The 230,686-nt window shown below is 71.6% G+C and carries 184 protein-coding genes, 1 tRNA gene and 3 pseudogenes (1 of these 188 cut by a window edge); 112 read left to right on the top strand and 76 right to left on the bottom strand.

Annotation, left to right across the window (positions count from 1 at the left end; translation table 11 throughout):
- Positions 1-228: 228 nt before the first annotated feature.
- Both ACIO1C_RS24635 and ACIO1C_RS24640 read right to left on the bottom strand, forming a co-directional pair.
- A complete protein-coding gene (locus tag ACIO1C_RS24635) occupies positions 229-624 on the bottom strand; it encodes a hypothetical protein (protein WP_401866899.1) in 396 nt (131 codons plus the stop codon).
- 242 nt (positions 625-866) lie between these two features.
- On the bottom strand, positions 867-1,247 hold the full coding sequence (locus tag ACIO1C_RS24640) for a hypothetical protein (protein ID WP_401866901.1): 381 nt from the start codon (positions 1,245-1,247) through the stop codon (positions 867-869).
- A 327-nt stretch (positions 1,248-1,574) separates the two neighbouring features.
- On the opposite strand from ACIO1C_RS24640, the gene ACIO1C_RS24645 reads away from it, so the two are divergent.
- Positions 1,575-5,108 (top strand): hypothetical protein, encoded by a 3,534-nt coding sequence (locus ACIO1C_RS24645; RefSeq protein WP_401866902.1) that lies wholly within the window; start codon positions 1,575-1,577, stop codon positions 5,106-5,108.
- A 174-nt stretch (positions 5,109-5,282) separates the two neighbouring features.
- On the opposite strand, the gene ACIO1C_RS24650 is transcribed toward ACIO1C_RS24645, so the two are convergent.
- Both ACIO1C_RS24650 and ACIO1C_RS24655 read right to left on the bottom strand, forming a co-directional pair.
- Positions 5,283-5,552, bottom strand: a complete 270-nt coding sequence (locus tag ACIO1C_RS24650; RefSeq protein WP_401866904.1) for a hypothetical protein — start codon at positions 5,550-5,552, stop codon at positions 5,283-5,285.
- Between the two features lie 1,315 nt (positions 5,553-6,867).
- Positions 6,868-7,710, bottom strand: a complete 843-nt coding sequence (locus ACIO1C_RS24655; RefSeq protein WP_401866906.1) for an alpha/beta hydrolase — start codon at positions 7,708-7,710, stop codon at positions 6,868-6,870.
- 867 nt (positions 7,711-8,577) lie between these two features.
- Between ACIO1C_RS24655 and ACIO1C_RS24660 the strand changes: the two genes are divergently transcribed.
- Positions 8,578-9,465: an NmrA family NAD(P)-binding protein gene (locus ACIO1C_RS24660; protein ID WP_401866908.1), complete on the top strand. Its 888-nt coding sequence runs from the start codon at positions 8,578-8,580 to the stop codon at positions 9,463-9,465.
- Positions 9,466-9,523: 58 nt separating this feature from the next.
- On the opposite strand, the gene ACIO1C_RS24665 is transcribed toward ACIO1C_RS24660, so the two are convergent.
- On the bottom strand, positions 9,524-10,507 hold the full coding sequence (locus tag ACIO1C_RS24665; RefSeq protein ID WP_401866910.1) for an IS481 family transposase: 984 nt from the start codon (positions 10,505-10,507) through the stop codon (positions 9,524-9,526).
- 88 nt (positions 10,508-10,595) lie between these two features.
- On the opposite strand from ACIO1C_RS24665, the gene ACIO1C_RS24670 reads away from it, so the two are divergent.
- From ACIO1C_RS24670 to ACIO1C_RS24685, 4 genes are all read left to right on the top strand, one after another.
- A complete protein-coding gene (locus tag ACIO1C_RS24670) occupies positions 10,596-10,787 on the top strand; it encodes a hypothetical protein (RefSeq protein WP_401866912.1) in 192 nt (63 codons plus the stop codon).
- A 218-nt stretch (positions 10,788-11,005) separates the two neighbouring features.
- The gene (locus ACIO1C_RS24675; protein ID WP_401866914.1) at positions 11,006-11,833 is read left to right on the top strand and encodes an enoyl-CoA hydratase/isomerase family protein; all 828 of its coding nucleotides are present in this window, start codon (positions 11,006-11,008) and stop codon (positions 11,831-11,833) included.
- A gap of 870 nt (positions 11,834-12,703) precedes the next feature.
- Positions 12,704-13,069 (top strand): hypothetical protein, encoded by a 366-nt coding sequence (locus ACIO1C_RS24680; RefSeq protein ID WP_401866916.1) that lies wholly within the window; start codon positions 12,704-12,706, stop codon positions 13,067-13,069.
- A 153-nt stretch (positions 13,070-13,222) separates the two neighbouring features.
- Positions 13,223-13,645 (top strand): hypothetical protein, encoded by a 423-nt coding sequence (locus tag ACIO1C_RS24685; RefSeq protein WP_401866918.1) that lies wholly within the window; start codon positions 13,223-13,225, stop codon positions 13,643-13,645.
- Between the two features lie 163 nt (positions 13,646-13,808).
- On the opposite strand, the gene ACIO1C_RS24690 is transcribed toward ACIO1C_RS24685, so the two are convergent.
- Positions 13,809-14,033 carry a hypothetical protein gene (locus ACIO1C_RS24690; RefSeq protein WP_401867479.1) on the bottom strand — a complete coding sequence of 75 codons (225 nt, stop codon included), beginning with the start codon at positions 14,031-14,033 and terminating at the stop codon, positions 13,809-13,811.
- Between the two features lie 4 nt (positions 14,034-14,037).
- Between ACIO1C_RS24690 and ACIO1C_RS24695 the strand changes: the two are divergent.
- Together ACIO1C_RS24695 and ACIO1C_RS24700 are read left to right on the top strand one after the other, a co-directional pair.
- Positions 14,038-14,691, top strand: a pseudogene (locus ACIO1C_RS24695) (M20/M25/M40 family metallo-hydrolase); the annotation flags it as partial.
- 145 nt (positions 14,692-14,836) lie between these two features.
- Positions 14,837-15,289: a winged helix-turn-helix transcriptional regulator gene (locus tag ACIO1C_RS24700; protein ID WP_401866919.1), complete on the top strand. Its 453-nt coding sequence runs from the start codon at positions 14,837-14,839 to the stop codon at positions 15,287-15,289.
- 17 nt (positions 15,290-15,306) lie between these two features.
- Here the strand turns inward: ACIO1C_RS24700 and ACIO1C_RS24705 are convergent, their stop codons facing one another.
- Complete coding sequence (locus ACIO1C_RS24705) at positions 15,307-16,518, bottom strand: cytochrome P450 (RefSeq protein ID WP_401866921.1); 1,212 nt, start codon at positions 16,516-16,518, stop codon at positions 15,307-15,309.
- 227 nt (positions 16,519-16,745) lie between these two features.
- On the opposite strand from ACIO1C_RS24705, the gene ACIO1C_RS24710 reads away from it, so the two are divergent.
- From ACIO1C_RS24710 to ACIO1C_RS24750, 9 genes are all read left to right on the top strand, one after another.
- Positions 16,746-17,399, top strand: a complete 654-nt coding sequence (locus ACIO1C_RS24710) for an alpha/beta hydrolase (protein WP_401866923.1) — start codon at positions 16,746-16,748, stop codon at positions 17,397-17,399.
- 615 nt (positions 17,400-18,014) lie between these two features.
- Positions 18,015-18,485, top strand: a complete 471-nt coding sequence (locus tag ACIO1C_RS24715) for a tyrosine-type recombinase/integrase (protein ID WP_401867419.1) — start codon at positions 18,015-18,017, stop codon at positions 18,483-18,485.
- Positions 18,486-18,546: 61 nt separating this feature from the next.
- On the top strand, positions 18,547-19,032 hold the full coding sequence (locus ACIO1C_RS24720; RefSeq protein WP_401866925.1) for a tyrosine-type recombinase/integrase: 486 nt from the start codon (positions 18,547-18,549) through the stop codon (positions 19,030-19,032).
- A gap of 49 nt (positions 19,033-19,081) precedes the next feature.
- Positions 19,082-20,899, top strand: a complete 1,818-nt coding sequence (locus ACIO1C_RS24725; RefSeq protein ID WP_401866927.1) for a gamma-glutamyltransferase family protein — start codon at positions 19,082-19,084, stop codon at positions 20,897-20,899.
- A gap of 54 nt (positions 20,900-20,953) precedes the next feature.
- On the top strand, positions 20,954-21,880 hold the full coding sequence (locus tag ACIO1C_RS24730) for an inositol monophosphatase family protein (RefSeq protein WP_401866929.1): 927 nt from the start codon (positions 20,954-20,956) through the stop codon (positions 21,878-21,880).
- Positions 21,881-22,004: 124 nt separating this feature from the next.
- Complete coding sequence (locus ACIO1C_RS24735; RefSeq protein WP_401866931.1) at positions 22,005-23,420, top strand: phytoene desaturase family protein; 1,416 nt, start codon at positions 22,005-22,007, stop codon at positions 23,418-23,420.
- 64 nt (positions 23,421-23,484) lie between these two features.
- Positions 23,485-24,006, top strand: coding sequence for an O-acetyl-ADP-ribose deacetylase (locus tag ACIO1C_RS24740; RefSeq protein WP_401866933.1), 522 nt, complete (start codon positions 23,485-23,487; stop codon positions 24,004-24,006).
- A gap of 80 nt (positions 24,007-24,086) precedes the next feature.
- Positions 24,087-25,583, top strand: coding sequence for an AlkA N-terminal domain-containing protein (locus ACIO1C_RS24745; protein WP_401866935.1), 1,497 nt, complete (start codon positions 24,087-24,089; stop codon positions 25,581-25,583).
- Between the two features lie 11 nt (positions 25,584-25,594).
- On the top strand, positions 25,595-26,101 hold the full coding sequence (locus ACIO1C_RS24750) for a methylated-DNA--[protein]-cysteine S-methyltransferase (RefSeq protein ID WP_401866937.1): 507 nt from the start codon (positions 25,595-25,597) through the stop codon (positions 26,099-26,101).
- Positions 26,102-26,158: 57 nt separating this feature from the next.
- On the opposite strand, the gene ACIO1C_RS24755 is transcribed toward ACIO1C_RS24750, so the two are convergent.
- The 3 genes from ACIO1C_RS24755 to ACIO1C_RS24765 all read right to left on the bottom strand — a co-directional run bounded on the left by ACIO1C_RS24755 (position 26,159) and on the right by ACIO1C_RS24765 (position 27,992).
- Positions 26,159-26,719: a GrpB family protein gene (locus ACIO1C_RS24755; protein WP_401866938.1), complete on the bottom strand. Its 561-nt coding sequence runs from the start codon at positions 26,717-26,719 to the stop codon at positions 26,159-26,161.
- Positions 26,712-27,434, bottom strand: a complete 723-nt coding sequence (locus tag ACIO1C_RS24760; RefSeq protein ID WP_401866940.1) for an SIR2 family NAD-dependent protein deacylase — start codon at positions 27,432-27,434, stop codon at positions 26,712-26,714. The genes ACIO1C_RS24755 and ACIO1C_RS24760 overlap by 8 nt, the downstream gene beginning before the upstream one ends.
- 66 nt (positions 27,435-27,500) lie before the next feature.
- A complete protein-coding gene (locus ACIO1C_RS24765; protein WP_401866942.1) occupies positions 27,501-27,992 on the bottom strand; it encodes an NUDIX domain-containing protein in 492 nt (163 codons plus the stop codon).
- Between the two features lie 105 nt (positions 27,993-28,097).
- Between ACIO1C_RS24765 and ACIO1C_RS24770 the strand changes: the two genes are divergently transcribed.
- Positions 28,098-29,252, top strand: a complete 1,155-nt coding sequence (locus ACIO1C_RS24770; RefSeq protein ID WP_401866944.1) for a glycerate kinase — start codon at positions 28,098-28,100, stop codon at positions 29,250-29,252.
- A gap of 67 nt (positions 29,253-29,319) precedes the next feature.
- Here the strand turns inward: ACIO1C_RS24770 and ACIO1C_RS24775 are convergent, their stop codons facing one another.
- On the bottom strand, positions 29,320-29,715 hold the full coding sequence (locus ACIO1C_RS24775; protein ID WP_401866946.1) for a nuclear transport factor 2 family protein: 396 nt from the start codon (positions 29,713-29,715) through the stop codon (positions 29,320-29,322).
- Between the two features lie 161 nt (positions 29,716-29,876).
- On the opposite strand from ACIO1C_RS24775, the gene ACIO1C_RS24780 reads away from it, so the two are divergent.
- Complete coding sequence (locus ACIO1C_RS24780) at positions 29,877-30,458, top strand: TetR/AcrR family transcriptional regulator (RefSeq protein ID WP_401866948.1); 582 nt, start codon at positions 29,877-29,879, stop codon at positions 30,456-30,458.
- Positions 30,459-30,913: 455 nt separating this feature from the next.
- Complete coding sequence (locus tag ACIO1C_RS24785) at positions 30,914-32,086, top strand: lipid II:glycine glycyltransferase FemX (RefSeq protein ID WP_401867421.1); 1,173 nt, start codon at positions 30,914-30,916, stop codon at positions 32,084-32,086.
- Between the two features lie 50 nt (positions 32,087-32,136).
- On the opposite strand, the gene ACIO1C_RS24790 is transcribed toward ACIO1C_RS24785, so the two are convergent.
- On the bottom strand, positions 32,137-33,336 hold the full coding sequence (locus ACIO1C_RS24790; protein ID WP_401866950.1) for a PucR family transcriptional regulator: 1,200 nt from the start codon (positions 33,334-33,336) through the stop codon (positions 32,137-32,139).
- 223 nt (positions 33,337-33,559) lie between these two features.
- On the opposite strand from ACIO1C_RS24790, the gene ACIO1C_RS24795 reads away from it, so the two are divergent.
- The 6 genes from ACIO1C_RS24795 to ACIO1C_RS24820 all read left to right on the top strand — a co-directional run bounded on the left by ACIO1C_RS24795 (position 33,560) and on the right by ACIO1C_RS24820 (position 41,338).
- Entirely contained in the window at positions 33,560-34,360 is an 801-nt protein-coding gene (locus tag ACIO1C_RS24795; RefSeq protein ID WP_401866952.1) for an ABC transporter ATP-binding protein, read from the top strand.
- Between the two features lie 743 nt (positions 34,361-35,103).
- Positions 35,104-36,186 carry an ABC transporter ATP-binding protein gene (locus ACIO1C_RS24800; RefSeq protein WP_401867424.1) on the top strand — a complete coding sequence of 361 codons (1,083 nt, stop codon included), beginning with the start codon at positions 35,104-35,106 and terminating at the stop codon, positions 36,184-36,186.
- Positions 36,183-37,073: a branched-chain amino acid ABC transporter permease gene (locus ACIO1C_RS24805; protein WP_401766225.1), complete on the top strand. Its 891-nt coding sequence runs from the start codon at positions 36,183-36,185 to the stop codon at positions 37,071-37,073. Before ACIO1C_RS24800 ends, ACIO1C_RS24805 begins: the two co-directional genes overlap by 4 nt.
- 1 nt (position 37,074) lies before the next feature.
- Positions 37,075-38,187, top strand: coding sequence for a branched-chain amino acid ABC transporter permease (locus tag ACIO1C_RS24810; protein WP_401867426.1), 1,113 nt, complete (start codon positions 37,075-37,077; stop codon positions 38,185-38,187).
- Entirely contained in the window at positions 38,184-39,455 is a 1,272-nt protein-coding gene (locus ACIO1C_RS24815) for an ABC transporter substrate-binding protein (protein ID WP_401866954.1), read from the top strand. The genes ACIO1C_RS24810 and ACIO1C_RS24815 overlap by 4 nt, the downstream gene beginning before the upstream one ends.
- A 20-nt stretch (positions 39,456-39,475) precedes the next feature.
- On the top strand, positions 39,476-41,338 hold the full coding sequence (locus ACIO1C_RS24820) for a GNAT family N-acetyltransferase (protein WP_401866956.1): 1,863 nt from the start codon (positions 39,476-39,478) through the stop codon (positions 41,336-41,338).
- 555 nt (positions 41,339-41,893) lie between these two features.
- Here the strand turns inward: ACIO1C_RS24820 and ACIO1C_RS24825 are convergent.
- From ACIO1C_RS24825 to ACIO1C_RS24870, 10 genes are all read right to left on the bottom strand, one after another.
- Positions 41,894-44,077 carry an AMP-binding protein gene (locus tag ACIO1C_RS24825; RefSeq protein ID WP_401866958.1) on the bottom strand — a complete coding sequence of 728 codons (2,184 nt, stop codon included), beginning with the start codon at positions 44,075-44,077 and terminating at the stop codon, positions 41,894-41,896.
- A 154-nt stretch (positions 44,078-44,231) separates the two neighbouring features.
- Positions 44,232-45,086: a CDP-diacylglycerol--serine O-phosphatidyltransferase gene (pssA, locus tag ACIO1C_RS24830; protein ID WP_401866959.1), complete on the bottom strand. Its 855-nt coding sequence runs from the start codon at positions 45,084-45,086 to the stop codon at positions 44,232-44,234.
- The gene (locus tag ACIO1C_RS24835) at positions 45,073-45,720 is read right to left on the bottom strand and encodes a phosphatidylserine decarboxylase (RefSeq protein ID WP_161309119.1); all 648 of its coding nucleotides are present in this window, start codon (positions 45,718-45,720) and stop codon (positions 45,073-45,075) included. The genes pssA and ACIO1C_RS24835 overlap by 14 nt, the downstream gene beginning before the upstream one ends.
- A gap of 180 nt (positions 45,721-45,900) precedes the next feature.
- A complete protein-coding gene (locus ACIO1C_RS24840; protein WP_401866961.1) occupies positions 45,901-47,127 on the bottom strand; it encodes an acyl-CoA dehydrogenase family protein in 1,227 nt (408 codons plus the stop codon).
- Positions 47,128-47,130: 3 nt separating this feature from the next.
- Positions 47,131-47,637: a MaoC family dehydratase gene (locus ACIO1C_RS24845; RefSeq protein ID WP_401866963.1), complete on the bottom strand. Its 507-nt coding sequence runs from the start codon at positions 47,635-47,637 to the stop codon at positions 47,131-47,133.
- 3 nt (positions 47,638-47,640) lie between these two features.
- A complete protein-coding gene (locus ACIO1C_RS24850; RefSeq protein ID WP_401866964.1) occupies positions 47,641-48,630 on the bottom strand; it encodes an HpcH/HpaI aldolase/citrate lyase family protein in 990 nt (329 codons plus the stop codon).
- Positions 48,627-50,648: a protein meaA gene (locus tag ACIO1C_RS24855; protein ID WP_401866966.1), complete on the bottom strand. Its 2,022-nt coding sequence runs from the start codon at positions 50,646-50,648 to the stop codon at positions 48,627-48,629. Before ACIO1C_RS24855 ends, ACIO1C_RS24850 begins: the two co-directional genes overlap by 4 nt.
- A 1-nt stretch (position 50,649) precedes the next feature.
- On the bottom strand, positions 50,650-52,026 hold the full coding sequence (ccrA, locus tag ACIO1C_RS24860) for a crotonyl-CoA carboxylase/reductase (protein ID WP_401867428.1): 1,377 nt from the start codon (positions 52,024-52,026) through the stop codon (positions 50,650-50,652).
- A 401-nt stretch (positions 52,027-52,427) separates the two neighbouring features.
- The gene (locus tag ACIO1C_RS24865; RefSeq protein WP_401866968.1) at positions 52,428-53,240 is read right to left on the bottom strand and encodes a TetR family transcriptional regulator; all 813 of its coding nucleotides are present in this window, start codon (positions 53,238-53,240) and stop codon (positions 52,428-52,430) included.
- Positions 53,241-53,348: 108 nt separating this feature from the next.
- Complete coding sequence (locus ACIO1C_RS24870; protein ID WP_401866970.1) at positions 53,349-55,154, bottom strand: 3-hydroxyacyl-CoA dehydrogenase family protein; 1,806 nt, start codon at positions 55,152-55,154, stop codon at positions 53,349-53,351.
- A gap of 311 nt (positions 55,155-55,465) precedes the next feature.
- On the opposite strand from ACIO1C_RS24870, the gene ACIO1C_RS24875 reads away from it, so the two are divergent.
- On the top strand, positions 55,466-56,032 hold the full coding sequence (locus ACIO1C_RS24875; RefSeq protein WP_401866972.1) for a HEAT repeat domain-containing protein: 567 nt from the start codon (positions 55,466-55,468) through the stop codon (positions 56,030-56,032).
- A gap of 152 nt (positions 56,033-56,184) precedes the next feature.
- Here ACIO1C_RS24875 and ACIO1C_RS24880 read toward each other — a convergent pair whose 3' ends face one another.
- From ACIO1C_RS24880 to ACIO1C_RS24905, 6 genes are all read right to left on the bottom strand, one after another.
- A complete protein-coding gene (locus tag ACIO1C_RS24880) occupies positions 56,185-56,601 on the bottom strand; it encodes a RidA family protein (RefSeq protein ID WP_401866974.1) in 417 nt (138 codons plus the stop codon).
- A 68-nt stretch (positions 56,602-56,669) separates the two neighbouring features.
- The gene (locus tag ACIO1C_RS24885; RefSeq protein ID WP_401866976.1) at positions 56,670-57,368 is read right to left on the bottom strand and encodes a response regulator; all 699 of its coding nucleotides are present in this window, start codon (positions 57,366-57,368) and stop codon (positions 56,670-56,672) included.
- Positions 57,365-58,651, bottom strand: a complete 1,287-nt coding sequence (locus ACIO1C_RS24890; protein WP_401866978.1) for a sensor histidine kinase — start codon at positions 58,649-58,651, stop codon at positions 57,365-57,367. The genes ACIO1C_RS24885 and ACIO1C_RS24890 overlap by 4 nt, the downstream gene beginning before the upstream one ends.
- Positions 58,652-58,661: 10 nt before the next feature.
- Positions 58,662-59,822, bottom strand: a complete 1,161-nt coding sequence (locus ACIO1C_RS24895) for an acyltransferase (protein ID WP_401866980.1) — start codon at positions 59,820-59,822, stop codon at positions 58,662-58,664.
- Positions 59,815-60,954 (bottom strand): alpha/beta hydrolase, encoded by a 1,140-nt coding sequence (locus ACIO1C_RS24900; RefSeq protein ID WP_401866982.1) that lies wholly within the window; start codon positions 60,952-60,954, stop codon positions 59,815-59,817. The genes ACIO1C_RS24895 and ACIO1C_RS24900 overlap by 8 nt, the downstream gene beginning before the upstream one ends.
- A 159-nt stretch (positions 60,955-61,113) precedes the next feature.
- Positions 61,114-62,175 (bottom strand): Rv2578c family radical SAM protein, encoded by a 1,062-nt coding sequence (locus ACIO1C_RS24905; RefSeq protein ID WP_401866984.1) that lies wholly within the window; start codon positions 62,173-62,175, stop codon positions 61,114-61,116.
- Positions 62,176-62,392: 217 nt separating this feature from the next.
- Here ACIO1C_RS24905 and ACIO1C_RS24910 point away from each other — a divergent pair, with 217 nt between their 5' ends.
- From ACIO1C_RS24910 to dhaL, 6 genes are all read left to right on the top strand, one after another.
- Positions 62,393-62,836 (top strand): SRPBCC family protein, encoded by a 444-nt coding sequence (locus ACIO1C_RS24910; RefSeq protein WP_401866986.1) that lies wholly within the window; start codon positions 62,393-62,395, stop codon positions 62,834-62,836.
- A 256-nt stretch (positions 62,837-63,092) separates the two neighbouring features.
- Complete coding sequence (locus ACIO1C_RS24915; RefSeq protein WP_401866988.1) at positions 63,093-65,528, top strand: MFS transporter; 2,436 nt, start codon at positions 63,093-63,095, stop codon at positions 65,526-65,528.
- Positions 65,529-65,696: 168 nt separating this feature from the next.
- Positions 65,697-68,174, top strand: a complete 2,478-nt coding sequence (locus tag ACIO1C_RS24920) for a SpoIIE family protein phosphatase (protein WP_401866989.1) — start codon at positions 65,697-65,699, stop codon at positions 68,172-68,174.
- Between the two features lie 94 nt (positions 68,175-68,268).
- A complete protein-coding gene (locus ACIO1C_RS24925; RefSeq protein WP_401866991.1) occupies positions 68,269-68,982 on the top strand; it encodes a class I SAM-dependent methyltransferase in 714 nt (237 codons plus the stop codon).
- 372 nt (positions 68,983-69,354) lie between these two features.
- Positions 69,355-70,353, top strand: coding sequence for a dihydroxyacetone kinase subunit DhaK (locus tag ACIO1C_RS24930; protein ID WP_401866992.1), 999 nt, complete (start codon positions 69,355-69,357; stop codon positions 70,351-70,353).
- A gap of 61 nt (positions 70,354-70,414) precedes the next feature.
- On the top strand, positions 70,415-71,092 hold the full coding sequence (gene dhaL / locus ACIO1C_RS24935) for a dihydroxyacetone kinase subunit DhaL (RefSeq protein ID WP_401866993.1): 678 nt from the start codon (positions 70,415-70,417) through the stop codon (positions 71,090-71,092).
- 72 nt (positions 71,093-71,164) lie between these two features.
- Here the strand turns inward: dhaL and ACIO1C_RS24940 are convergent, their stop codons facing one another.
- Together ACIO1C_RS24940 and ACIO1C_RS24945 are read right to left on the bottom strand one after the other, a co-directional pair.
- Positions 71,165-71,881: an HAD family hydrolase gene (locus ACIO1C_RS24940; protein WP_401866994.1), complete on the bottom strand. Its 717-nt coding sequence runs from the start codon at positions 71,879-71,881 to the stop codon at positions 71,165-71,167.
- A gap of 167 nt (positions 71,882-72,048) precedes the next feature.
- Positions 72,049-73,005 carry a ScbA/BarX family gamma-butyrolactone biosynthesis protein gene (locus tag ACIO1C_RS24945; protein ID WP_401866996.1) on the bottom strand — a complete coding sequence of 319 codons (957 nt, stop codon included), beginning with the start codon at positions 73,003-73,005 and terminating at the stop codon, positions 72,049-72,051.
- A gap of 78 nt (positions 73,006-73,083) precedes the next feature.
- On the opposite strand from ACIO1C_RS24945, the gene ACIO1C_RS24950 reads away from it, so the two are divergent.
- From ACIO1C_RS24950 to ACIO1C_RS24980, 7 genes are all read left to right on the top strand, one after another.
- A complete protein-coding gene (locus ACIO1C_RS24950; RefSeq protein ID WP_401866998.1) occupies positions 73,084-73,773 on the top strand; it encodes a ScbR family autoregulator-binding transcription factor in 690 nt (229 codons plus the stop codon).
- Positions 73,767-74,603 (top strand): M55 family metallopeptidase, encoded by an 837-nt coding sequence (locus ACIO1C_RS24955; protein ID WP_401867000.1) that lies wholly within the window; start codon positions 73,767-73,769, stop codon positions 74,601-74,603. The genes ACIO1C_RS24950 and ACIO1C_RS24955 overlap by 7 nt, the downstream gene beginning before the upstream one ends.
- A 1-nt stretch (position 74,604) precedes the next feature.
- On the top strand, positions 74,605-75,960 hold the full coding sequence (locus tag ACIO1C_RS24960) for a M20/M25/M40 family metallo-hydrolase (protein WP_401867431.1): 1,356 nt from the start codon (positions 74,605-74,607) through the stop codon (positions 75,958-75,960).
- 61 nt (positions 75,961-76,021) lie between these two features.
- The gene (locus tag ACIO1C_RS24965) at positions 76,022-78,070 is read left to right on the top strand and encodes a prolyl oligopeptidase family serine peptidase (protein WP_401867002.1); all 2,049 of its coding nucleotides are present in this window, start codon (positions 76,022-76,024) and stop codon (positions 78,068-78,070) included.
- The gene (locus tag ACIO1C_RS24970) at positions 78,067-78,999 is read left to right on the top strand and encodes an LD-carboxypeptidase (RefSeq protein ID WP_401867004.1); all 933 of its coding nucleotides are present in this window, start codon (positions 78,067-78,069) and stop codon (positions 78,997-78,999) included. Before ACIO1C_RS24965 ends, ACIO1C_RS24970 begins: the two co-directional genes overlap by 4 nt.
- Before the next feature lie 46 nt (positions 79,000-79,045).
- Positions 79,046-79,585 (top strand): GNAT family N-acetyltransferase, encoded by a 540-nt coding sequence (locus ACIO1C_RS24975; RefSeq protein WP_401867006.1) that lies wholly within the window; start codon positions 79,046-79,048, stop codon positions 79,583-79,585.
- Positions 79,586-79,686: 101 nt separating this feature from the next.
- Positions 79,687-79,902 (top strand): DUF6243 family protein, encoded by a 216-nt coding sequence (locus ACIO1C_RS24980; RefSeq protein ID WP_401867008.1) that lies wholly within the window; start codon positions 79,687-79,689, stop codon positions 79,900-79,902.
- A gap of 3 nt (positions 79,903-79,905) precedes the next feature.
- Here the strand turns inward: ACIO1C_RS24980 and ACIO1C_RS24985 are convergent, their stop codons facing one another.
- Entirely contained in the window at positions 79,906-80,241 is a 336-nt protein-coding gene (locus tag ACIO1C_RS24985) for a DUF6204 family protein (protein WP_401867010.1), read from the bottom strand.
- A 112-nt stretch (positions 80,242-80,353) separates the two neighbouring features.
- Between ACIO1C_RS24985 and ACIO1C_RS24990 the strand changes: the two genes are divergently transcribed.
- Positions 80,354-81,271: an arginase family protein gene (locus tag ACIO1C_RS24990; RefSeq protein ID WP_401867012.1), complete on the top strand. Its 918-nt coding sequence runs from the start codon at positions 80,354-80,356 to the stop codon at positions 81,269-81,271.
- A gap of 124 nt (positions 81,272-81,395) precedes the next feature.
- Positions 81,396-83,396, top strand: coding sequence for a DUF5107 domain-containing protein (locus tag ACIO1C_RS24995; protein WP_401867014.1), 2,001 nt, complete (start codon positions 81,396-81,398; stop codon positions 83,394-83,396).
- 21 nt (positions 83,397-83,417) lie between these two features.
- Here ACIO1C_RS24995 and ACIO1C_RS25000 read toward each other — a convergent pair whose 3' ends face one another.
- The 3 genes from ACIO1C_RS25000 to ACIO1C_RS25010 form a co-directional block, all read right to left on the bottom strand.
- Positions 83,418-83,768, bottom strand: coding sequence for a VOC family protein (locus ACIO1C_RS25000; RefSeq protein WP_401867016.1), 351 nt, complete (start codon positions 83,766-83,768; stop codon positions 83,418-83,420).
- Positions 83,769-83,927: 159 nt separating this feature from the next.
- Positions 83,928-84,737 carry a class I SAM-dependent methyltransferase gene (locus ACIO1C_RS25005; protein ID WP_401867018.1) on the bottom strand — a complete coding sequence of 270 codons (810 nt, stop codon included), beginning with the start codon at positions 84,735-84,737 and terminating at the stop codon, positions 83,928-83,930.
- A 104-nt stretch (positions 84,738-84,841) separates the two neighbouring features.
- Complete coding sequence (locus tag ACIO1C_RS25010) at positions 84,842-86,353, bottom strand: bifunctional phosphatase PAP2/diacylglycerol kinase family protein (RefSeq protein WP_401867020.1); 1,512 nt, start codon at positions 86,351-86,353, stop codon at positions 84,842-84,844.
- Positions 86,354-86,678: 325 nt separating this feature from the next.
- Between ACIO1C_RS25010 and ACIO1C_RS25015 the strand changes: the two genes are divergently transcribed.
- Positions 86,679-87,965: an aminotransferase class I/II-fold pyridoxal phosphate-dependent enzyme gene (locus tag ACIO1C_RS25015; protein WP_401867432.1), complete on the top strand. Its 1,287-nt coding sequence runs from the start codon at positions 86,679-86,681 to the stop codon at positions 87,963-87,965.
- 406 nt (positions 87,966-88,371) lie between these two features.
- The gene (locus tag ACIO1C_RS25020; protein WP_401867022.1) at positions 88,372-89,409 is read left to right on the top strand and encodes an MBL fold metallo-hydrolase; all 1,038 of its coding nucleotides are present in this window, start codon (positions 88,372-88,374) and stop codon (positions 89,407-89,409) included.
- Here the strand turns inward: ACIO1C_RS25020 and ACIO1C_RS25025 are convergent.
- Complete coding sequence (locus tag ACIO1C_RS25025) at positions 89,389-90,060, bottom strand: DedA family protein (RefSeq protein WP_401867024.1); 672 nt, start codon at positions 90,058-90,060, stop codon at positions 89,389-89,391. The genes ACIO1C_RS25020 and ACIO1C_RS25025 overlap by 21 nt on opposite strands.
- Before the next feature lie 11 nt (positions 90,061-90,071).
- Positions 90,072-90,863: an MBL fold metallo-hydrolase gene (locus ACIO1C_RS25030; RefSeq protein ID WP_401867025.1), complete on the bottom strand. Its 792-nt coding sequence runs from the start codon at positions 90,861-90,863 to the stop codon at positions 90,072-90,074.
- A 281-nt stretch (positions 90,864-91,144) separates the two neighbouring features.
- Here ACIO1C_RS25030 and ACIO1C_RS25035 point away from each other — a divergent pair, with 281 nt between their 5' ends.
- The 4 genes from ACIO1C_RS25035 (at position 91,145) to ACIO1C_RS25050 (ending at position 95,056) form a co-directional block, all read left to right on the top strand.
- Entirely contained in the window at positions 91,145-91,606 is a 462-nt protein-coding gene (locus ACIO1C_RS25035; RefSeq protein WP_401867027.1) for a hypothetical protein, read from the top strand.
- Between the two features lie 210 nt (positions 91,607-91,816).
- Positions 91,817-94,132, top strand: a complete 2,316-nt coding sequence (locus tag ACIO1C_RS25040; protein WP_401867029.1) for an alkaline phosphatase family protein — start codon at positions 91,817-91,819, stop codon at positions 94,130-94,132.
- A 255-nt stretch (positions 94,133-94,387) separates the two neighbouring features.
- Complete coding sequence (locus tag ACIO1C_RS25045) at positions 94,388-94,810, top strand: hypothetical protein (protein ID WP_401867031.1); 423 nt, start codon at positions 94,388-94,390, stop codon at positions 94,808-94,810.
- Between the two features lie 75 nt (positions 94,811-94,885).
- A complete protein-coding gene (locus ACIO1C_RS25050) occupies positions 94,886-95,056 on the top strand; it encodes a hypothetical protein (protein WP_401867033.1) in 171 nt (56 codons plus the stop codon).
- Between the two features lie 157 nt (positions 95,057-95,213).
- Here ACIO1C_RS25050 and ACIO1C_RS25055 read toward each other — a convergent pair whose 3' ends face one another.
- The 6 genes from ACIO1C_RS25055 to ACIO1C_RS25080 form a co-directional block, all read right to left on the bottom strand.
- The gene (locus tag ACIO1C_RS25055; RefSeq protein WP_401867035.1) at positions 95,214-96,521 is read right to left on the bottom strand and encodes a sulfite oxidase; all 1,308 of its coding nucleotides are present in this window, start codon (positions 96,519-96,521) and stop codon (positions 95,214-95,216) included.
- Between the two features lie 233 nt (positions 96,522-96,754).
- Positions 96,755-98,362 carry an AbgT family transporter gene (locus tag ACIO1C_RS25060; RefSeq protein WP_401867037.1) on the bottom strand — a complete coding sequence of 536 codons (1,608 nt, stop codon included), beginning with the start codon at positions 98,360-98,362 and terminating at the stop codon, positions 96,755-96,757.
- A gap of 99 nt (positions 98,363-98,461) precedes the next feature.
- Complete coding sequence (locus ACIO1C_RS25065) at positions 98,462-99,478, bottom strand: alpha/beta hydrolase family esterase (protein ID WP_401867039.1); 1,017 nt, start codon at positions 99,476-99,478, stop codon at positions 98,462-98,464.
- Positions 99,479-99,816: 338 nt separating this feature from the next.
- Positions 99,817-100,608 (bottom strand): creatininase family protein, encoded by a 792-nt coding sequence (locus ACIO1C_RS25070; protein WP_401867041.1) that lies wholly within the window; start codon positions 100,606-100,608, stop codon positions 99,817-99,819.
- Positions 100,605-101,294, bottom strand: a complete 690-nt coding sequence (locus ACIO1C_RS25075; protein WP_401867043.1) for a FadR/GntR family transcriptional regulator — start codon at positions 101,292-101,294, stop codon at positions 100,605-100,607. The genes ACIO1C_RS25070 and ACIO1C_RS25075 overlap by 4 nt, the downstream gene beginning before the upstream one ends.
- Positions 101,295-101,393: 99 nt before the next feature.
- Entirely contained in the window at positions 101,394-102,410 is a 1,017-nt protein-coding gene (locus tag ACIO1C_RS25080; RefSeq protein WP_401867045.1) for a LacI family DNA-binding transcriptional regulator, read from the bottom strand.
- Positions 102,411-102,818: 408 nt separating this feature from the next.
- Here ACIO1C_RS25080 and ACIO1C_RS25085 point away from each other — a divergent pair, with 408 nt between their 5' ends.
- The 6 genes from ACIO1C_RS25085 (at position 102,819) to ACIO1C_RS25110 (ending at position 112,684) form a co-directional block, all read left to right on the top strand.
- Positions 102,819-104,108, top strand: a complete 1,290-nt coding sequence (locus ACIO1C_RS25085; protein WP_401867047.1) for an ABC transporter substrate-binding protein — start codon at positions 102,819-102,821, stop codon at positions 104,106-104,108.
- 12 nt (positions 104,109-104,120) lie between these two features.
- Positions 104,121-105,056 carry a carbohydrate ABC transporter permease gene (locus ACIO1C_RS25090; RefSeq protein WP_401867049.1) on the top strand — a complete coding sequence of 312 codons (936 nt, stop codon included), beginning with the start codon at positions 104,121-104,123 and terminating at the stop codon, positions 105,054-105,056.
- Entirely contained in the window at positions 105,053-105,958 is a 906-nt protein-coding gene (locus tag ACIO1C_RS25095; protein WP_401867051.1) for a carbohydrate ABC transporter permease, read from the top strand. Before ACIO1C_RS25090 ends, ACIO1C_RS25095 begins: the two co-directional genes overlap by 4 nt.
- An 82-nt stretch (positions 105,959-106,040) precedes the next feature.
- A complete protein-coding gene (locus tag ACIO1C_RS25100) occupies positions 106,041-107,294 on the top strand; it encodes a glycosyl hydrolase (protein ID WP_401867435.1) in 1,254 nt (417 codons plus the stop codon).
- A 79-nt stretch (positions 107,295-107,373) separates the two neighbouring features.
- The gene (locus ACIO1C_RS25105; RefSeq protein WP_401867053.1) at positions 107,374-109,488 is read left to right on the top strand and encodes an endo-beta-N-acetylglucosaminidase; all 2,115 of its coding nucleotides are present in this window, start codon (positions 107,374-107,376) and stop codon (positions 109,486-109,488) included.
- A 118-nt stretch (positions 109,489-109,606) separates the two neighbouring features.
- Entirely contained in the window at positions 109,607-112,684 is a 3,078-nt protein-coding gene (locus ACIO1C_RS25110; protein ID WP_401867055.1) for an alpha-mannosidase, read from the top strand.
- 61 nt (positions 112,685-112,745) lie between these two features.
- Here the strand turns inward: ACIO1C_RS25110 and ACIO1C_RS25115 are convergent, their stop codons facing one another.
- Both ACIO1C_RS25115 and ACIO1C_RS25120 read right to left on the bottom strand, forming a co-directional pair.
- Positions 112,746-113,009, bottom strand: coding sequence for a hypothetical protein (locus ACIO1C_RS25115; protein WP_401867056.1), 264 nt, complete (start codon positions 113,007-113,009; stop codon positions 112,746-112,748).
- 115 nt (positions 113,010-113,124) lie between these two features.
- Positions 113,125-113,994 (bottom strand): RNA polymerase sigma factor SigF, encoded by an 870-nt coding sequence (locus tag ACIO1C_RS25120; protein ID WP_401867058.1) that lies wholly within the window; start codon positions 113,992-113,994, stop codon positions 113,125-113,127.
- A 399-nt stretch (positions 113,995-114,393) separates the two neighbouring features.
- On the opposite strand from ACIO1C_RS25120, the gene ACIO1C_RS25125 reads away from it, so the two are divergent.
- Positions 114,394-116,493 (top strand): DUF2264 domain-containing protein, encoded by a 2,100-nt coding sequence (locus ACIO1C_RS25125; protein WP_401867060.1) that lies wholly within the window; start codon positions 114,394-114,396, stop codon positions 116,491-116,493.
- Positions 116,494-116,504: 11 nt separating this feature from the next.
- Here ACIO1C_RS25125 and ACIO1C_RS25130 read toward each other — a convergent pair whose 3' ends face one another.
- Positions 116,505-117,059, bottom strand: coding sequence for a DUF4153 domain-containing protein (locus ACIO1C_RS25130; RefSeq protein WP_401867062.1), 555 nt, complete (start codon positions 117,057-117,059; stop codon positions 116,505-116,507).
- Complete coding sequence (locus ACIO1C_RS25135; RefSeq protein ID WP_401867064.1) at positions 117,047-118,318, bottom strand: molybdopterin-dependent oxidoreductase; 1,272 nt, start codon at positions 118,316-118,318, stop codon at positions 117,047-117,049. The genes ACIO1C_RS25130 and ACIO1C_RS25135 overlap by 13 nt, the downstream gene beginning before the upstream one ends.
- 161 nt (positions 118,319-118,479) lie before the next feature.
- Here ACIO1C_RS25135 and ACIO1C_RS25140 point away from each other — a divergent pair, with 161 nt between their 5' ends.
- The 3 genes from ACIO1C_RS25140 to ACIO1C_RS25150 all read left to right on the top strand — a co-directional run bounded on the left by ACIO1C_RS25140 (position 118,480) and on the right by ACIO1C_RS25150 (position 121,722).
- Entirely contained in the window at positions 118,480-119,922 is a 1,443-nt protein-coding gene (locus ACIO1C_RS25140; RefSeq protein ID WP_401867066.1) for a hypothetical protein, read from the top strand.
- Positions 119,923-120,064: 142 nt separating this feature from the next.
- On the top strand, positions 120,065-121,222 hold the full coding sequence (locus ACIO1C_RS25145) for a molybdopterin-dependent oxidoreductase (RefSeq protein WP_401867068.1): 1,158 nt from the start codon (positions 120,065-120,067) through the stop codon (positions 121,220-121,222).
- Positions 121,222-121,722, top strand: coding sequence for a hypothetical protein (locus ACIO1C_RS25150; RefSeq protein WP_401867070.1), 501 nt, complete (start codon positions 121,222-121,224; stop codon positions 121,720-121,722). The genes ACIO1C_RS25145 and ACIO1C_RS25150 overlap by 1 nt, the downstream gene beginning before the upstream one ends.
- Positions 121,723-121,732: 10 nt before the next feature.
- Here ACIO1C_RS25150 and ACIO1C_RS25155 read toward each other — a convergent pair whose 3' ends face one another.
- Complete coding sequence (locus tag ACIO1C_RS25155; RefSeq protein WP_401867071.1) at positions 121,733-122,563, bottom strand: helix-turn-helix domain-containing protein; 831 nt, start codon at positions 122,561-122,563, stop codon at positions 121,733-121,735.
- A gap of 119 nt (positions 122,564-122,682) precedes the next feature.
- Here ACIO1C_RS25155 and ACIO1C_RS25160 point away from each other — a divergent pair, with 119 nt between their 5' ends.
- Positions 122,683-123,666 carry an AraC family transcriptional regulator gene (locus ACIO1C_RS25160; protein WP_401867073.1) on the top strand — a complete coding sequence of 328 codons (984 nt, stop codon included), beginning with the start codon at positions 122,683-122,685 and terminating at the stop codon, positions 123,664-123,666.
- Positions 123,667-123,698: 32 nt separating this feature from the next.
- Positions 123,699-124,685, top strand: coding sequence for a class I SAM-dependent methyltransferase (locus tag ACIO1C_RS25165; protein WP_401867075.1), 987 nt, complete (start codon positions 123,699-123,701; stop codon positions 124,683-124,685).
- A gap of 154 nt (positions 124,686-124,839) precedes the next feature.
- Here the strand turns inward: ACIO1C_RS25165 and ACIO1C_RS25170 are convergent, their stop codons facing one another.
- The 6 genes from ACIO1C_RS25170 to ACIO1C_RS25195 form a co-directional block, all read right to left on the bottom strand.
- Complete coding sequence (locus ACIO1C_RS25170; protein ID WP_401867077.1) at positions 124,840-125,640, bottom strand: aldo/keto reductase; 801 nt, start codon at positions 125,638-125,640, stop codon at positions 124,840-124,842.
- Between the two features lie 112 nt (positions 125,641-125,752).
- On the bottom strand, positions 125,753-127,576 hold the full coding sequence (locus ACIO1C_RS25175) for an AMP-dependent synthetase/ligase (RefSeq protein ID WP_401867079.1): 1,824 nt from the start codon (positions 127,574-127,576) through the stop codon (positions 125,753-125,755).
- Positions 127,577-127,814: 238 nt separating this feature from the next.
- Entirely contained in the window at positions 127,815-133,025 is a 5,211-nt protein-coding gene (locus tag ACIO1C_RS25180) for a NaeI family type II restriction endonuclease (protein ID WP_401867081.1), read from the bottom strand.
- Positions 133,018-133,947: an AAA family ATPase gene (locus ACIO1C_RS25185; protein ID WP_401867082.1), complete on the bottom strand. Its 930-nt coding sequence runs from the start codon at positions 133,945-133,947 to the stop codon at positions 133,018-133,020. Before ACIO1C_RS25185 ends, ACIO1C_RS25180 begins: the two co-directional genes overlap by 8 nt.
- Before the next feature lie 23 nt (positions 133,948-133,970).
- Positions 133,971-136,172, bottom strand: coding sequence for a hypothetical protein (locus ACIO1C_RS25190; protein ID WP_401867084.1), 2,202 nt, complete (start codon positions 136,170-136,172; stop codon positions 133,971-133,973).
- Positions 136,169-137,128 carry an alpha/beta hydrolase gene (locus ACIO1C_RS25195; protein ID WP_401867086.1) on the bottom strand — a complete coding sequence of 320 codons (960 nt, stop codon included), beginning with the start codon at positions 137,126-137,128 and terminating at the stop codon, positions 136,169-136,171. Before ACIO1C_RS25195 ends, ACIO1C_RS25190 begins: the two co-directional genes overlap by 4 nt.
- A 199-nt stretch (positions 137,129-137,327) precedes the next feature.
- Here ACIO1C_RS25195 and ACIO1C_RS25200 point away from each other — a divergent pair, with 199 nt between their 5' ends.
- Positions 137,328-137,744: a (2Fe-2S) ferredoxin domain-containing protein gene (locus tag ACIO1C_RS25200; protein WP_401867437.1), complete on the top strand. Its 417-nt coding sequence runs from the start codon at positions 137,328-137,330 to the stop codon at positions 137,742-137,744.
- Between the two features lie 156 nt (positions 137,745-137,900).
- Here ACIO1C_RS25200 and fdhD read toward each other — a convergent pair whose 3' ends face one another.
- The 5 genes from fdhD to ACIO1C_RS25225 form a co-directional block, all read right to left on the bottom strand.
- On the bottom strand, positions 137,901-138,740 hold the full coding sequence (gene fdhD / locus ACIO1C_RS25205) for a formate dehydrogenase accessory sulfurtransferase FdhD (RefSeq protein ID WP_161307531.1): 840 nt from the start codon (positions 138,738-138,740) through the stop codon (positions 137,901-137,903).
- Between the two features lie 63 nt (positions 138,741-138,803).
- The gene (locus tag ACIO1C_RS25210) at positions 138,804-139,661 is read right to left on the bottom strand and encodes a 2Fe-2S iron-sulfur cluster-binding protein (protein WP_161307530.1); all 858 of its coding nucleotides are present in this window, start codon (positions 139,659-139,661) and stop codon (positions 138,804-138,806) included.
- The gene (locus tag ACIO1C_RS25215; RefSeq protein ID WP_401867089.1) at positions 139,658-141,718 is read right to left on the bottom strand and encodes an NAD(P)H-dependent oxidoreductase subunit E; all 2,061 of its coding nucleotides are present in this window, start codon (positions 141,716-141,718) and stop codon (positions 139,658-139,660) included. Before ACIO1C_RS25215 ends, ACIO1C_RS25210 begins: the two co-directional genes overlap by 4 nt.
- 7 nt (positions 141,719-141,725) lie before the next feature.
- On the bottom strand, positions 141,726-143,669 hold the full coding sequence (locus tag ACIO1C_RS25220) for a molybdopterin oxidoreductase family protein (protein WP_401867091.1): 1,944 nt from the start codon (positions 143,667-143,669) through the stop codon (positions 141,726-141,728).
- Between the two features lie 189 nt (positions 143,670-143,858).
- Positions 143,859-144,830, bottom strand: coding sequence for a 2-dehydropantoate 2-reductase (locus tag ACIO1C_RS25225; protein WP_401867093.1), 972 nt, complete (start codon positions 144,828-144,830; stop codon positions 143,859-143,861).
- Positions 144,831-145,033: 203 nt separating this feature from the next.
- On the opposite strand from ACIO1C_RS25225, the gene ACIO1C_RS25230 reads away from it, so the two are divergent.
- The 7 genes from ACIO1C_RS25230 (at position 145,034) to ACIO1C_RS25260 (ending at position 150,851) form a co-directional block, all read left to right on the top strand.
- Positions 145,034-146,419 carry an OFA family MFS transporter gene (locus ACIO1C_RS25230; protein ID WP_401867095.1) on the top strand — a complete coding sequence of 462 codons (1,386 nt, stop codon included), beginning with the start codon at positions 145,034-145,036 and terminating at the stop codon, positions 146,417-146,419.
- Positions 146,420-146,681: 262 nt separating this feature from the next.
- On the top strand, positions 146,682-147,629 hold the full coding sequence (locus ACIO1C_RS25235) for a beta-ketoacyl-ACP synthase III (protein WP_401867097.1): 948 nt from the start codon (positions 146,682-146,684) through the stop codon (positions 147,627-147,629).
- 93 nt (positions 147,630-147,722) lie between these two features.
- The gene (locus tag ACIO1C_RS25240) at positions 147,723-148,412 is read left to right on the top strand and encodes a GntR family transcriptional regulator (protein ID WP_161307524.1); all 690 of its coding nucleotides are present in this window, start codon (positions 147,723-147,725) and stop codon (positions 148,410-148,412) included.
- 231 nt (positions 148,413-148,643) lie between these two features.
- Positions 148,644-149,105: a hypothetical protein gene (locus ACIO1C_RS25245; protein ID WP_401867099.1), complete on the top strand. Its 462-nt coding sequence runs from the start codon at positions 148,644-148,646 to the stop codon at positions 149,103-149,105.
- Positions 149,106-149,420: 315 nt separating this feature from the next.
- Positions 149,421-149,588: a DUF4328 domain-containing protein gene (locus ACIO1C_RS25250; protein WP_401867101.1), complete on the top strand. Its 168-nt coding sequence runs from the start codon at positions 149,421-149,423 to the stop codon at positions 149,586-149,588.
- A 249-nt stretch (positions 149,589-149,837) separates the two neighbouring features.
- Positions 149,838-150,311, top strand: a complete 474-nt coding sequence (locus ACIO1C_RS25255; RefSeq protein ID WP_401867103.1) for a DUF397 domain-containing protein — start codon at positions 149,838-149,840, stop codon at positions 150,309-150,311.
- Between the two features lie 225 nt (positions 150,312-150,536).
- Positions 150,537-150,851 (top strand): hypothetical protein, encoded by a 315-nt coding sequence (locus ACIO1C_RS25260; RefSeq protein WP_401867105.1) that lies wholly within the window; start codon positions 150,537-150,539, stop codon positions 150,849-150,851.
- Positions 150,852-150,867: 16 nt separating this feature from the next.
- On the opposite strand, the pseudogene ACIO1C_RS25265 reads toward ACIO1C_RS25260, so the two are convergent.
- From ACIO1C_RS25265 to ACIO1C_RS25275, 3 genes and pseudogenes are all read right to left on the bottom strand, one after another.
- Positions 150,868-151,071: pseudogene (locus tag ACIO1C_RS25265) on the bottom strand (dihydrofolate reductase family protein); the annotation flags it as partial.
- A 175-nt stretch (positions 151,072-151,246) separates the two neighbouring features.
- Positions 151,247-151,654, bottom strand: coding sequence for a DUF3224 domain-containing protein (locus ACIO1C_RS25270; RefSeq protein ID WP_401867107.1), 408 nt, complete (start codon positions 151,652-151,654; stop codon positions 151,247-151,249).
- 407 nt (positions 151,655-152,061) lie between these two features.
- Complete coding sequence (locus ACIO1C_RS25275) at positions 152,062-153,039, bottom strand: aldo/keto reductase (RefSeq protein WP_401867109.1); 978 nt, start codon at positions 153,037-153,039, stop codon at positions 152,062-152,064.
- A gap of 381 nt (positions 153,040-153,420) precedes the next feature.
- On the opposite strand from ACIO1C_RS25275, the gene ACIO1C_RS25280 reads away from it, so the two are divergent.
- Positions 153,421-154,602, top strand: a complete 1,182-nt coding sequence (locus ACIO1C_RS25280; protein ID WP_161307521.1) for an ROK family transcriptional regulator — start codon at positions 153,421-153,423, stop codon at positions 154,600-154,602.
- Positions 154,603-154,624: 22 nt separating this feature from the next.
- Here ACIO1C_RS25280 and ACIO1C_RS25285 read toward each other — a convergent pair whose 3' ends face one another.
- A complete protein-coding gene (locus ACIO1C_RS25285) occupies positions 154,625-154,765 on the bottom strand; it encodes a hypothetical protein (RefSeq protein WP_401867111.1) in 141 nt (46 codons plus the stop codon).
- 175 nt (positions 154,766-154,940) lie between these two features.
- Between ACIO1C_RS25285 and ACIO1C_RS25290 the strand changes: the two genes are divergently transcribed.
- The 14 genes from ACIO1C_RS25290 (at position 154,941) to ACIO1C_RS25355 (ending at position 173,123) form a co-directional block, all read left to right on the top strand.
- A complete protein-coding gene (locus ACIO1C_RS25290) occupies positions 154,941-156,473 on the top strand; it encodes a sugar ABC transporter ATP-binding protein (RefSeq protein ID WP_401867113.1) in 1,533 nt (510 codons plus the stop codon).
- Positions 156,470-157,543, top strand: coding sequence for an ABC transporter permease (locus tag ACIO1C_RS25295; RefSeq protein WP_401867115.1), 1,074 nt, complete (start codon positions 156,470-156,472; stop codon positions 157,541-157,543). Before ACIO1C_RS25290 ends, ACIO1C_RS25295 begins: the two co-directional genes overlap by 4 nt.
- A 57-nt stretch (positions 157,544-157,600) precedes the next feature.
- Positions 157,601-158,644 (top strand): substrate-binding domain-containing protein, encoded by a 1,044-nt coding sequence (locus tag ACIO1C_RS25300; RefSeq protein ID WP_401867117.1) that lies wholly within the window; start codon positions 157,601-157,603, stop codon positions 158,642-158,644.
- A gap of 71 nt (positions 158,645-158,715) precedes the next feature.
- Positions 158,716-159,933: a Gfo/Idh/MocA family protein gene (locus tag ACIO1C_RS25305; RefSeq protein ID WP_401867119.1), complete on the top strand. Its 1,218-nt coding sequence runs from the start codon at positions 158,716-158,718 to the stop codon at positions 159,931-159,933.
- Positions 159,934-159,943: 10 nt separating this feature from the next.
- Positions 159,944-160,948, top strand: coding sequence for a sugar phosphate isomerase/epimerase (locus ACIO1C_RS25310; protein WP_161307515.1), 1,005 nt, complete (start codon positions 159,944-159,946; stop codon positions 160,946-160,948).
- A gap of 330 nt (positions 160,949-161,278) precedes the next feature.
- Positions 161,279-164,968, top strand: coding sequence for a ThuA domain-containing protein (locus tag ACIO1C_RS25315; RefSeq protein WP_401867121.1), 3,690 nt, complete (start codon positions 161,279-161,281; stop codon positions 164,966-164,968).
- A gap of 106 nt (positions 164,969-165,074) precedes the next feature.
- Positions 165,075-166,208, top strand: coding sequence for an inositol-3-phosphate synthase (locus ACIO1C_RS25320; RefSeq protein ID WP_401867123.1), 1,134 nt, complete (start codon positions 165,075-165,077; stop codon positions 166,206-166,208).
- On the top strand, positions 166,205-167,140 hold the full coding sequence (locus ACIO1C_RS25325; protein WP_401867125.1) for an SCO3242 family prenyltransferase: 936 nt from the start codon (positions 166,205-166,207) through the stop codon (positions 167,138-167,140). Before ACIO1C_RS25320 ends, ACIO1C_RS25325 begins: the two co-directional genes overlap by 4 nt.
- Complete coding sequence (locus ACIO1C_RS25330) at positions 167,137-167,991, top strand: sugar phosphate isomerase/epimerase family protein (protein ID WP_401867127.1); 855 nt, start codon at positions 167,137-167,139, stop codon at positions 167,989-167,991. Before ACIO1C_RS25325 ends, ACIO1C_RS25330 begins: the two co-directional genes overlap by 4 nt.
- Positions 167,988-168,596 (top strand): EboA domain-containing protein, encoded by a 609-nt coding sequence (locus ACIO1C_RS25335; protein WP_401867129.1) that lies wholly within the window; start codon positions 167,988-167,990, stop codon positions 168,594-168,596. The genes ACIO1C_RS25330 and ACIO1C_RS25335 overlap by 4 nt, the downstream gene beginning before the upstream one ends.
- The gene (locus tag ACIO1C_RS25340) at positions 168,596-169,444 is read left to right on the top strand and encodes a TatD family hydrolase (protein WP_401867131.1); all 849 of its coding nucleotides are present in this window, start codon (positions 168,596-168,598) and stop codon (positions 169,442-169,444) included. Before ACIO1C_RS25335 ends, ACIO1C_RS25340 begins: the two co-directional genes overlap by 1 nt.
- Before the next feature lie 4 nt (positions 169,445-169,448).
- On the top strand, positions 169,449-170,618 hold the full coding sequence (gene eboE / locus ACIO1C_RS25345) for a metabolite traffic protein EboE (protein WP_401867133.1): 1,170 nt from the start codon (positions 169,449-169,451) through the stop codon (positions 170,616-170,618).
- On the top strand, positions 170,615-172,033 hold the full coding sequence (locus tag ACIO1C_RS25350) for an alkaline phosphatase family protein (protein ID WP_401867135.1): 1,419 nt from the start codon (positions 170,615-170,617) through the stop codon (positions 172,031-172,033). Before eboE ends, ACIO1C_RS25350 begins: the two co-directional genes overlap by 4 nt.
- A 34-nt stretch (positions 172,034-172,067) precedes the next feature.
- The gene (locus ACIO1C_RS25355; RefSeq protein WP_401867137.1) at positions 172,068-173,123 is read left to right on the top strand and encodes a sugar phosphate isomerase/epimerase family protein; all 1,056 of its coding nucleotides are present in this window, start codon (positions 172,068-172,070) and stop codon (positions 173,121-173,123) included.
- A 104-nt stretch (positions 173,124-173,227) separates the two neighbouring features.
- Here the strand turns inward: ACIO1C_RS25355 and ACIO1C_RS25360 are convergent, their stop codons facing one another.
- The 5 genes from ACIO1C_RS25360 to ACIO1C_RS25380 all read right to left on the bottom strand — a co-directional run bounded on the left by ACIO1C_RS25360 (position 173,228) and on the right by ACIO1C_RS25380 (position 179,827).
- Positions 173,228-174,640, bottom strand: a complete 1,413-nt coding sequence (locus ACIO1C_RS25360; RefSeq protein ID WP_401867139.1) for an OFA family MFS transporter — start codon at positions 174,638-174,640, stop codon at positions 173,228-173,230.
- A gap of 1 nt (position 174,641) precedes the next feature.
- Positions 174,642-176,027, bottom strand: coding sequence for an OFA family MFS transporter (locus tag ACIO1C_RS25365; RefSeq protein WP_401867141.1), 1,386 nt, complete (start codon positions 176,025-176,027; stop codon positions 174,642-174,644).
- Between the two features lie 121 nt (positions 176,028-176,148).
- Entirely contained in the window at positions 176,149-178,287 is a 2,139-nt protein-coding gene (locus tag ACIO1C_RS25370) for an acetate--CoA ligase family protein (RefSeq protein ID WP_401867143.1), read from the bottom strand.
- A 2-nt stretch (positions 178,288-178,289) separates the two neighbouring features.
- Complete coding sequence (frc, locus tag ACIO1C_RS25375; RefSeq protein WP_401867144.1) at positions 178,290-179,546, bottom strand: formyl-CoA transferase; 1,257 nt, start codon at positions 179,544-179,546, stop codon at positions 178,290-178,292.
- The gene (locus ACIO1C_RS25380) at positions 179,543-179,827 is read right to left on the bottom strand and encodes a hypothetical protein (RefSeq protein WP_401867146.1); all 285 of its coding nucleotides are present in this window, start codon (positions 179,825-179,827) and stop codon (positions 179,543-179,545) included. Before ACIO1C_RS25380 ends, frc begins: the two co-directional genes overlap by 4 nt.
- 148 nt (positions 179,828-179,975) lie before the next feature.
- Between ACIO1C_RS25380 and sucC the strand changes: the two genes are divergently transcribed.
- The 4 genes from sucC (at position 179,976) to ACIO1C_RS25400 (ending at position 184,178) form a co-directional block, all read left to right on the top strand.
- Complete coding sequence (sucC, locus tag ACIO1C_RS25385) at positions 179,976-181,109, top strand: ADP-forming succinate--CoA ligase subunit beta (RefSeq protein ID WP_401867148.1); 1,134 nt, start codon at positions 179,976-179,978, stop codon at positions 181,107-181,109.
- A gap of 11 nt (positions 181,110-181,120) precedes the next feature.
- Positions 181,121-182,035, top strand: coding sequence for a succinate--CoA ligase subunit alpha (gene sucD / locus ACIO1C_RS25390; protein ID WP_401867150.1), 915 nt, complete (start codon positions 181,121-181,123; stop codon positions 182,033-182,035).
- A gap of 220 nt (positions 182,036-182,255) precedes the next feature.
- Positions 182,256-183,809, top strand: coding sequence for an aldehyde dehydrogenase family protein (locus ACIO1C_RS25395; RefSeq protein ID WP_401867151.1), 1,554 nt, complete (start codon positions 182,256-182,258; stop codon positions 183,807-183,809).
- A 284-nt stretch (positions 183,810-184,093) separates the two neighbouring features.
- Positions 184,094-184,178, top strand: a tRNA-Leu gene (locus ACIO1C_RS25400).
- A 79-nt stretch (positions 184,179-184,257) separates the two neighbouring features.
- Here the strand turns inward: ACIO1C_RS25400 and ACIO1C_RS25405 are convergent.
- Together ACIO1C_RS25405 and ACIO1C_RS25410 are read right to left on the bottom strand one after the other, a co-directional pair.
- Positions 184,258-185,013, bottom strand: coding sequence for a hypothetical protein (locus ACIO1C_RS25405; protein WP_401867153.1), 756 nt, complete (start codon positions 185,011-185,013; stop codon positions 184,258-184,260).
- Positions 185,010-185,921: a hypothetical protein gene (locus ACIO1C_RS25410; protein ID WP_401867155.1), complete on the bottom strand. Its 912-nt coding sequence runs from the start codon at positions 185,919-185,921 to the stop codon at positions 185,010-185,012. The genes ACIO1C_RS25405 and ACIO1C_RS25410 overlap by 4 nt, the downstream gene beginning before the upstream one ends.
- Positions 185,922-186,061: 140 nt before the next feature.
- Here ACIO1C_RS25410 and ACIO1C_RS25415 point away from each other — a divergent pair, with 140 nt between their 5' ends.
- Together ACIO1C_RS25415 and ACIO1C_RS25420 are read left to right on the top strand one after the other, a co-directional pair.
- The gene (locus ACIO1C_RS25415) at positions 186,062-188,725 is read left to right on the top strand and encodes an ATP-binding protein (protein WP_401867157.1); all 2,664 of its coding nucleotides are present in this window, start codon (positions 186,062-186,064) and stop codon (positions 188,723-188,725) included.
- Between the two features lie 106 nt (positions 188,726-188,831).
- Positions 188,832-189,653, top strand: coding sequence for a pentapeptide repeat-containing protein (locus tag ACIO1C_RS25420; RefSeq protein WP_401867158.1), 822 nt, complete (start codon positions 188,832-188,834; stop codon positions 189,651-189,653).
- A gap of 4 nt (positions 189,654-189,657) precedes the next feature.
- Here the strand turns inward: ACIO1C_RS25420 and ACIO1C_RS25425 are convergent, their stop codons facing one another.
- Entirely contained in the window at positions 189,658-191,028 is a 1,371-nt protein-coding gene (locus ACIO1C_RS25425; RefSeq protein WP_401867159.1) for a D-alanyl-D-alanine carboxypeptidase family protein, read from the bottom strand.
- A 171-nt stretch (positions 191,029-191,199) separates the two neighbouring features.
- Positions 191,200-192,135, bottom strand: a complete 936-nt coding sequence (locus ACIO1C_RS25430) for a helix-turn-helix domain-containing protein (protein WP_401867161.1) — start codon at positions 192,133-192,135, stop codon at positions 191,200-191,202.
- Positions 192,136-192,469: 334 nt separating this feature from the next.
- Between ACIO1C_RS25430 and ACIO1C_RS25435 the strand changes: the two genes are divergently transcribed.
- The 5 genes from ACIO1C_RS25435 to ACIO1C_RS25455 all read left to right on the top strand — a co-directional run bounded on the left by ACIO1C_RS25435 (position 192,470) and on the right by ACIO1C_RS25455 (position 197,341).
- Complete coding sequence (locus ACIO1C_RS25435; RefSeq protein ID WP_401867163.1) at positions 192,470-194,242, top strand: sensor histidine kinase; 1,773 nt, start codon at positions 192,470-192,472, stop codon at positions 194,240-194,242.
- Positions 194,239-194,646: a roadblock/LC7 domain-containing protein gene (locus tag ACIO1C_RS25440; RefSeq protein WP_327233506.1), complete on the top strand. Its 408-nt coding sequence runs from the start codon at positions 194,239-194,241 to the stop codon at positions 194,644-194,646. Before ACIO1C_RS25435 ends, ACIO1C_RS25440 begins: the two co-directional genes overlap by 4 nt.
- Positions 194,643-195,014 (top strand): DUF742 domain-containing protein, encoded by a 372-nt coding sequence (locus tag ACIO1C_RS25445; protein WP_401867165.1) that lies wholly within the window; start codon positions 194,643-194,645, stop codon positions 195,012-195,014. The genes ACIO1C_RS25440 and ACIO1C_RS25445 overlap by 4 nt, the downstream gene beginning before the upstream one ends.
- Positions 194,995-195,633 carry a GTP-binding protein gene (locus ACIO1C_RS25450; RefSeq protein ID WP_401867167.1) on the top strand — a complete coding sequence of 213 codons (639 nt, stop codon included), beginning with the start codon at positions 194,995-194,997 and terminating at the stop codon, positions 195,631-195,633. Before ACIO1C_RS25445 ends, ACIO1C_RS25450 begins: the two co-directional genes overlap by 20 nt.
- A 124-nt stretch (positions 195,634-195,757) precedes the next feature.
- Complete coding sequence (locus ACIO1C_RS25455; protein ID WP_401867168.1) at positions 195,758-197,341, top strand: cytochrome P450; 1,584 nt, start codon at positions 195,758-195,760, stop codon at positions 197,339-197,341.
- 96 nt (positions 197,342-197,437) lie between these two features.
- On the opposite strand, the gene ACIO1C_RS25460 is transcribed toward ACIO1C_RS25455, so the two are convergent.
- Entirely contained in the window at positions 197,438-198,520 is a 1,083-nt protein-coding gene (locus tag ACIO1C_RS25460) for a hypothetical protein (protein ID WP_401867169.1), read from the bottom strand.
- A gap of 709 nt (positions 198,521-199,229) precedes the next feature.
- On the bottom strand, positions 199,230-199,901 hold the full coding sequence (locus ACIO1C_RS25465) for a TetR/AcrR family transcriptional regulator (protein WP_401867171.1): 672 nt from the start codon (positions 199,899-199,901) through the stop codon (positions 199,230-199,232).
- 190 nt (positions 199,902-200,091) lie between these two features.
- Between ACIO1C_RS25465 and ACIO1C_RS25470 the strand changes: the two genes are divergently transcribed.
- The 12 genes and pseudogenes from ACIO1C_RS25470 to ACIO1C_RS25525 all read left to right on the top strand — a co-directional run bounded on the left by ACIO1C_RS25470 (position 200,092) and on the right by ACIO1C_RS25525 (position 217,402).
- Positions 200,092-201,075, top strand: a complete 984-nt coding sequence (locus ACIO1C_RS25470; protein WP_401867173.1) for a phosphatase PAP2 family protein — start codon at positions 200,092-200,094, stop codon at positions 201,073-201,075.
- A pseudogene (locus ACIO1C_RS25475) lies at positions 201,072-201,995 on the top strand (DMT family transporter); the annotation flags it as partial. The gene ACIO1C_RS25470 and the pseudogene ACIO1C_RS25475, both read left to right, overlap by 4 nt.
- A gap of 1,482 nt (positions 201,996-203,477) precedes the next feature.
- A complete protein-coding gene (gene tdh / locus ACIO1C_RS25480; protein WP_401867175.1) occupies positions 203,478-204,506 on the top strand; it encodes an L-threonine 3-dehydrogenase in 1,029 nt (342 codons plus the stop codon).
- Positions 204,507-204,568: 62 nt separating this feature from the next.
- Positions 204,569-205,762: a glycine C-acetyltransferase gene (locus ACIO1C_RS25485; RefSeq protein ID WP_401867177.1), complete on the top strand. Its 1,194-nt coding sequence runs from the start codon at positions 204,569-204,571 to the stop codon at positions 205,760-205,762.
- A 679-nt stretch (positions 205,763-206,441) separates the two neighbouring features.
- On the top strand, positions 206,442-207,356 hold the full coding sequence (locus ACIO1C_RS25490) for a LysR family transcriptional regulator (protein WP_401867179.1): 915 nt from the start codon (positions 206,442-206,444) through the stop codon (positions 207,354-207,356).
- An 88-nt stretch (positions 207,357-207,444) separates the two neighbouring features.
- Positions 207,445-209,217: an AMP-binding protein gene (locus ACIO1C_RS25495; protein WP_401867181.1), complete on the top strand. Its 1,773-nt coding sequence runs from the start codon at positions 207,445-207,447 to the stop codon at positions 209,215-209,217.
- Positions 209,218-209,675: 458 nt separating this feature from the next.
- Entirely contained in the window at positions 209,676-212,021 is a 2,346-nt protein-coding gene (locus ACIO1C_RS25500) for a nitrate- and nitrite sensing domain-containing protein (protein WP_401867183.1), read from the top strand.
- The gene (locus ACIO1C_RS25505; protein ID WP_401867185.1) at positions 212,018-212,422 is read left to right on the top strand and encodes a roadblock/LC7 domain-containing protein; all 405 of its coding nucleotides are present in this window, start codon (positions 212,018-212,020) and stop codon (positions 212,420-212,422) included. The genes ACIO1C_RS25500 and ACIO1C_RS25505 overlap by 4 nt, the downstream gene beginning before the upstream one ends.
- 104 nt (positions 212,423-212,526) lie before the next feature.
- Positions 212,527-213,729, top strand: a complete 1,203-nt coding sequence (locus tag ACIO1C_RS25510; RefSeq protein WP_401867187.1) for an ABC transporter substrate-binding protein — start codon at positions 212,527-212,529, stop codon at positions 213,727-213,729.
- Position 213,730: 1 nt separating this feature from the next.
- A complete protein-coding gene (locus ACIO1C_RS25515) occupies positions 213,731-215,887 on the top strand; it encodes a branched-chain amino acid ABC transporter permease (protein WP_401867189.1) in 2,157 nt (718 codons plus the stop codon).
- Positions 215,884-216,663 (top strand): ABC transporter ATP-binding protein, encoded by a 780-nt coding sequence (locus ACIO1C_RS25520; RefSeq protein ID WP_401867191.1) that lies wholly within the window; start codon positions 215,884-215,886, stop codon positions 216,661-216,663. Before ACIO1C_RS25515 ends, ACIO1C_RS25520 begins: the two co-directional genes overlap by 4 nt.
- Positions 216,664-216,673: 10 nt before the next feature.
- Positions 216,674-217,402 carry an ABC transporter ATP-binding protein gene (locus tag ACIO1C_RS25525; protein ID WP_401867193.1) on the top strand — a complete coding sequence of 243 codons (729 nt, stop codon included), beginning with the start codon at positions 216,674-216,676 and terminating at the stop codon, positions 217,400-217,402.
- 59 nt (positions 217,403-217,461) lie between these two features.
- Here the strand turns inward: ACIO1C_RS25525 and ACIO1C_RS25530 are convergent, their stop codons facing one another.
- Positions 217,462-218,694, bottom strand: coding sequence for an FAD-dependent monooxygenase (locus tag ACIO1C_RS25530; RefSeq protein WP_401867194.1), 1,233 nt, complete (start codon positions 218,692-218,694; stop codon positions 217,462-217,464).
- A 208-nt stretch (positions 218,695-218,902) separates the two neighbouring features.
- Positions 218,903-220,378, bottom strand: coding sequence for a xylulokinase (xylB, locus tag ACIO1C_RS25535; protein ID WP_401867196.1), 1,476 nt, complete (start codon positions 220,376-220,378; stop codon positions 218,903-218,905).
- A 280-nt stretch (positions 220,379-220,658) separates the two neighbouring features.
- Here xylB and xylA point away from each other — a divergent pair, with 280 nt between their 5' ends.
- Entirely contained in the window at positions 220,659-221,828 is a 1,170-nt protein-coding gene (gene xylA, locus ACIO1C_RS25540; RefSeq protein WP_401867198.1) for a xylose isomerase, read from the top strand.
- Between the two features lie 224 nt (positions 221,829-222,052).
- Here the strand turns inward: xylA and ACIO1C_RS25545 are convergent, their stop codons facing one another.
- Complete coding sequence (locus ACIO1C_RS25545; RefSeq protein ID WP_401867200.1) at positions 222,053-223,291, bottom strand: ROK family protein; 1,239 nt, start codon at positions 223,289-223,291, stop codon at positions 222,053-222,055.
- A gap of 208 nt (positions 223,292-223,499) precedes the next feature.
- Between ACIO1C_RS25545 and ACIO1C_RS25550 the strand changes: the two genes are divergently transcribed.
- The 5 genes from ACIO1C_RS25550 to ACIO1C_RS25570 all read left to right on the top strand — a co-directional run.
- On the top strand, positions 223,500-225,653 hold the full coding sequence (locus ACIO1C_RS25550) for a glycoside hydrolase family 27 protein (RefSeq protein ID WP_401867202.1): 2,154 nt from the start codon (positions 223,500-223,502) through the stop codon (positions 225,651-225,653).
- Positions 225,654-225,838: 185 nt separating this feature from the next.
- Positions 225,839-227,128, top strand: coding sequence for an ABC transporter substrate-binding protein (locus ACIO1C_RS25555; RefSeq protein ID WP_401867204.1), 1,290 nt, complete (start codon positions 225,839-225,841; stop codon positions 227,126-227,128).
- Position 227,129: 1 nt separating this feature from the next.
- Positions 227,130-228,032 (top strand): carbohydrate ABC transporter permease, encoded by a 903-nt coding sequence (locus tag ACIO1C_RS25560; RefSeq protein WP_401867206.1) that lies wholly within the window; start codon positions 227,130-227,132, stop codon positions 228,030-228,032.
- Complete coding sequence (locus ACIO1C_RS25565) at positions 228,032-228,880, top strand: carbohydrate ABC transporter permease (RefSeq protein ID WP_401867207.1); 849 nt, start codon at positions 228,032-228,034, stop codon at positions 228,878-228,880. Before ACIO1C_RS25560 ends, ACIO1C_RS25565 begins: the two co-directional genes overlap by 1 nt.
- 50 nt (positions 228,881-228,930) lie before the next feature.
- Positions 228,931-230,686: the 5' portion of an alpha-galactosidase gene (locus ACIO1C_RS25570; protein WP_401867439.1), read on the top strand. The gene runs 344 nt beyond the window's last position; 1,756 of the gene's 2,100 nt are visible here — the first part of the coding sequence; its start codon is at positions 228,931-228,933; the stop codon falls past the right edge of the window.

Consider the following 230,686-nt stretch of genomic DNA (forward strand, 5'->3'; position numbering starts at 1 on the left):
ACAACACAGCCCACTCAGCATCCGACAACTCATGACGACGAATCACACCCGCCATAATCCCGCATCACCCGATCGGCTTTGAAGACGACCCCTAGGACACGGTCTAAATCGGGAAAGGCCCAGCCCCCTTCGCGGGGTTGGGCCTTTCCCATTGTTCGGCCGTAGATTCCCTCTGCTGCGCCTGGACGGGCGTGTGCCGTGAACGCAGCGGGGCACGGTGGCACAGAGTCAGTTCACGAAGCGGGCCTTGGTCAACGCCTCGTTCACATGGGCATCGACAAGGGCGGGTGAACCGGCGAGCAGGACCACCGTGGTGCCGGTGCGGATCGCCGTCTGCTTGACCACGCTGCTGCTTCCGCCAGCGGTGAAGGTCATCCGCAGGCTCCACCGCTCGTCACCGAGCCGGGCCGTGGGCATCTTCTGCGTGGTGACGTCAGAAGCGCGCGGGTTCGCAGATTCCTGGAGGGGAACGAGCGAAAACTCGCGCGTCGGTCTGCCGATTTGGAAGCCCTGACGCGCAGGTTCTGCACGTTCGTGGTTGGGCGTAGAGCTACACCCGGCGGTGTTCTGGCTCTCGTGCGGTTGGGTCTGCTTGTGGGGATGGCCGCCAGCATAGGCTTTCACCTGCGGCCCCTCGCCGACCGATTCGCCAGCCGCACCACCGGCCCCAGCCCGCCGTACGCGATCAGATTCGGGTCATCGAACGCGGATGAGACCGCCGCCGCGGCATGGGAGGATTGCATCTCAGAAGTGCCTTGCCGATCGTGCGTGCTGGAAGCCTGGAGAACTCCCATCATCGCAGGTCGCAAGGCACTTCCTCGTTTCCCGAAAGGCCATCCACAGGCATCAGGCCGGTGGATCCGGGCTCAGCTGAAGTAGGCGACGTCCAGGCCGCCGCTCACCGAGGATGTGCCGCTCGGGCAGTACGCGTAGGACTTGGTCCGGTCACCGGCCCACTTCCACGGTCCGTAGTACTCGTAGCCGTTGCTGCAGCGGACCCAGCCGCTGTAGTTCCAGTTCGGGCCGTTTCCGTCGCACCAGCCCCCTGCCCGGGTCGCCGACCGCTCCGGGTAGCAGGTACCGAGCCAGCCGGCGAGCGCCTGCGGGTCGGAGGGCTCCTGGATTCGGACTGTCCCCTCCCGGGAGCCGCGGTCAGTGGCGTCGGCGGCGTATGTGGGCGTTGCCATCGCCAGTGCGAGGCCGAGACCTGTGGCGGCAACGGCGGACAGGGCTGAGGTCTTCCGCATATCTTCCCCTTGTGTCGTGGTGTCGCGTGATCTTGCACGTGAAACATGTGGCCAATTGGTGCGGCTTCTGTGTCGCTCGTCCTAGGTATAGTCGCGACCGGGTTGTCCAGCATGGGCATGCCATGGTGGACAAACAATGTCTGACCAAGGGGGTTGGCCGTGGGGCGTCCTGAGCGTGGGCTGGATCCCGAGGCAGGGCCGCTTGAGCAGTTCGCTTGGGAGTTGCGGCAGTTACGGCTGGCAGCGGGGCGGTTGAGTTATCGAGAGTTGTCCAGGCGGGCGCATTTTTCGGTGACGGCGTTGTCCGAGGCGGCCGGTGGGCGGGAAGTGCCGAGCCTGGCAGTCACGCTGGCGTATGCGGAGGCGTGCGGAGGGGACCGGGAAGCATGGGAGGAGCGGTGGCGGCGGCTGGCCGCCGAGTTGGCGCCCGCCGAGTCCGCCGGGGCCGTTGACACGGCGACAGATGAGCCGTACCTGGGGTTGGCCACCTTCGAGCCGGGAGACGCCGACCGGTTTTTCGGGCGCGAGCGGTTGGTGGGGGAGTTGTGCGCCCGGCTGGGCGATGCCCCGTTTATGGCGGTGTTCGGTGCCTCCGGTGCCGGGAAGTCCTCGGTGCTGAGGGCGGGCCTTCTACCCTCGGTCCGGGCGGGAGCCGTCGAGGGCAGCCAGGACTGGCCAACCGTATTGCTGGTGCCCGGTGAGCGCCCGGTCGAGGAACTGGCCCTCCATCTGGCGAACCTGAAGAATATCGAGGCGAGTTCGCTGTGTGACGCGCTCAGCGCCGATCCCGAGGGAATCCGGCTCACCGTCCGGCAGATCCTTATGGGTCTTCCGGACACGGCGCGCTTGCTGATTGTGGTCGATCAGTTCGAGGAGGTCTTCACACTCTGCCGGGACGAGCGGGAGCGGGCACGATTCGTCGCACTGCTCCTGGCCGCAGTAAGGGAACCCCGGGCACGGGTCATGCTCGGGGTACGGGCCGACTTTTACGCCCGCTGCGCGGAACATGCCGACCTGGTGGCGGCGCTCGACGGCCGGCAGGTGCTGATCGGGCCCATGGACGAGGCCGATCTACGCCAGGTCGTCATCGGGCCGGCGAAGCGGGAAGGTGTGAAGATCGAGCCCGAACTGGTCGAGGCCGTCGTGAGCGATGCCCTCGGCCAGCCCGGGGCGTTGCCACTGGTGTCGCACGCACTGCTGGAGACCTGGCGCAGACGGCGGGGGACGGCGCTGACCGCGGCCGGTTACCGGGCAGCGGGCGGGGTGCGCGGGGCGATCGCGCAGAGCGCCGAGCATGTCTACAGCACGCTGGACGTCATACAACAGCGGCTCTGCGGACATCTGTTCGTACGGCTGACCGCTCTGGGCGAGGGTACGGAGGATATGCGCAGACGGGCGCCACGTGGGGAGTTGCTGGGGGGCGCGGATCGCGAGGCGGTGTCCGTCGTACTGGACCGGCTGATCGCAGCACGCTTGGTGACGGCCGACGAGGAATCCGTAACGGTCGCACACGAGGCGCTCATTCGCAGCTGGCCGCGGCTGCGCGCCTGGCTGGTGGAGGACCGCGAGCTGCTGCGTGCCCATCGCCGGCTTACCGAGGCCGTGGCCGAGTGGGAGCAGCACGGCCGGGACGAGGGCTATCTGTTCCACGGGGCCCGGCTTCGGGCCTGGGACGAGCGCGGTCTGGAGCGGCTCAACGACGCGGAGCGGGCCTTCCTGGACGCCTGCCGGTCCCGCCGAACGCACGAACACACAAGCCGCCAAAGACGTGTGCGGCTCGGTGTAGTCGCGCTAGCGACGGTGGTGGCGGTGGTGGGCGCCCTGGGCGGCGCGACGCTGGTGCAGGCGGAGCGGACGGCGGCCGAGCGAGGCCGGGCCACGTCCCGGCAACTGGCCGCCGAGGCACGCAGCGCGCTGGAGGCCGACCCCCGCCAGGCGCGGCTTCTGGCCCTGCGGGCATACACGACGGCGCCGACGGCGGAGGCCGAGACGGTGCTGCGGCAGGCGGTGGCCGACGACCGGTTGACCCTCACGCTCCCCGGGAACCGCGGCCGGGCCCTGGGCGTGGCCTTCAGCCCGGACGGACGTCAACTGGCCGACACGAGTACGGACGGCACCGTACGGGTGTGGCAGTGGGCCAACGGCCGGGTCGCCGGCAGCACACCCCGCGTGCTGCGCGGGCACGGAGGCGAGGCATGGAGCCCCGAGTTCAGCCCTGACGGGCGGTACCTGGTCACCGCGGGCCTGGACGGCACGGTACGGGTGTGGGTCCTGGGCGGCACCGCCAAGCCGCTGGTACTCCATGGCCACAAGGGCCCGGTATGGACCGTGGCATTCAGCCCGGACGGGCGACAGATCGCCAGCGCGGGCGACGACGGAACAGTGAGGATCTGGGACGCTCAGGGCAAGGGCGTACCGACGATCCTCCGCGGGCACGAGGGCGCGGCGGTGGGGGTGGCGTTCGACCCGCAGGGGCGACGGCTCGCCAGCAGCGGCCATGACGGCACCGTACGCATCTGGGATCTCTCGGGACGGCGAGTCCTGACCGTGCTGCGTGGCCACAGCGATGACACGAAAGAACTCGCCTACAGCCCGGACGGCACACGGCTCATCAGCGCCGGCATCGATGGCACAGCCCGGGTGTGGGACACTCGCGGCAAAGTGGCCCCGGTCGTGCTGCGCGGTCACAGCGGCACAGTGGAAGGTGCGGCCTTCAGCTCCGACGGACAGTTGGTGGCCACCGCCAGCGACGACGCCACGATCCGTGTCTGGAATCCCTCCGGCGGCGGGAATCCGCTCGTACTGCGCGGCCACCAGGGCGTGGTCTGGGCCGCCTCCTTCAGCCCGGACGGTCGCTACCTGGCCACTGCCAGCTCGGACGGCACGGTACGGATCTGGGATCCGCGCGGTCCCGGTGACCCGGTGATGCTGCGCGGCCACGAGGGCGCGGTATGGACCGTGGACGCAGGCGGCCCCGGGGGGCGGCCAGTCGTCAGCGGCGGCCAGGACGGGACGGTGCGCGTCTGGGATCCGGCGCGAGGCCGCGCGCGCGTGCTGGGCGGACACGACGGGGACGTGCTCGGCCTCGCCGTCAGCCAGGACGGACGGCGCGCGGCCAGCGCAGGCGCGGACGGAACGGTAAGGATCTGGGACCTCACGGGTGGCACCGCACCAATGGCGGTACTGAACGACCATAAGGACGGCGCATGGTCCGTGGCCCTCAGCTCCGACGGGCAGCGGGTCGCCAGCATCGACGGCGACGCAACCCTGAGAGTCTGGCATCTCGCCGAAGGCCACCGCCCGGCATTCGTCCGCCCTTCCGCAGACGGCACCAACCTCCGGTCCGTGGCCTTCAGCACGGACGGACAGCAGGTGGCCACCGGCGCCGACGAGAAGACGCACGGCACGGTGCGGATCCGGGACGCGCGCAACGGGCGTACTCTGCACGTCCTGCGCGGGCACCGCGGGCTGGTATGGACAGTCGCCTTCAGCCCCGACGGGCACCACCTGGCCAGCGGCGCCGACGACGGCACCGTACGCATCTGGGACCTCACCCAGGACCGCGATCCGCTCATCCTGCGGGGCAACCAGGGATTCGTGTGGAACGTCGCCTTCAGCCCTGACGGCGACTGGGTCGCCAGCGCAGGCAAGGACGGCACCGTACGACTGTGGCGCACCCACACCGGAGGAGAACCCCTCACCTTCGAGGACTTCGGCACCTCCGTAGAAGGCATCACCTTCCTCGCCGAGAGCCGTGACATCGCCACCTCCCACGGCGACGGCACGGTCCGCCTCTGGCACTGCAACGCCTGCAGCCCGATCCGAGAACTCCTCGCCCCCGAGGGCATGCAGGCGGAGTGACCGGATTGCCTGCGGCCCCATGCAACCGACCATCCCGAAAGGGTGTAGCTACACCCTTCGTGGTTGGTCAGCTCTGGCAACCGCGGTCGCTCGCAGCCTTCGCCTCGGCCACCGTCGCCGCGGCAGCTTGGCTGTGCGCTCCGGGTGGGCGGCTTTGATGTAGCGCATGGCTGTCTACGCGGTGATGCCGAACAGCCGCATCAGGTGCAGCGGATCGGCCTTGTCGGACGACTCGTTCAAGATGCGGTCCTGACGCAGCCCGTCCATCGTCACGCCCTTCGGGAAGACCATCCGCACGGTTTCGATAGACACCGGTGGCCGCTCCTGGTCGAGGGCCGAGCACCTGCTGACCAGCAGATGCGGGTTGGCCGAGGCAGGCCAGCGGCGGTGCCGGTAGGTGAGCCAGTCGGCGGCGAGTTGGTGGGTGAACTCCTCCAGACACACGGTGTGCCACAGTAGCCCGCGGCGGATCTGAAGTGTGCCGGCGGGACAGGTCGAGGTCCTCGGTGAGCAGGGTGCGGACCTCGTGCCCGGGTAGCGCGTGGACGGCCATCAAGGCGATCACGAGGCAGCCGAAGGCGGTTTTCACCTGGGCCAGTAGCCCGGCGAGCACGTCGGAGGGCACCGACTTCGGCAGGCCGCCGACACCGCCGACGACCAGGTTCCGGGTGGGATCTCGGAAGACGACCCGCTCCTGCCGTAGGGCCCGGAACAAGCCGCGCAGGCAGACGGCAAGGTGACGTCCCGGCGCGCCGCGCCGGTCGGCGACAGCAGTCTCGATGTCGTCGGGGGTGATCGGGCGCAGGGTGGTCATGCCGTCGGCGGCCCAGCCGGTCAGGACGGGCTGGAGGGTAGCGAGGTAGCGGCGGATGTACTCGTAGCCGCGAGGCCGGTGTTCGCGCCGGCCCTGGCCGCGTAGCACGGTCACCCACGTTCGCACCTCTTCGGCGACCGCGTACTTCCGCGCGTACGGCAGCTGCTCGCGCCAGCGCGAAGAGAACTCCTTCATCGCCGTCGGGTTGTTGACGCAACTCGCCGGCCCGCAGGGACGATCGGGCCTGCGCGGCGCTTGCACAGGCTAAGCAGGGCAGTGAACACAGCGATTTGCCCGCATTGACGTCTACGCTTTCCTGTCCGGCTTCGACAACGCCGACCGCGCCTGGAAGAACTGGGTCGACTCCTGCGCCGGCAGGCGCAAAGGCCGGCCCGTCGGCCACCCGCGCTTTAAGAAGAAGGGGTCCGCGACCGAGTCCTTCACCATCTTCCATGACGTGAAGGCCCCCGGGATCCGCCTGGACGGATACCGCACACTGCTGCTCCCCACTATCGGCAGCATCCGGTTGCACAACACGAGCAAGCGTCTGGCCCGTCTGGTCTGAGCGCGGCGACGCCGGAGCCGTCTATGCCGTCCCGTTCGAACCGGCGACCGGCCGTTTCGATGATCCGCTGCCGCGTCGCCCGCTTCTGGTCTTTCCCGTATCGCGCCATACCTTCGCCCGCTCCCTGGAGGGCCATAGCCTTCCGCCCATCCCTGGGTAAGATTATACCCGTACTCTAATCGGGACGGTCTGCGTTGCTGCGGCTCCCGGCCTCTGTTGCGACGCCTGGGCGGCGTGGTGAAAGCGCCAAGGTTCGGGCTCGGCGCCCCGTGGACAGCTGTGGACAGTGTGGCGCTGCGGCCGGTGGGATTGCCTTTGACGGGCGATCGCGGCCGGCCGCAGCGTCTACGTGCTGCTGTGCCCGGGGTGTGGCGCCTGGGTCAGAGTGATTTCAGGACGCGGATGCGGTCGGCCTTCATGCGCCGTGCCACGGAGGTGTTGAAGGCGACGGTCTCGAAGGCATGTGGTACGGACGGGTGGAGGTGGAGTTCCGTGTTCACCCCGGCGGCAGCGGTCCGTTGGGCATACTTGACGTCCTCATCCCGGAAGATGTCCAGCTCAAGGGCCTCCATGTAGAGGGGCGGCATTCCGGTGGCATCCGTCATCCGTGCGGGGGCCGCGTACGGCGACACGTCAGCCCCTCCGCGGGCGTCGCCCAACAGTGCCCCCCACCCCGTGATGTTGTCGTCGTACGACCAGGTGATGAGCCCCTCGAGCGCGGGGTCGGGGGTGGTGTTGCGGTCGTCGAGCATGGGGTACAGCAGGATCTGCCGGGCGATCGTGGGGCCCTGGCGGTCGCGTGCCAGCAGGGCCAGGCCGGCCGCTACGCCGCCGCCGCCGCTGTCGCCCATTACCGCGATGCGGGCTGGGTCGATTCCCAACTCCTCGGCATGTTCCGTGAGCCACGCCAGGCCGGTGAACGCGTCCTCGACCGGGGTCGGATGCGGATACTCGGGAGCCAGGCGGTACTCCACCGACAGGAACGGGACCCCGCTGTTCGACACGAAGCGGGACACCGTCCCGTTGTAGAGCCCGACACTGCTGCAGATCATTCCGCTGCCGTGGAGGAAGAGGACCGCCGATCCCGGGTTCGTGCCCTCCTTCGCGTACCAGCGCAGAAGCAGTCGTGCGCCGTCGCCGGCGGTCACCTCGAAGTCTTTGACGACCACGTCGTCCGGCACGGGTTGCGCCACGTCGATCCTGGCGTGTGCTGCGTCGATCACGGCCCGACGGGACGCGACATCCCCTGCCGGAGGAGGGGTGGACGGCTCTCGTTCCCCGAAGAACTGAACCGTTGCCGTGACGACCTCTGGATCCCAGAAGAACGACATGTATTACCGCCTTGCTCAAATAACGCAGTTGGCCCGTCAACGGCGCTCGGAGAGTGTGTGAACACGTCACGTAACCGTGAAGCCGGCCTCCGAGGAAGCCTCAAGCCGCCAGCTAATTCGTATGCTTTTGCAGCATAAGCAGCATAGACGCCGGACCGGCACGGTGTGGACTCCGGGTCGCCCCGGCCGGGCTGTTGGCAAAGGGGGTCCGTCAAGTGGTGCCGTGCCTCAGGTGGGCCCGGCTCAGACGCATTCTCCGGGGAATCGGGAGAGACGCCACGCGAGCAGGCGAGCGGTTCCCGGGACCTTCCCTCCGAAGGCGGTCAAGCGCATTTCGGTGCCCGCGCAGGCCGGTTGCAATTGCAGGGCCCTGTGGACGGTGATGTGTTTGCGGCACGGCGGCGCGCCCCTCCGTCGCCACGAAGACCGGAAGATCCCGTCGTGTTTCGCCCAGGTCCCGTCAGCAGCCGATGTCCGCAGCCGGTTGTGGGGAACTCGCAGGTCAAGGGGCCCGGATGCAAGGGTTGGACTTTTGAATTACGATAGACATCTAAAGGTCGAAGCCGGACGGCGGTGTGCGCTCCTTGCCACAACGGCAGGCGTACGCCCCCTTCGGCGCGACCGAACGCGCTGGGGCGCGGAGACACCGGTCGTGCCCGGTCCACGCAACCGGACCAACGGCTGAGTGGACCGGGCACATCGTGAGGTTGCACTGATGCCGTGTCCCGCCAGCACCCTGCACATCGAAAGAAGAGGCGAATGACCACGATTCTGATCACCACCGCCAACGGCGCCACCGGCCGGCCGATGGTCGACTATCTCCTCAAGGACGGATTTCACGTCCGTGCCATGGTCCGCGGTGATGACGCGCGAGCACAGGAACTGCGCGAGGCGGGCGCCGAGGTCGTCTTCGGTGACCTCCTTGACTTCCGCGACGTGCGAGCGGCGCTCGATGGCGTCCGACGTGCTTACTTCAACTACCCGTTGGGTGAGGGGCTGGTAGAGGCGGCCGTCATGTTCGCGCAGGCGGCGAAAGAGCAGGATCTCGAGCTCATCGTGAACATGTCGCAGATACAGTCACGCCCCTACGCGCGCAGCAAGGCCACCCAGAACCACTGGCTGTCCGAACAGGTCCTCGATTGGTCCGGCGTGCCCACCACCCACCTGCGGGTCACATTCTTCATGCAGTGGCTTCTCTACATCTCCGGGCTCATCCGCTCCGGTCGCTACGTGATGCCGTTCGACGGGGACAGCCGCTTCGCTCCGATCGCCGGCCGTGACATCGCGCTGACCGCCGCCGGCATCCTGGCCTCGCCGGAGAAGTACAGCGGCCAGATCCTCACGCTCACGGGCCCGGTGGAGTACAGCCACCAGGAGCTCGCGGGTGAGGTGAGCCGAGTGCTGGGGAGGGCCCTTGCCTTCGAGCAGGTCACCGTGCCCACATACCTCGAACTGCTCGGCATCGAGAATGACACCCTCAAGCTCAAGCATTTCGAGGCTGTCATCATCGATCAGCGGGAGGGACGTCTGGCAGGCGTCAGCGACACGGCCTCGACCATCAACAGTCGGCCCATGGTGACGGTCGAGGAATTCATCAACGAGAACCGCTCCCAGTTCGAGCCCGGCGACACCAAGTCGGCCGGCTGATCTGCCTGACGTCAGGCTGACTTGTATGTGCTGCGGTCAGTTGTGGGCGGTGAACGTGCTAGGTGTATTGACCTGGAGCGTTGTTGACGCGGTTGATGGGTGGGTGTCCGTTGAGTGCGGTGTGGCAGCGGTGGTGGTTGTAGGTGTGGAGGAAGTCTGCCAGGGCTTGGGTGCGCTCGGTGTTGGAGGTGTAGGGCCGCAGGTAGGCCCACTCGTCGAGCAGGGTGTGGTTGAAGCGCTCGACCTTGCCGTTGGTCTGTGGCCGGTAGGGCCGGATGTGCTTGTCGGTATTGCCGGCCGCGGCCAGGGTCTGGGTGAAGAGCTTGGACTTGTAGCAGGAGCCGTTGTCGGTCAGGACGCGGTCGACGGTAATGCCGTGGCCGGCGAAGAAGGCATGGGCACGCTGCCAGAAGGCGATCGCTGTGTGCTGGCGTTCGTCGGCCAGGACCTCGCTGTAGGCGAGGCGGGAGTGGTCGTCGACGGCGGAGTGGATGTAGCTGTAGCCGATCACCGGTTTGCAGCTCTTGCGCTGGTCGGTCGTGGCCTGCCGGTTGCGGTCGCCCGCTGCTCTGCCGACGGTGTGCCAGCCGCCGCCGTCGGGGATGTTGCCGAGTTTCTTGATGTCGACGTGGACCAGCTCGCCGGGGCGGCGGCGCTCGTATCGGCGTATCGGTTCGCCGGTCGGGCGGTCCAGCCGGGCCAGCCGGTTCAGGCCGTGGCGGGCAAGGATCCGGTGGACCGTGGAGGCGGGCAGCCCGAGAATCGGGCCGATCCGGGCCGGGCCGAGTTTGCGGGCCTGGCGCAGATCGCAGACAGCGGATTCGGTCTCGGGGGCCGTGCGGTGAGGCGTCGTGCGAGGCCGGCTGGAGCGGTCGTGAAGGCCGGCCTCGCCCTCGGCCCGCCAGCGGCGGACCCACTTATGGGCGGTGGGCCGCGAAATGCCCATCTCTGCGGCGACGTGGGCGACCGGACGGCCCGCGAGGACTCGTTCGATGAGAATCCGCCTGCCGTGAACGGTCAGCCGGGCATTACGGTGGGACACGAAGACCTCCGTGTGGTGCAGTCCTAGACAGCTCCACCACATCGGAGGTCTTCGTCATGTTCAAGACCCACGAGTGTCAACAACGCTCGTGATCAATACAGGTGTCGCGCTCCTCGGCATCATCTTCTTCGACACCGCCGGCAGTGCCGTATCCCCCCACGCCTATGGGCAGGGGTTCCAGGCGGTCCTGCCCTACATGATCGGGATCGCGGCGGCGGTCGCGCTGCTGGCCCAGCTCCTCCAGCGGCGGCCTGCACCCTCGAAGCCGGCTGCGCGGTAGGCGTCGTGGTCGTACCCGCGGCCGGCGGAGAGTGAATCCGGCTTGCCCCGCGGGCTGTCCGATTCGTGCTGTCACCGGTGCGATGGCAATCGATCAGCGGCATGAACAGGGTGACGTCCAGGGGCACTTGACGGTCCGTCCGACGCGCCCCGCGGAGAAGTTGAAGCTTGACCATTCCCTCACTTGTTTTTTTAAAGGCAGCTATTATGCTCAGTACTATGGCAATCGAAGATCAGTTTCACGTCACAGAAGTCTCACCCGCCTACTGGAAGGTGACGTTCGAGAACGGCCCCATCAATCTGATGGATGTCGACACCGTCGAGCATCTTGCGGTCCTCATCGACCGGATCGAAGCAGACCCCGATCTCACCGTCGTGGTCTTCGACAGCGCCAACCCTGAGTTCTTCATCGCGCACTGGGATTTCCTCGCCGATCGATCCCGGGTCGGCGCCATGCAGCCCGGACCCACCGGCCTGCATCCCTACCTGGACAACTTCGTTCGTCTCGCCAGTCTGCCGGTCCTGACCATCTCGTCCATCAAGGGGCGTGTGCGCGGCGCCGGCAGCGAGTTCGTGCTCGCCACCGACATCCGCTTTGCCGGCGAGAACGCGATTCTCGGCCAGATCGAGGTGGGTGTCGGCGCGGTCCCCGGTGGCGGGGCTGTCGCCCGGCTTCCCCGCATTCTCGGCCGCGGGCGGGCACTGGAGATCCTGCTCGGAGCAGACGACTTTCCCGCGGCCCTCGCGGCCGAGTACGGCTACGTCAACCGCGTGCTGCCGGAGGCTGAACTCGATTCCTTCGTCGATGCTTTCGCCCGACGGGTGGCGCGGTTCGACAAGGTGGCCGTCTCGCGGACGAAGGAACTCGTGAACGTGGCATCGCTGCCCGAGGACGAGGAATTCGCTCCCGGTCTGGCGGCTTTCTTCCAGACCTCCGCTCGCCCCGAGAACGCCGCACACGTACGGACCCTGTTCGAGCGAGGGCTCCAGAGGCCGGACGGAGTGGAGTTGAACCTCGGCCGGGAGATTGTGCCGAACCGAGTATGAGCGGCTCCTCGACCATCAATATAAACCACAGAGAAATCTCCTGCTGCGGACAGGGACGCCTGGAAACAGGCTGATAGCCTTCCGTTCTCGGCGCGCCGCGAATTGATCTTTGGTCAGCGGTTGTCAAGAATCGATTTGATCAGAGACGGCATCCTTCCATGACGGTGCCCCTCCGTGTGCGCCTTGTTGCGTGTATCGGAAGTGGCGGAACTCTATCATTGAGAGGTTTTTTTCATGCTCTTGCATTTGAGACAGTGGCGGCTTCTGATTGTTGCCCTGATCGCCGCTTTTGCGGTGACTCTCGCCACGGGAACGCAATCTTTTGCGAGCGAACCCGGAGAAAGTAACCAGTGGAGCCCGGAACAGTCCGGTGGCATTCAGGCTCAGTCGACGGACACAATGTCGGAGACGACCGGACCCGATGGAACGTTGGTGACCATCCGGCGTGGGTGGTCGGATAACATGGTCTGGGTGGCTGTGAACCACGGGCAAGGGTTCCCCGTAGCCTTCGCGCCTACAGAAACCCTTGTCGCCCCTCGCGTCGTCTACTCCGCCGGTTATTACTACGCCTTCCACACCGGGGCATCCGCGTCGGTCTGGTGGAGTCGCAGCTCAAACCCGGGAGATCCAAATTCATGGATCTCCTGGCAGAGGGCGTCTAGCGGGATCGCGACCTATCAGTCGGTTTCCGTGGTATCAAGCCCCGGCGGAATTCTGATGGCATTTTCGAGTGCGACCGACACGCAGATGTACACCAGCTTCCTTCCCAATGGAAGTGGAAATTGGTCACCCCCTCTGGCTGTATCCAACGGTCAAACCAACCATCGGAGTGACAGCGCCCCGACAGTGACATATAATCCACATGATGGAATGTTCTGGCTTGCTTTCCGGGGATTGGGAAACAATAACGTTTACATCACCAGCAACCAGGCTCCGAGTGTTCCGAGCATTCATTGGTCCAACCTGTCCCAGCTGTCCGGCATCGAACTAGACAGCTCCCCGGTCATCGCGTCGCTCGAAAACGGGGACATGCTTGTGTCCGCGAGGGGTACCGACGGCCATCTGTGGAATCAGCTGGTGGACCGGAACCGCTCCTTCAGGGGATGGCAGGCGGAGAGCCAGGGCTGGCAGACGAACGTCGCGCCGTTCCTCGCGGTGGCGAACGGCGTCATCAGCATGGTGATCATCGGGCAGCGCCAAGGGGCAATCTGGTGGAAGACGGCCTACAGGCCGTAGACCTGGTAAGGCGGGTCTCCGCTGGATTCCTTCCGTAGATGCTGCGACCCCGCCAGATTCTTCCTCTGACGGTGTCACAGCATCTACGGCGTCGCCGAAGCCGATGGAACGGCCATCGCGGGGAAGTTTCCGTCACGCGACAAATCTCCCTCCGTGGCGAGTGAAAACACGAGTAAGGATGACGATGTTCTCCGTTTCCAAAAAGGTACTCTCTTTTGCCGGAGTGGTCTCATCCGCAGCGCTGTCTCCCCCTCCGGGATGCCGGCGGCAAGTGCCGCACCTGCCGCGAGCGGTTGGCTGACCATCTGTCGGGACGCGCAGTTCCAAGGCTGCACAAGTATCGGGAGTGCTTTCCGGGAGTCCAATCTTCGCGAAGAGAACAACGAAGTGGGTCTCGGTTTCCAGGATTCCATATCTTCGATCAGGAATGACACCGGGAAGAAGATGTGCTTCTTCGTGGACAGCAATTTCAGGGGCGCGATGCTTCCGCTTGCCCCGCACACCGAGATAAATGATCTGAGCCAGTTCAACCTCCAGGCCTTCCAGGACAGCATCACTTCGTTCGGACCCTGCTGACCTGATCGAAGCAGCTACAACTTGTCGCTGGGCGGATTTTCCGTCCCGGTGTTGACAGGTGACGGCGGCTGTACGGAACGACGAAGCTCCTGGCAGACGGGTTCTCGACTGAGAAAACTGAGGTCTGTCAGGAGCTCCGTCGTTCCGTACAGCCGTTCTGGATCTAGGAAGTGGCCCGCGCCGGGGCGTCGCTCGTCCACGCGTGGACGCCCGATCGTTGTCCCCGCAGATCGTGGCAGAACAGGGGGACGGCCGCGGCGATCGTGGTGCCGTCCCTCTCGATCGTCCTCACGACCTCGAACGCGTCGTACCGAGCCATGACGCGGCTCGACGCGCCCAGGTGCACGGCGAGCATCGGACCGACCACGAAGATCGAGAACAGGTACAACGGGCCGACCGTGCACGGCGCGGTCAAATCCGCGCGCAAGGGCACCGGCATCTTTCGGGTCACCGCCACCGGGGTCGAGGCGCACGCCGGGCTCGCACCGCAGGACAGGGCGAGCGCCATCACCGCGCTGGCCGAGTTCGTCCTCGCCGCTGCCGCCATCGCCGCCGCCGACAAGGGCACCACGATCAACACCGGGCTCATCAACGGCGGCTCCGCCACGAACGTCGTCGCCGCCCGGGCCACCGCCCAGCTCGACATCCGGGTCAGCAACCCGGCGGAACGGGCGCGCATCGACGCCGAGTTCGACGCAATCCAGGTGAGCGACCCTCGCGTCCGTGTCGAAGTCGACCGCGCCTGGAACCGGCCGCCGATGACCCTGAACGCCGCATCCGGGCCGCTCCTTGCCCTTGCCCGCGATGTCGCCCGTGAGCAGGGCCGCGACCACCTCCCCGACGCGGCCGTCGGCGGCGCCAGCGACGCCAACTTCGTCGCCGCCCTCGGCCTGCCTGTGCTGTGCGGCCTGGGTGCGATCGGCGACGGCGCGCACGCCCGAGGAGAATTCATCTACCCCGACACCGTGCCCACGCAGACCGCCCTGGTCGCTGGACTGCTGCAGCGGCTGAGCCGACCCCTGCCGGGTTCGGTCGGAGGAGGCTGACACCTGACACACTTAACACGCCTGCCGCGCCCACACTCCGCGAGGTCTCCTCCGCGGAGACCCCCTAGGGCAAGGACCCCTAACTACTAATAGTAAACTCAGATAGGCTGCGATTTTCGAAGTCATCGCCTGAGAGTGGGTGCCCGTGCCTCATCCGTCCAACGAGCCGTCATGCTCGATCGAGCGAAGTCTCGGCCTGCTCGGCGAGCGGTGGACGTTGCTGATTCTCCGCGGGATCTACAGCGGCTGCTATCGATTCAGTGAGCTCCAGGCGACCCTGGACATCGCGTCCAACCTGCTGAGCACGCGCCTGAAAACCCTCGAAGCCGGAGGGGTGATCCGCAAGCTCGACTATCAGATGCCGGCCGGTAGCAGACGTCGCGCCAGCTACCACCTGACTCCAGCAGGCGAAGAGCTGCGGCTGATTCTGGCCGCATTCCAGCAGTGGGGAGACGACAACTGCCCACGGCCGTCCGGACCGTCCGCGTTTCGCCGCCAACGGTCCACCGGGCAGGCAGTTCACGTGGGTTTCATCGACGACGAAGGCCGCGAGGTCGCTGTTTCCGATGTCCACTTCGTCGCGGCTCCTGAGAGCTGAGTCGCACAGCCGCCTCCTCACCCGTCGAGCAGCAGTACCGGCAGCTCCGTGAGGGTATTGACGAGCAGCGCCGGTTCGCGGGGTGGTTCGCCGGCCGCGTCCGCCAGTCGCAGGTCGGGGAAGCGGGCCAGGAGGGATGTGAGCGCGAGCCTCACTTCCAGCCGGGCCAGGGGCGCCCCCAGGCAGTGATGGATTCCATGGCCGAAGGCCAGGTTCGCGGCAGCGTTGTCGCGTGAGATGTCCAGTCGCGCGGGATCCTCGAAGAGGCTGGGGTCGCGGTTGGCGGTGGACAGTACGGCGACGACGACCTCCCCCTGGGGGATGGTGGTGCCGCCGACCGTGACAGGGGCGGTGGTCACCGCGGGGATGGCTACGTGCAACGGAGAGTCGTACCGCAGCAACTCCTCGACCGCGTCGCGCATCCGCTCCGGCTCGTCGCGCAGAGAGCGCAGTTGCTCAGGGTGGCGCAGCAGCGCGTTCATCCCCAGGGCGATGGCGCTCGCGGTCGTCTCGTGTCCCGCGACCAGCAGCAGCTTGACCATGGAGGTCAGTTCGTCCTCGGAGAGGCGGTCGCCGCCGTCCCGGACACTGATCAGTGCTGACAGCAGGTCGTCGGACGGGTTCGCGCGTTTGAGTGCGACGAGGTCCTTGACGAAGTCGACCAGTTGCCTGACGTTGTCGATGTACGTGTCGGCCGGGTGCGCGCTGCCGTTGACGGCGATGTGGGACCACGCACGGAACCTCTTCCGGTATTCGGAGGGTACCCCCAGCAGTTCGCAGATCACCTCGATGGGCAGCGGATAGGCGAAGTCGGCCACGAGGTCCACGCGGCCCCCGGCTGCCGCGGTCTTCGCCATCTCTTCGAGGAGTCCGTCGGCGATCTCCTGGATGCGCGGTGCGAGGCCATCGATCCGGCGCCGGGTGAACGCGGCGGTCACCAGGCGCCGCAGGCGCGTGTGGTCCGGTGGGTTGGTGGTGAGCATATGGGTGTTCTGCGCCGCGTTGAGTTCCGCGGGGATCCGGTCGATGTGCGGTCCACCGCGGTTCTGCTTCGCGATATCGGGATGGGCGAGTACGTGGCGCACCTCCGCGTGGCCCGTCACGAGCCAGACAGGGACTCCGGTGAACAGAACGGTCTTCTGGACCGGACCGGCCGCCGCCAGCTCGGCGAAGTCGGCGTACCGTGCCGGCCCGTTTGTCTGTGTGAAGGGACTGGGGGCGCGGTTCATCGAAACAGTAACTTTCTTTTTCGGAGCGGGTGAGTGATCTCCTCGGCCAGGGCATGACCCAACGATCACTCGCCTTTTTCTCAGAATGCTCCCGTGCCACCGCCCAGTCAAACAGAAGCTCATGCTTTCGAGGTATCACAGAAAGCAAATATCGTATTGGACGCCATCGGGCCGCGCGGCCAAGATTGAAGAGCAACCCATTCGTAAGCGGATTCTGGGAGTTGATCGTGAGCCGGACAGCGGAACTCCCCCCGGTCATCGACGGCGAGGCCGTGCTGTGGTCCGCGCCCGAAGATGAGCGCGTCGGCCGCCCTCTCCTGGTGGCGTTGCACGGGTGGAGTTATGACGAGACGCATCTCTTCCGAATCACCCGCCGTCTCCACGGGGACGTGGTTGTCGCGTCGGTGCGCGCCCCCATCGCGGAAGCGGGCGGGTACGCCTGGTTCCCCAGCCGGGGCAACCCGATCGGCAACCCACAGCCCCGTTTGGCGAATGCCATGACCAGGGCCGTTCTCGCTTGGATGGACGGACAGCCCGGGTTCTCCTCGGTGGGGCTGATCGGCTTCTCGCAAGGGGCCGCGATGGCGCTGCAGATGATGCGGCAGGATCCGGCACGCTTCTCGTACGCGGTACAGCTGGGCGGATTCGTCGTCGACGGCAGCTTGCCGGGGGACCTCGTGCTTGCCGGCACCAGGCCACCGGTCTTCTGGGGCCGTGGCGGACTCGACGGGGTGATCCCGCAGGACGCGGTGGCACGGACGGAGGCCTGGACGTGGGAACACACGCACGCGGACATCCGTATCTACCCGAAATTGGGGCACGATGTCGCGGGGCACGAGGTCGACGATATGACGGAATTTATCCGCAGCCGGATCGCTTGACGAGGATTCCGCGAAAAATGGCAGCGGGTGTAGGGGGCGCTCCCTGGCCGTGGAATTTTTACGGAAAGTGCGATGAAGCTGTTTCAGGTAAGCTCCTATCCTTTTGGGGACAGAATGAAGCCACGACAGAACATCGTCATAACTGGGGCTAATAGCTTCCGCATGGGCCCCCGTGGTCGCGTCATGTACCGGGTGGATGCCCTTGACGCCTGGGTCCGCGAACAGGAGCAGGCTGACTCCCGCTCCAACACGACCCTGAGCCCGCTGAGCGCAACTCCACAGCAACGCAGCCGCCCCAGCGTCTGACGTTCCGTTCGTCGTTGAGGGCCGTTTGCACCCTCCAGAAAAGGAGACTCCCCTGGCCGGCTACATCGAAGACCGCTGGATCAAGAGAAGAAGGACCCGGTCACCGGGAAACGAGAGCGCACCGAACGCTACGGAAAGGGCAAGAGGTATCGGGTATCCGGCATATCCGGTGTCCGGGACAGGTCCTTTGACGTGCTGGAGGATGCCAAGGCATGGCTCCGGCGATCAAGTACCGACCAGGAGCGTGGCGAGTTCGTCGATCCACGTGACGGTTCCATAACGCTCGCTGAATACGTGGGGCGGTACTGGATGCCGGGTGTGCGTGGCGAAGTCAAGACGCGCAAGACCATCGATCAGCGGATTCGGCTACACGTAATACCGCACCTGGGCGGTGTTTCGCTGAACAAGGTGTCTGCGGCCGAGCTTCGTGCCTACATAGTCAAACTCGAATCCTCGTGCTCGCCGCAGTACGCCCGCAGCATCCTCACAACGCTGTCGAGCGTCCTCGAGACAGCGGTTGATGACAAGCGTCTTGCTCGGAATCCGATGAAGTCCAAGTCGGTCCGATCGCCGAAGCTGCCCGATGAGCGTCGCGAGGCGTGGCCTGAGGCGCTAGCTCGGAGGGTGCGTGATGAGATCAGCCAGAGGCACCGTACAGCGGTAATTCTTGGGCTTGGGTGCGGTCTGCGTCAGGGCGAAGTCTTCGGTCTGAGCATGGAGGACGTCGACTCACGCGCGTGGAGTCCTCCACGTCCGACGTCAGGTGCAAATAGTCAATAGCCGCAAGTACTTTACCCTTCCCAAAGGTGGCAAAACGCGCGTTGCGGATATGCCGCGTTCCGTGGCCGACGAGCTGGTGAAGCATGCCAGGACGTACCCCGGTGACAAGGTCGAGCTTCCCTGGGGCGGGCCTGAATCGGACAGGGAACGGAAGAAGTTCGGCCTCGTTCTGACAACGAAGTACGGGAACGCGATCGCCGCCAACACGTGGAACACCGAGATCTGGAAGCCTGCCCTGGCCAGGGCAGGTGTCATCCCTCCGCGTGCCAAGGGGGCGAAACCTTGGCAGTGGCAAGCGGCACCGAAGGACGGGTTCCATGTATTGAGGCACACGTACGCATCCATCGTGCTGGAGGCAGGAGAGTCGGTCGTCACCCTCGCCAGATGGCTGGGGCATTCGTCGCCGACCATCACGCTCGATCACTACGCGCACTTCATGCCGGAGGCGGGGAAGAAGGGGCGCAGGGCGATCGATAGCCTGCTGGGGGAGCGGGAGGAGGAGAGCTCCAGTCCGAACTCCCCAGATTCTCCCCAGACTCGATCCTGAGTGCAGATTCGACTGTCCGACGCGCGTAAACAGCGAGGTGAGAGCCCGTATGTTCACCACCCGACCCACCCTCCAGGGCACCTTCGGCATGGTCTCCTCCACCCACTGGCTCGCCTCGCAGTCCGCGATGGCCGTCCTGGAGGGCGGCGGGAACGCGTACGACGCCGCCGTCGCCGCCGGGTTCGTGCTGCACGTCGTGGAGCCTCATCTCAACGGGCCCGCCGGTGAGGTGCCGATCATCCTGGCACCGGCCGGCGGTGACGTACGGGTGCTGTGCGGGCAGGGGCCCGCCCCCGCCGCCGCGACTGTCGCGCACTACCGCTCGCTCGGCCTCACCCTCGTCCCCGGCACCGGGCCCCTCGCCGCCGCCGTCCCCGGCGCCTTCGACGCCTGGATGCTGCTGCTCCGCGACCACGGCACGTGGACGCTCGCCGAGGTGCTGCGGTACGCCATCGGGTACGCGGAGGACGGCCACGCCCCCGTCGAACGGGTCGGCCAGACCGTCGAGACCGTCCGGGAACTCTTCGAGACCGAGTGGCCCTCGTCCGCCGCCGTCTACCTGCCCGACGGCAACGCCCCGGCCCCCGGAACGCTGTTCCGCAACCCCGCCCTCGCCGCGACCTGGCGCCGCCTCGTCGCCGAGGCCGAGGCGGCGGGCGCGGACAGGACCGTCCAGATCGAGGCCGCCCGGGCCGTCTGGCGCGAGGGGTTCATCGCCGAGGCGCTGGTGCGCCAGGCCGCCCGCCCGACCCTCGACACCAGCGGGGAGCACCACACCGGCACCCTGACCGCCGCCGACCTGGCCGGCTGGTCCGCGTCGTACGAGGCCCCCGCCACGTACGAGTGGGACGATTGGACGCTCTGCAAGGCGGGCGGCTGGAGCCAGGGCCCCGCCTTCCTCCAGCAGCTCGCCCTGCTGCCGTCCCGCGCGGCGGACCTGCCCGCGTACGGCTCCGCCGCGTACGTCCACCTCCTCGTCGAGGGCTGCAAGCTCGCGATGGCCGACCGGGAGGCCTGGTACGGCGACGCGGGGGAGGGGGCCGCCGGTGACGTGCCGCTCGACGTACTGCTCTCCGAGCCGTACAACACCGCGCGCCGGGCCCTGATCGGCGGGACGGCCTCGTACGAACTGCGCCCCGGCAGTCCTGAGGGGCGTACGCCGGTCCTCAGCGCGCACGCCGGAGCCGTCGCGGAGGGCGAGGAGTTCAGTGCGATGGGTGTCCCGGGCGCGGGGGAGCCGACCGTCTCCAAGGACGGCGCCACCCGGGGCGACACCTGCCACCTCGACATCGTGGACCGCTGGGGCAACATGGTCGCGGCCACCCCCAGCGGCGGCTGGCTCCAGTCGAACCCCGTCGTGCCCGAGCTGGGCTTCCCGCTCGGCACCCGGCTCCAGATGACCTGGCTGGAAGAGGGCCTGCCCAACTCCCTGGCCCCCGGCCGCCGTCCGCGCACCACCCTCACCCCGTCCCTCGCCCTGCGCGACGGGGTGCCGGTGCTCGCGTTCGGTACGCCCGGCGGGGACCAGCAGGACCAGTGGCAGCTCCACTTCTTCCTGGCCCTCGTCCTGCGCGGGTCCGTGCGCGGCGGACTCGACCTCCAGGGCGCCGTCGACGCGCCCAACTGGCACAACGACAGCTTCCCCAGCTCCTTCTACCCGCGCGGGATGCGGCCGGGCAGCGTGACGGTCGAGGAGGGCATGGACCCCGCCGTCATCGACGGACTGCGGCGGCTCGGCCATGACGTCACCGTCGGCGAGCCGTGGTCGGAGGGGCGGCTGTGTGTGGTGGCGAGGGATCCGGCGACGGGCGTCCTGTCGGCGGCGGCGAACCCGCGCGGCATGCAGGGTTACGCCGTAGGCCGCTGAGTTGTCACCCGACCTGTCATACGCGTTGTCAGTGCCGCGTGATGGTATGGACGCATGATCGATGACAGTGCGGGCAGCGCCGGCGGCGCCGGGTACGGAGACCTCCTGTCCACGAGGGTGCCGGTGCGCCGGACGGCCCCCGGGGCGGCGGCCGACGCTTCGACGGCCTCCGGGCCGCTGGTGTCCGCCGTCGAGGCGGCGGTCCGCGCGGCCGCCGCCGCCGAGATCATGCCGCGCTTCCGGCAGCTCGCCGCCCACGAGATCGTCGAGAAGAGCGGCCCGCACGACCTGGTCACCATCGCCGACCGGGGCGCCGAGGAGCACCTCACCGCCGCCCTGACCGCCCTGCTCCCCGGCTCCGTCGTCGTCGGCGAGGAGGCCGTGCACGCGGATCCTTCCGTGTACGACGCGCTGCGCGGCCAGGCGCCGGTGTGGATCGTGGACCCGGTCGACGGCACCGCCCAGTTCGTCCGGGGCGAGCCCGGATTCTGCACGCTCGTGGCCCTAGCCCAGGGCGGCGAGGTGCTGGCCTCGTGGACGTACGCCGCCGCGCTGGACGAGATGGCGATCGCCGTGCGCGGCCGGGGCGCCTGGCTGGACGGCACCCGCCTGCGCTCCGGCGCCCCCGCGCCCGGCGCGCCGCTCACCGTCGCCATGTCCCACCCGGACTACACGACCGAGGACCAGAAGCGCGCGCTCCTCGCCCTCCGTACCGAAGGCGTCGACACCCGCGCGTGCGGTTCCGCGGGACTGGAATACCTGGCCCTGGCACGCGGCGCCCTCGACGCGGTCGCGTTCAGCTGGGAGCTGGCCTGGGACCACGCGGCGGGGCTGCTCCTGGTGGCCGAGGCGGGCGGCGGGGACACGACGCTCGCGGGCGAGCCGTTCCGGATCACGGGCGGCAACACGCTCCCCTTCACGGCCGCCCGCGACGCGGCCACGGCACGTCGGATACGGGACCTGCTGCTGGCCGGGGCCTGACCGGGGCCTGGCCGGGGCCCCTCCCGGCGGCGCCCGGCCGTCGCGGACAGTACCGGCGTCCGGGCTGTCCGTGCCCAGGAATATCCTGGGGGTCCTGGCCATCGGCTGACGAAGGAGTCCGAAGGTGCCGTCGATGCTCGATGCAGTCGTCGTGGGGGCGGGCCCCAACGGACTGACCGCCGCGGTCGAACTGGCCCGCCGCGGCTTCTCCGTGGCCGTTTTCGAAGCCAGGGACACCGTGGGCGGGGGCGCCAGGACGGAGGAGCTGACCCTCCCCGGATTCCGCCACGACCCCTGCTCCGCCGTCCACCCGCTGGGCGCGGGGTCCCCCGTCTTCAAGACCATGCCCCTCGACCGGTACGGCCTGGAGTGGCTGCACCCCGAGCTGCCCATGGCCCACCCGTTCGACAACGGCACGGCCGCCGTGCTGTCCCGCTCCGTCGCCGAGACCGCCGCGTCGTTCGGCGCGCGCGACGCCGGGGCGTACCGGCGGCTCGTGGCGCCCTTCCTCGGCCGGTGGGACGAACTGGCCCAGGACTTCATGTCCCTGCCGCTGACCACCCTCCCGCGCCACCCCGTCACCCTCGCCCGCTTCGGTCTCGCCGGCCTCCCGCCGTACGGCGTGCTGGCGCGCCGGTTCCGCGACGAGAAGGCGCGGGCCCTGTTCGCCGGACTGGTCGCGCACGTGATCGCCCCGCTGAACGGCATCGCCACCGGCGCCGTCGGCCTGATCTTCGCCCTCGCGGCGCACGCGGGCGGCTGGCCGGTGCCGCGCGGCGGCTCCCAGTCGATCTCCGACGCGCTCACCGCGTACCTCCGGGCCCTCGGCGGCACGGTCCACACCGGGTACGAGATCAAGCGGCTGGACGACCTGCCGCCCGCGCGCGCGTACGTCTTCGACACCTCACCGACCGCGCTCGCCCGGATCGCGGGGCTCGGCAGGGTGTACGACGGATACCGCTACGGGGCGAGTGTCTTCAAGATCGACTACGCGCTGGACGGGCCCGTGCCCTGGACGGCCGAGGAGCCGCGCCGGGCCGGCACGGTCCAGGTGGGCCCCACCACCGGGGAGATCGGCAGGGCGCTGCGGGAGGCGTCGGGCGGACAGGCGCCCACGACCCCGTTCCTGATCACCGCCCAGCCCAGCCTGGTCGATCCGTCGCGCGCGCCCGAGGGCAAGCACGTGTTCTGGGCGTACGGCCACGTCCCGAACGGCTGGGACGGCGATCTGACCGACGCCGTCGAGCGGCAGATCGAGCGCTTCGCCCCCGGCTTCCGCGACCGGGTCCTGGCCCGGGCGACGGCGGGCCCGCCGCAGCTCGCGGCCAAGAACGCGAATTACGTGGGCGGCGACATCGCGTGCGGCGCCGCCTCGGGCCTCCAGCTGATGCTGCGGCCGAAGATCTCCCTGTTCCCGTACACGACCCCGCACCCGGCGGTCTTCCTCTGCTCGTCGGCGACTCCGCCCGGGCCCGGGGTGCACGGCATGTCGGGGCACAACGCGGCGAAGGCGGTGTGGCGACGGCTGCGGGCGGAGTGACGGTGCTCCGGGTGGACCCTATTGGGCGTGCGCTTCACGGCCCCGGCCTGACAGAGTTTCCCGCATGGCACATCTGACACTGGTCCAGGGCGACATCACGCGGCAGCGCATGGACGCGATCGTCAACGCCGCCAACTCGTCGCTGCTCGGCGGCGGCGGGGTCGACGGCGCGATTCACCGGCGCGGCGGCCCCGAGATCCTGGCCGAGTGCCGGAAGCTGCGGGCCGGGCACTACGGCCGGGGGCTGCCCACGGGCCAGGCCGTCGCCACCACGGCCGGCCTCCTCGACGCCCGCTGGGTGATCCACACCGTCGGACCCGTCTGGGCCCGTGACGAGGACCGCTCCGGCCTGCTCGCCTCCTGCTACCGCGAGTCCCTGAGGATCGCCGCGGAACTGGGCGCGCGGACGGTCGCCTTCCCGGCCGTCTCCACCGGCGTCTACGGCTGGCCGATGGACGACGGCGCCCGGATCGCGGTCCGCACGGCACGCGAGGCGGCGGTGGCACCGGTCGAGGAGGTGCGGTTCGTGCTCTTCGACGCGGCGGCGTACGGGGCGTTCGAAACGGCGCTGGCAGCGGCGTCCTGACGGGATCATGGAGACCGAGCCCCACCCTGATGTCGGATTCCTGCCAGCCCCCGCCTCCCCGGTGCCGGATGCTGGAGGGCATGTACACCGACACCGAGCGCTGCGTACGGGCCGTCAGGTCCAAGGACGCGCGGTTCGACGGGTGGTTCTTCACCGCCGTCCTGACCACCCGGATCTACTGCCGGCCCAGCTGTCCCGCCGTGCCCCCCAAGGCCGAGAACATGACCTTCTACCCCAGCGCGGCCGCCTGCCAGCAGGCCGGTTTCCGGGCCTGCAAGCGGTGCCGGCCCGACACCAGCCCCGGCTCACCGGAGTGGAACGCCCGCGCCGACACGGTCGCCCGCGCGATGCGGCTCATCCAGGACGGCGTCGTGGACCGCGAGGGCGTGCCCGGACTCGCCGGCCGCCTCGGGTACTCCGCCCGGCAGATCGAGCGCCAGCTCCTCGCCGAACTGGGCGCGGGGCCGCTGGCCCTGGCCCGCGCCCAGCGCGCCCAGACCGCCCGCGTCCTCATCGAGACGACCGCGCTGCCGATGGCCGAGGTCGCCTTCGCGGCCGGTTTTGCGTCGATCCGGGCCTTCAACGGCACGGTCCGCGAGGTCTTCGCCCTCTCACCGAGCGAGTTGCGCACGCGCGGGGCCCGTCGCGGCCACCGGGGCGGTGGTGCGCGCGGCGACGAGGCGCCCGCCCCCGGCGTGATCTCCCTGCGGCTCCCCTTCCGCGCGCCCCTCAACCCCGACAACCTCTTCGGCCACCTCGCCGCGACGGCCGTGCCCGGTGTGGAGGAGTGGCGGGACGGCGCGTACCGCCGCACACTCTCCCTGCCGTACGGACACGGCATCGTCGCCCTGTCGCCGCGCCCCGACCACATCGCCTGCCGGCTCTCGCTCACCGATCCGCGCGACCTGACCTTCGCGATCAGCGCGTGCCGCCGGATGCTCGACCTGGACGCCGACCCGGTCGCCGTGGACGAGCAGCTGCGGTCCGATCCCCTGCTGGCCCCGCTGGTCGACAAGGCGCCGGGCCGCCGGGTGCCCCGTACCGCCGACGCCGCAGAGTTCGCCGTACGGGCCGTGCTCGGCCAACAGGTCTCCACGGCGGCGGCCCGCACCCACGCCGCGCGGCTGGTCACGGCGTACGGCGTGCCGGTCGACGACCCCGAGGGCGGCCTCACCCACCTCTTCCCGACCACCGAGGCCCTGACGTCACTGGACCCGGAGGCCCTCGCGCTGCCGCGCAGCCGGCGTACCACCCTCACCACGCTGGTCGGCGCCCTCGCCGACGGCTCGCTCCGGCTCGGCACCGACAGCGACTGGGACGAGGCCCGCGCCCGGCTCATGGCGTTGCCCGGCTTCGGGCCCTGGACGGTCGAGGTCATCGCGATGCGCGCGCTCGGCGACCCGGACGCGTTCCTGCCGGGCGACCTCGGTGTCCGCAGGTCGGCCGCCGCGCTGGGCCTGCCCGCCACCCCGGCCGCGCTCACCGCCCGGGCCGCGGCCTGGCGCCCGTGGCGGGCCTACGCGGTGCAGTACCTGTGGGCGACCGAGGACCACGCCATCAACCACCTTCCCGTATAGGAAAGTTCCCCATGCTCAAGCAGCACACCGTGATCGACAGCCCGTACGGACCCCTCACGCTCGTCGCCACCGACGGCCTCCTGAGCGGCCTCTACATGGTCCAGCACCGCCACCGCCCGGCGGAGGAGACCTTCGGCGAACCGGACCCCCGGCCGTTCGGCGAGGTACGGCGTCAGCTCACCGCCTACTTCGACCGCGAACTGACCACGTTCGAGCTGCCGTTGCACCTGGCGGGCACCCCGTTCCAGCGCAGTGTGTGGGAGCGGCTGGCGCGCATCCCGTACGGCGAGACGCGGTCGTACGGCGAACTGGCCGAGGCCCTCGGCAAACCGGGCGCCTCACGGGCGGTGGGACTGGCCAACGGCAAGAACCCGGTCAGCATCATCGTGCCCTGCCACCGGGTCATCGGCTCGACCGGCGGCCTCACCGGGTACGGCGGCGGCCTGGACCGCAAGCAGCGCCTGCTGGTGTTCGAGGGGGCGGCGGCCGAAGTCCCGTCGACGGCAACGCTGTTCTGACCGGCCCCTGCGAAGTCCCCGCGACGGCAACGCTGTTCTGACCCGGCCGGTAGGAACTTACTCCGGAAGCTCCTCCAGTACCGGACGCGCGATCCCGGCCGCCCGCAGCACCCGCGCCACGAACTCCGCCTTGCCGTTCGTGTACGCGTTCCTGGCGGTCGGATGCTCGCGCACCAGCCGGGACTTGAGCTGTTCGTACTCCGCCGCCAGCGACGGATCCGCGCGCAGCGCGTCCCGGAACGCGAGCAGCGCCGTGGCCCGCGCGTCACCGTGCACGGCGACATGCAGATGGTGCGTCCGCGCCTCCGGACGCGGTCGCAGGAACCACAGCCGGGTGTCCCCGCGCGGATCGTCCGGCCAGTACAGCCAGCCGCCGGCCGACAGGACCCGTACCATCGCGGCCCGCGCCCCGCCGTCCAGGGACCGTACCGGCGCCAGGACGTCCACCACGGGCTTGGCCCGCAGGCCGGGCACCGCCGTCGAGCCGACGTGTTCGGCGGGCGCGGCCAGCCACGGCGCGAGGAGCACCGCCAGCCGGTCCCGCTGTTCCGCGAAGGCCACGGCCCACGCCGGGTCGTGGGCCGCCAGAGACACTCCCATGTCGGCGCGCTCAGCCACCGTGGAACCTCTTCAGCAGCGTGGGCAGCGCCGTACCGATCGGCTCCCGCACGATCTCGTCGGCCCGGTCGTCGTACGGCGTCGGGTCGGCGTTCACCACGATCAGCCGCGCCCCGTGGTCGGCGGCGATGCCCGCCAGCGAGGCGGCCGGCTGCACCTGGAGAGTCGTACCGACCGCGAGGAACACCTCGCACGCCTTGGCGATCGCCATCGCCTGCGCCAGCACCTCGGGGTCGAGCCGCTCACCGAACATCACCGTCGCCGACTTGAGGATCCCGCCGCACACCAGACACGGCGGATCCTCCTCACCCGCCGCGACCCGGGCCAGCGCCTCCTGCATCGGGGCCCGCGCGTGACAGCGCGCACAGCTGGTCTCCCGTGCGGTGCCGTGCAGTTCGAGCACCTTCCGGGCGGGCATCCCCGCCCGCTGGTGCAGTCCGTCGACGTTCTGGGTGAGGACCCGGACCGCCGTCCCCGACCGCTCGAGATCGGTCACCGCCCGGTGGCCCGCGTTGGGCTCCGCCCGCCACGTGGGGCTGTCGGTGCGCACACGCCAGGCGCGCCGCCGGATCTCGGGGTCGTTCACGTACGTGTCGTACGTGACGAGCTTCTCGGCCCCGGGATCACGCCGCCACAGGCCGTTCGGCCCGCGGTAGTCGGGGATGCCGGAGTCCGTGGAGATCCCGGCGCCGCTGAGGATCGCGACGAGAGTCATGCCCCGAGCGTACGCAGCGGCCACGAGCGGCGGCGACCCCATTGACCCTGGCGCCCGCCGCTCCCGTCAGCCCACCCGCCTGCCGTTCTCCAGCTCGACCGTGCCCGCGCCCGACTCCACGGCGTCCAGCGCCGCCAGCACCCGCCCCGCCAGCGAGCCCAGCAGGTACGTGGTCAGCTCCTCGCGGGGCAGCAGCCGCCAGGACAGCAGCTCCGCCTCCTGAAGTTGGACCGCGCCGAGCTGCTCCGGCGTCAGCACACCGCCGTCGTACAGATACGCCGCGATCGGCGGCCGGGCGACGCCCGCCACCCAGTCGACCGCGAGCAGCCGGCCCGGCTCGATGTCGAGGCCGATCTCTTCGAGCGTCTCGCGCCGCGCGCCCTGGCGGGGGGTCTCGCCGTCGTCGGACTCGATGGTGCCGCCGGGCAGCGCCCAGCCCTCCCGGTAGTTCGGCTCGACGGCCAGGACACGTCCCTCGCCGTCCCTGAAGAGCATGGCCGCGCCGGCGAGGACGCGCGGGAGTCCCGCGATGTACGCGGCGTAGTCGGTGTCCGTCACCGGCTCAGCGTATCGGGCGGGACCCGGGGGCCATGGGCAGAGTGCCACCCGTGCGGATAGGGTCCAAGGGGCGCGACTGCCTGTTCGACAGCAAGGGATAACAACGTGACGGACGGAGCAGTAACCGATACCGCGCGCGTGCTCATCGCGGCGGACAAGTTCAAGGGGTCGCTCACGGCGGTGCAGGTCGCCGAGCGGGTGACGGCCGGCCTGCACCGGATCGCGCCCCACGTGGCGGTCGAGACGATGCCCGTCGCGGACGGCGGCGACGGCACGGTGGCCGCCGCGGTGGCGGCGGGATTCGAACGGCATGAGGTACGGGTCACCGGACCGCTCGGCGGCGGACTGACCGCCGCCTTCGCCCTCCGGGACGGCACGGCGGTCGTGGAGATGGCGGAGGCCTCCGGCCTGGCCCATCTGCCGGACGGGGTCTTCGCCCCGCTCACGGCCGGTACGTACGGCTCCGGCGAGCTGCTGCGCGCCGCGCTCGACGCGGGGGCGCACACCATCGTCTTCGGCGTGGGCGGCAGCGCCACCACGGACGGCGGCGCGGGCATGCTGGCCGCGCTCGGCGCCCGCTTCCTGACCGCGGAGGGCACACCCGTCCCCCCGGGCGGCGGCGGACTGCGGGACCTGGCCACCGCCGACCTCTCCGGACTGGACCCCCGGCTCGCCAGGACGGACATCGTCCTGGCCAGTGACGTCGACAATCCGCTGACCGGGCCCAAGGGCGCCGCGGCCGTCTACGGACCGCAGAAGGGCGCGAGCCCGGAGGACGTGGCGGTCCTGGACGCGGCCCTCACCCACTACGCCACGGTCCTGGAGGCGTCCCTCGGCTCCCGGGCCACGCGTCTCGCGCTGTCCCCGGGCGCGGGCGCGGCGGGCGGCATCGGCTACGGCGCTCTCGTCGGCCTCCACGCGAGCTTCCGCCCCGGCATCGAGGTGATGCTCGACGTCCTCGGCTTCGCCGCCGCGCTGTCCCGGGCGACGCTGGTCATCACGGGGGAGGGCTCCCTGGACGACCAGACACTCCACGGCAAGGCGCCGGCGGGGGTCGCCGCGGCGGCCCGCGCCAAGAACGTCGAGGTCATCGCCGTCTGCGGCCGACTGGCCCTGCCGCCGGAGGCCCTGGGCCGCGCGGGCATCCGGCGCGCGTACGCCCTCACGGACCTGGAGAAGGACCCGGCTGTGTGCATGGCCGAGGCGGGGCCGCTGCTGGAGCGGCTGGCGGCGGACATCGCGAAGGACTTCCTGACGTGAGGGCCGTCGGCGGCGGCGCTTCCGGTCTTCCTCGCGTGCCCAGGGCCGGGGTGGGTGGGCTGGTGGGCTAGTGGGCTCCGGCGATGCGGCGTAGTTCGACCAGGTCCCAGTAGAAGGGGCGGATGTCGGTGACTTTGCCGTTCTCGATCCAGAAGCATTCGGCCACGGGCATGGTCCAGGGTTGGCCGTCGGTGTCGGTGCCGTGGGCCTGGACCAGGCCGATGACGCGGTGGGGGCCGTCGGCGACGATCTCCTGGACGGTTACTCCGGTCACGTTGAGGGTGCGGAAGACGAGGGCGCCGGCGTCGTCGGCGGCCTGGCCTTGCCAGTGTCCGGGTACCGGATGGCCGGGGGCCTGCGTGAGGGTGTAGTCGTCGGATACCAGTTCGGACAGCTGGTCCAGGTCGCCGGAGTCGGCGACGGCGTACATGCGGCGGACGATCTCGCGGTTGTGCTCAGTCATGGTGGTACTCCTTTGCGGACTGCGGCGGGGGCGGCGGGTGGGCTGGTCATGGCTGCCGCCGGGTGGGTACAGTCAAATCCGGAATTCGTTCCGCTTACGGGTTCGACCATAAACGGAACTGATTCCGTTTGCAATCGGGGCAGGCTGGAGGAGGGCGACGTATGGCAGAGCAGGAACCCAGGCGGCAGCGCGCTGACGCGCTGCGCAACAGGCAGCGTCTGCTGGAGACCGCGGTCCAGGCCTTCGCCGAGCAGGGCACCAAGACCACGCCGGCCGTCATCGCCAAACGCGCCGGCGTCGGTGTGGGCACCCTCTACCGGCACTTCCCCACCCGCGAGGCCCTGGTCGACGCGGCCTACCGTCACGAGCTGGACCAGCTGTGCGCCGCCGTCCCCGACCTCCTGGCCGACCACACCGCCGCCCAAGCACTGCGGACCTGGGCGGACCGCTTCCTGCACTACGCCAGCACCAAACGCGGCATGACCGACGCCCTGGCCGAAGTCATCGCCTCGGGAGCCGACCCGTACACCCAGAGCCGGGCCATGCTCACCACCGCCACCGGTACGCTCCTGGCCGCCGGCGCCGCCGACGGCACCCTGCGCACCGACCTCAGTGACGACGATGTCCTCCTCAGCCTCAGCGGCGTCGCCCAGGCCACCGGCGAATACGGCACACCCCAGCAGGCCGGGCGGCTCCTGGACCTCCTCATGGACGCGCTCACCCAGCCCGCGCAGCACCGATAGCGCCCCTTGGGCAGTGGCGGCTTCGACTCATCTCTTCCTGAGCGTGGCTGCCCCGCGCTCCGGCGGTGCCGGGCCACGGAGTGATCGAGGGCGGGTACCCCGCCTCATCGACGCCGTCGACCGCGCCGCGGCGACGGGCAGCCCCCGGACGGTGGACCGACCGACCTGTCCGCACCGCTCTCCGGCCCGGATCGCGGTGGTCCGGATGCCGTCGGCCGTCCGGTAGAAGGCCCCGCCCCCCCCAGGCGGACCCGGTGGGGCCGGGATTGCCCCCCCGACCCTCACCGTCACTCCGCCGGACCGGCGACCCCTGGTCGGGTGGGGAGCGTCCCGGCACGTCCGCAGGCTGCCGCGGGGCGACCACGTGAGGCGGGGCGGGGCGTCACCCTCCCGGACGCCCCTTCGCGTGTCCGCTCCGCCCCGGCCCGTACGGCACGTATGACTGGACCATGAGCATCAGCTACCGACTGAGGACGATCACCCGCGAGGAGCACCTGGCCTTCGTCCGCGCCAGACCCTCCGTCAGCCACATGCAGGTCCCGTCGTGGGGAGACGTCAAGCCGGACTGGCGGGCGGAGAGCGTCGGCTGGTTCGAGGGCGGCGACAGCCCCGGCGAGGCGTACACCGGCGGTTCCGGCGAGGTGCGTGGTGCCGGGCGGATGGTCGGGGCGGGGCTGGTCCTCTACCGGCCGCTGCCCAGGATCAGGCGGTACCTCGCCTATCTGCCCGAGGGCCCCGTCATCGACTGGTACGCCGCCGACCTGGCCGACCGGCTGACCCCGATGCTCGCCCACCTGAAGTCCCGGGGCGCCTTCTCGGTGAAGATGGGCCCGCCGGTCGTCGCCCGCCGCTGGGACGCGGAGGCGCTCAAGGCGGCCGTCGCCGACCCGGCCGCGCACCGGCTGCGGGACGTCACGGCCACCACCACCGACCCCCGCGCCCTGCGCGTCGCCGACCGGCTGCGCGAACTGGGCTGGCGGCAGGGCGAAGACCCGGCCGGGGACGGATTCGCCGCCGGACAGCCCCGGTACGTCTTCCAGGTCCCGCTCGGAGGACGGTCGCTGGACGCGATCCAGCAGGGCTTCAATCAGCAGTGGCGCCGCAACATCAAGAAGGCCGAGAAAGCCGGGGTCAAGGTCGTCCGCGGCGGTTACGACGACCTGCCGGCCTTCTACACGCTGTACCGGGAGACCGCGGAACGCGACCGGTTCCTGCCCCGGCCGCTGCCGTACTTCGAACGCATGTGGACCGCGCTCACGGCCGAGGACCCCGACCGCATGCGGCTCTACCTCGCCCACCACGACGGCGAGATCCTGTCCGCCGCCACGATGCTCACCGTCGGCGACCACGTCTGGTACTCGTACGGCGCCTCCACCTCCCGCCGCCGGGAGGTGCAGCCCAACAACGCCGTCCAGTGGCGGATGTTGAGCGACGCCCACGCGGACGGCGCACGCGTCTACGACCTGCGCGGCATCACCGACACCCTCGACGAGAGCAACCATCTGCTCGGGCTGCTGCGCTTCAAGGCGGGTACGGGAGGCGAGGCCGCCGAGTACCTGGGCGAGTGGGACTTCCCGCTCAACAAGCCGCTGCACAAGGCGTTCCAGCTCTACATGGCCCGCCGCTGAGGCCGCTGCCCGGACCCGTGATGATCCGTCAGCCCGGTGTCACCCCGGTGTCACCCCGGCGTCAGCCGGAACGCGTCCAGGGCCAGGGTCATCTCGATCAGGTCCCGTGGCCGCGACAGCGAACGGGACGTGAGGTGTTCCAGCCGGCGCAGCCGGTTGAACACCGTGTTCCGGTGGCAGTACAGCCGGGTGGCCGCCCGCCCCGCCGAACCCCCGTACTCCAGCCAGGCGTCCAGCGTCTCCAGCAGTACGGCCCGGTCGGACGGGTCCAGTTCGAGCAGCGGGCCGAAGACGTCCGCGATCAGCCGGGCGGCCAGCTCCGGCTGGCTGACCACCAACGCCGTCGGCAGACACGCGTCCAGACGGACCATCTGCTGACCGCCCGGCGCGATCGTCCGTAACGCCGTCTCGGCCAGCCTCCGTGCCAGACCCAGCTCCGTGAGGCTCTCCACCACGGGGCTGATCCCGCCGGGCCCCGGACAGGGCCGGCCCAGCTCCTCGGCCAGCTCCGTGAGGCCCGCGTCCGGTTCCAGCGCCACCACCGCGATCTCGCAGTCGGCCCGCATCCGCCAGAAGAACCGCATGCCCTCGGCGGCGGTGATCCGCTCGAACGGCTCGCGACCGCCCTGCCGTTCGACCCGGACCACCACCACCGCGTACCGCCCCTGCTCGGGCAGGTCGAGACCCGCCGCCGCGCGGGCCGCGAGGCCCGGTGAGGCCCGGCCCTCCAGCAGCGCGTCCAGCAACGCCTGCACCCGTTCGTCGCTGCGCCGGTGCATCTCCCTCTCCGTCGTCCGGTACGCCTCCGCGACGGCGGTCGCCTGGAGGTCCACCCCCGACCACATGTGGGACGCCGTGTGCACCAGTAACGGCAGGTCCGCGGGGGCCTGTTCGCCGACGATCCGCAACAGCTCGTCCCAGACCAGGTAGCCCGCGTGCCGGTAGGCGTGCAACAGGAGGTCGAGGGCCAGGCCCTGTTCGGCCCGGCGCCGGCCCAGCGCCCTGGCGTACTCCAGGTCGGGCCGGGGCGCCGAGCGCGGCGCGGTGATCGCCTCGATGCCGTACCGCAGCGCCCGGTCGATCTGCTGCCAGTGCTCGTCGCGCGGCACGGCGAGGTCGAACTGGAGCGAATGCGCGCGCAGTTCCTCGATCAGCTGGTCGGTGAGGCGTGGTACGCGGTCCAGCAGCGCGCGCGAGGCGCTCGCCAGAACGGACCACTCGCGATCGGTACGCGCTCTGCGGCCACCCATGGCTGGTGAGGATGCCATCGACGGCCCCGGTGGGACAGCCCCCCGGCAGAAGACCTCCCGGACGGCCTTCCGGCGTTGTGCGCGTGCACAACGCGGGCGGTGCGCCGCTGGTCATCGGCAGCGATTGTGCCCGGCGTCGTGGACGCTGCCACCGCCCGGTGTTGTGGTGTGGCTCCGGACGGACGGCCGCCCCCGGGCGGCCCGGAGGAACGGAGGCCCAGGGATGACCGCGCTCGAAGTGCGTGCGCTGTCCGTCGGTTACGGTCCGGTGCGGGCCCTGCGCGAGGTCTCCCTCGACGTGCCGCCCGGCCGGATCGTCGCCGTGCTCGGCGGCAACGGCGCGGGCAAGTCCACGCTGCTGCGCGCCATTTCACGCACCCTGGGCTTCCACCGGGGGAGAGCGGGCGCGGGCACGGTCCGGTTCGACGGCCGCCCGCTGGACGGGCTCGCGCCGGCCCGGGTGGTGGCCGCGGGGGTGGTCCACGTACCGGAGGGGCGGCAGGTGTTCGCCCGGATGACGGTCGCCGACAACCTGCGGGCGGGCGCGCTGGGGGCGCGGGGAGGCCGCAAGGAGAGCGCGCGGAGCCTGGCGCGCGTACGGGAGCTGTTCCCCGTCCTCGCGGACCGCGCGCAACAACGAGCCGGACTCCTCTCCGGCGGAGAGCAGCAAATGCTGGCGCTGGGACGGGCGTTGATGGCCCGCCCGAGGCTGCTGCTCCTGGACGAGCCGTCGCTGGGGCTGGCCCCGCTGATGGCCGCGCGGATCGCGGAGACCGTCCAGGAGATCAACGCCACCGGTACGTCGGTCCTGTTGGTGGAGCAGAACGCGGCGATCGCGCTGCGACTGGCCTCGACGGCGTACGTCCTGGAGGTCGGCGAGGTCACCCTCGAAGGCACCGCGGCGGACCTGGCCGCGTCGGACGAGGTCAGACGCCGCTACCTCGGCGTGGTCGACGAGACGGCGGCGGCCGACGCGGCCCGCGCGGGCGTCTCCGCCCCGACCCTGAGGCGGTGGCCGGCGTGAACACGACGACGCCTGGCGGCGCGACGCCGGCTGCCCCGAGGCGCGGCGTTCCCGCGCCGGGCGCCCCGAGGCTGAGCGCTCCCACGCCGGACAGCGCCCCGGCGCCGGGCGGTGCCTCGACTCTGGGTCCCCCGATGCGGGGTGCCCCCACGCCGAGCGCTCCGACGTCGGCTGCCCCGACGGCGGCCGTTCCTAAGTCGGCCGGCGCGATGCTGGCCGCCTCGACTCTGGGTCCCCCGATGCGGGGAGCCTCCACGCCGAGCGCTCCGACGTCGGCTGCCCCGACGGCGTACGGCACGACGCCGGGCGTTCCTACGCCGGGCGGCGCGATGCTGGCCGCCTCGACTCTGGGAGTCCCGACGCCGGGTGTTCCCACGCCGAGCGCTCCGATGCAGTACGGCACGATGCTGGGCGCTCCCACGCCGGGCGGCGCGATCCCGAGCGCCCCGACAGTGGGTGTCCCGACGCCGGGTGTTCCCACGGTGAGCGGCCTGACGCCGGGCGTTCCTGCGTCGGGCGGCGCATCACTGAAGGGGAGTTCCACCCCGGGTGACCCGAGGCCGGGTGCTCCTGCGCCGGGCGGCGCGATCCCGAGCGCCCCGACAGTGGGTGTCCCGACGCCGGGTGTTCCCACGGTGAGCGGCCTGACGCCGGGCGTTCCTGCGTCGGGCGGCGCATCACTGAAGGGGAGTCCCACCCCGGGTGATTCGAGGCCGGGTGCTCCTGCGCCGGGCGGTGCGACGCTGGGTGGCAGTCGCACCCAGGGTGGTCCGACCCGGGGCGCCCCGTCGCCAGGCGCTCCCACGCCCGGTGGCGCCCCGGCGCCCGGCGGCGCGCGGCGCGGTGTTCCGTGGCGTGGTGGCCCGCGGTGGCGGACCGGCGCGGACGGTTCGTCCGTCGGCGGGCCGCCCACCCGTGGCCCCGCCGACGGCGATCCGTCCGCCGGACCGCCCGGCCGCTCCGCGACCCCGCCCCCCGGACCGCCCTCCGGACCGTCCGGCCGCTCCGCGACCCCGCCCCCCGGAACCCCTCCCACCCTCACCCTCACCGACCTCACCGTCCGCTTCGCCGGGCTCACCGCCCTCGACGCCGTCTCCTTCACCGTCGAGCCGGGCAGTGTGCACGCCGTCATCGGACCCAACGGCGCGGGCAAGTCCACCTGCTTCAACGTCCTTTCGGGCGTCTACCGGGCCACGGCCGGCAGCGTCCGCCTCGGTGACACCGAGCTGACCGGGCTCGCTCCGCACCGGATCGCCGCCCTCGGCATCGCCCGTACGTTCCAGAACCTCGCCCTGCCCCCGCACGCCACCGTCGCCGACACCCTGCTGCTCGGCCGCCACCGGCTCACCCGTGCCGGGTTCCTCGCCACCGGGCTCGGGCTGCCCTCCGCCGCCCGCGAGGCCCGCCGCCACCGGGCCAGGGTCGCCGAGATCGCCGAGTTCGTCGGACTCGCCGACGACCTCGACCGGCCGGCCGGGACCCTCCCGTACGGCAAACAGAAACTCGTCGAACTGGGCCGCGCGCTCTGCATGGAGCCCCGCGTGCTCCTCCTGGACGAGCCCGTCGCCGGGATGACCGCCGACGAACGGCGGCGCACGGCCGCCGTCGTCTCCGGGGTGCGCGACAGCCTCGGCATCTCGATCGTGCTGGTCGAACACGACATGGGGGTGGTGATGCGGCTCGCCGACACGGTGACCGTCCTCGACTTCGGCCGCGGGATCGCGAGCGGCCCGCCCGCGCGCGTACAGAACGATCCCGCCGTCGTACGCGCCTACCTGGGCGCCGACGCCGCGCCCGACCCCGCCGAGCAGGAGCCGACGCCGTGACCACCTTCATCGAACTCCTCCTCGGCGGCCTGTCCATGGGCTCCGTCTACGCCCTGATCGCCCTCGGCTTCGTGGTCATCTTCAAGGCCACCGAGGTCGTCAACTTCGCCCACGCCTCACTCCTCCTGGCAGGCGGCTACCTCACCGCCGTCCTCCACGACGATCTCGGCTTCTGGCCCGCGCTCGCCGTCGGCGTCGCGGGCGCGGCGGTGGTCGGCTCCGCCGTCGAGTTCCTCGTGATGCGCCGCTACCGGGGCTCCGACCACAGCGTCCTCGCCATCGTCACCATCGGCGTCGACATCCTGCTGACCACCGAACTCACCCGCCGCCTCGGCACGGACGTGCTCGCGCTCGGCGACCCCTGGGGCGACCGCGTCCTCACCTTCGGCGGGGTCACCCTCGCCCAGACACGGGTGGCCGCGTTTGTCGCCGCGGCCCTGCTCATCACGGCCTTCCTGCTCGCCTTCCGGTACACCACCTGGGGTGTCGCCATGCGCGCGGCGGCCGAGAACCCGACCACCGCCGCGCTGATGGGCGTACGGCTCGGCCGGGTCTCGCTCTCCGCGTGGGCGGTCGCCGGGGCGCTCGCCGCCGTCGCCGCGCTCTTCCTCACCGTCTTCCCGACCCCCGGCCTCGAACGCGCCACCTCCCTCGCCGCCCTCAAGGCCTTCCCCGCCGCCATCCTCGGCGGGCTCGACTCGACCACCGGAGCCCTGGCCGGCGGGCTGATCGTGGGGGTCACCGAATCACTCGCCACCGGCTACCAGAGCGATCTGGCCTTCCTGGGACGCGGGATCGGCGATCTCGCCCCCTATCTCGTGATGGTCGCCGTCCTCCTCGTCCGGCCCGCCGGGCTCTTCGGCACGAAGGAGCCGGCCCGTGTCTGACATCAAGTCAACTGACGCGCCGTCAAAGTCAGTCCCGACCAAGCGGTTCGGGCGCCTCCCCGCCGGCCCGCGCCCGTATGTGTGGGCCGCCGTCACCGTCGTCCTCCTGGCCCTTCCCCTCTACGCCGACCGCTTCTGGCTCCAGGCCGGCCTCTTCGCGATGGCCGCCGCGATCGGCGCCATCGGCCTCAACCTGCTCACCGGCGCCACCGGCCAGCTCTCCATGGGGCACGCCTTCTTCCTCGCCGTCGGCGCCTACGGCTACTGCGTCTTCGCCGGTGACGGCCGCGCGGAGAACGGCCACCGCCTCGTCGGCCTCGGTCTGCCCACCTGGCTGGCCGCCGTCCTCGCCGTCCTCCTCGCGGGCCTGGCCGGCGGCCTGTTCAGCCCCATCGCGGGCCGGCTGCGCGGCGCGTACCTGGGCATCGCCACGCTCGCCCTGATCTTCATCGGCCAGCACCTCCTCTTCAACGCCGGTGATCTGACCGGGGGGTTCAACGGCCGCGCCGTCCCACCGCTCTCCCTCTTCGGCATCACCTTCGACGACACCGAGACCGTCGTGGCGGCCGTCCCCTTCCACTCCTCGGAGAAGCTCTGGTACGCGGGCCTCGCCGCCCTCCTCGCGGGCGGGCTCTTCGCCCGCGGTGTGCTGCGCGGACGGCCGGGACGGGCCATGAACGCCATCCGCGACCACCGCGTCGCCGCCGGGGTGATGGGGGTCCCGGTGGCCCGCTACCGCGCCGCCGTCTTCGTCCTGTCCTCCATGTACGCGGGCCTCGCCGGTGTCCTGCTCGCCCTGCTCTTCCAGCGGACCGTCCCCGACTACTTCGGCATGGTCCTGGCGCTCGAATACCTCGCGATGATCGTCATCGGCGGGCTCGGGACCGTCGCGGGCGCCGTTGTCGGCGCCGCCTTCGTCTCCCTGCTGCCCCAACTCCTCACCCACTACAGCGACAGCCTGCCGCTGGTCTCCGAGCCAGGCACGGGAGGCCTCGCCCCCGGCGAGGCCTCCCGCTACCTGTACGGCGCCGCGATCGTCGCGGTGGTCCTGTTCCTGCCCGGCGGTCTCACCCGCCCGACTCTGTCCCCACGGTCCTCTCGGGAGAAGACATGAAGCCATCAGCCCGTCACACCCTGAGGGGCGGCGCCGCGCTCCTGGCCGCCCTGGCCCTCGCCCTCACCGGATGCAGCGGGAAGGCCACCGAGAAGGACACGAAGAGCGAGGACGCCGGGGGAGTACGGACCGGGGTCGGCGTCACCGCGAAGACCATCAAGCTCGGCGTGCTCACCGACATGACGGGGGTGTACGCCTCCCTCGGCAAGAGCGTCACCCAGGCCCAGCGGCTGTGGGCGAAGCAGACCAACGCGGCGGGCGGGATCTGCGGCCGTACGATCGAGCTGACCGTGCGCGACCACGGCTACGACCCGCAGAAGGCCGTCGCCGCGTACACCGAACTCGCCCCCGGGGTCCTCGGCTTCGCCCAGTTCATCGGCTCCCCGTTCGTCGCCGCCGTCGAACCCCGCATCGACGGCCAGGACAAGGGACTTGTGCTGCCGCAGGCGTGGTCGGCGTCGCTCCTCGGCAGCCCGTATGTCCGCGTGATCGGTGCCACGTACGACGTCGAGACCATCAACGCCGTCGACTACCTCCTCGCGGAGAAGCGCGTCGCGAAGGGCGACAAGATCGGCCATGTCTACTTCGAGGGCGACTACGGCGAGAACGCGCTCGTGGGGTCCAAGTACGCCGCAGAACAGGCCGGGTTGACCGTCGTCGAGCAGAAGATCAAGCCGACGGACAACGACATGTCGGCCCAGGTCGCCGCGCTCAAGCGGGCCGGGGTGAAGGCGGTGATCGTCAGCGCGGGCCCCCGCCAGGCTGCCTCGCTCGTCGGCGTCGCCGCGGCCACCGGCTTCCAGGTGCCCGTCATCGGGAACAACTCCGCCTTCGCGCCCCAGCTCCTCGCCACCCCGGCCGGACCCGCCCTGATGAAGGACTACTACATCGCCTCCTCCACCCTCCCGATCGGCTCCACGGAACCGGCGCCGGCGAAGCTCGCGAAGGAGTACGCGGCGGCCTACCCCAAGGACGTGCTCGACAACGGTGTGGTCGCCGGATACACCGCCGCGCAGGTCTACGGCGATGTGCTCAAGAAGGCCTGCGCGGCCAAGGACCTGACCCGGGAGGGGGTCGGCAAGGCGCTGCTGACCGTGACCGCGTACCGCAGCGGCTTCGGCATCACGCACAACTTCTCCGACCCGGCCGCGCCGTCCACCCGCGAGTCCGTGATCATGAAGCCGGACGACAAGGTCCCCGGCGGCCTGCGCGTGGTACGCCCCGCCGAGGTCTCGAAGGCGGCGGAGTCCTTCCAGGTGGGCGGCTGAACCCGGTCTAGAGTCGGGGCGTGCGGATACGGAACGCCCGCCCCGACGAGGCACGGACCCTGAGTGCGCTCATGCTGCGCTCCAAGGCGCACTGGGGGTACGACGCCGCCTTCCTGGCCGCCTGCCGGGACGAACTCACCCTCGCCGCCGACGAGATGGCCGCTCGGCGGGTGGTTGTGGCGGAGGACGCACGGTCCGGGGAGCTGCTCGGTGTCGGCTCGCTGGAGGGCGAGGCCCCGGACGGCACACTCGGCCTGCTCTTCGTGGAGCCGCGGCTGATCGGGCGCGGCATCGGCAGGACGCTGTACGCGCACCTCCTCGACACCGCCCGCGCGGCCGGCTTCACCCGGCTGACCCTCCACTCCGACCCGCACGCCACCGGCTTCTACCGCGCCCTCGGCGCCCGGCCCGTCCCCGGCGGCGGCCCACTGCCCCGGCTCCGGGTGGAGTTGCCCGCGCGTGCGGCGTGGCTCCACGCGTGGACCGGGGGACGGCGGGCCGTGCACCTGGGCAACATCGCCGAATTCCAGGCCCAGTTCGGCGCGGTGAGCCCGGCCGGGCTGCGGGCGGCCGGGCACTACGCGTGCCTGGCGGCGCTGATCGGTCCGCACCCGGCCGCGGTGGTCCTGCCCCGGCCCGTCCCGGCGGGCTGGATCGGCCTGCTGGCCCGCCAACTGGCCTGGGAACAGGTCGAGATGTACGACGACCTGAGCGACGATCTCGGCGACGGCCCTGGTCACGACCCCGCTGCATGCCCTGGTCACGATCCCGCCGCCGCCCACGTCGACGATCCCGCCGCCGGCCACGGTGACGATCCCGCCGCCGCCCACGTCGACGATCCCGCCGCCGGCCACGGTGACGGCCCCTCCGCCGTGGCCGCCGGTGTCCTGGCCCGCCCCGCCCTCGCCGCCCGGCTGCGCGCCCTCGGTGTGCCCTTCGTCGCCTGGGGCCACACCGCCGCCTCGGCGGAACTGTCCGGCGCCCCGCTCCCGCCCGGCGCCCTGCGCCACGAGTCCAAGCGGGCGTCCCACGCGCTCTTCACCGCACTGGCCCCCGCCCACCCGGACGTCACCGTCCCCGCGCAGTGGCACGTCCCCGGCCGCGCCGCCGCCGTACGGCGGATCGCCGCACGGGCGCTCTCCGGTGCGGGCAGCGTCGTCAAGACCGAGCACGGGGTGGGCGGTTCGGGCACCCGCGTGATCACGTCCCCACGCCACGTGATGCCCGCGCTGCGAGCGCTGCCGCGCGGACCGCTACTGGTGGAGGAGTACCTGACCGACACAACAACCCCCGGCGATCCGACATACGACGGGGTGGTGGACGCGGCGGGCGCGGTGCACTCCGTCGGTGTCGGCGCGATGGACGTACGCGGCACGGCCTACCAGGGCGTGACGGTGGGCCCGGGGGCCGTGCCCGGCCGGGTGGAGGCCGCCGCGCTTGCCTTCGGCGAAGCCGTCGGCCGGGAACTGGCCGCGAACGGCTACCGGGGCTGGTACGACGTCGACTTCGTCGCCGCCCCGGGCGGCCGGCTCGCCCCCACGGAGATCAACCTCCGGCTCACCGGCCCCTCGGTGGCCTTCATGGCGAAGGCCCGCCTGGACGAGACGAGGGGCGGCTCCCACGTAGTGCGCTCCGCAGACCAGATCCCACTGGGCGCCCGCCTCCCCGACGCGGAACTCATGGACTGGCTGTGCGACCTGACGACCCGTTGTACGAGGATCGGCGCGGTCCTGCTCCCCACGATCCCCACCGCCGCCTTCGAACCCGCCCCCTGGGTAGGGGTGTTGCTGGCCGCCCGCACACTCGCCGCCCTCGACGCGGCCGAGGCGCTGGTCCGCACCGCGGCCCAGGACCTCGGCCGGATGTTCACCGACCCGGGCTGACCGGGGGGCCGCCGGCCCGCCGCCACGACGGTCCAGGGCGCGTCCGCAAAGTGGAGTCCGGCTCGCGGCGTTGTCGAAACGGGCGAGTACGTCCAGTACGCGCTCCGACCTCCGCCTCGCGATCGCACGCACCAGACGCCGCGAGCCCCGCCCTACGGGCGAACGCCCCCACTTCGCGCACGCGCCCGCGCTGCCGGGCAGCGCACCTCGCCGCGAGGGGCGGCCTGGGTCCTGTCGTCAGATTGCCGTCTGCCGGACGGCGGCCGGCACGTAGGCTCGCGGCGTTGCGGACGTGCCCAAGTAGCTGCGTTACGGGGACATCCCGGCGGCCTGCGCTCGCGCGCACCGACCACCGTGCGGCGGTCCCTCGGGCCACGACGGCGATCGCACGCCTCGCGAGCCCCGCCCAGCGGGCGCGGCCCCGCTTCGCGGACACGTCCTAGGAGCCGCGCCGCCGGGCACAGGGCACCTACCGCTTGGCGCCCCGCTCCGCCCGCGCCGGCGGAGACGCGGTCTTCCGCGCCGCCGTCCCGGCGGGCCGGCCCGCCGCCGCGCTCACTTCTCCACCGCCCCCGGCGACCGCCGTACCGCCCACAGCGCCACGACCGCCGCCGCCAGCATCAGCGGTACGTTGAAGGCGTAGACGAGCGCCGCCTGGCGCTCCCAGTCGCGTTTGGCGGCCAGCCGGTAGAAGTTGTCCTGCGGCCACCAGGCCACCAGGAGCCAGACCACCGCCAGGTGCGCCAGAGTGGTCAGCGCGCCGGGACCGCCCCGCCGTACCATCCCCCGCCGTCCCGCCAGCAGGAACCCGGCCCCCACGCCGAAGGCCACGCCCTCGATGACGTACAGCAGCCCGAAGAGGCCGCTCCACGGTCCCGGGATCCCGGTCCGGTCCGTGGCGCCCGGCCAGAAGACATCGGTCAGGGCGAAGGACAGGAAGCAGGCCATGACTCCCACCACACCCCCCGCGACGAGGTGCGCCGGCACGCTCTCGCCGCCGCTCCCTCCCTTGCCGACGGCCCGGTAGGCCCCGGCCAGCGGGGGCAGCGGCAGGGCGCTCCGGTCGACCTTCCCCGCCGCGTTCCTGGGCAGCGAGCGCAGCCGGACCACCACGTCGGGCAGGTCGCCCGCCGGGACAAGCCCCGACAGCCCGGCCCGCAGGGACGCGACCGTCGGGGTGGCGCCCTCGGTCGGCACCACGAAGGCGACCACGCGTTGCCCGGTACGGCCCCGATCACCCGTGACCACGGCCGCCCCGACCTCCGGGTGCCCGGCCAGCGCGGCCTCGACCCGGTAGGTGTCGACCGTCCGGCCCGCGATGGTGACGCGGTGGACCAGGCGCCCCCGGAACTCCAGCGGCCCACCCGCCTGCCGCCGCCCCACGTCCCCGGTCGGCACGGCGTCCCCACCTCCCGGCGGCGTCAGCCAGATCTCGCCCTTGCGCACCTCCGCCCCGCAACCGGGGAACGGCACCCCGAGATACGCGGCCCGCTCCGGACGGGCCACCGGCCCCGCCAACTGCTCGGGCTCGAACCACGCACCACAGCCGGCCACCTCGGCGGTCCCGTACACCGCGACCACCCGAGCGCCCGGCGCGGAAAGCAGCCCTTGGAGCCGGAGCTGCTCGGCAAGGGGCAACGGCTCGCCCCCGACGACCAGCAACCGCAGCCCGGGCAGCCCGCCCTCCACCAGCCGAGCGGCCCCCAGCGGCCCCACCTCGGCAACGGTGACCCGCTCGGCCAAGGCGAGCTGCCTGGCGGCGCCCGATCCGGCGGCGGCCGACCTGGCAGCGGTCTGGCCGCCGGCAATCGGCCCGACAGCGGCCTGTCCGGCGGCGGCCGACCCTGGGGCGACTGCACCGGGGACGATTGGTCCGGCGGTGGTCTGCTCGGCGGCGGCCGCTCCGCCGGCGGCTGGCCCAGGGGCGGCTGGCCCGGCGGCGACTTGCCCCGGGGCGGCCTGCACGGCGGTCGCCTGCCCACCGGCGGCCGGCCCGGCGGCGGCCCGCACCCGGGTGCCCGGTCCGCCGGCGATCAACCCGCCCACCACCAGCCCGGCGGCGCCCTCCCCCTCGCCGAGGACCAGCGTCGCCCCCGAGCACAGCGCCCGTATCCACGCGCCGGTGAACTCGGTCGTCTCCGGCCGTGCGAAGCTCAGCAGCCGGTCCTCAGGCGTCAGTCCGAGGACCCCCGTCCAGGCGGCGTGTGCCGCGCGCAGCAGGTCGTGGCCGCACGGAACCGGCTTCGCCTCACCGGTGGTCCCGGCCGTGAACAGCACCGTGGCCGCGTCGCCCCCGCCGACCTCGGCCCCCACAGCGCCGGGCTCCGCCCCCGTCGCCGCCTCGCCCTCCTCGTCCAGGAGGACCGTCGGCCGCGCCCTGCCGTCGTCCATCCCCGCCAGCAGCGCCCGGTCGGTGAGGACGGCCCCGGGCCGTACGACCCCCAGCCGCCGCCGGATCTCCCTGCGCGGCGTGTCGGGTGCGATCACCGTGTACGCGTGCCCCGCCTTGAGCACCGCCAGCATCGCCACCACCACGCCGGGCACCCGGTCCGTGGCGATGGCGAGCGTGGCGCCCGACGGCGGCAGCCCCTCGGTCGCGGCCAGGCGGGCCGCCAGCCGGCCGGCCGCGGAGTCCAGCTCCCCGTACGTGAGCCGGACCGGCCCGGCGATCACCGCCGTCCGCCCGGGCGCTCGGCGGACGTGATCTTCGAACAGCTGATGTATCGGTCCCCCTACCATCCGCTGATCATTCCAGAGGCCGGAGGGGCGAGGAAGAGGGCCAGGAGGAGGGAGAGGGGGAGGGCGAGGAAGGGCGCGTAAGGGGCCGCCGCGGCACACGAAGGGGCCCGGGTGCCGAAAGCACCCGGGCCCCTTCCCGTACGACCATGTACCGCTAAGGCAGCTGCGCCGCCCGCGCCTCACGGCGATTGTCACGGAACGTGTTCACGCGCCGCGCCGTGGCGAAGAGCGGAATCACCGCACCCGTCACCACCTGGAGCGCGCACCCCGTCTGGAGCAGCAGCTGACCACCCGGCGCGTCGAACGCCCAGGCCGCCAGCAGCCCCATCGAGACCACGATCCAGCTGAGCATCGCCACCGCGAGCACACCCCGCGGCTTCGGGTACTCGACCCGGCTCACCATCAGCCACGCCACCCCGATGATCGCGAGGAGCGTCGGCACGAAGGGGAGCTCCAGCAGCACGATCGAGATGACCGTCAGCGCGCCGAACGGGCTCGGCATGCCCTGGAACATGCCGTCCCTGATCGTCACACAGGAGAATCTGGCCAGCCTGAGCACCACCGCGAGCAGGACCACGATCGCCGCCAGCGCCGAGACGCGCTGATGCGCGTCGTCCGCGACCATGCCGTACACCAGCACGAAGTACGCCGGTGCGAGGCCGAAGCTGATCAGGTCGGAGAGGTTGTCCAGCTCCGCGCCCATCGGCGAGCTGCGGAGCTTGCGCGCCACCAGCCCGTCGAACAGGTCGAAGATCGCCGCGCAGAGCATGAGGATCACGGCCGTGGCGGCGGAGTGCCGCGCCATGCCGCTCTCGTCGCTGCCCGTGAGGTGCGGGATCAGGATGCCGGTGGTGGTGAAGTACACCGCCATGAAGCCACAGGTGGCGTTACCGAGAGTGAGCGTGTCCGCTATCGACAGTCTCATCGACAGCGGCATGTCCTCGGCGTCGTCCTCCGCCTGGGCCTCGGTGACCCAGCCGGCCTGCGTCTCGGGATCAATCACGGTCAATTCGAGTCACCCCTGCGGTCGTGGTCTGACCGACCTCGACGGCGACATCGACACCTTCCGGAAGGTAGATGTCGACGCGCGAGCCGAAACGGATGAGGCCGATGCGCTCGCCCTGTTCCACCTTGGTGCCCTGGGGGAGGTACGGGACGATGCGGCGGGCCACGGCGCCCGCGATCTGCACCATCTCGATGTCGCCCAGCTCGGTGTCGAAGTGCCAGACAACGCGCTCGTTGTTCTCGCTCTCCTTGTTGAACGCGGGGACGAACCCGCCCGGGATGTGCTCCACCGACGTCACCGTGCCCGCGAGGGGGGCGCGGTTCACATGCACGTTCAGCGGGCTCATGAAGATGGCGACCCGGGTGCGCCCGTCCTTCCACGGCATGATGCTCTGCACCACTCCGTCGGCCGGCGAGATCACCCGTGCCTGGGTGATCTCACGCTCGGGGTCGCGGAAGAACCACAGCATGCCCGCCGCGAGAGCGGTGGCGGGTACGGCGAGAACGGCGGCGCGCCGCGAGTGGCGCGCCCTGACCAGGCTGATCGCGGCGGTGGCGACGGTCGGCAGAAGCCACGGCGATGCTCCGCGCGCGAGGCGGACCCGGCCGCGTGGTGCAGAGGTTTGGCTGTGGGGCATGGATGACCTTCGTAGCGGATGATGCCGCGCTGGCAACGGGGGACGGCGGCTTTACAACGATGGTATCGGTTGCGAGGAGCAACTGAGCAAGCCAGCAGTCGAGTCGAGCGGCTTGAAGCCAGCGGCAGAGGACAACAGGGTGTGATCTTCTTCGCGGCGAAATCGGCTCAAAAGAGACAATCAGCCCTGGATTTGATACTCCTCCAGCAGTCGGCGGCCAATGATCATTTTCTGGATCTCGGCGGTACCTTCGCCGATCAGCAGCATCGGCGCCTCGCGGTACAGGCGCTCGATCTCGTACTCCTTGGAGAAGCCGTAACCCCCGTGGATCCGGAAGGCGTCCTCCACGACTTCCTTGCAGTACTCGGACGCGAGGTACTTCGCCATCCCTGCCTCCAGGTCGTTTCGTTCCCCGGAGTCCTTTTTGCGTGCCGCGTTCACCATCATCGCATGGGCCGCTTCGACCTTGGTGGCCATTTCGGCCAGCTTGAACTGGATGGCCTGGTGCTGGGCGATCGGCTTGCCGAAGGTGTGGCGCTGCTGGGCGTACGAGACCCCCAGCTCGAAGGCGCGCTGGGCCACACCGCACCCCCGCGCGGCCACGTTCACCCGGCCGATCTCGACGCCGTCCATCATTTGGTAAAACCCCCGGCCCGTGGTGCCGCCGAGGACCCGATTGGCCGGAATGCGCAGTCCGTCCATGATGAGCTCGGTGGTGTCGACGCCCTTGTACCCCATCTTGTCGATCTTCCCGGGGATGGTGAGCCCCGGGCGCACCACACCGAACCCCGGCTCCTTCTCCACCAGGAACGTGGTCATCGACCGGTGCGGCGGTGTGGGCGGTGTGGCCGGTGTGCTGCCGGGGGGCTGTCCCTCGTCGCTGCGGCACAACACCGCGACGAGTGTGGACGTACCCCCGTTGGTGAGCCACATCTTCTGCCCGTTCAGGACGTACTCGTCGCCGTCCCTGACGCCCTTGGACGTGATGGCGGACACGTCCGAGCCCAGCGCCGGCTCGGACATCGAGAACGCCCCGCGCACCTCGCCGACCGCCATCTTCGGCAGGAACGTGTCCTTCTGCTCGTCCGTGCCGTACTGCTTGAGCAGATACGCCACGATGAAGTGGGTGTTGATGATCCCCGACACCGACATCCAGCCCCGGGCGATCTCCTCCACGCACAGCGCGTAGGTGAGGAGGGACTCACCCAGACCGCCGTACTCCTCGGGGATCATCAGCCCGAAGAGGCCGAGCTCCTTGAGTCCCTCGACGATCCGCGTCGGGTACTCGTCGCGGTGCTCCAGCTCGGTGGCGACCGGCAGGATCTCCTTGTCGGTGAAGTCCCTGACCGTCGCCAGGATCTCCCGCTGGACGTCGGTCAGCCCGGCTGTCTGGGCGAGTCGGCTCATCTCTCACTTCTCCCGGGGCTCAGGGCGGCCGGGCTGCTCGCCGCCGCGCTCGTCGATGTAGGTCTTCGTCGGCACCATCACCTTGCGGCGGAACACACACACCACCGTGCCGTCCTGCGTGTAGCCCTTCGTCTCCACGTGCACGACCCCGCGGTCGCTCTTCGACCGGGACGGTGTGGTGGCCAGCACGGTGGTCTCGCCGTACAGCGTGTCGCCGTGGAAGGTCGGCGCCACGTGCCGCAGCGACTCGACCTCCAGATTGGCGATCGCCTTGCCGGAGACGTCGGGCACCGACATCCCCAGCAGCAGGGAGTAGACGTAGTTCCCCACGACGACGTTCCTGCCGAAGTCCGTGGTCTTCTCCGCGTAGTTGCTGTCGAGGTGCAGGGGGTGGTGGTTCATGGTGAGCAGGCAGAAGAGATGGTCGTCGTACTCGGTGACCGTCTTGCCCGGCCAGTGTTTGTAGACGGCGCCGACCTCGAACTCCTCAAAGGTGCGTCCGAACCGCATCGTTCACGCCTCCGGGATCTCGAACGCGGTGGTACGGCTCATCCCGGCCGCCCGCCCCTTGCCCGCGATCACCAGCGCCATCTTGCGGCTGGCCTCGTCGATCATCTCGTCGCCGAGCATCGCGGACCCCTTCTTGCCGCCCGCCTCCGACGTGGCGTGGTCGTACGCGTCGAGGATCAGCTCGGCGTGGTCGTAGTCCTCCTGCGCGGGCGAGAAGATCTCGTTGGCCGCGTCGATCTGGCCCGGGTGCAGCACCCACTTGCCGTCGTAGCCGAGCGCGGCGGCGCGCCCCGCCACCTCGCGGAACGCGTCCACGTCACGGATCTGGAGGTACGGACCGTCGATCGCCTGGAGATCGTGGGTACGGGCCGCCATCAGGATGCGCATCAGGATGTAGTGGTACGCGTCCGCGCCGTAGCCGGGCGGCTGTTGCCCGACCACGAGGGTCTTCATGTTGATCGACGCCATGAAGTCGGCCGGGCCGAAGACGATGGTCTCCAGCCGGGGTGAGGCGGCGGCGATCGCGTCGACGTTCACCAGGCCCTTGGCGTTCTCGATCTGCGCCTCGATCCCGATCTTGCCGACCTCGAAGCCCATGGTCTTCTCGATCTGGGTGAGCAGCAGGTCGAGGGCGACGATCTGCTGCGCGTCCTGGACCTTCGGCAGCATCAGGCAGTCGAGGTTGTGTCCCGCGCCCTCGACCACCGTGACGACGTCGCGGTAGGTCCAGTGGGTCGTCCAGTCGTTCACCCGGACGACCCGGATCTTGCCCGTCCAGTCACCCTTGTTGAGCGCGTCCACGATGGTGTGCCGGGCGCCCTCCTTGGCGAGCGGCGCGCACGCGTCCTCCAGGTCGAGGAAGACCTGGTCGGCCGCCAGCCCCTGGGCCTTCTCCAGGAACCGCGGGTTCGAGCCCGGTACGGCGAGGCACGAGCGGCGCGGGCGCAGCCGGTTCACGGGGACCTCGGTCGGGGGGATCGCTGGGGCTGTCATGCGGAGACCTCCAAGGGGTCGAGCGGGTCGAGCTTGTTCGCCGTACGGATCTCGTCGACGATACGGCCGATGATCTCGGTGATCCCGAAGTCCTTCGGGGTGAAGACGGCGGCCACCCCGGCCGCCCGCAGCGCGGCCGCGTCGGCGCCCGGGATGATCCCGCCGACGATGACGGGGATCTCCCCGGCGCCCGCCTCGCGCAGCCGTACGAGCACGTCGGGCACGAGCGCGGCGTGCGAGCCGGACAGGATCGACAGCCCGACGCAGTGCACGTCCTCGGCGAGCGCGGCGTCCACGATCTGCTCGGGCGTCAGCCGGATGCCCTGGTAGACCACCTCGAAGCCGGCGTCCCGCGCCCGTACGGCGATCTGCTCGGCGCCGTTGGAGTGGCCGTCGAGCCCCGGCTTGCCCACCAGCAGCCGCAGCCGCCCCGAGCCCAGTTCTCCGGCCGTACGCGCCACCCTGTCCCGTACGGCGGCCAGCGGGGTGCCCGTCTCGGCGCTCACCGCGACCGGCGCGCCGCCCACCCCCGTCGGGGCGCGGAACTCACCGAACACGCCCCGCAGCGCCTCCGACCACTCACCGGTCGTCACCCCGGCCCGCGCGCACGCGACCGTCGCCTCCATCAGGTTGCCGGTGCCCGCGGCGGCGCTGACCAGGGCGGCCACCGAGGCGGTCGCCCGCTCCTCGTCCCGCGCCGCCCGCCAGGCGCCCAGCGCCGCCACCACCCGTGCCTCGTTCGCCGGGTCGACCGTCATGATCGCCGTGTCCAGGTCGGCGGTGAGCGGGCTGGGCTCGGTCGACTCGTAGCAGTTGACCCCGACGATCCGTTCCTCGCCCGACTCGATCCGGGCACGCCGGGCCGCGTGCGAGGAGACCAGCTCCGACTTGAGATAGCCGGACTCCACGGCCGCCATCGCGCCGCCCATCGCCTCGATCCGGTCCATCTCGGCGAGGCTCTCGGACACCAGGGCCTTCACCTCGGCCTCGACCACGTGCGAGCCCTCGAAGAGGTCGGGGTACTCCAGCAGGTCCGACTCGTGCGCCAGGACCTGCTGGATGCGCAGCGACCACTGCTGGTCCCAGGGCCGGGGCAGCCCCAGCGCCTCGTTCCAGGCCGGCAGCTGTACGGCGCGGGCGCGCGCGTCCTTGGACAGCGTGACGGCCAGCATCTCCAGGACGATCCGCTGGACGTTGTTCTCCGGCTGCGCCTCCGTCAGCCCCAGCGAGTTGACCTGCACGCCGTAGCGGAAGCGCCGCTGCCTGGCGTCCCCGACGCCGTACCGCTCCCGGGTCACCCGGTCCCAGATGCGGGAGAAGGCCCGCATCTTGCACATCTCCTCGACGAAGCGGACGCCCGCGTTCACGAAGAAGGAGATGCGGCCGACCACCTCGCCCCTGCGGTCGCCGGGGATCCGGCCCGACGCGAACACCGCGTCCAGCACGGCGATCGCGGTGGACATGGCGTACGCGATCTCCTGGACGGGTGTGGCCCCGGCCTCCTGGAGGTGGTAACTACAGATGTTGATCGGGTTCCACCGGGGGAGGTGGTGGACCGTGTACGTGATCATGTCGGTCGTCAGGCGCAGGCTCGGCACGGGCGGGAAGACGTGTGTCCCGCGCGAGAGGTACTCCTTGACGATGTCGTTCTGCGTCGTTCCCTGGAGCAGTGAGAGGTCCGCGCCCTGCTCCTCGGCGACCACCTGATAGAGCGCCAGCAGCCACATGGCGGTGGCGTTGATGGTCATCGAGGTGTTCGTGCGCTCCAGCGGGATGTCCTGGAACAGCCGCCGCATGTCGCCGAGGTGCGAGACCGGGACCCCGACGCGGCCCACCTCGCCGCGCGCCAGGAGGTGGTCGGGGTCGTAGCCGGTCTGGGTGGGCAGGTCGAACGCGACCGACAGGCCCGTCTGCCCCTTGGCGAGGTTGCGGCGGTAGAGCGCGTTGGACGCCTCGGCCGTGGAGTGCCCCGCGTACGTCCGCATGAGCCAGGGCCGGTCCTTGGGGCGCCTCGCCATGTCAGTGGACCCCGCCGTGCGCGGCGAGCGGCTGTGCCCGCACGTCGTCGCGGAACAGGTTGATGGCGTCGAGGTGCCGCGCGCGCAGCTCCTCGTCGCGCACCCCGAGGCCTTCCGCGGGGGCCAGCGCCAGGACGCCGACCTTGCCCTGGTGGCGGTTGCGGTGGACGTCGTACGCGGCCTGGCCGGTGTCCTCCAGGGCGTACACCTTCGACAGCGTGGGGTGGATCCGCCCCTTGGCGACCAGCCGGTTCGCCTCCCACGCCTCGCGGTAGTTGGCGAAGTGCGAGCCGACGATCCGCTTGAGCGACATCCACAGGTAGCGGTTGTCGTACTCGTGGGTGAAGCCCGAGGTCGAGGCGCAGGTGACGATCGTGCCGCCCTTGCGGGTGACGTACACACTCGCGCCGAAGGTCTCGCGCCCCGGGTGCTCGAAGACGATGTCCACGTCCTCACCGCCGGTCAGTTCGCGGATTCGTTTGCCGAACCGCTTCCACTCGCGGGGGTCCTGGTGGTGCTCGTCCGGCCAGAAGGTGTAGCCCTCCGCGGAGCGGTCGATGATCGCCTCGGCGCCCATCCGCCGGCACAGCTCCGCCTTGCGGTCGCTGGAGACCACACAGATCGGGTTGGCGCCTCCCGCGAGCGCGAACTGGGTGGCGTACGAGCCGAGTCCGCCGCTCGCCCCCCAGATCAGCACGTTGTCGCCCTGCTTCATCCCCGCGCCGTTGCGCGAGACGAGCTGGCGGTACGCGGTGGAGTTGACGAGTCCGGGCGCCGCCGCCTCCTCCCAGCTGAGGTGCTGGGGCTTGGGCATCAGCTGGTTGGACTTCACCAGCGCGATCTCCGCCAGGCCGCCGAAGTTGGTCTCGAAGCCCCAGATCCGCTGCTCGGGGTCGAGCATGGTGTCGTTGTGCCCGTCCGAGCTCTCCAGCTCGACGGAGAGGCAGTGGGCCACCACCTCGTCCCCCGGACGCCAGGAGTTGACGCCGGGTCCGGTGCGCAGCACGACGCCCGCCAGGTCGGAGCCGATGATGTGGTACGGCAGGTCGTGGCGCCGGGCGAGGTCGCTGAGCCTGCCGTATCGCTCCAGGAACCCGAAGGTCGCCATCGGCTCGAAGATCGAGGTCCAGACGGAGTTATAGTTCACCGAACTGGCCATGACGGCCACGAGGGCCTCACCGGGGCCGAGTTCGGGCACGGGAACGTCGTCGAGGTGCAGGGACTTTCGCGGGTCCTTCTCCGCGGTGGGAAGGCCGGCGAACATCTCCGTCTCGTCCTTGTGCACGGTCACGGCACGGTACGAGTCCGGGAGGGGCAGTGCGGCGAAGTCGGCGGGCGTGGAGTCCGGCGACTGGATCGCGTCCAGGATGTCCTTCACGGTGGTGCCTCCGGCGAAGCTGGGGGTGGTGAGGTACGGGCCGCTTGCTGCTGCGGTGGAGGTGGGGCGTCGGCTCCAGAGGTGGTGCGCCGCCCTGCGAGGTGTGATGACCCCGGGCGTGGCGGGTGCTGCTGAGCGGCGCCGGGTGGGCGCGAGGGTGCCTGTGACGCAGGCGTCCGGGCGCACAAGCGCGAAGGCTTGCGGGAACAGCCGGACACCTTCAACGTATGGCACGGTGTGACACCTGACAAGGCACTGGGTGCCAAGTTTTTCTCTCACTTGTCGCTCTCATGGCACGCATGAGCCATACCTACCGCCCGGAATGCGGCGAATATCAGCTGAGTGAGGGGAATGTACGGTCGAACGTATGGCAGGGGCACCCTTCCGGGTGCCCGCTCGCGCTACGCGTCTTTCAGCGCCCGCTTGATGGTCCGCATGACCTCGTCCAGCGGCGCGTCGGTGTGCGCGACGGTCACCAGGACGCCCCCGCCGGTACGGGCGGTGACCGCCGGGCGCTCGGGCTTGCCGCCCATCGACAGGCCCGCGCCGATCCCCGGGCCGAACGTGTCCCGGACGATCGCGAAGGCGTGGTCGAGCTGCGCCTCCACGTCGCCCTGGCCGCCGGCCCGCAGCCACCGCCGCAGCACATGGTTGTGCGCGGTGACGACCGCGGACGCGGCCACCTCCGCCAGCAGCGGGTCGTCGTTGCCGTCGGTGTGGTCCAGCTCGTCGAAGTGGCCCAGCAGATAGCGCGTGAACAGCCGCTCGTAGCGGGCCACCGAGGCGATCTCCCGCTCCCGGAGGGTCGGCACCTCGCGGGTGAGGCGGTAGCGCTCCACGGAGACCGCGGGCGAGGCCGCGTACATCCGCATGACTTCCTTGATGCCCCGGCAGATCGTGTCGATCGGGTGCTCGTGGGACGGCGCGGCGTTCAGGACCGCCTCCGCCCGGACGAGCGTGTCGTCGTGGTCGGGGAAGATCGCCTCTTCCTTGGACCGGAAGTGCCGGAAGAACGTCCTGCGGGCCACCCCGGCCGCGGCGGCGATCTCGTCGACCGTCGTCGCCTCGTACCCCTTGGTCGCGAACAGTTCCATGGCCGCGGCGGCCAGCTCGCGGCGCATCTTCAGCCGCTGCGCGGCCGCCTTGGTCCCCGCGGCGCTCTCGGGAGCGTCGGACCTGGGGTTCGTACGGGACGACTTGGCGGACGGCGACATGAGGTGAACGTACTGCATCCCGACGGGAGAGCGCGCCCGCGGGCGCGCACCCGCGATCCCTGGTCAGCGGCAGAGGCGCGCGCCTTCGGCGGCGGAGGTGCCGCGTGTTCAGCGGCGGAGGTGCTCGCGGAAGCCCCGGCCCGACTTGCGGCCCAGGCAGCCCGCCGCCACCAGGTGCTCCAGCAGGGGCGCGGGCGCCAGGCCCGGGTCGCGGAACTCCTGGTGCAGCACCCGCTCGATCGCCAGCGAGACGTCCAGACCGACCACGTCCAGCAGCTCGAAGGGCCCCATGGGATAGCCGCCGCCGAGCTTCATCGCCGTGTCGATGTCGTCGAGGGTCGCGTAATGGTCCTGGACCATTTTCACGGCGTTGTTGAGGTACGGGAACAGCAGGGCGTTCACGATGAAACCGGCCCGGTCGCCGCAGTCCACCGGGTGCTTGCGGAGGCGGGCGCACACCTCGTGGGCGGTGGCGCGGACGTCGTCGGCGGTCAGGACGGTACGGACGACCTCGACCAGCTTCATCGCGGGCGCCGGGTTGAAGAAGTGCATCCCCACGACGTCCTGCGGCCGGGAGGTCGCCCGGGCGCAGGCGATGACCGGCAGGGAGGAGGTGGTCGTGGCGAGGACCGCGCCGGGGCGGCACACCTTGTCGAGCGTCCCGAAGAGCTGCCTCTTCACCTCCAGATCCTCGGCGACCGCCTCCACGGCGAGATCCACCTCGGCGAGGGCGTCGAGTGTGCCCGCCGGGCGGATCCGGGCCAGGGCCTCCTCACGCGCCTCCTCGGTCAGCCGGCCCTTGGTGACCGAGCGGGCGAGGGACGCGGCGACCCGGTCCTTGGCACCCTGTGCCTTCTCCGGGCTCCTGGCGGCCAGGACCACGTCGAACCCGGCCTTGGCGAAGACCTCCGCGATCCCGCTCGCCATCGTGCCGGAGCCCGCGACGCCGACGGACCTGACGGTCCTGCCCGTGGCGGCGCCCGCGCCGTCCGCCGGGGTGAGGGCGTCGGGGACGGTCGTGGCGCCGCCCGGCTCGGCGTACGTGTAGAAGCCGCGCCCCGACTTCCGGCCGGTCAGGCCGGCCTCGCTGAGCTGGCCGAGAACGGGTGCGGGGGCGTGCAGCCGGTCGTGCGACGCGCTGTACATCGCCTCCAGGACCGTGCGCGCGGTGTCGATCCCGATCAGGTCGAGCAGGGCGAGCGGGCCCATCGGCAGGCCGCAGCCCAGCCGCATCGCGGCGTCGATGTCGGCGCGGGAGGTGTAACCGGACTCGTACATGGCGGCGGCCTGGTTGAGATAGCCGAAGAGCAGGCCGTCCGCGACGAATCCCGGGCGGTCGCCGACGGCGACGGGCTCCTTGCCCAGGTCACGGGCGAGGGCGGTGACCGCCTCGACGGCCCGGGGCGAGGTGAGGACGGAGGAGACCACCTCGACCAGCCTCATCGCGGGCGCGGGGTTGAAGAAGTGCAGGCCGAGGACGCGCTCGGGGTGCGCGGAGTCCGCGGCCAGCCGGGTCACCGACAGGGCGTTGGTCCCCGTCGCGAGGATCGTGCCGGGACCGACGATCGTGTCCAGCTCCCGGAACACCTGCTGCTTGGTCTCGTACGACTCCGGCACGACCTCGATGACGAGAGAGGCGTCGGCGGCGGCGCGCAGGTCGGAGAAGGTGCGCAGGCGCGTGAGGACCGTGCGCCGCTCCGCCTCCGTGAGGCGTCCGCGCTCCACGGCCCGCGCGGTGGACGCCTCGATCGCGGCGACGGCCCGGCCGGCGGCCGCGTCGCTGATGTCGATGCCGATGACCTCGCGGCCGGCCCGGGCGAGGGTCTCGGCGATGCCGGTGCCCATGGTGCCGAGGCCGACCACGGCGACGGTGGGGAGGGTCAAGGCGTCAGGGGTGTCCGAGGGGATGTCCATGAGGGACTCCAAGGGGAGGGGGTGACGACTGGGGGCGGCGCACGGCACACGGGCGGTGCTCGGTGCTCCACGGGGGCCGACGCGCTGCGGCGCGCGGCTGATGCGGGTCGCGGAGAGGGGCGACGGGCTCTGTTCCGGAGCCGCGCCGTGTTCTGGAACCGACAGCACTCGCGATGGCTGCGTCACCAGGCCACGCGAGTCGCGGGGGTTTCCCGCTCATCTGAGGTTAACCGACGAGTAACGAGCGCGCCAGACCTGGGCGATCCCTCGTCGGCCGGATCAGGGACCGCCGGGCACCTATCCTCGTCGTCATGGATGAGGACTTCCGCTCGCTCGCGGACCGGGTGCGGGAGGAGTCCGGCGGGTCCGCCGTGTGCGAGCGACTCCTGGCCACCGGCGATCAGGAGGAACTGGCCGCGGTGCTCGTGGAGCGCGAACGGCCGCTTTGGGCGCGGGAGATCGCCGCGTTCCGGCTCGGGTGCGGGGGTGACCGGCGGGCGTTCGAGGCGCTGGTGCTGCTGCTGAACCACCGTGACCCCGAGCGCTGCGTGAGCGCGTCGTACGCGCTGGCGCGGCTGGACGACCCGCGCACGGCCCGCGCCGCGGCGGCCCTGGCGACGAACACGCTGCGCACCGCGTACGCCCTGCACCCCGTACGCCTCCTCACGGAGCTGCGCGCCCCCGAGTCCGTACCGGTACTGATCGCCACCCTGGAACGCCTGTCCGACCCGGACGAACTCCACTGGCGTGTGGCCCTGGCCTGCGTCGAGGGCCTGCACCGCCTGGCGGACCCCCGCGCCCGCCCGTCCCTGGAGAGGGCCCGGGCCCACCCCCGCCTGACGGAGGCGGCGACGGCGGCGCTGAGGTCCCTGCCGTAGCCAGTGCCACACCGATCCGCCCGCCTCCGGCGCGCGGTGTCCTCAATCGCCGGACGGGCTGGATGTGGTGCCCGGGGGCCGGATGGCAGGCGTATCGAACTCCGGAGACGGCGGCGCCCAGGTTCAGCGCCCCGGCGGCAGGACCGGAGCGGTCAACGCGGCTCGTCCGATGGGGGTGGGGTGACGGCGAACGCCTCTATCTCCACCAGCAGTTCCGGGCGGATCAGGGCCGCGACCTGGAACGCCGAGCTCGCCGGGGGGCGCTTCGGGTCGATCACCGCGTCGCGGGCCTCCCGTACCGCGGGGAGGTGGGCCACGTCCGTCACGAAGAACGTCAGCTTCACGACGTCGTCGAACGTGGCGTCCGCCGCCGCGAGGCAGCGGCGCAGGTTCTCGAACACCTGGCGTGCCTGGGCCGCCGGGTCGCCCACGCCGACGATCCCGCCGTCCTCGTCGAACGCGCACTGGCCCGAGATCGCGACGAAGCGGCCCGTGCCCCAGACCGCGTGGCTGTAGCCGTTGCCGGGGGCGACCCCTTCCGGGGCGGTCACATGCGTGAGGTGTGTCATGGGTCCATTGTTTCTCATGGCACTGACAACCGGTCGGCGGTGACAACCGGCCCGGGCCCCGGTCCCGTTCAGTACCCGGCCGGGCGCACCACACCCGTCTCGTACGCGAAGACCGCCGCCTGCGTCCGGTCGCGCAGGCCCAGCTTGACCAGGATCCGGCCCACATGGGTCTTCACGGTCTGCTCCGCGACGACGAGCCGCGCGGCGATCTCCGCGTTCGACAGGCCCTGCGCGATCAGGGACAGCACCTCCGTCTCCCGCTCCGTGAGGTCGCCCACGCGGTCCCTGCGCGGCGCGCGCGGGGCGGCCGTCACCCGGGAGAACTCGGCGATCAGCCGCTTGGTGATGTTCGGCGCCAGCAGCGCGTCCCCGGCCGCCACCACCCGTACCGCCTGCGCCAGTTCCTCCGCCGACGCGTCCTTCAGTAGAAAGCCGGACGCGCCCGCGCGCAGCGCCTCGTACACGTACTCGTCGAGGTCGAAGGTGGTGAGGACGAGCACCTTCACGGCGGAGCCGGCCGGGGCGGTGAGGCGGCGGGTCGCCTCGATGCCGCCCAGTTCCGGCATCCGTATGTCCATCAGGACGACGTCCGGGGCGAGTTCCGCGACCTTGGCCAGCGCGTCGAGGCCGTCCACCGCCTGGCCGACGACCTCGATGCCGTCCTCGGCGTTCAGCAGCACGGTGAAGCCCTGGCGCACCATGACCTGGTCGTCCGCGATCAGCACCCGGATGGGGGGCGGGGGTGCGGGTGGGGGCGTTGTTGTCATGTGGCTTCCTCCGTCGGCAGCGTCGCCGTCACCTCGTACCCGCCCAGCGGCGTCGCCCCGGCGGCCAGTTCACCGCCCAGCATCGCAGTGCGCTCCCGCATCCCCAGCAGCCCGTGCCCCGCGTCCGTGGACGGCGGGTCGGCGGCCCGCTCCGGAGCGCTGTTCACGACCCGGACCACCACGCGGGACGGCAGGTACCCGATCTCCACCCGCACCTCCGCCCCCGGCGCGTGCCGCATCACGTTGCTCAGCGCCTCCTGCACGATGCGGTACGCCGACAGGCTTACCCCCGGGGCCAGCGGGCGCGGCTCGCCGGTGAACCGGGCGGTGACCGCGAGCCCGGCCCCCCGTACCGTACCGATCAGCTCGTCCAGCCGGTCCAGGGTGGGCTGCGGGGTGTGCCGCACACTCTCGGACAGCGCGTCCTCGGAGCGCAGGACGCCCAGCACGCGCCGCAGTTCGGTGAGCGCGTCGACCGCGTTCCCCCGTATGCCGGCGAGGTTCTCCTTCAACTCCTCGGACGGGTTCTCGACCAGGTGCGGGGCGACCTGCGCCTGGATGGAGATGACCGACATGTGATGGGCGACCACGTCGTGCAGCTCGCGCGCGATCCGGTTGCGCTCCTCCAGGAGCGTGCGCCGTGCGCGCTCGTCGGCGGTGATCCCGGTCTGGACGACCAGTTCGGTACGGGCCACCTGGCTGCCCCGCAGGGCGGCCCCGACCACCACCGCGACGGTGAGGACGGCGGCGGCGCGCGTCACGTCGGAGTGGTGCGCCGTGGTCACGGACAGCCCGCAGGCCGCCCCCGCCAGCAGGCTGATCGCCAGCGCCCCGACCGCCGCCCGGGGGCGGACCCGCAGCGCCAGCAGGAACAGCACCCCGGCCTGGAGGGCCATCCCCTCCCCGGTCCAGGGGAACAGCACGTCCCGGCCGGCACCGGCCTCCGTGGTCCGCGCGACGACGACCATGACCAGCGTCACCACCCACCACGCCGGCACCGGCCGGAACACCGCGACCACCAGCGCCGCCGCCTGGAGGACGCCGAGGAGCGTGCCGTACACCTGGCCCAGTCCGGATTCCCAGATGAGGGTGTCGACCCCCATCGCGCCGACGAACACCGCGCAGATCACGGTCAGGAGGACCACCACCGGCTGCCAGTCCCGCCAGCCGGGGCGCGGCCCCGGGTCGGGCAGGGGGCCGAACGCCCGCGCTCCCAGGAGGTCCTCACGCAGCTGACGCGGGACCGAGCGCAGCGCGGCCCCCACTTCGCGCGTGTCCGTCATGCGCCCGACCCTAGACATGCCCCGCCTCCGCCCCACGGGTGGGCCGTCCCTCGCGGACGACCTCGGTCCGCCCGCGCGCCCGCTGTTCATGACCCCGGAACGCCGCCCAGCACACCAGCAGCGCCGCCGCGAACGCCGGGAGCCACGCGAGCCTCGCCACCACCCAGCCGGGGCCGTCCGGCACGGTGTGCAGGCCGGGCAGCGGCCCGCCCGCGAGCAGACCGGTCGCCGTGACGGCTATCAGCGCGGTCTGATGCCACAGGAAGACCGTTACCGCCGAGAGATTGGCCAGCGCCACCGCCGCCCAGACCGCGGGCCGCGCGCACAGCCGCCGCAGCGGGCCCAGGAGCAGCAGGGCCGCCCCGTACTGCGCGAGGCCGAAGGTCACGGCGGCCAGGGTCGGCGGGTCGAGGTTGGAGACGGGGGCGCCCGGCACCCCGACCATGGACGCCGGGTAGCCGCCGAACAGGACGAGGAGCGCGGTGGCCGCCGAACCGCCGCCCAGCAGCACCCAGGCGGCGCCGCGCCCGCTCAGGTCGCCACGGGACCAGGCCGCGCCCAGGCAGTACGGGACGAGCCAGCCCGCCGCCAGGTTGAGCCGGCCGAGCCACGCGGGCCCGCCGAGGGCGAACCGGAACAGGTCCACGTGCAGGACCACGGCGAGCGGCCACAGCGGATGCAGCCTCGCGACCAGCGGGGTCGCCGCCGTCAGCGCCATCAGGACCAGCAGGAACCACAGCGGGGACAGGACCAGCTTGAGCAGCGCGTGCACGGTCGGCAGGCTCACCCCGGAGACGAGCATCACGCCCGCCGCCACGGTCCACACCCCCAGCACGGCGGTCACCGGCCGCCACAGCCGGGCCGTCCTGGCGCCGAGCCACTGTCCGTACGTCGTGCCCCGGGCGCGGGCCGACGCGTAACCCGGCGCGGCCACCTGCCCGCCGACCACGAAGAAGACGGCGAGCGTCTGGAACAGCCAGGAGACGGGGGCCAGGTGGGGCAGGTAGGGGAGCGGGCTCGCGGCGCGCACCGTACCGCTGTCGGCGACCAGGGCGGTCACCAGCCAGTGGCCGAGCACCACTCCGAGGATGGCGAGAGCGCGCAGGGCGTCGGTGGCCCGGTCGCGGCCGGGCGGGGTGGCGGAGTCGATCCGCCGCACGAGATCACGCACGGCCGGCCTCCCGGGTGGGGGTTCCGGCGCGGGACGAGCCGGCAGGTGTCCCGCCCGTGGCGGTTCCGCCCGTGTCCATCGCCCCGGTGGCTATCCGGGCCATGTTCCGCAATGACACCGACCCGGGCCGCAGATAGCCGCTGTGGGCGGACCCGCCCGCGTCGAAGATCCGGGCGCCGAACGCCTCCGACACCGGGTCCCTGCCGAACCCGATCGTGACGAAGGGCAGTCGGAGCCGTCCGTGCGGCACCCCCGCGATCCGGTCGGCGGAGCCCCGGCCCGCCCAGATGGTGGCCCCGGTGCGCAGCGCGGCGGCGCGGTCGACGCCGGTCCCGGGGCTGCCGTAGAGCACCAGGTCGGCGACCGGCAGGCCCGGCGCGGCACGGGCGCAGACGACCGAGCCGTACGAGTGGCAGAGCAGCGACACCCGCGCGGCGGGGGCGGCGGCGGCCAACCCGGCGACGAAGGACCGCAGTCCGGGGGCCGCCTCGTCGGCCCGGCCCGCCGTCAGCACGGCGGGGCTCACCGTGGCCGGCGCCCGGTAGCCGAGCCAGGCGACCACGGCCGCCCCGGTGCCCATCTCCCGGCGGAGCGCGGCGGCCCCGGCCCCGAAGCGCGCGTAGTGGTCGAGGCCGGTGTCCGAGCCCGGCACCAGCACCGCGATCCGTCCGGCGCGCGCGAGGTCGCCGAAGACCTCGGCGGTGCGGCCGCCGTCGCGGCCGTCGAAGGAGAGGAAGTGGCGCGCCGGGTCCGCCATGACCCGCAGGGCGGCGGCCCTCACGTGGTCGCCGTGACCGGCCGCCATCCGTTCGGCGGCCCGGATCCCGGCGCGGTTGACGGCGTACCGCGTGTCCAGGGCGGCGGGGGCCAGGTCCCGCAGCGGGGCGAGCGCGGCGGGGGCGGGTGCCGGCGCGGGGACGGCCGCGGGGCGGGCCGCGCCCGACACCGGCACCGCCACCGACGCGGTGACGAGCACGGCGAGCAGGGTGCGGTGTGTGCGGTGCGCGCGGCGGGAGCGCGCGGCCCGCTGCGAGCGCGGGGTGCTCCCGGTGCCGTCGGGGCTCTCCGTGCTGTCGGTGCTCTCCGTGCTGTCGGTGCGCTGCGCGCGGTTGCCGCGGGGCCGTGACGCCATGGGGAAGGACCTTCCGTACCGGATCTCCGTCGTGCTGCCGGTACCGAAGTTAGGGATCACCCCGTGTCGTCCGCGTCCCGCCGGGGAGCCAAGCCCGCCGGTGGCTCCCAGGTATGACGGGTAGGGGGTGCGGCGCCCTCTCAGCGACGCCGAACCGCCTCACAGCAAGGTCAGTTGCGTCCCCTCCGGTTCGGGATCGGGCAGCGGCGCCGCCATCCGGTGGTTGCCCGGCCTGGTCAGCCCCGCCGAACCGCCCGCGCCCCGCGGGCCGATGCCGAACGTGTCCGCCAACTCGTGCACCTGGCGCGTGATCCGCCGCTGGTACCACTTCGGCGCGTACGCGCCCTCCGCGTACATCCGTTCGTACCGCCCCACCAGCTCCGGATGGTGCTTCCCCAGCCACTCCATGAACCACTCGCGCGCCCCCGGCCGCAGGTGCAGCACCAGCGGGGTCACGGAGGTCGCCCCGGCCGCCGCTATCGCCCGTACCGTCGAACGGAGCTGCTCCGGGCTGTCGCCCAGGAACGGGATCACCGGGGCCATCAGCACCCCGCAGCCGATGCCGGCGTCCGTCATGGCCCGTACGACGTCGAGCCGCCGCTCCGGCGACGGGGTGCCCGGCTCGACCGTGCGCCACAGCTCCTGGTCGGTGAAGCCCACCGAGACGGAGACGCCGACGTCGGTCACCGACGCCGCCTCGCGCAGCAGGTCCAGGTCACGGAGGATCAGCGTCCCCTTGGTGAGGATGGAGAAAGGATTCGCCCGGTCCCGCAGGGCCGTGATGATCCCCGGCATCAGCCGGTAGCGCCCCTCCGCCCGCTGGTAGCAGTCGACGTTCGTGCCCATCGCGATGTGCGCGCCCTGCCACTGGCGCGAGGCCAGCTTGCGCCGTACCAGCTCCGGGGCGTTGATCTTGACAACGATCTGGGAGTCAAAACCCAGTCCGGTGTCGAGGTCGAGATAGCTGTGGGTCTTGCGGGCGAAGCAGTAGACGCAGGCGTGTGTGCAGCCCCGGTACGGGTTCACCGTCCATTCGAACGGCATGCGGGAAGCTCCCGGGACCCGGTTCACGATCGAGCGCGCGCGGACCTCGTGGAAGGTGATGCCGCGGAACTCGGGGGTGTCGAAGGTGCGGGTGGTGACCGCGTCCGTACCGAAGAGCGCGATGTCCCCGGCGGGCCGTGTGGTGGACGGTCCCTCGGTCAGATTGTCCCAGCGCATGGAGTACCTCCTCGGTAGTACTGCCCCCCACAATAGAACACTTGTTCGTTTGATGCTCGAACGCTTGTCGAACGGTGTCGGAGGCATGCCGTACGCACCCCGAAGGCGTGCCGCGCCCGCCCGTCCCGGCCTCCGCGCCCCCGGATTTGGGCGGGCGTGCCGGAGGGTGGTTGGCTGGCCGCACCCCAACCGAGTACCGAGTGCTGGAGGAAGTGCCATGGCGCAGGTCGAGGCCACGACGGAGCGGATCATCGCGGCGAAAGCGGAGACGGTGTTCGACGCGCTGGCCGATTACCAGGACACCCGGGCGAAGCTCCTGCCCTCGCAGTTCAGCGAGTACGAGGTACGGGAGGGCGGTGACGGCGAGGGCACCCTCGTCCACTGGAAGCTCCAGGCCACCAGCAAGCGCGTCCGCGACTGTCTGCTGGAGGTGACCGAGCCCAGCGACGGCCGGCTCGTGGAGAAGGACCGGAACTCCTCGATGGTCACCACCTGGACCGTCACCCCGGCCGGCGAGGGCAGCTCCAAGGCCGTCGTCACGACCGTCTGGGACGGCGCCGGCGGCATCGGCGGCTTCTTCGAGCGGACTTTCGCCCCCAAGGGCCTCGGCCGGATCTACGACGAGGTACTGGCGAAGCTCGCGGCCGAGACCGAGAAGTAGGCCAGCCGGAAGGTGTGAACAGCCGGACCCCGGGGGCTCCCCGGGGTCACCGGTTCGAGTGGTTTTCCCCGCGACGCCGCCCCGCGCACCCCGCGCGATGCGTCGTGGGAAAGCCCCTGATGAGGGCCCCGGCGCCGCCCTTCCCCCTCAACCCGCCCCCGCCTCAAGCCCCTTCACCGCGGCGATTCCCGCTTGCTCCTGGTTGGCGAGCAATGCGAAGAATGACGCCGCGCAGGTGCGACGAGGGGAGCAGTACGTGGGCGGGATCACGCTGGTGAAGGACGTCGGGCAGGCCACCGCGCCCGTCCGGGGCGTGGCGGCGGGCACCCCGCCACCTCCGACGCGCGCCACCGGTGGCGCGCTCCCGGCCGAGCCGCTCAGCCCCCGCCGGGTCCGGCTCGTCTTCTTCGGGCTGATGCTCGCCCTGCTGCTCGCCGCGCTGGAACAGATGATCGTGGCGACCGCCCTGCCCAAGATCGTGGGGGAGCTGCACGGCCTGGAGCGGATGTCCTGGGCGATCACCGCGTATCTGCTGACCTCCACCATCGGCCTGCCGATCTACGGCAAGCTCGGCGACCTCTTCGGCCGCAAAAGCGTCTTCCAGTTCGCGATCGTCGTCTTTGTCATCGGCTCGGCGCTGGCCGGCTGGTCCCGCACCATGAACGAGCTGATCGCCTTCCGCGCCGTCCAGGGCGTCGGCGCCGGCGGACTGATGATCGGCGTCCACGCGATCATCGCGGACATCGTGCCGCCCCGGCAGCGCGGCCGGTTCATGGGACTGATCGGCGGCGCGTTCGGCCTCGCCTCGGTGGCGGGACCGCTGCTCGGCGGGTTCTTCACCGACCACGTGTCCTGGCGCTGGTGCTTCTACTTCAACGTGCCCTTCGGCCTGCTCACGCTCGCCGTGGTGTCCGTCGTCCTCAGACTCCCCAAGCCCGCCACCCGGGGACGGCTGGACATCCTCGGCGCGCTGATGCTCGCCGCCGCCTCGACCTGCCTGGTACTGCTGACCAGTTGGGGCGGTACGGAGTACGCGTGGGGCTCACGCGTCATCCTGGGTCTGGCCGCCGGCGCCGTCGGAACGACCCTGCTGTTCCTCGTCGTCGAGCACTTCGCGCCCGAACCGATCATCCCCCTGCGGCTGTTCCGCGACTCCGTCTTCACCCTCACCGGACTGATCGGCGCGGTGCTCGGGCTCGCGCTCTTCGGGGCCGCCAGCTATCTGCCGACCTTCCTCCAGATGGTCGACGGCGCCTCCGCCACCGAGTCGGGCCTGTTGATGCTGCCGATGATGGGCGGCATCGTCGTCGCGTCCGTCGTCTCCGGCCAACTCATCAGCCGTACCGGCCGCTACAAGATCTACCCGGTGGTCGGCGGCGCGCTCTCGGCCGCCGGGATGTGGCTGCTGTCCCGGCTGGAGGCCGACACCTCCATGCTCGAATGCGGGGTTGCCCAGGCGGTGCTGGGCCTCGGCATCGGACTGGTGATGCCCGTCCTCATCCTCGCCGTGCAGAACGCGGTGCCGCCCTCCGACCTCGGAGTTGCCACCAGCGCCAACAACTACTTCCGGCAGATCGGCGGCAGCGTCGGCGCCGCCGTCTTCGGCACACTCTTCGCCAACCGGCTCGCCGACGCGCTCGCCGACCGGATCCCGGCGGGCGCCGCACTGCCGAACGCGCACTCCATCACCCCGCAGATGGTCCACGCGCTGCCCCCCGCGCTGCGGGACAACTACATCCAGGCGTACGCGGACGCGATGCCGCGGATCTTCCTCTACCTCGTGCCGGTGCTCGTCCTCGGCCTGTTGCTCGCCTTCTTCCTCAAGGAGAAACCGCTGGTGTCCCACAACGCCCCCGCCGCCGAGTCCTCCGCCGTCCCCACCGCGCGGGCTGCCGCGAACGGCGCCCCGGTCGCCGCACCGCCCCCGTACGTCTCGGGAGTCGCCGTCTGCGGCACCGTGCAGCACTACGACGGCAGTACGGTCCCGCGCGCCGCCCTCACCCTCATCGACGTCCAGGGACAGCAGATCGGGCGCGGGGCGAGCGGTGAGGACGGGCGGTACGCGCTGAGCGTGCCGGGCGCCGGCTCGTACGTGATGATCGCCGCGGCCGGCGGCCACCAGCCGCAGGCCGTCACGGTCACCGTCGGGGAGCGCCCCGTCGAACTGGACGTGGTCCTCGGCGGTGCGGGCCGCCTCGCCGGCGCGGTGGTCACCGCGGACGGCACCCCGGTGCGGGACGCCGCCGTGACCCTCACCGACGTACGGGGCGACGTGGTGGCGTCCACCCGCAGCGGGCGCGAGGGCGCCTACGTGATCGGCGAACTGGTCGCGGGGGAGTACACGCTGGCCGCGAGCGCCCCCGCCTTCCGCCCCGCCGCGCTCCCCGTCAGTGTGCAGTCCTCCCGCGAGACCCGGCAGGACATCGAGCTGGCGGGCGGAGCGGTGCTGCGCGGTACGGTACGGGCCGGGGGCGGCCGGCCCGTCGAGGACGCCCGCGTCACGCTGCTGGACGCGGCGGGCAACGTGGTCGACACCCTCACCACCGGGGCCGACGGCACGTTCCGCTTCGTGGACCTCTCGTCGGGGGAGTACACGGTGATCGCGGCGGGCTATCCGCCGGTCGCCACGGTGCTCCAGATGGCGGGCGGCGGACGCACCGAACGTGACCTCCAGCTGGGCCACGAGGACTGAGAGAAGTGCGCTGAAGGACCGTTGAAAAGCTGACTGAATTTCAGTCAATTCCCCGGCGTGCGCGGGCGCACCACCTATTAGTTCATTGCCCGGCGCTTCTCGTGCGCAGGGCCGTACCGTGGTGGGCGGAGCCGCAGATCCTGGCGGCAGGGAAGGAGCCTTCCAGCCATGGACAGTGGTGTTCCGCCGGGGCCGCCGCAACAGCCGCTCGCGACGGCAGGCCGGATTCCGCTCGCCGTGGTCGTCGTGGACCGCGACGGCCTGGTGTCGCACTGGTCGACCGGCGCACGGCGGCTTTTCGGCCATTCCAAGGACGAGGCCGTGGGCCGGTCCGCCAGCGATCTGATGCCGGTGGCCGGCGCACTCGCCGACGAGGAGCCGGGCCTCGCGCACGGTGGGTACGGCGGTGAGAGCCGCGCCATCTTCGACGGCCACGACGAACTGGGCCCCGACCTGCACACCCGCGGCTCGTACCCGACGGCGGGGCGCGCGACGCTCTCCGAGGACGGGCGCGAGCGGCTCGACGTGCTGTGGTGGGCCTATCCGCTGGTCGGTCCCGGGCCGGGACGCCATCTCGTACTCGCCGCCGACGCCGCCCAGTTCGCCGCCGACGACGCCGCCGGCGAAGAGGCGAGGCAGGCCGACGTCCAGCGGATAGCGCCGGGCTTCGCCCTGCACACGGACTTCCCGGACGCGGAGGCGCTGGCCAGGCGCCTGCCCGACATCCTGCCGAACATGAGCCCGGCCGAGTCCACCCGTATCGTCTCGCAGGTGCTCGAACTGGGTTACCCCGTGTTGGAGTTCAGCCACCACGACCGCGTTCCCGTCACCCCCGACTGGGGTGTGCCGCGCCGGGTGGCGTCCCGGCGGAGCAGGCTGACCGTCGTGGAGGATGACGGCGGGTCCCGGCGCGGCGGCGCGCCCCGGCCCGAACTCGACCTCGAATACGCGGCGGTGCGCGAGAGCCTGGAGTTCCTGAACGAGGTGAGCCGCCGGATCGGCTCCTCCCTCGACCTGGAGCGCACCATCCGCGAGGTCACCAGCGCCGCCGTCCCGCGCTTCACCGACTTCGCGGGTACGCACCTGCGGGCCGCCGTGCTCGCCGGTGAGGGGTTCCCGGACGGCCCGCCCGACGTCACCACCGTCTGGCACCGGGTCTGGGTCGAACACAACGACGAACCGGGCCGCTGGGACGACACCGTGCCGATCGGCGAGGCCATCTCCTTCCCGGAGCACACCCCGTTCTTCCAGTGCATGGTCACCGGCGAACCGGTCCTCATCCCGACGCTCAGCGAGGAGGACGGCGACCGCATCTCGGGCGAGTTCGAGAAGCGGGACCTGCGGCCGCTCATCAACAACCGGTCCATGCTGCTGGTCCCGCTCAAGGCGCGTGACGTCGTGCTGGGCTTCATGGTCCTGATGCGGCGCCCCGAGCGGGAGCCGTTCGACGACATGGACCGTACGACCGGCGCCGAACTGGCCGCCCGGGCCGGTCTGGTCCTCGACAACGCCCGCATGTACACGTACCAGGAAAACGTGGCGGAGACCCTCCAGGACAGCATGCTGCCGACGGTCGCCGCGCGGATGGCCGGTTGTGACACCGCCACCCGCTACCTGCCGGGCACCCGGCTCGGCCGGATAGGCGGCGACTGGTTCGACGCGGTGAAACTGCCCGGGTCCCGTACGGCGCTGGTCGTCGGTGACGTGATGGGGCATGGCCTGCGCTCCGCGGCGATGATGGGCCAACTGCGCACCGCCGTCCAGACGATGGCGACCATGGAGATGCCGCCCGCCCAACTGCTGCGCAATCTGGACGACTTGGCCCAGCGGCTCGGGGAGAGCTATCTCGCGACCTGCCTGTACGCCGTGTACGACCCGATCCGCTCCGAGCTCCAGATCGCCAACGCCGGGCACATCCCGCCCGTCCTGGTCCGGGCCGCGGACGGCCGGGCCGAGGTGCTCGACCTGCCGACCGGCGCGCCCATCGGGGTCGGCGGGGTGGCCTTCGAGACGGCGGTCGTCCGCGTGGCACCCGGCGACCGGCTGGTGCTGTGCACCGACGGCCTGGTGGAGGTGCGCGGCGCGGACATCGGGGACGGCCTGGCGGCGCTGTGCGAGTCCGCCGCCCATCCCGCCGCGTCGATGAACGACGCCTGCGACACGATCATCCGCGCACTGAACCCCCGGGGCGGGCGCAAGGACGACGTGGCGCTCCTGATGGCCCGGCTGAACGGCATCCCGGACAACGACGTCGCCGAGTGGCAACTGGCCCTCGATCCACGCGAGGTGGCACGTGCCAGGCGGCTGGTGCACGGCCGGCTGCTCGACTGGGGCCTGCCGGACGCCGTGGAGACGGCCGAACTGATGGTCAGTGAGCTGGTCACCAACGCCGTCCATCACGCGCGCTCGCACCACGTCGGGCTGCGGCTGGTCCGCACCGACGCGCTGCTGTGCGAGGTCCAGGACGACGAGCCGGCCCCGGCGACGCTGCTGAGCGCGAGCCGCGAGGACGAGTTCGGGCGCGGACTACGGGTGGTGAGCAGCCTCGCCCGGGAGTGGGGGACGAGCAGCACCCCGCACGGCAAGACGGTGTGGTTCGAGCAGGCTCTGGGCCAAAAGGGGCGTGTACGCCGGGCAGGCCGGTGAAAGACCGTCCCGACCCCTTGCCCGGCGAGCGTCCGGACCGGTAGTCCGGTGCTGCACAACTCTGCTTCTGACGGCCGGACTTGGGGAGACGCACATGGACGTGTCGCAGCGCTACCGGGACGCGTGGGAAGGGTACTGGCGGGAGACCTCCGACACGCCGGGGGAGGCCATCTGGGACTCCGACGCCTCCCTCAGTTCCGTACCGCACAGCGCGCTGCTGCTGCCGTACGCCGACGTGTCGCTGCCCGTGGTCGACCTCGGCTGCGGCAGCGGCACCCAGACCCGCTATCTGGCGACGCTGTTCGCCCGCGCGATCGGCGTGGACCTGTCGCTGGCGGCGGTGGAGCACGCGCGCCGCGCGGACACCGCGAAGGCCGCCACGTACGAGCAGCTGAACCTGGTCGACACGGACGCCGTGAAGGCTCTGGGGGAGCGGCTCGGCGACACCAACGTCTACATGCGCGCCGTCATCCACCAGAGCGAGCCCCAGGACCGCGCGGCGGTCGCCGGGGCGGTCGCGCGGCTCCTCGGGGCCCGGGGCCGGGCGTTTGTCGTCGAACTGACCTCCGCGTCGAAGGCGGTGTTCCAGCAGGCGGTGGAGGCGGGCACACCCGCGAAGCTCCAGCGGGTCTTCGACCACGGCCTGAGGCCGGCCGGGGCCGCCGACGAGGAGGTCCCCGAGCTGCTGCGCGCCGCGGGGCTGACGATCCTGGACACCGGCGACACCGCGCTCCCGCAGACGGAGCATCTGCCGGACGGCACCAGGATCGACCTGCCGGCGCGGTGGTTCGTACTCGCCCGGGAGTGAGCGGTACGGGCCGGGGGCGAGCGGTACGGGCCCGGGGTGAGCGGGACTGGCCCGGGGTGAGCGGGACCGGCCGGGCGTGAGCGGTACGGGCGGGGCGTGAACCGGGCCGCCCCGGGGTGGGCGGGCCCGCTCCGGAGCGGGCCGGTGGCCGCCGGGCGGCGCCGGGACCGACCCGCCGGCCCGGGCAGGCCCCGGGGGCGCGAAGGGGGGCGGGGACAGGGCGCGACCGGGGTCGGGAGGGCGTACGAGTGGCGCTCGCGGGCCGGGACCGTGCTTCGGCCGCCGGGTCGGTGTGAGTTGCCGCCCGGCGTGTCGTGGCACACGATGGCGTTCCGGTGGTCCGCCCGCGGCGGGTGATTTCTGGGAGCCCACATGGCCTTGTACTTCGGGAACAGTTCGGACTCTTTGGTCATCGACGCGCTGGCCGGCTTCGCCCGGGCCCACGCCGATCTGGTGGCGCACGACGTCGAGCACGGCTTCGTCCGAGCCCTGCACACGTCTCCCGCCAGACGGGTGGGCCTGGTGTCGGGCGGCGGCTCGGGGCACGAGCCCCTGCACACGGGATTTGTCGGCCTGGGGATGCTGGACGCGGCCTGTCCGGGCCGGATCTTCGCCTCACCGCACAACCGGCAGGTCTTCATGGCGTCCCGGGCGGTGGCCCGCGAGGACGGCGTACTCCATCTGGTGAAGAACTACACGGGCGACCGCATCAACTTCGGCATCGCGGCGGAGCGCCTCGTCCACGAGGGCATCGGCTGCGCCCGGGTGCTGATCGACGACGACCTCGCCTCGGAGTCCGAGGAGATCGCGGCGGGCCGGCGCGGCACGGGCGCGACCGTGCTGGTCGAGAAGGTGCTCGGGGCCGCCGCCGACACCGGGCTGGGACTGCGGGACCTGGCGGACCTCGGGACGGACCTGGTGTCCCGCTGCCGGAGCCTCGCCGTCGCCTCCGCGTCGCACACCGCGCCCACCACGGGGCTGCCCGCCTTCGAGCTGCCGATCGACCGAATGGAGTACGGCGTCGGGATCCATGGCGAGCGCGCGGACCACACCGTCCCCAGACAGCCGGCCCGGGAGCTGGTGGGGAACATGGCCGACGCGCTGGAGCGGTCCCTGGGACTCGGCAAGGGCGCGTCCGTGATCCTCCTGGTCAACGGTCTCGGTTCCCTCACCCATTTGGAGCTGTACGCGGTGCTGGCCGACGCGGCCCGCGTGCTCGACGCGCGCGGCATCACCACCGAGCGGGTCCTGGTGGGTGACTTCGTCACCGCGCTGGACATGCGGGGCTTCTCGCTGTCCCTGATGGTGGCGGACGCCGAGACGGTCAAGCTCTTCGACGCCCCGGCCCGTACCGCCGCCTGGCCCCGCTGAGCCGACCGCTCTCCGTCGACCTGGGCGGCAGCGCCGCCGACCCGAAGAGAGGCAGGACGCCATGCACGTGGACGGAACGTTCACCGACGGCTGGATGCGGCGCTTCGCGGCGTCCGTCGCCGCCACCGAGGCCGAACTGACCGCGCTCGACCAGGCCGCCGGTGACGGCGACTTCGGCACCAACCTCATGGCGGGACTGGACGCCGCACTCCGCTTCCTCGGCGACGCGCCCACCGGTCCCGTGGACCCGGCGGGCCCCCTGCGCGCCGCCGCCACGGCCTTCCTGGACGAGGTGGGAGGGACGAGCGGACCGCTGTTCGGGCTGCTCTTCCACGAGCTGGCGGTGGCCGCCGCGGACGCGGGTCCTGAGCTGACCGTGAGCGCGCTGGCGGCCGGCGCGGGTGGCGGCCTGTCGGCGATCCGGCGGGTCGGGGAGGCGGCCCCGGGCGACAAGACGCTGGTCGACGCGCTGGCGCCCGCCTGCGACGCCCTGCGGTCGTGCGACCGGAAGGGGGATCCTCGGGAGGCCCTGTCGCGTGCGGCCGCCGCTTCCTGGGAGGGCGTACGGGACACCGCGGGGCTACGGGCCCGCCGGGGCCGGGCCAGTTACGTGGGGGAGCATGCCTCGGGGGTGCCTGACCCGGGTGCGGTGGGCATCGCGCTGCTGTTCTCGTCGTCCGGCGAGAGCGTCACCACCCTGGCGCCGTACCTGGAGGAACCGACCCCGGCGGCCCGGTAGCCGCCCGTACACGCCGTTCCGAAGCCGGACCTGGACCGGAGTGCGGGCCGGGCCCGTACCCGCGGACACGCCCTAGAGCTGGACCGGGGTCTCGGACGGGGCCTGGGCCTGGCTGGGGACGCGGTCGCAGGCCCACAGCCGTACCTCCGGGTTGTCCAGGGCGCGGACCCACAGGTCCACCAGGGCCACCGTCTCCGGGCTCGGCCAGGAGCCCGCCCCCAGGACGCGCATGCCGGCCCCCACGGCGGCCTGGACGCCGCAGTGCGAGTCCTCGACGGCCAGGGTGTCGGCCGGGTCGACCCCGCACAGCCGGGCGGCCGTGAGGTAGACGTCCGGGTGCGGCTTGGGCCTGATGGTGTCGTCGGGGACCACGATGTGGTCGAAGCAGTCGAGCAGCCCCGCCGTGTCGAGGCAGGACTCGACCACCTCGGCCGGGCAGTTGCTGGCGACGGCCAGTGGCGCGAACCGCCGTACGTCATGGACCAGTTCCCGTGCGCCCGGCATGGTCATCGGCTGTTCGGCGACGAGCGACCGGAACTCCGTGAGCAGCTGGGACGTCATGTCGCCGGCCAGGTCGGGGCGTCCCGACTCGACCGCCATGAGGGTGCCGCACTCGGTGTAGTGCAGGCCCTTGGCCCGTTCCGCGAATCCGGGGGCGGGAGCGAATCCGTACCCGTCGAGGACGAGGCCGCGGGCGTCCTGCCAATGCCGTTCGGTGTCCATCAGTGTGCCGTCGCAGTCGAAAACAATGGCCGCGGGGGTCCAGGAAAGGATGCGAGAAGCCGTCATTTCGATTTCTTGTCCGTTCTGGTTCGGGGAGTGGCGCCCGAGAGGGCGGCTTTGAGTGGCGGGCGCGCGGAGTGTGTTCATCCGGCGCCCGCCGAAAACATAACGATCGCTACGCTAAGGACGGCGACTCGACGTAGTCAAGGAGGCACGGATCGTGACCGGGGTCTTCACCGGTAGTGCAGGGTGCCGAATGCTTTCTGTTCGCCCCCTTGCAGGACCCGGAAGACGCAGGTCGAGTGGTGTGGCACGCAGAGAATGCGCGCGGGCGGATCGAATTCGGTGAACCGCGCGGCTTTCAGCCGTCCGGCGGTAGGGCGAAGCAACGTTCCGCCACTTTCCCGCGCGGCCGCCTGCCGTGCCGCCTCCAGCAGGACCATGCCGGGCACGTGGTCCGACGCGTGGTCGAAGAAGAACGGGTGACGGGGGTCGGCCGGCTCGACCAGGAGCACGTCGTCCGGGCCCGGTCCGCCGGCCCGCCCGGGCCCCGCGCCATGGCTGAGCAGGACGTCGTACGGGGCGTGCGCGCCCACCGTCGCGGCGTCGGGGTGCGGCCGGCCCGCCGGCGCCGCCCCGGGGGCGGCGCCGGCGGGCCTGGCCCGGCCCGCGCGCACCGCGCCGTACCGCTCCTCGTCCAGGAACAGCGCACCCCCGCCGGCCAGGGCGAACGCCCGCCCGCCGGCCAGGTACGCCACCTCCAGGCGCAGCGCCGTCGCGGCGCCCCCGGGCCCGCGCCGCACCTCGCTCACGGTGGCCAGGCAGGTGACCTCGGTGGCGCCGAAGGCCGCCCGGGGCTCGGTCGACGGGTCGATGCGGAAGAAGAGGTCGGTGATCAGGAGCCGGGCGTCCGGCGCGACGCCGTAGTGGCGCAGGGGCAGGTAGATGCCCAGCTGCCGCAGGGTCTCCACGACCATCAGGGGGCTGTGGAGGTCCGTGCCGCCGTGCGGGAAGGTGGGATGGGACCGGGGCCAGCACGCGGCGGCCTCGAAGCGGCCGTCCCCCGCCCGCCGTACGTCGGTCAGGAGCACCTCCGCGACCGAGGCCCGGTGGACCGTCTCGCGGGCGACGGTGCGCGACCAGCTCAGCGGTCCGGGGTCACCGCCGAGTTCATCGAACCAATCCATCATGAAATAAAACAATCCCAATTTCCCGGGATCTGCACGCCAGCCTTGTCGGGGCATTGGCGGAAAGCACTACATTGCGTGATGTCAGCAGCGGAATCGGGACTCGGAGTGCACGTGCAGGCTAGGGCGAAAAACACGCGTAGGTTTCTTCTGGAAGCGGCAGCACGCCTGTTCGATGAGCGGGGATACGCCGGGACCAGTATCAGTGACATCAGCGCGGAGTCCGGCCGCACCAGCGGGGCCATCTACTTCCATTTCGTGAGCAAGGAAAAACTCGCCCTCGCGATCGTCGAGGCGCATTTCGCGACCTGGCCCGAACTGGTCGGCGAATACCTCACCGCGGAGCACCCCGCGCTCGACCGGCTCGTCGGACTGAGCTTCGACGTGGCGAAGGCGTTCCGCGACGACGTCGTCGTCCGGGCGGGCGCCCGCCTCTGGGCCGAGCGCACCGCGATCGACGCCCCGCTGCCCGCCCCGTTCGTCGGCTGGCTCGCCACCGTCACCACGCTCCTCGACCAGGCCCGCGCCGCCGGGGAGCTCAACCCCGACCTCGACCCGGGCGTGGCCGCGCACGGGGTCGTGTACGCCTTCTTCGGCCTCCACACCGTCTCGGACGCGCTGGACGGCCGGGAGCACATCGAGGACCGGCTCCGCGACCTGTGGCTGTTGCTGCTGGCCGGGCTCCAGGCCCGCCCCGACGCGGCCGGACTGCTGGAGCGGGTACGCCCGTGCGCACCGGCGGTCACCTGCGATAGGACTGGCGCATGGTAAAGATCCTCATCAGCGCCGACATGGAGGGCGCGACCGGCGTGACCTGGCCGGCCGACGTCCTGCCCGGCACGCCGCAGTGGGAGCGCTGCCGCGCCCTGTTCACCTCCGACGTGAACGCCGCCGTGCTCGGTTTTCTCGACGGTGGCGCCGACGACGTACTCATCAACGAGGCGCACTGGACCATGCGCAATCTCCTCCTGGAGCAACTGGACGAGCGGGCGCAGCTGCTGACGGGTCGTCACAAGTCGCTCTCCATGGTGGAGGGGGTGCAGCACGGCGACGTCGACGGCATCGCCTTCGTCGGCTACCACACCGGCGCCGGTACGGAAGGGGTCCTCGCGCACACCTACCTCGCCAACTCGATCACCGGCGTGTGGCTGAACGGCACACGCGCGAGCGAGGGAGTGCTGAACGCGGCCGTCGTCGCGGAGTACGGCGTCCCGGTGGTCCTGGTCACCGGCGACGACCTGACCTGCGTGGACGCCGACGGCTACGCGCCGGGGGCCCGCAAGGTCGCGGTGAAGGACCACGTCTCGCGGTACGCCGCCGTGTGCCGTACCCCGGCCCGCACCGCCGCCGGCATCCGCGCGGCGGCGAAGGAGGCCACGGCGCTCGCCGTCCGGTACGAACCGGCCCCCGCCGGTCCCTTCACCGTCGAGCTGGAGTTCGACGCCGCCCATCTCGCCTCGGCCGCCACCGTCGTTCCGGGGGTCGCCGCCACGGGCGAGCGGCGCGTCGTGTACACCAGCGGGACGATGTATGAGGGCATTCGCACCTTCAAGGCGGTCACCACGATCGTCTCGGCCGCGGTGGAGGAGCAGTATGGCTGACATGACGCCCAGCGACACGACGCCCAGCGACACGATCGACGCACTCGACGCGGTGGCGCTGGACGAGGTGGTCACCTTCACCTCCGACCTGATCCGCATCGACACCACCAACCGAGGGAGCGGCGACTGCCGGGAGCGCCCGGCGGCCGAGTACGTCGCCGAGCGGCTCGCCGACGCGGGGATCGAACCCACCTTGATCGAGCGGACCCCGGGCCGCACCAACGTGGTCGCCAGGATCGAGGGCACGGACCCCTCCGCCGAGGCGCTCCTCGTCCACGGCCACCTGGACGTGGTGCCCGCCGAACCCGCCGACTGGACCCTCCACCCCTTCTCCGGGGAGGTCAGGGACGGGGTGGTCTGGGGCCGGGGCGCGATCGACATGAAGAACATGGACGCGATGGTGCTCTCCGTCGTCCGTGCCTGGGCCAGGTCGGGCGTCCGGCCGCGCCGCGACATCGTGATCGCCTACACCGCCGACGAGGAGGCCAGCGCCGTCGACGGCTCGGGCTTCCTCGCCGACCACCACCCGGAGCTGTTCGAGGGCTGTACGGAGGGCATCAGCGAATCGGGGGCCTTCACCTTCCACGCGGGCCCCGGCATGGCGCTCTACCCGATCGCGGCCGGCGAACGCGGCACGGGGTGGCTCAAGCTCACCGCGCACGGCAAGGCGGGACACGGCTCCAAGGTCAACCGCGCCAACGCGGTCAGCAGGCTCGCCGCCGCCATCGCCAGGATCGGTGACCACGAGTGGCCGGTCCGGCTCACCCCGACCGTCCGGGCCGCCCTGCGTGAACTGGCCGTGCTCCATGGGGTGGAGACCGATGTCGACGCCCCGGGCTTCGACCCGGACGACCTCCTGGGCAAGCTCGGGCCGGCCGCCGCGCTGGTCGAGCCGACGATCCGCAACAGCGCCAACCCGACGGTCCTGGAGGCCGGTTACAAGGTCAACGTGATCCCCGGACAGGCCACCGCGCTGGTCGACGGGCGGATGGTGCCCGGCGGCGAGGAGGAGTTCAGCGCCACCCTGGACCTGCTCACCGGCCCCGACGTCGAGTGGGAGTTCCACCACCGGGAGATCGCCCTCCAAGCCCCCGTGGACTCACCGGCGTTCGCCAAGATGCGGGCGGCCGTCGAGCGGTTCGACCCGGCGGGGCACGTCGTGCCGTACTGCATGTCGGGCGGTACGGACGCCAAGCAGTTCTCGCGCCTCGGCATCACCGGCTACGGCTTCTCGCCGCTCAAACTGCCGCCCGGCTTCGACTACCAGGCGCTCTTCCACGGCGTCGACGAACGTGTGCCCGTCTCGGCGCTCCACTTCGGCGTCCGCGTCCTCGACCACTACCTTCAGTCCGCTTAGGAACCTCCGCCTTCAGTCCGCTGAGGGACCACTACCTTCGGTCCGCTTAGGAGAGTTGTCCATGGTGCCCATGGGGGCCTACGGAACGTGGCCGTCGCCGATCGACGCCACCCTCGCCGCTTCGCACGACGGCCGCCCCGAATACGTCGGGGCGGTCGGCGACGAACTGTGGTGGACCGCGCCACGGCCCGCCGAGGACGGCCGGCGCGCGCTCGTGCGCAGGCACCCCGACGGCCGCGAGGAGTCCGTGCTGCCCCCGCCGTGGAACGTCCGCAGCAGGGTCGTCGAGTACGGCGGGGTCCCCTGGGCCGGCGCCGAGCGCCCCGAGGGCGGACCGCTGGTCGTCTTCGTCCACTTCCCCGACCAGCGGCTGTACGCGTACGAGCCGGACGGCGACGCCGAACCCCGGCCCCTCACCCCGGTGTCCGCCACCGGCGGGGGCCTGCGGTGGGTCGACCCCCGGATCGAGCGGGAGCGCGGCGAAGTCTGGTGCGTCCTGGAGGAGTTCACCGGCGAACGGCCCACCGACGTACGGCGGGTGATCGCCGCCGTCCCGCTCGACGGATCCGCCGCCGGGGACCGTACCGCCGTACGGGAACTGTCCGACGACAGCCACCGCTTCGTCACCGGCCCCCGGCTCTCGCCCGACGGCGCCCACGTCGCCTGGATCGCCTGGGACCATCCCCGGATGCCCTGGGACGGCACGGTCGTACAACTCGGCGCGGTGGCACCGGCCGGCCCCGGGCCGACCGGCCCCTTCACCGGCGTCAGGACCGTCGCCGGAGGCGTCGGCGAGTCGGTGGCCCAGGTCGACTGGTCCCCGGACGGTGCGCTGCTCCTCGTCTCGGACATCGGCAACTGGTGGGAGATCCAGCGCCTCGGCCTCGGCACGGCGCTGTCCGGCCCCGTCCCGGCGCCGGGCGGCGGCCCCGCCACCCTGCCCCCGGCCACCCCGCTGTGCCCGGGCCGCCGCGAGGAGTTCGGCGGACCGCTGTGGAAGATCGGCCTGCGGTGGTTCCACCCCCTGGCGAACGGCATGATCGCCGTCATCCACGGCAAGGGCGCCAACGCGCTGGGGATACTGGACCCGGAGACCGGCGACGTCGTGGACACCGCCGGGCCGTGGACCGAATGGGCCGCGGACCTCACCGTGCGGGGTGACCGGGTGGTCGGCGTCGCGGCCGGACCCCGCTCCGGGTACGAGATCGTGGAACTGGACACCGTCACCGGCCGCGCCCGGGTCATCGGCGAGGCCCACCAGGACCCGGTGGACCCCGCCTACTACCCCGAGCCGCAGATCCGCACCTTCACCGGACCCGGCAGGCGCGACGTCCACGCCCACGTCTACCCGCCGTACAGCCCCGACACGGCGGCGCCCGACGGCGAACTGCCGCCCTACGTGGTGTGGGCGCACGGCGGACCCACGGGCCGCGCCCCGCTCGTCCTCGACCTGGAGATCGCCTACTTCACCTCACGGGGCATCGGCGTCGTGGAGGTCAACTACGGCGGCTCCACCGGCTACGGCAGGGAGTACCGCGACCGGCTGCGCGAGCAGTGGGGCGTGGTCGACGTCGAGGACTGCGCGGCCGTCGCCCGGGCGCTGGCCGCCGAGGGCACCGCCGACGGCGCGCGGCTGGCGGTACGGGGCGGCAGCGCCGGCGGCTGGACCGCGGCGGCCTCCCTCGCCACCACCGGCGTCTACGGCTGCGGCACCATCAGCTACCCCATCCTCGACCTGGAGGGCTGGGCCACCGACGGGACGCACGACTTCGAGTCCCAGTACCTGGAATCGCTGATCGGGCCGATCAGCGAGGTCCCCGACCGCTACCGCGACCGGTCGCCCATCAACCAGGTCGACCGGATCACCTCGCCGTTCCTCCTGCTCCAGGGGCTCGACGACGTCATCTGCCCGCCCGCGCAGTGCGAGAGGTTCCTGGCCAGGACAGCCGGGCGCGGCATCCCGCACGCCTACCTCGCCTTCGCGGGCGAGGGCCACGGATTCCGGAAGGCGGCCACGATGATCCGCGCGCTGGAGGCCGAACTGTCCCTGTACGCGCAGACGTTCCGGTTCGCCAGGACCGACGTACCGAAGCTGGAGCTCACCCGGTGACCGTCACCCCCCTCACCCGGCCGGCGCGGCTGCGCCCCGGGGCCAAGGTCGCCGTGGTGGCGCCCAGCGGCCCCCTGCCCGCCGAACGGCTGGACGCGGGCCTGGACCTGCTGCGCGGCTGGGACCTCGAACCGGTCGTCGCACCGCATGTCCTGGACCGGCACGACGAGTTCAGGTATCTCGCGGGCACGGACGCGGACCGCGCCCGCGATTTCCAGGAGGCGTGGTGCGACCCGACCGTGTCCGCGGTGCTCTGCGCGCGCGGCGGCTACGGCGTCCAGCGCATGGTGGACCTGCTCGACTGGACCGCCCTGCGGGCCGCCGGCCCCAAGGTCTTCGTCGGGTACAGCGACATCACCGCGCTGCACGAGGCCTTCGCCGTACGGATGGGCCTGGCCACGCTGCACGGCCCGATGGTGGCCGCCGTGACCTTCCTCAAGGACACCGACACCCAGGAGTCGCTGCGGGCCACGCTCTTCGAGCCCGAGTCGGTCATGACCCTCGGCCGCGCGACGGCCGGCGCGCTGGTCCCCGGCCGGGCCAGGGGCGTCACCCTCGGCGGCTGTGTCAGCCTGCTCGCCGCCGACCTCGGCACTCCGTACGCGCGGCCCACCACGGCCGGCGGGCTGCTGCTGATCGAGGACACCGGCGAGGAGCCGTACCGCCTGGACCGCATCCTGACCCAGCTGCTGCGCTCCCGCGTGCTGGACGGGGTGGCCGGGATCGGCCTCGGGTCCTGGGCGGAGTGCGGCCCGTACGACGAGGTGCGGACGGTGCTGCGCGAGCGTCTTGGCGGGCTCGGCGTCCCGGTCGTGGAGGAGATGGGCTTCGGACACGGCACGACGAACCTCACGATGCCCCTGGGGGTGCCGGGGACGCTCGACGCGGGGCGCGGGACGCTGACACTGGACGTACCGGCGCTGGTATGAGCGGCGCGGACCCGGCGCGGCGGGGCGGCGGCAGTACGCTGAGGGGATGCCCGAGAGCCCTGACCTGGCCGAAGCTCCGCGTACCTACCTGAGCCCGTACCGTCAGGAGGACATGGACGAGTTCACCTCGCTCGCCCGGGAGAGCCGGGAACTGCACCACCCCTGGCTCTTCCCGCCGACCCGTGCCGAGGACTACACGCCGTACGCGCGCCGCCTCGTCGAGGACCCCACCCGCACCGGATTCCTCGTCCGCGCGCGGGACGACGATCGCATCGCCGGCTTCATCAACATCAACAACATCGTCCAGGGCGCCTTCCACAGCGGAGCCCTCGGCTACGGGGCCTTCGCCCACGCCGCCGGGCGCGGTCTGCTCTCGGAAGGACTCGGCCTGGTCGTCCGCCACGCCTTCGGGCCGCTGGGACTGCACCGCCTGGAGGCCAACATCCAGCCGGCGAACGCCGCCTCGATCGCGCTCGTGCGCCGCGCGGGCTTCCGCCTGGAGGGGTTCTCCCCGGACTTCCTCCTCATCGACGGCGCGTGGCGCGACCACGAGCGCTGGGCGATCACCGCCGAGATGGTGGCGTGAGCGGCCCGTAGCCCTTCCCGCCAACAGCGGAAGCACCACCGGGCTCGTACTCTTTCAAGCCGAGATCCGCAGACCACTTCACATCACTACCGGGAGAACCCGTGACCGTGAGCAAGAACATCAACAACCCCGTGGGCATGGGCGGCGGCCAGCGCAAGAAGCTGTCCCGCACCGAACGGCAGAACAACGGTCCGCACCGCAACCTCGACCGCCAGGGTGCGGCCGACCAGAAGGCGGAGCTGGTGCGCAAGATGCGCGAGAAGGCGGGCGAGGCTGCGGACACCGGACAGGCGGGCGACAACACCACACAGAGCTGACCGTCAGCGGCCCTTTCTGTTGATCTTCATCGCGTCCATGTCGGTGGCGGTCGAGCGCAGGTCGCGGTGGCCGCAGCCGAGGGCCTTGAGCGCCGTCTCGGCGCGGTCCTCCGCGAGCGCCACGGCCATCTCCGCGCCGTCCTCGGCGTCGGAGAGGACCACGAAGCGGTACGTGAAGCGCTTGAGGGCGCGGTCGTAGGAGAGCGCGCCCTCCGGGGTGAAGCGCATCTGCGTCAGGCCGTGGTCGTCCACCTCCGCGAGCAGCCGGACCCGTACCGGATCCGTCAGCCCGTCCCACACCCCTCGTACGATCACCCGGTAGGTGTGCTGAGTCGCCATGGTCCGGCCTGCCTTCGTCCGTGCCCGGTCGTCCGGTGTCCGTGCGCGCCGGTCCGTCCCTCGCGCGCGAACCCGCTTGAAGACGCACCCTACGACGCGGAGGATGACCGGCATGCGGAATATCGTGGTCATCGACGCCCCCTCCAACCTGGGCCTGCGCCCGCCCGCGCCCGGCACCGTCCCCGGCTGCTACAAGCTCGCCGGGGCCCTGCGTGAGCAGCGGATCGTCCAGCGGCTCGGGGCGTTCGAGGGCGGGGTCGTGGTGCCGCCCCGCTACGACCGGGGCGCGTGGCAGGAGGGTGACGGGGTCTTCAACGCCGCCGCGATCGCCGCGTACACCCCCCGCCTCGCCGACCGGATCGAACACCATGTCCGCGCCGGGGACTTCCCCGTCGTCCTGGGCGGCGACTGCTCGATCCAGCTCGGCGCCTCCCTGGCGCTGCGCAGGCTCGGCCGGTACGCGCTGGCCGCGATCGACGGCTCGGCGGACTTCCGGCACCCGGGCAACTCCTCCTCCGTCGGCGCGGCGGGCGGCGAGGAACTGGCGCTGAGCACCGGACGCGGCCGGCGGGACCTCACCGACCTGGAAGGGCTGCGGCCCTATCTGCGCGACGAGGACGTACGGCTCTTCGGGATCAGGGACTACGACGAGGACCGCGACGAACTGGCCCGTCTCAAGATCCCCACCGTCACGGTCGGCGAGCTGCGCGAGTGGGGTACGGCCGACCTCGCCGGGGCCGTCCTGAGCACGCTGGAGACCCCGGTCACCGACGGCTTCTGGGTCCATCTGGACGCGGACGTCCTCGACCCGTCCGTGATGCCCGCCGTCGACAGCCCCGACCCCGGCGGCCTGCTCCCCGGTGAACTCGCCGTCCTGCTGAGGACCTTGGTCCGCTCCGAGCACTGCGTGGGCCTCAACGTCACCATCTACGACCCGGACCTGGACCCGGAGGGAACGGCCGGGGCGCTGCTCGCGGACCTGATCGTCGGGGCGTTCCACGACGAGGGGACCGTACCTGAGGGGGAGTGAGACCCGAGGGCGCCGCGCGTCCCCCGTACGTGTCGACACCTGGTCAGCGCGCCGTCGAGCGTGTTCCATGGTCACCGGGCCCGGCACGGAAGACCGCGCGGCCCCCGGACGAAGCGAGGTTGCCGTGGCCACGAGCGTGCGACGTGCCGTACTGACCCTGCCCACCGCCCCGTTGGGGCCGGAGAACCCCCTGCCCGCCCTGCGCGCCCTGGACGAGACCCACACGGTCGACGACCGCGTGAAACGGGGCATGCCCCGCGACATGGCACGCCAGGTCGGGTACGCGCCGCTGCGGACCGTCCTCCCCGTCCGGATCCTCGACGGATACGGACGCGAGCGGACGACCACGGACCTCGACGCCCTCGTGATCGAGAACGACCGGCTGCGCGTCACCGTCCTGCCCGGACTCGGCGGCCGGATCCACTCCCTTCACCACAAGCCCACCGGCCGTGAACTGGTCTACCGCAACCCGGTGATGCAGCCCGCGTGCTTCGCGCTCAATGGCGCCTGGTTCTCCGGCGGCATCGAGTGGAACATCGGGGCCACCGGCCACACCACCCTCTCCTGCGCCCCGCTGCACGCCGCGCTCGTCCCCGCCCCCGACGGCGGCGAGATGCTGCGGCTCTGGGAGTGGGAGCGGCTGCGCGACCTGCCGTTCCAGGTGGACCTGTGGCTCCCCGACGGGTCCGACTTCCTCTACGTCGGCGTACGGATCCGCAATCCGCACGAGCGGACCGCGCCCGTCTACTGGTGGTCGAACATCGCCGTCGAGGAGGACGAGCGCACGCGCGTCCTGGCCCCGGCGACGGAGGCCTGGCACTTCGGGTACGAGCGCGACCTGCGCCGGGTCCCCGTGCCCGAGGTCGCGGGTACCGACGTCACCTACCCGCCGCGCGGCACGTTCCCGGCCGACTACTTCTACGAAGTCCCCGCCGGGGAACGGAAATGGATCGCGTCCCTCGACGGCGCCGGGCAGGGCCTCGTCCAGACGTCGACCGACGCCCTGCGCGGCCGCAAGCTCTTCGTGTGGGGCGCGGGCCGGGGCGGCCGGCGCTGGCAGCGCTGGCTCACCGCGCCGGGCACGCCCGGTTACGCGGAGATCCAGGCCGGCCTGGCCCGGACGCAGCTGGAGCACGTACCGCTCGAAGCGGGCGGGGAGTTCAGCTGGCTGGAGGCGTACGGTCCGCTCGCCACGGACCCCGGGACGGTGCACGGCGCCGACTGGGGCGCGGCCCGCGCGGAGGTAGCGGACCGGCTGGAGGCGGCCCTGCCGCGCGCGGAGGTCGACGCCGCCTACACGGCGTGGCTGGCCTGCGCGGACGTACGGCCGGGGGAGCAGCTGGCGGTGGGGTCGGGGTGGGGCGCGCTGGAGGTGCTGCGCGCGGGGCACAAGCTGCCGGGCACGCCCTTCGAGGAGGCCACGCTCGGCGAGGAGCAGGCGCCCTGGGTGGAGTTGCTGTCCAACGGGGCGCTGCCGGCGCCGGGCCGGGTCGTACCGCCCGGGTCCACGCTGGTCGCCCCGCACTGGCGGGACATGCTGGAGACGGCCCCGGCCGACCCGCACACCGAGTACCACCTCGGGGTGGCGCAGTGGCACGCGGGCGATCTGGCCCAGGCGGTGCGCAGTTGGGAGCGCGGGCTGGAACGGGCGGCCCCGCGCTGGCCGCTGCTGCGCTGCCTGGCCGTCGCCGATCAGCTCGGCGACCACCGGGAGCGGGCCGCCGACCGGTACGCGGAAGCCTTCGAGGACCTCTGGCGCGAGCGTGGGGAGGGCGGGGACGGCGGGGACGATGTGAGCGACGGGGACGACGGGGAGGCCTGGACGGCGGTGTTCGCGGCGCTGGGCCGCGAGGCGGTCGCCGCGCTGTTGGCGGCGCACCGTACCGCCGAGGCACGCGCCGTCCACGACCGGCTGCCGCCGTCCGTGCGGGAGCGCGGTGCCTTTGTGCTGGCGGAGGCCCGGCTGCTGTGCGCGGAGGGGCGGAAGGAGGAGGCCCGCGCCCTCTTCGACGCGGGGTTCGAGGTCGCGGACCTCCGGGAGGGCGCCGAGACGCTGAACGACCTGTGGGCGGAGCTGACGGACGACCCGCTGCCGGACGCGTACGAGTACCGGATGCGGCCGTAGGGCGTGTGTCCGGCCGGGCGGTCAGACCGCCCGGCGGTCCACGTACTCGAAGACCGAGCCGTCCGGGTGCGCGGCGATGAGGTTACGGCCGACCGGGGTCGGCACCGGGCCCACGAGGACCTTGGCGCCGACCCCGTTGAGCCGGATCACCGCCTCGTCGAGATCCTTCACCGCGATCGTCGCCGTCACCTTGCGCAGGATGTCGATCTCCGCGGGCGGGCCACTCATCAGGAGGAAGCAGCCGACGGCCGCGACCGAGACCCCGTCGCGCTCGAAACGGAGCGCGCGGCTTCCGGTGAGGTGTTCGTAGAACATCACCGAGGTCTCCAGGTCGTCGACGCAGATGCGCAACGTGGTTCCCAGGATTTCCATACGGGTCAGCCTAGTTGGCGTCGATCGACTGCGACACGGCAACGGCGGGTCACACGCGGAAGAGCACGGTGGCCGTCACACGCGGCAAGCGGCACGGCGGCCGTCACCCACGGCGAGCAGCACGGCGGCCGTCACCCACGGCGAGCAGCACGGCGGCCGTCACACGCGGCACAGGATCTCGCCGTGCGGGACCATGAACCAGCCGTCCTCCTCGGCGCCCCACCGCCGCCAGGCCTCGCCGAACTCCGCGAGCCGTTCGCGCGTCGTGTGACCGCCCTCCACCGCCAGGCCCGCGTACCCCGACGCGACCGTACGGTCCGCCCACAGCCCGCTCCACCACGCCCGCTCCTCCGGCGTGGCGAAGCACCACGTCGTGGCGGTCGCGGTGACGTCCGTGAACCCGGCCCGCCGCGCCCACGACACCAGTCGCTGCCCCGCGTCCGGCTCACCGCCGTTGGCCCTGGCCACCGTGCGGTAGACGTCCTGCCACTCGTCCAGCACCGGCACCCCGGGGAACCAGGTGAACGCACCGTAGTCCGCGTCCCGCGCCGCGACCACCCCGCCGGGCCGGCACACCCGGCGCATCTCCCGGAGCGCCGCCACCGGATCGCCGACGTGCTGGAGCACCTGATGGGCGTGGACGACGTCGAACGAGTGGTCGGGGAAGTCCAGGGCGTGGACATCGGCGACCGCGAAGCGGACGGTGTCCACGCCCCGCGCCCGCGCGCTCTCCCGTGCCGCGTCGAGGACGTCCTGGGAGGCGTCGACCGCCGTCACCGTGCCCGGCGCGACGAGCGCGGCGAGGTCGGCGGTGATGGTCCCGGGCCCGCAGCCCACGTCCAGCAGGTCCTGGCCGGGCCGCAGTTCGGGGAGGAGGTACGCCGCGGAGTTGGCGGCGGTCCGCCAGCGGTGCGAGCGCAGCACCGACTCGTGGTGCCCGTGGGTGTAGACGGCGGTCTCCTTCGGCATGGCCGGTCTCCCTCTCGTGAACGGTAGGGCCACGGTACGCCGACATGTCGAGGAGTGAGATACGTATCTTACGATGTGGACAGAGCCGGATGTGGGTGACCGCCCTAGAAGACGGCCTTCGGCCGGTAGACCGTCAGCGCCTCGACCGCCTTGTCCACGGTCAACTCCCTGGGCGCCTGCGCCACTTCGCCGTCGAAGGCGAGCGGCGTCCCCGGAGCGATGTCCGAGATCCGCAGCCGCCGCATCCGCTCCGCCGCGTGGACGGGGGAGCGGCTCAGCGGGCCCGCCAGCGCGGCGGACAGCAGGCGCAGGCTCGGGAAGCGGCCGCCGTGCACGATCCGTACGTCCAGCAGGCCGTCGGCGAGATCGTGCCGCCGGCCGGGGGTCGGCCCCATGCGCTGGTACATGCCGTTGCCCGCGAACAGCAGCCAGAGTGAGCGCTGCCGCCCGTCGAACTCGGCGTGCAGCTGGTGCTCGGCCCGCAGCACCTTGACCGCCGCCAGTACCCCGGCGGGCCAGCCGCCGATCCGGGGCGACCAGTGCTCACGCACCCGTACCAGCTCCGGGTAGACCCCCAGGCTGAACGTGTTGATGAAGTGGCCCACCGACCCGGGTCCTTCGGGGCCGGGTGCGAAACGCCCCAGGTCCACCCGTACGGCGTCGCCCTCCGCCAGCGCCCGTACCGTGGCGTGGACGTCCTCCACGCCCAGGTCGTACGCGAAGTGGTTGAGAGTCCCGCCGGGGAAGACGGCCAGCGGGAGGCCGTGGCGTACGGCGGCGACCGCCGCGCGGTTGATGGTCCCGTCGCCTCCCACGATGCCCAGCGCGCGACAGCGCCCCGCCGCCTTCTCCAGCTCGTCCTCCACGTCCTCGGGCTCGCACTCCACGATCTCCGCGAACGGCAGCGCGTCGCGCACGAGGAGGGCGGTCTCGGAGGAGCCGGACGCGCGGTTCACCACGACGACCAGGTCCTGGCCGCCCGGCAGCGCGGGCGCCTCCGTGTACGGCCGGCCCGGCAGCGGCAGCTGGTTGCGCGTCGGCACGACCCCGCGTATCGCGTAGGCGGCCCCGACGCCGAGCGCCGCGCCCACCAGGACGTCGCTCGGATGGTGCACGCCTGTGTAGACGCGCGAGACGGCCACGGCGGCGGCCACGGGGATCACCACGGCGCCCCATCCCTTGGACTCCAGCGCGACCCCCGTCGCGAAGGCGGCGGCCGAGGCCGCGTGCCCGGACGGGAAGGAGGTGGTGAACGGCTGCCGCTTCAGCTGCCGTATCGCGGGCACGGCGTCGAGCAGGGGCCGCCGCCTGCGCACGGCCCGCTTGCCCACCGTGTTGATGGCGGCGGAGGCGAGACTCAGCGACGCGATGCCCCGCACGGCGGCCCGGCGGGAGCGTGGTCCGTGCCCCACGGCGGCGATCCCGGCGGCGGCGCCGAACCACAGCAGACCGTGGTTGGCGGCACGGCTGAGCCGGGGGAGCACCGGCCCCGCCCCCGGCCAGTGCCGGGTCGCGACGGAGTCGAAGACCTGCTTGTCCCAGGCCTCCAGAAGGGCCGAAATCCGGGCTCTGGCGCCCGGCGTCGCCTGACGGAAGCGCGCTGAGGTGTCTGACATGGAACGCGGGTACCCCGCGGACCAGGAACCCAAGCAGGCGGTACGGCATCCGGGCGGGCGGTGTCCGAGGGGCACACAAGGGCATATCTCCGTATAAAGGGCAGGAGGCCCACACGCGGGGACGGGCCGTACGAGCGCGCGGACCACGGTCCGGTCGACCGGGAAGGGTGGCGACATGCGGCGAACACCGCCGGGCATCCGGGCCACCGGCCATGGCCCCGGTGGATCCGCGAGCGGCGCCACCGGGGGCCACGGGACGGGGAGCCAGGCGGATGCCGGTCCGGCGTCTGTCGTCCACGCGCCCGGCGCGCCGGCTCGCGACGCTCTGGCTCCCGGCGGCCCGGCTCCCGGCGCCCCGGCTCCCGGCGGTCACGAGGCCCGGGGGCGGGGGCCTGTTCGGTTTGGGCCCTTTGCGCCCGAGGTGGGGCTGCCCGTGCCGGCCGAGCTGGCCGAGGTCTGTGCGGCGGCCGCCGGGCGGACCGAGCCGGAGCCGCCCGGCGGCAGTGCGATCCTGCGTGCGGCGGCCTGTGGGTACTGGGGACGGCGCGGGGCGTCCGCCAGGGCCGAGGACGTCGTCGCCGCGCCCGGGGCGCAGCCGCTGTTGTTCGCGCTGCTCGCCGCCCTCGGCGGTGACGTCCTGGTGCCGCGTCCCTGCCCCGCCTGGTGGGCCCCGCAGGTCCGCCTCCTGGGGCGGGCCGCGTACTCCGTACCGACCCCGGCGGAGTGCGGGGGCGTACCGGATCCGTACGCCCTGCTGGAGACCGTGCGGCGGGTACGCGCCGAGGGCGGCGACCCGCGGGTTCTGCTCCTGTCGCCCGCCGACGACCCCACCGGCACCGTCGCGCCGCCCGAGCTGGTCAGCGAGGCGTGCGAGGCGGCGGTCGCCGAGGGCCTGCACCTGGTCAGCGACGAGACCTGGTGCGACACCCTGCACGCGCCGCACGGGACGGTCCTGTTCAGCCCCTCCGAGCGCCGGCCGGACGACGTGACCGTCCTGTACGACACCGTCGGCGCGCTCCTCCCCGCGGCCTGGCCGGCGGCGGTCGCGCGCTTCCCCGCCACCCCGGCGGGCGCCGCCCGGCGGACCGGCACCCTCGACATCCTCACCGCGCTCGGCGCGCTGGTCGCCGGGCCCGTCGGCGCCGCGGCCGCCCACGCGCTGGACGAGCCGGGGCCGGTCGTGGACCGGGCGCGGGCCGCCGCCGCCCTGCACGCGCGCGTGGCCGCCGCCGCGCACCGGCTGGTGCTCTCCTCCGGCGCGCTGTCCCTGCCGCCCGAGGCGGGCCGGCACCTCTACGCCGACCTCGGCCCGCTGCGGGAACCCCTGGCCGCGCTGGGGGTGACCGACTCCCTGGAGCTGGAGGACCACCTGAGCCACCGGCTGGGGACACCCGTCCCCGGCGGCCACCGGTTCGGCGAGGCACCGGACACGCTGCGCGTCCGCCTGCCGACCGCACCGCTGCTGGGAGCGACCCCGGAGGAGCGCGTGGAGTCCCTCACGGCGTCGGATCCCCTCGCACTGCCCCAGGTCGCGGGAGCGCTCGACCGTCTCGGTTCCGCCTTCGAGGAGCTGAGCGGAGACGCCCCGCCGAGCCGGGACGCCCCGCCATGAGACGACGGCCGCTCAGGCCTGTCCCATCGAGTCGACGGCTCTCGCCAACCGCCGGGGCCGGCCGGCCGCCAGGCCGACCGCCGGGGGCCGACCGGCCGCCAGGCCGACCGCCGGGGGCCGACCGGCCAGGCCAACCACCCGGGGGGTCGACCGACCGGGCGGGCCGACCGGCCAGGCCGACCGCCCGGAGTCGGCCTCGCCCGAGGGGTCGACCGACAGGCCAAGCCGACCGCCCGGAGTCGGCCGCTCAGGTCAACCGCACCGAGCCGACCGCCCAGGTCAGCCGCCCCCGTCAACCGCACCGAGCCGACCGCCCAGGTCAGCCGCCCGGAGTAGTCCCCAGGTCACCCCCCGGACAACCCCTCACAACAACCGCGCCGAGACGACCGTGTGGAACGGAGCCCCAGTGACGGAAGAGACGAAACGGGACGGAGAGAGCCACCGAGGCCCCTCGTCGCGCGCCGCCGGGCCGCCGCGGCCGCTCGGTGAGGTCCGGCGGTGGCCCAAGTCCTTCGCCGGCCGGCTGACCGCGCCCCTCCCCGGCGTACGGGCCATGACCCGGCTCGCCAGGGAGGGATCCGTACGGCCCGGCGCGGACGGGCTGCGGGACGTGCCGCTGCTGCCCTTCGCCCCCGGCCCGCTGCCGTCCGTGGACGCGGCCACCGTCGCCGTCACCTGGGCGGGTCACGCCAGCTGGGTCGTGCGCATCGGCGGGCTCACCGTCCTCACCGACCCCGTCTGGTCCCGCCGTATCCTCGGCACCCCCGCCAGGATCACCCCCGTCGGCGTCCGCTGGGCCGACCTGCCCCCGGTCGACGCCGTGGTCATCAGCCACAACCACTACGACCACCTGGACGCCCCCACCCTCAAGCGGCTGCCCCGCACCACCCCGCTCTTCGTCCCGGCGGGCCTCGCCGCCTGGTGCCGGCGGCGGGGCTTCGGCCGGGTCACCGAGCTGGACTGGTGGGAAGCCGCCGAACTGCCGGGCGCCGACGGCCGGTCCGTGCGCTTCGACTTCGTACCGGCCCATCACTGGTCCCGGCGGACCCTCACCGACACCTGCCGTTCGCTGTGGGGCGGCTGGGTGCTCAGCGACGGCCACGGGCAGCGGGTGTACTTCGCCGGGGACACGGGCTACGGGCACTGGTTCGGCGAGATCGGCAGCCGCCATCCCGGTATCGACCTCGCGCTGCTCCCCATCGGGGCCTACGCCCCGCGCTGGTGGCTGAGCGACGTGCACACCGACCCCGAGGAGGCCGTACGGGCGTGCCAGGATCTCGGCGCGCGGAACATGGCCCCCATGCACTGGGCGACGTTCGTCCTCTCCGCCGAACCGGTCCTGGAACCCCTCACCCGGGTCAGGGCCGCCTGGGAGAACACCGGCAGGCCGCGCACCCAGCTCTGGGACCTGCCGGTCGGCGCCTCACGTCTCCTGACCCCCTGAGGAGCCGGGAGCCTCGGGGGCGGGAGCGCCACGCCCGGAGTTGTCCCGGCCGCCGCCCTGTCCACGTACCCGGTGCCAGAGGGCCGGCGCCGCGGCCACCACCACCGTGAGGACCACCGCCGCCAGCACCCCCTGCCACGGCTCGTCGAAGAGCGAGCCGCCGAGGATCCCGATCAGCTGGTACGTCGCCGCCCAGGCCAGACAGGCCGGCACGTCGCCCCGGGCGAACCGCCGCGACGGCCACTCGGCGAGCAGGCACGCCAGCATGACCGGGATCCGCCCGGCCGGCACCAGCCGGGACAGCACGAGCACCGTCACCCCGTGCTCCCGCAACTTCTCCTGCGCCTGCTCCAGGCGGTCGGGCGGGGCGTGGTCCTTTATCTTCGCCAGCCAGCGCGACCCGTTCTTCGACCCGACCCCGCGCCGGCCCAGCCAGTACAGCGCCATGTCGCCGAGGAACGCCCCGAACGACGCCACCAGGAACACGTAGAGCATCGAGAGCGGCGCCGTCTGGTGGAACGCCACCACCGCCGCCGAACTCACCACGGCGCCCGTCGGCACCACCGGCACCAGCGCGCCCAGCGTCACCAGCAGGAAGACCGACGGATAGCCGACGGCCTGCTGCGTCGACTCCGTGGGCAGCTGGCTCATGAGCTGATCTATCACCGGCGCGCCTCCGGCCGGACACTCTCGCCGTGCCGCAGCAGGTGCACGGTGACCTTGGGAGCGAGTACCGCCGCGTGCCGTACGAAGTTTTCGCCCGGCGAGAAGAACTCGTGGGGCCGCACCCCGTCCAGCCCGATCGGCCAGTATGTGCCGTAGTGCACCGGTACGGCGGCGGCGGGCGACAGGTCCGCCAGCGCCTGGGCCGCCCGCGCGGCGTCCAGGTGCTCCGGCCCCAGGTGCGGGCCCCAGCCGCCGACCGGCAGCAGCGCCACGTCCACCGGGCCCACCGTGTCCGCCATGGTGTCGAAGAGGCCGGTGTCCCCGGCGAAGTACGTACGCGACTCGCCGCTGATCACATAGCCGAGGGCGGGCGAACGCTGCGGCCCGACCGGCAGCCGACGGCCGTCGTGGTGGGCGGGCACGGCGCGGATCCGCAGCGCGCCGATCTCCACCTCGTCGCCGACGCCGACCTCCGTGATGTGCAGCCCGGCGCGGTTCCTGCGGGCGTCCAGCCGCCGGAGCGCCGGGACCGACCGCCCGGCGCCGCGCGGCACGAGCAGCCGGGTCCCGGGCGCCAGCTTCGCCAGCGACCGGGGGTGGAGGTGGTCGGAGTGCAGGTGGGAGACGAGCACGGCGTCCGCGACGGCGGCCTCGGGGGCGGGCACGGCGCCGAGCCGGCGGCGCAGGTGGGCCAGCCTGCGGACGAAGAGGGGGTCCGTCAACACCCGTACCCCGGAGTCCTCGACCGTGCAGGTGGCGTGACCCCACCAGGTGATGACAGTTCCCAACCCGACCTCAACTCCGTCCGCCCGGGCGCCGGTGAGCCCGCCCCGGGCACGATCTCCGCACTCAGCGTACGGGGGGTACCCGGGGACGGGCCCGCGAACCCGGCGCCCGCCGCTTCCCGGCCCTCTTCCCGGCCCTCTTCCCGGCCCCCTTCCGCGTGCCCCCGGATGGCTCGGATCGCGCGCCCCCCTGCCTGGTTCACGCCTCCCTCGGGCGGGTGCGGGCGCGGTAAGGTCTGCGGTCCGGACAAGGGGTGGGGCCGGACAAGGGGTGGGGGCGGGACATGGCCGAGGCGGGCGTGGCAGTCGAGGCGGGCGGGACAGCGGGGACGGGTGAGGTGACGGGCGAGGTACGGGTGGCGGTGATCGCCAGCCTGACGCCCCTGGAGGAGCTCGACCGCACCCCCTTCCTCGTGGACACCCGGGGCCAGCAGGCGATGTGCGCGCGCTGGGCGGCGGACCAGGGGTACGTCGTCACCCGGCAGCTACTCCTCTACGGGCTGCGCCCCGATCACCACGGGCTGTGGGTCGACGTCGAGGCCGGCCTGCTCGACGTCTTCGTCGCCCCCAACGCTCGGGTCCTCGACCGGGCGTTCACCTCCGTCCCCGCCTTCTCGGCGGAGTGCGCGCGCCGGGGGGTGCGGCTGGAGACGGTGGGCCTGGACGAACCGCCGTACGACGCGGCGATGAAGGCCGACGTCCACCGCAGGCTCTCCATGCCCACCGCCGGGTACGACGGCTGCTGACCCACGGCCACTGATCCACCGGCCCACCGCCCCTGACCCACGGCCGCCGACCCGCGCGCACCCGCACCGCCGACCCGCGCGCACCCGCCCGTCGGCCCCCGCGCACCCGTCCCCGCTGCCCCACGCGCCCCCGCCCCCGCGCCGCCCTGTGTCACGCTGGGGCCGAGCCCGTGAGCGGATACGGGCCCGGACCATGAGGTGGGGAACGACGTGCTGCGCGGGCGATGGCGTACGACAGGCGGGGCCGTACTCCGGGTGATCATCGTGTGGCTGGTGTCCAGCCTGACGCTGCTGGCGCTCGCCGGCATCCTGCCCGACTTCCAGCTCCAATTGGACGACGGGGAAACCATCACCAGGACGGCCGTCACCGCGGGCTGGGGCGCGGGCGCGTTCGGCCTGCTCAGCGCGCTGGTCTGGCCCCTGCTCGTACGGGCCCTGCTGCTCGTGCCCGCACTGATCCTCGGCGCGCTGGTGTTCTTCCTCAACGGCTCGCTCCTGCTCATCGCCCTCTGGCTCATCCCCGACGGCCGGGGGGCCGCCAACCCCGAGACGGCCGTGGTGGTCGCCGCCGTGATGTCCGCCGTCGCCTCCGCGACCGCCACGGGGCTCGCGGTCGGCGACGACGACGCGTACCGGCGCAGGCTCTCGCGCCTGGCCGACCGGCGCCGGCGCAGGAGCGGCGTGGACGGCGGACGGGGCGGGCCGCCCGGCACGGTCTTCCTGCAACTCGACGGCGTGGGCCACCAGGTCCTGCTGGACGCCCTCGCGAACGGCGTCATGCCGAACATCGCCGCGTGGCTCGACGGGGAGCCGACCCACCGGCTCACCCGCTGGCGCACCGACTGGTCGAGCCAGACCGGCGCCAGCCAACTCGGCATCCTGCACGGCTCCAACCACGACGTCCCCGCCTTCCGCTGGTACGAGAAGGACAGCGGCAGGACCATGGTCAGCAACCGCCCCGCGAGCGCCGCCGAACTCCAGCGCCGGGCCATCGAACGCACCGGCGACGGCGGCCTGCTCACCCTCGACGGCGCCAGCCGCGGCAACCTCTTCAGCGGCGGCGCCGACGAACTCGCCTTCGTGCTCTCCATCGCGGCCCGGCGGGGCAGGGCCAACCGCTCGCGCGCCGGGTACTTCGCCTACTTCAGCGACCCGGCCAACGCCGTCCGTACGGTCGTCTCCTTCGCCGCGGAGGTCGCCCGCGAGATGGGGCAGTCGCTGCGCGCGCGGGCCCGGGGCGACCGGCCACGGGTGGGCCGGGGCGGGCTCTACCCGTTCATCAGGGCGTTCGCGACCGTCCTCGGACGGGACGTGGTCGTCGCGGCGGTGATCGGCGACATGCTGGCGGGACGCACGGCGGTGTACGCGGATCTTGTCGCGTACGACGAGGTGGCCCACCACTCCGGGCCGCACAGCCGGGACGCGCGGCAGGTCCTCGCCCGCCTGGACCGTTCGGTCGGTCTGCTGGTCAAGGTTGCGGACCACGCGCCTCGCGTGTACCGGATCGTGCTGCTCTCCGACCATGGGCAGAGCCCCGGCGAGACCTTCGAGGGCCTCTACGGACTCACCCTCAAGGACCTGGTCAGGGCGGGGTGCGGGCTGCCCGTGTCGCGCCGGGCCGAGCGGACGAGGAGCGGCGCGGAGGCCCGCTCGGCGGCCCGGCACGCGGTGCGCCACGCGCTGCACCGGCCGGTGCGGGAGGGGGCGGAGGACGAGCCGGCGCAGGGCTCCGACCCCGTCGTGCTCGCGTCCGGCAACCTCGCGCTGGTCTCCTTCCCCGACGTGCCCGGCCGGATGAGCCGCGAGCAGTTGGACGCGCGCCATCCCGCCCTGCTGCCGACGCTCGCCGACCATCCGGGGGTCGGCTTCCTGCTGGTACGCAGCGAGGCGCACGGCTCGGTGGTGCTCGGCCGGGGCGGGGCGGAGGTCCCGGTCGCGGAACTCCGCGACGGGGAGGGGCCGCTCGCCTCGATGGGGACCGGGGCGGCCGACGCCGTACGGCGCACCGACACGTTCCCGCATGTCGCGGACATCATGGTCAACTCGACGTTCGACCCCCGGACGGGGCAGGTGCACGCCTTCGAGCAACAGATCGGCTCACACGGGGGCCTGGGCGGCCAGCAGTCGTACGCGTTCCTGCTGTCCCCGCTGGTGCTGTCCCCACCGGTCCCGCACATCCCGCACACCCCGGACGCCGCGTCCGGCCCGCCGGCGGAGCTGGTGGGCGCGGAGCAGGTGCACCAGGTGCTGCGCCGCTGGCTGCGCGAGTGCAGCGGCCCGGAGGTACCGGTGGGCCTGGCGGCCGGGGCGGTCGCCGGTGAGTCGGCGGTGGTGGCGGAGGTGCCACGGCAGACGGTGCCGCCCGAGGGGGACGACATCCCGGCTGCGGGCGGGGACACGCCGCCGGCGGACGGCGGGCCCGCGCGGGACTGTGTCCCGGCGGGGGTGGGGGAGCCGGCGAAGGACGGCGCCCTGCGGGAATGTGTCGCGACGGAGGACCACCAGCCGGCGACGGACGGCGTCTAGGGCCTGTCCGGGGACGGCGTGGCAGCAGAGCGGCTGACGCCGCTGGTGGGTGGGGGTGGGTGTTCGGCCGTGGGGTGCGTGGCGTTCGTCGGAGAGTTGGCGAGGGTCGGGGCCCGCAGTTGCCGGAGAGTCGAACTGGGGTGGGGAGTGTCCTTCGTCCAGGGGGTTTCCGGTGGCGTACGGGGGAATCCGGGGCGGCGGAGGGCGGATCGGGGGCGCTGACGGGCAGAGGTGGCGTGTCCAGGAGGTTCTGCCATGTGCCGTGCCGCGCCCGTCATCCGCCGCCCCGTCGCGGCGCTCCGCACTGTCACGGCGCCCCGCGCCGTTTCCGCGGCCCGTGCCGCTCGCGCGCGGCGCATCGCGCTGACGGCGCTGTTGGTTCTGGTCGCGCTTCTGGGCATGTCGCTGGACACCGGCCACGTACCCGCCTCCGCCGCCGAACCCAGGCCACCCGCCTCCGCCGCGCCCGAACCGGCGGGCGAGGGGCAGCAGGACCCCGCCGAGAGCGAACGGACCGCCGTCGGCCGGGCCGCCGTACGGGGCGGTGGCGCACCCGCCGTACCACGGACCGGGACAGGGTGGGGCGGGCCGCAACCGACCTCGTACACCCGGCCGTTCATCCCTCAGGAACCCTCACGCGTACCGGCGGCCGCCTCCGGGGCCGTGCTGCGCTGCTGACAGGCGGGGCACCCATGTGCCCTTCTCGCCCGAGCAGTTGAGCCGGCACTCCCCCCCCACCGTGAGGACACAGCCATGCCCATCGATCCCTTCGCCGCCCTCAACGCCCTGCTGCGCGCCGAGGCCGCCCGCGCCGACGAGCCCGAGATCCGCCGCCGCCCGCCCACGGGCGAAACCGACCCCGGTGCGGCCGGTGACCACGCGGCCGTGGACGGACAGCACAACGAGAGCGGCACACCCCGCTAGCGCGCATCCGCGAAGTGGTGTCTGGCCCGACATCCCGGCGGGTGCACGGGCCGGACGCCGCCAGGCAGAGTCGTGACATCCCGTTCGCGACGCCCGGCTGCCGGGCCGGACCGGGCGCGTACCTCCCGTACGTGCCCGGTCCGCCGCCCCCCACCCCTCAGACCACCGTCACCTCGTGCCGTACCACCGCGTCGAACAGGTACCCCTGCGTGTTCGGCACCGCCACCTCCGGCTGGGTGCGGCCCGAGCGGTCCGTCGCGCGGGCCAGCAGCACCGCAGGGCCCCGGTCGCGCGGCACCCACTCCGCCGACCAGCGCACCCAGCTGTGCCGTTCGGGCGTGTCACGCAACCGTGCGCGGCGCCACGTCGTGCCTCCGTCGGTGCTGACCTCCACCGCGCGCACGGGTGCCCCGCCCGACCAGGACCGGCCCGTCACCACCTGCCGACGGTGCGCGGTCACGGCCGCGCCCGGCGCCAGCTCGAACGCGCTCTTGAGCGTCTGCCGGGTCAGCGGCGCACTGCCCTCGGCGGGATACGCCGCGCCGAACAGCCGGTAGAGGTCCGTGTTCCACGGGCTGTACAGCGGCTGGTCGCTCACCTCGATGTCACCGAGCCACTTGATGTTCGCGATGCCGATCCAGGACGGCACGATCAGCCGCACCGGAAACCCGTGGTCGGGCGGCAGCGGCTCGCCGTTCATCTCGTACGCGATCAGCACGTCGTCCAGCGCCTTGGCCACCGGCAGCGGCCTGCGGACCCGCCCGAGGTTCACCCCGCCGCTGATGACCTCGTCGTCCAGGCCGCGCGGCAGGACGTCGACCGCGCGCGCCGTGATGCCCGCGCGCCGCAGGACGTCGGAGAGCCGTACGCCACGCCAGCGCGCGACCCCGATCGCGCCGAGCGTCCAGGCCGTGCCGCTCACCGTCTCCTGCTGCTGGGTCGTGTAGTAACTGCGGCCGTTGCCCGCGCACTCGATGAACGCGGTACGCGTCACCGACGGCAGCGCGCGCAGCTGCTCGTAACCGAACTCGACCGCCGGGCCCCGTAGTCCGCTGCCCCACACGGTCAACGTCCAGTCCTCGGCGGCGATCCGGGGCGTCACGGTGTGGTTGCGGACGAAGAAGTGGCTCGCCGGGGTGTGCAGGCCGGTGGAGCGCAGCGCCGCGAAGTTGGTCTCCGCGTTGGTGCCCCGGACGGTGAACACCTCGGAGGGCAGCGGCTTCACGATCCCGGGCGCGGCGCCCGGCGCGGCGGGAACGGCGGTCGCGGCGGCCGTCCCGGAGCTTGCGGCGAAGGATCCCGCCGCAAGCGGTCCACCCACGGAGGCCGCCGCGAGCAGTCTCAACAGGTCCCGCCGCTCCACCCCGGCGGACACGGCCACCCCGTCGCGCCACTGGCGCAACCGGAGCCGGTCGTACGCGGATTCGGTCGGCGGTACGGGAAATGGCGTCGGCTTCTCGGACATGCCCGGAGCGTGGCAGCGGCGTCCGGGCACGTCAACGCCGTCCTGACGGGCCGCGCGGCGACCGTACGGACCCCGTCGCCGCGCCCCCCGCCCGCCTCACCTGCGGCGCCGTCACGGGGCCCGGCGGCGGGGGCGTCCCCGTCGGGGGCCGGGGATTTCACGCGGCCGCAACACCGGCCTCCCCGACACCCCCGACATCCCCGACCCCTCGCACCACCTGGCTCCCGTACCCCTCAGCGCACCGGCGCCCCCGGCCCGAGCGGAATGCCGACCGCCCACCAGATCAGGAACAGCGCGGTCCACGCCACCGTCATCGCGACCGCCAGCGGCAGGGTGTACGACGCGAGCGTGCCGATGCCCGCGTTCTTGCGGTACCGCTGGAGGAAGCCGAGGGCCATCAGGAAGTACGGACTCATGGGGGTGATCGCGGTCGATCCGGAGTCCGCGATCCGGAACAGCGCCTGGGTCGTCTCGGCGGGGACACTGACCAGCATCAGCATCGGAACCAGGACGGGCGCGGCCAGCGCCCACATCGCGGAGCCGCTCGTCACCATCACGTTGACCAGCGTCAGCAGCAACAGGATCAGCAGGAACACCAGCACGATCGGCATCCCGCTCCGCTCCAGCGCCTCCGCCGCCCGTACGGCGAGCACATCGCCGATCCGCGTCCAGTCGAAGTACGCCAGGAACTGGGCGATCGCGAAGAACAGCACCAGCACCGGCGCCATCTGCTTGATGCCCTGACCCATCAGCTTCGGCACGTCACCGGCCGAGGTGATCGACCCGGAGCGGTACCCGTACACGATCCCCACCAGGCCGAAGACAAACGCGACCACCGCCGCGATGCCGTCCAGGAACGGCGACTCGACGATGCTGCCGCCCTCGCCCCGCAGCGGGGACGACGCGGGGACCATCACCGCGACGAGCACGACCAGCGTGCCGACCAGCGTCAGCACGGCGGCGTGCAGCGCGGACCGTTCCTTCGGGCTGAGGGTGAGCGCGCCCAGGTCCTCCAGGTCGGCGTCCGGGTCGGCGTCGAGGTCAGGACGCTTGCTCAGGACGAACCGCACGACCAGGGTGATGACAATCGCGAGCAGCACCGACGAGGCGATGTTGAAGAACCAGTTGCTGAGCGGCGAGACATACGCGTCGTCCCCGCCGACGATCTTCGCGGCGGCCGTGGTGATGCCCGCGAAGATCGCGTCGTTGGGGGTCGGGACCGGACTCGCGTCGTACCCGGACGCGATCGCCGTGTAGGCGACGACGATGCCGAGGATCGGGGAGCGCCCGACGGCCCGGAAGGCCAGCCCGCCCAGGGGGACGAGGATGATGTACGCGGCGGCGGAGGCGACGTGCGCCACCGTGCCCGCGAAGGCGACGGCGAACACGACCCAGGAGGCGGGCACCCGCGAGACGCTGACCCGCATCAGCGCCGCGAGGAAGCCGGTCCTCTCGGCCACCGCGACCCCCATGATCACCACGACGATCGTGGCCATCGGCGGGAACGTGGCGAAGTTCTCGATCATGGTGGAGACGGCCATAGCCAGGCCGTCACCGCTGAGCAGGTTCTGGACGACCACGGTCTTGTGGTCGCTCGGGGAGACCACGGAGACGTCGGCGGCGGCCAGGAACGCGCTCACGACCGCGAGCACGCCGGAGAGGATCCAGAACAGCCAGAACGGATGCGGCAGCGCGTTGCCCGCGCGTTCGATGACGGCCATCGCGCGGACGATGCGCGGCAGCCGGGCCCCCTCGGCGACGGACGGGCCGCTCGGGTCCGCGGGGTCGCCGGGTGGCGGAGACGTTCTGCCGGGGGGTGCGGGCGGGGTCGGTGTGGTCATGGGGAGCGGCTCCTTGCTCGGATGTGAGAGTAGGGGACGGGATCGGCGGTGGGGAGTGGCGGACCTGCGTCGTGGGGGGTCAGCGGGCTGGGTGAGGGGTCAGTGGCCGTGGCCGTGGCTGCGGGCCGGGGGAGTGCGGAAGTCCCGCAGGAAGGTCCACAGGACCTCGTGGGCCTCGATGGTCTGGGTGGTGTAGCCGCCGCCGCTGTAGATGTCGGCGCCCGGCCAGGTGTGCCCGCCGTCCGTCACGGCGACGTGCCGCACGTCGGCCCCGCGGTCGCAGCCGCGCCAGCTGGTCGTGGTGATGTCGGGTGCGGTCGTCCGCACCTGGGGACGGGTGTGGCAGCCGTTGCGCTCGGCCCAGTCCGCCGCCCACGTGGCGATCGCGGGCAGGCCACGGTCGGCGTCACCCGCGTACGGGATGGTCACGTCGCCGGTGCCGTGGAACTCGATCATGGGCACCGGGCGGGACGGCCGGCACGTCTCCCCGGTGGGGTAGAGGGCGGCGGCGACGGGTGCCACGGCGGCGATCCGGTCGGCCATCCGGCAGGCGAGCAGCGTACTGACGAAGCCCGCGCCGTTGGACTTGCCGGTCGCGTACACCCGTCGTTCGTCGACGCACAGGGTGGCTTCGAGCTCGTCGATCAGGTCGCCGGTGAACGCGACGTCGTCGACGCCGGCCGCCGCGTAGGGCGCGCCCTGCCAGGCCTGCCGGTCACCGTCGCCGGTGCCGATCACACCCTCGGGGTAGACGACGACGGCCGGGAGGGTCGACAGGTTCGAGAACTCCTCCGTGCCGATCCCGGTGTTGCCGCGGCCGTGGAAGGCCAGCACGACGGGCCAGTCGCGCTTCTTCTGGTAGTCGGCGGGCAGGTGCAGCCGGTACGACCGCTCCCGGCCGCCGCTGCTGATCGTGTGGGCCTCGCCGGTGCCGGGGGCCTGGGGCGCGGGCAGCCGGCAGGCCGCTTTGCCCGTGGTCCGCTGCGACGCGGTGGAGGGGGCGGCGGACGCGGACGCGGTGGTGGCGGTCGCCGCGACGCAGAGCAGGAGGCCGGTCGCGGCGGTGGCCAGCCGCCGGAGGGACAGGGCGGTTCTGGGCCGGAGGGTGCTGTTCATGGCAGGCTCCTTCTGCCGGACGCCTGGTGGCGGACGGCTCTGGTTCCGGGTGCTGAGCTGGGGGTGCCCCGGGCAGGGCGGGGCGGGGACGCGCGGGCGTACGGGGACGCGTGGGCGCGTGACAGGGAAGGGCGGGCCCGGCATCGCGGGCGGGGTGGTGCGTGCGGTGCGGTCCAGGTGCTCCGGGCAGGCCGGTGCTACGGCACCGCACACGCCGTCATCGGTGGTGCGGGTGGTGGGGTGCTGCTGGTAGTGCGAGTGGTGCTGGTGGTGCTGCTGGTGGTGGTGCTGGTGGTGCGGGCGGTGCTGGTGGTGCGGCTCGTGTGGCTGTTACGGGATCAGACGTCCAGCCACTCCTTGACAAAAGCGGTCACCCGGCCGACGACGGCGTCCACGACCGCCTCGCCGTCCGCGGCGGTCGCCCACCGCGGGTCGCCGAGCACACCGTTCTCGCTGAGCCGGTCGTAGCGCACGGCGAGCGACGGGTGGCTGCCGTGCCGGGCGAGCCGGGAGAGCGGATCGAGCTGGTCGGTGCCCGTCGTACCGGGGACCAGCCGGTCGTTGTGCACCAAGTGCGGTGCGAGGTAGAGCATTTGGGCGGTCTCCGCCTCCCCGCTGTGACCGTGCACCTCACTGACGCCCATCTCCGACACCACATCGGCGGCCAGCGGGGTGACCGGGGTCCAGGCGAACTGGAGATCGGGGTGGGTGGTGAGCAGGTCCTGCGCCACCGTGGTCAGGGTGGCGTTGTTGCCGCCGTGACCGGTCACCACGAGGATCTTCCGCCAGCCGTGCCGGTAGAGGCTCTCCACGTACTCACGGACCACCGTGGCCAGGGTGGTGGTGGTCAGTGTGACCGTACCGGCGAAGGCGAGGTGGTGCGGGGACACCCCGACGGGAAGGGGTGGGCCGATCACCACGCGCCCGCCGAGTCCGGCGGCCACGCGTTCGGCCACCCCCTCGGCCCGGATCGTGTCCGTGGCCAACGGCATGCCGGGGCCGTGCTGTTCGAACGCGCCTGCCGGAATGATCACCACCGGGCTCGCCGTGACGGCCGAGGCCGCCTCGACGGTGGTCATCTCCGCCAGCCGCAGCGGCGGCCGGGTCTCCGCCGGGGAGTGTGTGCTCATCGCTCGCTCCCCGGGAAGTCGGCGGCGAGGACCGCCGCGCGGATGGCCCCGAGGTGGTCCCGGGTCAGCCGCTCGGCCGCGTCCGCGTCCCCGTCCCGTACCGCTTCGAAGATCTCCACGTGCTCGGCGTGGTCCCGCGCCCGGTCGTTGTAACGGTGCCGGATCTCGACCTGCTCCCTGGCCCTGACCTGGAGCAGCGCCTCGACGGCCTCCCGCAGCAGCGCGTTGCCGCTGGCCGCGGCGAGGGCCACGTGGAAGTGCGTCGACGTGAGCGGTGAATCCTCCGGCGGATGCAGGGCGTTGACCGCCGCCGCCTCCAGCCTGCCCACCGCACCGGCCTCCCGGACCCGCGCCGCGGCGGCCGCCACGGCGGGCTCCAGCACGAGCCGTGCCTCGACCAGTTCGAGGACCGACTCGCGGCTGCTGCGGGGGAGATGGGGGTTGGCGAGCAGCCGCCGCTCGCTGCCGGGACCCACGTACGTACCCGAGCCGTGCCGGAACTCCACCACGCCGGTGGCCTCAAGCCTGCGCAACGCCTCGCGGACCGTGGGCGTGGTGACGTCGAACCGTCGGGCCAGGTCCCGGGAGGACGCCAGGACGTCCCCGGGAACCAGCCGTTCGGTTCGGATGATCTCAACGATGCTGTCCGCCAGATGCTCGGACAGTGACACCTCACTGCGACTCATGGAAGTGAATAGATCACTTGATCTCTCGGGGTGTCAATGGTCGCGACAGGATCGATTCCGCCCGTGCTTTCTTCGTGATTCTTCCGCGCTACCGCCGTGCTACCCCCGCGCTTCTCCCGTGCTCTCGCGCTCGATCAGCCGGGGGAGCGGCACCTGTACGGAGCGGGCCGCGCCCCCGTCGAGCAGGGCGGCCAGTTCCCCCGCGGCGATCCGGCCGAAGCCGATCGTGTCCCGGGAGAGGGCGGTCAGCCAGGGGTGCACCAGGCGGCACAGTGCCGAGTCCTCCCACGAGACCACCGAGACGTCGCGGGGCACAGAGAGACCGAGGCCGGCCGTCACCGCCGCCCCGGCCGCGGCCATCACGTCGTTGTCGTAGATCAGCGCGGTCGGCGGGGTGCCCTCCTCCAGGACGCGGCGGGTCACCGCGGCGCCCTCGGTGTCGGAGTAGTCCGTCGTGAGGGAGCGGACCTCGGCGAGGCCGCGCCGGGCGGCCTCGATCCGCAGCGACTCGACGCGGCGCTCGGTGTGGGCGAAGGAGGGCAGGCCCGCGATGTGCACGATCCGCCGGTGGCCCAGCTCGTGCAGCCGGCCGACGATGGACGCCATGGCGCCCGTGTCGTCGGCCCGTACCTGTGAGAGGCCGGGGTGCGGGCCCACGTCGTTGCCGGGCAGCGCGCCGATCACCACACCGGGCAGGCCCAGTTCGTCCAGCAGGTCGGGCCGGGGGTCGTCGGTCCTCGGGTCCACGACGAGCACCCCGTCGACCCGGTGCTCCGCCCACCACCGCCGGTAGACCGCGCACTCGGCGTCGACGTCCTCCACCACCTGGAAGAGCAGGCCGAGTTGGCGCCGGGCCAGCACCTCCTGGATGCCGGAGATCAGCTGGAGGAAGAACGAGTCCACGCCGAGCGTCGCGGCCGGGCGGGCCAGCACCAGGCCGACCGTGGCCGAGCCCTCACCGGACAGGGCGCGGGCGGCGGTGCTGGGCCGCCAGCCCAGCTGTTCGGCGACCCGTCTGACCCGGTCGCGGGTGACCTCCGAGACCCCGGGCCGGTCGTTGAGCGCGAAGGACACGGCGCTCTCCGACACCCCGGCGCGCTGGGCGATGTCCTTCATGGTCGGACGGCGGGCGGGGGTCCGCCTGGCTGGCGGGGTCCCCCCGGACGACGTCCCCTTCGCTGCCACCCGATGCCCCGATCCCCGCGTTTCGCCCGATGTCCGACGTGGGCATCGTATGCCTTCCCGCCGTCCTGGGCGAGCGAAGTCGCCCAGTGTACTAATGCGCTTGAGTTGGATGAGCTAAAGCGCATTAGTCATCTATCGTAATCTCCCTGTGACAACGCTCTGAGCTGCTGTTATGGCACGAATATTGGCTTCCTCCCGGCTTCCCGGCGGATTCTCCACGACCGATCTGTTGACTTTCCCCCCCGGCGCATTGCAATGTCTGCGAGGCGCGGGCGGCCCGGAGGTCCTCAGCCCCGGCCCGCCCGCGCACGCCTGGTCCGAGCAAAGGAGCCGTTCACCGTGCGTATCTCCCGCAGAACCGTCGCAGCCGCCGTGGTCCTCGCCACCGTCCTGCCCCTCAGCGCCTGCGGGGGAGGGTCCGGCTCGGGCTCGTCCTCGGACGCCTCCGGCAAGATCGAAGGCAAGATCACCTTCCAGACCTGGAACTTGCAGGCCAACTTCAAGGACTACTTCAACGGGGTCATCGCCGACTTCGAGAAGAAGTACCCGGGCACGGACGTGAAGTGGGTCGACCGGCCGGCCGACGGCTACGCCGACAAGATCAGCGCCGACGCCGCCGGCGGCACCCTCCCCGACGTCGTCAACGTCTCCCCGGACCTGCTGGCCCCGCTGGTGAAGGCCGGACTCGCGCTGGACCTCGACAAGTCCGCGGCGCAGTACCGCAAGGAGTACCTGCCGGGCGCCTGGGCGGGCGACCAGGTGCCGGGCGTGGAAGGGACGTACGCCTTCCCCTGGTACCTGAACACCGGGCCGCTGTTCTACAACAAGCGCCTCTTCAAGGAGGCGGGCCTCGACCCCGAGAAGCCGCCGACCACGTACGACGAGGTCTTCGACGCGGGGCTCCAGATCGCCGAGAAGAGTGACGGCAAGATCGCGACCCTCGCCAACGTGCCCACCATCGAGGACTTCGGCCGCTACGGCGCCCAGTTGACCAACAAGGCCGGTACGGGCTTCGCCTTCAACGACGCCAAGGGCGTGGAACTGCTCACCCGCTACAAGGAGTTGTACGACGCCAAGGCGCTCGACCCCCAGGCGCTCACCGCCACCCCCGAGTCGGCGGGGCACAAGTTCCTCACCGAGTCCGTCGCGATGAACCCCGGCAGCGCCCTGGACCTGGGCAACTTCAAGAAGCAGGCGCCGAACCTGTACAAGAACATCGGGATCACCGACCAGATCACCAACACCGGCAAGGTGAACATGTACGTCATGGGCGTCATGGTCAACTCGCAGAGCAAGCGGAAGCCCGCGGCGGTGGCGTTCGGCCACTTCGTGACCGACGCGACCCGGCAGATGGCGTTCGCCAAGCAGGTCGCCATCTTCCCGAGCACCGCCGGTTCCCTGGACGACCCGTACTTCACGAAGGAGGACGGCACCGACGAGACGCGGGTACGGATAGCCGCCGCCAAGTCCCTGAAGAACGCGGTCAATTACACCCCGGTCCAGTTCAGCGACCAGATGAAGACCGAGCTGGGCAACGAGGTGGCCAAGGCGCTCCAGGGCAGGCAGAGCCCCAAGGAAGCGCTCGACAACGCTGTCAAGGCGTGCGACCGCCTGCTCCAGCAGAGCTGAGCCGAGCGGACCATGACAACCACCACCCACCCCGCCCCCGCCACGGCGGCCCGCGCCGCCCCCAAGGCAGCCCGGGGCATCCGGCGCCATCTCACGTACAGCCCCTGGCTGTTCGCCGCGCCCGGCCTGCTGATCGTCGGCGCGTTCAGCCTGTACCCGTTCGTCAGCACCGTGATCAACTCCTTCACGGACCGGCGGACGCTGCTGCCGGGACACTTCGTCGGGCTCGCCAACTACCGTGAGCTGCTTCACGACGACATGTTCTGGATCGGCCTGCGCAACAGCACGCTCTACGTCCTCGGCGTGGTCCCGGCGCTGGTGATCCTGCCACTGCTGCTCGCCCTGCTGGTCCAGCGGCACATCCCCGGCATCGCCTTCTTCCGCGCCGCCTTCTACACCCCGGTCGTCGCCTCGATCGTCGTGGTCGGGCTGATCTGGGTGTGGATGCTGGACGACCGGGGCCTGATCAACGCGCTGCTGGAGACCGTCGGGGTCGGGAAGGTGGGCTTCCTCAGCGACCAGTGGCTGCTGCTGGTCAGCTCCATGGCCGTCACGGTCTGGAAGGGCCTCGGCTACTACATGATCATCTATCTGGCCGCGCTGGCCAACGTGCCCCGCGAACTGCACGAGGCCGCCGCCGTGGACGGGGCGGGCGCCGTAAGGCGGTTCGTCACCGTCACCGTCCCGGCGGTCCGCTCCACCATGGTCCTCGTCGCGGCCCTCTCCTCGGTCGCCGCCTTCAAGGTGTTCTCCGAGGTCTACCTGATGGCGGGCCCCAACGGCGGGCCCGCCGGGGAGGACACCACCCTCGTGATGCTCGTGCAGCGCGTCGGCACCGGACTGAGCGGCCGGGTCGGGTACGCCTCCGCCCTCTCCGTCGTCGTCTTCGTCGTGGTGGTCGCCCTGATGCTGCTGGTGCTCCGCGCCGACCGCAAGGAGGACGCGTGAGCGTGCCGAGAGCCACCGAAGCCGACGGACGGCGCGTCGAGAAAAGCGTCCGGAGAGTCACCGACGCCGACGGGCGGCGCGTCGCGCCCTGGCAGCTCGTCCTGCGGTACGTCCTGCTGATCGCCGTACTGGCCCTGACGGTGGGCCCGTTCCTCTGGCAGCTGTCCACCTCGCTCAAGGGCCCGCACGAGGACATCTTCAGCTCCCCGCCGTCGTTCCTCCCGGGCGATCCGACCCTGCACAACTACGGCCGGGTCGCCGACACCATTCCCGTGTGGGACTACGCCTACAACTCGCTCAAGGTCGCCGCCGCCAACGTGATCACCAATTGCGTCGGCGCGGCGCTGGCCGGCTACGCGCTGGCCCGGATGCGCTACCGCGGACGGCGGGCCGCGACGCTGGCGTTCATCCTCGCCATGCTCGTCCCCGTCGAGGGCCTGATCATCGCCCAGTTCACCACCATGCGGGAGCTGGGCCTCAACAACACCCTGATCGGGGTGCTCCTGCCCGGCTCCATCAGCGCGATCAACGTCCTGCTGATGCGCAACGCGTTCCTCAACCTCCCCCTGGAGGTGGAGGAAGCGGCCTTCGTGGACGGCGCCAACGTCTGGCAGCGGTTCCTCAGGATCGCGCTGCCCTCCGTCAAGGGCACCCTCGCCGTCGTCGCGATCTTCGCCTTCATGGGTGCCTGGGACGACTTCCTCTGGCCGCTGATCGTGCTGAGCGACCCGGACAAGTTCACCCTCACCATCGGGCTGAACTACCTCCACGGCACCTTCGCCAACGACGAACGGCTCGTCGCGGCAGGCACGATCATCGCCGTGGCCCCGCTGATCGCCCTCTTCGCCTGCCTCCAGCGGTACTTCTTCCGGGGCGTGGGCGAAGGCGCCGTCAAGGGCTGAGCCTCCCGCCCGTTCCCCCGATCCGCCGGCCCCCATCGACCGAGAACCAGGAACCGTCTGCCGTATGAGCCCTTCCGCCGGTATGAGCCCCTCCGTGCCGCGCTTCGGCGCCAACTACACGCCCAGCCAGGGGTGGTTCCACCACTGGCTGGACTTCGACCTCGACGCCGTACGGGCCGATCTGGACTCCATCGCGGGACTCGGCCTCGACCACATCCGGGTCTTCCCGCTGTGGCCGCTCTTCCAGCCCAACCGCACCCTGATCAGACCCCGCGCCGTCGAGCAGCTCGTCCAGCTCGCCGACGCCGCCGCCGAACGCGGCCTGGACGTCAACGTGGACGGCCTCCAGGGGCACCTGTCGAGCTTCGACTTCCTGCCGGCCTGGACCCAGACCTGGCACCGGCGCAACCTCTTCACCGATCCCGACGTGGTCGCCGCGCAGGCCACGTACCTGCGGACACTCGCCGCCGCGCTCGCCGACCGGCCGAACTTCATCGGCATGACCCTCGGCAACGAGATCAACCAGTTCTCCGGCCACCCCCACCCCGACCCGGACCCCATCACCCCGGCCCAGGCGGGCAGTTGGCTGACCCGGCTGCTCGACGCCTGCGAGGAGGGCGCCCCCGGCAAGCTCCACCTGCACGCGGAGTACGACGCGGCCTGGTACGTCGACGGCCACCCCTTCACCCCCGCCCACGCGGCCCGGCTCGGCGCCGTCACCGCCGTGCACTCCTGGGTGTTCAACGGCACCGCCCAGCGCCACGGCCGTACCGGCAGCGCCACCGAGCACCACGCCGCGTACCTGATCGAGCTGTCCAAGGCCTGGGCGCTCGACCCGCACCGGCCGGTCTGGCTCCAGGAGGTCGGCGCCCCGGCCCCGCTGATCCCCGCCGAACACGCCGCCGCCTTCACCGAGGCGACCGTGGCCAACGCCCTGGACTGCCCGGACGTCTGGGGTGTCACCTGGTGGTGCTCCCACGACGTGTCGCGGGACCTCGCCGACTTCCCCGAACTGGAATACAGCCTCGGCCTGTTGACGAACGACCGGAAGGTCAAGCCCGCCGGGGAGACCATCGCCCGGATCGTACGGGAACGGCGCGGCCAGGAGCACACGCCCGCCGTCCGCACCACCGCGCTCGCCCTCGACACCGGGGACGACGAGACCTCGCCGCGCCGCGCGACCTGCGGGCCCGGCGGGGAGTTCTTCGAGGCCTTCGCCCGGCTGACCGAGGAAGGTCACAGGCCCACGGTGGTTCTGGAGAGCCTCGCGGGGGACAAGATGCATCTGGCGGCCCGAGGGATCACCGAGGTCCTCCACCCGCACGACGTCCGATGAACGGCGCCCCCAAGTGCCTTACGAAACAGACCAGTTCAACTCAGCACCGGAATCGCCCCCCAACGATACGGAGAGCCAAGTGAACCCGTCAGAGATCCCGTCAGAGATACAGAGACCCACCTACCCCACCCGCCGTACGGTCGTCCTCGCGGGCGCCGCCTCGGCCGCCACGGTCCTCGGCGCCCCGCCCGCCGCCGCGGCCCCCGCACCGGCCCCCCAGGCGGCCGCCGCCGCGAACGCGCCGTACGCCTCCTACTGGTACCCGGACTCCCTCCCCCCGGGGTCACCCGGCGCCGGCATCACCTGGCGCGGGCTCAAGACCTGGCGCGCCCAGGACGACCCGGACCTCGCCTTCAACAAGGCGTCCGTGCCCCTCGCCGCGCGCTTCACCCCGGTGGCCGTGAACACCACCGCCCGCGCCGGCCAGGCCCGTATCTCCTCGCTCGTCTCCTTCGGCCCCACCGCCCAGAACCCCTCCCAGGGCTCCGCCACCGCCGACTACTACGCGCTCGCCCACTGGCAGTACATCGACGAACTGGTCTTCTGGGGCGGCTCCTCCGGCGAGGGCCTGATCCTCGCGCCCAACGCGCCCGTCGTGGACGCCGCGCACCGCAACGGCGTACCGGTCCTCGGCAACGTCTTCCTGCCGCCCGCCGCCTACGGCGGTCAGCTCCAGTGGACCCGCGACCTCGTCCAGCGCGACGCGGCGGGCGGCTATCCGCTGGCCGACAAGCTGGTCGAGGTGGCCGTCGCGTACGGCTTCGACGGCTGGTTCGTCAACGCCGAGACGGGCGGCGGGAACGCGGCCCTCGCCACCGACATGAACGGCTTCCTGCGGCGGCTGCACGCGCTCAGCCAGGCCAGGGGCCTCAAGGTCACCTGGTACGACTCGATGACCACCGGCGGCGGTGTCTCCTGGCAGGGCGCCCTCAACTCCGCCAACCAGACGTTCTTCCAGGACGCGAGCGGCAAGGTCAGCGACTCCATGTTCCTGGACTTCCGGTGGAGCGCGGCCACCCTCGCCTCCTCAGGCACCCTTGCCGGGAACCTCGGCCGCGACCGCTACGAACTGTGGGCCGGCGTCGACGTCGAGGCGAGCGGCTGGAACAAGTCGGTCAACTGGAACGCCATCGTCCCCCTCGACAAGCCGCACGTCGTCTCCCTCGGCTTCTACCGGCCGGAGTGGACCCGCAACCAGCTCCCGGCCGGCCGCACCCCGGGCCAGTTCCACGCCGCCGACGACCGCTTCTGGACGGGCCAGTCCCTCGACCCGTCGACCCCCGACACCGCGGGCAGCTGGCGGGCGCCCGCCGTCTCCGTCGCCGACCGGTCGACCGTACGGGCCCTGCCCTTCGCCTCGACCTTCAACACCGGCCACGGCCTGCGCTGGTACAGCGACGGCGCGGTCACCTCCGCCACCGCCTGGAACCACCTCGGCCTCCAGGACCGGCTGCCGAACCGCCGCTGGGTCGTCAGCACCACCGGTGTCCGGCCGGCCGTCACCTTCGACTTCGCCGACGCCTGGCGCGGCGGCAGCAGCCTGCTGGTGGACGGGGCGCTGACCGCGCCCGCCACCGTCGACCTGTACAGCACCCGGCTGCCCCTCACCGCCGACACGGTCGTGGACCTCACCTACCGCGCGGACGCCGGTCCCGTGGTCGTGGAACTGGCCGTCGCCACCCGCGAGCCCGCGACGCCCGGCGCGGCGGTCCCGTACAGCTACCTGCCCGCCGGGACACTGCGGCCGGGCACCGGCTGGAGCACCGCCACCCTGCGCCTCTCCGGTCTGCTCGCCGGACAGCCGTCCGGCACCGTCCACGCCCTCGGGATACGGCTCACGGCGGGCACCGGCGCCACGTCCGTACGCTTCCGGCTCGGCGCGCTCTCGATCCACAACGCGACCACCGCGCCCGCCGCCCCGGCCGCCCTGCGGATCACCTCCACCGCGCCCGACACCACCGGCAGCGCGTTCCGCTTCGCCTGGGACCGGGCCCCGGGCGAGGTGCGCCACTACGAACTGCACCGCGTGCTGCCCGACGGCTCGCGGCGCTTCCTGGGCGGGACCGCCGGTACGGCCTACCATGTCCCCGCCCTCCAGGCGGAACCGGGCGAGAGCGTGGCCCGTTTCGAGGTGCGTAGTGTCTCGGAGGCCTACCAGGTCTCCTCCGCCGCCGGGACGGAACGCCCCTGGTAGCCCCGCCCCGTCACGTCCGCATCCGTACACGCATCCGCATCCGCACCCGTACACCCAGCTGCATCCGCACCCGCACGTCCGTACCCCGCACCCTCACGTCCTACAGGAGTCTCCCCTCATGCATGACGACCGCAGCCTCGTCGAAGCACGCCTCAAGCGCGTCCTCGACGAGCGCATCCGTCCTGCCGTCTACCCCGAATCGACCCCGCTGGAGGTCGCCGTCTGGGACGCGCCGGGTGAGCCCGTGCCGGTCGGGGAGGGGCTCGCGGGACCGACGAGGCCGGTCGCCGTCGGCGACCGGTGGGGTGCTCCCTGGGCCACCAGCTGGTTCCGGGTGTCCGGCACCGTCCCCGAGCGGTGGGCGGGCCGGACCGTCGAGGCGATCCTCGACCTCGGCTTCGACGAGAACATGCCCGGATTCCAGTGCGAGGGCCTGGTCTACCGGCCCGACGGCTCGCCCGTGAAGGGCCTCAACCCCCGCAACCAGTGGGTGCGGATCGGCGCGCCCGTGGCCGGCGGGGAAGAGGTGCTGCTGCACATCGAGGCGGCCTCCAACCCGGTCATCCTCGACTACCACCCCTTCGTGCCGACCACCCTGGGCGACAAGGAGACGGCCGGCACGGAGCCGCAGTACCGCCTCGCCCGCATGGACCTCGCCGTCTTCGACGAGAACGTGTGGCAGCTCGTCCTGGACCTGGAGGTGCTGGGGGAGCTGATGGCGGAGCTGCCCGTCGAGGGGGCCCGCCGCTGGGAGATCCTGCGCGCCATCGGCCGCGCCCTGGACGCCGTCGACCTCCAGGACGTCAACGGCACGGCCGTGGCGGCGCGCGAGCGGCTCGCCGGCGTGCTCGCCACACCGGCACCGGCGACCGCCCACCACATCAGCGCCGTCGGCCACGCGCACATCGACTCCGCGTGGCTCTGGCCGCTGCGCGAGACGGTCCGCAAGGTCGCCCGCACGACGGCGAACATGACCGCGCTGCTGGAGGACGAGCCCGAGTTCGTCTTCGCGATGTCGCAGGCGCAGCAGTTCGCCTGGATCAAGGAGCACCGGCCCGAGGTCTACGCGAAGGTCAAGAAGGCTGTCGCGGAGGGCCGGTTCGTGCCCGCGGGCGGGATGTGGGTCGAGTCCGACACGAACATGCCCGGGTCCGAGGCGATGGCCCGGCAGTTCGTGCACGGCAAGCGGTTCTTCCTGGACGAGTTCGGCATCGAGAACGACGAGGCGTGGCTGCCGGACACCTTCGGCTTCGCCGCCGGGCTGCCGCAGATCATCAAGGCCGCCGGGTCCAAGTGGCTGCTCACCCAGAAGATCTCGTGGAGCAAGATCAACACGTTCCCCCACCACACCTTCGACTGGGAGGGCATCGATGGGACCCGGATCTTCACGCACTTCCCGCCCGTCGACTCCTACAACTGCTCGATGACGGGGCAGCAGATCGCCCACGCGGCGCGCAACTTCAAGGAGAAGGGCGTCGCCAGGCACTCCCTCGCCCCCACCGGCTGGGGCGACGGCGGCGGTGGCACGACCCGCGAGATGATCGGCAAGGCCGCGCGGATGCGGAGCCTGGAAGGGTCCGCCACCGTCGCGTGGGAGTCCCCGGGCGCGTTCTTCGCGAAGGCCGAGGCGGAGTACCCGAATCCGCCGGTGTGGGTCGGGGAGCTGTACCTGGAACTGCACCGCGCGACCCTCACCAGCCAGGCCAAGACCAAGCAGGGCAACCGGCGCAGCGAGCACCTCCTGCGGGAAGCCGAGCTGTGGGCGGCCACCGCCGCCGTACGGGCCGGCTCCGCGACCGGGGCTCCGAACAGCTCGCCGGACACCTCCCCGTACACCTACCCGTACGACGCACTGGACCGGATCTGGAAGACGGTGCTCCTGCACCAGTTCCACGACATCCTGCCCGGCTCCTCCATCGCCTGGGTGCACCGCGAGGCCGAGAAGACGTACGCCGCGGTCGCCGCGGAGCTGAACGGCATCATCGACTCCGCGCAGCGCGCCCTGGCCGGTGACTCCGCCGGGGGCACGGCCCTGCTCTTCAACTCCGCCCCCCACGCGCGCCACGGCGTCGCGGCGGGCGCCGCGGGGCCCGCCGGGGGAGCGGGACAGGTGGAGCTGTCGCCACGCGAGGACGGCGGGTTCGTCCTCGGCAACGGGCTGCTGGAGGTCGTGGTCGACGGCCGCGGCCTGGTCGTGTCGGCGTACGACGTCGCCGCCGAGCGGGAGACCGTGGCGCCCGGCGAGGCGGCCAACCTGCTCCAGATCCACCCCGACTTCCCCAACCAGTGGGACGCCTGGGACGTCGACGAGTTCTACCGCAACACCGTCACCGACCTGACCGGCGTGGACGAGGTCACCGCCGTCACGAGCGGCGACGGCGCGGCGGTGGTCCGGGTCGTCCGCTCCTTCGGTACGTCCAGGGTCACCCAGCTGCTGACGCTCGCGCCGGGCACCAAGCGGCTCGACATCGACACCGAGGTCGACTGGCACGAGACGGAGAAGTTCCTCAAGGCGGCCTTCCCGCTGGACGTGCACGCCGAGCGGTACGCCTCCGAGACGCAGTTCGGCCACGTCTACCGGGCCACTCACACGAACACCTCCTGGGAGGCGGCCAAGTTCGAGGCCTGCAACCACCGCTTCGTGCACCTGGAGGAGCCCGGCTGGGGGGTCGCGCTCGTCAACGACTCCACGTACGGCCACGACGTGACCCGTACCGTCCGCGCCTCCGACGGCGGCACCACCACGACCGTGCGGGTCTCGCTGCTGCGCGCCCCGCGCTTCCCGGACCCCGAGACCGACCAGGGCGTCCACCGCTTCCGGCACGCTCTCGCGCCGGGCGCGGCGATCGGCGACGCGGTCAGGGAGGGCTACTGGATCAACCTGCCGGAGCGCCTCATCGAAGGGACCGCGGGTGAGGTGGCGCCGCTGGTGGGCGTCGACAACGACGCGGTGGTCGTCAGCGCGGTCAAGCTGGCCGACGACAAGAGCGGCGACCTGGTCGTACGGCTCTACGAGTCGACCGGGGGCCGTGCCAGGGTGACGGTCGCCCTGGGAGCCGAGGTCGGCGGACTCGCCGTGACGGACCTGCTGGAACGGCCGCTCGCGGACGTGGAACGGCCCCAGGTGACGGACGGTGCGGTACGGCTCTCCCTGCGCCCGTTCGAACTGGTCACGCTGCGGCTGACGCGGGTCTGAGGGAGGTCCGTCCGGCGGGTGCGAGACGGAGGCGGTCGGCGGCGTGGTCCGCCGGCCGGCCTCAGCCGCCCGGCGGGGGCGGGACATGCCGGCCCACCGCCTGGAGGGCGACCAGATCCAGGAACTCCCTCTCGTTGCCCGCCAGGCCCGCCGCGTCCAGCGCCTCGTCCGCCTCGGCGATCGGGCCCGCCAGCAACGGCGCGGCCAGGGACGCCCGCAAGGGGTCGTCCAGAACGGCGCGCACCGCGGCCAGCAGGCGCAGATAGGCCTGGGCCGCGGTGCACTCACCGGATGTGGCGGACGGAGTGGAGGTGGTGGCGGTCATCTCGGCTTCCTCCCCAGGAATCTGTCGGACTCTCAGGTCCTCAAGTCTGATCCATGGGTCTGACAATCCGGTCCGGCCACCGTCCGCACGCTCCCCCGGGGGGAACGGGAGGAGGTCACTCCTCGACGAGCATCCCCGCGCGGAGCTGCGAGATGATGCGGTTCAGCAGCCGCGACACGTGCATCTGGGACACGCCCAGCTCCGTACCGATCTGCGACTGCGTCATCTCCCGGCCGAAGCGCATCTCCACGATGCTGCGCTCCCGCTCGTCCAGCTGCTCCAGCAGCGGCGCCAGGGCGTGCAGGTTCTCGACCTTCTCCATCGCGGGATCCGGCTCGCCCAGCACGTCGGCGAAGGTCCGGCCGCTGCCGCTCTGGCCCTCGTCACCGGTCGGCATGTCCAGCGACCCGGCGGTGTAGCCGTTCGTCGCGACGAGGCCCTCGATGACCTCTTCCTCGTCGATGTCGAGCAGCTCCGCGAGCTCCTTGACGGTCGGGTCCCGGTCCAGGCCCGTGGCCAGGTGCTCCTTGGCCTTCGCCAGCTCGACCCGCAGCTCCTGGAGCCGGCGCGGCACATGCACGGCCCAGCTGGTGTCACGGAAGAAACGCTTGATCTCGCCGACGATGTAGGGCACCGCGAAGGAGGTGAACTCGACCTCGCGGGAGAGGTCGAACCGGTCGATCGCCTTGATCAGGCCGATCGTGCCGACCTGGATGATGTCCTCCATGTCGCCGCCGCCCCGGTTGCGGAAGCGGCCCGCGGCGAAGCGGACGAGCGAGCGGTTCATCTCGATGAGCGTGTTACGGGCGTACTGGTATTCGTGGGTGCCCTCTTCCAGAACCTGGAGCTGGTCGAAGAAGAGCTTGGACAGCGCACGGGCGTCCTTGGGAGCGACCTTGCTGGGGTCGTCGATCCGCGGCAGTACGTCCTCCGACCGCTCGGCCGTCCTCTCCACCCCGACAGCACGCACAGTTCCAGTTGTCATCACACTCACCCTCCACAGCAGCGGACCGTACCGGTGGCGCTAGTGCCCCGTACTCGCCGACTCATTCCCCGCCGATGGCGAACAATTGTCCGCCGCCGAAAAGAGGGCCCGCGGTTTCCCGCCCCGGACCGCGTGATCCGTGCTCCTCGGAACGCGCTTTCTGGCCGCCCTCCGACCCCTGCCGAGCCGCCGGGGCGGGGATCCTCCGGGGGCCGTCCCTATGGGTCGGCCCGGGAATCGCCTGCTGGACGCATTGACGTGAGGCAAGGCGCTGGATTTACATGGCACCGTCAGACCGGGCAGCAGGCGGGACGCTTCGGGGGCCTGTACGAAAGGGCTTTCCCCCGGCGGTACGCCGATGTCCAAGGACGACACCCTCAACCGGGAGAGCCGCAAGCGATGACCTCCGTCCCCCCTGCCCCCGTTCCCGCCGGCCGCACCCCCGCCGCCGACCGCGCCCACTGGGAACGGACCGCCGACCGGCTGCTCCTGGCCGTACGCCCGTACGCCACCCCCGACCACTCGCTCGTCCAGCTGCCGGGCCCGGCCAGCCATAACGGCATCTGGAGCGACGGCCTCGAAGGCTTCGCCCGGTCCTTCCTGCTGGCCGCCTTCCGCCTCGCCGGGGCGCGGGGCGCGGATCCGCACGGTCTGGCCGAGTGGTACGCGGCCGGCCTGACCGCCGGGGTCGATCCCGCGCACCCCCGGCGCTGGCCCACGTTCAAGGAGAGCAACCAGGCGAAGGTCGAGGCGGCCTCCGTCGCGCTGGCCCTGCACGAGACGCGGCCCTGGATCTGGGACCGCCTGCCCGGCCGCGTCCAGGAACAACTCCTGGAGTGGCTGGGCGCCATGGCCGGCACCGACATGCCGGGCAATAACTGGATCTGGTTCCAGGGCGTCACCGAGGCCTTCGCCCGGGGCGTGGGCGGCACCTGGCGCCAGGACGACCTGGACCGCACGATCGCGCTCACCGACGAGTGGTACGCGGAGGAGGGGTGGTACTCCGACGGGCTCACCGGCGGCGCGCACCGCAACTTCGACCACTACAACGGCTGGGCCATGCACCTCTACCCGCTCTGGTTCTGCCGGATCATGGGCGACGCGGCGCCCCCGGGACTGCTCGACCGCTACCGGGCCCGGCTCCGGCGCTTCCTGGAGGACCAGCGGCTGCTCGTAGGCGCCAACGGTTCCCCGCTCGTCCAGGGCCGCTCGATGACCTACCGCTTCGCCGCGCTCGCCCCCGTATGGACCGGCGCGCTCTTCGACGCCACTCCGCTCCCACCCGGCGAGACCCGCCGGCTGGCCTCCCGGATGCTCGACCACTTCACCTCGGACGGCGCCACGGACGACGCCGGGCTCCTCACCCTGGGCTGGCACCGGCCCTTCCGAGGCCTGCTCCAGACGTATTCGGGGCCGGCCTCGCCGTACTGGGCGGCCAAGGGGTTCATCGGGCTGCTCCTGCCCCCCACACATCCGGTGTGGACGGAGGAGGAGAGTCCTCTCGCCGTTGAACAGGACTCCTTCGTACGCCCGTTGCGGGCGCCGGGCTGGCTGGTGTCCGGCACGGCGTCGGACGGTGTCGTACGGGTCGTCAACCACGGCGCCGACCACGCCGACCCGGCCCGCCTCCACTCCGACGACCCCTGCTACGCCCGCCTCACGTACTCCACGCACACGGCCCCCGAGATGCCCGAGGACCCGGCGGGCGGCCCGGTCGACGGGACCGCCACGCTGGTGGACGCCGAGGGCAGGGCCGCGCACCGCCGCCCGCTGGAGCGGATCTCGGTCGAGGGCGCCACGGGTGTCTCCCGCAGCAGGGCCCACTGGCCGGCGGACGAGCGCTGGGACCCGTTCGGCGGCCCGGACACGGCGTACCGGGTCGGGCCGTGGGTCACGGTGGGGTCGGTGCTGCGGGGGTCGGTGGAGATCCGTCTGGTACGGGTCGATCCGGCCGACCCGGCCCATCCGGCCACGGACGAGGGGGACGGGGGGCCGTGGCGGCTGAGGCTGGGGGGCTGGGCGCTCGCGGTGGACGGGGAGGAGGAGCAGGCCGGTGCGGAGACGCGGCCTCCGGTCGCGCCGTGTCCTCCATCGCCGGACGCGCTTGAAGTGCCCGGCGGGCTCGAAGCGCCGGACGGGCTTGAAATGCCGACCGCCACCGTCGTCGGGGTCGACGGTCTCGTCTCAAGCGTTCTCGGGCTGCGCGGCTTCGACGTCGCCGCGACGCATCGCTCCGTCGACAGCAACGCCTTCGGGGCCCGTTCCGCAACCCCGGTGCTGTGGACCGGGGGGCCCGCCGAGTCCGGCGTGCTCTATGCCGCCGCCGTCCACCTCGGGGGCGGTGCGCTGGACCCGGCCGACCTCCCGGACCTCACCGCACGCTTCGAGGGGTCCGCGGCCACCGCCGTCGTGACCTGGCCCGACGGGGTCCGCGACACCGTACGACTGCCCGCGCCGGACGGCGGCCGCGCCCCGGGGAAGGACCCGTACCGTGCATGACGGGGGCCGTGTCATCGAGGCGCGGGTGGGCGCGTTCCGGTCGGCCGGGGCGGGTCGTGCCGCGCCCGCGTCCGTCGGCCGTACCACGTCCGCCACCCCAGCCAGAGTGCCGACGCCACGAACAGCGCCGCCGTGATCAGCAGCCAGCGCCCCAGGAACACCCCGATGTCCAGCCCGGTCGCCGCCTCGTAGGACGGTGAGGCCCGCGTCACCAACGGCCAGTACACCAGCAGCAACAGCAGCGAGACGGCGGCCGGGACGCGGACGTAGTTGACCGCCTTACGCGCCGGGGCGGGCCGCCGCCTTCCCAGCGCGGAGCGCACCCCGCGGTCGAGGAGCGCGTACAGCGGCACCAGCACCAGATCGTGCAGTACGGCCGCGCCCACGAACCAGATCAGGATCCCGCCCCAGTCGTCCTCCTCCAGCAGCAGCACGCCCGCGTAGCAGCAGATGACAAACGACGTCAGCAGGACGAGCAGGTGGAGCGGCGACTCGCCGTACAGCCGCCGGACGCGCGCCCGGAAGACCGGGGCCGCGCCCTTCGCCGCCTTCCTCACGCCTGCCACGCCGCCTCCCCGAAGCTCAGCCGCGTGACCCACTTGGTGTTCATCACACCCGGCGCCCCCGGCACGATGATCCGCGCCGGAAAGCCGTGGTCCACCGACAGCCGCGCCCCGTTGACCCGCAGCGCGAGCAGCGAGCGGGTGTCGCGGACCTGGTTGTCCCGCAGCGCGGCCGAGCGGAACGAACCGTGCAACTGCGCCGACTCCACGAAGACACCCGGCGGTTGGTGGTCCAGGCCGACCAGCGCCGCGAGATCCACCAGCCGCACCCCCTCCCACCGCTGGTCGGACGTCGACCACCCCTCGACACACGCGATCGGCAACGCCGACCGGTGCTGGGGCAGTCGCTCCAGTTGCCCCCGGGTCAGCACCGCCGTGCGGCCACCGCCCCGTACGACGAGGCGCCAGTCCTCACCGATGTCCCGCGCCCTCAACCGCACCGACTCGGCGGTCTTGTTGATCTGGAAGCCGTTGGGCCCCGGGCCCGGATCGCGGCCGTGCGGGGCGAGCAGCGCCGTGCCCCGCACCGAGCCCCCGATGCTCTGCCCCACCGTCACCACGAACAGGGCCAGCGACCCCAGGCCCACCAGGCCCAGCGCACCCCGCCGCGAGACCGTCGGCGGCGCCGGGTCGCGGGAGACCAGGCCGCTCCCCGGATCGGGTGGCTCCGGTGCCGTACGGGACGCGGGCGTCCGCAGCTCGGCGCGCAGGCCGTGGCCGCGCAGCGCCCGTACCGTACGCGGCAGCCGGAGGACCGCGTGCGCGAGGAACGCGCCGAAGAACACCCAGGACCCGTAGAAGTGCAGCGGATAGAACGACCCCGGGAAGACGTACTCCAACTGGATGTTGAGGACACCCGTGGCGAACGTGAACAGCCCGCCCCCGACCAGCAGGAGCAGCGACAACCGGTCCAGCGCGTGGCCCACGGACCGTACCGGCGGCAGCACGAACAGCTTGGGCGCGACCGACCAGAGCTTGGCGAGCACCACCGGCACCAGCACGATCCCGAGCGTCACATGGACGCCCTGCGTGACGCGGTACAGCCAGTACGGGTCGGTCGGCCAGGAGAAGAGGTAGAAGCCGAGCAGGCCCTTGCCCGGTGTCTTGTCGTTGACCGGCGCCAGGTCCGGGTTGTACGCGGCGTACGAGAGCAGGCCGGTGACCCACAGCACCGGGATGCCGGCCAGCAGCACCACCGCGAAGACCGAGGTCAGCCAGGGCCCGCGCAGGGGGCTGCGCCACGACGGCAGAGGGACGTCCATGTCAGCGACCGTAGGCGCCGGGGAGCGCCGGGCCCGGTTGCGACTCATGACAAAAGGCTGACGCCGGAGAGAAACCAGAGCGGGGGCCGGAGATCTGACGGATCGGTGACGCGACCCGTCGCTCACCCCGATCCGTGCGGCTGCGGCCCTAACGTGACGGCGTGACCCCGCTTCCCCATTCCGACCCGCACCCCGCGCGTCCCGCGCGACACGAAGCCCCACCCCGCCGCCCCGCAGAATCCGCCACCCCCGGAGCCCCCGACGGCCGCCGTGCCGACCTGCTGGCGGCCGGAGCCGCCGCCCTCCTCGTCACCGCCGCCGCCGTGATCGGCGCCGTGATCCAGGACCGGTACGGGACCCTGCACGTCCAATGGCCCCCCCTCCTCGCCGAGTGGCTGCCGCACACCGGCGCCGGCACCCTCCCCGCCCTGGTCACCGCCGCCCTGGTCGTCCTGTACGGCCCCGCCCTCGCGGCCCGGCTGTCCTGGCGGCGGCTCCTCGCCGCGAGCTGGGCGGCGGCCCTCGCCTGGACCTGGTCGCTGGCGCTCGTGGACGGCTGGCAGCGGGGCGTGGCGGGCCGGCTCGACACCGCCCACGAATACCTGCGCGGGGTCGACCGCTTCCGGGACATCGGCGCCGCCCTGCGCGGCTACACCGCCCACATCCTTCTCGACTCGCCCGACAACTGGCCGACCCACATCGCCGGCCATCCGCCGGCCGCCGTCCTCACCTTCGTCGGCCTCGACCGGATCGGCCTGGGCGGCGGGGCGTGGGCCGCCACGTTCTGCATCCTGACCGGTACCTCGGCGGTGGTCGCCGTGCTGGTCACGCTGCGCGCGCTGGACGCCGAGCGGGCCGCCCGCGCCGCCGCCCCCTTCCTCGTCCTCACCCCGGCCGCCGTCTGGGTCGGCGCCTCCGCCGACGCCTACTTCGCCGCCGTCGGCGCCTGGGCCCTCGCCCTGCTGAGCCTGTCCGCGACGCGCACCGTCCGCGCCCCGCGCACGGCGGCCCTGGCGGCGGGACTGCTCCTCGGCTGGATCGTCTACCTCTCGTACGGGCTCACCCTGATGGTGGTCCCGGTCGCGGCGATCCTGCTGCTGACCCGTACCGCACGGCCGCTGCCGCTCCTGGCACTGGGATTCCTCGCCGTGGCGGTCACCTTCACGCTGGCCGGGTTCCGCTGGTGGGAGGCGTACGACCTGCTCGTGGAGCGCTACTACCAGGGCGTGGGAGGGGAACGCCCGTACTCCTACTGGGTGTGGGGCAATCTCGCCAATGTGGTGATCGCCGCGGGGCTCGCCTCCGCCGCCGGGATCCGCCGGGCCCTGGCCGCAGTGCCGGATCCGCTGCGGCGGCTGCGGCGCGGCGGGCCGGTCACCGGTGACGGGGCGGTTGCCCTCCTGGTGGTCGCGCTCCTGCTGGCGGTGGCCGCCGCCGATCTGTCCGGGATGAGCAAGGCCGAGACGGAACGCATCTGGCTGCCCTTCACCCTCTGGCTGCCGGTGACCGCCGCCCTGCTGCCCGCCCGGGACCACCGGCGCTGGCTGGTGGCCCAGGCCGCCGTCGGACTGGCCGTCAATCATCTGCTGCTCACGTTCTGGTGAGCGCATTCGCCGGACGGGAAATCCGCGCGCCGGAAATGTGTACGCCGGAGATACGTACGCCGGAGGTGCGTACGCCGGACGTCAGTTTTCCGTAATCACTGACCCCCTTCACCCCGTACGGGAAACAGCGTGGAATACGGATATGCGTACCCCGCCTTTCCTCCCCCGATTCAGGGGCCGATTGCACGACCCGCGCACGGCGACGGCGGTGGGCCGGTGGCTCGGACTCGCCCTTCTTGTCTGCTTCGTCACCGGCGTCACCAGCCACTATCTCCAGGAACCACCCGGCTGGGCGGCCGGACACCTTCCCACCAGGCCTGTCTCCGGTTACCGCGTGACACAAGGGCTTCACGTCATCAGCGGTATCGCCGCGATTCCGCTGCTTCTGGTGAAACTCTGGACGGTCTATCCGAGGCTTTTCGAATGGCCTCCGATTCGCTCCGTCGCACACGCGTTGGAACGGATCTCCATCGCCGTTCTGGTCGCGGCCACGCTGCTCGAACTGTTCATGGGACTCCTCAACACCATTCAGTGGTATCCCTGGCCCTTTCCCTTCCGCGCCGTCCACTGGGCGCTGGCGTTTGTCATCATCGGCGCGCTGCTGGTCCACCTCGCCGTGAAGGCGCCCGTGATCGCCGCGCACTGGCGCCGTACGTCGCGGGCGACGACCAGTCTCGACGCGCGGGACTCGGAGGGCGAAGCGACCACGGACGGCGCCGAACGGCGCTCGCTGCTGCTCGGCCTCGCCGCGTCGGTCGGCGCGGTCACGCTCGTCTCGGCCGGACAGTCCTTCACCCCCCTGCGGAAGCTGGTGCTCCTGGCCCCGCGGGACCCGCGTGTCGGCCCGCAGGGCCTGCCGGTCAACCGCACGGCCGAGGCCGCCGGCATCACCGCCGACGACCTGCGCGGGTGGCGGCTGCGGGTCGGTGGCCCCGAGCCGTACGAACTCACCCTCGCCGAACTGCGCGCCATGCCGCAGACCCGCGTCGAACTGCCCATGGCCTGTGTCGAGGGCTGGTCCAAGTCGGCCCACTGGGAAGGCGTCCGCATCAAGGACCTGCTGGCCCGCGCGGGACTGCCGGACGGCGCGCCGCTGCGGATCGTCTCGATGCAGCGGCACGGCGGGTACGGCGTCACCGCGATGGACCGCGCCTACACCCGCGACGGACTCACCCTGCTGGCCCTGCGCCTCAACGGCGAGATCCTGGCGCCGGACCACGGCTACCCGGCCCGGATCATCGCGCCGAACCGCCCCGGGGTGCTCCAGACGAAGTGGGTCACACGACTGGAGGTGCTGTGATGCCCCGGAACGGCGACACGACCGCGCCCACCCCCACCCCCGCCGCCTCGCCCGCCCCGGCCACCGCCACGACGGCACGTATCGCCCTCGGCGCGCTCGGCGTGGCGGCGCTCGGCTTCGGCGCGTACGAACTCTTCACCCTCACCCGCCCCGGCGACCCACTGGACGTGACGCTGTGGCTCGCGGGCGCGGTCGCCCTCCACGACGGGCTGCTCGTACCGCTGGTCCTCGGCGCCGGGCTGTTCGTCGGGCGCTCCGGATCCCGCCCGGCGCTGCGCGGCGGCCTGCTGGCGGCCGGTTGCCTGACCCTGCTCGCGCTGCCGCTGATGCTCCGCCCCGGAAAGCCGAACAACCCGACGGTGCTGCCGCTCGACTACCCCGTCAACTGGGCCCTGGCGCTGGCCCTCACCGCCCTGGCCACGGCCTGCGTGGCATGGGCGACCCGCCCCCGTCGCAAGCGGCGTACGCCCGCACCGCCCGTACCACCCGGCACGGAATGACCGCTGCCCGCTACGTGGTCACCGACGCCAGGTACTTGGCCGTCGCCGGGTCGGCCGGGAGGAAGGTCTCCATGGCCAGTTCGGCGACGGTGACGTCCATCGGCGTGTTGAACGTGGCGATGGTGGAGAGGAAGGACAGCACCTGGCCGTCGTGCCCGATGCGCAGCGGCAGCGCGAAGCCCGGGAGCGCCGGTCCCTCCTCCCGCACCCCGTCCGCCGGCGTCCGGCTCTCCGCCGGGGGCATGGGGTACGCCGCCACCTCGTCGTACAGCTCACGCAGGGCGGGGGAGCGGGAGAGAGCCAGCTGACGTTCCATCTGGTCCAGCAGATGCCCGCGCCACTCGGGCAGGTTGAGGATGCGCGGGGCGAGCCCCTCCGGGTGGAGCGTGATCCGCATGACGTTCAGCGGCGGGGCGAGCAGGTGCCCGGGCAGACCCTCCATCAGCAGGGCGATGCCCCGGTTGGCGGCCACGACCGTGTACGTCCCGTCCACGATCACCGCCGGGTAGGGCTCGTACGCCCGCAACAGCTCGGTCAGGCCCTCGCGCAGGACGTCCATGGCCGGGTCGTCCAGCGTCGTCTCCGTGTACCGGGGCGCGTAACCGGCCGCCAGCAGCAGGGCGTTGCGCTCCCTCACCGGTACGTCGAGGTGCTCGGCCAGCCGCAGCACCATCTCCTCGCTGGGGCGCGAGCGGCCCGTCTCGACGAAGCTGATGTGCCGGGCGGACGAATCCGCCCGGAGCGCCAGATCGAGCTGGCTGATCCGGCGCCGCCGGCGCCAGTCGCGCAACAGGGGGCCGACGGACGGATTCGGGGCGGGAGCGGGGGCGGGGACTGCCATACGGGGACGGTAGTGCACCGCCCCGGCGGCGCGCCGCGTCGAGGACATCGCGCCCGCGCACGGCGTGAACTGACCGGTGCCGTAACCGGACCCGTCGCCGGTGCATTTACGCTGGTGACATGGACGTACTCGCCGGACTCCTCGACGGACCGCGTGCCAGGGGGGCCTTCCTGCTCCGCATGGTGATGGAACCGCCGTGGTCCGTCCGGATCGAGGACCGCGCCCCCCTCTGCCTGATGTGCGTCACGCGCGGCGAGGCGTGGATCGTTCCCGGCGACGGCGGCGACCCGATCCACCTGCGCCCCGGCGACGTGGCGATCGCGCGCGGCCCCGAGGCGTACACCGCCGCCGGCGACCCGGCGACCACCCCCCGCGCGCTCATCGGCCCCGGCGGGGTCTGCCACACCCTGGAGGGCGAACCGCTCGCGCAGTCGATGCGGCTGGGCGTACGGACCTGGGGCAACGCCCCCGACGGGGCGACGACGATGCTCATCGGCACGTACCAGATGGACGGCGAGGTCAGCCGGCGGCTGCTGGACGCCCTGCCCGCCCTGATCCACCTGCCCGCCGACGCGTGGAACGGGCCGTTGATGCCGGTCCTCGACGACGAGATCTCCCGGGACGAACCGGGGCAGAGCGTCGTCCTCGACCGGGTGCTCGACCTGATGCTGATCGCCGTGCTCCGCGCGTGGTTCTCGCGCCCCGGCGCGGAGGCGCCCGGCTGGTACCGCGCCATGGCCGATCCGTCGGTCGGCAACGCCCTGCGGCTGCTCCAGAGCGATCCGGCCCAGCCGTGGACGGTCGCCTCGCTCGCCACGGCGTGCGGGGTCTCGCGGGCCGGGCTCGCCCGCCGCTTCACCGACCTGGTGGGGGAGCCCCCGATGGCGTACCTGACCGGCTGGCGGCTCGCGCTCGCGGCCGATCTGCTGCGCGGGTCGGACGTGACGGTCGAGGCGGTGGCGCGGAAGGTCGGCTACAGCGGTTCGTTCGCGCTGAGCACGGCCTTCAAGCGGGTACGGGGCGTCAGCCCGCAGGAGTACCGGGCGGGCGCGGCGGCCCAGCCCCCGGCACCGGATTCTTTGCCGGAACCGCAACACAGTTAGCCAGAGCGGCACGGGGCGTGCAGCCTGGGGCCATGAGCCCTCACGACGACGCCCACACGACGGCGGTCACTCCTGCCGCCGCCACCGACAACGGCCACACCCACGGGACCGGCCACGCCCACGGCCACACGCACGGCCATTCCCAGGGCCACACCCACGGCAACGAGACCTTCGACTTCGACTGGGGCGTCCTCAGCACCCAGCTCGAACAGGAGGCGGAGATCCGCCATCCGCTGTACCGGCAGGCCGCCGAGTGGATCGCCGGCCTCCTCCCGGCACCCGGCGCCCGCCGGGTCCTGGACATCGGCAGCGGCCCCGGCGTGGTCTCCGTGCTCCTCGCGGACGTCTTCCCCGCCGCCGAGGTGGTCGCCGTCGACGCCACCCCCGAGCTGCTGGAACGTACCGCCGCCCGCGCCGAACTCCTCGACCTGGGAGGCAGAGTGAGCACGCGCCTCGCCGAACTCCCGGACGCCGTCGACACCTTGGGAGAGGCCGACGTCATCTGGGCCGGCAACTCACTGCACCACCTCGGGGACCAGCTCGCCGCGCTCGAAGGCTTCACCCGGCGGCTGCGGCCCGGCGGGGTGCTCGCCCTCCTGGAGGGAGGCCTGAGCGCCCGCCACCTTCCCCGGGACCTCGGCGTCGGCATGGGCAGGCCGGGGCTCGAAGCGCGCTTCGAGGCACGGCTGGCGGAGTGGTTCGGCGCGATGCGGTCCGAACTGCCCGGCGCCGTACGGGAGACGGAGGACTGGCCGGCCCTGCTGAGGGCGGCAGGTCTGGAACCGAGCGGCACCCGCTCCTTCCTGCTCGACATCCCGGCCCCGGCGCCGCTGGTCGTACGGGAGCAACTCGTCCGGAGCTTCACCCGGCTGCGGGACAAGAACCTGGCGGAAGGGGCGGCGGACGACCAGGAGGCCCTGGACCGGCTGGTGGACCCGGAGGACCCGCAGGGCCTGCTGAAGCGCCCGGACGTCTTCCTGCTGGAGGCCCGTACGGTGCACACCGCGCGCAAGATCTGACTCCGTACCGAAGCACGGCCCGTGCAGAAGCGCGGCCCACACACAGGCGCGGCCCACACGCAGGGGCGCGGCCCACACACAGGCGCGGCGCCCCCGACCGGAAGCGCCGCGCCTGTGCTGGTGCGTGTACGTGGAGTCGTGTACGTACAGGCGGTCAGCCCTCGTCGAGCGCGGCGAACGCCGCCAGGTCGTCCGCGTCCAGCTCGAAGCCGGCCGAGACGGTGTCGAAGTTCTCCTGGATCCGGGACGGCGTCACGGACTTGGGGATCACCACGTTGCCCAGCTGGAGGTGCCAGCGCAGCACGACCTGCGCCGGGGTCTTGCCGTGCTTGCGCGCGACGGCCACCACCGTCGGGACGTCCAGCAGGTTCTTGCCCTGGGCCAGCGGCGACCAGGCCTCCGTCGCGATGCCGTGCTCCGCGTGGTAGGCGCGGGACTCGGCCCGCTGGAGCCGGGGGTGCAGCTCGATCTGGTTGACGGCCGGGACCACCGAGGTCTCGGCGGCCAGCCGCTCCAGGTGCTCGGGAAGGAAGTTCGAGACACCGATGGACCGGGCGCGGCCGTCGGCGAGGATCTTCTCGAAGGCCTTGTACGTGTCCACGTACAGGGCCTTCTCCGGCTGGGGCCAGTGGATCAGGTACAGGTCGACGTAGTCGAGGCCGAGCTTGGCCAGCGAGGTGTCGAAGGCGCGCAGGGTCGAGTCGTACCCCTGGTCCGCGTTCCACAGCTTCGTGGTGATGAACAGCTCATCGCGGGGGATGCCGGAGGCGGCGACGGCCTGCCCCGTGCCCTCTTCGTTGCCGTAGATGGCCGCGGTGTCGATGCTGCGGTAGCCGGCCTCCAGCGCCGTGCCGACGGCCTGCGCCGTCTCGTCGTTCGGCACCTGCCAGACGCCGAAGCCGAGCTGGGGCATCTCGATGCCGTTGTTGAGGGTAACGGTGGGGACCTTGCTCACGAGCGGTCGATCCTAACGTTGTTGTTGTCTGTGGAGTCTCGGTCGTTCAACGATCGCCGGGGCGGACAGATTCCCGGCGCGTCACCCACGTCGGCACCACCGGTCGCGCGGGCTACTTGTAGAGCGCCTCGACCTCCGTCGCGTACGCCGTCTCGATCGCCTTCCGCTTGAGCTTGAGGGACGGGGTCAGCAGCCCCCGCTCCTCGCTGAACGGATGCGCCAGGATCCGGAACGTACGGATCGACTCCGCCTGCGACACCGCCGTGTTGGCGGCCACCACCGCCCGCCGGATCTCCAGTTCCAGGTCCCGGTCACGCACCAGGTCCCGGTCCTTGAGGGGCGGTTTGCCCCGCATGGTCAGCCAGTGCTCCACCGCCTCGTGGTCGACGGTGACCAGCGCGGCGATGTACGGGCGGTTGTTGCCGACCACGATGCACTGCGCGACCAGCGGATGCGCCCGGACCCGTTCCTCCAGGGCCCCGGGCGACACGCTCTTGCCGCCCGACGTGACCAGGATCTCCTTCTTCCGGCCGGTGATGGTGAGGTAGCCGTCCTCGTCCAGCGACCCCAGGTCACCGGTGGCGAGCCAGCCGTCGCGCAGGACCGCGTCCGTCGCCCGGCTGTCGTTGAGGTAGCCGGAGAAGAGCAGACCGCCGTGCAGCCATATCTCACCGTCCTCGGCGATGTGGACCGTGGTGCCGGGGATCGGCTGCCCGACCGTGCCGAAGCGGGTGCGTTCCGGCGGGTTCACGGTGGCCGCAGCGCACGACTCGGTGAGTCCGTACCCCTCGAAGATCGTGACGCCCGCGCCCTCGAAGAAGAGGCCGAGCCGCCGGTCCATCGCCGAGCCGCCGGAGAAGGCGTGCCGTACCCGGCCGCCCATCGCCTCCCGCACCTTGCTGTACACGGCCTTCTCGAAGAACTGGTGCTGGACGCGCAGCGCGGCGGACGGCCCGGGGCCGATGCCGAACGCCCGGTGCTCCCGCGCCTCCGCGTACCGCACCGCCACCTCGATCGCCTTGTCGAAGGGCCCGGTCTTCCCCTCCGACTCGGCCTTGCGGCGGGCCGCGTTGTACACCTTCTCGAAGACGTACGGCACGGCCAGGATGAACGTCGGGCGGAACGCGGCGAGATCGGGCAGCAGCGCGCTCGCCCGCAGCTCCGGCTGGTGGCCGAGCTTCACCCGCCCACGGATCGCCGCGATCTCGACCATCCGCCCGAAGACGTGCGCGAGCGGCAGGAAGAGCAGCGTGGACGCCTCGTCGCCCCGCCGGGAGTGGAACACCGGCTCCCACCGGCTGATCACCGTGTCGGTCTCGTACATGAAATGGGCGTGGGTCAGCACACAGCCCTTGGGGCGTCCTGTGGTGCCCGAGGTGTAGATGACCGTGGCCACGGAGTCCGGTGTCACCGCCTTGCGGTGCCGGTGCACGACCTCGTCCTCGATGGCCGCGCCCGCCGCGAACAGTTCGTCCACCGCCCCGGCGTCCAGCTGCCACAGCCGCTTGAGGCGGGGCAGCCGGTCGATCACCGACCCGACCGTCATCGCGTGGTCCTCGTGCTCGACCATGCAGGCCGTGACCTCGGCGTCGTGCAGCATCCAGTGGACCTGCTCGGCCGAGGACGTCGGGTAGACCGGTACGGACTGGGCGCCGACGGACCAGAGGGCGAAGTCGAAGAGCGTCCACTCGTAGCGCGTACGGCACATCAGGGCGATCCGGTCGCCGAACCGCACCCCTTGCGCGAGCAGCCCCTTGGCCAGGGCCAGCACCTCGTCACGGAAGACGGCGGCGGTCACGTCCCCCCACCGGCCTTCGTCGTCCTTGCGGCCCAGGGCGACCCGGTGCGGATCGTCGAGGGCATGCTCGAACACGGCGTCCGCGAGCCCACCTACGTGGGGCGCGGCCGCCAGGGGAGGAACGGTGAATTCGCGCAATGACCTGCTCCTTGGACGCTCCGCACAGCGCCGGTGACGGTACCCCACCGCGGAGTCGGGCGGGAGAGCGTGCACATAACCGGAGCGAACTCGTATCGCCACAGGTCAGGGGCGGGGACCGGGCCGGCGCGGCAGGGTCCGTACGCACTTCTGACCGAAGAGTAAGTAACGGGCGCCACAATCTCCACCGAATCCGTACGCCACACTCACGCACGCTCTACCGCTGGTGCGGTGGGGGTCACGCCTCGTCCGTACCCCCTACATCGTCCATCCCGTCCCCCTCGTTCACCTCGTCCACGCGGACACTGATCCATTCGTCGGCACCGGGAGCCGGTACGCCCAGTCTCTCCGCGGCCTCACGTTCGTCGGGCCGGTGTCCTAGGACGACGATTCCTTCGGCGGCGAGCACGCGGCGCGCGTCCCGGATCCGCCGGGCGACCTCCGGCTGCCTGGCCACCGTGCGTATGGTCGCGAGGGGGATCGGGCGGTTCTGGACCCGCCGGAACAGCTCGGCCAGCCGCTCCGTCCCCGACCCGCGCGAGAGGATGGCGGCGCGGTCGGGGCCCGGGACGCTCACGAGGAGGTTCTCCGGCAGTTCGGCGTCCTGGTGGAGCCACTCCACGGCGGCGGCCACCGCCGAGGGGCGGAGAGCACGCATCGCGTCCCGGTTTCGGAGGCCGGGCTCCAACAGCTTTTCCCGTACGCGGACCAGCCCGGCCGACCAGACGGACCGGGCCTCGTCGGCGTGCACGACCAGGCAGATCTCGTTCACCGCCTCGGGCGGGAACAGCCAGCTCGGCCCCCGGAGCGAGAAGTGGACGTCGAACTCGACGTCCGCCATCCGCATGGTCAGGCGGTCGCCGCCGTCGAGGCCGAACTCGTGGCGGGTCTCCCGCGCGACCTCCACCCCCAGCGCCGCCAGCATGCCCGGCGGGGCGTCGCCGAGGTCCACCCGGTCGGTCTGCGAACTTTCGATCAGCGCGTCCATGCAGTCCCTGATCAGGTGGGCCATCCGGCGGCCGTCCGCGTCGGCGTCGAGGAAGGCTTCCCTCAGCCGGTGGAGCTGATCGTCGAAGGCGGTGAACTCGTCGGGGAGCTGGACAAAGGCCAGTACCCCGGTGAGGGGAGAGCCCTCGAACCGTACGGAGTGAAAGCGTTCGGGCGAGAAGTCCTCCCCTTCCGCTTGGGGTGCCGCCTCCTGCATGGCGCGCTGGGACACGATCAGCGTACGGAAGGGGCCGGGCGCCCTTCCCACGTTGCCGGCTTCCTCGTGACGCAGCAGGGCGAGCACCGGTCCGGTGTCGGGCCGGTCCCGTCCGGCCGGGGTCGGGGCGCTGTCCAGGGCGATGCGGAGGCCCACGTCGTGGTCGTCCAGCCACCATTGCAGGTCGTCCAGCAGGGCGTGGATGACCGTGACGAGAGGAACGCTCCTCGCGGTGGTCATCAGGATGACGCCGTCGTCTTCCGCCAGGGAGGTGATGTGGTCTCCGCTCACGCCGCGTTGGGTGAGGACCTCGCGCAGGATCCGCTCGACAAACCTGGTCACCGCCGCCTGCTCGGCCGGACCGCGATCGGCGAAATCCTCGATGCCGACCGCGATGACGGCGGAGTACCCGCCCGTGCCGGGGTCCGTGGGGGCGGTGGAGTCCGAGCCGGCCGTGTGGTCGGGGGCCGTCAGCCGGGCCGGGTCCGTGACGGGCCCGGGATCCGTGGCCGCCAGCAACTCCTTTACCCCCGCCACATCGACGGGGTCGGGGTCCGTGTTCATTCGGTACAGCGTCAGCGCCTGGTACCACCGGGTCCTGGCCTCCTCCGTCCGGCCCAGGTCGGCCAGCGCTCGCCCCGTCAGGGTCTCGGCCTCGGCGCGGCGGCTGTACGACGTCGCGCTCCCCAGCAGCCGCAGGGCCTCGTGGGCCGAGTGGAGCGCGTCCTCCGGCAGGCCGGTCGCCAGCAGGGTGCGGGCCATGCCCAGCCGGACCAGCGCCTGCCACCGGGGCCGGCCGTGGGACCGGAACAGCTGGAGCGCCTGCCGGTGCGCCTCCAGCGCCTCCGCGTGGGCACCGCCCGCCTCATGGACCTCGGCGAGTACGTAGAGCATCTGGCCGTGCTGCGGCGACGCGCCCAGCCTGGCCCAGCGCCGCTGGGCCGAGTCGGCGGCGTTCAGCGCCGGGCGGAACCGTCTCGCTTCCAGGTGGAGCAGGGCGAGACTGTGCAGGGCGGTCGCCTCGGCGTAGGGGTCGTCGTCGTCCTGGGCGAGCGAACGCGCCTGGAGGAAGTGGCCCGCCGCCGTCTCGTAGCCCCCGGTTTCCTGGGCGATCGTGCCCCGCAACTGCGCGACGAGCCCGGCCGTCGCCGGATCGGAGGCCAGGTGCGGCGCGTTGTCCAGCGCGAAGGCCGCCGTGTCGAAGAGGCCGCCGCCCACGTAGCCGTGCGCGAGGGCGAGTTGTGCGCGGGCGTGGCTCAGGGCGGTGCTGACCTCGGGCACCCGCGCCAGCTCCAGCGCGACGTCACGGTACTGGTCCATGTGCAGAGGCGACAGCGCGAGATCCCGCAGCAGCAGCAACACGTCGGTCCGCACGCCCAGGGTGTCCTGGGAGACCGGCGACCGCGGGGTCAGCGCGGCCAGGGCGTTGGGCGCCTCGACCAGGAACCAGTCGATCCCCGCTCCGGCGGGTACGTCCGCGCCGCTGTGGTCTCCAAGTCCCGGTCCCAGCCCCAGCCGTTCGGCGAGCCGGTCACCCGGCCGGTCCGTCGTGTACGCGCGTACAGCGGCATCCCGGTAGTGGGCCAGAAGCCGTCCTTCGGCCGACTTCCGCTCCTGGAAGCCGATTTGGCGAAGCGCCCTGCGCCGCACAAACGCGTGGACCCCGTTGTGGAAGTGGTAGCGGAACCGTTCCCGCCCCGACCGCTCCATCAGACCGAGGCGGACCAGAGTCTCCACGGTCTTGGCGGCGTCGGGATAGTCGGCGCCGAGGAGGGCTGACACCTCGTACGCGGTCAGGTGTCCGGCGTCCTCCGGCAGTGAGACGAGCAGCAGGGCGGTCCTGAGCGACGGGACCAGGTCACGCAGGCTTGCGTCCAGGAGCGGGTTCAGTACGTCGATATCGGCATCGGACAGTCCTCGCAGTGAGTTGAGCACCGTGGATGCCGAGGCCGACGTGGCCACCCAGGCCGAGGCCAGAGTGAGGGCGAGCGGCCATCTCCCGCAGTACTCGACGACCCGCGAAGCGAAACCGCTCCGCAGTTCAGGGCGCTTGCGACCGACGAGTCGCCCGGTCAGCTCCATCGCGCTCTCCCGGTCCAGCGGGGGCAGGTCCACCTCCACCATCCCGTCCACCCGGACGTCCCGCATCCGTCTGCCGGTGATCAGGACGGCGCAGCCGGGGGAGTCGGGCAGGAGCCGGGTCATCTGGGCAGCCCTGAGGGCGTCGTCCAGCACAATCAGGATGCGGCGCCCGGCCAGCGTCGCGCGGTAGAGCCGGGTCCGGCCCTCGACGTCTCCCGGAATGAGTTCGGAGGGTACGCCCAGAGCATGCAGGAAGCCGTTCAGCGCGACGGACGTGTCCAGGGGCCAAGCGGTGGACCCACGGAGGTCCACAAAGAGCTGACCGTCCGGGAACTGTTCCTTCACCGCGTGGGCCGCGCGTACGGCGAACATGGTCTTCCCGGTCCCGGCGAACGGGCCCTCGGTGGCTGTGACCCCCACCACCGGTGACCCGGGCGCGGTCAGCAAGGCGGTGACGGTACGCATCTCGTTCGCACGGCCCAGGAACAACGCATCGCCCAGGCGGGGAAGTTGACTGGGCCGCCCCACGTCCCGCACCTCGTCGTCCTCCCGCGCCGCATCCGGCCCGGGAACAGCCTCCGCACCCGCCCCCGACAACCCCAGCAGCTCCAGCGTCCGCGCCGACGCCTGCCCGAACGGACCGCGCCCCGCAGTGAGTTCCGTACCGCCCATCGGGTTGTGGGCGACCGCCGGCAGCTGCCCGCGACCGTCCCCCTGGGACGACACATGCCGGCTGATCGCACGGTTGATCCGCCACACCTCGTGCTCCGCCAGCTCCTTCCGCAACCGCTCCTGCACGGCGGCCGGCAGGCTCAGCTCCACAGGGCCGTCGGCACCACCCTCCACCGCCGCCCCCGCACCCACCCCGCCGTCGAGCAGGAACAGCCCGCTCGTCAGCAACTCGGCGACATCCGCCGTCGTCGCCTCCGGCACCAACTCCCGCCGGACGATCTGGAGCAGCCGCAGACTCAGCCGGTCGAACGTCGAGCTGAGCACGGCCAGGCGTACGGCGGCCGGTGCGGCCGTACGGACGAAGCCCTCCACCCGGCGCTCGTCCGGCGCCGCGACGGCCGGCCGGCGGTTTCCCTGACCGCTCACCCGGCCGCCGGACGGGACGAGCACCGCGCCGCACCCCTCGGGCGCGCCCCGCATCACCGTGCGCGACCAGCGGTCCAGCGTGTGCGGTGAGAGCGACAGGACGGGGACGGGCAGCCAGGTCTCCCCGTCCGCCAGACGGGGAAGCAACACCGGTGCCTCGAAGGGCAGATGGGTGTTGGGCGCCCCCGGCGCGCCCGCGCCCACCCGGACCGTGGGCAGATTCAGGCCCGTCCCGCGCCAGAGTTTGACGGGCAGCGGATCGAGCAGGGCGACGGGCGTCGTCACGGACCACTCCCGTACCAGCCGCCAGACCGCCGCCTCCCGCCAGGCGGGCGCCGCGCAGTCGGACACCACCACGACCAGGCGGCGCGCGTCCGGCGACCGCAGCTGGCCATGGCTGGTCAACGCGCCCTGCGCGCCGCGCAGTTCGGGCCGGTGGGCGCCGTCGAAGGTGAGATCGCGGACCTGGAGGGTCCGGAAAGCGCCCAGCCGGTCCAGCACCGCCGTGAAGTCGGCGATCGTCTCCCGCCACACCCGCATCGCGGGGGACCGGTCCACGACCAGCACCAGGTCGAACCACCGCTCGGGCGCGGGCGTGAACGCCGGGATCAGCTCCCCGCTCCTCGCGTACGCGTCGACCGTGGCGTCGATGTCCAGGGCCCGCTCGCGGCCCTCCCGCCACGGCCGCTTCCACGGGCGCAGCGCGCGGGTCACCTCCAGCGCCTCGGGCAGACCCGAGGCCCGGGACGCGCTCACCGGGTCCCCGGTGATCCGGGCGCCGGACCCGGACAGCCTTTCGTGCAGGGCCCGTTCACCGCCCGCGCCGACCGGCTCGGTGGCGGGTCCGTGGGACGTGCGGGAGCCCGCGGGCCGCTCCGCGCCCTCGGCGGAAGCCGTGGAAGGCGTCGCCGCCCCACCGTCCGGTACGGCGGCGGGCTCCGGGGCCCGTTCGTCCGACGCCATCAGCGCCGCCAGCCACAACGCCTCCGCGAGGGAGGTGCCGTCCAGCTCGGGCACCCCCGCGTGCAGCGCCGCGACCGCGCGCGCCAACGGCGTCTCAGGCACGGGACAACTCGCGCAGGACGATCTCCATGACCTCCTGCTCGTCCTCCGCCGCCGGCGCGCTCCCGCCGGTCAACAGGTGCACGGCGTTGAGGAGTTGGTCGACGGCCAGCAGCTCCCCTCCCGCGACCCGCGCCACGAAGGCCGCGACCAGCGTGTCGACGGCCGCCGAGCGGTCCGTACCGACCCGGAGATGCGCGTCCACGACCTGGCGCAGCGCCTCGACCGTCAGACGCGGCATGGTGAAGCGCACGCACCGCCGCAGGAACGCGGCGGGGAAGTCGCGTTCACCGTTGCTCGTCATCACGATGAAGGGGAAACTGGCGCACCGCACCCGGCCGCGCTCCACCTCGCTCCGGATGTCGCCGCCCCACTCCCGTACGCAGACACTCTCCTCCCGGTACCGGGCCAGCTCGGCGATCTCGAACTCGCCGCGCTCCAGAACGTCCAGGAGGTCGCTGGGCAGATCCAGGTCGCTCTTGTCGATCTCGTCGATCAGCAGGGCTCTCGGGTGGTCCGCCGGGAGGAGCGCCGTGCCCAGCGGGCCCAACTGGAGGAACGGCGCGATGTCGTCGCCGCCCGCCGGCCCCTCCAGCCGCTGCGCGTGGATACGGCCGAGCGCGTCGTACCGGTACAGCGCCTCGGTGAGGGTGCTCCGGGACGTGATGTGCCAGCGCAGGACGTCCCCGAGCTTCAACTCGGCGGCCACCTGCTCGATCACCGTCGACTTGCCGGACCCCGGCGCCCCCGTCACCAGCAGGGGGCGCCGCAGCGCCAGCGCCGCGTTGACCGCCTTGACCAGGCCCTGCGGCGGCTTGAACTCACGGTCGAGCGCCTGCCGGGGGAAGCGGCGCCACGGGGGCGGTTCCCCCAGGTCGACATCGCGCGGAGTGCCGTCGCCGACGTAGAAGGGCTGCCAGGTCATCAGGTGTCACTCCCCATCAGGTGTTACTTCCCATTCGACGTTACTTTCCATTCGACGTTACTTTCCATCAGGTCCTGCTCCCCATCGGTCGTGGGACGCACCTGCGTTGCGGACGGCACCTCCGTTGCGGACGGCGCGTCCGTGGCGGCCGGTGACGCGGCCCCCTCGAACCACTCGCAGAAGTCGAGCCATTCCCGGTCGTGCCACACCGACCGCAGCCGGGCGAGGTCGTCCCGCCCGTCCGCCGGCGTGTCCTCCTGCCAGCTGCGCCGGTACGCCTCGCTGAACTCGGCGGGCAGCAGGTGCCAGTACTTGTCGAGGTTCTCGCGCGAGGTGTCGGGGACCCCGGCCTCCCCGTCCGGCCACAGCACGATCGGTGCGTGGGCCAGCAGCACCTCCATGACCTGGTCGAAGCGGGTCGGCAGGTGTGCCAGCGCCACCGCGCCCGGGTAGGCGCCCAGCCGCATCCGGCGGTCGAGTTCCTTGGCCTGGCCGGTCTCCCGCTCGGCCAGCCAGTCGACGGGCGCCCCGCCCGCGCCGCCGCGCGCGGAGACGGCGGCCATCGCCTCCAGCTTCTCCTGGGCGTGGTCGTTGATCCACCACAGGTGCTCGGGCGGGCAGAGGCGCTCGCTCCAGCGCAGGACGACGTCGTACGTGACCCCCAACCGCACGCCAAAATCGGTCTCCTCGGGACGCCAGCGGAGCAACAGCGCCGAGGAGGCGGCCACTTCGACCCGCCGGAGCCGTACACCGACCTTTTTCGCCTCGGCCGACGCCCACCGCAGGATCTCGGCGAGCCGTCGCTCGACCCCGGACCGGTCCGGCGCGCAGGTGAACTCCCGGTGCGCGTGCTGCTTCCCCCGGTCCAGCAGCCACGCGTCGAGCGTCTCGGGCCATTCGTCGGCGACCGCCGCGTGCAGGCTGACGATCAGACGCAACCGCGTCCGGTCACTTCGCCGGGACAACTCCTCGTGAGCGTCGGAGAGTTCGACCCGGGCGCCCACGGATCCGGCCCAGGCGTGCAATCGGGGGTGGTCCGGCCCGACGGTGTCCTCGGCGGCCAGCGCGGCCACGAAGGCCGCCAGCGGCGCGGTACGGCTCGCGCCGACACGCGGGGCCCGCAGGCGCAGGAACTCCACCGCGTCCCGCAGCAGTTCACTTCCGGTGGTGCCGGGGAGCCGCACCTCGGGACCGGTGCCGGCGGCGAGCAGCGCCCGCCGCAGCCGCTCGGAGGTGAGCGGTCCGCCCGGCCAGTCGCCGAGCAGCTCCAGGGTGAGGATTCCGTCGAGCAGGCCGTCCGCCACACGGACCGCCCAGGCGGTCTCCTCGCGGGTCCCGCTTCCGCCGGGCGGCCGGGCTCGCAGGGTGTCGCGCAACCGCTCCAGGCCGGCGACGCCGGTCAGCGGCGCGGGCAGGAGAGCCGTACCGCCCAGCGGATCCAGCGCCCGCTCCAGCTCCTCCGTTCCCACCGGGCCCAGGAACGAGCCCGCCGCGTGCGGGTGCCGGGCGTTGCGCGCCAGCCACGGACGCTCACCGAACCGGGCGCCGTGGTACTCGACCAGCCGGGCGTCCTGTCCGGGAGCGGCGTCCCGTACGGCCTCGACCACCGCGTCGGGCCGCAGATACTCCCCGGCGCCGGGGATGCCCGCGTCGAGCACCTCGACCAGCCCCCGGGTGAACGCGAGCCCGTACGCGGTCTGGCTCGCGCCGACCGACATCAGCAGCGACAACCGGGTCGCGCCGTCCCGTACCCCGGCGTCCAGGGCCTTGAGGTCCGGTACGGCGCCGCCCGCGTGGCAGGTGTCGACCAGCGCGATCACCCCCGCGAGACCGGGGGTGTCGAGGGCCTGGGTCAGCAACTCACCCACGTTCACCGCCGTGTTGATGACGTCGGGCTGGGAATCCCCGGCCATCAGATACAGCGTGGGGTGCTGACCGGGCGTCATACCGTGCCCGATCAGCGCCAGTACGAGTACGGCGCCCGCCTCGCCCGCGCGCCGGGCGGCGCCCCGGATCGCGGCCTCGATCCGCGCCTGCCCGAGCGAGGCGCCGTACAGCAGCGAGACGACCCCGGCGGACGGCGCGTCCGTACGGGCGCCGCCCCTTCGGTGGGTGAGCGAGCCGTGCAACGCCCGCGCCACGTCGTCCAGACCGTCGAGCAACCCCAGCTGCGGACACTGCGGTGCGATCACCAGGACGTGCCGGACGGGCGGTGAACCGGTCATAAGAGCGTCGCCGCTTCGACGGCCTCCACGACCGGCCCGGCGACGGCGGGGTGGGCGAGATACCGCACGGCGGGATGCACCCACACGCCGTCCGAGTCGACCCGGGTGCTGACGGGCAGCACGGCAGAGGAGTTGGGCCGCAGGAGCTTCTCCGGGCGGGGGCCGCCCGCCACGAAGTCGTCCCGGTCCCAGAAGTTGAGCCACCGCCCGACCCGACCGGGCACGTGCGGCGGCTGGGGGCGGAGCTTGGGCAGCACGGCAGTGCGCATCCCCAGCGGGGAGCCGAGGGTGACGAACAGCGGTACGGGACCGGTGTGTTCGTGCAGCGCTTCCAGGGACACGACGGTGCCGAGCGAGTGCGAGACGACGATCGTCGGTCCCGCGGGGTCCAGGGCCTCCACCACCCGCCGGCGGACCCGGCGGTCGAGCGGGACACCGTCGCCGTCCGGCTCCCCGCGCGCGAGATAGCGCGCCACCTGGCTGAGCCTGAGGATCATGGCCTTGGCGCTGACCCAGCCGCCGAACGTCCGCAGCCCCGGCACGGAGAGCAGGGTGTTCGCGGCGTTGAGGGTCTGCCGCAGGGCGCTGCCGAGGCCCTGGGGCACGCCCTCGGGGGCCAGTTGGGCCCGCGCGTGGGCCAGCACCCGGATCTCGTCCTCGCCGGCCGGGTCGGCCAGCCGCTCGTCGACCGCCTCCCGCAGCAACTCCGCCAGCAGGATGCTCTCCTGATCGGCCGTCACTTCGAGCGCCGAGCCCTGGGCCTGTCCGGGGCCGAACAGGTCGCCGTAGTAGGCGAACCGGATGTCGGCGGCCCACCCTTGGGTCAGTGCGGAGACCTTCCCGGCGTGGCCGGCGGCCCTGGCCCCCTCGGCCAGCGCGCGCACCCACTCGTCGCGTTCGGCGGCGCTGTCCAGCGGCCCGCCGATGCCATGGACGAACACCAGGCGCGGCTTCATGCATCCCCCAAGATCCACCCGGCCCGGGGGGCCGGAGGAGCCAAGAGGATATCAACCGGCCGCATGCCCCGCCCCGGGACCGCCGACCTCGCTCCGTCCCGATCCGGGCCTGCCCCGACCCGGGACCGGCCGCCTTGCCCCGCCTCACGGCTGACAAGATCCTCGGGTGACAAAGCCGCCCTCACCCGCGCCGTCAGGCATACGCCCGCCCGTCCCCCCGGGCATACGCCCATTCGGCCGCCGCCCCTGCACCCTCGTCGTCTGCCGGGGCTGCTGCTGCGGCGACCCCGCCAAGAATCCCGGCACGGATCACGCGGGTCAGCTCGCCCGCCTCCGCGCGGCCGCCGCCGCCTCGGGAGGCCGGCTCTCCGTCCGTACGACCGACTGTCTCGGCCCGTGCGGACAGGCCAACGTCGTCGTGGTCCAGCCCTCCGCCGAGGGCCGGCGCGCGGGAGGCCGCGCCACCTGGGTGGGCTGGGTGCTGGACGAGGACGGTACGGACGACCTGCTGGCCTGGACCCGGGCCGGCGGCCCCGGCGTGGCCGAGCCGCCCGCCACCCTGGAGCTGCAGATGATTCCGCCCCCGTCGGACGCTAGGCGCCGACGGGGGCGGTGACGGGGGACGTAACCCCGGAGAACGAAAAGTGGATCAGGCGATGGCGGGCTCAGGCCCGCACACCGCCGAGCGGATGGGTGTGGCTGCCGGAGGTACCCGGCCGACGCAGGGGGCGCTCCCCGCCGGCCGGGCCCTATTCCCGTGCAGCGGGGACTGTCACACCCCAGTGTGCAGGGCGATGCGCTCATCGCCCGCGTACACGTTCATGGAGGGGCCACGGAGGAAGCCGACCAGTGTCAGCCCCGTCTCCATGGCCAGATCGACGGCGAGGGAGGACGGCGCCGACACCGCCGCGAGCACCGGAATGCCCGCCATCACGGCCTTCTGGGCCAGTTCGAAGGAAGCACGGCTGGAGACGAGGAGGATCGACCGGGACAGCGGCAGCAGGTCCTGCCGCAGCGCGCGGCCGATCAGCTTGTCCACCGCGTTGTGCCGGCCGACGTCCTCCCGGATGTCCAGCAGCTCCCCGTGCTCGCTGAAGAGCGCCGCCGCGTGCAGGCCCCCGGTCCGGTCGAAGACCTCCTGAGCCGCCCGCAACCGGTCGGGGAGGCCGGCGAGCAGGGTGGGCTCCAGCCGGACCGGGGGAGTGTCGTCGATCGTGAAACGGGCCGTTGTCCGTACGGCGTCGAGACTCGCCTTGCCGCACAGCCCGCACGACGAAGTGGTGTAGACGTTGCGCTCCAGCGTGATGTCGGGGACCGGCACACCGGGCGCGAGCCGGACGTCGACCACGTTGTACGTGTTCGACCCGTCGTCCTTCGCCCCCGCGCAGTACACGATCGACTGCACGTCGGAGGCGGCCGCCAGCACCCCCTCGCTCACCAGGAAGCCGGCCGCCAGGGCGAAGTCGTCGCCCGGGGTGCGCATCGTGATGGCGAGGGATTTGCCGTTCAGCCGGATCTCCAGCGGCTCCTCGGCCACCAGGGTGTCGGGGCGGGTCGTGACGATTCCGTCCCGGATACGGATGGTGCGGCGGCGCTCGGTGACCCGTCCCATGATGATCAGTCCTACTCGTATCGATGTGCTGGTGCTCGTCGGCCGACCCGTACGGTGACCCGGTCAGCGTTCCTGTACGTGCTGGAAGCCGAAGCGGCCCTTGATGCAGAGGTTCCCGTGTGTCACGGGGTTGTCGTGCGGAGACGTGACCTTCACGATCTCATTCTCCTGTACGTGCAGCGTCAGATTGCAGCCGACACCGCAGTACGCGCAGATGGTGGTGGTCTCCGTCTGGATCTCTTCGTTCCACGTCCCGGCCTCCCGCATGTCGAACTCCGACTTGAAGCTGAGCGCGCCGGTCGGGCAGACCTCGATGCAGTTGCCGCAGTAGACACAGGCCGAGTCGGTGAGCGGTCCGTCGTGCTCGGTGGAGATACGGGCGTCAAAGCCACGGCCCGCCACCGAGATCGCGAACGAATTCTGCCACTGCTCACCGCACGCGTCGACACACTTGTAGCACTGGATGCACTTGTCGTAGTCGCGTACGTAGAGATCGTTGTCGATCTTCGGTTCCTCGTCGAGGCGGGCCGCGTCGGGACCGAAGCGCTCGGGCTTCGCCTTGTATTCCTTGATCCACTCGGCGGCCCTCGGGGTGGTCGAGAGGTCCGTGGACGAGGCGAGGAGTTCGAGGACGATCTTCCTGCTGTGCCGGGCCCGCGGGCTGTCCGTGAGGACGGTCATGCCCGCCTCGGCCTTGCGCGAGCAGGCGGGCGCGAGGACGCGCGCGCCCTCGACCTCGACCACACACACCCGGCAGGCGTTCTTCGGGGTGAGTGTGTCGCCCTCGCAGAGCGTCGGGATGTCCTTCCCCGCCGCCCGGCAGGCGTCGAGGATCGTGGAGCCTTCCGGCACCCGCGTCTCCTGGCCGTCGAGTGTGAATTCGAGCAGCCGCCGCGGCAATTGCAGTGGGATGACGGTCACTTGTAGGCCCCCAGTCGATCGATGGCTGACTCGACGGCACTCCAGGCGGTCTGTCCGAGACCGCAGATCGAGGCGTCCTTCATGGCCGCGCCGACCTCACGCAGCAGTGCGATGTCCTGCGCGGCGTCGGCGCCCGTACGGTCCACGATCCGGTGCAGCGCCTCCTCCTGGCGTACGGTGCCTACCCGGCAGGGCACACACTGCCCGCACGACTCGTCCCGGAAGAACTCCGCGATCCGTACGAGCATCTTCGGCAGCTGGACGGTGTCGTCCAGGACCAGCACCACCCCGGATCCCAGGGTCGTACCGGCCGCCCTGGTCCCTTCGAAGGTGAGCGGGATGTCCAGCTCGTCGGGGCGGACGAAACCGCCCGCCGCGCCGCCGAGCAGGATCGCGCGCATGTTGTCGGGCGCCCCCGCCAGCTCCAGCAGCTCGCCCAGCGTGGCGCCGAACGGCAGCTCGTAGATGCCGGGTTTCCCGACGTTCCCCGAGACGCAGAAGAGCTTGGGCCCGGTCGACTGGCCGGTGCCGATCGCGGCGTAGGCGGCGGCGCCCTGGTTCAGGATCGGTAGCACGTTGATCAGTGTCTCGACGTTGTTCTCGGCCGTCGGCTTGCCGAACAGACCGCTCTCCACCGGGAACGGCGGCTTGGACCGCGGCTCGCCGCGGTAGCCCTCGATGGAGTTGAACAGCGCGGTCTCCTCACCGCAGATGTACGCCCCGGCGCCGCGCCGGATCTCGATGTCGAAGGCGTACCCCTGGCCGAGGATGTCGTCCCCGAGGAGGCCGCGGGCGCGTGCCTGGTCGATGGCGTTCTGGAGCAGTCGCAGGGCGCGCGGGTACTCACCGCGCAGGTAGAGGTAGCCCCGGTCGGCGCCGACCGCGTATCCGGCGATCGTCATCGACTCGATCAGCGCGTACGGATCACCCTCCATGACCACACGGTCCTTGAAGGTGCCCGGCTCGGATTCGTCGGCGTTGCAGACCAGGTAGTGCTGGCGCACCGGCTGCGAGGCGGTGGCCTGCCACTTGCGTCCGGTGGGGAACGCGGCGCCGCCGCGGCCCACCAGACCGGCGTCCGTGACCTCCCGGATGACCCCGGCCGGGCCGAGGTCGAAGGCGCGGCGCAGGGCCCGGTAGCCGTCGTGCGCCCGGTAGTCGTCGAGGCTGTACGGGTCGACGACCCCGACGCGAGCCAGCAGTGACAGCCCTGGCTGTCCGGCCTGCGGTACGGCGAGGGCAGCGGCGGGCTCCGCCGGGGCCGCCGCGGGTTCGGCCGCCGCGAGGACGAGGGCCTCGGCGGTGGCGGGGGCGATGACGGCGGTGGCGTAGCGGCGTGCGGCCGGTTCCGCGGACTCGCCGGCACTGTCGCCGCCGTTCAGGAGGCCGGCCGGGCTCGACGGCAGGGGAGCCGTGACGGAGACGCCGTCCCCGACGCGGGCCGGGCCCGCCGGGTTCGCACCGGCCGGCCAGGCGGGCCGCGCGCCGCCGAGCTGGACCTTCTCGGTGACGCCGGTGCTCGCCAGGGGGAGGGGTACGGAGCCCTCGTCGGACGGGACACCCGCCTGGATGACCAGCGCCGCCGGGGCGCGTTCGCACAGACCCAGACAGGGGCTCGGCTGCCAGACGAGGCCGCCCGCCGCCGAACCGGCCGCTCCCAGGCGCTCCTCCAGCCCGGCGCAGACGGCGGCCGAGCCCTTGCTCGCGCAGGCGAGGTCCGTACAGACGTGCAGCACCTTCGCCGGGCGCGGCTTGACGGCGAACATCGCGTAGAACGTGGCGACGCCGTACGCCTCCGCGGGCGGCACGGTCAGCCGTCGGCACAGGTAGTCGAGGGCACCCTCGCTGATCCAGCCGATCCGGTCGTTGATCGCGTGCAGCCCCGGGAGCAGCAGGTCCCGCCGCTCCCGTGCCTCCCGGCCGCCCCGGGCCCAGCGCAGGTCCGAGTCGGTCCGGTCGTCCGCCCCTTCCCAGGCCGAGGTGGGCAGGCCCAGCAGGGCGTCGACCGCCGCTCGTTCCTCGTCGGTCGGTTTGCTGTCACCGAAGTGCAGATCCACTGATCTTTCAGCTCCTCACGGCCGGGGCGGACACGAGCCCGGAGACGGGCAGCTTCTCGATGCGGATCGCGGACGCCTTGAACTCGGCGGTCCCGGCGATCGGGCAATTGGCCTCGATGGTCAGCTGGTTGGTGTCCACCTCGTCCGGGAAGTGCATCGTCATGAAGGCGAGTCCGGGGCGCAGTCCGGGATCGACCCAGACCGGGGCCTGGACCGTGCCGCGCCGCGACGAGATCCGTACCTCCTCGCCGACCGACACGCCGTACCGCTCGGCGTCCTCGGGGCACAGCTCCACGTACTCGCCGCGGCGCAGCGGGGAGGCGAAACTCCCGGTCTGCACCCCGGTGTTGTACGAGTCGAGCCGGCGGCCCGTGGTCAGCCTGATCGGGTACTGATCGTCCGTCAGGTCGACCGGGGGGTCGTGCTTGACGATGCCGAAGGGCGCGAGCCGGCCGCGCCTGGCGGGGTCCTCGTCCCAGAGGCGGCCGTGCAGATAGGTCGGCTCGATCTTGTCGGTGTCGGGGCAGGGCCACTGGATGCCCTGGTGCTCCGCGAGCCGCTCGTACGTCATGCCGTAGTGGTCGGGTGACACCGACCGCAGCTCGTTCCAGACCGATTCGGCGTCCGCGTACTTCCAGGGGTGCCCGAGCCGGCCCGCCAGGTCGCAGATGATGTCGATGTCCTCGCGCGCCTCGCCCGGCGGTTCGACGGCCTTGCGGACGCGCTGGACCCGGCGCTCACTGTTGGTCGTCGTGCCGTCCGTCTCCGCCCAGGCGGCGGTGGCGGGCAGGACCACGTCGGCCAGCTCCGCGGTCGCGGTGAGGAAGATGTCCTGCACCACCAGGCAGTCGAGGTTCTTCATGCGCTCGACGGCCTGCTCGCTGTCGGCCTCGGACTGGGCGGGGTTCTCGCCGATGCAGTAGACGGCCTTCAGGTCACCCGTCTCCATCGCCTCGAACATCTGCGTGAGCGTCATTCCGTACTCGGGCTGGATGACGGTGTTCCAGGCGCTCTCGAACTTGGTCCTGATGTCGGGCTCCAGGATGTCCTGGAAGCCGGGCAGTCGGTTGGGGATGGCCCCCATGTCACCACCGCCCTGGACGTTGTTCTGGCCGCGGAGCGGCTGCACACCGGAGCCGTAGCGTCCGACGTGCCCGGTGAGCAGCGACAGGTTGATCAGCGCCCGGACGTTGTCCGTCCCGTTGTGGTGCTCGGTGATGCCGAGCGTCCAGCACAACTGGGCCCGTTCGGCGCGGGCGTAGGCGTGGGCGAGGTCGCGGATCGCCTCGGCGGGTACGCCGGTCACCTTCTCCGCCACCGCGAGCGTCCACGGCTCGACCTCGGCCGCGTACTCCTCGAAACCGGTGGTCGCGCGCTCGATGAACGACGTGTTGTGCAGGCCCGCGTGAATGATCTCGCGGCCGACCGCGTGGGCCAGCGGGATGTCCGTGCCGACGTTCAGCCCGAGCCAGCTCTCGGCCCACTCGGCGGTGGAGGTGCGGCGGGGGTCGACGGCGTACATGCGCGCGCCGTTCCTGATGCCCCGGAGCACGTGCTGGAAGAAGATGGGGTGTGCGAAGCGGGCGTTGGAGCCCCACATCAGGATCAGGTCGGTGTGGTCGACCTCGCCGTACGACGAGGTGCCACCACCGGAGCCGAAGACCGCGGACAGGCCGGCCACACTGGGCGCGTGACATGTCCGGTTGCAGGAGTCCACGTTGTTGGTGCCCATCACCACGCGGGTGAACTTCTGCGCGACGTAGTTCATCTCGTTGGTGGCCCGGGCGCAGGAGAGCATCCCGAAGGAGCCGCGAGCGGCTCCCAGGCCCTCGGCCGCCCGGTCCAGGGCCTCGTCCCAGCTCGCACGGCGGAGAGGCCCGCCCTTCTGGTCCCGCACCAGGGGATGGGTGATGCGGGCATAGGTTTTCGGTGTGCGCTCTCGCTTCTTCACGCTGCGCTCCTGTGAGTGGTGACCGACGGCCGCGCCCATTGCATACAGTATTCTGTAGTCCTGTAGGTAAAGGGAACCCCACGGACAGAAACTGGCCATGAATGTCTGTGCGCGGCCGTCGGCCGGGTGGTTCCGGAGCGGACCCTCCGGGTGTTGTGTCCCGTCGGCCGGCCCGGACACCGGAGTGGATCAGGCAGCCGCGCCCTGGGCCAGGAGATCCGAAATGGCGTCCACCGTACGGAGGGTGGGCACCGGAACGCCGGTGATCTCCGCGAGTTCCACGACGGCGGCGAGCAGGACGTCGAGTTCGAGCGGTTTGCCCTTCTCCAGATCCTGGAGGGTCGACGTCCGGTGGTCACCGACGCGTTCCGCGCCGGCCAGCCTCCGCTCGATGGAAATGTCGGGGTGGCAGCCCAATGCCTCAGCGACGCTCAGGGTTTCGGCCATCATCATCTCGATGACCTGGCGTGTGCTGCGGTGCAGGCACATCTCCCGCATGGTGGCGCGGGTCAGCGCACTGATGGGGTTGAACGAGATGTTTCCGAGGAGCTTGATCCAGATGTCGTCGCGCAACTCGGGCTCGACGGGGCATTTGAGTCCGCCCGCCTGCATCGCCTCGCTGAATTCGAGACAGCGTTTCGACACCGAGCGGTCCGGCTCCCCGATGGAGAACCGGGTGCCTTCGAGGTGCCGGACGATCCCGGGCCCCTCCAGCTCCGTAGCGGCGTAGACCACGCACCCGATCGCACGTTCGGGTGGCAGTACGGCGCTGACCGAGCCGCCGGGGTCGACGCTCTCGATCCGTGTGCCGTCGTGCGGACCCCCGTGCCCGTGGAAGTACCACCAGGGGATCCCGTTCTGGGCGGCGATGACCGCCGTACCGTCATGGAGCAGAGGCTCGACCAGCGGCCCGCACGCCGCGTAGGAGTTCGCCTTGAGCCCCAGGAACACATAGTCGACCGGACCGATGTCCTCCGGTCGATCGGTGGCGTGCACCCGAGCGGTCCAATCCCCGCGCGGGCTCAACACCCTGACTCCGTCCTGCCTCATGGCCGCGAGATGCGGTCCACGGGCGATGAGATGAACTTCGGCGCCGGCTCGATCGAGCGCGGCTCCCACGTAGGCGCCGATCGCGCCGGCTCCGACAACTGCGACTTTCACTGTGGGGCTCTCCGTTCGGTTTGAGGGGGGACCGAGGGAAGGGTCACACTTACTTTCGTGTCGACGATATATTGTCTACAGTATGTAGTTCTGGGCCACAAGGCTCCCTTCCGGTATGCAGTAGGCAAACTCCTGCGTGGATCTTGGGTGAACCGTGGCAGCGATCTTCCCAACGGGTCGGGCCGTTCTTAGAGTTCGCGACCATGACCCCACCTCTCGCACCCCCCGGCTGGAGTCGCTGGCTGGTACCGCCGGCGGCGCTGTCGGTGCACCTCTCGATCGGCCAGGCCTACGCCTGGAGCGTCTTCAAACCCCCACTCGAGTCCGCCCTGGGCCTCTCCGGCACCCAGAGCGCGCTCCCCTTCCAGCTGGGCATCGTCATGCTCGGCCTGTCGGCCGCCTTCGGCGGCACGCTGGTCGAGCGCAACGGGCCGCGCTGGGCGATGACCGTGGCCCTGAGCTGCTTCTCCTCGGGCTTCCTGCTCGCCGCGCTCGGCGCGGCCACCGAGCAGTTCTGGCTGATCGTCTTCGGATACGGCTTCGTCGGCGGCATCGGACTCGGCATCGGGTACATCTCGCCCGTCTCGACGCTCATCAAGTGGTTCCCGGATCGGCCCGGCATGGCCACCGGCATCGCGATCATGGGATTCGGCGGTGGCGCGCTCATCGCCTCGCCCTGGTCCGCGCAGATGCTGGAGTCGTTCGGCGCGGACAGCCAGGGCATCGCGTACGCGTTCCTGGTGCACGGTCTCGTGTACGCCGTGTTCATGTCGCTGGGCGTCCTGCTGATCCGCGTACCGCCGCCGGGATACCGGCAGCGGAAGCCCGCTCCCTCCGCCGAGGCCGAGACGCGCCCGGCCGGATCGCCGGCTTCCACGGGCCTGATCTCCACCGCCCAGGTCTCCGCGAAGTCCGCCGTACGGACCCCTCAGTTCTGGTGCCTGTGGGTCGTGCTCTGCATGAACGTCACCGCGGGCATCGGGATCCTGGAGAAGGCCGCCCCGATGATCACCGACTTCTTCGCCGGGACGAGCACCCCCGTCTCGGTCTCCGCGTCGGCCGGCTTCGTGGCGCTGCTCTCCGCCGCGAACATGGCGGGCCGGATCGGCTGGTCCTCCGCCTCCGACCTGCTCGGCCGCAAGAACGTCTACCGCGTCTACCTGGGCGTGGGCGCCGTGATGTATCTCCTGATCGCGCGGTTCGGCGACTCCTCCAAGCCGCTCTTCGTCATCTGCGCGCTGGTCATCCTGTCCTTCTACGGAGGCGGCTTCGCCACCGCGCCCGCGTACCTCAAGGACCTCTTCGGCACCTACCAGGTCGGCGCCATCCACGGCCGGCTGCTCACCGCCTGGTCCACCGCCGGCGTCCTCGGCCCGCTCATCGTGAACTGGGTCGCGGACAGTCAGGAGGAGGCGGGCAAGAGCGGTTCCGGGCTCTACGGGGTCTCGCTCACCATCATGATCGGCCTGCTCGCCGTCGGCTTCGTGGCCAACGAACTCATCAGGCCCGTCCACCCGCGCCACCACATTCCGGCCCCCAGGGAGGCATCCGATGACCACGTCACCAGCGAGCAGCGGCACAGCGCCTGAGCCACGCCGTACGGGCTTGATCGTCTTCGCCTGGCTCTGGGTAGGGATTCCTCTGGCTTACGGTGTGTATGAGCTGGTCCTCAAGGCCGCGCAGCTGTTCACCGGGTGAATTGTTCGCCGGGTGAATCGGGAACTATTCCGACGATGATCCGAAGTCTCCAAGCGGAGACGGGGAATCCTGTTGGTTCGCCTGTACCCGTACGGGTGAGTCGCTGACGAGACTTGAGGACTCCTGACGTCGACAGCAGAGGGGGTCCCGGGCATGACCGGCACTCGTATCGCCGCGCTCGGGCACTATCAGCCCGCCAAGGTGCTCACCAACGACGACCTGGCGGCCCTGGTCGACACCAGCGACGCCTGGATCACCAGCCGGGTCGGCATCAAGACGCGGCATGTCGCGGGTGAGGACGAACCGGTCGACGAGCTGGCCGCGCACGCGGGCGCCAAGGCGCTCGCCGCGGCCGGCCTCACCCCGGCCGACATCGACATGGTCCTGGTCGCCACGTCCACCGCGATCGACCGGTCGCCCAACACGGCGGCCCGCGTCGCGGCCCGCCTCGGCATGGGCTCGCCCGCGGTCATGGACCTCAACGTCGTCTGCGCCGGGTTCACCCACGCCCTGGCCATGGCGGACCACACCGTACGGGCGGGCTCCGCCTCCCGGGTCCTGGTCATCGGCGCGGACAAAATGGCCGGCGTCGCCGACTGGACGGACCGCACCACCTGCGTGCTCGTCGGCGACGGCGCGGGCGCGGCGGTGGTCGTGGCGACCGGGCCCGGCGAGGAGCCGGGGATCGGCCCGGTGCTCTGGGGCTCGGTGCCGGAGATGGGCAACGCCGTACGGATCGAGGGCACCCCGCCCCGCTTCGCCCAGGAGGGGCAGTCCGTCTACCGCTGGGCCACCACCCAGCTGCCGCCGATCGCCCGCAAGGTCTGCGAGCGGGCCGGTGTCACCCCGGAGGAGCTGTCCGCGGTGGTGCTGCACCAGGCGAATCTGCGGATCATCGAACCGGTGGCCCAGAAGATTGGCGCGATCAACGCGGTGATCGCCCGGGACGTGATCGAGTCGGGAAATACTTCGGCCGCGTCGATTCCGCTGGCTTTGTCCAAGTTGGTGGCCCGCGGAGAGGTGCAGTCCGGTACTCCAGTGCTGCTTTTCGGCTTCGGCGGGAATCTCTCGTACGCCGGCCAGGTCATCCGTTGCCCATGATCTTCAATGTTCTCGGTAGACTGTAGACGATAGCCAATGTCCAGAACTCATCGATACAGTCATGTGACTCTGCCGGCCAGGAGGGGGACCGCGATGTTGTCCGCAAGATTGGCGCAGGGAGCCGTGCCCAAGCTCGAGCGACCGGGTCCGCTGCGCGAGCGTGTCTACGGGGCTCTCCTCGAACTCATCACCACGCGCGCGCTCCAACCGGGCCAGCATCTGGTCGAAAGCGAACTCGCAGGTCACCTCGGCGTGTCGCGTCAGCCGGTACGGGAAGCCCTCCAGCGCCTCAACACCGAGGGCTGGGTCGACCTGCGCCCGGCCCAGGGCGCGTTCGTCCACGAGCCGACCGAGGAGGAGGCGGACCAGCTGCTCTCGGTCCGTACGCTCCTGGAGGCGGAGGCCGCCCGGCTCGCGGCCGCCCACTCCGGCAAGGCCGGCATCGCCGCGCTGGAGGCGCTCTGCGCCCAGGGCGAGCAGTCGGTCGCGGACGACGACGTGGACCTGACGGTCGCCACCAACGCCGCGTTTCACGCCAAAGTCATGTCCCTGGCCGGAAACGTCGTCCTGGCCGAACTGGCCGCACAGGTGGACCGCAGGGTCCGGTGGTACTACACCCCGGTGGCCCGCCAGCGCGGCAAGCAGTCCTGGATCGAACACCGCGAACTGATCGCGGCGATCGCGGCCCGCGACGAACAGCGCGCGACGGAAGTCATGAAGGCGCACACGGAACACACCCGCTCGACGTACCACCACCGAGCGGACCAACGGCACGACGCCTGAGACGTACGGCTGGATCGGCTGGATCCCCCACACCTTCCGGCATCCTTACCTTCGCCCTCACCGGAACGAGGACCCGGAGCAGATCGGCGGGCGACAGTGACTTGTGCCTGACAGGGACGCACCTGCCGTCGTGAGCCCGGTTCTTGGGCATGGGACGGCTGAAGCATGCCCCGATGTCGGACCGCCCTCCGAGGAATCCCAAGAACCCGATGGATTGATCCGCATACCGGTATGGATTCATCCACTATCCGGTCGGGCGACTACTGGCCGTGGGAAACCGGCGGAGGCGTAATGACGAAAGTGTTGTTCGACGATTCGACGGGGGAATCGGAGTTGTCCGGAACTCGCTCCGAACTGCTGTCATTGGCTCGAAAGTTGCGGAGCGGCGGCGGAGACACCCTCCTGGTGAAGGTGTCGGATCCATTCCCTTACAGCAGATCGTTGTTGCGTATCGAAGTTCGGCAAGCGAGTGGGAAGGTTATGATCTCTTCTTCCGGAGACGGTGAGTCTCTGGCCGTAGAAGGCGGAATGGAATCCCTTTCTCTCCTTGCCGAGAATATCGAAGGCTTCGCTTTGGAGGCGGATCAGGGCGGCCATCTTCATGTGGACTATTTTCCGGGACATGACTATCTGGCCGGAGAATCAGGATCCCTGGTTGTCGCCATCGACGGCGACGTAGGGCAGGCGTCATGAAGCGGCAGGGTGCAACTGGCCTTGAAGTGCAGTAATCAAGTTTCTATGCATTGTGCGGGCCCGCCGGATCTGTTTTCGGTGGGCCCGCTGGTGTCACTGACGTCAGTGGTTGGCAGCCACGTCAGTGGACGCGGGCGTGGGGCAGTCGCACGATCTCGGGCGGTTGAGGACGCCGGTGGGACTTTCTCGCATTGTCGTTGTCCTGCTTGCTGTGGCGGTCGTGACAGATCTGCTGCGAATGGCCGCGAGCGCCTGGCTGTATCTTCCGGCTTCTCGTCGTCCGGGCGGGAGTGCCATGAGGGGAGCTGAGCTGACGTGACTCGTGCCGACAGCTTCTACGATGTCGCTTTCTCACTGCTGGGCATCGTTGGTGTCCCCCTGGGCGTCGTCTTCATTACCTGGTTCTATCGCGTACGGGTGAACGCTCAGGTTTTCGCTCCGGAGGGACACCGTCTGAGCACCGCTCGGGCCGTCGGAGGTTGATTTCTGCCGCTCTTCAATCTCTGGCGGCCCCGCTCAGGCGTGGTGGGCGGAACGGCAGACTCGCTCGCCGGAAACTTGGCTGTGGAGGTGTGTGCCTGCGCCGTGCGTGTCGTCGCGGGTGTGCTCGCCATCGTCTTCGTCCGGAAGCTGACTGCCCTCCAGAGCAGCAAGTCCGCAAACCGCTTGGCCGCAGCCGAGGTACCGATGCCCACCCTGTGAACAAGAAGGCGGCCCGGCTGCACAGCAGGCATGTGCACAAGAGGCGGCGTTTCCGCTTCTTCGTGGGCGGGCTGCGTTGTGGTGGGTGGAGGGCCTGTCCGAGCGCGGCCCGCGCGAGGCGGCGGAGCCGTCCGGGCCGGCGGGCGTCCTGGGGGGCATGGATTGCCCGGGCTGCGACGTGCGTTCGATACGCGCTTCAAGGCCGTTGGCGGGGCGGGGCGGGGTGGGGTGGTGAGCAGCAGCTGCGTCGAGGTCGCTGATCTGCGTGCTACGCGCGGCCGCGTCGGTGTGCGGGACTCCAAAGACGTGTCCGGGTCGGCCCTGGCTGTCACCCCCGCCGGGTGGACCGCCTTCGTCGTGTTCCGGACGCACTCCGTTCGCGACTGCGGGTTCAGACCGAGAGGTAGCCGGGGGGAGGGTTCCCCGTACCGGTCCGGTGAGGGGCCGCTGTCCTGGCCGGTCTGCGGACCGTCTGTGGTGCGCACGAGAGGTGGGGGGTGGTGACGAGTCGTCTCGGCGTCTGATCGCCGTCTGTGCGGCTTGGTCCGCCAAGGGTTCAGGCAGTCGCCGAGGCCTGGCGGGAGATGCGACACGCTGGCCGGGCCACTACGCATGATGCGTCAGTCGACCAATGTCTCCGTCGAACTGACCGGGTAGGACCCGGACGCCGGGTTGGGGCCGTGCACGGTACCTCGGCGTCTGCGCGGTGCCGCTGGCAGAATCTCCCGGATGATCCAGGAGAAGCTCGACGCGCTCTCGCAGTTGATGGCCGAACACGTGGCCATGCCATTCCCGGCTGGGCTCCGCGGCTTGGACGTTGAGGGCCAGGACATGGTCATGCTTGACGCGGATGCTTACGGTTATGCCTCCCGGGTGGTCAAGGGTCCCCTTGGGGAACCGTCCCGGGGAAACCTGAGGCGCTTGGTGGGGGTGTTCGAGAGGGTTCTCCCGGCGATCAGCGACGAGTACGCGGCCACGTACTACAGGCACGTACGCGAGGTGGCCGTGCTGGCCGGCGAGATCGAAAGCATGCGCCACGAGTAGTTCTCCGACCGCGCGATCATGTGCCAGGGGCCGGACGCGTCACGCGGTGGCGGAGGCGGACGACTTGTGAGCTGAAGGTGCGGGTCTCGATCAGTTCGAGGTCCACTCGGCGCTCGTGCTGGGGGAAGAAGGGGATGCCGCCGCCGACCAGCACCGGGTAGACCCTGGCCCGGTACTCGTCGACCAGACCCAACGCGGCCGCCTCGGCGGCCAGAGTCGCGGCGTCGAAGTCGTCATTCGGCCCGACGATGTAGCCGTCCAGGGAGACGCCCATCGAATAGGTCACGCTGCGCATCAGAAGTCCTCCTCGGGAACAGATCCGGCCAGGTCCACCGGTCCGCTGCCACGGGAGCGTGGAGGAATCCCCGTTCGGTTGATCAAGTTCGGGCCGTGGTTCAGTCGAGCTGGTAGTCGAACCAGATACGGTGCGTGCCGTCAGCGTCAACAGCCATCCCTCCGGCACCGGAGATCCCGGCCAACTCGCGGGTGCCGCTCGAAGGCACGATGGTGAAGAACTCCGCTGTGCGGTCGCTGCCGGATGTTGTCGCTGAGTGCACGAAGTTGAAGGCGCCCTCCCGCCCCTGGAGCGAGCCTTCGAACGACTCCATGGCGACATAGGTGCCGACGCCGGTCGACTGGTCGAAGGCCGCGGTGAAAAGCGTCGCCGAGTGCCCTGCGGCCTCTCCCTCGAAGTGCTTCTCCATCGTCGCGACACCCACCGGCAAGCCGGTGGGCACGGCCGGTTCGGGTTTCAGCTCAGTCGGGACGAACGATTTGACGGTGAATGTTGCCGTAGCTCTCATGCGCCGACCGTACCGAAGGGGTCTGACAATCGCGGTCGGCCTGGGCGTCTTTTCCGGATCATGCTCAGATGGCATCCCACTTGGCTTGCAGCCAGCCGAACTGGGCCTAACACACCAACACGCTCCCGCAGAAGCCCTGTTACCGCAACCACGTCTCCACCCACCCAGATCAGACGCGGGGCACGAGCGCCCGCCGACATGCGGTGATCAGACGCTGCGGGGGGTCAAGGGTGGAACGAAGTGGAATCGGCGTAGCCGACGCGACGCGGGAGCGCCCTTGACGCCCGGCCCGGAACCGCGACACTCGGCCTCAGGGGGTGGCCCCACGGTGATCAGTACAAGGGGTGGTCCGTCCGAGTACCTCTTGGTGTTGACCCGCGCTCGCGCACACCCCCGCCGCCCCGGAATCAGGCGCTCAGGTTTTGCATGTTCGTGTAGCGGTCGCCTGCCGCGGGGGATATGGACGAGAGATTCTTGAGCTGGGTCGGTGTCAGTGTGATCGCGTCCGCCGCCACGTTTTCCTCCACCCGGGTCACCCGCTTGGTGCCGGGGATCGGGGCGATGTCGTTTCCCTGGGCGAGAAGCCAGGCGATTGCCACCTGCGCGGGAGTCGCCCCTACATCGCGCGCGACTTTTTCGACCTCGTCCACAATGCCCAGATTCCGCTTCAGGTTGTCCTCGCTGAATCGCGGATTGTTCGCCCGGAAGTCGTCGCTGTCCATCTGGTCGGTGGAACGGATGGTGCCCGTCAGGAATCCCCGGCCGAGTGGGGAGTAGGCGACAAAGCCTATGCCGAGTTCCCGCAGCAGGGGGAGAATTTCCTTCTCCGGCTCGCGCGACCACAGTGAGTACTCGCTCTGGAGTGCGGTGATCGGGTGGACCGCCTGCGCCCGGCGGATCACGTCCGGAGTGGACTCCGACAGCCCGATGTGCCGGATCTTGCCCTCCGTGACCAGGTCGCTCATGGTGCCGACCACGTCCTCGACCGGGGTGTGCGGGTCCATCCGGTGCTGGTAGTACAGGTCCAGGTGGTCGGTGCCCAGCCTCCTGAGGGAGCCTTCGACGCAGATGCGGATATTCGCCGGTGAACTGTCGAATTGGCGGATGTACTGGCCGTCCGAGCCGTGGGAGAGATAGCCGAACTTCGACGCCAGTACGACCTGGTCACGGCGGCCCGCGACAGCGCGGCCCACCAGTTCCTCGTTCTTGTACGGTCCGTAGACCTCGGCGGTGTCCACCAACGTGACGCCCAAGTCCAGGGCTCGGTGAATGGCCCTGATCGACTCGGCGTCGTCCGTCCCGCCACCCGTATATACACCGGACATGGACATGCAGCCGAGCCCTATCCGGGACACGTCCAGTTCTCCGAGAGAGATGTGCTTCATGTGAGTTCCGTTCACCGCTGCCTGCGCCGCGACCTACGGCCTTCCCTTCCAAGTTAACTCCACTCGGCGAGGCATGAATGTTGCCCTCTGCAATTGTTCGCCGGACCAGGCCGAGGCGTGAAGGTGGCGTGCGGGAGTGCCCGGGGGGCTGGGCCGCCGCCCTCCGCCACGTCGGCAGGCGAGGCCGCCGGCGCCGGCGCCGGGCCCTCCAGCCCGGCCGGCGGCGGGGCGTACGACTCGGCACCGACCTTTGTCCTGGGTGTGGAGAAAGTTGGCGTAGATTCCCGCTCAACTTCTTCCCACTGCGGGCAAGCACTGCTACGTTCCCCTCGAAAGCACGACGGACACAGCCGACATGGCGGGGAGGGGCGCGTGAGACGTATGACCGCACGACCCGCGAACGCGCACCAGGCGCGACTGCTCAGGCTGTTGCGTGACGGTGGGCCCAACTCCCGTGCGCAGCTCGGCGATCAGGTGGATCTCTCCCGATCCAAGCTCGCCGTCGAGGTCGACCGGCTGCTGGAGACCGGGCTTGTTGTCGCCGACGGGCTCGCCGCCTCGCGGGGCGGGCGGCGTTCGCACAACATCCGGCTCGCTCCGGCCCTGCGGTTCCTGGGCGTCGACATCGGCGCCACCTCGATCGATGTGGCCGTCACCAACGCCGAGTTGGAGGTCCTGGGGCATCTCAACCACCCCATGGACGTCCGCGAGGGACCCGTCGCCGTCTTCGAGCAGGTACTCGCCATGGCGGCCAAGCTCAAAGTCTCCGGCCTGGCCGAGGAGTTCGACGGAGCCGGCATCGGGGTGCCGGGGCCCGTCCGCTTCCCCGAGGGGGTGCCCGTCGCGCCGCCGATCATGCCCGGCTGGGACGGCTTCCCGGTACGGGAGGCGCTCAGCCAGGAACTGGGCTGCCCGGTGATGGTCGACAACGACGTGAACCTGATGGCCATGGGAGAGCAACACGCGGGCGTGGCACGCTCCGTGGGCGACTTCCTCTGCATCAAGATCGGTACGGGTATCGGCTGCGGCATCGTGGTCGGCGGCGAGGTCTACCGGGGGACGACCGGTAGCGCCGGCGACATCGGCCACATCCAGGTCGAACCGGACGGCCGGGCCTGCGCCTGCGGCAACAAGGGCTGCCTGGAAGCCCACTTCGGTGGTGCCGCGCTCGCCCGCGACGCCGAGGACGCCGCCCGTACCGGACGCTCGCCCGAACTCGCCGCACGGCTGGGCGCGGCGGGACGGCTCACCGCCGTCGACGTCGCCGCGGCCGCCGCCGCCGGTGATCCCACCGCGCTCGACCTGATCCGTGAGGGCGGAAACAGGCTGGGCCAGGTGATCGCCGGGCTTGTCAGCTTCTTCAACCCGGGGCTCGTGGTGATCGGCGGTGGGGTGACCGGACTCGGTCACACGCTGCTGTCGAGTGTCCGCACCCAGGTCTACCGCCAGTCGCTGCCGCTGGCCACCGGCAATCTCCCCATAGTCCTGGGGGAGTTGGGACCGGTCGCCGGAGTCACCGGCGCGGCCCGGCTCATCAGCGACCACCTGTTCTCGCCGGCCTGACGGGCCGGTAGGCACCACCGTGTCACCCGGCCCGGCAGGCCGGTAAGCACCACCGCGTCACCCGCACCATCTGTACGAGCCGCGTCACCCGTACCACCTGTACGAGCCGCACCACCCGTACGTGCACGAGCCGCACCGCCCGCACCACCAGCACCGTACGCACACCGCACAGGCACACGTACCCGCACACCGCACACGCACACGCCCAGATTCACGCGCACCACACCACCGCGCCGTACGCAAGCGACACCGCACCACGCACCCGTACGCCGGTTCCGCGCTGCCCGCAGCGCACCGCCCTGCCCGCGCAACGGCCGCATTCGCCGAGGGGATACGCCATGGCACCAGCTCCACCGGAAACCGTTCTGCTCACCATGTCCGGCATCACCAAACTGTTCCCCGGTGTCCGGGCCCTCGACGGCGTCGACCTGGAAGTCCAGGCGGGTGAAGTCCACTGCCTGCTCGGCCAGAACGGCGCGGGCAAGTCCACGCTCATCAAGGTCCTCGCCGGGGCCCACCAGCCCGACGGCGGTGTGATCACCTGGCAGGGCGAGGCCGTCACCCTCAAGTCACCCATCGCCGCCATGCGGCTCGGCATCGCGACCATCTACCAGGAACTCGACCTGGTCGAGGGCCTGTCGGTCGCCGAGAACATCTTCCTCGGGCACGAGCCGACCACCGCCGGCTTTGTTGTCAAGGGCCGCGAGGCCAGGACCCGGGCGACCGCGCTGCTCAAGCGGCTCGGGCACCCGGAGATCCAGGCGCACCGGCCCGTCGGCTCGCTCTCCGCCGCCCAGCAGCAGATCGTCTCGATGGCCCGCGCCCTCTCCCACGAGGTACGGCTCATCGTGATGGACGAGCCGTCGGCGGCGCTCGACCCCGACGAGGTCAACAACCTCTTCCGGATCGTCTCCACCCTCACCGCCGACGGTGTGGCCGTCGTCTACATCTCCCACCGGCTGGAGGAGATCCGCCGGATCGGGGACCGCGTCACGGTCATCAAGGACGGCAGGACCGTCGCCGTCGGCCTCCCCGCGAAGGAGACACCGACGCGCGAGGTGGTGGCGCTGATGACGGGCCGTAACGTCGAGTACGTCTTCCCCGAGCGCCCCGCCGCGGTCGACGCGCCGAGCGGTGAACCCGTCCTGCGGGTCGAAGGGCTGGCCAGGGCAGGGGAGTTCGCCCCCGTCGACCTCGAACTGAGGCCCGGTGAGATCGTCGGCCTCGCGGGGCTCGTCGGCTCCGGGCGCTCCGAGATCCTGGAGACGATCTACGGCGCCCGCAAACCCACCGCCGGGCGTGTGCTGGTCAACGGTGTCGCGCTGCGGCCCGGCAGTGTGCGTGCCGCGGTCCGCGCCGGACTCGGGCTCGCGCCCGAAGAGCGCAAGGCCCAGGGCCTCTTGATGCTGGAGTCCGTCACCCGCAACGTGTCGGTCTCCTCCCTCTCCCGCTTCTCGCGGGCCGGCTGGCTCGACCACGCGGCGGAACGCACCGCGGCCAGGGAGGCCGTCAGGGAACTCTCCCTGCGTCCTGACAACCCCGAGGTGCCCATCCGTACCCTCTCCGGAGGAAACCAGCAGAAGGCGGTCCTCGCCCGCTGGTTGCTCCGCGGCTGCCGGGTCCTGCTCCTGGACGAACCGACCCGCGGGGTCGACGTCGGCGCGCGCGCCGAGCTCTACGCCGTGATCCGGCGGCTGGCCGACAACGGCCTGGCCGTTCTGCTCGTCTCCAGTGAGGTCCCCGAAGTCCTGGGCCTCGCCGACCGGGTGCTGGTGCTCCGCGAAGGGCAGGTCGTCCACCGGGCGCCGGCCCAGGAGCTCGACGAGCACCGTGTACTCGATCTCGTGATGGAAGGGAGCCCGACGCCATGAAACAGCCCGCCTCCGAGGCGCGGCAGGGCGGGCCGGATGCCGCGGCCGCCTCGCAACCGCCCTCGTCCGTGACCTCCGCCGACACCATCAAGGACCAGGAGCCGAAGGGAAACCGGCCCTCGTTGGGGCTGCGGCTCGACGTCCGCAGCCTCTCGCTGCTCGGTGTGCTCCTGGCGCTGGTCGTCGTCGGTGGTATCACCAAGCCGGACCAGTTCCTGGACACCAACAACCTCCAGCTGATCCTCACCCAGGCGTCGATCATCGGTGTGGTCACCGTCGGCATGACGTTCGTGATCACCAGCGGCGGCATCGACCTCTCGGTCGGCGCGATCGTGGCCCTCGCCTCGGTGTGGGCGACCACCCTCGCCACCCAGGAGTTCGGCTTCGTCGGCATCCTCTTCACCGCGATGGTGGTGGGGCTCGCCTGCGGCCTGGTGAACGGACTGCTCATCGCGTACGGCGGGATGGTGCCGTTCATCGCGACCCTCGCGATGCTCGCCTCCGCCCGCGGTCTCGCCCTCCAGATCACCGAAGGCAAGACGCAGATCGTCACCGTGAACTCCGTGCTCGACCTCGGTATCCCCGACTCGTACGTCCTGGGGATCCCGCCGCTCGTCCTGGTCTTCGCGGCGGTCACGATCGTCGGCTGGCTCGTGCTGAACCGTACGACCTTCGGCCGGCGCACCGTCGCCGTCGGCGGCAACGCCGAGGCCGCGCGCCTGGCGGGCATCGACGTCCGCCGTCAGCGGCTCTACCTCTACCTGCTCTCCGGGCTCTGCTGCGGTATCGCGGCCTTCCTGCTGATCATCCTGGCGGGCTCCGGACAGAACACCAACGGAAACCTGTACGAGCTGGACGCCATCGCCGCGGCGATCATCGGCGGCACCCTGCTCAGCGGCGGCCGCGGCACCATCGTCGGCTCCGTCCTCGGTGTTCTGGTCTTCACCACGATCACCAACATCTTCGCCCTGAACAACCTCCAGAGCGATGTCCAGCAGATCGCCAAGGGCGCCATCATCGTCGCCGCCGTACTGGTCCAGCGCCGTACCTTGCGCAACGGCGAGTCCTGACTTTTGGTCTCGTCACCGCTCCCGAACGTCCCGCACCGTCCGAAGGGTTGAACCGCCATGCCAGAAACCAGCCGTAGAGGACTGCTCTTCGGCACCGCAGCGATCTCCGCGGGTGCCCTCCTCACCGCCTGCACCAGCAACGAGCCCGACAAGAAGGAAACGGCCGCGACGAACAACCAGCCGGCCGCCGCGGACGACAAGCCCGGCAAGCCGGTCACCATCGGCTTCGCCGGCCCCCAGGCCGACCACGGCTGGCTCGCCGCGATCAACACCAACGCCAAGTCGCGTGCCGAGAAGTACTCCGAGGTGACGCTCGACATCACCGAGGGCTCCAACGACACCGCGGCCCAGATCGGCCAGGTCGAGACGCTGATCAACAAAAAGGTCGACGTCCTGGTGATCCTGCCGACCGACGGCAAGGCGCTCACCCAGGTCGGTCTCAAGGCGATGCGCGCCGGCATCCCGGTCATCAACCTCGACCGGATCTTCGCCAGCCCGCAGGCGTACCGCTGCTACATCGGCGGCGACAACTACGGCATGGGCGTCAGCGCCGGGAACTACATCGGCGAGAAGCTCAAGGGCAAGTCGAACGCCAAGGTCATCGAGCTGGCCGGGATCGACGCCCTGGAGCTGACGCAGCAGCGCAGCCAGGGCTTCAAGGACGCCCTCAAGAACTACCCGAACATCAAGCTCGTCGCCCGCCAGGCGGCCGACTTCACCGTCGAGTCCGGCCAGGCCAAGATGGCGCAGCTGCTCCAGGCGCAGTCCAGCTTCGACGCCCTGTGGAACCACGACGACGACCAGGGCGTGGGCGCGCTGCGCGCCATCCAGCAGGCGGGCCGCAAGGACTTCCTGATGGTCGGCGGCGCCGGTGCCAAGTCGGCGATGGACGCGATCAAGGCCGACAACAGCGTCGTCAAGGCGACCGTGCTCTACCCGCCCACCATGGCGGCCTCGGCCATCGACCTGGCGCGCGCGCTGGGCCAGGCCAAGGGCATCGGCGGACTGGCGGAGCTGGAGATCCCGGCGTCCGTGACCCTCTTCTCGGCCGTGGTCGACAAGACGAACGTCGACCAGTACCTGCCGACGGGCTTCAGCTGACCGGGCCCGGGGCCGGGCCCGCCCCGGCCTTAGGCCGCCCCCACCAGCGAAAGAGACGAGGAGTACTCCGTATGACCCCCAGGGAAGCGTCGGAGAAGGAGGCCGGCGCACCGCCGGTGCTCGGTATCGGCATGGTCGGGTACGCGTTCATGGGCGCCGCCCACTCGCAGGGGTGGCGTACCGCGGGACATGTGTTCGACCTGCCGCTGCGGCCCGCGCTCGCCGCGATCTGCGGCCGGGACGCGAGCTCCGTGGAGGCCGCCGCGCGCAAGCACGGCTGGGCCGCCACCGAGACCGACTGGCGTGCGCTCATCGCACGCGACGACGTGCAGGTGGTCGACATCTGCACTCCCGGGGACAGTCACGCGGAGATCGCCATCGCCGCGCTGGAGGCGGGGAAGCACGTCCTGTGCGAGAAGCCGCTGGCCAATTCGGTGGCCGAGGCGGAGGCCATGGTGCGCGCCGCGGAAGCGGCGCGTGAGCGGGGCCAGTTGGCCATGGTCGGCTTCAACTATCGCCGGGTGCCGGCCATCGCGTACGCCCGGACGCTGATCGCCGAGGGCCGGCTCGGCACGCTGCGGCACGTCCGGGTCACCTACCTCCAGGACTGGCTCGTCGACCCGGCGTTCCCGCTGACCTGGCGGCTCAAGCGTGAGCACGCCGGGTCCGGGGCGCTGGGCGACCTGGGGGCGCACATCGTCGACCTCGCGCAGTTCCTGACGGGGGAGCCACTGGTGGGGGTGTCGGCGCTGGCCGAGACCTTCGTGAAGGAACGGCCGCTGCTCTCCGGGGCGTCGGCCGGCCTCTCGGCCACCGGCGGCGGCGAGACGGGTCCGGTGACCGTGGACGACGCGGCGCTGTTCACCGGACGGCTCGCCTCGGGGGCGCTGGCGTCCTTCGAGGCGACCCGGATGGCGGCGGGGCGCAAGAACGCGCTCCACCTGGAGATCAACGGTGAGCTGGGCTCGCTCGCCTTCGACCTGGAGCGGCTCAACGAGCTGTCGTTCCACGACCACACCGAGCCCGCGGTCTCGTCCGGCTTCCGCCGGATCCTGGTCACCGAGTCCGAGCACCCGTACCTGGAGGCGTGGTGGCCGCCGGGCCACGCGCTCGGCTACGAGCACACGTTCGTGCACCAGGCCCGCGACCTGGTCGAGGCGGTGGCCACCGGGAAGGATCCGGCGCCGTCCTTCGCCGACGGACTCCAGGTGCAGCGGGTGCTCGCCGCGGTCGAGGACAGTGCCGCCAAGAACGCCGTCTACACCCCCGTACCGCAGCAGCACGCCTAGGAGGTAGCGCATGCCACGTCCGTTCACTCTCTTCACCGGCCAGTGGGCCGATCTGCCCCTGGAGGAAGTCTGCCGCCTCGCCCGGGACTTCGGGTACGACGGCCTGGAACTCGCCTGCTGGGGTGACCACTTCGAGGTCGACAAGGCACTCGCCGACCCGGGCTACCTGGCCGGGCGCCACCAGCTGCTCGACAAGTACGGGCTCAAGTGCTGGGCGATCTCGAACCACTTGGTGAGCCAGGCGGTCTGCGACAGCATCATCGACGAGCGCCACCAGGGCATCCTGCCGTCCCGCATCTGGGGCGACGGGGAGCCCGAGGGCGTCAGGCAGCGCGCCGCCGCCGAGATCAAGGACACCGCGCGGGCCGCGGCCGCGTTCGGGGTCAACACGGTCATCGGCTTCACGGGATCGTCCATCTGGCACCTGCTGGCGATGTTCCCGCCGGTGCCGCCCGCCATGATCGAGCGGGGGTACGAGGACTTCGCGGAGCGCTGGAACCCGATCCTCGACGTCTTCGACGCGGAGGGCGTGCGGTACGCCCACGAGGTGCACCCGGGTGAGATCGCGTACGACTACTGGACCACGCACCGCGCGCTGGAGGCCGTCGGCCACCGGCCCGCGTTCGGGCTGAACTTCGACCCGAGCCATTTCGTCTGGCAGGACCTGGACCCGGTCGGGTTCCTCTACGACTTCCGCGACCGGATCTACCACGTCGACTGCAAGGAGGCGCGCAAGCGCCTCGACGGCCGCAACGGCCGGCTCGGCTCGCACCTGCCCTGGGGCGACCCGCGGCGCGGCTGGGACTTCGTGTCGGCCGGCCACGGTGACGTGCCGTGGGAGGACGTCTTCCGGATGCTGGGGTCGATCTCGTACGAGGGCCCCATCTCGGTCGAGTGGGAGGACGCGGGCATGGACCGGCTGGCCGGCGCGCCCGAGGCCCTCAGGGACCTCAAGCGGTTCGACTTCGACCTGCCGACGGCGTCCTTCGACGCGGCCTTCGGCGGCGGCGAGTAGCAGACGGTTCCGTACTCTCCTCAATCGCCGGGCGGGCCCGGTTCGGCCCGCCCGGCGATTGAGGCTGAGCCATGCCCGATTCCCGCTTTGTCCTGGGGCTGGAAAAAGTAGAACTTCACCTCTGCGCAAGGCCTTTCCGTTCGGGACGAACCCCGCTACCGTCCACTGAGGTGTACAGGACAGCGAGCTTCCGGTGTGACGGCGCACACCGGGGAAGAAGCCGGTGTCCCGGGGACCGGTGCAGGACGAGCACCGACCCCGCGAAGCGGACGACAAGCTCCGCGTCCCTTCAACTCGCAGGTACGAACAGCCCACTTGTGGAGGACTTTCGTGCACAGAAAACGCCCCAGAGCCAGATCCCTCCTCGCCCTCCTGACCGGCGCCCTGCTCGCCGGTTCGAGCCTCAGCGCCGTACCAGCGACCGCCCACGAGCCGGAGCCGCCGGCGGCGGCGGAGAGCTTTCAGCAGGTGACGCTCGCCAAGGGCGCCGCCGAGGTGGGCGAGCCGATGTCGCTCGCCGTCCTGCCGGACCGGCGGGTGCTCCACACCTCGCGTGACGGCACCCTGCGCATCACCGACGCCGAGGGCAACACCACAGTCTCCGGCTCGCTGGAGGTCTACAACCACGACGAGGAAGGCCTCCAAGGCGTCGGCGTGGACCCCGACTTCGCGGAGAACCGGGCCATCTACCTGTTCTACGCGCCCAAGCTCAACACCCCGGCCGGCGACGCCCCCGAGAACGGCACCGCCGCCGACTTCGCCCCCTTCGACGGGTACAACCGCCTCTCCCGCTTCACGCTGAACGCGGACGGCACCCTCGACAAGGCGAGCGAGAAGAAGGTCCTCGACGTCTCCACCTCGCGCGGCACCTGCTGCCACGTCGGCGGTGACATCGCCTTCGACGCCGACGGGAACCTCTACCTGTCGACCGGCGACGACACCAACCCGTTCGCCTCCGACGGCTACACCCCGATCGACGAACGGACCGACCGCAACCCGGCGTTCGACGCCCAGCGCAGCTCCGGCAACACCAACGACCTCCGCGGCAAGGTGCTGCGCATCAAGGTCGCCGAGGACGGCTCGTACACGGTCCCGGAGGGCAACCTCTTCGCCCCCGGTACGGAGAAGACGCGGCCCGAGATCTACGCGATGGGGTTCCGCAACCCGTTCCGCATCAACGTCGACCAGAAGACCGGCATCGTCTACGTCGGTGACTACGGCCCCGACGCCGGCGCCGCCTCCCCGACCCGCGGCCCGGCCGGACAGGTCGAATTCGCCCGGGTGACCAAGGCCGGGAACTTCGGCTGGCCGTACTGCACCGGCGACAACGACCCGTTCATCGACTACGACTTCGCGACGAAGGTCTCCGGCGCCGCCTTCGACTGCGCCGCGCCGAAGAACACCTCGCCGCACAACACCGGGCTGACCGACCTGCCGCCGGCCGAGGCCGCCTGGCTGCCCTACGACGGCGGCAGCGTCCCCGAGCTGGGCTCCGGTTCCGAGTCCCCGATGGGCGGTCCCGTCTACCGGTACGACGCCGACCTGGACTCCCCGGTGAAGTTCCCCGAGTCCTACGACGGCGACTTCTTCGCCGGTGAGTTCGGCCGCCAGTGGATCAAGCGGATCGAGCAGGACGAGAACGGCACCATCGGCTCGATCAACCCCTTCCCCTGGACCGGCACCCAGGTCATGGACATGGAGTTCGGCCCCGACGGCGCCCTCTACGTCCTCGACTACGGCCTCTCCTGGTTCGGCGGCGACGAACACTCCGCCGTCTACCGCATCGAGAACATCACCGGCGGACGCTCGCCGGTCGCCGTGGCCACCGCGAACAAGACCTCCGGCAAGGCCCCGCTGAAGGCGGCCTTCTCCTCCGCGGGCACCGAGGACGCGGACGGCGATCCGCTCACCTACGCCTGGGACTTCGGCGACGGCGGCACCTCGACCGACGCCAACCCCGCGTACACGTACAAGAAGAACGGCACCTACACCGCGACCCTCACCGTCTCGGACGGCACGGGACGCCACGGCAGCGCGTCCGTACGCGTGGTCGTCGGCAACACCGCGCCGAAGGTGACGCTCGAACTGCCCGCCGAGGGAACGCTCTTCAACTTCGGTGACAAGCTGCCCTTCAAGGTCACGGTCACCGATCCCGAGGACGGTCCCATCGACTGCGCCAAGGTGACGATCCGTTACATCCTCGGCCACGACAACCACGGCCACCCGATCACCTCGGCCAGCGGCTGCGAAGGCACCATCACCGCGCCCGCCGACGCCGAACACGACCCCAACGCCAACATCTTCGGGGTCATCGACGCCGAGTACACCGACGGCGGCGCCGGCGGCCAGGAAGCGCTCACCAGCCACGACCAGGCGCAGCTCCAGCCCCGTCACCGGCAGGCCGAGCACTACAACGGCTCGTCCGGCATCAAGACGTACGACAAGGCCAGCGCCAACGGCGGCAAGACCGTCGGCGACATCGACAATGACGACTGGATCTCCTTCAAGCCGTACCACCTGGCCGGGTCCAAGACCCTGACGGCCCGGGTCTCCTCCGGCGGCGCCGGCGGATACCTCGAAGTACGGACCGGCTCGGCCACCGGCAACCTGCTGGGCTCCGCGCCCATCCCGGTCACCGGCAGCTGGGACGTCTTCCAGGACATCGACGTCCCCCTGAGGTCCGTCCCCGCCAAGACCACGGAACTGTTCCTGGTCTTCAAGGGCGCCACCGGCCAGGGCGCGCTCTTCGACCTGGACGACTTCCAGATCAGCACCGCCGTGCCCGGCAAGACCGAGAAGCGGGTCCTGGTCTTCTCCAGGACCGCGGGCTTCCGCCACGACTCGATCCCGGAGGGGGTCGCCGCGCTCAAGGAGCTGGGCAAGACCACCGGCATCACGGTCGACTCCACCGAGACACCGGGGCAGTTCACCACCAACAACCTGGCCCGGTACGACGCGGTCGTCTTCCTCTCCACCACCGGTGACGTCCTCAACGCCGACCAGCAGAAGGCGTTCGAGAACTACGTCGCCACCGGCGGCGGGTACATGGGCGTCCACGCCGCGGCCGACACCGAGTACGACTGGTCCTTCTACGGAGGGCTGGTGGGCGCCTACTTCGAGGGCCACCCCCAGATCCAGTCGGCCACGGTGCGCGTCGAGGACAAGGCCCACCCGGCCACCGCCCACCTCGACAACGAGTGGCAGCGCACCGACGAGTGGTACAACTACCGCACCAACCCCCGGACCCAGGCCAAGGTCCTCGCCACCCTGGACGAGACCACCTACCAGGGCGGCACCATGAAGGGCGACCACCCGATCGCCTGGTGCCAGACGTACGAGGGCGGCCGGGCGTTCTACACCGGCGGCGGCCACACCAAGGAGTCCTACGCGGACGCGCCGTTCCGCCAGCACCTGCTGGGCGGACTGCGCTACGCCGCCGGCCAGGTCAAGGCCGACTGCAAGCCGGACAAGGACTACCGGGCCATCTTCAACGGCAAGACCCTCGCCGGCTGGAAGCAGGGCGGCCTCGGCAAGTTCAACGTCGTCAACGGCGAGCTGCGCTCCGAGGGCGGCATGGGCCTGCTGACGTACCAGGCCAAGGAGCTCAAGTCCTACTCGCTCAAGCTCGACTGGAAGCTTGACGGGGACGACAACTCCGGGGTGTTCGTGGGCTTCCCGGCCTCCGACGACCCCTGGTCGGCGGTGAACAACGGGTACGAGGTGCAGATCGACGCCACCGACGCCCCGGACCGCACCACCGGCTCCGTCTACACCTTCAAGTCGGCCAACATCAAGGCCAGGGACCAGGTTCTGCGCCCGCCCGGGCAGTGGAACTCCTACGAGATCCGCGTGCAGGGTGAACGTCTCCAGATCTTCCTGAACGGCGTGAAGATCAACGACTTCACCAACACCGACCCGGCACGCAGCCTGAAGGACGGCTACATCGGTCTCCAGAACCACGGGGCCGACGACCAGGCGTCCTTCCGCAACATCCAGCTCAAGGAACTGCCCACCCCCTAGGGGCCGGACCGTTCCGCAGGGCTGGACCGTCGAGCCGGCGGCGGGCGGGGAGGCGCCGTACCCCCCGCCCGCCGTCCACCACCACACCACCGGCAGGAGGCATCCCGTGACGACGAACCGTACAGAGTCGACCGCACCGCGCACCGGAGTCTGGTTCGTCGGAGCGCGAGGCTCCGTCGCCACGACCGCCGTCGCGGGATGCGCCGCGGTCACCGCGGGACTGCACCCCGCGACGGGCATGGTCACCGAGACCCCGCCCTTCGCGGGGGCAGGACTGCCCCCCCTTTCCTCCCTCGTCTTCGGCGGACACGACACGGCCAGCTGCCCGCTGCCCAAGCGCGCCGAGGCACTCACCGCGGCGGGCGTGCTCCCGCACGGCCTGCCCTCCGCGATCCACGCCGAACTCACCGCCGCCGACGCGGAGATCCGCTCCGGCGGCCCGCACCCCGGCGACACCCGCACGGACGACGAGATCATCGCCGCCTTCGCCGCGGACATCACCGCCTTCGCCCAACGCACCGGCGTGGCAAGGACGGTGGTGGTCAACGTGTCCTCCACCGAGGCCGCCCCCTCGCCCGACGACCCCCGCCTGCCGGTCAGTTCGCTCTACGCGGCGGCGGCGGTCCGGGCCGGCTGCGGCTATGTGAACTTCACCCCGTCCACCGGACTCCGTACCCCCGCCCTCACCGCCGCCGCCGCGGTCGCCGGACTTCCCCACGCCGGCCGCGACGGCAAAACGGGCCAGACGCTGCTCCGTTCCGTACTCGCCCCCATGTTCGTCCAGCGCGCCCTGACGGTACGGGCCTGGTCCGGTACGAACCTCCTGGGCGGCGGGGACGGGGCGGCGCTGGCCGACCCGGCCGCCGCGGCGGCCAAGAACGCGGGCAAGGAACGCGTCCTCGCCGACACCCTCGGGACGGCCCCCGAGGGCGAGGTCCACATCGACGACGTCCCCGCGCTCGGCGACTGGAAGACGGCCTGGGACCACATCGCGTTCGACGGGTTCCTCGGCTCCCGCATGATCCTCCAGACGATCTGGCAGGGCTGCGACTCGGCGCTCGCCGCGCCGCTGGTCCTGGACCTGGCCCGGCTGGTGGCCCGCGCCCACGAGACCGGTCTGACGGGGCCGCTCCCCGAGCTCGGCTTCTACTTCAAGGACCCGGACGGCGGGCCCGCCGCCCTGGCCGAGCAGTTCACGGAGCTGCTCTCCTTCGCCGACCGGCTGAAGGAGACCGCGTGAAGGTGCGCGCCTGGGCCGAACTGCTGCGGGTGTCGGCCCTGTTCACGGTCCCGGGCGACGCCCTCGCGGGCGCGGCGGCGCTCGGTGTGCGCCCGGGGCGCGGCACCGCGCTGGCGGTGGGCGCCTCGCTCTGCCTGTACGAGGCGGGCATGGCGCTCAACGACTGGGCGGACCGCGAGGAGGACGCCCGGGACCGGCCGCACCGGCCGATCCCCTCGGGGCGGATCTCGCCCCGGGCGGCCCTCGCCGCGGCGGGCGCCCTGACGGCGGCGGGCCTTGCCCTGGCGTCCCGCGCGGGGCGGCCGGCCCTGGCGGTGTCCTCGGCCCTGGCGGCGACGGTCTGGGCGTACGACCTGAAACTGAAACACACGATCGCGGGACCTGCGGCGATGGGCGCGGCGCGCGCCCTCGACCTGGTCCTGGGCGCGGTGGCGACGGTGCCCGTGGCGGGGCCGTCGTTGCGCGCCGCGCTTCCTCCGGCGGCGATCCTCGGGGCGCACACCGCGGCGGTCACGACGGTGTCGCGGCGGGAGGCGGAGGGTGGCTCTTCGGCGGCGCCGCTGGCCGCGCTGGCGGCGACGGTCGCGCTGGGCGCGGTGACCGCGAGGCGTTCGTGGCCGACGAGAGGTCCTCAATCGCCGGACGGACTGAACGCTTTGTCCTCAATCGCCGGACGGGCTGAAAACGCCCCCCGCCTCGTCACCGCCGCGCTTGCCGCGGCCTACGTCGCCACCGCCGCCAAACCCCTCGCTCACGCCGTGCTCAACCCCTCCCCGCCCCTCACCCAGCGTGCCGTCGGCGGGGGGATCCGGGCCATGATCCCGTTGCAGGGCGCGCTCGCCGCGCGCGGTGGGGCCGTCGGGGTGGGGCTCGGCGTCATGGGGCTCGTCCCGATCGCCCGCGCACTCGCCCGGAAGGTGAGCCCCACATGACCCTCCGCCTCGGATACGGCTCCAACGGGCTCACCGACCTGCGTCTCGACGACGCCCTCGGGCTCCTCGCCGACCTCGGGTACGACGGCCTCGGCCTGACCCTCGACCACATGCACCTCGACCCCCTCGCCCCCGACCTCGCCGCCCGCACCCGGCGGGTCGCCCGGCGCCTGGACGAGCTGGGGCTCGGGGTCACCGTCGAGACCGGGGCGCGGTACGTCCTGGACGCCCGCCGCAAGCACGGGCCCTCCCTCCTCGACCCGGACCCCGAGGGCCGCAAGGCCCGTACGGCACTGCTGGTCACCGCCGTCCAGGTCGCCGCCGACCTCGGCGCCCACGCCGCCCACTGCTTCAGCGGCATCGTCCCCGAGGGCACGGCCACCGACATCGCCTGGGACCGCCTCGAAGAGGCGCTCACCCCCGTCCTGGCCGCCGCCGACAGCGCCGGGATCCCGCTCGCCTTCGAGCCCGAGCCCGGCCACCTCGTCGCCGACCTGGACGGGTTCCACCAGCTCAGACACCGCCTCGGCGACCCCGCGCCCCTCGGCCTGACCCTCGACATCGGCCACTGCCAGTGCCTGGAGGCCGCGTCGCCCGCCGAGTGCGTCCGCGCCGCCGCGCCGTGGTTGCGGCACGTCCAGATCGAGGACATGCGGCGCGGGGTGCACGAACACCTCCCCTTCGGCGACGGCGAGATCGACTTCCCGCCCGTGCTCGACGCCCTCGACGCCACCGGTTACCAGGGCCTGACCGTGGTCGAGCTGCCCCGCCACTCCCACGCGGGGCCCGAGATGGCCCGTACCTCGATCGACTTCCTCCGCGCGGTCCTGACGAACGGGGTACCGGCATGACACAGATCCGCGACCAGCTCACCCCCCGCCTCGACGCGACCGCCCGGGCGTGGCTCGACGCGTCACTCGCCCTCGCGGAAGAGGCCGCCGGTACAGACAGCGCCGACAACGTTGCCGTCGCCCCCTGGGAGCTGCGCTTCGCCGCCGCCGGACGCCACTGCGGCCAGGACCACGCCGACTCCGTACGCGTCCTGCTCCTGCACACCGCCCGCGCGGACCTCGCCACCCTCACCCGCCTCTACCACCAGGGAAACGCCGCCGAACGCCGCGCCGTCCTGCTCGCCCTGCCCGAGCGCGTCGAAGGGCCCGCCGCCCTCCCGCTCACCGAGGACGCCCTGCGGACCAACGACACCCGGCTCGTCGCCGCGGCCGTCGGACCGTACGCCACCGCGCACCTCGACCCCCACGCCTGGCGGCACGCCATCCTCAAGTGCCTCTTCACCGGCGTCCCCCTCGCCGCCGTCGACGGCCTCGCCCGACGCGCCCGGGGGGACGCCGAACTCGCCCGGATGCTCGCCGACTTCGCGGCCGAACGCACCGCCGCCGGCCGCTCCGTGCCCGCCGACCTGCCCCACGCGCTGCACCTGACCGGCGAGGAGTCCTGATGCGTATCTTCGACCCCCACATCCACATGACCTCCCGCACGACGGACGACTACGAGGCGATGTACGCCTCCGGGGTACGCGCCCTGGTCGAGCCCTCCTTCTGGCTCGGCCAGCCCCGTACCTCACCCACCAGCTTCTTCGACTACTTCGACGCCCTTCTCGGCTGGGAGCCGTTCCGCGCCGCCCAGTACGGCATCGCCCACCACTGCACCCTCGCCCTCAACCCCAAAGAGGCCAACGACCCGCGCTGCACGCCCGTCCTCGACCAGCTGCCGCGCTACCTCGTCAAGGACGGAGTGGTCGCCGTCGGCGAGATCGGCTACGACTCCATGACCCCGGCCGAGGACCACGCCCTGGCCGCCCAGTTGCAGCTCGCCGCCGACCACGGACTGCCCGCGCTCGTCCACACCCCCCACCGCGACAAGCTCGCGGGACTGCGCCGCACCATCGACGCCGTCCGTGAGTCCGCCCTCGCCCCGGACCGCGTCCTGCTCGACCACCTCAACGAGACGACGTTCAAAGAGGCGGCGCAGAGCGGGAGTTGGCTCGGGTTCTCCATCTACCCCGACACCAAGATGGACGAGGACCGCATGGTCGCCGTCCTCAAGGCCCACGGCACCGAGAAGGTCCTCGTCAACTCCGCCGCCGACTGGGGCAAGAGCGACCCACTCAAGACCCGCAAGGTCGCCGACGCGATGCTCGCCGCCGGGTTCACCGAGGACGACGTGGACCAGGTCCTGTGGCGCAACCCCGTCGCCTTCTACGGCCTCAGCGGCCGGCTCCAGCTCGACGTACCGGCCCCGGAAGCCCTGCACGAGGGCAACTCCATCCTCCGCGGCGGGGAGTGAGGCCATGCGCTTCCGCCACCCCGACGGCTCCACCGTCCACCTCTCCTACTGCACCAACGTCCACCCCGCCGAACACCTCGACGGCGTCCTCGCCCAACTGCGAGACCACTGCGAGCCGGTACGGAAACTGCTCGGCCGGGACCGCCTCGGCATCGGCCTCTGGCTCGCCAAGGACGCCGCCCGCGCGCTGATCACCGACCCGGCCCAACTGCGCGGCCTGCGCGCCGAACTGGACCGGCGCGGCCTGGAGGTCGTCACCCTCAACGGCTTCCCGTACGAGGGGTTCGGCGCCGAAGAGGTCAAGTACCGGGTCTACAAGCCCGACTGGGCGGACCCCGAGCGGCTCGCCCACACCAGCGACCTGGCCAGGCTGCTTGCCGCCCTCCTTCCCGACGACGTCACGGAAGGCTCGGTCTCCACCCTCCCGCTCGCCTGGCGCACCAGCTTCGACGAGGCCGCGGCCCGCACCGCGCACACCGCGCTGACCACTCTCGCGGAGCGCCTCGACGCCCTGGAGGAGATGACCGGGAAATCCATCAGGATCGCCCTGGAGCCGGAACCGGGCTGCACCGTCGAGACCACCGCCGACGCGATCCGCCCGCTCAGCGAGATCGCCAGCCACCGCATCGGCATCTGCGTCGACACCTGCCACCTCGCCACGTCCTTCGAGGACCCGGCCACCGCGCTGGACGCGCTGGAAGCCGCCCACATCCCCATCCCCAAGGCCCAGCTCTCCGCCGCCCTGCACGCCGAACACCCCCACCTGCCCGAGGTGCGCGAAGCCCTCGGCGCGTTCGCCGAGCCCCGCTTCCTCCACCAGACCCGCACCCGCACCGCCACCGGCCTGCACGGCACCGACGACCTCGCCGAGGCACTCGCGGGGGACGCCCTGCCCGACGGAGCACCCTGGCGCTCCCACTTCCACGTCCCCCTGCACGCCCCGCCGGCCCCGCCACTCACCTCCACCCTCCACGTCCTCCAGGACACCCTCACCCGGCTCGTCGGCGGCGCGGAGCCGCGGACCCGCCACCTGGAGGTCGAGACCTACACCTGGCAGGCGCTCCCGCCGGAGCTGCGCCCCCGCTCGCGCGGCCGGCTCGCCGTCGGAATCGCGGCCGAACTCACCCTGGCCCGCGACCTGCTGGTCGACCTCGGCCTCAAGGAGCTGCCATGACCGAGAGCGTGACACCCACCACCCCCGGCCCCGCCCCCGACGCGCCCACCCCGCTGCTCGTCCTGGACGTCGTCGGCCTCACCCCGCAACTCCTGCGCCACATGCCGAACTTGACGAAACTCGCCGCGGCCGGTGCCCAGGCCCCGCTCACCACGGTCCTGCCCGCGGTCACCTGTAGCGCGCAGTCCACCTTCCTCACCGGCACCCTCCCCTCCGAGCACGGCATCGTCGCCAACGGCTGGTACTTCCGCGAGCTGGGCGACGTCCTGCTCTGGCGCCAGCACAACGGCCTCGTCGCCGGCGACAAGCTGTGGGACGCGGCCCGCCGCGCCCACCCCGGCTACACCGTCGCCAATATCTGCTGGTGGTACGCGATGGGCGCGGACACCGACTTCACCGTCACGCCCCGGCCCGTCTACTACGCCGACGGCCGCAAGGAGCCCGACTGCTACACCCGCCCGCCGGCGCTCCACGACGAACTCACCGAAGAACTCGGCACGTTCCCCCTCTTCCACTTCTGGGGCCCCGGCGCCGACCTGGTCTCCTCCCAGTGGATCATCGACGCCACCCGGCACATCATCCGCACCCGCCGCCCCGACCTCGCCCTGTGCTACCTCCCGCACCTGGACTACGACCTCCAGCGGTTCGGCCCCGACGACCCCCGCTCGCACCAGGCCGCCGCCGAACTCGACGCCGCCATGGCCCCGTTGCTCGCGGACGCGGCGGCCGAGGGCCGCACGGTCGTCGCCCTGTCCGAGTACGGCATCACCAAGGTCTCCCGGCCGGTCGACATCAACCGCGCGCTGCGCCGGGCCGGGCTGCTGGAGGTCCACACCCAGGACGGCATGGAGTACCTCGACCCGATGACCTCCCGGGCCTTCGCCGTCGCCGACCACCAGATCGCGCACATCTACGTGCGCCGCCCCGAGGACCTCGACGCCACCCGCGAGGCCCTCCGGGATCTCGCGGGCATCGACGAGATCCTGGACGACGAGGGGAAGAAGAGCCACGGCCTGGACCACTCGCGCTCCGGTGAACTGGTCGCGATCGCCGAACCGGACGCGTGGTTCACGTACTACTACTGGCTGGACGACGACCGGGCGCCCGACTTCGCGCAGCTCGTGGAGATCCACCGCAAGCCGGGCTACGACCCCGTCGAGCTGTTCATGGACCCGCTCGATCCGTACGTACGGCTCAAGGCGGCCAAGGCCATCGCCCGCAAGAAGCTGGGCATGCGCTACCGCCTCGCGGTTGTCCCCCTGGACCCCTCGCCCATCCGCGGCAGCCACGGGCGGCTCCCGGACAGCGACGAGGAGGGACCGCTCGTCCTGTGCTCCACCCCCCGATCTCTCGGCGACCGCGTGGCGGCCACCGAGGTGAAGTCCCTGCTCCTCCACCTTGCCGGACTGAACTGACCGCACAGCACGGAGAATCAGAAGGAGTTCCGCAATGAGCCGCAAGACGTCAGCCGACCCCGACCTCACCCGCGCACTCAGCAGACGCAACATGCTGGGAGTCGCGGCCGGCGCCACCGCCGCCGCCGTCCTGGGCGCCGCCGCCGCCACCCCCGCGGCGGCCCACGGCAAGGAGCACGGCCACGGCCACGGGCATGACCACGGCAAGGGCACGCCCGTCCTGCCGCCCGGCCGCCTCGGCATCCAGCTCTACTCGCTCCGCGACAAGGTTTCCTCGCTCGGCTTCGCGAAGGTCTTCGACGAACTGGAGCGGTTCGGCTACGACGAGATCGAGTACGCGGGCTACACCCAGGGCACCGGCGCCATCACCCTGCCCGAACTCAAGAAGCTCGCCAGGGACCACGGCCTCAAGGGCATCGGCAGCCACGTCAACTACTACGACAACAACAACCCCAACGCCTACAGCTTCGCCCAGAACCTCACCCAGGTCCTCGACGACGCCCAGGCCCTGGGCCTTGAGCACGTCGGCACGGCGTCGGGGCCGTTCCGCTACGGCTCCACCGTCGACGCCTGGAAGCGCGCCGCCGAGGACTTCAACACCTACGGGGCCGCAGCGCGCAGGCGCGGGATGAAGTTCTACCAGCACAACCACGCCGAGGAGTTCTCCTTCGCCACCGACCAGCCCGACGTCCGGCTGTACGACGTCCTGCTGGCGGAGACCGACCCCGACCTGGTCTTCCTGGAGATGGACATCTACTGGGCCTTCGCCGGACAGTTCCGCTTCAGCAAGACGGTCACGGGCAAGCCGCGCCCCTTCGACCCGCTGCGGTACGTCCTCAAGCAGCCCGACCGCTACCCGCTCTTCCACGTGAAGGACGGCATCGAGGACATCGCGGCCCGCGACGGCTACCGGATGGTGGACGTCGGCGACGGCGACATCGACTACAAGCGGTTCATCTCGGCGGTGAACAAGACCCGGGGCGGGCGCCGCGACCACCACTGGCAGGTCGAGCACGACCAGCCGGTGGACTCCATCGAATTCGCCCGCAAGTCGGCGGACCACCTGCACGCCCTGCGCGAAAGGCGCTGACGCCGGCGGGACCTCCCCGTAACCCGGTAAGAACCATGTGAAAACCCGCGGAGGGCGGTGCCACGCACGGCACCGCCCTCCGACGTTGGTGTGTATCGCGACGCCTACCCGCTGACAGGCACCGCGTCGTTCACCGTCTGCTTGCCCTTCGGATAACCGGGGTTGCGCAGGAAGGTCGCCAGACCCGCCGCGACCAGGGACAGTCCGCCGGCCAGGATGTAGGCACCGTCGTAGCCCCACGAGGCCACGGCCATCGAGCCGAGTCCACCTCCGAAGAGACCACTGATGACCTTGCCGCTGTAGGCGATCCCGTAGTTGGTGGCGTTGTAGTTCTCCCCGAAGTAGTCCGGCGTGAGAGCCGCGAACATCGGGTAGAACGCACCGCCGCCGAATCCGGAGATGAACGCGAACACCAGGAAGAAGACCTCGTTCTTGGTGTCACCCGCCCACAGGACACCGAACTGGGAGAGCCCGAGCACGAGGATCACGAAGATCAGCGCGTTCTTGCGGCCCCAGATGTCGGAGAGCCAGCCGACCACTCCGCGCCCGATGCCGTTGACGACGGACAGCACACCGGCCGACGAGGCGGCGACGAGCGGTCCGAAGCCCACTTCCTTGGCGAACGGCACCTGGAAGGAGATACCGAAGATGGAGACTCCGGCGGTGATCACCAGCAGCACCCAGATGAGCGGGAGCATGCCGGTCCTGAGGGCTTCCACCGGCCGGTACTGCTTCGTGGCCGGCGGGTTCTTGAGCAGACTCTGAGCGGTCTTGCTGCCCGCGGTGATCTTCAGTGGATCGATCTCGGCCGGCCACCAGTTCTGCGGCGGGTCCTTGAAGAACCAGGCGCAGGCGGCCACCACGATCAGGACGTAGATCCCGATCAGGTCGAGCACCGTGTGGAAGTTGCTCGTGTCGAAAGCGAAGTTGAAGATGAAGATGAACGGGACCGCGCCGTAGGCGAATCCGCCGTTGACGAAGCCCGTCTTCCCACCGCGTCGTTCCGGATACCACTTGCCCACCATGTTGATGCAGGTGGAGTACACCAGTCCGGAGCCGACACCTCCGAGCACACCGAATCCCAGGATGGCGCCGAAGACGCTGTCGAAGTGGGAGATGGACAGGAAGCCCAGCAGCGCGAGTCCGGAGCCGATGAACATGGCCTGGCGCGCCTTGAGGATTCCCTTCTCCCTCATCCACCCGGTCGGGAAGGAGACTCCGGCCTGGAAGAACGTCCAGACACTGAGAATCCAGAAGGTATTGCTCTGACTCCATCCGTGGGCCGCCGAGAGGGTGTCCTCCGCCGATCCGTAGGCGTACTCAAAGACGCTGATGGCCATCATCGCGGCCCATGGCAGATACACCATGAACTTGCGGGAGTGACCGAGAATCTCGCGGTCGGTCTCACCGATGCGGTAGACGCGGCCCTTGGCGTCAGTGACGTTGCGGTATCCCGGACCGCCCGCGCCGGCCTTGGTGGCCGACGCGGACGTTCCAGAGAGTGGTTCCTCTGTCATTTCAGGCTATCTCCCGGCCAATGGGGGGTGTCTTGTCGAGTGGTGCGGTGTCCGACCGTCCCGGCGCCTTGAGGAAGGTGGCGAGTACGGCCGAGGCCAGGCCAATGCTTCCGGCGATGATGAAGGCGCCCTCGTAGTCCCAGGCGGCCACCACCACTGCTCCCATGCCCGAGCCGACGAGGCCCGAGATGAGCTTGGAGCTGTAGACCATGCCGTAGTTGGAAGCGTTGTTGTTCTCCCCGAAGTAGTCCGCCGTCATCGCCGCGAAGAGCGGGAAGATCGCGCCGCCTCCGAAGCCGGAGACCATCGAGCAGAACAGGAAGAAGGGCATGCTGCCCATGGTTCCGGAGACCAGCACGCCGAACTGGGCGCTGCCGAGAACCAGACACACGATGATCAGGGTGTTACGGCGTCCGTACTTGTCGGAGATCCAGCCGATCACACCACGACCCGTGCCGTTGACTATTGCCTTGAGCGACATCGCGGTGGCCACGATCCCGCCCGCGAACCCCATGTCCTTGCCGAAGGGCACCTGGAACGCGATTCCGAAGATGTTGATCCCAGCGGTGCAGAGCAGGCAGAACCACATCATCCACAGGACAGGAACGCGTGCGGCTTCACGCGGCGTGTACTGCTTGATGGCCGGCGGGTTCTTCTCCATGGCGCGGCGGACCCGGGGGTCCTCCGACGTCTTGAGCGGGTCCGCGCCCTTCGGCCACCAGAACTTGGGCGGGTCCTTGAAGAACCAGCCGGCCGAGGCGACGATGAGGCAGCAGATCACACCGACACTGACGAGCACGGTCTTGTAGTTCGTCAGGTCCATGTACGAGGTGAAGAGGAAGACGAACGGCACGGAGCCGTAAGCGAAACCGCCGTTGACGAGGCCGGTCTTGCCGCCCTTCCGCTCCGGGTACCACTTGCCGACCATGTTCACGCAGGTCGCGTAGACAAGTCCGGCACCGATACCGCTGAACATCCCGAAGCCGATGTACGCCACGATCACGTGCGGCGCGTAGGCCAGGGACAGGTAGCCCAGCAGGGTACCGAGAGCACCGAGCATCATCGCGTACCTGGCGGGGAGCTTGCCGCTCTCACGGAGCTGTCCCGCCGGGAAGGCCACGGCCGCCTGGAAGAAGATCCAGACACCCATGAGCCAGAAGATGTGCCCGCTGTTCCAGAGGTGTGCCTCGTGGAGGGTGTCCTCCGCCGAGGTGAACGCGTACTCCGACGAACTGATGCCCATCATTCCCAGCCATGGGAAGAGCACCATTGTCCATCGTGGACGGCCCATGATGTCGCGGTCGGTCTCACCGATCCGGTACACCCGGCCGTTGTGATCCGTCACCTCCTTGAAAGGTACGGCTGTGGTGATCTGAGTGGTTGTCATGTGTCTTGCTTCCCCTTGCGTCGAAAGAGCTGGCCAGCGCCCCCTGTCCAAAACCTTTCGTTGCTCGCTCGGGCTGATCAGGTCATGAATCGGCCTCCCCACGTTTCCGGTCGCCGGCGCATCAGAGCAGTCCCGCCGCTCGCGCCCACTTGTATTTCGCCCCGAGTGCCTCGACCGGCTTCTCGGTGGTATAGGGGTAGGCGACAACGCCGTGCTCGAAGAGGTACTGACTCGCCTCTTCGACTTCGACGTCGCCCGCCAGAGAAGCCACGACGGGCTTCTCGACGCCCTTCGCCCGGAACTCCGCGACCACGCGCGCGGTGAGTTCGGCGAAGACCATCGGTGGAGTGACGATCGTGTGCCAGTAGCCGAGGACCAGCGCGTGGATCCGCGGGTCCTCCAGGCCGAGCCTGATTGTCGACTCGTACGTGGACGGCGGCTCGCCCCCGGTGATGTCCACCGGGTTGCCCGCCGAGCCGAAGGGCGGGATGAACGCGCGGAACGCGGCGTCCAGGTCCTCCGGGATCGTCATGAGCGACAGACCGTTGTCCTCCACGGCGTCGGAGAGCAGCACACCCGAGCCGCCCGCGCCCGTGATGATGACGACGTTGTCGCCCCGGGGAGTGGGGAGCACCGGCAGCGCCCGCGCGAACTCCAGCAACTCGTTCAGGCCGCGCGCCCGGATGACACCGGCCTGCTTGAGGATGTCCTCGTAGACCGCGTCGTCACCGGCGAGAGCGCCGGTGTGCGAGCCGGCCGCGGCCGCGCCCGACGCCGTGCGTCCCGCCTTGAGGACCACGACCGGCTTCCTCGGCACGGTCGCGCGGGCCGCCTCGACGAAGGCCCGCCCGTCCTTGAGGTCCTCCAGGTGCATCGCCACGCAGTCCGTGTTCGGGTCCTCGCCGAACCAGGTCAGCAGGTCGTCCTCGTCGAGGTCCGCCTTGTTGCCCAGGCCGACGATGGCCGACACACCGGTCCCGGTGCTCCTGGCGAAGCCGAGGATCGCCATGCCGATGCCACCGGACTGCGAGGTCAGTGCCACGCCGCCCTTGACGTCGTACGGAGTGCAGAACGTGGCGCACAGGTTCTGCCAGGTGGAGTAGTAGCCGTAGATGTTCGGGCCGAGGACACGGACCCCGTACCGCTCTCCCACGGACACGACCTCGGCCTGGAGGCCGTGCTCACCGGCCTCGGCGAAGCCGGACGGGATCAGGACCGCGTTCGGTATCCCCATACGGCCGACTTCTTCCAGAGCGGCGGCGACAGATTTCGCGGGGATCGCGAAGATCGCCACATCCGGCTCACCCGGAACATCCATGACGCTCTTGTACGCCTTGCGGCCGAGAATGTCATCGGTCCTGGGATTCACCGGATGGATCTCGCCGGGAAATCCGCCGTCGACGAGATTCCGCATGACCGAGTTGCCGATCTTGCCGGATTCGCCGGACGCCCCGATCACCACCACCGAGGACGGCTGCATGAGACGCCGCATCGAGGTGAGGATCGCCTCCCGGCCGTACGTCCTGCGGGGGACGGCGACCTCCGGGTCGAGGAGGACCCGGACGTCGGCCGCCATCACACCGTTCGCCGAGGCGAAGACGGGGTTGAGGTCGATCTCCCGGATCTCGGGGAAGTCGGCCGCGAGCCGGGACACCTTCACCACGAGCCCCGCGAGGGCCTCCCGGTCGACGCCGGCGGCGCCGCGTACCCCGCGCAGGATCTCCGCGGCGCGGATGCCGTCGAGCATCGACAGCGCCTCGTCGTGGGTGACCGGCGCGAGCCGGAAGGTGACGTCCTTGAGGACCTCCACCAGCACCCCGCCGAGACCGAAGGCGACGATCTTGCCGAAGGCCGGGTCGGTGACGGTGCCGATGAGCACCTCGGTGCCGGCCGGCACCATCTGCTGCACCTGCACCCCGAGGATCCGGGCCGCCGGGTCGTACGCCCTGGCGTTGGAGACGATCGAGGTGAACGCCTCCCGTACCCCGGCCGCCGACGTCACCCCGATCCGCACCCCCCCTGCGTCCGTCTTGTGCAGGATCTCGGGGGAGACGATCTTCATGGCGACGGGGAAACCGAGCCGGTCGGCGATCCTGACCGCGTCCGAGGCGTCCTCGGCGAGTGCCTCGCCGGGGGTGGGGATGCCGTAGGCGTCCGTGAGGGCTTTGCCCTCCGGTGCGGTCAGTGCCGTACGTCCCTCGGCGAGGGCGGCGTCCAGGAGGGCACGTACGGCCCCCTGGTTCGGTTCTGTGGTGCCCATCGCTATATGACCCCGTTCGACTTGAGCAGGCGCAGTTCCTCGACGTCCAGGCCCAGCTCGCCGGCGTACACCTCTTCGTTGTGTTCGCCGAGCAGCGGGGAGGTGACCATGTCGACGGGGGAGTCGGACAGCTTCAGCGGGCTCCCGACCGTGGTGAACGAGCCGCGCTCGGGGTGGGGGACCTCGACGACCATGTCGTTGGCCGCCAGGGAGGCGTCCTCGATGATCTCCTTGGTGGAGAGGATCGGGCCGCACGGGATGTTGTGGGCGTTGAGCTTCTCCAGCACCTCCCACTTGGGGATGGTGGAGGTCCACTCCTCGATGAGCTGGAACATCTTGCTCAGCTTGGGCAGCCGGGCCTCGGGGGTCGCCCACTCGGGGTCGTCCGCCAGCTCGGGCCGGCCGATCATCGCGGTGAGGGGCTTCCAGCCGACCGGCTGCACGATCACGTACACCCAGTCGTTCGGACCGCCGGGCGCGGTCCTGACGGCCCAGCCGGGCTGTCCGCCGCCGCTCGCGTTGCCGCTGCGGGGGACGTCGTCGGCGAAGTCCTCGTTCGGGTACTCGGCGAGCGGACCGCTCGCGAGCCGCTGCTGGTCGCGGAGCTTCACCCGGCACAGGTTGAGCACGGCGTGCTGCATCGCGACGTTGACCCGCTGGCCGCGGCCGGTGGCCTCACGCTGGTAGAGCGCGGCCAGGATGCCGGCGACGGCGTGGATGCCGGTGCCCGAGTCGCCGATCTGGGCCCCGGTCGCCAGCGGCGGACCGTCCTCGAACCCGGTGGTGGACATGGACCCGCCCATGGCCTGGGCGACCACTTCGTACGCCTTGAAGTTCGTGTACGGGCCTTCGCCGAAGCCCTTGATCGAGGCGTAGATGATCCGCGGGTTGATCTCCTGGATCTTCTCCCAGGTGAATCCCATGCGGTCGATCGCGCCGGGGCCGAAGTTCTCGACCATGATGTCGGAGCGGCGGATGAGTTCCGTGAGGATCTCCTTGCCGCGCGGTGTCTTGGTGTTGAGGGTGACGCTGCGCTTGTTGCAGTTGAGCATGGTGAAGTACAGCGAGTCGACATCCGGGATGTCGCGCAGCTGCTTGCGGGTGATGTCGCCGGTGGGCGCCTCCACCTTCACCACGTCCGCGCCGAGCCAGCCGAGCAGCTGGGTGGCGGAGGGGCCGGACTGGACGTGGGTCATGTCCAGTACCCGGATGCCTGACAGGGCTTTCGTTCCTGGCGGTGTCTCAAGAGCCTGGGTCATCGGGGGGCTCCTCTGCTTGCCATCGTCTGGGTCGTGGTCCGGGGGGTGTTCGCCCTCGCCCCGGTCACGGGCGATTCGTAGAGCCGTACGGGAGGAGCGGTGTCCGGCGCGCACTCGTAGCACTGCCGGAACGCCGTCGACACGGTGGCGGCGCGGGTCGCGTCCTGCCTGGTCGCGGCGGACGGACTGCCGGGTCCCGCGGAGACCACCGCAGCGGTGGGCAGCGGGGCCTCGGTCGGCAAAGGACCACCGGAGTTGCGTGCCTGGCGTGTGTCGGCCATGGGCAGTCCAGTCCCTTCATAGGGGGGAGCCACTGCGCTCCCGGTACATTGCATACAGTCTACGAATACTGTATGAAGCTTGTTATCTCGCATTCGGTGGGTCATGTCCAGAGGGCGAACAGCACTTTCGCCAAAAATGGGAGCCGACATGGATCTGTATGAGCACGAGGCAAGAGAGTTGTTCGCGGACCACGGGATCGCCGTGCCGGAGGCCGAGGTGGTCGCGGCGGCGAAGGAGGCGGGCCCCGCGGCCGAACGCCTCGGGGGCCGCGTCGTCGTCAAGGCGCAAGTGAAGACCGGGGGCCGGGGCAAGGCGGGCGGGGTGAAGTTCGCGGCGGACCCCGCGGCGGCGCAATTGACCACCCGTCAGATCCTCGGCATGGACATCAAGGGCCACACGGTTCGCAAGGTCATGCTGGCCCGGCCGGTGGACATCGAGGCCGAGTACTACGTGTCGTTCGTCCTCGACCGGGCAGCCGGGGCCTTCCTCGCGATCGCCTCCGCCGAGGGCGGGATGGAGATCGAAGAGGTCGCCGCCACCCGCCCCGAGGCGGTCGCCCGGATCCATGTCGACCCCGCCGAAGGGGTCACGCCGGAGAAGGCCGCGGAGATCGCGGCGGCCGCCGGACTGCCCTCCGAGACCGCCCCGGTGATCCAAGCTCTTTACCAGGTTTTGGTGCGTGAGGACGCCGTTCTGGTCGAAGTAAACCCATTGGTACGTACATCAGATGGGCTGATTATCGCCCTCGACGGCAAGATCACCCTTGACGACAACGCGCGCTTCAGGCAAGTGCGGTGGGGCGACACCGAGAGCGATCCGGGCGACGACCCGCTGGAGGTGGCCGCCGCCGCCAAGGGCCTCAACTACGTCAAGCTCGACGGCGGGGTCGGCGTCATCGGCAACGGAGCGGGCCTGGTCATGTCCACCCTGGACGTGGTCGCCGGGTGCGGCGCCGAGCCCGCGAACTTCCTCGACATCGGGGGAGGGGCGTCCGCCCAGGTGATGGCGGACGGCCTGTCCGTCATCCTCTCCGACCCGGACGTGAAATCCGTGTTCGTCAACGTCTTCGGCGGCATCACCGCGTGCGACGCCGTCGCCGAGGGCATCGTCCAGGCCCTGGAGTCCGTACAGCTGACCAAGCCGCTCGTCGTCCGGCTCGACGGGAACAGCGCCGCCAGGGGGCGCGAGATCCTGGAGGACCGCGCGCATCCGCTCGTACAGCAGGTCACCACCATGGACGGGGCGGCCCGACAGGCCGCCGTACTGGCGAACGCCGGATAAGGAGAGACACCATGGCGATCTTCCTGACCAAGGAGAGCAAGGTCCTCGTCCAGGGCATGACCGGCGGTGAGGGCATGAAGCACACCCGCCGCATGCTCGCCGCCGGTACCGGCATCGTCGGCGGCGTCAACCCGCGCAAGGCCGGCAGGACGGTCGACTTCGAGGTCTCCGAGGGCCCGGGGAGCGGTACCCCGTTCTCCGTCCCCGTCTTCGGATCCGTCCGCGAGGGCATCGAGGCCACCGGCGCCGACGTCACCGTCGTCTTCGTCCCGCCGCCCTTCGCCAAGGCCGCCGTCATCGAGGCGGTGGACGCCGGCATCGGGCTGGCGGTGGTCATCACCGAAGGCATCCCCGTGCACGACGCGGTCGCCTTCCACGCGTACGCCAAACAGCGCGGCACCCGCATCATCGGCCCCAACTGCCCCGGCCTGATCAGCCCCGGGCAGTCCAACGTCGGCATCATCCCCGCGGACATCGCGGCCAAGCCGGGCCGGATCGGGCTCGTCTCCAAGTCCGGCACCCTGACCTACCAGTTGATGTACGAACTGCGCGAGATCGGCTTCTCCTCGGCCGTCGGCATCGGCGGCGACCCCGTCGTCGGCACCACACACATCGACTGTCTCGCCGCCTTCGAGGCCGACCCCGACACCGAGATCATCGTGCTCATCGGTGAGATCGGCGGAGACGCCGAGGAGCGGGCGGCGGCGTACATCGCCGACCACGTCACCAAGCCGGTCATCGGCTACATCGCCGGCTTCACCGCGCCCGAAGGCAAGACCATGGGTCACGCCGGGGCGATCGTCTCCGGTTCCGCGGGCACCGCGGAAGCGAAGAAGAAGGCGCTGGAAGCGGTGGGGGTACGGGTCGGCTCGACGCCGTCCGAGACGGCGAGGCTGGTCCTGGACCGGCTGGCCGTGCTCCACTGACGGAACGTGTGCGCGCCGTCACCGGCGTACCACCACCGCACCACCACGGGTCCGGCGGCCCACCACATCCCACCGGCCCGGTACCACCGCCCGACACCGTCGGGCCGACGACCACCCCGCGGTACCCATACCCGTACACGTAACTCGTGCCCGTACCCGTATACCCGCGGCATTCGTGCCGAGCCATGCACATCCCGCCTCCCTCGAGCGGAGACTCACAATGGCACCTACCTCTGTCCCCAACCTCCAACTCAAGCCCGGAACGGCCTGGTCCGACGCGTGGCGGCGCAGTCTCGCCGCCGCCCCCGAGGCCTTCCGCGACGACCGCGTGCTCAATCTGTGGGCGTCGGCCTGGCAGACCGAAGGACGGGCCCTGCCCGCCACCAGTCCCGTCGACGGCAGCCCCATCGCGGGCCCGCCGCGACTGGACGCCGCCACCGCCCAGCAGGCCGTGCGGGCCTCGCTGGACGAACACCGCGCCTGGCGGCACGTGCCGCTGCCGGAGCGCAAGGCGCGCGTCACCGCCACACTCGACGCGCTCACCGAACACCGTGAACTGCTCGCCCTTCTCCTGGTGTGGGAGATAGGCAAGCCCTGGCGGCTCGCCCAGGCCGACGTCGACCGTGCGATCGACGGCGTGCGCTGGTACGTCGACAACGTCGACCGGATGCTGGAGGGCAGGACCCCGCTGTCGGGCCCCGTCTCCAACATCGCGAGCTGGAACTACCCGATGTCGGTCCTCGTGCACGCCATGCTCACGCAGGCGCTGGCCGGCAACGCGGTGATCGCCAAGGCACCGACCGACGGCGGGGTCGCCTGCCTGACCCTGGCCAGTGCGCTGGCCGTCCGGGAGGGCATCCCCGTCACCCTGGTCAGCGGCGGCGGCCGCGACCTCTCCGAGGCGCTCGTCCGCTCGCCGGAGATCGGCTGTGTCTCCTTCGTCGGAGGCCGGGACACCGGCGCCGACATCGCGACCCACGTCGCCGACCTGGGCAAGCGGCACGTCCTCGAACAGGAGGGCCTCAACACCTGGGGCGTCTGGAACTACAGCGACTGGGACGCGCTCAGCGCCGTCATCCCCAAGCTGTTCGACTACGGGAAGCAGCGCTGCACGGCCTACCCCCGGTTTGTCGTCCAGCGCTCGCAGTTCGCGGACTTCCTCGGGGCGTACCTCCCCGCCGTCCGCTCGATCAAGGTGGGCCACCCGCTGGCCGTCGAGCACCCGGACGACCCGCTGCCCGAGCTGGACTTCGGCCCGCTCATCAACGCGGCCAAGGCCAAGGAACTGGGCGAGCTGGTCTCCGTGGCGATCGACCGGGGAGCCGTCCCGCTGCACCACGGCTCCCTCGACCAGGGACGCTTCCTCCCCGGCCAGGACACCAGCGCGTACCTCGCGCCCGTCACCCTGCTGGGGCCGCCCCCGTCGTCCCCGCTGCACCACGCGGAACCGTTCGGCCCGGTCGACACCATCGTCCTGGTCGACACGGAGGCGGAGCTGCTGGCCGCGATGAACGCCTCGAACGGCGCGCTCGTCGCCACGCTCTCCACCGACGACCCGGCGACGTACGCCCGGCTCTCCCCGCAGATCCGCGCCTTCAAGGTCGGCCACGGGAAGCCCCGCTCACGCGGCGACCGCGACGAGCTGTTCGGCGGCTTCGGCCACTCCTGGCGGGGCGCGTTCGTCGGCGGAGAACTGCTGGTCAAGTCGGTCACGAACGGCCCCGAGGGCGAACGGTCGCCGGGCAACTTCCCGGACTACCACCTGATGCCCTGACCTCTCGCCGCCCCGATCCCCTGCCGTACGGGCCGGAAACGGACGCCCGCCCGGCAGGTCCCGGCACCGGGTGCTCCTCGGCCACCCCGAGGAGCACCCGGCGCCGCTCCAACGCGCCCGCGCGCCTCTCACGAGCCGGCGCGCCCTTTTGCGAGCCCCCGCGCCCTCTCCCCGAGTACCGGGCGCCGGATCCCTGACCACCGGATATACGGGTGAGGAGCACCTCGATCCCCTGGTATCGTTGACCCCGTCGCCGCGAGCAAGAACCCGCGGTTCGACCACTCGTCCGGGTGGCGGAATGGCAGACGCGCTAGCTTGAGGTGCTAGTGCCCTTTATCGGGCGTGGGGGTTCAAGTCCCCCCTCGGACACTCAGGATCGTCAAAGAACTCCCGGCGCGGATCCGTCCGCGCCGGGAGTTCTTTCGCGTCCGGACCGGGCGGGGCGCCGCTACGCCAGGAGGGCCACGAGCCTGTCGTGCACGCCGTCCTTGCCGTCCGCCGGCGGGGCGGGCACCACCTTCTTGGGGTCCGAGGGGTCCGGGGCAAGGGCGTGCAGCCGTCCCTCGTGGCGCGCGAGGACCAGGCTCGTACTGTCGCCCGCGATCTCCGCCGATCCCTGCGCGGTGTAGTGGGTGACCGTGAGCAGCGCGGAACGCTCGGAAGCGGTGAGTACGGCATCGGCGTCCAGCGCCGGATCGGGGTCCGCCGACGGGCCCCGGGGCAGCCATTCGGTGAGCGTGCGAAGCGCCTCGTCGAGCTTGTAGAGGCCGATCTGGTGGACGCCGAGCGCGTCGATGCGGACCATCAGGCAGATCCGCTCGGGCTGGGGGAGCAGCAGGATCCGCCACGGTTCGCCGGGGGCCGTCCCGGTCGTCCGGGCGTCAAGCACCTTGCGGGCCCGCTGCTGGAACGCCACGGCGATGCCCAGGTCCCCGCGTACCTGGACCTCTTCGCCGGAGGAGCCCGCCAGAAGCAGCTGGCGGGCCGCCAACGAGCGGACGGCCTCGGTGAGTTCGTCGTCCGACGGCCGCGCTTCGAGGAAGTCCACGATGGCGTCCACGGCGGTGAGTTCGGCGATGGTGTACGCACCGAGGAGTACGGGGCCAGTGTACACGAGATCGACCACGGCCGAGACCAGCCCCGGGGGAACGGACGCCTCGCCCGGGCCCGGCGTGGGAGCGATGTCGTGCCGGTCGTCGCTCATGACGTACCTCCTGCCTTCCACGCGCCCGCCGCGGGCGGCGGCCGCCCCTCGCGCAGCACGTCGGCGGCGACCGGGGACGGTGTCTGGGTCACCCACACCTCGGAGTTGCCGAACAGGCCCCGCCCCGCCGTGCCGGACAGCGCCTGCCCCAGCTCCCCGGCCAGGTCGGGCCGGTCGGGGGGCGGGAACCGGGCCGCCAGCTCCTGGGCGGCGGAAGTGACGTCGTCGTTCGCCTCGATCCTGCGCAGCGCCTCGGTCAGCGACCGGGCGACCGGGGCGGTCAGGGAGGTGGGCACGGCCAGGACCGGTGACAGGTACATCGGGTGCCGCTCGGTCATCCGTGACAGCCCCCAGGGACCGACGTTGCTGCCGGTGAACCGGTACACCACGTAGTCCATGAGGTGCCGGAGGTCACTCAGGCTGGGCATCTTGCTCCCGCCGAACGCGGCCGGGGTCTTCTCCAGCTGTACCCAGGTGCCCTGCGCCGTGCGCCCGTGCAGCTTCTCCCGCACCACGTGGCCGCGCATGCCGATGTCGGGGTAGAGCGTCTTGTCGATGTCACGGTGGTGGCTGGACAGCCGGGGATGACTGCCCTTGCCGGCCCGCCAGGCCTCGTACAGCCGCGGATCGTCCACCAGCACATGACCGCCGCGGAGTACGTCACGCAGTTGCGGCACCTGGAGTCCGTGCCGCTCCAGGTCGGAGAGGATCGCCGCCTCCTCCGGGCTGAGGCGTTCGGCGGCGCGCAGCAGTCCTCTGCGGTACTCGCCCGCCCGCGCGGTGATGCCGATCATGAGACGGACCCTGTCGCGCACTGTTTCGGTCCGCCGGGCGCTGACCGGGTGGGCGGCCGCCCCGTCGGTCCGCCCGGCGCCCTTGACGAACGCCGGCATGGGCTTGCGCTTCATCTGGCCAGTACAGCACGAGCGGGGAGGACGCGCAGAAGACGGAGCCTCCCGGCCGGATCCTGGGGAATCCCGTCCGGCGGCGGACGTTCGCGGCTACCCTCGACACCTGACCAGCGCACTGTTCGAAGAGGGGAGCGTGGATGGTGCCCGGGGCCGAGCGGCCGGTCGTTCTTCCTTTGCTCGAACGTGAATCGGAGCTGGCCGCGGCGACGCGGGCGGTGGACGCGCTGTGCGGGACCGCTCCCGCCGGTGGTCTGCTCGTCTACCGGGGTGCCGCCGGGCTCGGGAAGACCGCGTTGCTCAACGAGGTGCGGCGGTTCGCCGCGGGGCGGTGTGCCGTGTGGTCCGCGCGTGGCGGGGAGACGGTCACGTCCGTTCCCTTCCACGGTGTACGGCAGCTCCTGCAACCCGCCCTCATGGCGGGTGAGTCCGGGGGTGCGACGGCGGGGGAGGCCCTCGACGCGCGTGAACTGCTCGGTGACCGGTACGAGATCGTCGGCCCCGCCCTCGGGATCACCCCGCCCGGCACCCAGCACGCCGACCCGCAGGGTGTCAGGGACGGACTCGACGTCCTGGTCGACCGGCTCGCCGAGGTGCACGGGCCGCTCCTGCTCGTGGTCGACGACGCGCACTGGGCCGATCTGGAGACCCTCGCCTGGCTCGCGTCCTTCGCCGAGCGGCCGGCCGGAGGACCGCCGGTCCTCGTTGTTGTCGCGTACCGCACCGAAGAGGCCGTCGGCGAGACCGCGCGGCACCTCCAGACGCTCGGGACCGCCGCCCGACTGCGCGTCTCCCTGCGCGCGCTCACCCCCGAGGCCACCGCCGACCTGACCCGTACCACCCTGGGCGAGGAAGCGGACGACCCCTTCTGCCGCGAGGTGTGGGCCGTCACCGGCGGCAACGCGTACGAAACCGTCGAACTGCTCGCCAAGGTCCAGGACAGCGGACTGCCTCCCGTCGAGGACTCGGCGAGCGCCCTGCGCGCCCTCGGCGCCTCCGCGCGCGGCAAGGGCCTCGTCGCCCGGCTGGAGGAACTGGGCACCAACACCACCAAGTTCGCCTGGGCGGCCGCCGTCCTCGGCACGGACATCTCCCTCGACCTGGCCATCTCCCTGTCGGGTCTCGGGTGGGACGAGGCCGCCGAATGCGCCGAACGGCTGCGCGTGGCCCGGATCCTGGAGGGCACCGACCCGCTGGAGTTCGTCCACCCCCTCATCGCGGGAGCCGTCTACCGCGCCATCCCGCCGGCCATCAGGACCGCGCTGCACGGCCGCGCCGCCTGGGCCGTCTCCCGCAGCGGCCGGGGAGCCGCCGCCGCGGCGCCCCACCTCCTCGAAGTCCACCCGGACAACGACGCGGAACTGGTGGGCCAGTTACGCGAAGCCGCGGCCGAGAACCTCGCCGTCGGCGCACCCGACGCGGCGAGGCGCTGCCTCGAACGCGCCCTGGCGGAACCGCCGTTGCCCGCCGTCCGTGCGCGCGTGCTGTACGAACTGGGCTGCGCCACCCTGCTCACCTCACCGGCCACCACCGTCGGCCATCTGCGCGCCGCGCTCGACAGCCCCGAACTCGATACCGCACTGCGGGTGGACGTGGTGTTCCGGCTGGCGCAGGCCCTCACGCACAACAACCAGACCGGCGAGGCCGCACAGGTCGTCGCCGAGGAGGTGGCCCGCGCCGAACCGGGCCAGGACCGGATGCGGTTGCAGGCCGCGCACTTCCTCTGGGAGGGCGTCCGGGCCGTGGAGGACAACGGACCGGCCCGCTCCGGCCGGCTGCGCGAGGTGGCCCGCACGCTCACCGGCCGCGACAACACCGAACGTGTGCTGCTGATGCTGCGCGCCTTCGACGGCACGGCCCGGGGTGAGAGCGCCGAGGAGATCGTCCAGATCGGTGAACGGGCCCTGATGGACGGGCGGTTGGCGCCCGGCGTCGGCTGGGCCGACGCCGCGTGGGGCTTCGAGGCCCCGGCCCTGCTCGGCCTGTCGTACGCGTTCGCCGACCGGATCGACCAGGCGGAGAGCCTGTTCACCGAAGCGCTGCGCGCCTTCGAGATCTCCGGCTGGAGCGGCGGGCATCTCGCCTTCGCCCACGCGCTCGTCGGGTACGTGCACCGCAGGCGCGGCCGGCTCGCCGAGGCCGAGACGTACCTGCGTGAGAGCCTGCGATTGGCCGACCGCGTCGGCGACGGCCTGCCGATGCACTGGGACGCGGCCTGCATGCTCATCGACACGCTGCTCGCCCGCGGCCAGGTCGGGGCGGCCCAGGAGGCGGCGGAGCGCCACGCGTTCGCACCGCCGTACTCGTCCTCGATCGTCATCCCCGACGCCCAGTCCGTCCGGGGCCGGCTGCTCCTCGCCCAGGGCCGGCACGACGAGGCGGTCGCCGAACTCGAAGCGGCGGGGCGGGCGTTGACGGCCCGCGGCCGGCACAACATCGTCATGGCGCCGTGGGCGTGCGATCTCGCGCGGGCGCTCGCGCACACGGACCCGGTCCGCGCGGCGGAGCTGGCCAGGTACGCCCGCGACCGCGCCGAGCGCTTCGGCACGGACACCGCCATCGGTGTCGCCCTGTGCTGCGAGGCCTCGTTGAAGGAGGGCCCGGCGGCGGTCGAACTCCTCGCCCACGCCGTCGCCCATCTCGACACATCACCCTGCGCGTACGAACGCGCCGTCGCCCGCGTCGAGTACGGCATCGCCGCCCACCTCCCCGTCGAACTCGCCCGCGGCCTGGAACTCGCGAAGAGCTGCGGCGCCGACGGACTGGTGGCCCGGGCGGAACGGGCCATGGCGGCCATCCACTGATCCCACGCGCCGACTCCACGTGGGCCGGTCCCCGTCGGGGCGGGCGCGGCCCGGCCGGTAGGCTCGACGCCGACCCGTGGACGTACAGAGCAGGAGATCAGCGACGTTGTCCGAGACGCCAGGCCCCACCGACGCCGCCCCCCTGCGGGCCGACTGCGGCAACTGCTTCGGGCTGTGCTGCGTCGCCCTGACCTTCTCGGTCTCCGCGGACTTCCCCGTAGAGAAGAAGGCCGGGGACCCCTGCCACCACCTCCGCGACGACTCCCGCTGCGGCATCCACGACCGCCTGCGGACCCAGGGCTACCAGGGCTGCACGGTGTACGACTGTTTCGGCGCCGGACAGCGGGTCTCCCAGGTCACCTTCGGCGGCCGGGACTGGCGGGAGGCACCCGGGACCGCCGGGCAGATGTTCGCCGCGCTCCCCGTGATGCGCCAGCTCCACGAACTGCTCTGGTACCTGACCGAAGCCCTCACGCTCGTACCCGCCAGGCCCGTGCACGCCGAGATCCGCCCCGTCCTGGCCGCCACCGAGCGCCTGGCCGGGAGCGCGCCCGACGCCCTGCTGGAGATCGACGTCGCTGCGCACCGGGCGCGGGTCAATCCCCTGCTGCTGCGGACGAGTGAGCTGGTACGGGCCGAGGTCCGCGGCAAGAAGAAGAACCGCAGGGGAGCCGACCTGTTCGGGGCGAGACTCAAGGGCGCCGACCTGCGCGGGGCCGACCTGCGGGGCGCGTATCTGATCGCAGCCGACCTGCGCGGCGCCGACCTGCGGCTGGCCGATCTGATCGGCGCCGACCTGCGGGACACCGATCTGCGCGGCGCCGATCTGACCGGCAGCATCTTCCTCACGCAGAGCCAGGTGAACGCCGCGAAGGGCGACTCGGGCACCGCGATCCCGACGGCGCTGGTGCGCCCCGCGCACTGGTAGCGGCTCAGCGGTGGCCCGGTCTCCGCCGCGCCGCGCGGACGGTGAAGAGGGCGAGCCCCGCGAGAACCGCCGCGCCGATGACGGCCACCGGCATGAGGTACGAGGACCCGCCCGATCGCGCGGCGTTATCGGCCTCCCGGCCCCCGGGGCCCGCCGCCCCCGCGTCGGCCCGCACTTCGGGCCCGTGCGCCCCGCCCACCGCTCCGGACACCGGCTCGCCCACCACTCCGGACACGGTCCCGGCCTTCCCGGCCCGATGGACGCGCTCCCTCCGCAGGATCCGGTCGGTCTCCTCCGCACCACTCCGCGCCCCGCCCCGTACCGGCTTCCCGGCCGGGCGGCCCGGCGGAGTCACCGGATCGGCCGGCGCGGGACGCAGCGAGCCCACGGGGGTGACCTGCCCCTCGGCGGCGAAGCCCCAGTCCAGCAGCGACCTGGCCTCCTCGTAGACCGCCTGTGACGCGCCCGACTGCGGGTTCATCACCGTCACCAGCAGCGTCCGGTCGCCGCGCCGGGCGGCGGCGACGAGCGTGTTGCCGGCCCGCGAGGTGTAACCGTTCTTGACCCCGATCAGCCCCGGGTAACGCTCCACCCCGCCCGCCCCGCTGAGCAGCCGGTTGGTGTTCTGGATGCCGTACGTGCCCTTGTCACCGGGGAACTGCGCCTCGGCGGTCGAGCTGTACCGTACGAACTCCGGCGAGGCCAGGCCCGTACGGCCGAACACGGCCAGGTCGTACGCCGAGGACACCTGGCCCGGCTCGTCGTAGCCGTCCGGGGACACGACATGGGTGTCGCGCGCGCCCAGCATCCGTGCCTTCTCCCGCATCTGAGCCACCGTCGAGTCCCAGCCGCCGTTCATCGCCGCGAGGACCCGCACCGCGTCGTTGCCGGAGCTGAGGAAAACCCCGCGCCACAGGTCGGCCACCTTGTAGGACCGCCCGGGGATCACCCCCACCAGGCTGCTCCCCTCGCCGATCCCGGCCAGGTCGTCCTCGGTGACCGTGTGCCGGGCGTGCTCGGACAGGTGGGGCAGGGCGGTGACGGCGAAGAGGGTCTTGAGGGTGCTCGCGGGCGGCAGCCGGCGGTGGGCGTTGCGGGCGGCGAGGACGTCACCTGTCACAACGTCGGCGACCAGCCACGACAGGGCGGAGACGTCACTGGGGGGCGAGGGCGCGCCGGCGGCGGGGCGTACCCGCGTGCCCGGTTCGTACAGCAGCGCGCGATCGGCGGTGCGGGTGGAACCGGCGGCCGGCGGGAGGGGTTCGGTCCTGGTGTGGGCGGCGGCCGGGGAGGACGCCGGCAGGAGGACCAGCAGGCCGGTGGCGAGGGCCACCGTCCCGGAGAGCGCGGAGCGCGTCGCGGATCTGATGATCATTCAGCCACGGTAGGAACGGTGGGCGCTCCCCGCACGCCACCTGCGCCGTCCGGACGTACGGGCGTCCGCCACCCGTACATCCGTACATCCAGAGTGAGGGAGGTGACCGCGCACCCGATCGGGTGACGTACGCGGGTCAGCGGTCAGTGGTCAGTGCCTGGCGGTCAGTGGTCAGTGGTCAGCGGGATCGGGAGTGGAGGCGGTGGCCGGGGCCGGGGAGGCCGCAGGCGCCGACAGGGTCGGATCCGGGACCAGGAAAGGGTCGGCCTCCGCCATCCGCTCGGGCACGATGACGTCCAGCAGCTTGAGCCGGTCGGCCTCCGGCGTGCCGGGCGCGGCCGAGCAGGTGACGATCCGCAGGTCGTTGCCCGGCGTGACGAACGTGTCGTAGTCCACGGTCACCGGTCCGACATCCGGGTGATGGACGGTCTTGGTGTCGCTGTCGTGGAACCCGGCGATACGGGAGTTCCACAGCTGCCCGAACCGGCCGCTGACGCGGCGCAGGTCGCCGATGAGGAACCGCAGGTGCTCGTCGGTGGGGTAGCGGACGGTCGCGGCGCGCAGGTCGGCGACGACGGCGGCCTCGAAGCGCGCCTCCTGCTCCAGCGTGTGGCTGATGCGGCTGGGCAGTCCGGCGAAGTGCTGCCACGCGGCATTGCGGCCGCGGCCCTGCTGCGCCGGCGGGTCTCCGAGGAGGGCGGCCCACAGCGGATTCCAGGTGATCAGGTTCCAGGCGGCGTCGTACACACCGCACGGCGTGCCGGTCAGCTGGTCGAGCAGGCGGCGCACGCTGGGCGGGACGTGGTCCGAGACGTGTCCGGTGGCGGGCGGGGACTGGCCGGCGAGGAGGAACAGGTGCCGGTGCTCACCGTCGGACAGCCGCAGACCACGCGCCAGCGTGGTGAGGACCTGGACGGACGGCGAGGTCGCCCGGCCCTGTTCCAGCCGGACGATGTACTCCACGGACAGTCCGGTCAGCTCGGCCAGCTCCTCCCGGCGCAGGCCGGGCGGTCGGCGGGACTCGTCGGCGGGCAGCCCGGCCTCGGCCGGGGTGATCCGGTCACGCCAGCGGTGCAGGGCCGTGCCCAGCTCTCCGTGTCGGCTCATGCGTCCAGTATCAGGCGGTATGGGCAACCCCGCCCGGCGCCGGAGGCCGACGGCGCCGGGACGCGCGCGGACCGGTAGTCGCAATCGATCGCTCGTTCGATAACCGTACCTCTGTGGTCACTCTTCGTGCCGTCGCGGACGCACAGCGTGCAAACGCGCGAGTCTATGCCCGCCGGGCCGGGCCGTGCAGGAGGTTGAACGATTATGCCGATGTGGTGATTCGGGCGGGCTAAGCTCTCGCGGAGCGTGCCGAGTTGAGATGAAATCAGGCATTTGTTCGCAGCTGTCTGAATCATTCGAATGATCCGACTGAATCGACCGCCAGAGGGCTTACATGGTTCGTGTTGAAGCACCCCCGACTGATCAAGCGCCCCCCGTCGTCCGCACCCTGGCGCTCCCCGCCGCCCTGATGGCCGCGGCCACGGCGGCCACCGTGGCCGTCGTCGCCGACGCCGCCCGGATACCGATCGTGCTGTACGGCGCGGTCGCGACCGTCGTGGTCACTTGGTACGCGGCCGAACTGGCCCGGCGCGGCAGGGCGGTCCGCACGCTCCACGAGCGGTACGCCCACCGCGTCGCGCTGTTGGAGCGGTATCTCGCCCAGCACGACGAGGAGACCGTACGGCTCGGCAAGGAGCTGATGCCCGCCGCGATCCACCGGCTGCGCCAGGGCGAATCGCCCCTGGAGGTGATCCGCGTTGTGGTGGACGGCGACGAGAACTACCGCGAACTCCCCCCGGCGCAGCGCACCTTGCTGCGCTCGGTGCTGGACATCGTCGACAACGAGGAAGCCATGCGCGAGTCCGCGCAGCGCTCCTTCGTGAACATCGCCCGCCGCGTGCAGGCCATCGTGCACCAACAGGCCAGCGAACTGAGGGAGATGGAGGAGCACCACGGCCGCAACCCCGAGGTCTTCGACGACCTCCTGCGGATCGACCACGGCACCGCGCTGATCGGCCGCCTCGCCGACAGCATCGCGGTGCTCGGCAAGGCCCGCCCCGGCCGCCAGTGGCCCAAGCCCGTCCCGCTGTTCAGCGTGCTGCGCGGCGCGATGTCCCGGATCCTGGAGTACCAGCGGGTCGACCTGCACTCGATCGCCAAGGTCGCGATCATCGGCACCGCCGTCGAACCGCTCATCCACGCCTGCGCCGAACTCCTCGACAACGCCACCCGCTACTCGCCGCCGCAGACCCGCGTCCACGTCACGGCGGTCGAGGTGCAGACCGGCATCGCGATCGAGATCGAGGACGGCGGGGTCAGCCTCAGCGAGGAGGCCAGGACCAGGGCCGAGCGCATGCTCGCGCAGGCCCAGGCCGGTATCGACCTCAACGACCTCGGCGAGACCCCGCGCCTCGGTATGGCCGTCGTCGGCCGGCTCTGCCAGATGTACAACCTCCAGGTGTCGCTGCGGCAGTCCGCGTACGGCGGTGTCCGCGCCGTCCTCGTCGTACCGCGCGATGTCATCACCACCGGCCCCGCGCCCGGTATCGCGCACGGCATCGGCGCCTCGGCGCTGCCCCGGGGCAGCGGCACGGAACTGCCCATGGCCGACGCGCTGCGGCCCGGCGACCGGGTGCGCCCCGGTGAGCAGGCGGGCCCCGGGGCGCAGGTGCCCCGGCCGGTCACAGGACCGCAGCGGTCCGCCCCCGTCGCCGCCGCCCTGGGGGACGACGCGCCCGTCGTCACGGAGTGGACGGAGAACGGACTCCCGCAGCGGCGCAGCCGTGGCCGCGCCCCCCTCGGTTCGCACAACCTCGGCCGCCGCGCCACCGTGGGGGCGCAGGCCCCCGAGCACCGGGGCGGCCCCGTCGGCGCGCCCGGCAACGGCCGGAGCAACGGCAACGGCAACGGTCATGGCAATGCCCATGGCAAGGGCAACGCGCACGGCAACGGGCACGGCACCGCCGCCGGATCCGCCGCCGCGACCGACAGCGGTCCCGGCGGCGCGCCCGCGCAGAAACCGGGGCCCGGCATCTGGCTCGAAGCGTTCACCAAGGCGGTCAACGGCACCGCGCGGGAGCCGTCCGCCGACGCGGGGGAGACGCCGGCCCAGCCCGGCGACCGGGACGAATCAGACGACGCGTGGGGCAAGGGAGACCTGAAGTGATCCAGCAGAGGGCGAACATGGACTGGATGCTCAAGGAACTGGCCGACGGCGTACCGCAGATCCAGCAGATCGTGGTCCTCTCGGCGGACGGTCTCCGGATCGCCCGGCACGGCGGCGACCCCGACGTCGCCGACCGGCTCGCGGCGGCCTGCGCCGGACTCCAGAGCCTGGCCGCCGCCGTCGCGTCGGAGATCCCCCTCAGCGACGGCCGGATGCGGCTCGTCGTCATCGAGGTCGGGGGCGGCTTCTTCTACCTGATGGAGGCCGGGACCGGCGCGTACCTCGCGGTCCTCGCCGACGAGACGGTCGACGCAGGCCTGGTGGGCGCCAGGATGCGGGACATGGTCGTCCGTATCGGCGCCCATCTGACCAGCCCGCCGCGCCACGACGGGCTGGCCGGATGACTCCTCCCCAACGAGAACGCCGTCGTCCCGAGGCGGACGTGGGGGATCCGGAACGGCTGTACGTGATCACCGGCGGTCCCGATGGCGCCGAGCGCGCCGAACTCGACCTGGTGACCATGATCGTGGCACGTGACGAACCGTCACCGACGGTTCAGCCGGAGCAGGCGGCCATCCTCCGGCTGTGCCGGGCGCCCCTGTCCGTCGCGGAGCTGTCCGCGTACCTGACTCTCCCGTTCAGCGTGGTGACCGCCCTGCTGACCGAACTCCTCGCGACCGAACTGGTCGAATCGCGCGCGCCCGTCGTCCGCGCGGCACTCCCCGACCGGTCCCTCCTCGAAGCGGTGATGCATGGACTTCAGAAGCTCTGACACGGTCGCGGGCACGCCCGCGGGCGGCGTCGCCGGTCCGCGTACCGAAGACGTCCTGCCCACCACGGCCACCTCCGCGGTGAAGGTCGTGATCGTGGGCGGATTCGGTGTCGGCAAGACGACGATGGTGGGCTCGGTCAGCGAGATCAGACCCCTCACCACCGAAGAGACCATGACCCAGGCCGGGGTGGGGGTCGACGACAACAAGGGGGTGGAGAGCAAGACCGCCACCACCGTCGCCATGGACTTCGGCCGCATCAGCATCACGGAACACCTGGTGCTGTACCTCTTCGGCACGCCGGGCCAGGAGCGCTTCTGGTTCCTGTGGAACGGACTCTTCGAAGGGGCCCTCGGGGCGGTCGTCCTGGTCGACACCCGGCGCCTCGAAGTCAGCTTCGACGTGATCGGACGGCTGGAGGAGCGCGGGGTGCCGTTCGTCGTCGCGATCAACACCTTCCCCGACGCGCCGCACCACCCCGTCGAGGTGCTGCGCACCGCCCTCGACCTCCCCGACGAGGTGCCGATGGTCGACTGCGACGCGCGGCTGCGGGCGTCGAGCCGCGATGTGCTGCTGACGCTGATGCGTTATCTGCACGCGCTGGCGCTCCCGCCCGGCTGACCGGCGCCTTCCCCCCTGTTCCTCTTCCTCCTCCACTTCCTTGCCCCGCACCCCACCCCGCGCATCCCGTCTCCGCGCATCCCCTCGACCTTCCGGACCTTCCGGCCCGATTCCTGGAGTGACCGTGACCACCCCCTTTTCCGACCGACCCGGGACGGACGACCACGGGGCACCGCCCCCCGGCTGCCCCGCCCACGGCCTGACCTTCACCCCGGACAGCCTCACCCCCAACGGACTGCGACGGCTGTACGGCCCCGAGGCCGAGAACGACCCCATGGGCCTGTACGAGAAGCTGCGCGCCGAACACGGCACCGTGGCGCCCGTGTTGCTCCAGGGCGACGTGCCGGCCTGGCTGGTCCTCGGCCACAGCGAGAACCTCCACATGACCCGTACCCCGTCGCAGTTCTCCCGCGACGCCCGGCGCTGGCGCGCCCTGCACGACGGCTCCGTGGCCCCCGACCACCCGCTCGCCCCGGTCTTCACCTGGCAGCCCATCTGCGTCTTCGCCGACGGTGCCGACCACGAACGGCTGCGCGGCGCGGTCACCGACTCCATCGCCCGGATCGACCACCGGGGAGTCAGGCGCTACATCAACCGGTACAGCAACCGCCTGGTGAACGACTTCTGCCAGGAAGGCAGGGCCGACCTCGTCAGCCGGTTCGCCGAGCACCTGCCGATGATGGTGATGGCACAGATCATCGGCATGCCGGAGGAGTACAACGACCGGCTGGTCGAGGCCGCCCGCGACATGATCAAGGGCACCGAGACCGCCATCGAGTCCAACGCGTACGTGATGGCCGCCCTGAACAGGCTGGTGGCGCGCCGCCGTATCGCACCCGAGGAGGACTTCGCGACCTGGCTCACCGAGCACCCGGCGGGTCTCACCGACGACGAGGTCGGCCAGCACCTGCGGCTGGTGCTGATCGCGGCGTACGAGACCACCGCGAATCTCATCGCCAACGTCCTGCGCATGGTGCTCACCGATCCCCGGTTCCGGGCCCAGTTGAGCGGCGGGCACATGACCCTGCCCGAGGCGGTCGAGCAAACGCTGTGGGACGAGCCGCCGTTCACCACGATCTTCGGCCGCTGGGCCGTCGGTGACACCGAGTTGGGAGGTCAGCGCATCAAGGCGGGCGACGCGCTGGTGGTCGGGATCGCCGCCGCAAACGTCGATCCGGTCGTACGGCCCAATCTCAACGCCTCGATGCAGGGCAACCGTTCGCATCTCGCGTTCAGTGGCGGCCCCCACGAATGTCCGGGGCAGGACATCGGCCGGGCCATCGCCGACACCGGCATCGACGCGCTGCTGCTGCGGCTGCCGGACATTCAACTCGCCGTTGAGGAGCATGAGTTGCGGTGGACGGCTGCCCTGATGTCCCGTCAGTTGCAGGAGCTGCCGGTGACGTTCGCGCCCCGGCCGCCGCAGGACGTCACCGGACCGCCGAGCGCGTCGCCGCACGTGACACGCCCGCAGTGGCAGGTGGAGTCGCCGAGGCCGGCCGCCGTACCGCGCCAGATGCCTCCGGCCTTCCCGGCCGGGCGTCCTGAGGCCTTGGTGGGAGCCGCGGCGGCGGCCCCCGCGCACGAGGCCGTCCCGGACCCGGGTGCCGGACCCGCGCCGCTGGCGGGGATGATCCCCGCGCAGCGCGAGGGGTCGGCGCCCCGGCGGGCGTGGCGGGCCGTGGCCCGCTGGTGGCGCGGGTACTGAGCCGCTGAGTACGGCCCGGGCCCGGCGGCCGGTGTCAGTGGGGCGGCCGGGGTCCCGCGTCGGTGTGAGTGGGCCGGGACCTGAGCGGTGTCGGTGTCAGTGGGCCGGCTCCAACTGGTCCCACCACCAGGCGATGCCCGGGATGGGGAGCGGCTCCGCGCTGTCGTCGGCGGGGTGCTGCTTCCACCACCCGCCGGGGGTCGCGCCGGGGCCCGACGGCACACGGTAGCGCGGGCACGCCGACGCCCAGTCGAGGTGACCGCGCACGAACTGGGCGAGCCCCTCCACGTACCGGCGCAGCGGGGTGTGTGCCTCCTTGGTCACCTGATCCGACAGCCGTTCGAAGAGCACCATGACGCGGTCCCGCATCGCCACCGCCCGCACCAGTGCGCGAGAGGGATCGCAGTCGTGTTCGCGGCACAGGACGTCGATCAGGTTGAGGTTGTCGTCCGCCCGCTGGAGTTCCTTGTTGCGGGAGTACAGGTCGTTGTCCCAGCTCACCAGGGTCCAGGTGATCTCCGTCAGGGCGCGGACACGCGGATCCTCCATGTCCCGGTCCGGTACCGAGAAACCGCCGACGATCTCGATCATCGCGGTGGACGGCGCCATGCCGATGGACCGCATCCAGAGCGTGACGTAGTCGTCCAGCGTGGGCAGTTCGGGACTCCTGCGCCAGGAGGCCTCCCACACCACGCCCGAGGTGTACACCCGCATCGCGTCCGTCCAGCGCCGTACCTGCTTGGGTGAGGCGAGGCGTTCCAGATCCGTGCGCAGCGCGCGCAGGGCGGAGGTGTGCGGCGAGTCGCCGGGGGAGCGGGAGGCCGGGGCCTCAAGGGCGCGCATGATGCGCGAGGTCTCCTGGGCGAGCAGATCGGCGGTGGCACCGGACTCGTCACACACACTGTCGTCCAGTGAGAACAGCACCGCGTGGAACTTGGACATGAGCGTCAGTGGTTCCACCTGCCCGTACGGCATCGTCGACGCGGTGAGACCGCCGAAGTCGCACACGGCCAGCCGCTCGATCTGGTGCTCGTCGGTGTCGAGCCGCTGCTGGAGCATCCACTCCACGGTCACCTGGTTGAACGTGTCGACGGCGGGGTGCCTGACGGGCGGGAAGGGACAGTAGAACGGCACAGCGGGCAGCTGTTGGGCCGAGGTCTGTTCCGAGACACGGGTCATGATCGGCCTCCTGTATGCGACGAGAGGGGCGGTATGTGCCGGTTGTGTGCCGGGGGTGCGCCAGGTGGTGCGCCGGAGCGCTGCCTTGCTGTGGGAGTGACTGATGGAGCGTATATGCCGGGGTCGGATCGTCAACTGCATATCAATTGGCCAGCGCTTGGCCGAAATTGACTGATCGTGAGCGTGTGGATGTCACTGCGGAACGCGCGCTGACCGGGCTCCGGCGGCTTCTTCCGTCCGTCCGCCGCCACGCGTGTGGGGGAGGGCGATCGCTTCCGGAGTGTTCATGGCTGACCTGTATCGGTCGGGACAACGTCCGGATCACTACGGAATACGTCTTTGACCGGTCGTGTCGAGAGACGGATGCACGCGGTCCGCCTACCTCTCCGGATGACCGGACCGGTACGTGTCAACAAGGAAGAACCGCAGGCCAACCCGCCTGGCATATGCCACAACGCTGTTTCTCGTGGGGGCGTTCAGGGGGCCGTGGCGGGGGTCGTGGTGTGCGCGCCGGTGTGTCTGCTGAGGTGCTCGAGCACTCGTGGTGTGTGTGCTGGTCGTGTGTTCGCCGTGTTCGCCGTGTGTTCGGCCCCGCACGCCGGTGGCCCCTCCCGGGGGAGGGGCCACCGGCCCGAGGCGCGCCGCCCCCGTCCCCACGGTGCGGCGCGGGTGGACCGTTGTCATCCGCTCTCGGACGACGGTCCACCGGTCATGAGGGCCGGGCGACTCCGGCCAGAACGCCCTCGCGGGCGGTCCGTGTGACGCTCTCGCGGGGCGCCTTCGTGGCGCACGGGCCCGCCCGCAGTCCGAGCGCCGGGAAGATCGCGGCCTCCAGGAAGCGCGCGAGGTAATCCTCGTCCGCGTGCCGGCCCTCCAGCATCGGCCGGGCCCGTACGACCCCGATCAGCTGGGCCGCCACGAACTCCGCCGCCGGGTTGTCGGCGGCGATCTCGCCGCGCGCCACGGCGCGGCGGATCATCGCGTCGATCGCGGCGATCTCCGGCTCGATCAGCGCCTCGCGCAACGCCCGCAGCAGCTCCGGGTTCTGGAGGGCGGCGTGGCTGAGCGCGTGCATCAGCGTCGTGTCACGCCCCGAACCCGCCCCCGCCGTACAGGCCGCCGCGCGCAGGTCGCCCTCCAGGGTGCCGGTGTCGACACTCGCCAGCGCGAGGCAGCGGGTGCCGCGCAGCGCCGCCGCCACGAGCTGCGGCTTCGTACGCCACTGGCGGTAGAGCGTGGACTTCCCGCAGCGCGTGCGCGCGGCGACGCCCTCCATGGTCAGCGCGTCGTACCCGCCTTCTCTGAGCAGGTCGAGAGCGGCCTCGTAGAACTCCAGCTCCCGTTCCGGCGTGATCTTGGAGCGGCGCTGCTGCGGCGTCATCGTCTCTCCTTCTGGATGCCGGATCAGATATCGATCCGGGCGTCGATACGGCAGTGTACCGATACGCCACTGTACCGATACGGATCCGTATCGGTACAGTGGCGTATCGATAGGGCGTGGCACGACCGCGTCACCGCTTCAACGCGCCGTGAGCACCACGCCGTGTCGTCCACGCAAAGGGGTCGGGTGAATGAACGCCCGAATTGGGCCCGCCGAACGGAAGCAGGTACCTTCCGCCCGACCGCCCCTCGTCCGCGAGCTGTTGCTCGTCGTCGGACTCTTCCTCGTCTACAAGCTCGGCAGGCAGGTCGCCGACGGCCGTACGGGGGACGCGTTCAGCAACGCCCACGACGTCTGGAACTTCGAGCGCGCCGTCCGTCTGCCGAGTGAGAGCGCGGTGCAGGGTGCCCTGCTGCACAGCGACACGCTCGTCCACGTCGTGAACACGTACTACGCGACGGTGCACTTCCCGGCCACGGTGCTCTTTCTCGCCTGGCTGTACTGGCGCCGGCCCGTCCATTACGTCTGGTCCCGCCGGGTCCTCACCGCGTTGACCGGGGCCGCGCTCGTCCTGCACCTGCTGGTGCCGCTGGCTCCGCCGCGGATGCTGGCCTCGACGGGCCTGATCGACACCGGGCAGGTGTTCGGCCCGACGGTGTACGGGGCGAGCCCGGAGAGCGACCAGCTGTCGAACCAGTTCGCCGCGATGCCGTCGCTGCACGTCGGGTGGGCGCTGATGGTGGCGGTCGGCCTCATCGCGGCGACCCGTTCGCGGTGGCGCTGGCTGTGGCTGCTGCATCCGCTGATGACGCTGTTCGTGGTGGTGTCCACGGCCAATCACTACTGGCTCGACGCGATCGTGGCGGTGGCGCTGCTGGGGGTGGCGCTGGCGTTCATCCGGCTGCCGAGGCGGGGGTCGCTGATCGTGCGGTCGTCGAAGGACAGGGTTTCCGAGCCGGCGGGGGCGTCCGGCTCGACCCCGGACGGGCGACGCGCGTCCGACGCACCCATCGCACCCGACGTGCCGGTCGCACCCGACGTACCCGACGTGCCGGTCGTACCCGACGTGCCGCACGCACCCCACGCATCCGAAGTACCCGACACATCCGAGGCGCCGGCCTCGACCGGGCCGGACCGGGCCGTTCCACTCGTCTCGTCAGGGGGCACACGATGAACGGCGGAACGCTCGTCGCCGTGGCGCTGTCACTCGTCTCCGCCGTCGCGTACGCCTCCGCGGCCGTGGCCCAGGAGCGGCTGGCCGCGCGTACGGAACCCGGCACCGGACTGCTCACCCTGCTGCGGCGCAGCACGTGGTGGTCGTCGGTCGGACTGAACGCCACCGGCGCGCTGTTGCACGTCGCGGCCCTGACGTACGGGTCGCTCACCGTGGTCCAGCCGCTGGGCGCGCTCACGCTGGTCGCGGCGGTGCCGCTCGGCGCGCGCCGGGCGGGCCGGCAGGTCAGCAGGGGCGAGTGGCGCGGTACGGCGTTCACGCTGGTCGGCCTCGCGATCATCCTGACGACGGCGGCGGGGACCACGCCGGACGAGACGCTGACCCTGCCGCAGGCGCTGGCCGTCGCGGCGGTCGCGATGGCGCTGGTGGCCCTGCTTACCAGGCAGGCGGGCGCACAGCCCGGCCTGCGGAACGCGGCGGCGTCGGGGGTCACGTCGGGCGTCGCCTCGGCCCTGACCCAGACGGTGACGGTGGCCGCGGCGGCACGCAGCTCGAACGCGCTGCCGTTGTGGCAGGCGGCGGGGGTGGCCCTGCTGGTCGCGGCGTTCGCCTCCGGCGGCCTGCTGCTGTCCCAGAAGGCCTACCGCGGCGGCCTCGGCGCCCCGCTCGCGGTCCTCACCCTGGCGAACCCGGTGGCGGCGGCCCTCATAGGCCTGACCCTCCTGGGCGAACGCCTCCAGGGCGGCGCGCTTGGAGTGGTGGCGGCGGCGGTGGGCGCGGTGGTGGCGGCGAGGGGCGTGGTCCTGTTGACACGCACGGCGCCGGGCGCGCCGGAGCCCGCGGCTGCCGGTGTTCCGGACGCGCGGGTGGGCTCGGGCGCGACTGTCGTCCGGGAGACGCTGGAGCCCGTGGGTGTGCCGGATGCGGGGACGGTCCGGGAGATCTCGGGCGCTGTGGATGGCCCGGACGTGCGGTCGGCGGTGGGGATGCCCCGCGTGCCGGATGCGCGGGCGGGCTTGGGCGCGCGTGTCGTCTCGGAGACGCTGGAGCCGGTGGGGGTGTCGGAGGGTCGGGAGGTTCGCGTGCCGGATGCGCGGGCGGGCTCGGGCGCCCGGGTTGGCCCGGAGACGTCGGAGCCCTTGGCTGCCCCGGACTCCGTGGAGGCGCCGGTGGGTCGCGAGGCGCGCGTACCGGATCTGTTCCTGCCCGGCGTACCCGCGCCTGCCGCGCGGAGGGACGGTACGCCGTCCGCCGCCCGAACCACCGGGACGGGGTCGTCGCCGGCGCCCCGGCTCCCGGTTCGAACCACCGTGCGTCGGCTGTCCGCCCCGACGGCCGACGCACGGATGGCCGCACGGCCCGAGGCGGCTTCCGGGCCGCCCGGTCCCGGTTCCATGTCCGCGCCTTCGTCTGCCGGGCGGATGACCGTGGTGCCGCTGAGGCTCCTGCACGCGGGAATCCGTGACGTACCGGCGGCGGCCGGCCGGCCCGAGCCCGCGAACACCGACAAGCGGTCGATACCGTCCCCGTCACCCGCCCACGCCCCTGCGGGGCAGACGCCGGCCGGGCCGCCGGAGGACGCCTCCGAGGCGTCCGTCCGTACGGCTGCCGCGCGGTCCACGGATACCACGGCCCCGCCCGTCAGGTCCGCGCGGATGTGGGTGGTGCCGCTGCGACGACTTCACGCGGTCGCTCCGGACGGCCCGCACGCCCAGGCGGCGGTGCGGGTACCGCACGTACCCCTGCGACCCGCAGAGGCGGCCCCGCCCGCCGACCTCCCGGAGGCACGGCGGACGCCGGTGTCGGCGTCCGGCGCCACGGCGCCCGACGCACCGTCGGATTCTGCTGCGTCGCGCGCCGTCACGGTGCGGGAGGCCGAGACGGCGCCGACTCCCGCCAACCGGGCGCCGGACGCACCCGGGTCGCCCCGCCCGGCAGCGGCGGTCGGTGGCCCGCCGCCCGGCGCGGTCGTCGCGCCGGGCAGCATGGACGACCGCCGGGAGGAGGGGCTTGCGGCTCGTACCCCCGAGGCGGTGGATCGGTCGGACGTGGGTGGGCGGCCCTGGGGCCGTAAGCGTGCCTCTCGGCGGGGCGCGGGCAGGCGCGTCGCCCGGTTCGCCGTTGCCGGGCTCGCTGTGTGGGCCGTGCCCATGCCCGTACCGCTGATGCCCGGTGAGTTCGGTTCCGTCGAGTGGCCCGGGCAGGGGCACCCCACCGCGGCGCCCGGCGAAAGCGCGCGGCGGCGGAAGCGGTGTCGCGCCGGGGCGTGAAGGTGCGCTGTTGGGCCGGTTAAGAAATCCTCGATGGACTGGAGGAGCCGCGCTCGGCAGATTGGGGGCGTGAGCGCCGACCAGCGATCACGGATCAGCTCAGCACCACCCTCACCCCCGGGAGCCACCCCCATGAAGGCACTTGTGAAACAGAAGGCCGAGCCGGGGCTGTGGCTCATGGACGTGCCGGAGCCGGTCACCGGCCCCGGAGACGTACTGATCAAGGTGCTCCGTACCGGTATCTGCGGTACCGACCTGCACATCCGCTCCTGGGACGGCTGGGCCCAGCACGCCGTCACCACCCCCCGCGTCCTCGGCCACGAGTTCGTCGGCGAGGTGGCCGCCCTCGGCTCCGACGTCCAGGACGTCGCCGTCGGCGACCTCGTCAGCGGCGAGGGGCACCTCGTCTGCGGCCGGTGCCGCAACTGTCTCGCCGGCCGCCGCCACCTCTGCCGCAGCACCGTCGGCCTGGGCGTCGGCCGCGACGGCGCGTTCGCCGAGTACGTCGCCCTGCCCGCCTCCAACGTCTGGGTGCACCGCGCCCCCGTCGATCTTGACGTCGCCGCGATCTTCGACCCGTTCGGCAACGCCGTGCACACCGCGCTCTCCTTCCCGCTCGTCGGCGAGGACGTCCTGATCACCGGCGCCGGCCCCATCGGGATCATGGCGGCCGCCGTCGCCCGGCACGCCGGCGCGCGCAACGTAGTGATCACCGACGTCAGCCCGGCCCGCCTCGAACTCGCCCGCAAGGTGGGCGCCACCCTCGCCCTGGACGTCACGCACCACGGCATCGCCGAGGCGCAGCGCCTGCTCGGCCTCAAGGAGGGCTTCGACATCGGCCTGGAGATGTCGGGACGCCCCGAGGCCATGCGGGACATGGTCGACAACATGACCCACGGCGGCCGGATCGCGATGCTGGGCCTGCCCGCCGACGAGTTCGCCGTCGACTGGTCGAAGATCGTCACGTCCATGATCACGATCAAGGGCATCTACGGCCGTGAGATGTACGAGACGTGGTACGCGATGACCGTCCTCCTCGAAGGCGGCCTGGACCTGAGCCCCGTCATCACCGGCAGCTACGGCTACCAGGACTTCGACGCGGCCTTCGACGAGGCCGCGACCGCCCGCAGCGGCAAGATCATTCTCGACTGGACCGTCTGACGGCTGTCCGCACCGTCACGTCCTTCCGCCGGTCCGCCCCGCCCCGCCTCCTTGGAGTCAGTATGTTCACGTCCGTACGGGACGACCTCCGCGCCACTCTCGACGAGATCCGCGACGCCGGTCTCTTCAAGCCCGAGCGGGTGATCTCCACCCCCCAGAACGCCTCCGTCGCCGTCACGGCCGGTGGCGGGCCCGCCGGCGGAGACGTCCTCAACTTCTGCGCCAACAACTACCTCGGCCTCGCCGACCACCCCGAGGTCGTCGCCGCCGCCAAGGACGCGCTCGACCGGTGGGGCTACGGGATGGCGTCCGTGCGCTTCATCTGCGGCACCCAGGAGATCCACAAGGAGCTGGAACAGCGCCTCTCCTCCTTCCTGGGCCAGGAGGACACGATCCTCTACTCCTCCTGCTTCGACGCCAACGGCGGAGTCTTCGAAACCCTCCTCGGCGCCGAGGACGCGGTCATCTCCGACGCGCTCAACCACGCCAGCATCATCGACGGCATCCGGCTCTCCAAGGCGCGCCGCCTGCGCTACGCCAACCGCGACCTCGCCGAGCTGGAGACCCGGCTCAAGGAGTCGCAGGACGCGCGGCGGCGGCTGATCGTCACGGACGGCGTGTTCTCGATGGACGGGTACGTCGCCCCGCTCGCCGAGATCTGCGACCTGGCCGACCGCTACGACGCGATGGTCATGGTGGACGACTCGCACGCGGTCGGCTTCGTCGGCCCCAACGGCCGCGGCACCCCCGAACTGCACGGCGTGATGGACCGCGTCGACATCCTCACCGGCACGCTGGGCAAGGCGCTCGGCGGTGCGTCCGGCGGGTACGTGGCGGCGCGCGCGGAGATCGTCGCGCTGCTGCGCCAGCGGTCCCGCCCGTACCTCTTCTCCAACTCGCTCGCGCCGGTCATCGCCGCCGCGTCCATCAAGGTCCTCGATCTGCTGGAGAGCGCGGGGGAGCTGCGGGACCGGCTCAACGCGAACACCGCGCTCTTCCGTACGAAGATGACCGAAGCCGGCTTCGACGTGCTGCCCGGCGAGCACGCGATCGCGCCCGTCATGATCGGGGACGCGGCGGAGGCGGGGCGGATGGCGGAGCTGCTGCTGGAGCGGGGGGTGTACGTGATCGGGTTCTCGTACCCGGTGGTGCCGATGGGGGCGGCGCGGATTCGGGTGCAGTTGTCCGCGGCGCATTCCACGGGTGACGTGTTGGAAGCGGTCTCGGCGTTCGTTGCGGCGAGGGCGTCGCTTTAAGCTCGCGCCGGTGTCCGTTGCGGTTCGTGTTGTCCTCATTCGCCGGACGCGCTTGATTGTGCGTTTGCCCGGTGCGCGGGCGCGGCTTACCGATGTCCTCAATCGCCGGACGGGCTTGATTTTGCCCGCTGCGGCCCGGTGGCCAGGGTGCGGGTCGGTTGCCGGGGGCCGGGCAGGGGTCGTGTCCTGCACTGCATGTTTTACGTCGCGTTCAGCACCTTGTTTTAGCAACGGTCGCCATGCGACACAAAACACGCTCTACGTTCCGGACACGACCCCTGCCCGTCCCCCTTCCAGGCCCGCGCCAAGACACACATCCAGCCCTCCGGCGATTGAGGACATCGGTAAGCCGCGCCCACCACCGGGCGGCAGAGGCGCCGGGGCGGGCGGGGTCGTTCGCTGTCCCCGGCGGCGTGAGGGGGGTGGGGTCGGAGGAGGTGCGTGTGTCCGGACGTAGAGCGTGTTTTGTGTCGCATGGCGACCGTTGCTAATTGGACCGGTTGAACGCGACGTAAAACATGCAGTCCGGACATACGCGCCTCCGGAGGCCCCGCCCCCCGTCACCACGGCACACCCAAGCCCGTCCGGCGATTGAGGACATCGGTAACCGCAACCACACGCCGGGCGAAACGCAGACGCCCGTCCGGCACCAGGACACCGCGGCCGTAACCTGGACCCCGTGATCGACCCCCGGCGGCTGCGGATTCTGCGGGCCGTGGCGGACCACCGTACGGTGACCGCCGCGGGTGCCGCGCTGTACCTCACCCCCTCCGCCGTCTCGCAGCAGCTCGCCGCCCTGGAGCAGGAGACCGGGCACACGCTCCTCACCCGCAGCGGCCGGGGCGTACGGCTGACCGCCGCCGGCGAGATCCTGCTCGCGCACGCGCACGCCGTCCTCGCCCAGCTGGAGCGCGCCGAGGCCGAGCTCGCGGCGTACGCCGGTGGGGCCGCCGGGGAGGTGACCGTCGCCGCGTTCGCGACCGGGATCGCCGAGGTGCTGGCCCCGGCGCTCCGGGAGCTGGCCGGGCTGCACCCGGACATACGGGTACGGGTCCGGGACGCCGAGGGCGACGAGAGCCTGCCGATGGTGCTGGACGGCCAGGCGGATCTCGCGGTCGCCGTCGAGTACCGGGGCGCCCCCCGCGAGGACGACCTGCGGCTGTCCCGCGTGCCGCTGTACGCGGAGCCGTTCGACGCGGTCCTGCCCGCCGCGCATCCGCTCGGTCTCGGCGCGCGTGTGGTCCTCGCCGAGCTGGCAGACAGCGACTGGATCGGCCCCTACCCGGGCAACCCCTGTCACGACGTGATGCAGCTGGCCTGCGAGCTGGCCGGGTTCCAGCCGCGCCTCGTGCACTCCTCGGACGACTTCCACGCCGTCGTCGCGCTCGCGGGCGCCGGCGCCGGGGTCGCGCTGGTGCCGCGGTCCGCGCTGCGCGGCATGGACCTGAAGGGCACGGTCGTCCGCCCGGTGGCGGGTCCCGCCGCCACGCGCCGGGTCTTCGCCGCGGTCCGGCGCGGGGCCGAGGACCATCCCCTGATCCGTCCCGTACTGGATTCCCTGGTCCGGGCGGCCGCCGGCCTCACCACCGGTTGATCCCGGTTGATATCCTTTTGGTGTGAATGTGACTTTTGTCACCTGTGAAATGTGACCTATCGGGCCTGTACTCCACGTTTACCTCTATATGGCCAAACCAGTCGCGAGCGACGAGATCCACGGACCGGCGATCTTCGGCCTGCGCCCGGCCGATGAGCTGGTGCGGAAGTACCGGGCGGACGGCGTCTGGCGTGACGTCGGCCCGCTGGACGACCTGCGCCGCTGGCGGGAGCTGATCCCCGACGCGCCCGCGGTGATCGCCTACCGCTCGGGCGCCGGGATGCGCAGGCTGACGTACAGCGAGTACGCGCGCTACGTCGAGCGCTTCGCCGGAGCCCTGCACGAGCTGGGCGTGCGGCCGGGTCACGTCGTCGCGATCCAGCTGCCCAACTGGTGGCAGCTGAGCGCGCTGATGCTGGCCTGCGTCCGGGTGGGCGCGGTGATGGCGCCGGTCATGCCGACCATCGGCGCGCGCGAGCTGGAGCGGACCCTCGCCCGGGTGGGCGCGAGTGTCTGTGTGACGGCCGATCGCTGGGCGGGGACCGAGCACGCGGAGGCGCTGTCGAAGATGGCCCCCCGCCTGCCGCGGCTGCGCCACCGCGTGGTGCTGGGCGAGAGCGCCCCGGGGAGCGAGGTGGACTTCGTCCGCCATTTCGAGGAGACGCCGTGGGAGCGCCGCCACCCGATGGTGGTGAGCGAGTCGAACGAGGACCCCGACCGGGGCGCCGTCGTCCTCTTCACCTCGGGCAACTCCGGAGAGCCCAAGGGAGTGCTGCACAGCTTCAACACACTGCACGCGGGCGCGTTCCCCGTGGTCGAGGCGGAGGGGATCGACTCGCACGACCGGATCTTCACCCCGCAGGCGCAGCCGCACGTCTTCGGGATGATCTACGGAGTGCTCGTCCCGCTGCTGGCGGGCGGCGCGTCCGTCGTGTCCGACGTGTGGAGGCCGCACGACATCCCGGAGATGCTCATCGACAGCGAGGCCACGGTCTTCGCCGGCGCGCCGTCCTACCTGGCGGCCCTGGTCACCGCGACCGAGAACGCGCGGGAGAAGGCTCCGCTGCGGCTCCTGTTCAGCGGCGCGACCAGCGTCCCGGGCCAGCTGGTGTCGGCGGTGCCCCGGATCTGGGGCGTGCCGCTGCGGACACTGTGGGGGATGACGGAAGTACCGGGCCACACCTGGACACGGGCGGACGACCCGCCGCTCTGGGGCGCGCACAGCGACGGCAGCCCGGGGCCGGGGCTCGAAATGGACTTCAGACGGAACGATCCCGAGGAGGGGGCCGGGGGCGCGAGTGTGCCGGACGGGGGTGCGCCCGACGGACCGTGGAGCGCCGAGCGGCCCGCGCGGCTGTTCGTACGGGGCGGTGGGGTCGCGCTCGCCACGCTGGGCCGTGACAGCGGACGGCTCCGGGTCGTGGCCGAGCACGACGACGGCTGGTACGACACCGGGGACCTGGCCATCCCCGACGGGCGGGGCGGACTGCGCATCATCAGCCGTGAGGTGGACCGTATCGGCGGTACGTTCATGATTCCGGTCAACGACGTCGAGACCGAGCTGCTGGACCACCCCGGGGTCGCCGAGGTGGCCCTCATCGGCTACCCGGACGGCGAGGGCGGCGAGCTGGCCTGCGCGGTGGTCGTCCCGAAATCGCCGGCGCTGACCCTGGGCGAACTGCGGGAGTTCCTCACGGACCGGGGCATGACCGAGTGGTACCAGCCGAGCCGCCTGGAACTCATCAAGGCCCTGCCGCGCAACTCCATCGGCAAGGTCCTCAAGGCTCCGCTGCGCGGCTGGCTCTACGGCGGAGGGCACGGCGGAGGCCCGCACCCGGAGGCTCCCGGCGCTCAAGAGTGACCGGAGGCCCGCTCAATCCGGCCGTCGCCGGCGAAACTGATCTAACCATTCCGCAACGAAGATTCGTGTGGCTGATGCTCCGTCAAGTCGGCGCGCAGGAAGGCTCGTAGGCATTCCGGGAGACGTCGGCAGCCACCTCGCAAAGCGCCGCTGCGCTGGGCAGGCATGATTTCGGGCGGGCGGCTCCGGTCATTCCGATTAGCCTCCGGGACCGCCGCCCTCCGGGTCTGGGCGACCGGTTTTCGCCGTGCGCGCTCCGGGTGGGACATGCGTTTCCCGGTCGTGCAGGCGTTCGTTGCCACGGGCTACGGCCTAGGATCAGGCCGCGCCGCTGGGGCCCCCTCCGCCCCATCCGTAACGATGGACCAGCGTCCTCACCGACCCCCCGCCACCACCCGTTAAACAGGTATCTGCATGTTATTGATACTCAGCACCGGTTCCGGCGACGGAGCCGCACAGTGAAAATCAATCGGCGTCTCGCCCTGCTCGTCACCGCGCCTCTCACCGTGGCCGTCGCCTTCTCGGGACTGGCTCTCGCACCCGCGACCAACCAGGCGCTCCAGGCCGACCGGTTGACCAAGATGGTCGATGTCGCTGCCGACGCGGGAGAGTTGACCCACCAGTTGCAGCGTGAGCGGGCGGCGGCCACCGCGCTGGTCTCCGCACAGGGAGACGCGGAGGCGTTCCAGAACAGTTCCCAGGCGACCGACAGAAGTGTCGCCGCGTTCCGCGAGCAGACCGGCCGCCTGTCCGAGGTGCCCGGCAACGCACAGGCCGCGCTGGACCGGATCCAGCGCTTCATCGACGACCTTCCCTCGCTGCGCGCCCAGGTGCGCTCCGGCGGCAGCACCATCTCGGCCCTCGCCTTCGGGTACCGGACCGTGATCGCCGACCTCAACAGCTACCGCGACGGCATCGCGCAGGCGGACGGTGTCGACGCCGACATCGCCGACCGGATCCGCGCCGCGGCCGCCCTGTCCGAGGCGGCCGAGTACTCGGCCCAGCGGCAGGTCACGGTGATGAGGGCGCAGGCCGCGGGCGGCTTCACCACCGCCTCGCAGCGGACCTTCGAGGCCGGCGGCCTCGGTTACACCGAGTCGATCGGTGTGCTCTTCGACCTCGGCCCCGGCCAGTGGCGGACCTGGCTGGAGCGCACCCTCTCCGGCGCCAAGGCGTTCGAAGCCCGGCGGCTTGAGGACGAGATCGGCCGTACGGGGACCAGCGCGGCCATCGGGGTCACCCCGGCCGAGTGGCAGAAGGCCTCCAACGACCGTCTGAAACTGCTGCGTTCGGTGGAGGAGCGGATCGACGGGTCCGTCCTCGCGACGGTCTCCGACGCGCGCACCACGCTCGTCCGGACAGCCGGGGCCGAGATCGCCCTGGTGTTGCTGACCCTGGTCGGCGCCGTCATCGTGGCCGTCCGCCTGGGCCGTGTCATGATCCGGCGGCTGAGCGACCTGCGCAACGCCGCGCACGAGGTCGCCCACACCGGGCTCCCCGCTGTGATGAGCGAACTGTCCCGGCCCGGCGCGCTGAGCGGCGCGACACCCGAGGAGGTCGCCCTGCGGAGCGGCAACCCGGTGCGGACCACGGGCGCGGACGAGATCGGCGAGGTCGGTGAGGCGTTCAACGCCGTGCACCACGAAGCTGTCCGTCTGGCGGCCCAACAGGCGCATATCCACGAGCAGTTCGCGGAGACTCTGGTCGGTGTCGCGCGGAGGGGCGCGCAGTTGACCACCGTCATGGTGTCCGAGCTGGACACGGTGCAGCGCGACGAGGCCGATCCCGAGCGGATGAAGGTCCTCTTCGCCCTCGACCACCTCGCCATCCGCATGGAACGCAACACCAACAGCCTTCTGGTGCTGGGTGGTTACGGACACGCCCGGGTGCGGTCGCAGGACATCGACTGCGCCAGTGTCATCATGGCCGCCGCCCAGCAGATCGAGCGCTTCGACCGGGTGTCGCTCGGGGTGGTCGACGCGGAGATCGGCATCGCCGCCCGCGCCGTGCACGACGTGGCACACATCCTGGCCGAACTCCTCGACAACGCGACCCGGTTCTCGCCTCCGGACAAGCCCGTCGGGGTCGCCGTGTGGCGGCTGTGGGACCGGGCCGTCGTACAGATCGTCGACGAGGGAGTGGGCATCACCGCGGAGCGCCGCGCGCGCTTCAACGCCGCGCTGCGCGAGCCGCGGTCGGGCATCGGAGACGTACGGTCCATGGGGCTGCACGTGGTGGCACGGCTCGCCGCGCGCCATGGCATCGTTGTCGAATTGTGCGACTCGTCCGGCCCCGGCACCATCGCCGAGGTCGCCCTCCCCATCAACGTGCTGGCCCCGGTCCCTCAGAAGACCGCGCCGCCGCGGAGCACGCCCGTCAGGGACCGTACCGACGGCGGCCGTACCAACGGGGCGCGGTACGAGGCGCCCCGTCCGGTCGCCCGGCCCGCCGCCGGAGGCAACGGGGCCCGCGGTGGCACCTCGGGCGCCGGCGTCCGCGAGCCCGTCACCACACGGGCCCGGTCTTCGATACGCGACGAGCCGGTGTCGCGCATCGCCGGGGTCAGCCCCTCGGGGCTGCCCCTGCGGGAGCGCAACACGCCGCAGCAGTGGCCCACCCTGGGCAGACGGGACGGCGCCGAACAGCGTCCCGGCGCCGCCTCGCCCCGGCCCGCGCCCCGCCGCCGCGACTCCCGGCACGTCTCCGACGTCCTGGCGGCCTACGCCCAGGGGATCAACAGGAGCACCAACCAGCGCGGGCGTTCCTCCGCCGACGACACCACCGAACGGAGCAAGGGAAAATGACCTCACCGGCCGACCTGAGCTGGATCCTGAGCAGTTTCGCCGGACGGATCCCGGAGGTCACCCAGGTGATAGCCGTGTCCGTGGACGGACTGGCACTGGCCTTCACCGGTGTGGACCGGGACGACGCCGACCGGCTGGCCGCCATCGCCTCCGGAGTGGTCAACCTGCTGTCAGCGGCTGCCGAGTTGACGAACACCTATCCCGTCGAGCACAGCCTGACGGCGATGGAGGGCGGCTACATGTTCTCGATGGCCGTCTCCAGTGGCGCCTCGCTGCTGGTCACCACGACCAGGGACGCGGACATCGGTGAGGTCAGCTACATGATGTCCGAGCTGATCAACCAGGTCGGCGACTCGCTGTCCCCGCAGGTCCGCGACCCGAACCCGGAGCTTTCGCGCTGATCGCCGGGCCGTTCCGCCCTTCCTGGCCGTCCTGAGCCTTCTGACCGCCCTGACCTTCCTGCCCGTCCTGACAGTCCTGCCCGTTCTAATGAGTGAGAGTCCTTATGTTCTTCGACCTGTCCCCCTCGCGCCGCCGCAGACTCCGGCCGGCGGGCGCCGCCGCCCTCGCCCTCGGCCTGGCGGCTGTCACCGGGTGCAGCAGCGAAAGCGGCGCCGGTGACACCACCGTGAAGGTCGGCCTGGTGGCCTCGCTGTCCGGTACGTACAAGGCGGTCGGCACCGACCTGCGGGCCGGCTTCGAGCTGTACCTGAACACCCACGACGGCAAGCTGGGCGGCCGGAAGGTCGAGCTCATCGTGGCGGACGAGGGCGACGGCCCGCCGACCGCCGTTCCCGCCGCCACCAAGCTGGTCAAGAAGGACAAGGTCGACGCGCTCACCGGCCTCGTCAGCGGTGGCTCGGTCAACGCGGTGCTGCCGCTGATCAGCCAGGCCAAGATCCCGTTCCTCGGGTCGAACGGCCGGCCGCCCGTGAAGGACCTCGAGTACGTGTGGACGACGAGCTTCCTTTCCGACGAGCCGGGCAAGGCCATCGCCCCGTACGTCAAGGAGAAGGTCGACGGCCCGGTCTACGCGATCGGCCCCGACTACCAGGGCGGCTACGACGAACTCCGCGGCTTCACCGAGGAGTTCAAGCGCGTCAAGGGCGAACTCGCCAACCCCGACGGCAAGACGGCCTGGACGCCGTTCCCGAAGACCACCAACTTCATGCCGTACTTCGCGGAGATCGCCAAGACGGACGCCAAAGCGGTGTATTGCTTCTACGCCGGCAAGGCCGCGATCGACTTCGCCAAGCAGTACGCGCAGTCCGACATCGCCGATCTCCCGCTGTACACGGCCTTCGTCACCGAGGGCAGTGTGCTCCAGGCCCAGGGCGACGCGGCGAAGGACATCTACTCCGTCCTGAACTACGCGCCCGACCTCGACAACGCGGCCAACCGCAAGTTCGCCGCCGACTGGACGGCCGAGCACGACACGCAGCCCACCACGTACGCGATGGCGTCCTACGACGCGGCCGCCGTACTGGACAAGGCGATCGCCGACGCCGCGAAGGCCGGGGACGTGACGCCGGGGACCATCAACAAGGCCATCGCGGACCTGGGCCAGATCGACAGCCCGCGCGGGGCCTGGGAGTTCAGCGACAAGGCGCACGCGCCGGTGCAGACCTGGTACCTGCGTCAGGTACGGCCGGACGGCAACCAGCTCGCGAACGTCATGGTCCAGGACCTGGCCACGCTCGGCGGCTGACATGGAACTGCTCGATGCCCACCTCATACCGGCGGTGGACGGCGTGGCCTACGGGCTGCTGCTGTTCGTGGTCGCCGCCGGCCTGAGCCTCGCCTTCGGCACCGCGGGCGTGCTGAACCTGTCCCACGGCACGCTGTACGCGATCGGCGCCTACACGGGGGCCGAGTTGAGCGACGGGACCTGGGGCGGACTCGCCCTCGGGCTGGTGGCCGGCACCGCGGCGGCGTGCGCCGCCGGGGCCGGGCTGTCGGCCGCGACGGCCCCGCTCGCCCGGCGTGGGCATCTCGCACAGGCACTGCTGACGTTCGGGCTCGCCCTGATCGGCGGTGATCTGCTCATCCAGCTCTTCGGGGCGGACGAGCTCCCGGTGCGTGTCCCCGAGGCGCTCGACTCCTCGGTGACCCTGCTGGGCCACCGGTACCCCGCGTACCGGCTCTGCTTCATCGTGATGGCCGTACTGCTCGCCGCTCTCGGTACGTGGGTGCTGACCCGGACCCGGGTGGGCGCGGCGGTACGGGCCGCCGCCGACGATCCGCAGATGCTCGCGGCCACCGGCCACAACCCCCGGGCGGTGCACACCGGCGTCCTCGCGGCGGCGGGCGCGCTGGCCGGCGCGGCGGGCGTGCTCGGGGCGCCGATCATCGGCCCGGGGCCCGGCACGTCCGAGAACGTGCTGATGCTGTCCCTCGTGGTGGTCGTGCTCGGCGGGCTGCGCTCGCTGTGGGCGACGTTCTTCGCGGCGATCGCGGTCGGGGAGGTGCAGACGCTGGGCGTCTCGGTGGCGCCGGACCTGGCGCCGTACCTGCTCTTCGCCGCGATGGCGGCGGTCCTGGTGCTCCGCTCCCGCTTCGCGGAGCCGGCGACCGCGCACGGCCCACAGGGACCGTCCGCCGACCCGGTGGCCCGGCTCCGCCGCCACCTCGCCGCGCGGCTGCGCCCGCGCGGGGGGTCGCCGGCGGGGGCGGTCCCGCCCGGTCCGGAGCCCGCATCCGAGCCGGCCGTGGGACCGACGGACAGTCAGGACGGCACGACGTCCGGCACGGCGTACGGCCGTTCGGCCGGTCCGGTGGCCGCGCCCGGCAGGAGCGCCGGCGCGTTCACAGCGGTCGGACGGCTTGCGCGCGGGGCCGCGTGGCGGCGGGCCGTCCCGCCGCTCGTCCTGCTCGCGGTGCTGTTCACGCTGCCGGGGATCCTGGACCCGTACAGCATCTCGCTGGCCGGGTCCGCGCTGGCCCTGGGGCTGCTCGCCGTCAGTGTCACCGTCCTCACCGGCTACGCCGGTCTGCCCACCCTCGGGCAGACCGCGCCGTTCGCCGTGGGCGCGTACACCACCGCGAACCTCGCGCTCGCCGGATGGACCATGGGCCCCGTGCAGATCGTCCTCTCGGCACTCGCCGCTGCGGTCTTCTCCGCCGTGACGGGGCCCGCCGTGATCCGGGCCCGTGGCACCACCGTGCTGATGATCACGCTGGCCATCGGCGAACTGACCGGCGCGGTCATCAACCAGTTCAAGTCCGTCACCGGCGGCGCCGACGGGCTCGTCGGCTTCCCGGCCACCCAGGCGCTGTGGGGCGGCGAGGGGATGACCGGGGAGAGCGACGTCTACCGCTACGCGCTGGTCGTCGCCGCCGTCGCCGTCGCCGTCACCCTGCTCGTGCTGCGCTCCCCGGCCGGGAAACTGCTGACCGGCACTCGGGGCGCCGAGGCCCGGATGCGCGCCTCCGGGCACCCGGTGGGGCGCTACCTGCTGGTCGCGTACATCTGCGCCGGGGCGCTGGCCGGGGTCGGCGGCTCGCTGATGGTCACCGTGCAGCAGTACCTCTCTCCCGCCGACGCGGGCTTCGAGATCGCCGCGTTCGCCCTGCTGGCGGCCGTCATCGGCGGTGGTACGTCGGTGATCGGCGCTCTGGCGGGCGCCGGGCTCATCGTCATCACCCGTGATCTGGTGGCCAGTTCGTGGCCCGGGCACGGGCCGCTGCTGCTCGGTGTCCTGTTCGTCGCCGCCGTATACCTGCTGCCGCGCGGGCTGGCCGGCCTGTTCGGCGGACCCGGCGGACCCGGCGGGGCCCGGCGCGGACCCGGCGGTCCCGCGCCCCGCGAGCGGCCCGCCGCCACCGCCACCCCCGCCCCGTCCCCCGCCGGGAAGGCCGCCCCATGACGCCCACACCGACCGCCGCACCGGCATCCCCGCTGCTGGACCTCACCGGTCTCACCCGCAGGTACGGCAGCCTCACCGCCGTCGACGACGTCAGCCTGCGGCTGCCCGCCGGAGCCCGGCACGCCGTCATCGGCCCCAACGGCGCCGGCAAGACCACCCTGCTCAACCTCATCGCGGGTACCGACAGGCCCGACCGGGGCACCATCGTCCTGGACGGCGCGGACATCACCCGTACCGCCACCGTCCGGCGCAGCCGCCTCGGGGTCGCCCGCAGCTTCCAGCAGCCATCTGTGATGGCCGAGTTGACCGTCCTGGACAACGTCGTACTGGCGGGCTGGCCACACCACCCCGCCCGCCGCGGCGCCTGGCGCAGCCCGTCCCGCCTCCGGCGGCACACCGAGTCGGCGGGCCGCCATCTGGAGGCCGTGGGTCTCGCGGACCTCGCCCACCGGCCGGCCTCCGTCCTCTCCCACGGACAGCGCCGCATGCTCGACCTTGCCGCGGCGCTGGCGGGTGACCCCCGCCTGCTGCTCCTGGACGAGCCGGCGGCCGGGCTGACGGACGGCGACATCGGCCGGCTGCTCGGTGTCCTCGGGGGGCTGCCGGAGAGCGTCGCGATCATCCTGGTCGAGCACCATGTGGAGGTCGTCGCCCAACTCGCCACTACCGTCACCGTCCTGGCGGCCGGGCGGGTGCTCGTCACCGGTCCGGTCCAGGAGGCGCTCGCCCACCCCGAGGTCCGCGAGGCGTACCACAGCACCGGCGCGAAAGGATGACCGACCTCCGATGCTCGAACTCACCGGCCTGACCGCCGGCTACGACGGCGGCACCGTCCTGCACGGTCTCGACCTGTCGGTGCCCGCCGGCACGGTCCACGCCGTCGTCGGCCACAACGGGGCGGGCAAGACGACTCTCGTCCACACCGTCGCCGGACTGATGCGGCCCAGCGCCGGCACCGTACGGCTCGGCGGCCGGGACATGACGGGGCAGCCCGCACACCGGATGGCCCGCGCCGGGATCGGTCTCGTACCGCAGGGCCGCCGGGTGTTCGCGGGGCTCACCGTCGCCGAGCACCTGCGGCTGTCCTACCGGCCGCCCCGCCGTGGCGACACCACCCGCCCCAGTGTGTGGACACCCGCGCGCGTCCTGGAACTGCTGCCCCGGCTGGGCGAGCGCCGGGGCAACCGGGGGGCGGACCTGTCCGGGGGCGAGCAGCAGATGCTGGCCCTGGCCCGCGCCCTGCTCGGCTCGCCCGGCGTGCTGCTGCTCGACGAGCCGACGGAGGGCCTCGCGCCCCAACTCGTCCGGCAGGTGCACTCGTTGATCGCCACACTCGCGGACGAGGGCCTCGCCGTCCTGCTGGTGTCCCCCAGCCCGGCGCAGGCCGCCGAGTGCGCCCGTACGCTCACGGTCCTCACCTCGGGGCGCACGACGCTGCGGCTGGACGGCGCGGACGCCCGGGCCGACGCCACCGCGCTGCACGCGGCACTCGAACTCGCGCCGACGGCGAACTGAGCCGCCGGGGGCGGGGCCACCCGCCCCCGGCGCGCTCCGGGCCTTGCCCGGCCCCTGCCCTACCGGGGCTTGATGCTGTGGCCGCCGAAGCCACTGCGCCGGTCGGAGCCCTTGTTCTGGTCCTGCCACCACGAGTCGAACTCCGGCTGTCCCATGGCGGACCAGTCCGGTGTGTTCTCGACCTGCGCGGCGCCCATCCTGCGGGCGAGGGCGACCATCGCCGGCCCGACCCCGCCGCGCTCGGCGTCGTACCTCTCCAGGACCTCTTTCCAACTGCTCCCGCCCGCCCAGGCGGCCTCCAGCGCGTTGGCGTCCTGGAGCGCCTTCACACTGCCGGCGCCGATGTGCGGCCGGGTGACGCTGGCGGCGTCGCCGACGAGCGCCATCCGTCCGGAGGTGTAGTGCGGCACCTCCACGTCGTAGATGGGCTGGATGAAGGTGGACCCGACGGGGGTACGGAGCAGCTTGGCCGCCCAGTACGGCGGGAAGTGCTCGGTCACCAGGGCGTGCAGGTGCGCGGCGAGTTCCGGGCCCAGCCGCCCCGGCGGTACGGAGCCGGTGGCGTCGCGGTCCGCGGTGTACGGGTCCGGGGTGAGGCCGTCGGCCGGCGGGGGCGTGGTGTAGAGAATCCAGTTGAGCCGGTGGCCGCCGGCGACGTCCGGGATCCGGTAGGCCATGCAGTGGCCGCCGGGAAAGACGATGTTGTGCGCGTCGTACCCGTCCGAGGGAAGGTCGGCGACGTCCGACGACGTACCGCGCCAGCCGATGTACCCGGCGTACGCCGCGCGGACACCGGGGAACATGGCCTCGCGGATCACCGAGCGGTACCCGTCGGCCCCGATCACCACGTCGAAGTGCTCCTCGTACCCGTCCGCGAGCCGTAACGTCACCCCGTCGGCGTCCGGCTCGACCGCGGTGACCGTCGCGCCGGACCGGTAGGACACGTCGTCGGGCACCCGGCGGCGCAGCTCGCTCCACAGGGATCCCCAGTTGTACGCGCGGAAGGGGAACGGCTGCTCCCCGACCACCCGGCCGTGGTCCGCCTCGCCGACGCGCGTGCTCCACACCCGGCGGGTCAGTGGTGCCCAGGGAATCTCGGGGGCCAGATAACCGGCGTTCCGCAGCTCCTCGTACCGGTCGTCGTGCAGCCCGATCCCCACCCCCCTGTCACGCAGCCGGTCGTCGGCCCGCTCGAAGACGGTGATCCTCCCGGCCCCGCCGCGCGACGCGGCCAAGGCCGCGGCACACCCCGCTATGCTGCCGCCGACCACGGCGACGCTGCCTCCACGCATGACTGGCCTTTCCTCACTCGGTCACTCGATGTTCCGGTCACCGTTCCGCGCGCTGCCGCGTCGGCGTGACAGGACGTAACTCCGCCTAGAGCAAGGCGTGTTGACCCGGCCAAGCGCGGCCGGGCCCCGTGGCGGGATCCTATCGAGGAGCGACGGGCCGGGGGCGGCACGATACGGGTCGGTGGCGGCATGATCGACAAGACCTACCCTAGGACAGCAGCCCCGGCGCCGCCCGGTCCAGGACCGAGCCCACGCGCTCCCACGTCTCCACGTCCCGCTCCACCGCCTCCAGCTCCGGCCCCGCGCCCGTGCCCCAGGACGACGCGATCGCCACCGGGTCGTCGCCCGTCGCGGCGCTCGCCGCCAGCGCCGCGGCGCCCAGGGCGACCAGTTCGCCGGTCTCGGGGACGATCAGCGCGCGTCCCGACAGGCGCCGTACGGTCTCCACCCAGGTCCGCCCCTGCGCCCCGCCCCCGATGAGCCGCAGCGGGCGCGCCGCCACCTCGGGATCGGCCGGGTCCAGGCCGCCGGCCCGCAGCACCTCGTCCAGCGCCCGCAAGACCGTGACCGCCGCGCCCTCGTAGGCGGCGCCCAGCAGCTGCTGCGGTGTGGTGTCGTGGCGCAGACCGGTCAGCAGGCCCGAGGCGGCCGGCAGGTCCGGGGTCCGCTCGCCGTCGAGGTACGGCAGGAGGACGGCCTCGCCGCCGGGCGCCGCGTCCTCGCGGTCGAGCCGCAGCAGGTCCGCGACCTTGTCCACGGCGAGCGTGCAGTTGAGCGTGCAGGCCAGCGGGAGGTACGTACCGTCGGCCGCCGCGAACCCGGCGAGGGCGGCGGAGGCCGGACGGGTGCGGGTCGCGGCGAACACCGTGCCCGAGGTGCCGAGGCTGAGTACCGGGTGGTCCAGGAGCCCGGCGCCGCCGAAGCCCAGGCCCACGGCCGCGCTCATGTTGTCACCGGTGCCCGCCGCGACGGCGATGCCGGCCGGCAGGCCCAGTTCGGCCGCGGAACCGGCGGTGAGCGACCCGATCCGGGTCGCCCCGGTCTCGGCGACGGGCGGCAGCAGCGACTCGTCCAGGCCGAGGAGCGCGAGCAGCTCGGGGTCGTACGCGCCGGTGGCGGTCGAGTACCAGCACGTGCCCGACGCGTCCCCCGGATCCGTGGCCGCCGTGCCCGCGAGGCGTTCGGTGAGGAAGTCGTGGGGGAGCCTGACCGCGGCCGTGGCGTCCGCCAGGGCGGGGTCGTTCTCGCGCAGCCACCGCCACTTCGTCGCGGTCATGGACGCGACCGGTACGGACCCGGTGCGCGCCGTCCAGGCGTCGGGGCCGCCCAGCTCCTCGGTCAGCGCGACGGCCTGCGGCGCGGACCGGGTGTCGTTCCACAGCAGCGCCGGGCGCAGCGGCCGGCCCCTGCGGTCCAGGACCACCAGTCCGTGCTGCTGGCCCGCGACCGCGATGCCGATGACGGCGGAGGGTTCGACGCCGGACTCCTTGAGGCCCGCGGCGACAGCGTCGCGCAGCGCGTTCCACCACACCTCGGGGTCGCTCTCGCGGGCGCCGCCCTCACCGGTCACCCGGTGCGGGGCGCGGCCCACGGCGAGCAGCCGCCCGGTGGTGGCGTCCGTGAAAGCCGCCTTCGTGGACTGGGTGGAGCTGTCCACGCCGATGACGACCGGGCTCTGCGGCATGCGCGTACCTCTTCCCTGGACCGGTCGGTGCGGCCGTCCGGCGCGGTTTTGAACGTCGGAGGAACAAATTACGCGATCGCGCGGCCGACGGGAACGGCCGGTGGGATCATCCTGTCCGAACACCGCGCGCTCGTGCGTCTTCGAAGCCTCGGAAGAAGGCGGACACGGATGAGCGGAGCCAAGGGCTTTTGCGCACCGGCAGCGGCGTGCTTTATTAGTCATGTCAGGAAACAAAAAGGTCGGCACGTGCCGGACCTGAGGTATCGAAGGCGGCCAGAGAATGACGGAACGCTACACGCCCACCCCCGAGGACAAGTTCAGCTTCGGTCTCTGGACGGTGGGCTGGCAGGGCAGGGACCCGTTCGGTGACGCGACCCGCCGGGCCCTGGACCCCGCCGAGTCCGTACAGCGCCTCGCGGAGCTGGGCGCGTACGCCGTGACGTTCCACGACGACGACCTCATCCCCTTCGGCTCGTCCGACGCGGAGCGCGAGTCGCACATCAAGCGGTTCCGGCAGGCGCTGGACACCACCGGGCTCGTGGTCGAGATGGCCACCACCAACCTCTTCACCCACCCCGTCTTCAAGGACGGCGGCTTCACCGCGAACGACCGCGACGTCCGCCGGTACGCGCTCCGCAAGACCATCCGCAACATCGACCTCGCGGTCGAGCTGGGCGCCAAGGTCTATGTGGCGTGGGGCGGCCGTGAGGGCGCCGAGTCGGGCGCCGCGAAGGACGTGCGGCTCGCGCTGGACCGGATGAAGGAAGCCTTCGACCTGCTCGGCGACTACGTCACCGAGAAGGGCTACGACCTCAAGTTCGCCATCGAGCCCAAGCCGAACGAGCCGCGCGGCGACATCCTGCTGCCCACCGTCGGCCACGCCCTCGCGTTCATCGAGCGCCTGGACCGGCCCGAGCTGTTCGGCGTCAACCCGGAGGTCGGCCACGAGCAGATGGCCGGGCTGAACTTCCCGCACGCCATCGCCCAGGCCCTGTGGTCCGGCAAGCTCTTCCACATCGACCTCAACGGCCAGAACGGCATCAAGTACGACCAGGACCTGCGCTTCGGCGCCGGCGACCTGCGCGCCGCCTTCTGGCTCGTCGACCTCCTGGAGACCGCGGGCTGGGACGGCGCGCGGCACTTCGACTTCAAGCCGCCGCGCACCGAGGACTTCCACGGCGTGTGGGCCTCGGCGGCCGGCTGCATGCGCAACTACCTGATCCTCAAGGAGCGCGCCGCCGCGTTCCGCGCGGACCCGCAGGTCCAGGAGGCGCTGCGCGCCGCGCGCCTGGACGAGCTGGCGCTGCCCACGGCCGCCGACGGCCTGGCCGGGCTGCTCGGTGACGCGGGTGCGTACGAGGAGTTCGACGTCGAGGCGGCCGCCGCGCGCGGCATGGCGTTCGAGTACCTCGACCAGCTCGCCATGGACCACCTCCTCGGCGCCCGCTGACCTCAGGGCCCGCTGATCTCCGGGCCGCCGTCCGGCGGCGGGCCGGACCGGGGCGTCGTACGGAACACCCGGGAACCCCGTACGGAGGGACGCCGTACGGAACGCGCGCGGGGCGGGCTGTTGTCAGCCCGCCCCGCGCTGTACGTCCGCCACCTGTCGGTGCGTCGTGCCCGGTACGTCCGCCGCCCGTCAGTGCCTCGTGCGCTGTACGTACGCCCGCCCGGTCAGTGCCTCGTCCGCTGTACGTACGCCACCGGGTCGGCCAGCACCGCCCGGACCACCAGGGCCGCCGCGCCGCGCGCCGCGTCCCCCGCCGACGAGGACCCCCGCAGCCGTCCGCTGTCCCGCGGCCACAGGCCCGACACCACCCGGGCGGTCAGCTCCCGGTCGGCGGACGGGGACAGCCAGGGCATCAGCTCCCGGTAGATCCCGCCCAGCACCACCGCGTCCGGGTCGAAGAGGTTCACCGCGCCCGACAGCACCCGGCCCAGCATCACCCCGGCCTGCTCGACGGCGGCCACCGCCCGCGCGTCACCGCCGCGCGCCCGGCGCTCCAGCTCCGCGACCCCCAGCACCCCCGCGTTCTCGTCGATCCCGGCCGACCGCAGCAGCGCGGACTGCCCCGCGTACTGCTCCAGGCAGCCCCGGGACCCGCACCGGCACAGCGGGCCCTCCGCGTCGACCACCACATGGCCGATCTCGCCGGCGAACCCGTGCGCCCCGCGCAGCAGTTCGCCGTCCAGCACCAGCGCGCCGCCCACGCCGATCTCACCGGTCAGGTAGAGGAACGTACGCAACGGGCCCAGGCCGCCGAACCACAGCTCGGCCAGCGCCGCGAGGTTGGCCTCGTTCTCCGAGCTCACCGGCAGCGCGGGCAGGTCGGGTTGCAGCTCGGCCAGGGCTTTCGCGAACAGGTCCTCGGCCGGGACGCGGTTCCACCCCAGGTTCGGCGCCTGGCGGACCGTGCCGCCCGACACCAGTCCCGGCAGCGCGAGTTGGACACCGACCGGCAGCAGATCCTGCTCGGCCGCGGACTCCAGGGTGCGGGCGGCGATCCGGGCGCCACGGGCCAGCACCTCGGCGGGCAGCGCGCCCCGGTTGTCGATGTGTTCGGTGAGCCGGACGCGGTCGGTGCCCGAGAGGTCCACGACGCACACCGACACGTAGTCGATGTTGATCTCGACACCGATGCCGGCGGGACCCGAACGGGTCACCTTGAGGACCGTGCCGGGGCGTCCGGCCTGCCCGCTGAAGGTCTTGCCCGACTCGGAGAGGAAGCCGCTGTCCAGCAACTGTTCGACCAGCGAGGACACGGCCGCCCGGGTCAGACCGACCCGCGCCGCCACTCCGGCCCTGGTCGCTTCCCCCTCGTCCCGCACCGCGCGCAGCACCAGGCTCAGATTGTGCCGGCGCACCGTCTCCTTGTCGGCCTTGGGGCCGAGGGAAGTGTGATTGCTGTTCATCTCGCGGACGAGCCTATGTGATCGGCGGGCTCCCGCCGCTCGCCGTCTTGTTTAAGTTAATTAGTAATAAACGTTGACAGCGTTCGGGTGCGCGGCCACAGTCTTCGTCGTGGCGCCGCCGCCGCGATCCCGGGGGAACTCTCCGGTGGGCGGGGCGCCGACGATTCCCCAACTCTCGGGAGACACAGTGACTTCGCATCGTGCAGGGATGGTGCGCGCCCGGCGGGCCGCGGCGGCCCTGGGGGCCGCCACGCTGGTAGGGGTGTCCGTGCCGGGGGCGCACGCCGCCGACTCGGCCACGCCCGGCACCACCGACCAGGGCGCACCGCGCTACTACAACAGCGGTCTGGCCCCGACGCCCTACATGGGCTGGAACACGTACTACGGCCTGGGCGCCCCGACGGAGAGCGCGGTCAAGTCCGTCGCCGACCACCTCGTCAGCAGCGGCCTCAGGGACAGCGGCTACGACATCGTCTGGCTGGACGGCGGCTGGCAGGCCGACAACCCGCGCGACAGCCAGGGACGGCTGACCGCCAACGCCACCCGCTTCCCGTCCGGGCTGCCGTCGCTGGTGACGTACCTCCACCAGCGCGGCCTCAAGGCCGGGATCTACACGGACGCGGGTACCTACGACGGCGGCAAGAGCTGCGGGCTCGGCAGCCGGGGGTACTACGAGCAGGACGCCAAGCAGTTCGCGCGGTGGAAGTTCGACGCGGTGAAGATCGACTTCCTGTGCGGGATCTCCGCGAAGCTCGATCCGGGCCCGGCGTTCAAGGAGTTCAGCGACGCCCTCGCCAAGGCGGGGCGGCCCATGCTGCTGAACCTCTGCAACCCGCTCACCGACGACTGGGGCCTGCCGCACACCCCGGCCCAGGACGCGCACAACGCGTACACCTACGGCCCGACGACGGGTGACTCCTGGCGTACGGGCACCGACCTCGCGTTCGGTACGCCGTACCCGGGGAACTGGCCCAACATCCTGCGCAGCGCGGACGCCAACGCGGCGCACCCCGAGGCCCAGGGTCCCGGGCACTACAACGACCCGGACTACCTGCTGCCCATGCGGAAGACCGCGGACGGCTCGTACGAGCTGAACGAGGAGGAGTCCACCTCGCAGCTGGTCCTCTGGTCGGTCATGGGCGCCCCGCTGGTCATCGGCTCCGACCCGCGCACCCTGCCCCAGTCGATGATCGACACCCTGCGCAACCCCGAGATCCTCGCCGTGGACCAGGACCCGCTGGCCATCCAGGGCGTACGGGTCGCCTCCGACGCCACGGGCGATGTCTACAGCAAGGTGCTCCAGGGCACGGGCGAGCGCGCGGTCGCGCTGCTCAACCGCTCGGACCGGCCGGCGCAGCGCACGGTGACCTTCGCCGACGCCGGGCTGACCGGGAACATCACGGTCCGCGACCTGCGGGCGCGCCAGGACCGGGGGACGCACACGGGGTCGTACACCGTCACGGTCCCCGCGCACGGCACGGCCTTTTTCAAGCTGTCGGGCACGGACGCCGCTCCGGGTGCCTCTCTCGGTACGAAGTCCTCGGCCAGTCCCGCGCTGGTGGCGGACGGCGACAGGCTGACGGCGTTCACCCGCGCCACCGACGGCGCGCTGGTCCAGAAGACCGGCCGTGACGGGGCGTGGACCGGGGACTCCGTCCGCCTGGGCGGTCCCACCCACGGCCGGATCCTCGGCCAGCCGGCCGCGTACGGCTCGGCGGGCGGCAGGATCGACGTGTTCGTACGGGGCACGGACGACGCCACGTACCGCAGGACCTTCAGCGGTGGTGCCCACGGCACGTGGGGCGCCTGGCGCGGTCTCGGCGGCCGGATCACGGACGCGCCGGGAGTCGCCTTCCGGGGGCCGGACGACTGGACGCTCTTCGCGCGCGGCGCGGACGGCCTCATCACCTCGCGCGGTCCGTCCGGCGGATGGACCTCGGTGGGCGCGCCCGGTGACGCGCCGGTGTACGGGCGGCCCTCGGCCGTCACCGACTCGGCGGGCCGTACCCACGTCGCCGTACGGGCGGCGGACGACTCGGTCTGGGAGCGCGTGCGCGCGGCCTCCGGTACCTGGTCGGAGTGGACGTCCCTCGGCGGTACGGTCAGCGGCAGCCCGACGCTGGTGGCCGCCGGCAGCAGTGTCTACCTCTTCGTCCGGGCCAGTGACTACACGCTCTGGCAGCGGAATTACTCCGCGGACGGGGACGCCGGCGGGGACGGTGCCTGGGGCGGCTGGTTCCCCCGGTCGCAGTTCGTGAGCGGCGTGTTCGACGGGGCGCTCGGCGGGGTCGCGGCAGCCGACAACACCGTACTGATCGCCTATCGCGGGGTGGCCGGAGCCGTCCACCAGAGCCGGCTCTGACCTTTCGAGGTGCGGGCCGGGGGGCCCTCCGGGATCTCCTGGGGGGATCTTCCGGCCCGTCAGGAATAAATTAGTAATTAATCTTGACGCCGGCATCCGCGCCACGTCAATCTGTACCCGCGAACGAGGGCCCGGCCGTCAGGGGGCCCGGCCCCGTTCCGCGGGCTTAGCCAGGGAGTTCCTCCATGATCAACTCAGTACCCAGCCGCAGGCGGTTCCTCGCGGGCACCGGCGCCGTCGGCGCCGCCGCGCTGATGAGCGGATGCGTCACCTCGGGCCCGAGCACCAAGACCTCCTCCGGCGGCGGGCCCGTCACCCTCCAGTCGAACCTCTCCTCGCCGCAGGCGAAGAAGGCGATGGAAGACCTCGTCGCCGGCTTCAACAAGCGCGGCGGCGCCAAGGCCACGCTCAACACCGTCGCCTCGGAGACGTTCCGCACCCAGCTGCCGACGTACCTGACCTCCTCCCAGCCGCCGGACCTGCTCACCTGGTACCCCGGCTCGGTCGCCGACTCGTACGCGAAGAAGGGCCTCCTGCTCGACGTCAGCGACATCTGGACGAAGCCCGAACTGTCCGGCTACAGCGAGGCGTTGAAGAAGCTCTGCACCTCGTCCGACGGCAAGAAGGTGTTCGTCCCCGCCACGTACTACTGGTGGGGCTGCTTCTACCGGAAGTCGAACTTCGCCAAGTGGGGCGTCCAGGAGCCCACGACCTGGGACGAGTTCCTCGACCTGTGCGACAAGCTCAAGAAGAAGGGCGTCGCCCCGATCGGGATAGGCGCCGGCGGAAACACCGCCTGGGTGGCGTCCTCCTGGTTCGACTACCTCAACATCCGGATCAACGGCGCCCAGTACCACCGCGACCTCCTCGCCGGGAAGCACCGCTTCGACGACCCCGAGGTCCACAAGGTCTTCGACCGGTGGAGCGAGGCCCTGCCGTACTTCGACCCCAACGGCACGGCGCTCGCCTTCCAGGACGCCACCACCTCCCTGCTCCAGGGCCGTACGGGAATGATGCTGATCGGCACCTTCTTCGCCGACTCCGCCCCCAAGGACATGCTCGACGACATCGACTTCTTCCGCTTCCCGGTCATCGACCCGAAGGTCCCGCTCGCCGAAGAGGGCCCCACCGACGGCTACTTCGCCAGCGCCCACACCGGCCGTAAGGACGAGGTCAAGGAACTGATGACCTACATGGCCACCGTCGAGGCCCAGGAGATCTACCTCAAGGGCTCCTCCGGCACCGCGCTGCCCACGAACCCCAAGGGCAAGGACACCGGCACCCCGCTGGTGAAGAAGGGCCGCGCGCTGATCGAGGGCGCGGCGGACGTCACCCAGTTCTTCAACCGCGACTCCAGCGACGCCCTCCAGCCGTCGGCGGACACCGCGCTCACCCGCTTCCTCGCCAAGCCCAAGGAGATCAACTCCATCCTCACCACCTGGCAGCGGGACGCCCAGAAGATCTGGGGCCAGTGACATGGCGGTGCTGACCGCGGCACGGCGGCGAAGGCGGGGAGCGACCCGGGTCCCGCCCGTGGTCCTCGCCTTCGTCCTCGTACCACTCCTGGCCGAGGCCTTCTGGGTGTTCTGGCCCGCCGTCCAGGGTTTCTACCTCTCCCTCACGAACTGGGACGGCGTCTCGGCGCCGAAGTTCGTCGGACTGGCCAACTACCGCGAGATGTTCGGCGACAGCGTCTTCCGGACCGCGCTGCTCGACACCGTCCTGTGGCTGCTGCTCTTCGGGGGACTGTCCGCGCTCCTCGGCCTCGGCGCCGCCCTGCTCCTCCAGCAGGAGCGCCGCGGGGTCGGCTTCTACCGGGCCGCGCTCTTCCTGCCCGTGGTCTTCTCGCTGACCGCCACCGCCCTGGTGTGGCAGGCGATGTACCAGCCCGACGGCCTCATCAACAACACACTGGAGTTCTTCGGGCTCGGCAGCCTCCAGCACGCCTGGCTCGCCGACCAGGACACCGCCCTGTATGCCGTGATCGTGCCCGCGCTCTGGCGCCAGATCGGCTACGTGATGGTGCTCTACCTCGCCGGGCTCAAGGGCATCGACCCGGTGCTGTACGAAGCCGCGAAGGTCGACGGCGCCACCAAGTGGCAGCAGTTCCGGCACATCACCATCCCGCAGCTGCGCGGTGTCAACGCGGTGGTCCTGTCGGTCATCGTCATCGACTCCCTCCGCTCGTTCGACGTCGTCTGGGCGCTCACCCGTGGCGGCCCGTACCACTCCTCCGAACTGCTCTCCACCTACATGTACTCCACCGCCTTCCAGTCCCTGCGGCTGGGATACGGCTCCGCCCTCGCGGTCGTGATCTTCGTGCTGGCCTTCGGGGTCATCGTGTCCTATCTCGTCCGCGCCTTCCGGGAGGCCGACTGATGACCGCCATGAACCGGCGGGCCAGGCGCCGCGCGTGGGCCACCGTGAGCTTCCACGCCGGAGCCGGCGCGCTGTCCCTCCTGTGGCTGGTGCCGATCGCACTCGTCCTGGTCACCAGCGTCCGCTCCTTCGACGACATCGCCGCCAACGGCCTCGGCAGCCTGCCGCACTCCTTCACCCTCGGCGGCTTCAGCCAGGCATGGGTGGACGGCGGCCAGGGCCGCGCCCTCCTCAACAGCCTCCTGGTGTCGATCCCGACCGTGCTCCTCTCCCTCGCGCTGGCCTCCATGGCCGCCTTCGGACTGGCCCGCTACGACCTGCCGTTCCGGCGCACCCTGCTCCTGCTGATGCTCGGCGGCAACCTCCTGCCGCCGCAGATCCTGCTCATCCCCGTCTCCAAGATCAGCGAGGCGCTGGGACTGTACGACTCGCTGTACGCGCTCATCGGCGTCCAGGTCGGCTTCGGTGTCGGCTTCTACGTCTTCGTGCTGCACGGCTTCATGCGGTCCATCCCGCCCGAGATCCAGCAGGCCGCCGTCATCGACGGTGCCGGTCCCTGGCAGATCTACCGGCGCATCATCATGCCGCTGACCACCCCCGCCCTCGCCGCGCTCGGCGCGCTCTCCTTCACCTGGATCTTCAACGACCTGCTGTGGGCGATCACCGTGCTGCGGACGGACACCAAGATGCCCATCACCGCGTCCCTGATCGGACTCCAGGGTCAGTTCGTGTCGATGTGGAACGTCATCGCGGCCGGCTCGGTCATCGCCGCCGCCCCGACCGTCGTCGTATTCCTGCGGTTCCAGCGCCACTTCGTGGCCGGACTCAATCTGGGAGCAGTCAAGTGACCCCGCACGACAAGACGGTGACCGCGGTGACAGCGGTGACAGCGGCGGGTGTGCCGGACGACCGGTGGCTGCTGCGCACCGAGAACACCACCTACGCGGTCGCCCTCGCCGGTGACGGCCGGTGGGCCGAGCTGACCGCGTGGGGACCGCACGGCGTGGAGACCGGACCCTCGGCGCTGGACTGGTCGCGCCGCACCCACTTCATCACCCCCGCCGACGCGGCCCCCGCCGAGTACATCCCGTACGGGCTGCGGCCGTTCACCGGCGCGGACCTGGTCGCCCAGCGGCCCGGCGAGGAGCGTGGGGTGTGGTGGCGGTTCACCGAGGCCGCCCAGGACGGGGACCGTACGCTCCGGCTGGTCTTCGCCGACGACACCCTCGGCCTGACGGCGGCCCTCCACTACGAGGCCGTCCCCGGCACCGACGTGATCCTCCGCTGGACCGAGCTGACCTGCACCGGTGACACCGAACTGCGCCTGGAGCGCTTCGACTCCGCCGCCGTGAACATCCCCGTGGCGGGCGGCGCCCGGCTCACGTACCTCACCGGCCAGTGGTCGCAGGAGTTCCAGCGCACCCAACTCGACCTCACACGCGGCCGTTTCGAGATGGCCTCCACCCAAGGCGTGCCGGGACACGCGTACGCGCCCTGGCTCGCCGTCCAGGATCTCTCGTCGCCCGCCGAAGGAGCCACCCCCACCTACGGGGTGGCCCTGGAGTGGTCCGGCAACTGGCACCTCACCACCGACGCCGAGCCGGGCGGGGCCGTCCGTGTCCGCGCCGGACGCGTGCCCCACGAGGGCGCCGTCCGGCTCGCCCCCGGCGCCACCCTCACCACCCCCCGGCTCGCCTGCGCGTTCAGCCCCGAAGGACTGGACGGCCTCGCCCGGGTCTGGCACCGCTACGAACGCCGGCTGACCGGCGCCCGGATGGACCGCCCCCGCCAGGTCCTCTACAACTCCTGGGAGGCGACCGGCTTCGACGTGGACGCCGCGACCCAGCTCGAACTGGCCCGGATCGCCGCCGGGATGGGCGCCGAACTGTTCGTGGTCGACGACGGATGGTTCCCCGGCCGGGACGACGACACCGGCGGCCTCGGCGACTGGACCCCCGAACCGGCCTCGTTCCCCGACGGGTTCGACCACTTCATCGGCGAAGTCCGCGCCCTGGGCCTGGACTTCGGGCTCTGGGTCGAACCGGAAGCCATCAGCCCCAGGTCCGCGCTGTACGCGGCCCACCCCGAGTGGGTCTACCGGATCGACGGCCGCCCCGCCACCCTCGTACGCAACCAGCTCCTCCTCGACCTCGGCCGCGAGGACGTCCAGGACTTCGTCCTGGCCACCTTCGACCGGCTCCTCGGCGACCACGCCGTCAGCTACCTCAAGTGGGACATGAACCGCCCGCCGACCGAACGCGGCAGGCCGGGCGGCGGCCCCGTCGAGGAGCAGGACCTCGACGCCGCGCACGTCGCCGGCTATCTGCGGGTCCTCGACCACCTCCGTACCCGCCACCCGCACGTCACCGTCGAGGGCTGCGCGGGCGGCGGCGCCCGGATCGAGCACGCCACCCTCGCCCGTACGGACGTCGTGTGGCCCAGCGACAACACCGCGCCGCTCGACCGGCTCTCCATCCAGTACGGCTACCTCCACGCCCACGCGCCGCACACCATGAGCTCGTGGGTCACCGACTCACCCGGCGTCTTCGACCCGCGCCCGCGCTCACTCGCCTTCCGCTTCGTCAACTCCATGGCGGGCGTCCTCGGCATCGGCGCCGACATCCGCACGTGGTCGCCGGAGCGGCGTACCGAGG

This window comes from Streptomyces sp. NPDC087420 (assembly GCF_044744165.1).
Taxonomy (GTDB): domain Bacteria; phylum Actinomycetota; class Actinomycetes; order Streptomycetales; family Streptomycetaceae; genus Streptomyces.

What these genes read in the sequence shown, in the direction of transcription:
- ACIO1C_RS24640 (WP_401866901.1), bottom strand. Translation starts at nt 1,247, where the DNA reads ATGCGGAAGACCTCAGCCCTGTCCGCCGTTGCCGCCACAGGTCTCGGC.
- ACIO1C_RS24660 (WP_401866908.1), top strand. Translation starts at nt 8,578, where the DNA reads ATGACCACGATTCTGATCACCACCGCCAACGGCGCCACCGGCCGGCCG.
- ACIO1C_RS24675 (WP_401866914.1), top strand. Translation starts at nt 11,006, where the DNA reads ATGGCAATCGAAGATCAGTTTCACGTCACAGAAGTCTCACCCGCCTAC.
- ACIO1C_RS24680 (WP_401866916.1), top strand. Translation starts at nt 12,704, where the DNA reads ATGTTCTGGCTTGCTTTCCGGGGATTGGGAAACAATAACGTTTACATC.
- ACIO1C_RS24705 (WP_401866921.1), bottom strand. Translation starts at nt 16,518, where the DNA reads ATGAACCGCGCCCCCAGTCCCTTCACACAGACAAACGGGCCGGCACGG.
- ACIO1C_RS24715 (WP_401867419.1), top strand. Translation starts at nt 18,015, where the DNA reads ATGCCGGGTGTGCGTGGCGAAGTCAAGACGCGCAAGACCATCGATCAG.
- ACIO1C_RS24725 (WP_401866927.1), top strand. Translation starts at nt 19,082, where the DNA reads ATGTTCACCACCCGACCCACCCTCCAGGGCACCTTCGGCATGGTCTCC.
- ACIO1C_RS24730 (WP_401866929.1), top strand. Translation starts at nt 20,954, where the DNA reads ATGATCGATGACAGTGCGGGCAGCGCCGGCGGCGCCGGGTACGGAGAC.
- ACIO1C_RS24740 (WP_401866933.1), top strand. Translation starts at nt 23,485, where the DNA reads ATGGCACATCTGACACTGGTCCAGGGCGACATCACGCGGCAGCGCATG.
- ACIO1C_RS24745 (WP_401866935.1), top strand. Translation starts at nt 24,087, where the DNA reads ATGTACACCGACACCGAGCGCTGCGTACGGGCCGTCAGGTCCAAGGAC.
- ACIO1C_RS24750 (WP_401866937.1), top strand. Translation starts at nt 25,595, where the DNA reads ATGCTCAAGCAGCACACCGTGATCGACAGCCCGTACGGACCCCTCACG.
- ACIO1C_RS24760 (WP_401866940.1), bottom strand. Translation starts at nt 27,434, where the DNA reads ATGACTCTCGTCGCGATCCTCAGCGGCGCCGGGATCTCCACGGACTCC.
- ACIO1C_RS24775 (WP_401866946.1), bottom strand. Translation starts at nt 29,715, where the DNA reads ATGACTGAGCACAACCGCGAGATCGTCCGCCGCATGTACGCCGTCGCC.
- ACIO1C_RS24780 (WP_401866948.1), top strand. Translation starts at nt 29,877, where the DNA reads ATGGCAGAGCAGGAACCCAGGCGGCAGCGCGCTGACGCGCTGCGCAAC.
- ACIO1C_RS24790 (WP_401866950.1), bottom strand. Translation starts at nt 33,336, where the DNA reads ATGGGTGGCCGCAGAGCGCGTACCGATCGCGAGTGGTCCGTTCTGGCG.
- ACIO1C_RS24795 (WP_401866952.1), top strand. Translation starts at nt 33,560, where the DNA reads ATGACCGCGCTCGAAGTGCGTGCGCTGTCCGTCGGTTACGGTCCGGTG.
- ACIO1C_RS24815 (WP_401866954.1), top strand. Translation starts at nt 38,184, where the DNA reads ATGAAGCCATCAGCCCGTCACACCCTGAGGGGCGGCGCCGCGCTCCTG.
- ACIO1C_RS24825 (WP_401866958.1), bottom strand. Translation starts at nt 44,077, where the DNA reads ATGGTAGGGGGACCGATACATCAGCTGTTCGAAGATCACGTCCGCCGA.
- ACIO1C_RS24835 (WP_161309119.1), bottom strand. Translation starts at nt 45,720, where the DNA reads ATGCCCCACAGCCAAACCTCTGCACCACGCGGCCGGGTCCGCCTCGCG.
- ACIO1C_RS24840 (WP_401866961.1), bottom strand. Translation starts at nt 47,127, where the DNA reads ATGAGCCGACTCGCCCAGACAGCCGGGCTGACCGACGTCCAGCGGGAG.
- ACIO1C_RS24845 (WP_401866963.1), bottom strand. Translation starts at nt 47,637, where the DNA reads ATGCGGTTCGGACGCACCTTTGAGGAGTTCGAGGTCGGCGCCGTCTAC.
- ACIO1C_RS24850 (WP_401866964.1), bottom strand. Translation starts at nt 48,630, where the DNA reads ATGACAGCCCCAGCGATCCCCCCGACCGAGGTCCCCGTGAACCGGCTG.
- ACIO1C_RS24855 (WP_401866966.1), bottom strand. Translation starts at nt 50,648, where the DNA reads ATGGCGAGGCGCCCCAAGGACCGGCCCTGGCTCATGCGGACGTACGCG.
- ACIO1C_RS24865 (WP_401866968.1), bottom strand. Translation starts at nt 53,240, where the DNA reads ATGTCGCCGTCCGCCAAGTCGTCCCGTACGAACCCCAGGTCCGACGCT.
- ACIO1C_RS24870 (WP_401866970.1), bottom strand. Translation starts at nt 55,154, where the DNA reads ATGGACATCCCCTCGGACACCCCTGACGCCTTGACCCTCCCCACCGTC.
- ACIO1C_RS24875 (WP_401866972.1), top strand. Translation starts at nt 55,466, where the DNA reads ATGGATGAGGACTTCCGCTCGCTCGCGGACCGGGTGCGGGAGGAGTCC.
- ACIO1C_RS24880 (WP_401866974.1), bottom strand. Translation starts at nt 56,601, where the DNA reads ATGACACACCTCACGCATGTGACCGCCCCGGAAGGGGTCGCCCCCGGC.
- ACIO1C_RS24885 (WP_401866976.1), bottom strand. Translation starts at nt 57,368, where the DNA reads ATGACAACAACGCCCCCACCCGCACCCCCGCCCCCCATCCGGGTGCTG.
- ACIO1C_RS24890 (WP_401866978.1), bottom strand. Translation starts at nt 58,651, where the DNA reads ATGACGGACACGCGCGAAGTGGGGGCCGCGCTGCGCTCGGTCCCGCGT.
- ACIO1C_RS24900 (WP_401866982.1), bottom strand. Translation starts at nt 60,954, where the DNA reads ATGGCGTCACGGCCCCGCGGCAACCGCGCGCAGCGCACCGACAGCACG.
- ACIO1C_RS24905 (WP_401866984.1), bottom strand. Translation starts at nt 62,175, where the DNA reads ATGCGCTGGGACAATCTGACCGAGGGACCGTCCACCACACGGCCCGCC.
- ACIO1C_RS24910 (WP_401866986.1), top strand. Translation starts at nt 62,393, where the DNA reads ATGGCGCAGGTCGAGGCCACGACGGAGCGGATCATCGCGGCGAAAGCG.
- ACIO1C_RS24920 (WP_401866989.1), top strand. Translation starts at nt 65,697, where the DNA reads ATGGACAGTGGTGTTCCGCCGGGGCCGCCGCAACAGCCGCTCGCGACG.
- ACIO1C_RS24925 (WP_401866991.1), top strand. Translation starts at nt 68,269, where the DNA reads ATGGACGTGTCGCAGCGCTACCGGGACGCGTGGGAAGGGTACTGGCGG.
- ACIO1C_RS24930 (WP_401866992.1), top strand. Translation starts at nt 69,355, where the DNA reads ATGGCCTTGTACTTCGGGAACAGTTCGGACTCTTTGGTCATCGACGCG.
- dhaL (WP_401866993.1), top strand. Translation starts at nt 70,415, where the DNA reads ATGCACGTGGACGGAACGTTCACCGACGGCTGGATGCGGCGCTTCGCG.
- ACIO1C_RS24940 (WP_401866994.1), bottom strand. Translation starts at nt 71,881, where the DNA reads ATGACGGCTTCTCGCATCCTTTCCTGGACCCCCGCGGCCATTGTTTTC.
- ACIO1C_RS24945 (WP_401866996.1), bottom strand. Translation starts at nt 73,005, where the DNA reads ATGATGGATTGGTTCGATGAACTCGGCGGTGACCCCGGACCGCTGAGC.
- ACIO1C_RS24950 (WP_401866998.1), top strand. Translation starts at nt 73,084, where the DNA reads ATGTCAGCAGCGGAATCGGGACTCGGAGTGCACGTGCAGGCTAGGGCG.
- ACIO1C_RS24955 (WP_401867000.1), top strand. Translation starts at nt 73,767, where the DNA reads ATGGTAAAGATCCTCATCAGCGCCGACATGGAGGGCGCGACCGGCGTG.
- ACIO1C_RS24960 (WP_401867431.1), top strand. Translation starts at nt 74,605, where the DNA reads ATGACGCCCAGCGACACGACGCCCAGCGACACGATCGACGCACTCGAC.
- ACIO1C_RS24965 (WP_401867002.1), top strand. Translation starts at nt 76,022, where the DNA reads ATGGTGCCCATGGGGGCCTACGGAACGTGGCCGTCGCCGATCGACGCC.
- ACIO1C_RS24975 (WP_401867006.1), top strand. Translation starts at nt 79,046, where the DNA reads ATGCCCGAGAGCCCTGACCTGGCCGAAGCTCCGCGTACCTACCTGAGC.
- ACIO1C_RS24985 (WP_401867010.1), bottom strand. Translation starts at nt 80,241, where the DNA reads ATGGCGACTCAGCACACCTACCGGGTGATCGTACGAGGGGTGTGGGAC.
- ACIO1C_RS24990 (WP_401867012.1), top strand. Translation starts at nt 80,354, where the DNA reads ATGCGGAATATCGTGGTCATCGACGCCCCCTCCAACCTGGGCCTGCGC.
- ACIO1C_RS25000 (WP_401867016.1), bottom strand. Translation starts at nt 83,768, where the DNA reads ATGGAAATCCTGGGAACCACGTTGCGCATCTGCGTCGACGACCTGGAG.
- ACIO1C_RS25005 (WP_401867018.1), bottom strand. Translation starts at nt 84,737, where the DNA reads ATGCCGAAGGAGACCGCCGTCTACACCCACGGGCACCACGAGTCGGTG.
- ACIO1C_RS25010 (WP_401867020.1), bottom strand. Translation starts at nt 86,353, where the DNA reads ATGTCAGACACCTCAGCGCGCTTCCGTCAGGCGACGCCGGGCGCCAGA.
- ACIO1C_RS25025 (WP_401867024.1), bottom strand. Translation starts at nt 90,060, where the DNA reads ATGAGCCAGCTGCCCACGGAGTCGACGCAGCAGGCCGTCGGCTATCCG.
- ACIO1C_RS25035 (WP_401867027.1), top strand. Translation starts at nt 91,145, where the DNA reads ATGGCCGAGGCGGGCGTGGCAGTCGAGGCGGGCGGGACAGCGGGGACG.
- ACIO1C_RS25045 (WP_401867031.1), top strand. Translation starts at nt 94,388, where the DNA reads ATGTGCCGTGCCGCGCCCGTCATCCGCCGCCCCGTCGCGGCGCTCCGC.
- ACIO1C_RS25050 (WP_401867033.1), top strand. Translation starts at nt 94,886, where the DNA reads ATGCCCATCGATCCCTTCGCCGCCCTCAACGCCCTGCTGCGCGCCGAG.
- ACIO1C_RS25055 (WP_401867035.1), bottom strand. Translation starts at nt 96,521, where the DNA reads ATGTCCGAGAAGCCGACGCCATTTCCCGTACCGCCGACCGAATCCGCG.
- ACIO1C_RS25060 (WP_401867037.1), bottom strand. Translation starts at nt 98,362, where the DNA reads ATGACCACACCGACCCCGCCCGCACCCCCCGGCAGAACGTCTCCGCCA.
- ACIO1C_RS25065 (WP_401867039.1), bottom strand. Translation starts at nt 99,478, where the DNA reads ATGAACAGCACCCTCCGGCCCAGAACCGCCCTGTCCCTCCGGCGGCTG.
- ACIO1C_RS25070 (WP_401867041.1), bottom strand. Translation starts at nt 100,608, where the DNA reads ATGAGCACACACTCCCCGGCGGAGACCCGGCCGCCGCTGCGGCTGGCG.
- ACIO1C_RS25075 (WP_401867043.1), bottom strand. Translation starts at nt 101,294, where the DNA reads ATGAGTCGCAGTGAGGTGTCACTGTCCGAGCATCTGGCGGACAGCATC.
- ACIO1C_RS25080 (WP_401867045.1), bottom strand. Translation starts at nt 102,410, where the DNA reads ATGAAGGACATCGCCCAGCGCGCCGGGGTGTCGGAGAGCGCCGTGTCC.
- ACIO1C_RS25090 (WP_401867049.1), top strand. Translation starts at nt 104,121, where the DNA reads ATGACAACCACCACCCACCCCGCCCCCGCCACGGCGGCCCGCGCCGCC.
- ACIO1C_RS25100 (WP_401867435.1), top strand. Translation starts at nt 106,041, where the DNA reads ATGAGCCCCTCCGTGCCGCGCTTCGGCGCCAACTACACGCCCAGCCAG.
- ACIO1C_RS25110 (WP_401867055.1), top strand. Translation starts at nt 109,607, where the DNA reads ATGCATGACGACCGCAGCCTCGTCGAAGCACGCCTCAAGCGCGTCCTC.
- ACIO1C_RS25115 (WP_401867056.1), bottom strand. Translation starts at nt 113,009, where the DNA reads ATGACCGCCACCACCTCCACTCCGTCCGCCACATCCGGTGAGTGCACC.
- ACIO1C_RS25120 (WP_401867058.1), bottom strand. Translation starts at nt 113,994, where the DNA reads ATGACAACTGGAACTGTGCGTGCTGTCGGGGTGGAGAGGACGGCCGAG.
- ACIO1C_RS25125 (WP_401867060.1), top strand. Translation starts at nt 114,394, where the DNA reads ATGACCTCCGTCCCCCCTGCCCCCGTTCCCGCCGGCCGCACCCCCGCC.
- ACIO1C_RS25135 (WP_401867064.1), bottom strand. Translation starts at nt 118,318, where the DNA reads ATGGACGTCCCTCTGCCGTCGTGGCGCAGCCCCCTGCGCGGGCCCTGG.
- ACIO1C_RS25145 (WP_401867068.1), top strand. Translation starts at nt 120,065, where the DNA reads ATGCGTACCCCGCCTTTCCTCCCCCGATTCAGGGGCCGATTGCACGAC.
- ACIO1C_RS25150 (WP_401867070.1), top strand. Translation starts at nt 121,222, where the DNA reads ATGCCCCGGAACGGCGACACGACCGCGCCCACCCCCACCCCCGCCGCC.
- ACIO1C_RS25155 (WP_401867071.1), bottom strand. Translation starts at nt 122,563, where the DNA reads ATGGCAGTCCCCGCCCCCGCTCCCGCCCCGAATCCGTCCGTCGGCCCC.
- ACIO1C_RS25160 (WP_401867073.1), top strand. Translation starts at nt 122,683, where the DNA reads ATGGACGTACTCGCCGGACTCCTCGACGGACCGCGTGCCAGGGGGGCC.
- ACIO1C_RS25165 (WP_401867075.1), top strand. Translation starts at nt 123,699, where the DNA reads ATGAGCCCTCACGACGACGCCCACACGACGGCGGTCACTCCTGCCGCC.
- ACIO1C_RS25185 (WP_401867082.1), bottom strand. Translation starts at nt 133,947, where the DNA reads ATGACCTGGCAGCCCTTCTACGTCGGCGACGGCACTCCGCGCGATGTC.
- ACIO1C_RS25190 (WP_401867084.1), bottom strand. Translation starts at nt 136,172, where the DNA reads ATGACCGGTTCACCGCCCGTCCGGCACGTCCTGGTGATCGCACCGCAG.
- ACIO1C_RS25195 (WP_401867086.1), bottom strand. Translation starts at nt 137,128, where the DNA reads ATGAAGCCGCGCCTGGTGTTCGTCCATGGCATCGGCGGGCCGCTGGAC.
- fdhD (WP_161307531.1), bottom strand. Translation starts at nt 138,740, where the DNA reads ATGGGACGGGTCACCGAGCGCCGCCGCACCATCCGTATCCGGGACGGA.
- ACIO1C_RS25230 (WP_401867095.1), top strand. Translation starts at nt 145,034, where the DNA reads ATGACCCCACCTCTCGCACCCCCCGGCTGGAGTCGCTGGCTGGTACCG.
- ACIO1C_RS25235 (WP_401867097.1), top strand. Translation starts at nt 146,682, where the DNA reads ATGACCGGCACTCGTATCGCCGCGCTCGGGCACTATCAGCCCGCCAAG.
- ACIO1C_RS25240 (WP_161307524.1), top strand. Translation starts at nt 147,723, where the DNA reads ATGTTGTCCGCAAGATTGGCGCAGGGAGCCGTGCCCAAGCTCGAGCGA.
- ACIO1C_RS25245 (WP_401867099.1), top strand. Translation starts at nt 148,644, where the DNA reads ATGGATTCATCCACTATCCGGTCGGGCGACTACTGGCCGTGGGAAACC.
- ACIO1C_RS25255 (WP_401867103.1), top strand. Translation starts at nt 149,838, where the DNA reads ATGTGCACAAGAGGCGGCGTTTCCGCTTCTTCGTGGGCGGGCTGCGTT.
- ACIO1C_RS25260 (WP_401867105.1), top strand. Translation starts at nt 150,537, where the DNA reads ATGATCCAGGAGAAGCTCGACGCGCTCTCGCAGTTGATGGCCGAACAC.
- ACIO1C_RS25270 (WP_401867107.1), bottom strand. Translation starts at nt 151,654, where the DNA reads ATGAGAGCTACGGCAACATTCACCGTCAAATCGTTCGTCCCGACTGAG.
- ACIO1C_RS25275 (WP_401867109.1), bottom strand. Translation starts at nt 153,039, where the DNA reads ATGAAGCACATCTCTCTCGGAGAACTGGACGTGTCCCGGATAGGGCTC.
- ACIO1C_RS25280 (WP_161307521.1), top strand. Translation starts at nt 153,421, where the DNA reads ATGACCGCACGACCCGCGAACGCGCACCAGGCGCGACTGCTCAGGCTG.
- ACIO1C_RS25290 (WP_401867113.1), top strand. Translation starts at nt 154,941, where the DNA reads ATGGCACCAGCTCCACCGGAAACCGTTCTGCTCACCATGTCCGGCATC.
- ACIO1C_RS25295 (WP_401867115.1), top strand. Translation starts at nt 156,470, where the DNA reads ATGAAACAGCCCGCCTCCGAGGCGCGGCAGGGCGGGCCGGATGCCGCG.
- ACIO1C_RS25300 (WP_401867117.1), top strand. Translation starts at nt 157,601, where the DNA reads ATGCCAGAAACCAGCCGTAGAGGACTGCTCTTCGGCACCGCAGCGATC.
- ACIO1C_RS25305 (WP_401867119.1), top strand. Translation starts at nt 158,716, where the DNA reads ATGACCCCCAGGGAAGCGTCGGAGAAGGAGGCCGGCGCACCGCCGGTG.
- ACIO1C_RS25310 (WP_161307515.1), top strand. Translation starts at nt 159,944, where the DNA reads ATGCCACGTCCGTTCACTCTCTTCACCGGCCAGTGGGCCGATCTGCCC.
- ACIO1C_RS25330 (WP_401867127.1), top strand. Translation starts at nt 167,137, where the DNA reads ATGACCCTCCGCCTCGGATACGGCTCCAACGGGCTCACCGACCTGCGT.
- ACIO1C_RS25335 (WP_401867129.1), top strand. Translation starts at nt 167,988, where the DNA reads ATGACACAGATCCGCGACCAGCTCACCCCCCGCCTCGACGCGACCGCC.
- ACIO1C_RS25340 (WP_401867131.1), top strand. Translation starts at nt 168,596, where the DNA reads ATGCGTATCTTCGACCCCCACATCCACATGACCTCCCGCACGACGGAC.
- eboE (WP_401867133.1), top strand. Translation starts at nt 169,449, where the DNA reads ATGCGCTTCCGCCACCCCGACGGCTCCACCGTCCACCTCTCCTACTGC.
- ACIO1C_RS25350 (WP_401867135.1), top strand. Translation starts at nt 170,615, where the DNA reads ATGACCGAGAGCGTGACACCCACCACCCCCGGCCCCGCCCCCGACGCG.
- ACIO1C_RS25355 (WP_401867137.1), top strand. Translation starts at nt 172,068, where the DNA reads ATGAGCCGCAAGACGTCAGCCGACCCCGACCTCACCCGCGCACTCAGC.
- ACIO1C_RS25360 (WP_401867139.1), bottom strand. Translation starts at nt 174,640, where the DNA reads ATGACAGAGGAACCACTCTCTGGAACGTCCGCGTCGGCCACCAAGGCC.
- ACIO1C_RS25365 (WP_401867141.1), bottom strand. Translation starts at nt 176,027, where the DNA reads ATGACAACCACTCAGATCACCACAGCCGTACCTTTCAAGGAGGTGACG.
- ACIO1C_RS25370 (WP_401867143.1), bottom strand. Translation starts at nt 178,287, where the DNA reads ATGGGCACCACAGAACCGAACCAGGGGGCCGTACGTGCCCTCCTGGAC.
- frc (WP_401867144.1), bottom strand. Translation starts at nt 179,546, where the DNA reads ATGACCCAGGCTCTTGAGACACCGCCAGGAACGAAAGCCCTGTCAGGC.
- ACIO1C_RS25380 (WP_401867146.1), bottom strand. Translation starts at nt 179,827, where the DNA reads ATGGCCGACACACGCCAGGCACGCAACTCCGGTGGTCCTTTGCCGACC.
- sucC (WP_401867148.1), top strand. Translation starts at nt 179,976, where the DNA reads ATGGATCTGTATGAGCACGAGGCAAGAGAGTTGTTCGCGGACCACGGG.
- sucD (WP_401867150.1), top strand. Translation starts at nt 181,121, where the DNA reads ATGGCGATCTTCCTGACCAAGGAGAGCAAGGTCCTCGTCCAGGGCATG.
- ACIO1C_RS25395 (WP_401867151.1), top strand. Translation starts at nt 182,256, where the DNA reads ATGGCACCTACCTCTGTCCCCAACCTCCAACTCAAGCCCGGAACGGCC.
- ACIO1C_RS25405 (WP_401867153.1), bottom strand. Translation starts at nt 185,013, where the DNA reads ATGAGCGACGACCGGCACGACATCGCTCCCACGCCGGGCCCGGGCGAG.
- ACIO1C_RS25410 (WP_401867155.1), bottom strand. Translation starts at nt 185,921, where the DNA reads ATGAAGCGCAAGCCCATGCCGGCGTTCGTCAAGGGCGCCGGGCGGACC.
- ACIO1C_RS25415 (WP_401867157.1), top strand. Translation starts at nt 186,062, where the DNA reads ATGGTGCCCGGGGCCGAGCGGCCGGTCGTTCTTCCTTTGCTCGAACGT.
- ACIO1C_RS25425 (WP_401867159.1), bottom strand. Translation starts at nt 191,028, where the DNA reads ATGATCATCAGATCCGCGACGCGCTCCGCGCTCTCCGGGACGGTGGCC.
- ACIO1C_RS25430 (WP_401867161.1), bottom strand. Translation starts at nt 192,135, where the DNA reads ATGAGCCGACACGGAGAGCTGGGCACGGCCCTGCACCGCTGGCGTGAC.
- ACIO1C_RS25435 (WP_401867163.1), top strand. Translation starts at nt 192,470, where the DNA reads ATGGTTCGTGTTGAAGCACCCCCGACTGATCAAGCGCCCCCCGTCGTC.
- ACIO1C_RS25445 (WP_401867165.1), top strand. Translation starts at nt 194,643, where the DNA reads ATGACTCCTCCCCAACGAGAACGCCGTCGTCCCGAGGCGGACGTGGGG.
- ACIO1C_RS25450 (WP_401867167.1), top strand. Translation starts at nt 194,995, where the DNA reads ATGGACTTCAGAAGCTCTGACACGGTCGCGGGCACGCCCGCGGGCGGC.
- ACIO1C_RS25460 (WP_401867169.1), bottom strand. Translation starts at nt 198,520, where the DNA reads ATGACCCGTGTCTCGGAACAGACCTCGGCCCAACAGCTGCCCGCTGTG.
- ACIO1C_RS25465 (WP_401867171.1), bottom strand. Translation starts at nt 199,901, where the DNA reads ATGACGCCGCAGCAGCGCCGCTCCAAGATCACGCCGGAACGGGAGCTG.
- ACIO1C_RS25470 (WP_401867173.1), top strand. Translation starts at nt 200,092, where the DNA reads ATGAACGCCCGAATTGGGCCCGCCGAACGGAAGCAGGTACCTTCCGCC.
- tdh (WP_401867175.1), top strand. Translation starts at nt 203,478, where the DNA reads ATGAAGGCACTTGTGAAACAGAAGGCCGAGCCGGGGCTGTGGCTCATG.
- ACIO1C_RS25485 (WP_401867177.1), top strand. Translation starts at nt 204,569, where the DNA reads ATGTTCACGTCCGTACGGGACGACCTCCGCGCCACTCTCGACGAGATC.
- ACIO1C_RS25495 (WP_401867181.1), top strand. Translation starts at nt 207,445, where the DNA reads ATGGCCAAACCAGTCGCGAGCGACGAGATCCACGGACCGGCGATCTTC.
- ACIO1C_RS25505 (WP_401867185.1), top strand. Translation starts at nt 212,018, where the DNA reads ATGACCTCACCGGCCGACCTGAGCTGGATCCTGAGCAGTTTCGCCGGA.
- ACIO1C_RS25510 (WP_401867187.1), top strand. Translation starts at nt 212,527, where the DNA reads ATGTTCTTCGACCTGTCCCCCTCGCGCCGCCGCAGACTCCGGCCGGCG.
- ACIO1C_RS25515 (WP_401867189.1), top strand. Translation starts at nt 213,731, where the DNA reads ATGGAACTGCTCGATGCCCACCTCATACCGGCGGTGGACGGCGTGGCC.
- ACIO1C_RS25520 (WP_401867191.1), top strand. Translation starts at nt 215,884, where the DNA reads ATGACGCCCACACCGACCGCCGCACCGGCATCCCCGCTGCTGGACCTC.
- ACIO1C_RS25525 (WP_401867193.1), top strand. Translation starts at nt 216,674, where the DNA reads ATGCTCGAACTCACCGGCCTGACCGCCGGCTACGACGGCGGCACCGTC.
- ACIO1C_RS25530 (WP_401867194.1), bottom strand. Translation starts at nt 218,694, where the DNA reads ATGCGTGGAGGCAGCGTCGCCGTGGTCGGCGGCAGCATAGCGGGGTGT.
- xylB (WP_401867196.1), bottom strand. Translation starts at nt 220,378, where the DNA reads ATGCCGCAGAGCCCGGTCGTCATCGGCGTGGACAGCTCCACCCAGTCC.
- xylA (WP_401867198.1), top strand. Translation starts at nt 220,659, where the DNA reads ATGACGGAACGCTACACGCCCACCCCCGAGGACAAGTTCAGCTTCGGT.
- ACIO1C_RS25545 (WP_401867200.1), bottom strand. Translation starts at nt 223,291, where the DNA reads ATGAACAGCAATCACACTTCCCTCGGCCCCAAGGCCGACAAGGAGACG.
- ACIO1C_RS25550 (WP_401867202.1), top strand. Translation starts at nt 223,500, where the DNA reads ATGGTGCGCGCCCGGCGGGCCGCGGCGGCCCTGGGGGCCGCCACGCTG.
- ACIO1C_RS25555 (WP_401867204.1), top strand. Translation starts at nt 225,839, where the DNA reads ATGATCAACTCAGTACCCAGCCGCAGGCGGTTCCTCGCGGGCACCGGC.
- ACIO1C_RS25560 (WP_401867206.1), top strand. Translation starts at nt 227,130, where the DNA reads ATGGCGGTGCTGACCGCGGCACGGCGGCGAAGGCGGGGAGCGACCCGG.
- ACIO1C_RS25565 (WP_401867207.1), top strand. Translation starts at nt 228,032, where the DNA reads ATGACCGCCATGAACCGGCGGGCCAGGCGCCGCGCGTGGGCCACCGTG.